Source organism: Streptomyces sp. NPDC018029 (assembly GCF_044327655.1).
GTDB lineage: Bacteria > Actinomycetota > Actinomycetes > Streptomycetales > Streptomycetaceae > Streptomyces.
Genome location: NZ_JBIRFV010000003.1, coordinates 620002 through 850687 on the forward strand (window position 1 = coordinate 620002; position 230686 = coordinate 850687).

A 230686-nucleotide genomic window follows, 5' to 3' on the forward strand; every position below is an offset into this window, starting at 1 on the left:
GGTGCCCGCCTTCTCATCGGGATGCACGCCCTGCCGCTCCGTCGTCTCTTCTTGATCTCGTATCACCAGTCACCGCCCGCACGATGGTGGCATGTCCTGCTCGTGGAGGGAGGCATCAGGGGGCAACGCGAGGCTGCGAAGTGGTCACGAAACGACACTTTGCGCCGTGCCGCGCAGGCCACGGCACGCTCTGTGCCGGGCCCGTCACCATGTCGGTGGGGTACGGCAGGATGGTCCGGATGAGCGAGTTGCCGGAGTACGCGGAACGGGTCCTCGAGGTCGCGGAACTGATCCCTCCGGGTCGGGTGATGACCTACGGAGACGTGGCCGAGTGGCTGGAGGAGGGCGGCCCGCGACAGGTCGGACGCGTGATGGCCCTCTACGGAGGAGGCGTTCCGTGGTGGCGCGTGGTGCGCTCGGACGGCGTGCTGCTGCCCGGGCACGAGCTGCGGGCCCTGGAGCGGTACCACGAGGAGGGCACACCGCTGCGCCAGGCGTCGCGCGCCGCCCAGGGGCATGTCCCGAAGCTCGACATGCGGCGGGCCCGGTGGGACGGCGGCCCGGAAGGCGCGGCTGACAGCGCTGCGGGTGGTGGGGACGCTGTGGGGCACACGGGCCCGCAAGGTCCGCCGGCTCCGGAGGCTCACACCTGACAGCTTCCGGCATCCGCCGGCACGGCGGGGGACCGGTGGCCCGTACGGGGGAAGCCACGCGTCCTCCGCGCCCACTGGCGTAGCGTCGACAGCACGCGTCCCCTTCACCCGGCGGCCACCGCGCGGCCGCCCATCGACCAGCACACCCACCAGGACCGGCGACCCACGTGAGCTCCCCCTCTTCCACTCGGCACATCCGGCACCCGTCGCACCACCAGGTACGACAGGGGACCCGGGACGTCTACCGACTGGTGCGCACACCGCCGGCCCCGTTGGATCCCCCTCGCTTGGACGCAGGTCAGCGGGGTGTGGTTGACCACAAGCATGGACCGCTGCTGGTCCTGGCGGGGCCCGGCACGGGCAAGACGACCACCCTTGTGGAGGCCGTCGCCGCGCGTGTCGCCGAGGGCGGCGACCCCGCGCGGATCCTGGTGCTCACCTTCAGCCGCAAGGCCGCGGTGGAGCTGCGCGACCGCATGGCGCTGCGCATAGGCGCGGCGAACGCCCCGCAGGCCACCACGTTCCACTCCTTCTGCTACGCCCTCGTCCGCGCCCACCAGGACGCCGAGCTGTTCCAGGAGCCGCTGCGGCTCCTGTCCGGACCCGAACAGGACGTGGCGGTCCGCGAACTGCTCGCGGGCCAGATCGACCTTGCGCAGGAGGGCCACGGCCACATCCGCTGGCCGGACGAGCTGCGCGCCTGCCTCACCACCCGCGGCTTCGCCGACGAGGTCCGCGCGGTCCTCGCCCGCAGCCGTGAGCTTGGCCTCGGCCCGGACGCCCTGGACGCCTTCGCCCGCCGCAGCGGACGGCCCGACTGGGGCGCGGCGGCGGCCTTCCTCGCCGAGTACCTGGACGTACTCGACCTGCAAGGAGTCCTCGACTACGCGGAACTGGTGCACCGCGCGGTGCTGCTCGCGCACCGTCCCGAGGTGGCGCGGGCGCTCGGCGCGCAGTACGACGCGGTCTTCGTGGACGAGTACCAGGACACCGACCCGGCCCAGGTACGGCTGCTGCACGCGCTGGCCGGCGGCGGACGCACCCTCGTCGCCTTCGGCGACCCGGACCAGTCGATCTACACCTTCCGGGGCGCCGATGTGAACGGCATCCTGGAGTTCCCGCACGACTTCCCGCGCGCGGACGGCAGCCCGGCGCCGGTCGAGGTCCTGACGACGTCCCGCAGGTCGGGCGCGCAGCTCCTCGCGGCCACCCGGCTGCTCACCCGGCGCATGCCGCTGACCCGGTTGCCCGCGGAGAAGGTGCGGGCCCACCGGGAGCTTTCGCCGGTCAGGGACGGCGGCCGCGTCGAGGTGTACACGTACCCGACGGCCGGCACGGAGCTCGACAACATCGCGGACATCCTGCGCCGCGCGCACCTGGAGGACGGGGTCCCCTGGGGAGAGATGGCGGTCCTGGTCCGTGCGGGCGCCCGCACGATCCCCGCGGTGCGTCGCAGCCTCAGTGCGGCCGGTGTCCCCCTGGAGATCGACGGCGACGACATCGCCCTGCGCCACGAGCCGGCGGTGACGCCGTTGCTGACGGCGCTGCGGGTGGTGGCCACGGCGGTCGTTTCGGAGACGGCTGATTCGGAGGTGGCTGCGGTGGCTGCTTCGGAGACGGCTGATTCGGGGGCGGTCACTCCGGAGACGGCTGATACGGCTGATGCCGATGGAGAGACGGGTGCTCGGGAGGGCGCGGAAACCACCACCCCCGCCTGGCTCGACACCGAGACCGCCCTCGCCCTTCTCACGTCCCCCCTGGCCGGGATGGACGCCGCCGACCTGCGGCGCCTGGGCCGCGCCCTGCGCGAGGAGGAGCGTGAGGCAGGCAACCACCTGCCGCCGCCCTCCGACGTACTCCTCGCCCGCGCCCTCGCCGAGCCGGAGCGGCTCGTCGCGCACGACCCGACGTACGCCCGAGGGGCCCAGCGGCTCGGCGCGCTGCTCCGCAAGGCCCGTGAGCGGCTCGCGGGCGGCGGCACCGCCGAGGAGGCGCTGTGGGAGCTGTGGGACGGCACGCCCTGGCCCACGCGCCTGGAGCGCACCGCGCGCCGCGGCGGCGCGGCCGGCCGGAACGCCGACCGCGACCTGGACGCGGTGTGCGCCCTGTTCGCCGCGGCGGCCCGCGCGGAGGAGCGCACGGGCGGACGCGGCGCCCTGAACTTCCTGGAGGAGACCGAGGCACAGGACATCGCCGCGGACACCCTCACGCGCCGGGCGGCCCGCCCCGACGCCGTACGGCTGATGACGGCGCACCGCTCCAAGGGCCTGGAGTGGCGGCTCGTCGTGGTCGCGGGTGTCCAGGAAGGCCTCTGGCCCGACCTGCGCCGCCGCGGGTCGCTCCTGGAGGCCGACCGCATCGGCCGCGACGGCCTCGCCGAACCGCTCACGCCCGGGGCGCTCCTCTCCGAAGAACGCCGCTTGTTCTACGTGGCCGCCACGCGCGCGCGTGAACGCCTCGTCGTGACCGCGGTGAAGGCGCCGGCGGACGACGGCGACCAGCCGTCCCGCTTCCTCACCGAACTCGGCGTCGAGCCGAAGGACATAACAGGCCGCCCGCGCCGCCCCCTCTCCGTCGCCGCACTCGTCGCCGAGCTGCGCGCCACCACGGTCGACCCCCGGGTCTCCGAGACCCTGCGTGAGGCGGCGGCCCAGCGCCTGGCCCGCCTCGCGGCGCTCAGCGACGCCGACGGCCGCCCGCTGGTGCCGGCCGCGCACCCCTACCGCTGGTGGGGCATGTACGAACCGACGGCGAGCGAGGTCCCCCTGAGGGACCGAGACAAGCCCGTCGTGCTCTCCGGCAGCGCGCTCGACCAGCTCGCCAACACCTGCTCCCTGCAGTGGTTCCTCGGCCGCGAGGTGAAGGCGGACGCCCCCGCGACCGCCGCCCAGGGCTTCGGCAACGTGGTGCACGTCCTGGCCGACGAGGTGGCCTCCGGGCGCACCCCCGCCGACCTCGCCGTCCTCATGGAGCGCCTCGACTCGGTGTGGGACGCGCTCGCGTTCGACGCGCCCTGGAAGTCGGCGCAGGAGAAGGAGCACGCGCGCGTGGCGCTCGAGCGCTTCCTGCAGTGGCATGTGATGGACCGTGCGAGCCGCACCCCCGTCGCCAGCGAGCACGACTTCGACGTGACCCTGGAAGCCGGTCCTTACGAAGTGCGCGTACGAGGCTCCATGGACCGCGTTGAACAGGACGCGGAAGGCCGTGCCTACGTAGTCGACTTCAAGACCGGCAAGCACTCCCCGACCGCCGCCGAGGTCGCCCGCCACCCGCAGCTCGCCGTCTACCAGCTGGCGGTCCGCGAGGGCGCCGCGGACGAGCTCTTCGAAGGAGTACGCCCCGAACCGGGCGGCGCCGAACTGGTGCAGCTGCGCCAGGCCGCCGCCAAGAAGAACGGCGGTGACGCCCTCCCCAAGGTGCAGGCCCAGGAGGCCCTCTCCGGAGAGTGGATCGGCGACCTCCTCGCGACGGCCGCGGGCAAGGTCCTCGACGAACGCTTCACGCCCACCACGGGCCAGCACTGCACGCACTGCGCCTTCCGCGCCTCGTGCAGCGCACGCCCGGAGGGCCGTCATGTGGTGGAGTGACCCGGCCGTCGCACCCGTGGTCATTGTCACGTCGCGTCACCCGAGGGCATAGCAGTCCCGGGAGCAATCTAAAGTCTCCGTAAAGACATGCTGTGCACCGGCTGAGGGTGCACCTTTTCGAGGAGATGCACGTATATGGCAGCCAACCGGAAGCTCCTGGCCGTGGCCGCGGCGTGTGCCGCCGCCGTCATCGGCGTCACCGGCTGCGGCGGCGACGGCGGCGACAAGGACCCCTTCGACGGGATGAGCGCCGACAAGATCGCCGACAAGGCCTCCAAGGCTTCCAAGGACGCCGGTTCCTTCACGATGAAGGGCCAGACGAAGAAGGACGGCGAGGTGAACAACATCGAGTTCGCCGTCGCCGAGTCCGGCGACTGCAAGGGCACGATGGGCTCGCCGAAGTCGGGCACCGCCGAGTTCCTCTCCGTCGGGACGACCTCGTACGTCAAGGCCGACGACAAGTTCTGGGAGGGCAAGGGCGGCGGCGGCACGGCCGAACTCCTCAAGGGCCGCTGGGTGAAGTCCCCCGGCAAGGAGGACAGCGTCTGCAACCCGGACGACATGTTCAAGTCCGACAAGCTCAAGAACCTGAAGCGTGAGGACGACGCCGAGGTCGACGGCAAGAAGGCCGCCGTCCTCACCCAGAAGAAGGGCAAGGAGACCACCACCTTCTACGTCGCCATGGAAGGCAAGCCCTACTTCCTGAAGGTCGAGAACAAGGGCAGCGAGGACCCGGGTTCGGTGACCTTCGGCGGCTACGGCAAGCCCGTCGACGTCAAGGCCCCGCCGGCCAAGGACGTCGTCGACCCGAAGAAGCTCTCCGCCGGTTCCTGACCCGCGCATCCCATGAGCGCGCGGTGGCCACCCGCGTCCGGGTCCGCCCCGGATGTCAGTGGCCACCGCTAGCCTCTCTGACGTGTCACCTCGCATCACCGACCCCGAGCAGCTCAAAGAGCTCCTCGGCATCCCGTTCACCCCGGAGCAGACGGCCTGCATCACCGCGCCGCCCGCCCCGCAGGTGATCGTGGCCGGAGCGGGCTCGGGGAAGACGACGGTGATGGCGGCCCGCGTCGTGTGGCTGGTCGGCACCGGCCAGGTCGCCCCCGAGCAGGTCCTCGGCCTGACGTTCACGAACAAGGCGGCGGGGGAGCTCGCCGAGCGCGTGCGCCAGGCGCTGATCAGAGCGGGCGTCACCGACCCCGACACGGTCGACCCGGACAACCCGCCGGGCGAGCCGGTCATCTCGACGTACCACGCCTTCGCGGGCCGCCTCCTGACCGACCACGGCCTGCGCATCGGCCTGGAGCCGACCTCCCGCCTCCTCGCCGACGCCACCCGCTTCCAGCTCGCCGCGCGCGTGCTGCGCGAGGCCCCCGGCCCCTATCCCGCGCTGACCCGGTCCTTCCCCGACCTCGTCAGCGACCTCCTCGCCCTCGACAGCGAGCTCGCCGAGCATCTCGTGCGGCCCGAGCGACTCCGCGCGCACGACACCGAGCTGCTGCGCGCCCTGGAAGGCGCCAAGCTCACCAACCCCGACCTGCGCAAGGTCCCCGAGGCGGCCGCGGCCCGGCTCGAACTGGCCGAGCTCGTCGGCCACTACCGCGCGGCCAAGCGCTCCCGCGACCTCCTCGACTTCGGCGACCAGATCGCCCTCTCCGCGACGCTGGCCCGCACCCGCCCGGAGGTCGGCGAGATCCTCCGGGACGAGTTCCGCGTCGTCCTCCTCGACGAGTACCAGGACACGTCGGTCGCCCAGCGCATCCTCCTGTCCGGCCTGTTCGGCGGCGGCACGGGCCACCCGGTGACCGCGGTCGGCGACCCCTGCCAGGCCATCTACGGCTGGCGCGGCGCCTCCGTGGCGAACCTCGACGACTTCCCCGAGCACTTCGCGTACGCCGACGGGCACCCCGCCACCCGCCACGCGCTCAGCGAGAACCGCCGCAGCGGCGGCCGCCTCCTCGACCTCGCCAACGGCCTCGCGGAGCCCCTGCGCGCCATGCACGCGGGCGTGGAGGCCCTCCGGCCCGCGCCGGGCGCCGAGCGCGACGGCGTGGTGCGCTGCGCCCTGCTGCGCACGCACGCCGAGGAGATCAACTGGCTCGCCGACTCGATAGGCCACCTCGTCCGCACCGGCAAGGCGCCCGGCGAGATCGCCGTCCTGTGCCGCACGGCCACGGACTTCGCCGAGATCCAGTCCGCGCTGGTCGCCCGCGACATCCCGGTGGAGGTCGTCGGCCTCTCCGGACTGCTGCACCTCCCCGAGGTCGCCGACCTCGTCGCCGTCTGCGAAGTCCTCCAGGACCCGGGGGCGAACGCCTCCCTGGTGCGGCTCCTGACCGGCCCGCGCTGGCGCATCGGCGCCCGCGACCTCGCCCTCCTCGGCCGCAGGGCCCGCCTCCTCGTCCGCCCCGGGCACACCGCTCCCGACGACCCGGACCGCCGCCTCGCCGAAGCCGTCGAGGGAGTCGACCCGGCCGAGGTGATATCGCTCGCGGACGCGCTGGACACGTTCCTGGAGTCCCCCCTCGACCCGGACGACACCTCTGGACGGGACGACGGACTGCCCTTCTCGGCGGAGGCCAGGGTGCGCTTCGCCCGCCTCGCCGCGGAACTGCGCGAGCTGCGCCGGTCACTGGCCGACCCGCTGATGGACGTGCTGCACCGCGTGCTCGCCGTGACCGGCCTGGAGGTCGAGCTCTCCGCGTCGCCCGGCGCCCTGGCGGCCCGCCGCCGCGAGACCCTGTCGAACTTCCTGGACGTCGCCGCCTCCTTCGCGGCGAACGACAGCGGTGCGTCACTCCTCGCTTTCCTCGGCTTCCTGCGCACCGCCGCGCAGTACGAGAAGGGCCTCGACAACGCCCTGCCGGGCGGCGAGAACACCGTCAAGGTGCTCACCGCCCACAAGTCCAAAGGCCTGGAGTGGGATGTCGTCGCCGTCCCCGGCCTCGTCACCGGCACCTTCCCGAGCGCCCAGGGCCGCGAGAAGTGGACCGCGCAGGCCAAGGTGGTGCCTCACGAACTGCGCGGCGACGCGGCCACGCTGCCCGACGTCGACGCGTGGGACGCCAAGGGCATGAAGGCCTTCCACGAAGCGATGAAGGACCACCAGCGCACCGAGGAGCTCCGCCTCGGCTACGTGACCTTCACCCGCCCCCGCTCCCTGCTGCTCGGCTCCGGCCACTGGTGGGGGCCCTCCCAGAAGAAGCCGCGCGGCCCCTCGGACTTCCTCCAGGCCCTGCACGACCACTGCGCGGCCGGCCATGGCGAGATCGAGGCCTGGGCGGACGCGCCGGCCGAGGACGAGGAGAACCCCGCCCTCCACGAGGCGACGGCCGACCAGGCATGGCCCCTTCCGCTGGACGACGCCTCCCTGGCCCGCCGCCGCGCCGCCGCACAGACGGTCCTCGCCCACCTGGACCGCCTGACGGGAGAGGGCGCACCGGAGCCCGCCCGCTCCCATGAACAGACCCACCCGTCGGCGCACGACGACGTGCCCCCGGCCGAAAACCCCGACTGGCCACCCCCTCCGGAGGACGACGAACCTCCCTACGAAGACCTCGGCCACCCCGACGCCGACCCGGCGGACTGGGACTCGCTGGCCACCGAGCGCCCGACGGCCCCGCACCCCGCGGACTCACCGGGCGGGGACGGCCACGCACGCGTGCCGCACCCCGCCCCCGCGCCCGACGCCCGCCCGCACCCCGCCGACCGCGTCCCGGACAGCCGCCCCGCCCCGGAGGAGCCGGGCCCCCGCCTCACCCCGGAAGAGGCACGCACTCTCGCCTCCTGGGACCGCGATCTGGACGCCCTGACCGGAGAGCTCCTGCGCGCCCGCGAAGCGGTCAGGGACATCCCCGTGCCGCCCTCGCTCACCGCGTCCGAGCTGATGCGCCTGGCCGCCGACCCCGAGGGCTTCGCGCGGGACCTCGCCCGCCCCATGCCGCGTCCGCCGCAGCCCGCCGCCCGCCGCGGCACCCGCTTCCACGCCTGGATCGAGTCCCGCTTCGAAGAGCTCACCCTGCCGATGCACTTCCCGGAGGACCTGCCGGGCGGTGGCCCGGACGAGGCCGAGATCGCCGACGAGCGGGACTTGGAAGCCCTCAAGGAGGCGTTCGAGCGCACCGAGTACGCCCACCGCGCGCCCTACCGCGTCGAGGTCCCCTTCCAGTTCGTGATCGCGGGCCGCGTCATCAGGGGCCGCATCGACGCCGTCTACAAGGAAGGTGACGGCGCGGACACGACGTACGAGATCGTCGACTGGAAGACCAGCCGCACCCGCACCGCCGACCCCCTCCAGCTCGCCGTGTACCGCCTCGCCTGGGCCGAGCAGCAGGGCGTCCCCCTGGAGTCGGTCAAGGCCGCCTTCCTCTACGTACGCAGCGGGGAGGTCGCCCGCCCGAGGGACCTCCCGGGCCGCGCCAGGCTGGAGCGCCTCCTCCTGGAGGAGCCGGCCGGCGTCCCGGGTGACGAGCCACCGGACGAGCCCGCCCCGGATGGCGGATAGGCTCGTGACCATGAGCGAGACACCGGACAGCGCCGTCCGCACGTACATCGAGAACCACCGTGCCGCCTTCCTCGACGACCTCGCCGAGTGGCTGCGCATCCCGTCCGTGTCGGCTCAGCCCGACCACGCCGGGGACGTGCGCCGCAGCGCGGACTGGCTCGTCGCGGCGCTCAAGGAGACCGGCTTCCCGACCGCGGAGGTCTGGGAGACGCCCGGGGCACCCGCCGTCTTCGCCGAGTGGCCCTCCGACGACCCGCAGGCCCCCACCGTCCTCGTCTACGGCCACCACGACGTGCAGCCCGCGGCCCGCGAGGACGGCTGGCACACCGACCCCTTCGAGCCCGTCGTCCAGGGAAAGCGCCTCTACGCGCGCGGGGCGGCCGACGACAAGGGCCAGGTCTTCTTCCACACCCTCGGCGTCCGCGCCCACCTCGCCGCCACCGGCCGCACGGCGCCCGCGGTCAACCTCAAGCTGCTCGTCGAGGGCGAGGAGGAGTCCGGCTCCCCGCACTTCCGCGCGCTCATCGAGGCCCACAAGGACCGCATCGCCGCCGACGCGGTGATCGTCTCGGACACCGGTATGTGGTCGGAGGACACCCCGACCGTCTGCACGGGCATGCGCGGCCTCGCCGAGTGCGAGATCCAGCTGCACGGACCCGACCAGGACATCCACTCCGGATCCTTCGGCGGCGCCGTGCCGAACCCCGCCACCGAGGTCGCCCGCCTCGTCGCCGCCCTCCACGACGAGCACGCGCGCGTGGCGATCCCCGGCTTCTACGAAGGCATCGTCGAGCTCACCGACCGCGAGCGGGAACTCTTCGCCGAGCTCCCCTTCGACGAGGGACGCTGGCTGAGCACGGCCAAGTCCCACGGCACCCGCGGCGAGGCCGGGCACACCACCCTGGAGCGCATCTGGGCCCGCCCCACCGCCGAGGTCAACGGCATCGGAGGCGGCTATCAGGGCGTGGGAAGCAAGACGATCATCCCGTCGTCCGCCCTGGTGAAGCTGTCCTTCCGGCTGGTCGCGGGGCAGGACCCCGAGCACGTGGAGAAGGCCGTGCGCGCCTGGGCCGCCGACCGCGTCCCGGCCGGCATCCGCCACACGGTCACCTTCAGCTCCGCCACGCGCCCGTGCCTGACCCCGCTCGACCACCCGGCCCTGCAGTCCGTCGTACGGGCGATGGGCCGTGCCTTCGAGCAGAAGATCCGCTTCACGCGCGAGGGCGGCTCGGGACCGGCCGCCGATCTCCAGGACGTCCTCGGCGCGCCCGTGCTCTTCCTGGGCATCTCCGTCCCCTCCGACGGCTGGCACGCGCCGAACGAGAAGGTCGAGATCGATCTGCTGCTCAAGGGCGTCGAAACCACCGCCTACCTGTGGGGCGACCTCGCGGAGAACTGGCGCGATGCACACTGAGAGCCGCCGGACCGCCGGACCCGTCCTGCCGAACAACCCATTCCATCGGGGGAGTTGGAAGCACCTGTGACCACCTGGACCGACCGCACCGCAGACCGGCCCATCTCGCTGACCGCGCAGAGCGGCATCGACCGCGCGGCGCACCACCGCATGGACGAGGCGTGGCTGGCTGCCGCCTGGAGCCACCCCACGACCCGGGTCTTCGTGGTCTCCGGCGGCCAGGTGCTCATCGACGAGACGCCCGAGGGCGACACCGAACTGGTGATGACGCCGTCCTTCGAAGCGCCGCTCACCGAGGAGCACCGCTACTTCCTGGGCACGGACGACGACGGCGTCAGCTACTTCGCGCTCCAGAAGGACACCCTGCCGGGCCGCATGGACCAGTCGGCGCGCCCCGCCGGGCTGCGCGAGGCGGGGCTCCTGCTCTCCCCCCGGGACGCGGGCCTGATGGTGCACGCCGTCGCCCTGGAGAACTGGCAGCGGCTGCACCGCTTCTGCTCGCGCTGCGGTGAGCGCACGATCATCGCGGCGGCGGGCCACATCCGCCGCTGCCAGGCCTGCGGCGCCGAGCACTACCCGCGCACGGACCCCGCCGTGATCATGGCGGTCAGGGACAGCGAGGACCGCATCCTCCTCGGCCGCCAGATGCACTGGCCCGAAGGACGCTTCTCCACCCTCGCGGGCTTCGTCGAGCCGGGGGAGTCCATCGAGCAGTCGGTGCGGCGCGAGGTCTTCGAAGAGGCGGGTGTCACGGTCGGCGACGTGGAGTACGTCGCGAGCCAGCCCTGGCCGTTCCCCTCCAGCCTGATGCTGGGCTTCATGGCCGACGCCACCTCATCGGAGATCAACGTCGACGGCGAGGAGATCCACGAGGCCCGCTGGTTCTCCCGGGAAGACCTGCGGGCCGCATTCGAGTCCGGAGAGGTCCTGCCTCCCTACGGGATCTCGATTGCGGCCCGGCTGATCGAGCTCTGGTACGGCGAGCCCCTGCCGAGGCCGGGGACCGTCGGCTAAGCCGCTCAGACGGCCAGCTTCTGCTTGACCTGCGCCAGCGATGGGTTGGTGAGCGTCGAGCCGTCCGGGAAGAGAACGGTGGGAACCGTCTGGTTTCCGTCGTTCGCCTTCTCGACGAAGGCCGCGGAGTCCGGGTCGTGCTCGATGTTGACCTCGGTGTACGCAATGCCCTCACGGTCCATCTGACCCTTGAGGCGGCGGCAGTAGCCGCACCACGTCGTGCTGTACATCGTCACAGTGCCCGGCATGTCTCGTGTGCTCCTTCGTTGCTCGGGGTGCGTCATCGCAATGGATCGAACGTACGCGACACGGCCACCATTCCCGCATTAGTACGACCGGTGACGCATCCCTGTGGACAACCGGCTCACCCGCCCCCTGCGACCTGGCAAGCTGGCTGGGTGACATCAGCAACGCACTCCACCCTCTTCCCGCAGGTCCCGGACTCCCCTGACGCGGTGCTCGACGGGCTCGACCCGGAGCAGCGCGAGGTCGCCACCGCCCTGCACGGGCCGGTGTGCGTCCTGGCGGGCGCGGGCACCGGCAAGACGCGGGCGATCACGCACCGGATCGCCTATGGGGTGCGCGCCGGAATGCTCCAGCCCGCCAGTGTGCTGGCCGTCACCTTCACCAACCGCGCGGCGGGCGAGATGCGCGGCCGCCTCCGCCAGCTCGGCGCCTCCGGCGTCCAGGCCAGGACGTTCCACTCCGCGGCCCTGCGCCAGCTCCAGTTCTTCTGGCCGAAAGCAGTCGGTGGCCCGCTGCCCCGGATCGTCGACCGCAAGATCAAGCTCGTCGCGGACGCGGCCGCCGCCTGCCGCATCCGCCTCGACCGCAATGAGCTGCGCGACCTCACCAGCGAGATCGAGTGGTCCAAGGTCACCCAGACCGTCCCCTCGGACTATGCGGCGGCCGCCGCCAAGTCGGGCCGCGACATCCCGCGCGACCCCGCCGAGATCGCCCAGCTCTACGCCGCGTACGAGGACCTCAAGCGCGACCGCGCCGTCATCGACTTCGAGGACGTGCTGCTGCTCGCCGTCGGCATCCTCCAGGACCGGCACGACATCGCCGAACAGGTCCGCTCCCAGTACCAGCACTTCGTGGTCGACGAGTACCAGGACGTGAGCCCGCTCCAGCAGCGCCTCCTGGAGCTGTGGCTCGGCGACCGGGACAACCTCTGCGTCGTCGGCGACGCCAGCCAGACGATCTACTCCTTCACCGGCGCGACCCCCGACCACCTGCTGAACTTCCGCGCCCGCCACCCAGGGGCGACGGTCGTCAAGCTGGTCCGTGACTACCGCTCCACCCCCCAGGTGGTCCACCTGGCGAACGGCCTGCTCTCCCAGGCCCGCGGCCGCGCCGCCGACCACCGCCTGGAGCTGATCTCCCAGCGCGACCCCGGCACCGAGCCGGTCTACACGGAGTACGCGGACGAGCCCGCCGAGGCCGAAGGCGCCGCCCGCCGCATCCGCGCCCTCCTCGCCGACGGCGTCCCCGCCAGCGAGATCGCGATCCTCTTCCGCACGAACTCCCAGTCGGAGATCTACGAACAGGCGCTCGCCGACGCGGGCGTGCCCTATCAGCTCCGCGGCGCCGAGCGGTTCTTCGAGCGCACCGAGGTGCGCGAAGCGGGCGCGGCCCTGCGCGGCGCGGCCCGCTTCGGGGGCAACGACGCGTTGCTGGACGACGTGGTCGACCTCCCCTCCCAGGTGCGTGCCGTGCTCTCCACCAAGGGCTGGACGAGCGAGCCGCCCGCGGGCTCCGGGGCAGTCCGCGACCGCTGGGAGTCCCTGGCCGCGCTGGTGCGGCTCGCCGAGGACTTCTCCCGGTCCAGACCGGAGGCGACCCTCGCCGACCTCGTGGCCGAACTCGACGAGCGGGCGAACGCCCAGCACGCGCCCACCGTCGAGGGCGTCACCCTCGCCTCGCTGCACGCGGCCAAGGGCCTGGAGTGGGACGCCGTGTTCCTGGTGGGCCTCGCCGAAGGCATGATGCCGATCACGTACGCCAAGACGGATGAGCAGATCGAGGAGGAGCGCCGCCTCCTCTATGTGGGGGTGACCCGCGCCCGCGTCCACCTCTCCCTCTCCTGGGCGCTCTCCCGCTCGCCGGGCGGCCGTCCGAACCGCCGCCCCAGCCGCTTCCTGGACGGCCTGCGCCCGGGCTCCGGAGCCGGCGCGGCGGCCCGGGCCGCGGGCGGCGGGCCCGGCGGCGTCGAGCGCGGCAGCGGCGGCGTCGAGGGGACCGGCACCGCGGTCGGGCGCCGGCAGCGGAAGAGCCGGGCTCCGGCCCGCTGCCGGGTCTGCGGCCGCACCCTGACCGACGCGGGCGAGCTGAAGCTCCTGCGGTGCGAGGACTGCCCGTCCGACATGGACGAAGGGCTCTACGAGCGGTTGCGGGAGTGGCGGTCCGGCCAGGCGAGAGACCTGGGACAGCCTGCCTACTGCGTCTTCACGGACAAAACCTTGATCGCGATCGCGGAGGCCGTGCCCGACGACGAGGGCGAGCTGGCCCGGATCCCCGGGGTCGGGGTCCGTAAGTTTCATCGCTTCGGAGCCGATGTCCTCGCCATTTGTGCAGGTCAGGAGCGTGTAAGGGGCGCCGATGACGAATGATTCAAACTCGTCGAAAAAATAGTTTGCGCATGCGCGAGGAAGACCCATAGGTTCTTAACACGGAAACGGCGGCTTCTCCGAAGCCCCGGTTTCGTGCTGTACTTGACAGTCCGCAGGATCGGTTCCGGTCGATCCCCTAGACGCCGAGAGGAGGCGAATTCCAGTGATCAGCATCAACGAGAGCTTCATCAGCACCGCGAAAATGACCGATCGCTCGGTCGTCGCTTCCTGCCTGCTCGGCTTCTCGAACCAGGGCACCGGTCTGTCCGGCGGCATCCCCGCCGTGCGTCCGCTGTCCGCCCCCATGCCTCTCGCCGGTCTTCTCGTCAGCGAGGCCAATGAGGGCAATGAGCGACCGACCGAGGCACCGGAAGCAGCAGTAGCGGAGGCGCAGGCCCAGGCCTATGCCTTTGCGGCAGCCGGTGCCGGATTCCGGAAGCAGACGACGCACCACCACACGATGTGGGCCTTCCGTGGGCTCGAACCCTGGAGTGATCCAGTCTGATCCTCGATCAGACCGGCGCCTTCAGGGCCGCGGAACCCCACCCGGGATCCGCGGCCCTTCTGTTTTCCCCAAAACAGGGAGACGGAGCGAAGGGGCCGACAGCAAGACCCGGTACCAGCCGCCAACCGGCCGACCCAGGCCGGCACGACCAGACGAGGAAAACACCACCGTGCAACTCGAAGCGCACGCCCCGTCCGTACCGCCTTCACAGACGCTCCCCCCGCCCGCACCCACGGAGGACCCGGCCTTGACTCCCCTCACCGCGCTCACCGCGCTCGACGACGCCATCGAGAACCTCGGCGTACCCGTTCCCTGCCGTGCCTACGACCCGGAGGTCTTCTTCGCGGAGTCCCCGGCCGACGTCGAGTACGCCAAGTCCCTCTGCCGCACCTGCCCGCTGATGGAGGCCTGCCTCGCCGGCGCCAAGGAGCGGCGTGAGCCGTGGGGCGTCTGGGGCGGTGAGCTGTTCGTCCAGGGCGTCGTGGTTGCCCGGAAGCGGCCCCGTGGCCGCCCGCGCAAGAACCCGGTCGTCGCATGAACACCGCCGGAACCATCGACCGCCCCCTCACGCACGACCCCAAGAAGCAGGCCCCGATGAAGGCAGCCACCCGCGAGCCCGCCGGCTCCGCGACCCCAGACTTCACCACCACCGGCGCGCACGTCTCGCGCCAGAACAGGACCCGAGAGATGCAACTCTTCCCAGAAGCCATGGCTCGTGCGCATATGCACGAACGCCTGCGTGAGGCCGAGGCTCAACGCCCGGCCTTGCGTCTGGTGGCGGCCCGCCGTATGCAGCGCCGCGCGGAGCGCGCCTCGCTGCGTGCCCGGCGCGCGCTCGCCATAGCGGTCATGCAGTAAGAGCCGCGCAGGCGCTTCGGCGCGATGACAGATACCCGCGGGGGCCGGTCCGAACGGACCGGCCCCCGCAGTGCGTTGTACTCCCCGATCGTCCGGAAGCGGCGATAGGGTCGCCCGGTGGAACAGCAGAACTCCCGGCCCGCGGAGACAGCGAACGTCGTCTGCTCCCGCTGCGGCACGGTCGCCGAAGGCACGCCACCGACCTGGACCTGCTCCGTGGAGAACGGCACCCGCCACTACTTCTGCGACGCCTGCGCGCGGGAGAACATCAGAGCCATCGAAGGACGCCTCGACTCCGACTGGTGGTGAGCCTCCCGTGGCTCAGGCCTCCACCGCCGCGCTGCCGTGCTCGGTCTCCTCGGTCGCCTCGATCTCCGCGATCTCGATCTCCTCGGGATCCTCCACGAAGCCGGGCAGCCACTCCTCCAGCTCGTCCCTCATCCGTACCGTCGCGCCCAGCTGGCACAGCACCCCGATCGTGCTCACCGTCACGCGGTGTATGAGCAGATACGCCGGGGGCAGGTTCAGATAGCGGCCCAACTGGTAGGCGGGGGAGCGGACATCGGCAAGCCGGGCCGCGTGCTTGCGCATCCAGGCACGGGTGAAGGTGTACTCGTCCACCGCCATGGGCTCAATGATCGGCAGCAGATAGTCGAGCACCGCCTGCGGTTCCAGGTCGACGGACTCCTTGACGAAGTTCTCCTCGCGCAACATGTCGTAGACGGCGTCGGCCTCGCCCTCCAGCGTCATCCGCAACGACCTGCCGATGGTCGGGGGCAGCCCGTCGGGCAGCCGGTCGACCGTGCCGAAGTCGAGGACACCGAGGCGGTAACCGTCCTTCTCGTCGGGAAGCAGGCGGAAGTTGCCGGGGTGCGGGTCGGCATGCAGCAGTCCCGTGCGCGTCGGACCGGAGAAGAGGAAGCGGGCCAGCAGCTGGCCCGCCCGGTCGCGCTGCTCCTTGGTGCCGTCGGCGATCACCTCCGAGAGAGGCGTCCCGTCCATCCACTCGGTCACCAGGACCTGCTCGCTCTGGTGCACCACCTGCGGCACCACCACGTCGGGGTCGTCCGCGAACTCGTCGGCGTGCGCCTGCTGGGCCTGCGCCTCCAAGGCGTAGTCGAGCTCCTCCGAGACGCGGTCGCGCAGCTCCGCGATGAGCGGCTTGATGTCCATCCCCGGAATCAGCGGCCCCAGGAGGCGTGCGAACCGGCTGAGTTGGTTGAGGTCGGAGAGCAGCGCCTCGCCCGCCCCCGGGTACTGGACCTTGACCGCCACCTCACGGCCGTCCGCCCACACGGCCCGGTGGACCTGCCCGATCGACGCCGCGGCCGCCGGCTTGTCCTCGAACTCCAGGAACAGATCCCGCCAGTCCTCGCCGAGCCGCTCCTCGAGCACGGAGTGCACGGTGCGGGTCGGCATCGGGGGCGCCGCCTCCTGGAGCTTCGTCAGAGCCGCTCGATACGGCCCCGCGACCTCCTCCGGCAGCGCGGACTCGAAGACGGACAGCGCCTGCCCGAACTTCATGGCGCCGCCCTTCAGCTCGCCGAGGACCTTGAAGAGCTGCTCTGCCGTGCGCTGCTGCAGCTCGCGCCCCACGATCTCCGCCGACTTGCCCCCGATCCGCTTGCCGAGCCCCCAGGTCGCCCGCCCCGCGAAGCCGAGTGGCAGCGCGGCCAGTTTGGCGGTACGGGTTACCGCCTTCCGGGGAAGATCAGACATGCGCCCCTCCAAGTCCCAGACAGCCGCGCCTTGTCAGGCGGTTACCCGGCCATTGTTGCGTGCGGCTTCGTGTCAGCGGTGGGCCGATCCCCCTTAACGGACACACCGGCCCCACAAGAGCATGATGGATGCGGCCAAATCGGGCTCGAGTGCCACTCGAATCCTGGGACGGAGGCCGTCCAGCGCACCCCTGCCCCGGCCGATGAACCGCTGTCCAGAAAGGTGAGGGCATGCCCCGCCGCCAGCCCGGCGACCGAGGTCGACAGGGCCAGGTCACACGCTGGCACCTGCCGCGCGGGCCCGGAGCGCCACTGGGCCAGCATCCGGGGCCAGGTGGGATCGCGGTCCGCGCGCTGCCGGAACAGACACTCGGCACACGCGGTCGTCCCCGGCAGGACCAGAGGGCCCACGACGCCCGTCCCCTCGATCACTCCTGCGTAGAGATGGGGAATTCCGGAGGCGAGCAGTTCCTCGGCGGCGGCGGGCGCGGGAGCATACGCGTCCAGGCCGTCCCTCGGGGCGATGATCACCAGGGACAGGCCTGCCGCCCCTTCCGGCTCGGTGGACCGCCGGGGTGGCCGGCCCGGTGCCGACTGGCGCACGATCCGGCGTGCGGTCGTGTCCCTGCGCTCCCCGACGGACTCGGCGGGCAGGCCGCCCGGCGCGACGTCCCACGGCTGCACATGCCCGCCGTCCAGCACATCGACCCGGCCGACACCCGCCCCCGCAAGCACGGAGGCCACGACGGCGCCGACCCGCCCGGCACCCCGCACCCGCACCCGCATGGCACGCCGCGCCGCGGCCTTGGCCATCGCGTCGCCCGGCTCGGGGGAGAGGAGCGACAGCGAGGCCAGATCGGCGCGCAGCCGGTCCATGACCTCGCCCCGTTCACGCAGCGCGTCCGCCGCGGGGCCGCCGCCCGTCGAGTCGTCGAGGAGGCCGGCCCGCGAGAGCTCGCCCAGGAGTCTGTCCACGTGCCCGTCCGGCAGCCCCATCCGCCGGGCCTCCTCGCGCAGGAGCGGCACCCCGCGAGTGCCGTCCAGAAGAGTCAGAAAGCTGCTCGTCGCCGTGTCCATCGGGCCGAGCACCAGGGCGTGCGCGGGCGCCACCCCGAACTGCACGGTGCTCAGGTCCCGCCAGCCGCGCCGCAGCGCGGGCTTCAGGACCGGGTGCATGGCCGTCACCGCCGTCGCTGCTGCCGCTGCCGTCGTGCTCGTCACGGTCGTCGCTGTCGTCGTGCTCGTCACGGTCGCCGTCGCCGTCATCGCTGTCGTCATGGTCGTCCCCCGTCGGCCGGTCGTCGCGGGCCCGTCCGCCGCGCCGATCGAAGGCCAGAATGCCCGCCTCACCGGACGCCCGCGTCGCGTTGTCCACAGGCGGTGGGTGTTCGTCGTACTAATCAGTCGTACTAATCAAACGCACAGGGAGCGGAACAGCGCCGAACCGTCCCGGAGGCGGGACTTCCCCCATGCCCAGCGGGTAACGTCGGGGCGTGCCCGCCGACCCGTCCCCTCGCGTCGCTGGGGAGACCTCAGCGCGTCGCGCCGGAGCTCCACAGCGCAGCACGACCAGCCCGTCGCCGTCCGGTGCGGTGGCCAGCGCGGTCGAGGTCAGGCGGAGCGCCCGCCGCCGCAGAACGGTCTCCGCGTACCGGGAGGGCGACCGCACCGTCGTCCTCATCCCGGCCCGGATGTCCGAGGCGGAAGAGCAGCGCTGGGTCAACGTGATGCTCGACAAGCTCGCGGCCCAGGAGAGCAAGCGGCTGCTCGGCGACGCGGAGCTCGCCGCGCGCGCCGGCCGGCTGTCCGAGCAGTACTTCGGCGGCCGCGCCAGGCCGGCCTCCGTTCGCTGGGTCACGAACCAGAACACGCGCTGGGGCTCCTGCACCCCGGCCGAGGGCAGCATCCGCCTTTCGCACCGGCTCCAGGGGATGCCCGAGTACGTCGTGGACTACGTGCTCGTCCACGAGCTCGCCCACCTTCTCGTCCCCGGCCACGGGCCCCGTTTCTGGCGGCTCCTGGAGGCCTATCCCCGCACCGAGCGGGCGCGGGGCTACCTCGAAGGGGTGGTCGCGGCCGGTCGGCTGCCCCACCTGCCGGCCGCCCGCGAGGAGTGAACGTCCGCCGGATCTCGCGGTTGTGTAGCGGGTCTGTACCGGCTTCGCCCGCTGTCGGACTTTGCGGTTAGCCTGACGCGACGCATTCACATTCGGGATGGGGGACGGTCGTTACGTATGGCCAGGGAATTCCAACGCGGCCACAAGGCCAAGGTCAGTGACCTCACCGCGGGAACCGATCTGTACGTCGGCGTGCAGATCTCCGCACCGGGGCTGACGTTCGACATCAGCTGCTTCGGCCTGGACGCGAGCGAGCGGCTCTCGGACGACCGTTACTTCATCTTCTTCAACCAGCCGAAGTCCCCCGAGGAGTCGATCCAGCTCCTGGGCGCCCAGGCGGGCGACACCGAGTCCTTCCGGGTCACGCTCGACCGCATTCCGCAGCAGATCCAGCGGCTGTCGTTCACGGCGACGATCGACGGCGCCGGGCAGATGTCGCAGGTGGCCTCCGGGTACATCCGCATCGTCGCGGGCGGCGAGGAAGTGGCGCGCTACGCCTTCACCGGCGCGGAGTTCTCCACGGAGCGCGCCGTCATGCTGGGCGACTTCTACATGAAGGACGTCTGGCGCTTCGCCGCGATCGGCCAGGGCTTCGACGGCGGGCTCGACGCACTCCTGAGGAACTTCGGCGGCGAGGTCGCCGAGGAGGAGCCCGCCGCCCCGCAGCCGCAGGCCGCCGCGCCCTCCTTCGCACCGCCCGCGCAGGCCGCGGCGCCGCCCGCGTTCGGCGCCCCGGCCTCGGCCGCGCCGCCCCAGGCGCCCGCGCCCGCTCCCGCTCCTGCCCCCGCTCCGGCGCCCGCCCCCGCTCCCGCGCAGAACTTCGCGCCCCCGCAGGGCGCCACCCCGCCCCCGGCTCCCGCCCCCATGAACCCCTCGGTGCACGCCGCGCAGACCGTCGTGGCCCCGATGCACCAGCCGCCGGGAGGAGCCGTGCCGCCGCCGTCGGCCCCCTCGCCGTACGGCCAGCCCGGCCAGCAGCCCCCGCAGTTCGGCCAGGCCCCGGGCCAGACCGCACCCCCGCCGCCCGGATACGGCCAGCAGCCCGCCGCCCCCATGCCCCCGCCCGGATACGGCCAGCAGCCCCCCAGCGGTCAGTTCCCCGGACAGCCCGCCGCCCCGCAGGGTGCGGCGGCGCCCCAGGGCGCCGGTGTGGCCGCGGCACTCCAGAAGTACCGCGAGGCCCCCACCGGCCAGCGCTGGACGCAGCAGAACGAGAAGCTCGTGCGCGTCGACCTGGGCGTCGCCGACCAGGCGATCCTCGCCCGTCAGGGCAGCATGGTGCTCTACCAGGGCAAGGTCGAGTTCAGCTACAAGGGCGCGGGCTTCGCCGGACGCATCGTGGGCAACTCCACCGGCCAGGAGATGCAGCTGATGCGCTGCTCGGGCCGAGGGCAGGTCTTCCTCGCCGAGGAAGGCACCCACCTGCACCCCATCGAACTCCAGGGCGACGCGATCTGCGTCTCGGCGGAGAACGTCCTCGCCTTCGACGAGACGCTCCAGCACGAAGTGCGCAGGATCGAGGGCCACGGCATCCCCGGCGGCGCTCTGTTCGTCATGCAGTTCCAGGGCACCGGCACCGTCATCGTGAAGACCCACGGCGTGCCCGTCGTCCTGCCCGTCACGCCGACGACCTTCGCCGACTGCCACGCCGTCGTCGCCTGGTCGGCCGCCGCTCAGGCGATCGTTTCCAGCCAGGTCCGGATGCGCAGCAACGCGTACGCGGGATCCACGGGGGAGAGCGTGAACCTCCAGTTCCGTGGCGCGCCCGGCAATTTCATCGTCGTCCAGCCGTACGAGGTCTGAGGGAGCCCGTCATGAATCAGCAGCTCGCGGGCTTTGCTCCCGCACCCGTCGCCGCCCGCATGGAGAACCACGGCCACCACATGGTCAAGGTCGCCATGCAGACCGGCAACGACCTCCTCGCGCGCGTGGGCTCGATGGTCGCCTACGAAGGGTTCGTGCAGTACGAGCCGAATCCGCCCGCCGTCCGTCAGGTCGCGCGCGAGTGGATGACCGGCGAGGGCGCGCCCCTGATGAAGTGCTCCGGAGACGGCCTTCTCTACCTCGCCGACTACGGAGCGGACGTCGTCGTCATCAATCTGGCGGGCGACTCCCTCTCGGTGAACGGCACCAACCTCCTCGCCTTCGACGCGTCCCTCCAGTGGGGCGTCGAGCGGGTCAAGGGCATGGCCAAGTTCGCCGGGCAGGGCCTGTGGAACATCAAGATCTCCGGCCAGGGCTGGGTCGCGCTGACGTCCCGGGGCACCCCGATCGTCGTCGACTGCGGCCGTGGCGACGACGAGACGTACGTCGACCCGGACGCCCTGATCGCCTGGTCCCCGAACCTCAAGGTGAAGGGCAAGCGCAGCTTCAAGGCCGGCTCCCTCATCGGGCGCGGCAGCGGCGAGGCCTACCAGATGGGCTTCTCCGGAGAGGGCATCGTCGTCGTACAGCCCAGCGAGGACAGCACCGACCGTCTCCGAGCACGGGGCTGAGGGGGAGCAACACACCATGCAGAGCCCACTTTTCGCGCACGCCGAACAGCAGACCCAGGAGCGCTACTCCGTCCAGAACCCGCAGCTGCTGCGGGTCGCCCTGGAAGGCCACGACGACGTCCTGGCCCGCAAGGGCGCGATGGTCGCCTACCAGGGGCTGATCGAGTTCGACGCGGAGTACCAGAGCCAGGGCAACCAGCGGGCCCGCGCGCACACCGGCGAGGGCCTGGACCTGATGCGCTGCCACGGTCAGGGCACGGTCTACTTCGCCAACCTCGCCCAGTACATCCATGTGGTGGATGTCGACCAGGACGGCCTGACCGTGGACAGCAGCTACGTCCTCGCGATGGACTCGTCGCTGACCCACCAGGTCATCGCCGTCGACAGCCAGTACGGCATCTCCGGCTCCGGCAAGTACCAGCTCAACATCAACGGGCGCGGCAAGGTCGCCCTGATGACGTCGGGCCAGCCCCTGATGTTGCAGGTCACGCCCGACCGGTACGTCAACGCGGACGCCGACGCGATCGTCGCCTGGTCCAACGGCCTGCGCGTCCAGATGCAGGCCCAGACCCATTCCTCGGGCGTCTGGCGCCGCCGCGGCAACACCGGCGAGGGCTGGGAGCTCAGCTTCATGGGCCAGGGCTACGCGCTCGTCCAGCCGAGCGAGATGCTGCCGCCCCAGAACGCGGAGATCGGGCGGGGCGCCCAAGCGCAGTTCGGGATGGGCCAGCAAGGGGCCCGGGGGCAGAACCAGGGCAACGTCTGGAGCTGAGCGCTCCGCTGCGGTGAAGCAGCGGACAGGGCGCGGGGAGCACGTGCGGGCCGAATGTGGCTGGTCGCGCAGTTCCCCGCGCCCCTCACGGGGCGCCCCGATACAGGCTGCCCTGCTAGAGGCGTGCCCTCGTCGCCTCCACCAGGCGTACGACCGACTCGTCGGCGACATCCGCCACCTCGTCGTACGCGAACCAGCGCAGGTCCAGTGACTCGTCGCTGATCGCCTCTACGGCGTCCGCAGGGGCCATAGCCGCGTACTGCACGTCGAGGTGCTGGGTGCACGGCCCGGGGATCGGGTGGCGGTCCAGGCGCACCGGGCCGCCCGCCAGCAGCGTCAGGCCCGGCACGCCGGACTCCTCCGTCGCCTCGCGCAGCGCGGCCGCGGCCAGCGTCGGGTCGCCCGGCTCGCAGTGGCCGCCCATCTGGAGCCACATCCGCAGCTTCTTGTGCAGGGTGAGCAGCACGCGCCCGCGCGAGGGGTCGACGACCAGGGCGCTGGCCGTCACGTGCCCGTCCGTGCAGGACTTCCACATGCCGTCGGCGGGGTGCGCGGCGAGGTGGTCCAGGTAGTACTGGCGCAGCTCGTCCTGGTCCTCGTAGCCCTTCAGTACGAGGACCGTGTCGTCGTGCAGGCTCACTTGCCGTCGTCGTCCTTGGAGTCGTCGCCCTCGTCCTTCGTGAGGTCGGGTTTGGCGGAGCCGCCGCCGGCCGCCTCGCCGAGCATCTTGTCCAGCTCGGAGAAGTCCATCTGCTCGCGGTGCACGAAGCCGTCCGGGTCGTCCAGGTCGGACGCCGTCGGCAGCATGTCCGGGTGCTCCCACAGGCCGTCGCGGCCGTCGACACCGCGCGCGTCCGTGAGCGAGGCCCACAGGCGCGAGGCGTCCCGCAGCCGGCGCGGGCGCAGCTCGAGGCCGATCAGCGTGGCGAACGTCTGCTCCGCGGGGCCGCCCGTCGCACGGCGGCGGCGCAGCGTCTCCCGGAGGGCGTCGGCGGACGACAGGCGGGGCTTCGCGGCGGCGTGGACCACCGCGTCCACCCAGCCCTCCACGAGCGCGAGAGCCGTCTCCAGGCGGGCCAGGGCGGCCTTCTGTGCCGGGGTGTCCTCGGGCTGGAACATGCCCTGCTGGAGGGCCTCCTGCAGCTGCTCCGGATTCTGCGGGTCGAGCTGGCCGACCACGTCCTCCAGCTTGGCCGTGTCGACCTTGATCCCGCGGGCGTAACCCTCGACGGCGCCGAAGAGGTGCGAGCGCAGCCACGGGACGTGGGCGAAGAGCCGCTGGTGGGCGGCCTCGCGCAGCGCCAGATAGAGCCGCACCTCGTTCTTGTCGATGCCCAGGTCCTTGCCGAAGGCCTCGATGTTCACCGGGAGGAGCGCGGCCTTGCCGGACGGGCCGAGGGGGAGGCCGATGTCGGTGGAGCCGACGACCTCGCCCGCGAGCACGCCCACGGCCTGGCCGATCTGCTGGCCGAACATGGCGCCGCCCATGGAGCGCATCATGCCGATCAGCGGGCCCGCCATGGCCTGCATCTCCTCGGGCAGCACGTCGCCCATGGCCAGGCCGACGCGCTCGGCGACGGGGTCGACGAGCTCCTTCCACACCGGCAGGGTCGCCTCGACCCACTCGGCGCGGCTCCACGCGACGGCCGTGCCCGACCCGGACGGCAGCGACGTCGCGTCGTCCAGCCACAGGTCGGCCAGGCGCACGGCCTCCTCGACGGCGGAGCGCTCGGCGGGGCCGACGCTGGCGTCCTTGGTGCCGTCCGCCGTGCCCTGGGACACGGTCTGGCGGGCGATGTCCTTGGCCATGTCCCAGTTCACCGGGCCGCCCTCGTACGAGAGCATCTGGCCGAGCTGCTGGAACGCGGCGCCCAGGTCGTTCGGATTCATGGAACCGAACATCGCGGCGAACGGGTTGTCACCGCCGCCGGCTCCGGGGAACCCCCCGAAACCGAACGGGTTCGCGGGGCCACCGGCGCCCTGCCCGCCCTGACCCCCGCTCTGTCCCTCTCCAGGGGATCCCTTCTTCTTGCCCTCGTCGCCGTCTTCCGGCTCCTCCGGCGGAAGGCCGAATCCGAATGGGGTGTCACTCACGGGATTCCTCGGCTCGTCAGGCCGCCGGTATCGTTCCGGCGGCGGCTGCCCTACAACACCACCCAGCGTAGACACCGTGACGGGTTCGGGCCTCGGTGCTTCGCCGACTCACGGCCTGCGGCAGGATGGATGCCACCTGGTACGTACGCGTCATACGCGTACGTACTGAAGACAACCGCTGGAGACGCCCGGTGAGTTCCCCAGATCCACAGGTTCGCGCAGCGCGAAACCCCTCAACCCCGGCGCCCGTCCGAGGGCCGGTAGTCGCCGTGACCGGCGCCGCCTCCGGAGTGGGTGCGCTCCTGACCGAGCGCCTCGCCGCATCGGAGGCGATCAAGCAGGTCATCGCCATCGACGAGCGCCGGGGCGACTGCACGCAGGCGCAGTGGCACATCCTGGACGTGCGGGATCCGGCCATCGCCGAGAAGCTGCGCGGCGCGGACGTCGTGGTGCACCTGGCGCTCGATCTCGACCTGGAGACGGACGCCGCGGCCCGCACTGCGTACAACGTGCGCGGCACCCAGACCGTGCTGACCGCGGCCGCGGCGGCCGGCGTGCACCGTGTCGTGCTCTGCACGTCGGCGATGGTCTACGGAGCGCTGCCCGACAACGAACTGCCCCTCTCCGAAGACGCCGAACTGCGCGCCACCGCGGAGGCCACCGGTGTCGGTGACCTCCTGGAGGTCGAGCGTCTCGCCCGCAGGGCGCCCCGCGCGCACCCCGGCCTCAACGTCACCGTCGTGCGGCCCGCGATCCTGGTCGGCGGCACGGACACGGCCCTCACGCGCTACTTCGAGTCGCCCCGGCTCCTGGTCGTGGCGGGCTCGCGCCCCGCCTGGCAGTTCTGCCACGTCGAGGACCTGTGCAGCGCTCTGGAGTACGCCGTCCTGGAGAAGGTCGACGGCGAGCTGGCCGTCGGCTGCGACGGCTGGCTGGAGCAGGAGGAGGTCGAGGAGCTCAGCGGGATCCGGCGCATGGAGCTGCCGTCGACGGTCGCGCTCGGCGCCGCCGCCCGGCTGCACCGCATCGGCCTGACCCCGTCCCCGGCCGGTGACCTCGCGTACACGATGTACCCGTGGGTGGTCAGCGTCAGCGGACTGCACGACGCCGGGTGGCGGCCGCAGTGGACCAACGAGGAAGTCCTCGCGGAGCTGCTCGAAGAGGTTGCGGGGCGGCGCACCGTGGCCGGTCGGCGGCTCGGGCGCAAGGACGCCACGGCCGCGGGCGCGGCGGGTGCGACGGTCGCGCTGCTGGGCGCCGCGGCGGTGGTGCGCAGGGCGCGGAAGGCGCGGCGGAGGATCTGAGACACGCCGGGCCGCCGTCCGCGGGCAGCTCCTGTGGGGAGCGCCCAGCGGGCGGCCCCTGTAGGGAACTCCAAGGCGACACGCGCGCGTGCCGGGCGAAAGGTCTATTCCGTGATGCCCGTGCCGTGCGGCACCATGGCCGCATGGCACGCACCACGATGGACCACCCCGGCGAGCAGGCCGCGCAGGACCCGATCCGCCTCCTGGCGATCCGCGACACCCCGCTCTCCCTGGACGAGGTCTTCCAGGCCGTCGGCGACGACGCGGCGGGCGGCACGGCGCTCTTCGTGGGGACCGTGCGCAACCACGACGGCGGCGCGGACGTCGACGAGCTGGGGTACTCGACCCACCCCACCGCCGAGGCCGAGATGCGCCGGGTGGCCGAGAAGGTCGTCGCCGAGTTCCCGGTGCGCGCCCTTGCCGCGGTGCACCGCGTCGGGGACCTCGCCGTCGGCGATCTCGCGGTGGTCGTGGCCGTCTCCTGCCCGCACCGCGCCGAAGCCTTCGACGCCTGCCGCAAGCTGATCGACGACCTCAAGCACGAGGTGCCGATCTGGAAGCACCAGCGTTTCTCCGACGGCAAGGAAGAGTGGGTCGGCGCGTGTTGAGCCGGCCGGCGCCGGTGGCTCCGACCGCGTGACCGGCGCTCCGGTTGCGTAACCCGACCCCTGCCGTGAGCGTTGACCATGCGGATGGTTAATCTGCTGATCAGTCAGTTGCGGTGGCTCACGGGTTCGGGAGGTCGGCATGGCATCACTTGCCTGGTTGCTCATTCCGCTCCTGGCGGCCGTCGGCGCGGGTCTGTGGGGCAGCTGGGCGACCCGCAACCGCAAGTCCGGCCGCACGGGTGACGCCAACGAGCTCAACGGCTACGCGGCCTTCCGCGAGGCGATGGAGAAGCCCCGCACCGGGAGCTGAGAGCCCCGTACGGACCGGCCCCGGGGGTGCCCTCACAGGCAGGTCCCGTACTGTCGTTCCATGCCACGCCGCACTGCGACGATGCTCGCCTCCACCTTGATGCTGATCGCGCTGCTCTGCGCCGGAGTACTCATCAAAGTGCCGTACTCGGAGATGTCCCCCGGGCCCACGGTGAACACCCTCGGCGACCACGACGGCGAACCGGTGCTGCAGATCTCCGGTCACAAGACCTATCCCACGACCGGCAACCTCAACATGACGACGGTCAGGGTCACCAGCGCCGACTACGACATGAACCTCGCGGAGGCCGTCTACGGCTGGCTGGCACACGACAACATCGTGGTGCCGCACGACACGCTCTACCCGGACGGCAAGACCGAGCAGCAGTCCTCCCAGGAGAACGCCGAGGAGTTCAGCCAGTCCCAGGAGAGCGCCAAGGTCGCGGCGCTCAGGCAGCTGAACATTCCGGTGAAGTCCCAGGTGATCGTCTCCACCGTCTTCAAGGGCGACCCGGCGGAGGGCAAGCTGCACGCGGGCGACGTCATCCGCAAGGTGGACGGCAAGCCCGTCAAGGAGATGACGGACGTCGCGAAGCTCGTCACCGATCACAAGCCCGGTGACACGGTCACCTTCACCGTCGTCCCGGTCAAGGCCGCGGCCGCCGCCGAGAAGGCGGGCAAGGCGCCGACCGAGACCGAGGAAGTCAAGATCAAAACGAAGGGCGCGGAGGACGACGCGGACCGCGCGGTCGTCGGCATCAAGGCGGGCACCGACCACACCTTCCCGTTCACGATCGACATCAAGCTGGCCGACGTGGGCGGGCCGAGCGCCGGCCTGATGTTCGCCCTCGGCATCGTCGACAAGCTGACTCCGGACGACCTCACTGGCGGCAAGTTCGTGGCCGGCACCGGCACCATCGTGGCCGACGGCAAGGTCGGCCCGATCGGCGGCATCGAGATGAAGACCGTCGGCGCCCGCGACAAGGGCGCCGAGTACTTCCTCACGCCGAAGGGCAACTGCGCGGCCGCCGCCGAGGACGTCCCCGACGGCCTCACGCTCGTCAAGGTGGACACCATCGCCGACGCCGTGAAGTCCCTGGAGAAGATCCGCAAGGGAAACACCGCCGACCTGCCGAAGTGCACCAAGGGCTGACCGGCCGGACCGGGCCCCGACACAGCTGTGCGCGGGTGGGGCACCCCACCCGCGCACAGAACGGAATCTGACGTACCGCTACGCGAACGTCGCCGCGAGCGCCTCCGCCAGGCCGGGCACCAGGTCCGAGCCGGTGAGGACCTCGGTCGGCGAGTCCTTCTCGCGCAGCCGCAGCGCGGACTCGCGCGCACCGTCACGGAGCACCGCGACCGTCATCCGGACCTCCTGGCGGTCCGGGTGCTCGGCCACCCACTTCGCGAGCTGCGCCTCACCGAGACCGTCCGGGACGGACGCCTCGGCGGACGGCGGCAGCATCAGGCGCTCCACGGTGAGGGCGCAGCCCGCCACCGCGTCCGGCCAGGCGATGGTGCCGAGGAATTCGTCCAGCGGCTTGTCCGCGGGAATCTCCTCCTGCTCGATGGGGGTCAGGCCGGCGTGCTCCACGCCGTCGTCGAGGCCGAGCTGGGAGGCGAGGCCGGGTTCTTGGGTACGCAGTCGCGCGGTGTCGACCAGCGCGAAGAGGCGTGCGGGCCGGTCCCAGCCGAGGCCGGATACGTACTCGTCGATCTCGAGTACCGCCCGGGTGAGGGGGCTCGCTGCCATGGGAGTGTTGGACATGGTCACAATCCTGCCTCGTTAGTCCCGAGAAACGGGAACCGAGTAAAGCGTAGGTAAGTTGCATAGGTGTGGCTCCACGATCTCCGGGGCCTGATGGACCAACAGCGAATCAACAGCGAACTTCGAGGTGCGCACCTTGGCTTTCCAGATGCCGGACCGCGGCGGAGGCCCGACGGGGCCACGGATCAGAGTGGGCCGACCCTCCCGGCGTGTCCGGACCCTGCTCATGACACTGGGGGTGCTGGCCGTACTGGCCATGGCCTTCGTCATGTTCTCGGGGTTCTGGACGGACTGGTTGTGGTACCGCTCGGTCAATTACTCATCGGTCTTCACGACGACCCTGTGGACCAAGATCGGCCTGTTCTTCGTCTTCGGCCTCCTCATGGCGGCCGCAGTCGGCGTGAACATCTGGCTGGCGCACCGGCTGCGCCCGCCACTGAGTGCCATGTCGATGGAGCAGCAGAGCCTCGACCGGTACCGCATGGGCATCGCCCCGTACAAGAAGTGGCTGCTCATCGGGGTCACCGCCCTGGTGGGACTGATCGCGGGCGCGTCCGCCGCGGGTCAGTGGCGCACCTGGCTCCTGTGGGTCAACGGCGTGTCCTTCGGCCAGAAGGACCCGCAGTTCCACATGGACGTGGCGTTCTTCGCCTTCGACCTGCCCTGGTACCGCTTCCTGCTGGGCTTCGGCTTCGCGGCCACGGTGCTCTCCCTGGTCGCCGCCGCCCTGACGCACTACCTGTACGGCGGGCTGCGGATCACCAGCCCCGGCGCGCGCGCCACCGCCGCGGCCACCGGTCACCTCTCGGTGCTGCTCGGCGTCTTCGTGTCGCTCAAGGCCATCGCGTACTGGCTCGACCGGTACGGCCTCGCGGTGAAGTCCAGTGACTTCAAGGCGACGGACAACTGGACCGGCCTGAAGTACGTCGACGCGAACGCGTACCTGCCGGCGAAGACGATCCTGTTCTGCATCGCCGTCATCTGCGCCATCCTCTTCTTCGCCACGCTGTGGCGGCGCACCTGGCAGCTGCCGGTCATCGGCTTCGGCCTGATGGTGCTCTCGGCGATCCTCATCGGCGGGCTCTACCCCGCGATCGTCCAGAAGTTCCAGGTCCAGCCGAACGAGCAGGCCAAGGAAGCGCCGTACATCGAGAAGAACATCGAGGCCACCCGCCACGCCTACGGCATCAGCGGGGTGAAGCCCGAGGACTACAAGGGCGCGGGCAAGGTCGACGAGGACCCCAAGAAGAAGCGCGAGGACGCGGACACGGCGGCCAACTACCGGCTGAACGACCCGAACATCGTCTCGCCGACCTTCCAGCAGCTGGAGCAGGAGCGCAGCTACTACCAGTTCCCGAAGACGCTGGACGTGGACCGCTACAACGGCCAGGACACCATCATCGGCCTGCGCGAGCTGAACGTGAACAAGCTCGACAAGCGGAACTGGATCAACGACCACTTCGCCTACACCCACGGCTACGGAGTGGTCGCCGCCAAGGGCACGGAGACCAAGCCCGGCTCCAAGGGCGCCCCGGCGTTCACCGAGGCGGGCCTGCCCACCACCGGCAACCTCGGTGAGTACGAGCAGCGGATCTACTACGGCGAGAAGACGTCCCAGTACTCGATCGTGGGCGGGCCCCAGAAGGAGCTCGACTACGAAGAGGACGGCGGCGGTCAGAAGACCTACAGCTACAAGGGCGACAGCGGGGTCAACCTCTCCAACCCGATCAACCGCGCCGCGTACGCGGTGTCCTTCGGAGAGCCGCAGATCCTGTACTCCGGAGCCATCGGCGAGGGATCGCGGATCCTCTACAACCGCACTCCGAAGGAGCGCGTGGAGGCCGTGGCCCCGTGGCTGACCATCGACGGCGACGTCTACCCGACGGTCGTGGACGGCCGCATCCAGTGGGTCGTCGACGCCTACACGACCAGCAACGGCTATCCGTACGCCTCGCGGACGACGCTCGGTGACACCACCGCCGACTCCCTGTCGCAGGCCGACAGCCAGCGCACGGTGATCGCCCAGCAGAACCAGGTCAACTACATCCGGAACTCGGTGAAGGCCACCGTCGACGCGTACACCGGCGACGTCAAGCTCTACACCTGGGACGAAGAGGACCCGGTCCTGAAGACCTGGAAGAAGGCGTTCCCGGGCACCGTCAAGGACAAGAGCGAGATCCCGCCGAAGCTGATGGACCACCTGCGCTACCCGCAGGACATGTTCAAGGTCCAGCGCGAGCTGCTCACGAAGTACCACGTCACGGACCCCGGCCAGTTCTACAACGCGAGTGACGCCTGGCAGGTCCCGAACGACCCGACGAAGAAGGACGACAGTGCGGTCCCGCCGTACTACCTGTCCCTGAAGTCGCCGGGCCAGACACAGCAGCAGTTCTCTCTGACGACGACGTTCACCCCGAGTGAGCGGCCCAACCTACGGGCCTTCATGACGGTCGACGCCGATGCCAGAAGTGCGAACTACGGCAAGATGCAGCTGCTCAGAGTCCGGGGTGACGTCGACGGCCCCGAACAGGTGCAGAACAAGCTGAACTCCATGACGGAAGTCGGCAACTTCGTCCGTGACATGAAGGGCGCCGACTCCGACGTCCTCTACGGCAATCTGCTGACCGTGCCACTGGACGACGGCTTCCTATACGTCGAGCCCGTCTACGTACAGGGACGCAAGTCGGCGTATCCCCTTCTGAAGAAGGTCGCTGTGTCGTACGGCACGGAGACCGCCTTCGCGGACACCCTCAGCGAGGGCCTCAACCAGGTCTTCAGTACGGAAGGGACCACCAAGCCGCCGGCCGACGATCCGGGCGAGGACGAGCCGACCAAGCCGCCGAAGACGAACGACCCGACGGTCCAGGACGCGCTCGACGACGCCCAGAAGGCCTTCGAGGACGGCGAGGCGGCCATGAAGGAGAACGACTGGAAGGCGTACGGCGAGGCGCAGGAGCGGCTCCAGGAGGCTCTGGAGCGGGCCGAGGAGGCGTCGGCGAAGGCCAAGGAGAAGGACGACAAGGCCGCCGACAAGAACGCCGACAAGCCGGAGCCCGACAAGACCGAGTAGTGGGTGGTCAAGCTGCCCTCTCGCGCCGTGGTACGGTTTCAACACAACGGCGCGGGGTGGAGCAGCTCGGTAGCTCGCTGGGCTCATAACCCAGAGGTCGCAGGTTCAAATCCTGTCCCCGCTACTGCAAGGTGAAGGCCCGGATCCTTACGGATCCGGGCCTTCGTCGTGTGTGCCGGGTGTCGGTGCTCGTCGTGTGCGGGTGTCCTATGCCAAGACATGCGAACGGTGCTCGGTAGGGGGAGAGTTGGGAGATCTGTGTTTGACTTATCTCTCTGTGGGCATGTCGACAAAACGCTGAAGTGACCTCACTGGCTGCGGTATACCAGGTGTACCCAGGTTGCAGGTGGTGCGACGATGGACGTTATGGGGGACAAGGCAACTCTGTTGGAGACAGGGCGGTTTGTGCAGCCGGCCGACCGGGAGGATCCCGGGGCGGCCGCGGAGGAGATGCGCCACCGGCTGGCCGCCGAGGCCGGCGACGTGGACGCGATGAGCGTTCTCGGAAGCCTTCTGCTGCGCCGCGGTGATCTCGACGGCGCCGAATCCCTGCTGCGCGCGGCGACCGCCGAGGGCGACCGCGCCGCCGCCAACAACCTCGGAGTCCTCCTCCACCAGCGCGGATACGCGGACGAGGCGGCCGGCTGGTGGCGGGTCGCAGCCGTCGCGGGATCCGCCGCGGCCGCGCACGCGCTCGGCCGCCACCACCGCGAGCGCGGCGACGAGCCCGCCGCCGAGTACTGGCTGCGCCAGTCCGCCGAGCAGGGCCACACCCTCGGGGCGTACGCGCTCGCGGACCTCCTGGAGCACCGCGGTGACGTCGGCGCCGAGCGCTGGCTGCGGGTCGCCGCCGAGCGCGGCCACCGTGAGGCCGCGTACCGCCTGGCCCGCGCGCTCGACCGCCGGGCCGGCACGGAGGGCGCCGAGCAGCCCGCCCGCGCGGGCCGCGCCGACGCCGCCGCGCGTACGCCCGCCGACGAGGCCGAGCAGTGGTACCGCCAGGCGGCCGCCCGCGGCCACCGGCGCGCCGCCCTGCACCTCGGCTCCATCCTGGAGCGGCGCGGCGAGCTGAAGGAAGCGGGCCGCTGGTACCTCAACTCCGCCAAGGACGGGGAGGCGAGAGCGGCCTGCGCGCTGGGCTTCCTGCTGCGGGACGCCGGCGACGAGGAGAGCGCCGCCGTGTGGTGGCTCAAGGCCGCCCAGGACGGCGACGGGAACGCCGCGAACGCGCTGGGCGCGCTGCACGCCGAGCGCGGCGAGACACAGACCGCCGAGCGCTGGTACCGCGCCGCCATGGACGCGGGCGATGTGAACGGCGCGTACAACCTCGGGCTGCTCTGCGCCGAGCAGGGCCGCACCGCGCACGCCGACCAGTGGTACCGCCGCGCCGCGTACGCGGGACACCGCGAGGCGGCCAACGCGCTCGCCGTGCTGCTGCTCCAGGGCGGCGACGCGGCCGGGGCCGAGCCGTGGTTCTCCAAGGCCGCGGAGGCGGGCAGCGTCGACGCCGCGTTCAACCTCGGGATCCTGTACGCGAGCCGGGACGACGAGGCCGCCGCCCTGCGGTGGTACGAGCGCGCGGCCGCCGCAGGGCACACCGACGCCGCGCTCCAGGTCGGCACCGCGCGGCTGCGCGAGGGCGACGACCAAGAGGCCGAGCGGCACCTGCGGTGTGCCGCGGGAGGCGGCAGCGCCGAGGCGGCGTACCGGCTCGGGATGCTGCTCGACGCGCGTCGCCCCCCCGCGGGGCCGCCGGCGCTCGGCGAGCCCGCCGCGGAGAAGACCGAGTGCGAGGAGTGGTACGAGAGGGCGGCCCAGCAGGGCCACCGGCGGGCCCAGGTCCGGGTGGGCATGCTCGCCTCGGGCCGTGGCGACGTCGTCGAGGCCGCCAAGTGGTACCGCAAGGCCGCCGAGGCCGGCAGCCGGAACGGCGCGTTCAACCTCGGGCTGCTGCTCGCCCGCGAGGGCAGCGAGCCGGAGGCAGCCCTGTGGTGGACGCGGGCCGCCGACGCGGGCCACGGCCGCGCGGCACTCCGCCTCGCCCTGCTCTACGCCCGGCGCGGGCAGCTGGCGCAGGGCCAGCGGTGGGCCTCGCGGGCGGTCGACCTCGGCCCCGCGGAGGTCTCCGAGCGGGCGGGCCGGCTGCGCGAGGCGCTGCGCCAGGAGCTCTCCGCGTAGGTCTCCACCCCGGGCGGGTCGGAGCGCGGCAGAACAGATTTGCGCTGGTCGTAGCGTTGACGTACTGTTGTGTTTACCGACGCGGGGTGGAGCAGCTCGGTAGCTCGCTGGGCTCATAACCCAGAGGTCGCAGGTTCAAATCCTGTCCCCGCTACTGAAACCGAAGGCCCGGAACCAGATCATGGTTCCGGGCCTTCGGCGTTGTCTGCGCCCGCGCCTCGCGCGGCGCTACTTGTGGCCCACCGCCTCCTCGTACAGCGTGCGGTCCACCACCTTCTCCTCCGGCACTTTGGCCCCCTCCGAGACGCCCGCCGCTCGGTACGCGTCTTGCAGGCGGTCCGTCGTGCCCGCGCGGATCTCCCAGTCCATGCGGAGGGACGGCGTGGCGAGCAGCACCTCCTCGTCCGTCTCCAGGAGCTGTGCGAGCTTCGCAGCGAAGGCCTTGTCGGTCTTGTAGTCACCCGCGAAGTACGTGTTCACCGTGCGGATGTACGCGCGCAGCAGGGCGACGCCCGCGTCCGGGTCCTCCCTGAGGAGGTTCGGGCCGAAGAGGAGGCCGCCCAGCGGCTCGCCCTGGGGCTGGCCGCCCAGGAACGCGTACCTCTTGTCGCCGTCGACCTTGCGCCAGACCGGGTCGAGCAGCCAGGCCGAGTCGATGCCGCCGTTCTGGAGGGCGGTGAGGACGTCGGCCGAGTCCAGCTGCTGGAACCGGATCTTGTCGAGGCCGCCGCCGTGCTTCTTCAGGGCCTTGTTCATGGGGTACGCGATGACGGACCCCTTGCCGATCATCGTGCCGAGCCTGCGGCCCGCCATGGGGACCCGGTCCGCGGTCTCGTCCTTCTTCAGCCGTACCCACAGGCCGCTCTTCGAGCGGGGGGCGGGGGAGAAGTTGCCGGCCGTCCACTTGATGTCGAACCCGCTGGAGATGCCGTTCATCACGGCGGCTTCCGGGGCCGCCCACTGGGCGTCGAGGTCGCCCTTGGCGAGGAGGGGGAGCGCGTCGGGGGTGGGCAGCACCTTCAGTTCGACGTTCAGGCCCTCCTTCTTGAACTCGCCCTTTTCCACGGCCGTTTGGAGGGGGCCGACGTATTCGGCGCTCAGGGTGCCGGTCGCGATCGTCAGGCGGCGCTCCTCGGCGAGCGGCTCGGGCGCGGGTGTGTTCGGAGCGCAGCGGGCCGGTCTGCGGTCGGGGGACAGGTCGGCGGGGTCGGTCCAGCTGCCCTTGCCGCAGCCGGCCACCGGGGTGACCGTGCGGGGCCCGGTGGGTGCGGCGGTCTCCGGGACGTCGTCGTTCTCCGCGCAGCCCGCGGCGGCGAGCAGCGAGCCCGCGACGAGCAGCGTGAACGCGGTGGTGCGGATATGTGTCATGGCGGTGGTGCGGATACGCGTCGAGGCAGTGGTGCGGATACGTGTCATGACTGGCTCCGGCCGCGGTCGCGCGGGGCCCAGGGGGTGAGCAGGCGGCCCGCGATCCGCACCAGCTCGGAGAAGACGACGCCGAGCAGGGCGACGCAGACGATGCCGACGAACATCACGTCGTTCTGGAAGAGGGCGCGCGAGTCGAAGATCAGGTGGCCGAGGCCGTCGGCCGCCGCGATCTGCTCCGATGCGACGATCACCAGGACGGCGACGCCCGCGGCGATCCGCGCGCCGACGAGGACGGCGGGCAGGGACGCGGGCAGCAGGACGTGGCGGAACATCTGCCAGGGCGAGGCGCCGAAGACCTGACCCGCGTCGCGGTGTCCCGACGGGACGGCGAGGACCGCCGCCATCGTCGAGATCCAGACGAAGAAGAAGACCGTGGCGGCGACGAGCGCGATCTGCGGGCCCTCGCCGAGCCCGAACATGTTGAGGAAGACGGGGAGGAGCGCCAGCTTCGGGACGACGTACAGCGCGTCGAGCGTGGGCTCCAGCGCGGCCCGTACTACGGAGAGCGTGCCCATCAGGAGGCCCAGTGCGTACCCGGCGGCCGTGCCGATCGCGTATCCGGCGAGCACGCGCTTCAGCGTGGCCCATACGTCCGGCCACAGCTCGCCGTCGGCGGCGCGGTGCCAGCCGTCCTCCAGGATGGTCTGCGGCGCCGGGTAGACGCGGTCGTCGATCCAGCCGCGGACGGCGGCCAGCTGCCACAGCAGGATGAGCGCAGCGGGCACGCCCACGGCGAGCGACAGCTCCAGGGCGCGGCGGCGGCGATGGGTGCGGGCGGGGTGCAGCTCCTGCGGGCCAGGCTTTCTGACCAGCAGGTCCTCTTGCGGGGCGGGACTCTTGCCGGTGGCCGGGGTGGTGCTCGTGGTCCTTGTCATGCCGCGGCCGCCGTGCCGACCTCGGCCCGCAGCAGCTCCCACAGCTCGCCCTTGAGGGCGGTGAACTCGGGTGCGGTACGGATCTCGCCGCCGCGGGGGCGCGGAAACGGCGGGCGGCGCTCGGCGATGACGCGGCCGGGTCGGGCCGACATCACGAGGACGCGGTCGCCCAGGACGATCGCCTCTTCGAGGCTGTGGGTGACGAACAGCGTCGTGGTGCGAGTGGTTTGTGTGAGGGCGAGCAGCTCATCCTGGAGGATGACGCGGAGTTGGGCGTCGAGGGCGGCGAAGGGCTCATCCATCAGGAGGATCTCGGGCTCCACTGCCAGCGCGCGGGCGATCGCGACGCGCTGACGCATGCCTCCGGAGAGGGCGGCTGGGTAGGCGTCGGTGAAGTCGGCGAGGCCCATGCGGGTCAGCCAGTCCGTGGCGCGCGCGTTCGCCTCGCGGCGGGGGACCTTCTGGATGTCCAGGCCGAAGCGGACGTTGGCCCGGACGGTCTTCCAGTCGTAGATGCCGTAGTCCTGGAAGATCATCGCGACGGGGTGGCGGGCGGCCGTGCGGATGGTCAGCTCGCCGGAGCCGGGGCGCAGGAGGCCGGCGGCGATGCGGAGGAGGGTCGACTTCCCGCAGCCCGAGGGGCCGACGAGGCAGGTGAACTCGCCGGGGGCGATCTCCAGGTCGACGGGGCCGAGTGCGTGCACCGCCCTGGCGGCTCGGCCGAAGGTTCTGGTCACTGCGTGGGCGCGGAGTTTGGGGTGCGGATCTTCCACGGCTTCTCCTCGCGGAGGGCAGGCGGATGTCGGACGCCGCAGAGAATATGACGGGGCGTCAGATTCTGGAAGGGGTCGGCCCCGGCCGGGAGGCGCACGGCGAAGGCCCCCGGCGCGGTGCCGGGGGCCTTCGAAGTCGTACGAAAAGTCGTACGGAAAAGGGCTACGCCGCCGCGCAGCTCGGGCAGACGCCGCGGTACGTGACCTCCACGTCCTCGACCGTGAAGCCGAAGCGCTCCGAGTCGGGGAGGCTCGCCAGGGGGTTGCCCGTGGGGTGGACGTCGCGGATGGCGCCGCAGCGGGCGCAGACCAGGTGCTGGTGGGGGCGGTGCGCGTTCGGGTCGTACCGCTTGGCGCGGCGGTCGGTCGAGACTTCGAGGATCTCGCCGAGGCTCACGAGCTCGCCCAGGGTGTTGTAGACGGTGGCACGGGAGATCTCGGGCAGCTTGTCCGTGGCGCGGGCGTGCACCTCGTCGGCCGTGAGGTGGACGTGGTCCCCGTCGAGGACCTCGGCGACGACGCGCCGCTGCGCCGTCATGCGCCAGCCGCGGCCACGCAGTCGTTCCAACAGGTCACTCATGGAAGCCAGCCTAACAGGCGGGGGACCTCAGTCCCGAACGGGTGTGACTTTGGATTCTCGCTTGACTTAGACAAAGTCCATCGTAGGATCGAGTACGGCAAACGCCAAGGGACAGGGCCGACGGACAGGACTGGCAGGAATGACGCAGGAGGCGCACGTGACGCAGGGACCGCTCACCACGGAGGCCGGGGCGCCGGTCGCCGACAACCAGAACAGTGAGACCGCGGGCGTCGGCGGTCCGGTTCTGGTCCAGGACCAGCTGCTTCTGGAGAAGCTCGCCCACTTCAACCGCGAGCGGATCCCGGAGCGGATCGTGCACGCCCGCGGCGCCGGTGCGTACGGCACCTTCACGCTGACCCGGGACGTCTCCCAGTGGACGCGTGCGAAGTTCCTCTCCGAGGTCGGCAAGGAGACCGAGACGTTCCTGCGGTTCTCCACCGTGGCCGGCAGCCTCGGCTCGGCCGACGCCGTGCGCGACCCGCGCGGCTGGGCGCTGAAGTTCTACACCGAAGAGGGCAACTACGACCTCGTCGGCAACAACACCCCGGTCTTCTTCATCCGGGACGCCATCAAGTTCCCCGACTTCATCCACACCCAGAAGCGGGACCCCTACACGGGCTCGCAGGAGGCGGACAACGTCTGGGACTTCTGGGGTCTCTCCCCGGAGAGCACCCACCAGGTGACCTGGCTCTTCGGCGACCGCGGCATCCCCGCTTCGTACCGCCACATGGACGGCTTCGGCTCGCACACGTTCCAGTGGAACAACGAGGCCGGTGAGGTCTTCTGGGTCAAGTACCACTTCAAGACCGAGCAGGGGATCAAGAACCTCACCGCCCAGGAGGCCGAGATCCTCGCGGGCAAGGACCCCGACTCGCACCAGCGCGACCTGCGCGAGGCCATCGAGCGCGGCGACTTCCCGTCCTGGTCCGTGCAGGTGCAGATCATGCCGGCGGCCGACGCGGCGACCTACCGCTTCAACCCGTTCGACCTCACGAAGGTGTGGCCGCACGCGGACTACCCGCCGATCGAGATCGGCAAGCTGGAGCTCAACCGCAACCCGGAGAACGTCTTCGCCGAGGTCGAGCAGGCCATCTTCAGCCCCGCGCACTTCGTGCCCGGCATCGGCCCGTCCCCCGACAAGATGCTCCAGGGCCGCCTCTTCGCGTACGGCGACGCCCACCGCTACCGCGTCGGCATCAACGCCGACCACCTGCCGGTGAACCGCCCGCACGCCACCGAGGCGCGCACCCACTCCCGCGACGGCTTCCTCTACGACGGCCGTCACAAGGGCGCGAAGAACTACGAGCCGAACAGCTTCGGCGGACCGTTCCAGACGGACCGGCCGCTGTGGCAGTCCGTCCCGGTCACGGGCGGCACCGGCAACCACGAGCCGGCCAGGCACGCCGAGGACAACGACTTCGTGCAGGCGGGCAACCTCTACCGCCTGATGTCCGAGGACGAGAAGGTCCGCCTGATCGAGAACCTGGCGGGGTTCATCTCCAAGGTCTCGCGCGACGACATCGCGGAGCGCGCGATCGACAACTTCCGTCAGGCCGACGGTGACTTCGGCAAGCGGCTGGAGGCCGCGGTCCAGGCCCTGCGCGGCTGACCAGTACCACTTGCCGTGGGCAGAGCGGCGGGCCGGTTCCCTCACGGGGCCGGCCCGCCGCCGCGTTCAGCCCGCCATCGAGGCGGTGGCCGCCGCGCGCCGGCCGGGCGCCCAGCAGCGGATGATGTCGCGGACCGAGACGATCCCGGTCGGTTCGTTCCCGTCCATGACGACCAGGTGCCGGAAGCCGCCGTGCGACATGGCGTCCGCGGCGTCCTCCAGGGTCCACGAGGGACAGGCGAAGACGATCTCGGTGGTCGTGTGGGTGCCGGCGACCTCCTGGTCGGGATCCTGGCCGAGGCCCAGGGAGATGAGGATGTCCCGCTCGGTGAGGATGCCGATGCCACAGGTGTCGGGGTCCAGGACGACGGCCGCGCCGACGCGGCGGGCCGCCATCAGGTGGGCGGCCTGGCGGAGAGTGTGGGCGGGGCCGATGGTGAGGACCATCGAGCTCATGGCGTCGCGGACGAGCATGGGCGTGAGCCACCTCCTTGGTGAAACCGTGGTCTCCCGGTGGGCGAAGGATTGCCTCCGCCACCGGCTTGGAGAACGGATTCACAAGTTCACAAGTGGGGGGACTCTCAGAGTTGCAGCGATGCCGGGCGCCAACAAGGGGGCGTGCGCCGTCAGTTCAACTCGGGCGGTTCGACTCGGTGGCGCTGGGTGAGACCTCAGTAGCGCTGGTTGAGATAGCCGAGCAGCTCGTCGTGGAGCAGGCCGTTCGACGCGGCCGCGTTGCCGCTGTGCGGGCCCGGCCTGCCGTCGAGGCCGGTGAAGCTGCCGCCCGCCTCCGTCACCACGATCGCGTTCGCCGCCATGTCCCAGAGCGAGAGCTCCGGCTCCGCGCAGAGGTCGACCGACCCCTCGGCGACCATCATGTACGGCCAGAAGTCGCCGTAGCCACGGGTGCGCCAGACCGAACGCGTCAGGTCCAGGAAGCCGTCGAGGCGGCCCTGCTCCTCCCACCCGGAGAGCGAGGAGTACGCCAGCGAGGCGTCCGAGAGCCGCGAGACCTTCGAGACGTGCAGCCGGGTCGCCGAGGTGAGGGAGCGGCCCGTGTACGCGCCGCCGCCCTTCGCCGCCCACCAGCGGCGGCCGAGCGCGGGCGCGGAGACCACGCCGACCACCGGCTGGTAGCCGCCCTCGCCCGCCTCCATCAGGGAGATCAGGGTGGCCCACACCGGGACGCCGCGCACGTAGTTCTTGGTGCCGTCGATCGGGTCGATCACCCAGCGGCGCGGGCCCGTGCCCTCGACGCCGTACTCCTCGCCGAGGATCGCGTCGCGCGGCCTGGCCCGCTGGAGGTTGCCACGGATCAGCTCCTCGGCGGCCTTGTCGGCCTCGCTCACCGGCGTCATGTCCGGCTTGGTCTCGACCTTGAGGTCGAGGGCCTTGAACCGGGCCATGGTCGCGGCGTCGGCGGTGTCCGCGAGGACGTGGGCGAGACGCAGATCATCGTGGTAGTCGGGCATGGATGAACAGTATCGATCTCGTTCGGCACGATCCACAGCGCCGGGTGCGAGGCGCTGCACGGCGCTTGCGCCGGGGCTATTGACAGTGCTGCCGAGCGCGTCAACTCTGGCACGGGAGAGCCCCTAAGGGCCTGTCCGGCCCTGGGCCCGGGGAGGCGACGATGCCCGCAGCACGGGAGTCCTTACTGGACGCGGCGTACACGGCGCTCGCACGGCGGCCGTGGCCCGGCGTCCGCATGGTCGACGTCGCGGCCACCGCCGGGGTGTCCCGGCAGACCCTCTACAACGAGTTCGGCAGCAAGGACGGCCTGGCCCGCGCCCTGCTGCGGCGCGAGACGGACGGCTATCTGCACGGCGTGGAGCGCGCCCTCGCCGAGGAGCGCGAACCCGCCGACCGGCTCGCCGCCGTGGCCGCGTGGACGGTGGGCGCCGCCCGGGGCAACGTGCTGGTGCGGGCCGCGCTCACCGGCTGCTGGAGCGAGCGGCTGCCCGCGCCGAGCCGGAACGCCGGTTCCACCTCGTCGGTGCCCGCGCAGCGCCGCGCGGACGCGGGGGTGCCCACCGCCGCGGAGCTGCTCGCGCTCGTGCGGGACCGGGCGGTGCTCGCGCTCGGCGGCCGGGCCAGAAGCCGCGACCCCGAGCTGGCCCGCGCCTGCGAGAGCGCCGTCCGCCTCGCCCTGTCGTACGTCGTCGCCCCGGCCGGGAACGACGACGACCCCGCGGAAGTGGTCCGCGGGGCCATAGGGCGCTGGGTCGGCGCCAGGTAGCGGCCGGGCTAGTGCGCGGAGCCGGACAGCTGGAGGCCGATCACACCGACGATGACGAAGGAGATCGACACGATCTTGAGCGTGGAGACCAGGTCGCCGAGGAAGACCATGCCGTAGATGGCGGTGCCCGCGGCGCCGATGCCCGTCCAGACCGCGTACGCGGGCCCCACGTCCAGCTTCTTCAGCGCCAGGGTCAGCAGACCGAAGCTGCCCAGCGCGAAGCAGGCGAACGCGATCGTGGGCCAGAGCCTGGTGAAGCCGTGCGACAGCTTGAGACAGACCGCGAAGCCGGTCTCGAGAATCCCGGCGACGATGACCAGCAGCCACGCCATGTCCTTGCCTCCCGTACTCGTCCACGATGTGCGGCCGCTTCGTCCGCCCGGAATCCGGCTCGGTGCGATTATGCATTTACCTTCGCCGACGTGGCGCAAACAACGGGGAGGTCAGTCGTCGTCCCGCCGTTCCCGTGTCGCGAGCAGCCTGCGCAGGGAGTAGAGGCGCTGCGGGTCCGCGTGCCCGGCGGCCACCCAGGCGTCCAGGGCGCAGTCCTTCTCGTCGTGGCTGCAGCCGCGCGGGCAGTCCACCGTCCCCGGCTCCAGGTCGGGGAAGGCGAGGATGACGCGGGACGGGTCGACGTGGTTGAGGCCGAACGACCGCACGCCCGGGGTGTCGATCACCCAGCCGCCCACATCGGCGAGCGGCAGCGCGAGCGCGGACGTGGTGGTGTGCCTGCCGCGGCCCGTGACCGCGTTGACGTGCCCGGTCGTGCGCCGCCGCTCCTCCGGGACGAGCGCGTTGACGAGCGTCGTCTTGCCGACCCCGGAGTGCCCGACGAAGGCGGTCACCTTGCCGTCGAGCAGTTCGTGGACCCGCGCGAGCTCCGCGCCGTCGGTGAACTCCTCGCGGCTGGTGACGACATAGGGGATGTCGAGCGTGGCGTACGTCTCCAGGAGCTTGTCGGCGGAGGCCAGGTCCGACTTGGTCAGGACGAGGATGGGCTCCAGACCGCCGTCGTACGCCGCCACGACGCACCGGTCGATCAGCCGCGGACGCGGCTCGGGGTCGGCGAGGGCCGTGACGATGGCGAGCTGGTCGGCGTTGGCGACGACCACGCGCTCGTACGGGTCGTCGTCGTCGGCGGTGCGCCGCAGGACGGAGGTGCGCTCCGCGATCCGCACGATCCGCGCGAGCGTGTCCTTCTTGCCGGACAGGTCCCCGACCACGGCGACCCTGTCACCCACCACGGCGGCCTTGCGGCCCAGCTCACGGGCCTTCATCGCCATCACGATCCGGTCGTCGACCAGGACGGTCAGCCGCCCCCGGTCGACGGTGAGGACCATGCCCTCGGCCGCGTCCTCGTGCTTGGGCCTGATGTGGGTGCGGGGGCGGTTGCCCTTGCGGTTGGGGCGGACGCGGATGTCGTCCTCGTCGGGGTTCTTGCCGTAGCGGCGCATGTTCTCGTTCCGCCCGTCAGTTCCCGAGCATCCCGGTCCAGAGGTCGGGGAAGTCCGGGAGCGTCTTCGCCGTCGTCGCGACGTTCTCGATCTGTACGCCGTCCACCGCGAGGCCGATGATCGCGCCCGCGGTCGCCATGCGGTGGTCGTCGTAGGTGTGGAAGATGCCGCCGTGCAGCCGGCGCGGCCGGATGTGCAGGCCGTCGGCCGTCTCGGTGACGTCACCGCCCAGTTCGTTGATCTCCTTGGTGAGCGCGGCAAGGCGGTCCGTCTCGTGCAGACGGAGGTGGGCGACGCCGCGCAGTGTCGAGGGCGAGTCGGCGAGGGCCGCGACCGCCGCGATGCCGGGAGTGAGCTCGCCGACCTCGCTCAGGTCCACGTCGATGCCGTGGATCGAGCCGGACCCGGTGAAGACCAGGCCCTGCTCGGTCAGCTCGCAGGAGCCGCCCATCTCCGTGAAGATCTCGCGCAGCGCGTCACCGGGCTGCGTGGTGCGGGCCGGCCAGTCCGGGACGGTGACCGTGCCGCCGGTGACCAGGGCCGCGGCGAGGAACGGCTGGGCGTTCGACAGGTCGGGCTCGATGGTCAGGTCGCGGCCGAGGAGGGCGCCGGGGGCGACCCGCCACACGTCCGGCTCGCCGCCCGCCTCGGGGGTGTCCACCTGGGCGCCGACGGCGCGGAGCATGTCCACGGTCATCCGGATGTGCGGCATCGACGGCAGGGCGCCGCCCACGTGCCGCACCTCCACGCCCTGGTTGAAGCCCGGGCCCGAGAGCAGCAGGGCGCTGACGAACTGCGAGGAGGACGAGGCGTCGATCTCGACCCGGCCGCCCTCCAGGGCACCGCCGCCGTGCACGGTCAGCGGCAGGGCGCCCGGGCTGCCGTGCGAGGCGTCGTCGATGCGGGCGCCGAGTGCGCGCAGGGCGTCGATCACGCCGTGCAGGGGCCGCTCGTACGAACGGGGGTCGCCGTCGAACCGGATCGGCCCGTCGGCGAGAGTGGCGACCGGGGGCAGGAAGCGCATGACCGTGCCGGCGTTGCCCACGTCGACCGTGGCCGGGCCGTGCAGGCCCGAGGGGATCACGCGCCACGCCTCGCCGGAACCCTCCTTGCCGCCCGCGACCGAGGAGCTCGACGACACGGTCTCCTCGATGCCGACGCCCATGGCGCGCAGCGCGCCCGCCATCAGGAGGGTGTCGCGGGAGCGCAGCGGGCGGCGCAGCCAGCCCGGCTCGGCGGCCAGCGCGGCCAGGACCAACGCGCGGTTGGTGACCGACTTCGAACCGGGGACGTGGACCGTCGCGGTGACGGCTCCGCTTGCGTGCGGGGCGGGCCAGAGGGCGGTGTTCGCCGGGGTTTCGGTCATGCCTTTACTTTAGTGGCTGTGGGTGACCCTGCTCAGACGTCGAGGAGCCAGCGCCCCCCGCCCATCAGGGCACAGAGCGAGACGGCGTGGAAGAGGAAGAGCCACAGCCCCGCCGGGACGTGCGTGAGCCGCGACAGCTGGTCCGCGTCCGAGTCGCCCGCGCCCCCGCGCCTGCGCTTGGCCTGGAGCTCGAAGGCGGGACGCACGCCTCCCAGGAGCAGGAACCACACCACCGCGTACGCGAACGCCGCCTGCACGTCGGTGTCGGCCAGCCACGACACGAGCAGGAACGTGCCGCCGGTGAGGATCACCGTCAGGGCGCCGTACGCGTTGCGGATCATCACCAGCATCACGACGAGCAGCGCGGTCGCGATCCACAGGAACGCCGTGATGCGGCCCGAGGCGAGCAGGGCCGCGCCGCCGAGGCCGAGCAGCGGCGGCGCGGTGTAGCCCGCGGCCGCGGTGAGGATCATGCCGATGCCGGTGGGCCTGCCGCGCGAGACGGTCAGGCCCGAGGTGTCGGAGTGCAGCCGGATGCCGTCGAGGCGGCGCCCGGTGAGGAGGGCGACCAGGCCGTGGCCGCCCTCGTGCGCGATGGTGATGGCGTTGCGGGCGAGGCGCCATATGGCGTGCGGCACGACGACGGCGAGGGCGACGACGCCGGTCGCGATCACCAGCCACTGCTCGGGCGCCGCCTGCGTGCCGAAGACGCGGTCCCAGAGGTCGGTCAGGCTTGCGTTGGCGGTGCTTTCCATTGCTGGGAGTGGCTCCTCTGGTCGTACGCGGTCTGGCAGTCTGGCACGTATGTGCGGACGGTATGCATCCAGTCGTGGGCCCGAGGACCTCGCGGGGATCTTCGAGATCGAGAAGTGGGAGCCGGAAGAGGCGCTGGCCCCCGATTACAACGTGGCCCCCACCAAAGAGGTCTACGCCGTCCTGGACCGTCCTCTGAAAGACGCCGACGACCCGCGTCCGGTTCGCCAGCTGCGCACCCTGAAGTGGGGGCTCGTCCCCTCCTGGTCCAAGACGCCCGAGGGCGGCGCCCGGATGATCAACGCGCGCGCGGAGACCGTCCACGAGAAGCCGTCCTACCGCCGGGCCTTCACCTCCCGCCGCTGCGTCATCCCCGCCGACGGCTATTACGAGTGGGTGACCGCGCCCGAGGAGCGGCAGCTGGAGGTCGAGGGCAAGAAGAAGCGGCCGCGCAAGCAGCCCTACTTCGTGACGCCCGCCGACGGCTCGGTCTTCGCCATGGCGGGGCTCTACGAATTCTGGCGGGACAAGACCCTGCCCGACGAGCACCCCCTGGCGTGGTGGGTGACGTGCACGGTGATCACCACGGAGGCGGAGACCGCGCCCCTCGCCGTCGCCCCCGAGGAGGGCCCGCGCTCGCTCGCGGACATCCACCCGCGCATGCCGCTGATGCTCACACCGGACCGCTGGGACGCCTGGCTCGACCCGTCCCGCACGGACGCCGAGGATCTTCGCACCCTCCTGGAGCCGCCGCCGCACGGCCTGATGCGGGCCTATCCGGTGTCCACCGCCGTCAGCAACGTACGCAACAACGGACCGGAGCTGCTGAAGGAGCTCGACGGACCCGAAGAGGGCACACTCTTCTGACACTCTTCTGACGTGACGCACATGACACGGAGTGAGACGGTCGAGACCGACACCGGCACGGCGAGGATCACCTGGTACCCCGCCACGGAGAAGCCGCGCCTCCTGCTCGCCCTCAGCCACGGCGCCGGCGGCGGCATCGAGGCCCGCGACCTTCAGGCCATCGCCGCCGAGCTGCCCGCGCACGGCGTGACCGTCGCCCTCGTCGAGCAGCCCTGGCGGGTCGCCGGCAAGAAGCTCGCGCCCGCGCCGAAGACGCTGGACGCGGGATGGCGCGGCATCTGGCCCGCGCTGGAGAAGAAGGGACTCCCGGTGATCTCGGGCGGCCGCAGCGCGGGGGCCCGCGTCGCCTGCCGCACCGCCACCGAGCTGGGCGCCGCCGCCGTGCTCGCCCTCAGCTTCCCCCTGCACCCTCCGGGCAGGCCCGAGAAGTCCCGCGCCGACGAACTCCTCGGCGCCGGCGTGCCCACCCTCGTCGTCCAGGGCGGCAACGACCCCTTCGGGAAGCCCGCCGAGTTCCCCGAAGGGGCGTACGAGCTGGTGGAAATCCCGTACGGCGACCACGGGTTCGCCGTGCCCAAGCGGGCGGACATCGGGCAGGACGAGGCGGTGAAACGCATCACGGACGGCGTCACCCGGTGGGCGGGAATGTTGGGCGGGTGACCTCTGTTGTTGCGGACAGACGGTGAACGCCGTCAGCAGCTGTTCGTACGAGAGGGAGTCCGCCGCATGGGTTCGACCATCTGCCCGAACCGCTCCAGCGCCGCTGACCTGGAGTGGACGGTGCTGAGCGCACCCAAAACCGCATCTATTCGGGCGGCGCGGGGAGCGGGTCGTCGTCTATCCTCCGATTCGAGTGGGGCTGCTTTCGGCCTCACCACGTCGTTGGAGGAGGTGGGTCCGGTCACTGGGACCGACGCAGGGACCGAGCACGGCCAGGCGGAGCAGCCCCGAGAGAGTTCGGAGAAGTCCGAGACGGCCGCGGAGCGCACGGCCCGCTTCGAGCGGGACGCGCTGACGTTCCTCGACCAGATGTACTCGGCGGCGCTGCGCATGACGCGCAACCCGGCGGACGCCGAGGACCTGGTGCAGGAGACCTACGCCAAGGCGTACGCGTCGTTCCACCAGTTCCGTGAGGGCACCAACCTCAAGGCGTGGCTGTACCGCATCCTCACCAACACGTTCATCAACTCGTACCGCAAGAAGCAGCGCGAGCCCCAGCGCAGCGCCGCCGAGGAGATCGAGGACTGGCAGCTCGCCCGCGCCGAGTCGCACATGTCCACCGGTCTGCGCTCCGCCGAGTCGCAGGCGCTGGACCACCTGCCCGACTCGGACGTGAAGCGGGCGCTGCAGGCGATCCCCGAGGAATTCCGCATCGCCGTCTATCTGGCCGACGTCGAGGGCTTTGCGTACAAGGAGATCGCGGACATTATGGGGACACCCATCGGTACGGTGATGTCCCGACTGCACCGGGGCCGCCGCCAACTGCGCGGCATGCTGGAGGACTACGCCCGCGAGCGCGGGCTCGTCCCGGCAGGTGCCGGGGAGTCGAACGGAACGAAAGGCTCGGGCTCATGAGCTGCGGAGAGCCGCACGAGACTGACTGCAGTGAAGTCCTGGACCATCTCTACGAGTTCCTCGACCACGAGATGCCGGACAGCGACTGCACCAAGTTCGAGACGCACTTCGAGGAGTGCTCTCCGTGCCTGGAGAAGTACGGCCTCGAGCAGGCGGTCAAGAAGCTGGTGAAGCGCTGCTGCGGCCAAGACGACGTACCCGTCGACCTGCGGGCCAAGGTGATGGGCCGCATCGACCTGATCCGCTCCGGGCAGGCCGTCCCCGAGCAGGACGTCACCCAGGACGCGGCCCCCTCGGAGGCCTGATCACGCGGGGTCCGCTCACGGGCCCCGCTCTCCTCTCCCGTCACTCGAACGTGCTAATTACCGGCAGCCGGGCGCTGGCCGGGAGACCGCCGTTCTAGTCTCCGGACCGGAAACGGGGAGGAGACCTCCATGCGGTCGGTGCCGGTGCGGGCCCGCGTCTACATCCTGTGCGTCGCCCTGGCCGGCGTCGCCTGCGCCGTCCCCGCGGCCGCCGAGCGCCCGTCGTGGCCGGCCGTCGCCCTCCTCTCCGTGCTCTACGCCGGATGCGAGCAGATCACCCGCTGCCGCTTCGTCGGCCGCCGGGCCCCGCGCGGACTCGGCACCTTCTTTCCCGTCCTGCTCGCCGGGGTCTTTCTGCTGCCGCCGTCGGCCGCCGCGCTCGTCGCCGTCCCCGGCGCGCTGCTCGCCCGCGTCGACCGGCATCCCCGCGGGCTGCGCCGCGTCTGGCGCGCCGCCCAACTCGCCCTGGCCGCCTGGGTGTCCGCCCGGGTCCATGCCGCCCTCGGCGGCCCCGCCGCCAGTGCCGCACCCGACTTCCCGTACGTCCTCGGGCCCGCCGGAGCCGCCGTGCTGGCCTTCTCCGCCGTGCTCACCGTGCTGGACGGCGGCGTCCTCCTGACCGCCGAGCGCGTCCCCGCGCGGACCGCCTGGCGAGGGCTCTTCCCGCGGGCGCTCGCGCCCGTCGCCGTGCACGGACTCGCCGGACTGATGATGGCGGTGCTCTGGACCAGCCCGTACGGCCCGGCCGCCGCACTGCTCGTCCTGCTCCCGATGGGCGTCTCGTGCTGGGTCTTCGCGCAGTACCACCGCGAGCGCGCCGCCCACCAGGCCACCATCCGCGCGCTCGTCCAGGCCGTCGACATCAAGGACAAGTACACCCGCGGGCACAGTGAGCGCGTCGGCCGCGCCTCCGTGATGATCGCGCGCGAGCTGGGCATGGACGACGAGCGCGTCGAGGTCCTGCGGTTCGCCGGCATCCTGCACGACGTCGGCAAACTCGGCGTGCCCACCCGGCTGTTGCGGAAGGACGGGCCGCTGACGCCCGAGGAGCGCCGCGTCATCGAACTGCACCCCGAGTACGGGCACGAGATGGTGCGCGGCATCGGCTTCCTCGGCGAGGCCAGGGCGGCGATCCTGCACCACCACGAGCGGATCGACGGCAGCGGCTACCCGTACGGGCTCACCGGGCCGCAGATCCCGGAGTCCGCGCGGGTGGTGGCGGTGGCCGACGCGTTCGACGCCATGACGTCGACCCGGTCCTACCGGCGGGCCAGGCCCGTCGAGGCGGCCGTCGCCGAGCTCACCCGGTGCGCGGGCGCGCAGTTCGACCCCGAGATGGTCGGGGCGCTCGCCCGCGCCCTGGACCGGCACGGCTGGCACCCCGAGGTCACGGCGGACGTGCCCGAGCAGGGCGGCGGCGGGCCGCAGGGCCCCGCGCCCACCGTGTCCGCCCGGCGGCCCGCCGCGTTCCGCCCGGTGGCCCGGTGAAGGCCCCCTCCCGGCTCCCTCACACGGTCACCTGCCTGGCCGGACTGCTCGCCCTCCTCTCCCTCGCCTGGACCCTCTGGCACGGCATCACCGAAGGCCGGACCGCGCTCGCCTTCGGGGTGCTCATCGCCCTCGGCGAGCTGGCCCGGTGGGGGAGCGGCGAGGACCGGGAACCCGCGCCGCTCGGCGCCGCCGGTGCGCTCGCGTACGCCCTCCTCGGTGAGAGCTCAGGGCAGGCCACGCACCACGGGGTGCCGCAGGTGATCGCCGTGGTCGTCGCGGCGGCCCTGGTCGGAGCGGTGCCGAACGTGGCGCTCGGCCGCGGGCCCTCGCTGGACCACATGGCGCGCCGGGTGCTGACCGTCGGGTTCGCGGCGGCGTGCTTCCAGCCCCTCTACAACTCGGGCAGGCTCGGGGTGGGGGAGCCCTCGATGCCGTCAGGGCTGTGGGGGAAGGTGGGGCACGGGCCGTACTTCGCGCTCGTCATCGTCGCCCTGCTCGTCCTCACCGCGCTCTGCGACGCCGTCCTCGCCGCCGTGACGGCCCACGCGCGCACCCGCTGGCCGTTCGGGCAGCTGCTGCGGGAGGAGCTGCGGGCGATGCCCGGCATCGGCTCCGCCGTGTGCGCGACGGGCGCCGTCATGGCGCTCGCGGTGGCCGTGGCCGGTCTGTGGGCGCTGCCCGTCCTCAGCCTCCCGCTGCTGCTCACCCAGCTGTCCTTCCGGCGGTACGCGGCGGTCCGTGCGACGTACCGGCAGACCATGGCCTCCCTGGCCAGGGCCACCGAGATCGCCGGCTACACCCCGCAGGGCCACGCCCACCGGGTGGCCGGTCTCAGCCGGGCCGTGGGGCGGGACCTCGGGCTCTCCGAGGCGGACCTCACCGTCCTGGAGCACGCGGCGCTGATGCACGACATCGGGCAGCTCTCCCTCGTCGACCCCGTCCCCGCGGGCGCCACCGCGACGCTCTCCCCGGCGGAACAGCGCCGAATAGCCCTGCTCGGCGGAGCGGTCGTCCGGCAGACGGGGGTGTCCGCCGCGGTCGCCGTCGTCGTGGAGCGGCAGGCCGACCCGTACCGCGAGCAGCCGCTCACCGCACGTATTGTGCGGACGGCGAACGCGTACGACGAGATGGCGCGGGGAGAAGGACCCTCAGGGGCGCTGGGCGGTCCGCTCCACGCCCTGGAGAGGCTGCGCCTGGCCACGGGCCACGACTATCAGCCGGAGGTCGTGGAGTCGCTGGCCAGGGTGCTGTCCAGGGACGGCCTTACCTCGAGCCCGGCTGGGTAACCCATGGGTAATGAGCGGCCGTCCGACCGTACGTGGTTGGATGCGAAGAAGAGGGTGCACGGGGGTACGGACCCGACGCTGCGCCCGGACGAGACAAGACCTACGCATGACGTGGCAGGCGGGAATCAGGCGGGAATCGTGAGGATCTTCGGCAAGGGACGGCACCGGCCCTCCGCCTCATGGCGGCAGGCGACCGACCGCGCGTTCACGCTGATCGGCGACGGCCGGTACGAGGACGCGGGGGCACTGCTCACGCGCGCGGCGGATCTCGAACCCTGGCTGTCCGAGTCCTGGTTCAACCTCGCGCTGCTGCACAAGTTTCGGCACGACTGGGAGCAGGCGCGGGCGGCCGGACTGCGGGCCGTCGCGCTCCTCGACCGCTCCGCGGGCGCCCCCGACTGGTGGAACGTCGGCATCGCGGCGACCGCGCTGCAGGACTGGCCGCTGGCCCGCCGCGCCTGGCAGGCGTACGGCCTGCGGGTGCCGGGCGGTGTGGCCGCCTCCGGCGAGCCCACGGGCATGGACCTCGGCAGCGCGGCCGTGCGGCTCTCCCCGGAGGGGGAGGCCGAGGTCGTGTGGGGCCGACGGCTCGACCCGGCCCGCATGGAGGTCCTGTCCATTCCGCTGCCCTCCTCCGGGCGCCGCTGGGGCGAGGTCGTGCTGCACGACGGCGTCCCGCACGGCGAGCGGACGACGGCGGCCGGGCACTCGTTCCCCGTGTTCGACGAGATCGAGCTGTGGGCGCCCTCGCCCGTGCCGACCTGGGTGGTCCTCCTGGAGGCCGCCACCGAGGACGACAGGGACGCCCTGGAGCGGCTCGCGGCCGACGCCGGCTTCGCCGCCGAGGACTGGTCGTCCTCCGTGCGGCTGCTCTGCCGGATGTGTTCCGAGTCCCGGATGCCGAGCGACGAGGGCGACGGCGAGCACCTGGACCCGCACGACCACAGCGAGCCGGGCCACCCGGGCCCGCTCGGCCACCGCAGCCCGGGCGCCCTCTGGGTGCCGGAGCGCGAGTGCGGCCTCGCGGCGCCCGCGGGCCTGGTGCGCGGGCTGCTCGACGGCTGGGTGGCGGACAGCCCGGATTCCCGAGACTGGCGGGATCTCGAAGAGGTCTGCTGACACTTCGCCGTAGGCTGTACCGGCACAAACTCTTGAGGGTTCCAAGGAAGGCGTACGGCGGACATGGCGCAGGACACTGAGCAGCAGGCTTCGGGCGGGGTGCTCCCCGTCGACGACGAGGGCTTCGTCATCGACACGGAGGACTGCGAGGAGCGGGAGACGGCCTACCGCGAGCGCGGCACGTCCCGGCCGATCACCGTCGTCGGCAATCCGGTGCTGCACAAGGAGTGCAAGGACGTCACGGCCTTCGACGACGACCTCGCGAAGCTGATCGACGACATGTTCGCCACCCAGCGCGTCGCGCAGGGCGTGGGCGTGGCCGCCAACCAGGTCGGTGTCGACCTGAAGGTCTTCGTCTACGACTGCATGGACGACGACGGCGTGCGCCACGTCGGCGTGGTCTGCAACCCGGTGCTCCAGGAGCTGCCCGCCGACCGCCGCCGCCTCGACGACTCGGGCGAGGGCTGCCTCTCCGTCCCGACGGCCTACGCCCCGCTGGCCCGCCCGGACTACGCCGAGGTGACAGGGCAGGACGAGAAGGGCAACCCGATCAAGGTGCGCGGCACGGGCTACTTCGCGCGCTGCCTCCAGCACGAGACGGACCACCTGTACGGGTACCTGTACATCGACCGCCTCTCCAAGCGGGAGCGCAAGGACGCGTTGCGCCAGATGGAAGAAGGCACCCCGCGCTACCCCGTGGTGGCGAATGGCTGACGCACGCGCCGCGTGAGCGGCGCGGGAACCGCGTGACACGAGCGGCCCCTGGTTCGGGAACTCCTCCCTGACCAGGGGCCGTTGGCATGCGCGTGGCATGAGCCGCTCGCTTGTGCGAGCAGAACAGGCTGCCAGTGATCCATATTCAGTCACGTACGGGGAGGTTCTCGGCACTGGGGGGTAGTGAATGGCGCAAATCTGTTCCCTGAACGGTCAGTTGTGGTGCTGAATGGAAAGCGCGGGGATACGCAACGGCGCGCGCCCGGCACGGCGGGAGGGGCGTGTGTCCTCAGCGCGGCTGAAAGGGGTTTGTTCGTGCCTGCATATTCCGGAAGCACTTCACAGACACAACCACACACACGGCCACGGTCATCGGCGGTAACGGTGCCGCCTGCACTGGCCCTTCCGGTGATCGAGGCGACCTTCCCTCGCCGTCTGCACCCGTATTGGCCAAAGCTTCAGGAGAAGTCCAGGACGTGGCTGCGCGAAATGCGGCTCATGCCCCCGGACAAGGTCGAGCGGTACGCGGACAGCCTCTGCTACACGGATCTGGTCGCCGGCTACTACATCGGCGCGCCGGACGAGTTGCTCACCGCGATAGCGGACCTCAGCAGCTGGTTCTTCGCCTGGGACGACCGGCACGACCGGGACTCGGTGCACGGCAGGACGGCCCAGTGGCGGCGGCTCTGCCGGGGTCTGCACGGCACCCTCGACGAACCCCGGCAGTACGTGCACCACAAGGATCCGCTGGTCGCGGGGTTCGCGGACTGCGTGCTCCGCCTGTACTCCTCCCTGAGCCCCAGCTGGAACGCCAGGTTCGCCCGGCACTTCCACCCGGTGATCGAGGCGTACGACCAGGAGTTCAGGAACCGCCGGTTCGGCACCGTGCCCACCGTCGAGGCGTACATAGAGCTGCGCCGCCTCACGTTCGCGCACTGGGCGTGGATCGACCTCCTCGAACCCACCGCACGGTACGAGCTGCCGGACGCCGTGCGCAGACACCCCGCCTATCGGCGGGCGGCACTGGCGACCCAGGACTTCTCGGCCTGGTACAACGACCTGTGCTCACTCCCGAAAGAACTCGCGGGCGACGAACTGCACAATCTCGGAATCAGCCTCATCCAGCACGAGGGAATGAGGCTGGAAGAGGCGGTGCGGGAAGTTCACAGGCGCGTCAGTCAATGCGTCACAGAATTCATCGAAGCCGAACGGGAAGTTCTTCTGTACGCCGAAGAATTGGCGGCCGGCGGCGAGAGCGGCAGGGAACTCGCGGACGCGGTGAAATCCTGCGTCTTCAACATGCGGAACTGGTTCTCTTCCGTGTACTGGTTCCATCACGAATCCGGCCGCTATCGGGTGGACAGCTGGGACGACAGGTCCATCCCCCCGTACGTGACCGAAGAAGCCCTGGCGGAAAACGAACTGGTAGGTGAGGAATGAGCGTCGAATCCGCGATACCCGCGCCCCCCGCTTCCGGCCCCGGACCACTGCGTACCCCGCCCCTCGTCCGGGGCGGGGCCCCGGTGCTCGGCCACGCCTGGAACCTCGTGCGCGACCCGCTCGGCTTCCTCTCGGCGCTGCGCGACCACGGGGATCTCGTACGGATCAGGCTGGGACCCCGGACGGCGTACGTGGTGTGCGATCCGCAACTGGTCGGGGCCCTGCTGAAGAACCCCGAGTACATCGTCGGCGGACCGCTCTGGGACACCCTGGAGGTGCTCCTCGGCAAAGGCGTGGCGACCAGCAACGGCAAGCTGCACCGCCGCCAGCGGCGCATGATGCAGCCCGCCTTCCGCCCCGAGCGGATCGCCGACTACGCCAAGGTGATGGAGGAGGAGGCGCGCGCCACGGCGGCCCGCTGGCAGCCGGGCGCCACGGTCGACGTGAGCGCGGAGATGTTCCGCACCGCCGTGCGCATCGTCTCGCGCTCCCTCCTGGAGGTCGACTCGATCAGGGAGAAGGCGGACCGCATCGCCGACTCGCTGCACACCGTCTTCGAGGGCCTCTACCGCCGGATGGTGCTCTCGGTCGGACCGCTCCACCGCGTGCCGACCCCCGCCAACCGACGGTTCGAGAGCGCGCTCGCCGACCTGCACGCGCTCGTCGACGAGGTCGTCGCGGAGCGCCGCGCGGCGGGCCCGGGCACTCCCGACGACCTGCTCGCGGAATTGCTCAGGGCCACGGACGAGGCCGGGGAGCCCATAGCCGACCAGGAGATCCACGACAACGTGGTATCGCTCGTCGTGGCGGGTGCGGAGAATGTGGCGTCGACGCTGGCGTGGACGTTCCAGCTGCTGACCGAACACCCCGAGCAGGAAAGGCGGTTGGTTGAAGAGGTAAATTCCGTGGCCCCGGATCGCGCGATCACATTCGCCGATCTCAAGGCCCTGCCGCACACCCGCAATGTCGTCACCGAGGCGATGCGTATACGACCGGCCGCCTGGATATTCACGCGCCGGTCCGTGGCCGAAACCGAGCTGGGCGGCTATTCGATTCCGGCCGACGCGGACATCGTCTACAGCGTGTACGCGATGCAGCGCGACCCGCGTTCCTTCGAGCGGCACCTCGACTTCGACCCCGACCGCTGGAATCCGGAACGCGCCGGTGACGTACCGGAGTTCGCGATGATGCCGTTCGGCGTCGGCAACCGGAAGTGCCCCGGCGACCACTTCAGCCTGGCCGAACTCGCCCTGATCCTGGGGACGGTGGCTCCCAAGTGGCGCCTGGAGCCGGTCGAGGAGACCGACGCCCGCACCAAGGTCGGCATCACCCTGCACCCGAAGCGGCTCGTCCTGCGGGCCCGGCCGCGCTGAACGCGCGCGTGCCCGCCCCACCCGGTGAACGGGCGGGGCGGGCACACCGCATAAGGACGTGATTCGTCTAGAACTCGTCGTCGAAGGAGACCGAGCCCTCGACCGCGACCTGGTACGCCGAAGGCCGCCGCTCGAAGAAGTTGGTCAGTTCCTGCACGCCCTGGAGCTCCATGAAGGAGAACGGGTTCTCGGAGCCGTAGACCGGCGCGAAGCCGAGGCGCTGGAGGCGCTGGTCGGCCACGCACTCCAGGTACTCGCGCATCGAGTCGGTGTTCATGCCCGGCAGACCGTCGCCGCACAGGTCGCGGGCGAACTGCAGCTCGGCCTCGACGGCCTCCTTCAGCATGTCCGTCACCTGCGTCTGGAGCGCGTCGTCGAACAGCTCGGGCTCCTCCTTGCGGACGGTGTCGACGACGTCGAAGGCGAAGCTCATGTGCATCGTCTCGTCACGGAACACCCAGTTGGTGCCGGTCGCCAGGCCGTGCAGCAGACCGCGGCTGCGGAACCAGTAGACGTACGCGAAGGCGCCGTAGAAGAAGAGGCCCTCGATGCACGCCGCGAAGCAGATGAGGTTGAGCAGGAAGCGGCGGCGGTCGGCCTGCGTCTCGAGGCGGTCCAGCTTCTCGACCGAGTCCATCCACTTGAAGCAGAACTGCGCCTTCTCGCGGATCGAGGGGATCTCCTCCACCGCATCGAAAGCAGCCGCCCGGTCCTCGGGGTCGGGCAGATAGGTGTCGAGCAGCGTCAGATAGAACTGGACGTGCACGGCCTCCTCGAAGAGCTGACGGCTCAGGTAGAGCCGGGCCTCGGGGGAGTTGATGTGCTTGTAGAGCGTGAGCACGAGGTTGTTGGAGACGATCGAGTCGCCGGTCGCGAAGAACGCGACGAGCCGGCCGATCAGGTGCTGCTCCTCGGGCGTCATCTTCGCCAGGTCGGCGACGTCCGAGTGGAGGTCGACCTCCTCGACGGTCCAGGTGTTCTTGATCGCGTCCCGGTAGCGCTCGTAGAAGTCCGGGTAGCGCATGGGGCGCAGGGTCAGCTCGAAGCCCGGGTCGAGGAGGTTCTTCTCGCTGTTGGTCGTCGTGCTCATTACTGGCAGGCCTCGCAGGACTCGGGGTTTTCCAGGGAGCAGGCGACGGCTTCCTCGGCCGTGGCCTGCGCGGGGACGGGGGCGGTGGCGGCGGTCTGGGAGCCGCCGGCGGCGCGGGCGATGCGGGTGGCGGGGCGCGACCGCAGGTAGTACGTGGTCTTCAGGCCCGACTGCCAGGCGTACGCGTACATCGAGGAGAGCTTGCCGATGGTCGGCGTCTCCAAGAACAGGTTGAGCGACTGCGCCTGGTCCAGGAACGGGGTGCGCGCCGCGGCCATGTCGATCAGGCCGCGCTGCGGGATCTCCCACGCCGTGCGGTACAGCGCCCGCACGTCCTCGGGGATCCAGCCGAAGCCCTGCACCGAGCCGTTGGCCTCGCGCAGCGCCTCGCGGGTCTGCGCGTCCCAGACGCCGAGCCGCTTCAGCTCCTTCACGAGATAGGCGTTGACCTGGAGGAACTCGCCGGACAGCGTCTCGCGCTTGAAGAGGTTGGAGACCTGCGGCTCGATGCACTCGTAGACGCCCGCGATGGACGCGATGGTCGCGGTCGGCGCGATGGCGAGGAGCAGCGAGTTGCGCATGCCGGTGGTGGCGATACGGTCGCGCAGCGCCGCCCACCGCTCCGGCCAGGTCAGCTCGACGTCGTAGTGGTCCGGGTGCAGCACGCCGCGCGCGGTGCGGGTCTTCTCCCAGGCGGGCAGCGGGCCGTTGCGCTCGGCGAGGTCCGCGGACGCCTCGTACGCGGCGAGCATGATCCGCTCGGCGATCCGGGTGGACAGGGCGCGCGCCTCGGGGGAGTCGAAGGGCAGCTTCAGCTGGAAGAAGACGTCCTGGAGACCCATCGCGCCGAGGCCCACCGGGCGCCACTTGGCGTTGGAGCAGCCGGCCTGCTCGGTCGGGTAGAAGTTGATGTCGACGACGCGGTCGAGGAAGGTGACGGCGGTGCGGACGGTGTCGTCAAGACGCTCCCAGTCGATGTCCTGGGCGGCCGGGTCCACGAACGCGCCGAGGTTCACCGAGCCGAGGTTGCAGACGGCCGTCTCCCCGTCGTCCGTCACCTCCAGGATCTCCGTGCAGAGGTTCGAGGAGTGCACGGTGTGGCCGGGCTCCGCCGTCTGGTTGGCGGTGCGGTTGGCGGCGTCCTTGAACGTCATCCAGCCGTTGCCGGTCTGCGCGAGGGTGCGCATCATGCGGCCGTACAGGTCCCGCGCGGGGATGGTCTTCTTCGCGAGCCCTGCGGCCTCCGCCCGCCGGTAGGCGGCGTCGAACTCCTCGCCCCACAGGTCGACGAGCTCGGGGACGTCGGACGGCGAGAACAGTGACCACGGCTGGTCGGCGGCGACCCGGCGCATGAACTCGTCGGGGATCCAGTGCGCGAGGTTGAGGTTGTGCGTGCGCCGCTGGTCCTCACCGGTGTTGTCGCGCAGCTCCAGGAACTCCTCGATGTCGGAGTGCCAGGTCTCCAGGTAGACCGCGGCCGCGCCCTTGCGCCGGCCGCCCTGGTTCACGGCGGCGACCGAGGCGTCCAGGGTCTTCAGGAACGGCACGATGCCGTTGGAGTGCCCGTTCGTCCCGCGGATCAGCGAACCCCGGGAGCGGATGCGGGAGTACGAGAGGCCGATGCCGCCCGCGTGCTTGGAGAGCCGCGCGACCTGGTGGTAGCGGTCGTAGATCGAGTCGAGCTCGTCCAGCGGGGAGTCGAGGAGGTAGCAGGACGACATCTGCGGGTGGCGGGTGCCGGAGTTGAAGAGCGTCGGCGAGGACGGCAGGTAGTCCAGGCGGCTCATCAGGCGGTACAGCGCGGCGACCTCGTCGAGCGCGCGTTCGCTGCCGTCCTCCGCGAGGCCGCTCGCCACGCGCAGCATGAAGTGCTGCGGGGTCTCGATGACCTGGCGGGTGATCGGGTGGCGCAGCAGATAGCGGCTGTGCAGGGTGCGCAGTCCGAAGTACTCGAAGCGGAAGTCGGCGCCGTCGGCGAGCGCGGCCTCCACCAGCGCGTCGAGCCGGGCCGTGTGCTCGGTGACGAAGGACGCCGTGCGGTCGGCGATCAGGCCCTCGCGGTGGCCGACCGCGACGGAGTCGGTGAAGGAGCGCACGCCCTGTGTCGCCGCCTCCTCGCGGATGCCGATCGACAGGAGCCGGGCCGCCAGCTTGGAGTAGGCAGGGTCCTCCGAGATGAGCCCCGCGGCCGCCTCGGTCGCCAGCTCGCGCAGCTCCGCCTCGTCGGCCCGGGCCGAGCGGCCGCGCAGCGCGGCGGCGGCGACCCGGCCGGGGTCGGTGTCGGGGAGGTCGGCGGTGAGGTCGGTCAGGGTCCGCAGCAGCGCGGCCCCGGGTCCGTCGGTGCCTTCGGTACCCTCGGCGGTCGACTGTGACGGCGCTGACGCAGGTTCGGCAGGCGCGATGGTCACGTGGAGCTCTCCCTCGCTCGGCTCTGGGCCTGGGGGAGAGGACGGCACACACGGGCGCACCCGGGCAGGGCGGCGTACCGCGTCCACCGGCCCATTCCACGAGGCCCGGACGGTCGGCACCCGGGCCGGACGGCACGGGTGCACTGCCGGCAGGTCTTCGGACTCCGCGTACGACAAATGCGTACACGTCTACCGTTGCGGGACAGTTCCGGACTTGCACCGGATTCCCCTGCGGCGACAGCGAGCATGAGCATACATCTTGTGCCGCGCTCTTGAAGCAGGCCCACATCTTGTGTCGGCCCGCAGAGGGGGCGGCTAGAGTTTCAGCGCGTACGTCAGCAGCGGCACCGTCTCGATCGGGTTCCAGTCGCGCTCGGGCGTCCGCACGAAGCCGAGGCGCTCGTACAGCCGGTGGGCGGCGTGCATGGACGTCTGCGTGGACAGGACGAGCGCGCTGCGGCCCGCCTCCTCGGCGCGGCGCACGCACTCCCGTACGAGCGTCTCGCCCACACCCCGGCCCCGCGCCTCGGGGGAGACGGCCAGCATGCGTATCTCGGCCTCGCCGTCCCGCGCTATGTCGGCCATCGGCCCGCCGGACGGTACGTAGGTGACGCAGCCGAGCACCTTTCCGTCCGCCGCGGCCACCAGGACCTCGGCCGCCGCCGCCCGCGACGGCACGTCGCGCAGCACCGCGAGATAGGGGTCGTCCGCTCCGAAGTCCAGATGCCCGTCGGAGAGATAGGCCTGCGCGGTGAGGTCGCCGATGGCCTCGTGATCCTCGGGTCGTGCCTCTCTGATGCTGATCGTGAAATCCATGGGCGCAGTGTGCAACACGGGTACGACAAAGGGCCGCCGGTTTTTTCCGGCGGCCCGAGTCGCGTGCGCGGTGGCAGGGATCAGTGTCCGGCGCCCGCCGTCGCCTTCGGGAGTTCCTGTATGACACCGGGGTCGCCCGCGTCCGCCGTGTAGTCCTCCGGCGACGTCTCGTCGATGCCCTCGGGCGCCTTCAGCGCCTTCAGGACGAAGGTGAGGACCACGGTCACGACCACGTTCAGGACGAACGCGGTGAGGCCGATGTAGCCGATCTCGCCGATGCCCGGGATCGTGTCGGACGAGCCGCCGAAGTGCTTCTGCGTGGGCGAGGCGACGCCGTACGCGGCGAGCGTGCCGTAGACCATGCCGACCGCCCAGCCGGCGAGCAGCGCCCAGCGGTGGAACCACCGGGTGAACAGGCCGCCGACCAGCGCGGGCATCGTCTGCAGGATCCAGATGCCGCCCAGGAGCTGGAAGTTGATCGCGACGGTCTTGTCCATGCCGAGGACGAAGACGAGGGCGCCCACCTTCACCATGAGCGAGACCAGCTTGGAGACCTTGGTCTCCTGCTCGGGCGTCGCGTCGGGCTTGATGAAGTCCTTGTAGATGTTCCGGGTGAAGAGGTTCGCGGCCGCGATGGACATGATGGCGGCCGGGACGAGCGCGCCGATGCCGATAGCGGCGAACGCGACGCCCGTGAACCAGTCCGGGAACATGTTCTCGAAGAGCTGCGGGATCGCCAGCTGGCCGTTCTCGACCTTGACCCCGGCCGCGATCGCCATGAAGCCGAGCAGCGCGAGCAGGCCCAGCATCAGGGAGTACAGGGGCAGGATCGTGGTGTTGCGGCGGATCACGTTCCGGCTCTTGGAGGAGAGCGTCGCCGTGATCGAGTGCGGGTACATGAAGAGCGCGAGGGCCGAGCCGAGCGCCAGGGTCGCGTACGTCCACTGACCGGCCTCCGGCGGCGCGAGCGCGCCCCGCGGCTTGTCGGTCGCCGGGTTGGTCTGCGAGAACGCCTCGCCCGCCTTGGCGAAGATGTCGTCGAAGCCGCCGAGCTTGATCGGGATGTAGATGATCGCGACGACGATGACGAGATAGATCAAGCCGTCCTTCACGAACGCGATCAGCGCGGGCGCGCGCAGCCCCGACGAGTACGTGTACGCGGCGAGCACCGCGAACGCGATCAGCAGCGGCAGGTCCTTGATGAACCAGTTGGTGTCGGGGCCGCCGCCGATCCCCATGACGTCCAGGACGGCCTGGATTCCGACCAGTTGGAGCGCGATGTACGGCATCGTGGCGAGGATGCCGGTGACCGCGACGGCCAGCGAGAGCCCCTTGGAGCCGAAGCGCCCGCGCACGAAGTCGGAGGTGGTCACATAGCCGTGCTTGTGCGAGACCGACCACAGGCGAGGCAGGAAGGTGAAGATCAGCGGGTAGACGAGGATCGTGTACGGCACGGCGAAGAAGCCGGCCGCGCCCGCCGCGTAGATCGCCGCGGGGACGGCCACGAAGGTGTACGCGGTGTAGAGGTCGCCGCCGAGCAGGAACCAGGTGACCCAGGTGCCGAACGACCGCCCGCCGAGGCCCCATTCGTCCAGGCTCTGGTCGTTCTCGGCCTTGCGCCAGCGGGCCGCGAGGAAGCCCATGACGGTGACCGCGAGGAAGAAGAAGATGAAGACCGCGAGGGCGACGCCGTTGACTCCGTCCTTCATGACCGCGCCCCTTCCTTGCGGGCGCGCTGGTCACGCTGCCACAGCTTGTAAGCGATCATCGTGAGCACGGTGGAGATGAGCACCCACAGCATCTGGTACCAGTAGAAGAAGGGGATGCCGATGAAGGTCGGCTCGATCTTGGCGTAGGAGCTCACCCACAGCATCGCCACGAACGGCGCGACAAGGCAGACGGCGATGACCACGCGGACCGGCGTGACGACCGGTCTGTTCACTTCAGGCGCATCTGACATATCGCGGCTCCGTTCCCTCACTTATCCCGTGCTTAACGTGCGGGAAATCTAAGCGAGAGTCTTGATCTATGGAACCCCTGTCCGGATAACGGACGAGTCAATATGCCTGCTCAGCAGCAGCGGAAGCCCTTTCGGGGGTCCGACTCCTGCTGGTCTGTCCGCATGCGCTCAAATGCGCGGCGGCTGGGGACGGTTGCGGTCGGATGGTCCCTTCGCAAATGAGCCACATAGCGGTCGTACGCCGACTCGTCCGTCAGCTCTCGCGCGTACCAGCGGATCCATCGCAGCCCTCGCAGCACCCATGTCACGGGGCGGGCTCCCGCGTCCCCGCGAGCTCCTGCTTCTCCGCGAGTTCCCGTTTCTCCTCCGCGGTCGCGAAGAGCCCGGCCGGGGCGGTCAACTCCGATTGCACATAAGGCGCTTCGCTCAGCCGTGAGGCGGCGGGGTTGCGGACGTGCCGGACGCAGACGCGAGCCGCGTCCACGATCACGATGACGATGAGCAGGGCGAGCGCCGCCGAAAGGACGCCGTCCACCGTCGAGTTGGTCACGACGGTGTGCATGTCGTCCATCGTCTTGGCGGGCGGCAGGATCTTGCCCTCGTCGATGGCGTCCTGGTAGTTGGCGCGCTGCTGGAAGAAGCCGACGCGCGGATCGCTGGAGAAGACCTTCTGCCAGCTCGCGGTGAGCGTCACCGTCGCGTCCCAGGCGAGCGGAACACCGGTGATCCAGGCCCACTTGAGGCGTCCGGACTTCACGAGCAGCGTGGTGCAGACGGCGAGGGCGACGGCCGCGAGGAGCTGGTTGGCGATGCCGAAGATCGGGAAGAGCTGGTTGATCCCGCCGAGCGGCTCGTGCACGCCCACCCACAGGAAGTAGCCCCACAGGCCGGTGACGAGCGCGCTGGTGATGATCGGGCCGGGCTTCCAGCTCACCTTCCTGAACGGCTTGTAGACGTTGCCGAGCATGTCCTGCAGCATGAAGCGGCCCACGCGGGTGCCCGCGTCGAGCGCGGTCAGGATGAACAGCGCCTCAAACATGATCGCGAAGTGGTACCAGAAGGCCCGCATGGAGCCGCCGGTGACCTTGGAGAAGATCTCCGAGACGCCGACCGCGAGCGTGGGCGCGCCGCCGGTGCGGGAGAGCAGCGAGGACTCCTCCACGTTTTTCGCGGCCTGCGCCAGATCGGCCGGCGAGATGGAGTACCCGAACCCCGCGACGGCCTTCGACGCCTCCTGGACGGTGTCGCCGACGACGCCCGCCGGCGCGTTCATCGCGAAGTAGAGACCCGGGTCGATGATCGAGGCGGCGACGAGCGCCATGACCGCGACGGACGACTCCATCAGCATGGAGCCGTACCCGATCATCCGGACCTGCGTCTCCTTCTGGATCATCTTCGGCGTCGTGCCCGAGGAGATCAGCGCGTGGAAGCCGGAGAGCGCCCCGCAGGCGATGGTGATGAAGACGAAGGGGAAGAGCGAGCCCGCGAAGACGGGCCCGTCGCCGCGCGAGGCGAAGTCGGTCACCGGGTCCATCTTCAGCGTCGGCAGGCTGATCACGACGCCCAGCGCGAGCAGGACGATGGTGCCGATCTTCATGAAGGTGGAGAGGTAGTCGCGCGGCGCGAGCAGCATCCACACCGGCAGGATCGAGGCGACGAAGCCGTACGCCACCAGCCAGATGACCAGCGTCGAGGGCGCCAGCGTGAAGGTGTCGGCGAGCGACGACTCGGCGACCCAGCGCCCGGCGACGAGCGCGAGCAGCAGCAGGGCGACGCCGATCAGTGAGACCTCGCTGACCCGGCCGGGGCGCAGGACCCGCAGATAGAAGCCCATCAGCAGGGCGATCGGGATGGTCATCGCGATGGAGAAGGTGCCCCACGGCGACTCGGCGAGCGCGTTGACGATGACGAGCGCGAGCACCCCGAGCAGGATGATCATGATGGCGAAGGTGGCGAGCAGCGCGGCGGCGCCCCCGAACGGGCCGATCTCCTCGCGCGCCATCTGCCCGAGCGACTTGCCGTCGCGCCGCGTCGAGAAGAACAGCACGACCATGTCCTGCACGGCGCCCGCGAAGATCACCCCGACGATGATCCAGATGGTGCCGGGCAGGTACCCCATCTGGGCGGCGAGGACCGGGCCGACCAGCGGTCCCGCGCCCGCGATCGCCGCGAAGTGGTGGCCGAGCAGCACGCGCCGGTCGGTCGGGTGGAAGTCGATGCCGTTGTCGAGCCGCTCGGCCGGGGTGGCGCGGGTCCTGTCGACCTTGAGGACCTTGTAGGCGATGAACTTCGCGTAGAAGCGGTACGCGATGGCGTACGTGCCGAGGGCCGCCGCCACCATCCAGGCGGCCGACACCTCCTCGTCGCGCGCGAGCGCCAGGACGGTCCAGCCCGCGGCGCCGACCAGCGCGACGAGGGACCAGATGACGATGGATCGAGGAGTCGCTCTGCGCACCGGGTCGTCCTCCCGCTCATCAGGCGATGACGGTCATCGTGCGATGACGGGAGGAACGTAGAGCAGCGGAGCCGTCCGGCGCCAGACCTCGGACGGGTGTCAGTCCGTGGGTCTCTTGAGGCGGGCGACGAACTTGTAGCGGTCGCCGCGGTAGACGGAGCGCACCCACTCCACCGGCCGGCCGTCGCCGTCCTGTGAGTGGCGGGACAGGAGCAGCATCGGCAGGCCGACGTCCGTGCCGAGCAGCCCGGCCTCGCGCGGTGTCGCGAGCGAGGTCTCGATGGTCTCCTCGGCCTCCGCGAGGTGCACGTCGTACACCTCGGCGAGCGCTGTGTAGAGCGAGGTGTACTTGACCAGGGAGCGGCGCAGGGCGGGGAAGCGCTTCGCCGACAGGTGGGTGGTCTCGATGGCCATCGCCTCGCCGTTGGCGAGCCGGAGCCGCTCGATGCGCAGGACGCGGCCGCCCGCGCTTATGTCGAGGAGCCCCGCGAGGGTGTCGTCGGCGGTGATGTAGCCGATGTCGAGGAGCTGCGAGGTGGGCTCCAGGCCCTGGGCCCGCATGTCCTCCGTGTACGAGGTGAGTTGGAGGGCCTGCGACACCTTCGGCTTGGCGACGAACGTGCCCTTGCCCTGGATCCGTTCGAGCCGGCCCTCGACGACCAGCTCCTGGAGGGCCTGGCGGACCGTCGTGCGGGAGGTGTCGAACTCGGCGGCGAGGGTGCGCTCCGGGGGGACGGGGGTGCCGGGCGGCAGCGTCTCCGTCATGTCCAGCAAGTGCCTCTTGAGGCGGTAGTACTTGGGCACGCGCGCGGTGCGGCCGACGCTCGGGCCCTCCGAAGGCGCGCTCACATCGGTCCCGGTGCTGCCGGCCTCAGTGCCCATCTGCTGCCTCTCCGGCTCCTGTGCTGCTGCCGTCACCGGCTCCTCCGTCTGTCGCGGCTCACATCGTGGCACGTACCGGGCCATCGGGGCGCCCCCTGGTCGAGCGAAGTCGAGAGCTTCGGGGAAGACTCCGCCCGCTCAGGTGTCGGTCCGATAACGGACGCGACTGCCCTTCTTATACACCCTTGACACCCCTAAAGGTCTAGGCCAAGCTCCCCGTACTGGTCTACACCATTAAAGACCAGGTTCCAGTCCCACGGGCAGATCTCGGTCCATTCGGTCGCTGCGGGTGGGGGGTTGACTGGCATCCCTTGAGGAGGGTGAACGTGAAGCGCAAGCTCATAGCGGCCATCGGTGTCGCGGGCATGTTGGTCTCGGTCGCGGCCTGCGGCAGCGACGACGACGAGAAGAAGGCCGGGGGAGCCGACAGCTTCAAGGGTGAGACCCTGACGCTCTGGGCGATGGACGGTTCGACGCCGGACCAGTGGCAGAAGGACGTCACCGCGGCCTTCGAGAAGAAGACCGGCGCGAAGCTGAAGTTCGAAGTCCAGCAGTGGAACGGCATCCAGCAGAAGCTGACCACCGCCCTCTCCGAGGAGAACCCCCCGGACGTCTTCGAGATCGGCAACACGCAGACCCCGGCATACGCCAAGACCGGCGGTCTCGCCGAGCTCGACGACCTCAAGGAGTCCATCGGCTCCGACTGGACCGACTCGATGAACAAGTCGTCGGTCGTGGACGGCAAGCAGTACGCCGCCCCCCTCTTCGTCCTCAACCGCGTCGTCATCTACAACAAGAAGGTCTGGGCCGACGCGGGCATCAAGGAGACCCCCAAGACCCGCGCCGAGTTCCTCAAGAACCTCAAGCAGATCGGCGAGAAGACCGACGCCGAGCCGATCTACCTGCCCGGCCAGAACTGGTACCACTTCGTCGGCCTGACCATCGGTGAGGGCGCCGAGCTGGTCAAGAAGGACGGCGACAAGTACGTCTCCAACCTCGGCGACCCCAAGGTCGGCAAGGCCATGAAGACGTACAAGCAGTTCGCGGACCTCTCCAAGGCCCCCAAGAACAAGGACGAGGCCACCCCGCAGCAGGCCGAGGTCTTCGCCAAGGGCAAGACCGGCGCCTTCATCGGGATGAGCTGGGAGGCCGCGACCGCGATCAAGGCCAACAAGAAGATCGAGAAGGACATCGGCTACTTCACGATCCCCGGCGCCACGGCCGACAAGCCCGAGGGCGTCTTCCTCGGCGGCTCCAACCTCGCCGTCGCCGCGACCAGCAAGAAGCAGGAGCTCGCCAAGGAGTTCCTGAAGATCGCGCTGTCCGACAAGTTCGAGGGCCAGCTCGCCAAGGAAGGCGGCGTGATCCCGAACAAGAAGGCCCTGGAGTCCAACCTCAAGGGCAACCCGGCCGCCGAGGCCGCGGCCCCCGCCACCGCCGGCGGCGGCACCACCCCGCTGATCCCGGAGTGGGGCGCGGTGGAGAACCCGCCGAACCCGATCAAGAACTACATGACCGCGGTGCTCAACGGTAAGTCGCCTGCCGACGCCGCCAAGCAGGTCGAGGGCGAGCTCAACAAGCGCCTGTCGCAGAAGCAGTAACAACCCCCCTCTTGCCGGGGGCGGCGGGTGACACGCCCTCGCCGCCCCCGGCATACCTCTGCGTACCGCTATGCCCACGAAAGAGATGGCGAGCATGACCGTGCAGAAGACCGAACGGCCGCCCTCCGGCCCGACGGAGGTGCAGACACCGGCAGGCGGGCCACGGCCTGGTGCCCCGCGCAAGGCGACCGGGCGTCTCGCCGGCCTGACGCCCTATCTGCTTCTTGCCCCCGCGATCATCGTCACCCTGCTGCTGCTCGGCTGGCCGCTGGTCAACAACGGGATCCTGTCGTTCCAGAACCTCAACATGCGGCAGTTCATTCTGCACTTGACCGAGTGGAACGGATTCGACAACTACAAGGACGTCCTCACCGGCGAGGACTTCTGGCGGGTCGCGGGACGCTCGGTCGTCTTCACCGCCGTCAACGTCGTCCTGATCATGGTGCTCGGCACGCTGGTGGGACTGCTGCTCGCGCGCCTCGGCCGGAAGATGCGCACTTTCCTCCTGCTCGGCCTCGTACTCACCTGGGCGATGCCCGTCGTCGCGGCGAGCACGGTCTACCAGTGGCTGTTCGCGCAGCGCTTCGGCGTCGTCAACTGGGTGCTCGCCGCGATCGGCTTCGAGTCGATGGCCGACCACGACTGGCTGGCCACGCAGTACTCGACCTTCTTCGTCGTCCTGCTGCTGATCGTCTGGATGTCCATCCCCTTCGTGGCGATCAACCTCTACGCCGCCACGACCACCATCCCCAAAGAGCTGTACGAGGCCGCGGCGCTGGACGGCGCGGGGGCCTGGAAGCAGTTCACCCAGGTGACGCTGCCGTATCTGCGGCCCTTCCTCTACGCCACGACGTTCCTGGAGATCATCTGGGTCTTCAAGGCGTTCGTACAGGTCTTCACGATCAACGAGGGCGGCCCCGACCGGCTCACCGAGATCCTCCCCGTCTACGCCTACATCGAGGGCATGGGCAACCAGCACTTCGGCATGGGTGCCGCGATCGCGCTGCTCACCATCGTCATCCTGCTGGCCATCACGTCGTTCTACCTGCGGATCGTGCTCAAGCAAGAGGAGGACGAGCTGTGAAGCGCTCGCTGATGGGCCGCCTGTGGCCCAACCTGACCGCTGTCGTCATCTTCATCCTCTGCGTCTTCCCCGTGTACTGGATGTTCGCGACGGCCTTCAAGCCGACCGGCGACATCATCGCCGAGGACCCGGTCTGGTTCCCGACCGACGCCACTCTCGAGCACTTCAAGACGGCGATGGACGCCGACCACTTCTGGACCATGGTCGGCAACTCCCTCATCGTGACGATCCTCGCGGTCGTCTTCTCGCTCATCATCGGCGTGACCGCGGCGTTCGCCCTCGCCCGGATGCGCTTCAAGGGGCGGCGCGGCTTCATCATCGGCTTCATGCTGGCGCAGATGGCGCCCTGGGAAGTCATGGTCATCGCGATCTACATGATCGTGCGCGACGCCGACATGCTGAACAGCCTGATCCCGCTGACCCTGTTCTACATGGTGATGATCCTGCCCTTCACCCTCCTCACGCTCCGCGGCTTCGTCGCCGCCGTGCCCAAGGAGCTGGAGGAGTCCGCCATGGTCGACGGCTGCACGCGCATGCAGGCCTTCCGCCGCGTGATCCTGCCGCTGCTGGCGCCGGGCCTGATGTCGACCTCGCTCTTCGGCTTCATCACCGCCTGGAACGAGTTCCCGCTGGTCCTCGTGCTCAACAAGGAAGCCGAGGCCAAGACCCTGCCGGTGTGGCTGTCCAGCTTCCAGACCGCCTTCGGCGACGACTGGGGCGCCACCATGGCCGCGGCCTCCCTCTTCGCCATCCCGATCCTGATCCTCTTCGTCTTCCTGCAGCGCAGGGCCGTCAGCGGCCTGACCGACGGCGCAGTGAAGGGATAACGCCTGATGACGACACTCACGACGCACGCCGGTGACACCCTCACCCGCAACGCCCTCGCCGTCCTGCAGCCCGGCTTCGACGGCACCACCACCGCACCGGACTGGCTGCGCCGCCGGATCGACGAAGGCCTCGCCTCCGTCAGCCTCTTCGGCCGCAACGTACGCACCGCCGAACAGGTGGCCGCCCTCACCGCGCAGCTGCGCGCCCAGCGTGACGACCTCCTGATCGCCATCGACGAGGAGAGCGGCGACGTCACCCGCCTCGAAGTGCGCACCGGCTCCTCCTACCCGGGCAACCACGCACTCGGCGCCGTCGACGACACGACGCTGACCCGCGAGGTCGCCGCCGACCTCGGCCGGCGCCTCGCCGCCTGCGGCATCAACCTCAACTGGGCGCCGTCGGCCGACGTCAACGCCAACCCCGACAACCCCGTCATCGGCGTACGCTCCTTCGGCTCGGACCCCGACCTCGTGGCCCGGCACACCGCCGCCTACGTCGAGGGCCTGCAGTCGGCCGGCGTCGCCACCTCCGCCAAGCACTTCCCGGGGCACGGCGACACGGCCATCGACTCGCACCACTCCGTGCCGGTCATCGACGTCGACCGGGACGTGCTGAACTCCCGCGACCTCGCACCCTTCCGCGCGGCCATCGCCGCCGGCACCCGCGCCGTGATGAGCGCCCACGTGCTGGCCCCGGCCCTGGACCCGGAGAACCCCGGCACGCTCTCGCGCCGCATCCTGACCGGCCTGCTCCGCGAGGAGCTCGGCTACGACGGCCTCATCGTCACCGACGGCATGGACATGCAGGCGATCGCAGGGACGTACGGCTTCGAGCGCGGCTGCGTCCTCGCCATCGCCGCGGGTGCCGACGCGATCTGCACGGGCGGCGGCCCCTCCGACGAGGGAACCGTGCTGCGGCTGCGGGACGCCTTCGTCGCGGCGGTGCGCTCCGGCGAACTGTCCGAGGAGCGGCTCGCCGACGCGGCCGACCGCGTGCGGGCGCTCGCGGGCTGGGCCGCGTCGACGAAGGTGCCGGGCGCGGCCGAGCGTTCGGGGGGCGCGCCCGACTCCGGCATCGGCCTGGTCGCGGCCCGCCGCGCGCTGACGGTCACCCGCGGCGAGACATACGCGGCCCCGGTCACCGAGGCCCCCTACGTCGCCACCTTCTCCCCGCTCCCCAACATCGCCGTCGGCAACGAGACCCCCTGGGGCGTCACCGCCGAACTGGAGCGCCGCTTCCCCGGCACCGAGTCCGCCACCTACTCCGGCGAAGGCTCGGGCAGCGAGGCCCTCGCGGCGGCCGGCGAGCGCCGCATCGTGGCCGTCGTCCGCGACGCACACCGCCACGCCTGGATGGCCGAGGCCCTGCGGACCCTCGTCACGGCCCGACCCGACACGGTCGTGGTCGAGATGGGCGTCCCCCAGTCCGCCCCGATCGGCGCCCTCCACATCGCGACGCGCGGCGCGGCCCGGGTGTGCGGCGAGGCAGCGGCAGAGGCCATCGCCGCAGGCTGACCGACCCGGCAGGCGGGGCCGGTGTGCCCGCCTGCGGGCTGGCCAGTCCGCAGGCGGGGCTGGTCTGTCCGCAGGTGGAGCCGGTCTGCCCGCAGGCGGGGCTGGCTTGTCCGCAGGTGGAGCCGGTCTCTCCGGCAGGCGGAGTCGGCCTGCCCGTACGCAGGGCTCGCCTGTCCGCACGCGGAGCTGGTCTACCCGCAGGCGGGGCTGGCCAGGCCGCACGCGGAGCCGGATCGCCCGCACGCGGAGCTGGTCTACCCGCAGGCGGGGCCGGCCTGTCCGCAGGCGGGGCCGGTCTCTCCGGTAGGCGGAGTCGGCCTGCCCGCACGCGGAGACGGCCTGTCCGCAGGCGGGGCTGGTCCGCTCGTACGCGGAGCTGGCCTGTCCGCACGCGGAGCCGGTCTGCCCGCACGCGGAGCCGGCCCGTACGCGGAGCCGGTCCGCCCTCTACGCGAAAGGGGCGCCCCCGACGGGGGCGCCCCTTTTCGTGCGTTGCCGCCGTCGTTTCTACAGGCCCTGCCACTCCGGCTTGTTCGCGTACGTGTGCCGGAAGTACTCCGCCAGCTTCAGCTTCGACGCGGCGGCCTCGTCCACCACGATCGTGGCGTGCGGGTGCAGCTGCAGCGCGGAGGCGGGCACGACCGAGGCGACCGGCCCCTCCACCGTCGCGGCCACCGCGTCCGCCTTGCCCTCACCCGTGGCGAGCAGCACCAGATGCCGCGCCTCCAGGATCGTCCCGATCCCCTGGGTGATGACGTGGTGCGGGACCTGGTCTATGTCCCCGTCGAAGAAGCGCGCGTTGTCCACCCGCGTCTGCTCCGTCAGCGTCTTGATGCGCGTCCGGGAGGCGAGCGACGAGCACGGTTCGTTGAACCCGATGTGCCCGTCCGTGCCGATCCCGAGCAGCTGGAGATCCACACCACCGGCCTCGGCCAGCGCCTTGTCGTACGCCACGCAGGCCGCCTGCACGTCCTCGGCGCTGCCGTCCGGCCCCATGAAGGAGGCCTCGCTCAGCCCGAGCGGCTCGACGACCTCGCGGAGCACCACGGAGCGGTACGACTCGGGGTGCCCGGGCGGCAGCCCCACGTACTCGTCGAGCTGACAGATGCGCGCCCGCGAGGCGTCCACGGAACCGGACGCGACCTTGGCGGCCAGCGCCTCGTAGATGGGCAGCGGGGTGGAGCCGGTGGCGACACCGAGCAGGGCGTCAGGCTTACGACGCACCAGGGCGGCCATGGCCTCCGCGATGAGCTCGCCGCCTGCCGTGGCGTCCGGGACGATGACAACTTCCACGCTGGGCCTGCCGATCTGGAGAGGGGCTCGAAAGTACTGGTGGTATAGACCAATCTAGCAGAGCTGCGCCGCTGGAACAGCAGTGCGGCATCGCCAGAACAGCCGATTCCGCCGCTCTTCGATCCATGCTCGACTCTCCGCCCCGCCTCCGCCCGTCGAACCGGGCGCGGAGCCGGAAATCGCCCGGTCACACGCCCAGCAGCGAACCTCCCGTCGCGTCGATGTACTGACCGGTGATCCACCGCGCGTCGTCCGAGGCCACGAAGGAGACGATGTCCGCCACGTCGGCGGGCTGGCCTATGCGGTCGAAGGCCGAGTACCCCGCCATCTCCGCCCGCTGCGCCTCGGGGATGCCGTCCATCATTTCCGTCTGGATGATGCCGGGCGCCACCGCGTTGACCGTGATCCCTCGCGGGCCGAGCTCCTGCGCCAGGGTGTGCGTCAGCACATTCACCGCGCCCTTCGTCATCGAGTAGGCCACGGTGACCGGGAAGGCGATGCGCGTGACGCCCGACGAGATGTTGATGATCCGGCCGCCGTCGCGCAGCCGGTCGAGGCCCTTCTGGACGATGAAGAACAGCGCTTTGGTGTTGACCGCGAACACGCGGTCGTAATCCGCCTCCTGGACCTCGGTCACGTGGCTGTAGAGACCGATGCCCGCGTTGTTCACCAGGATGTCCAGGCCGTCCGCGTGCCGGTCGAACTCCGTCCAGAGTGCCTCGGCGTCGCCGGGCACGCCCAGCTCCGTGCCGAACGCGAAGGCGGAGCCGCCCGCCGCCTCGATCGCGGCCACCGTCTCCTTCGCCGCCACTTCGTTGCTGCCGTAGTGCACGGCGACCCGTGCCCCGTCCCGGCCGAGGCGCTCGGCGATGCCTCGCCCGATACCCCGGCTGCCCCCGGTGACCAGAGCCGTCTTCCCCGCGAGCCTGCCCCCCTGGTTCCCCTGCTCGACCCCGTGCTCGGTCCCCTGCTCGGTCCCCTCGAACGCACCCATGTCGGGCGCCCCCTCTCTCTCCGGCGATTTCTCTAGTGGTCGCTACAGAAAGAACGCTACCCCACACCCCGCCGCTTTTTCTAGTGCCCGCTATACAATTCACCCCATGGCGACGAAACAGCGCGGACGCCCCCGCTCCTTCGACCGCGAGACGGCCCTGGAGCAGGCGGTCCGTACTTTCTGGGAGAACGGATACGAGGCGACGTCGGTCTCGGACCTCACGCGCGTCATGGGTATCGGGGCGCCCAGCCTCTATGCCGCCTTCGGCGACAAGCGGAAGCTCTTCGACGAGGTCGTCGTGCGGTACGGAGCGACGCACGGCGCCTTCGGCGGCCGGGCCTTCGACGAGGAGCCGACCGCGCGCGCCGCCGTCTCGCGGCTGCTGCACGAGGCCGCGGTTCAGTTCACCGACCCGGGCCACCCCCGCGGGTGCCTCGTCATCACCGCCGCCACCAACTGCACGACGCCGGAGGTGGAGCAGACCCTGCGCGAGCGGCGGAACGCCAACATGGCGGGCATCGAGTCCCGTATCCGCGCGGCCGTCGCGGCGGGGGAGCTGCCGGACCACACCGACCCCGCGGCTCTCGCCCGTTACACGGCGGCGGTCTTCCAGGGAATGTCGCAGCAGGCCAGGGACGGCGCCACCAGGGAGGACCTGGAGGCGGTGGCCGATCTCGCCATGCGGGCGTGGCCGGACCATCAACAAACATCCGTCGACGCATAGACATAAGAGAATGGTCTAGTCCACAATGCGTGGGTAAAGCCTCCGCTCTTCCCGCACAGGAGAGCGGATCGAGGAACCGGCGCTCTCTGCCCTGACCGCGTCGGATCCTCACGATCGGCTGTTCAGGACCGCACATTCTGGCGGCCGATGCACCTGAAGGGCTGCGGTGCCGTGGGTGGGTTGAGGGTCCCACCCTGGCGCCGCGGCTCGTCGGGTACGACCAGAGGTCGTCACGTAGGCCCCTTGTCGGACACGTCCGGAACCCGGCGGGTATGCCGGAGCCTTCGAGGCGCGGGCCCACCGGACGCGAAAGGTACGCTCGCACACGTGCCCTCCATGAACGACCTCGTACGCCAGCACACCGCCCTCGGTGACTCCGACCTCGAGTGGCTGCATCTGCTGGTCTCGGAGTGGCAGCTGCTCTCCGACCTCTCCTTCGCCGACCTGGTCCTCTGGGTTCCCACGCGCGACGGGACCCGCTATGTCTCCGTGGCGCAGATGCGGCCCAACACCGGCCCCACCTCCTACCAGGACGACATGGTCGGCCACCTCGTCCCGCGCGGCCGCCGGCCCCTCCTCGACGCCGCCCTGGACGAGGGCCGCATCGTGCGCGAGGGCGACCCGGAGTGGCGCGAAGAGGTGCCGGTGCGCGTCGAGTCCATTCCCGTACGCAGGGAAGGGCGCGTCCTCGGCGTCATCGCCCGCAACACCAACCTGCTGACCGTGCGCACCCCTTCACGGCTCGAGCTGACCTACCTCCAGTCGGCGTCCGATCTCGCGCAGATGATCGCCGCCGGGTCGTTCCCCTTCCAGGGGCAGCAGGTCGACATGGACGCCTCCCCGCGCGTGGGTGACGGTCTGCTGCGGCTCGACGCGGAGGGCGTCGTGCAGTACGCGTCGCCGAACGCGCTCTCCGCGTACCACCGCCTCGGCCTCGCGTCGGATCTCGTCGGCCACCACCTGGGCAAGGCGACGGCCGAACTCGCCCCGTCCCGCGGGCCGGTGGACGAGGCGCTTGCCAAGCTCGCGAGCGGGTGGGCGCCGCGGGAGTTCGAGATCGAGGGCGGCGACGGCGTGATCCAGCTGCGCGCGATCCCCCTCAAGCCCAAGGGCCCCCGCATCGGTTCACTCGTGCTCGTGCGGGACGTCACGGAACTACGCCGCCGCGAGCGCGAGTTGATCACCAAGGACGCGACCATCCGGGAGATCCACCACCGGGTGAAGAACAACCTCCAGACGGTCGCCGCGCTGTTGCGGCTGCAGGCCCGCCGCATCGACTCCGCCAAGGGCCGCGAGGCGCTGGAGGAGGCCGTGCGCCGGGTGGGCTCCATCGCGATCGTCCACGAGACGCTCTCCCAGAACCTCGACGAGCGCGTGGAGTTCGACGAGATCGCCGACCGGGTGCTCGCGATGGTCGCCGAGATCTCGCCCGGCAAGGTGGCGGGCCGGCGCACCGGCCGCTTCGGCATCCTGGACGCGGAGGTCGCGACACCGCTCTCGATGGTGCTTACCGAAATTTTGCAGAACGCTCTGGAGCACGGCTTCCGCGAGGGGGACACCGGCACGGTCGAGGTGTCCGCCGTGCGGGGCGGCACCAGCAAGGAAGCGCGGCTGCTGATCACCGTCCAGGACGACGGCATCGGCCTGCCCGAGGGCTTCGACCCGCACCGCTCCGGCAATCTCGGCCTGCAGATCGTCCGCACCCTGGTCGAGGGGGAACTGGGCGGCACCTTCGACATGGTCCGCGCCCCGGAGCGCGGCACGCGGGTCGTCCTGGACATTCCGGTGCGCGGCGACAAGTAACGACGCGCCCACAGAAGAAAGACGCACCCACAGAAGAAAGCAGTGAGCCCCGGACCTGTGTGGTCCGGGGCTCACTGCTCACGTTGCGATGCGCATCGGGGGTACTGCGCGGCTGCGGCTCGGGGGCGGGAGTTGCGTACTCGCTGTACGCGCCGCCAAGCTCAGGCTCGTGGGGGGCGTGGGCGTCAGGCGCTGGCCTGGCGTGCACGGTTGCGAGCGGCGCGGCGCTTCATTGCACGGCGCTCGTCCTCGCTGAGGCCACCCCAGACGCCGGAGTCCTGGCCGGACTCGAGCGCCCACTGCAGGCACTGCTCCATGACGGGGCAGCGGCGGCAGACGGCCTTGGCTTCCTCGATCTGCAGCAGCGCAGGACCGGTGTTGCCGATGGGGAAGAAGAGCTCGGGGTCTTCCTCGCGGCAAACGGCGTTGTGACGCCAGTCCATGGCTGCTACCTCTCCTTGGTATTACATGCGGGTTGCTTGTGAATGTGAACGCTTTCACGAATCCCCCCGCACGGGAAGGGCCGACGCCCAGTTACCTGGTGTGGACCTGTGGTGGAGGAGGGGTTCTGGCGATCTGTGGGGCCGATGTTGCGGGCCGTCCCGATCGCCATGTAGAGATTCGCAAACCTCGGCTGCGGATACAACCCCTTCAGGAAAGTTTTTTTTGATTCCTCAGTGTCGACTGGGTCACAGCCGTACTTCTATGGGGTGGACCCTGGTCTAAACGTTCGAGTGAAAGGACTTTAGCCCCTTCTGCTCACACAATCACACGCAGTGCACGGCGTACGCCTGTGAACGTCACGCTCGTCCGCAGCCCCAAGTGGTCACCGTCCATCTGGAGGGGCAGGGGCACCTTCGAATGCAAGGTGAAGTCGGTGAGGTCGTGGAGCGTAACCGCGTGCTTACCGTGCGGTCCGCGCTCGGGTGTCGAGGTCAGCAGCTGGGTGCCGTACCGGGCCACCGCGGCCGTCGAGAGCTTCTTCAGACCGAGCACGTCCAAGCCCGTGTCGAAGGAGGCCTGCGGGGACGCGTACAGGGGGCGATTGCCCAGGTAGGAGTACGGAGAGGTGTTGCAGACTATCGACATCACCAGGTCCGTCACCGGGTCCTCGCCGGGCCGCTCCAGGGTGATCATTCCGTGCCTGCGATGGGGTTCGTCGATGAACTGGCGGAGCACCTGGCGCACATAAAGGGCGTGCGTCGAGCGCCGCCCGAGCTCGCGCTGCTGTTCGACTCTGCCGACCACTCCACCGTCGAAGCCGAGACCCGCGCAGAACGTGAACCAGCGCGACGGCACGGCCTCGTCCTCCGTGCCCGGTGTGCCGCCCGCGATGCCGAGGCCCACCGTGCGCTCACTGCCCTCGCGCAGGGCGTCCAGCAGGGCGCCGGTGGCCTCCACGGCGTCGTTGGGCAGTCCCAGGGCGCGCGCGAAGACGTTGGTGGAGCCGCCGGGGACGACGGCCAGCCGGGGGAGGCGGTCCGGGTCGGGGCCGTGGTGCAGCAGGCCGTTCACGACTTCGTTGACGGTGCCGTCCCCGCCGAGGGCGACGACCAGCTCGACGTCCTTGCTCTCCGCGGCCTGCCGGCCGAGGTCCCTGGCGTGCCCGCGGTACTCCGTGGTGACCGCGTCGAGTTTCATCTCGCTCGCCAGTGCGTGCACCAGCACATCACGCGTACGCGCACTGGTGGTGGTAGCCGCCGGGTTGACCACGAGGAGTGCACGCATGCGAAGCAGACTACCTAGCGGTCTTGAGACGGCCTAGACCGAGGTGCCGGGGCGGAGGGGCCCGGAGCTACCCTGCTGGAGTGAGTACTGAGCGGAAATCCACCCCCGAAGCCCCGGAGTCGCCCGAGCCGGGCCAGCGGCCCGCGCGGGTGACCGCCGCCGCGGCCCTGGTCGCGCTGGAGGGCGTCGCCCTCCTCGCCGGGGGCGTGTACATGCTCGTGATGGGCCTCGCCGGATCACCCGACGATCCGCGGTCGGCCGAGACCGGCGGCATCACGCTGATCGTCCTCGCGCTGCTCCCGCTGCTCGCCGCGCGCGGGCTCCTGAAGCTGCGCCGGTGGAGCCGCGGGCCCGCGATCATCACCCAGATCATGGCGCTGCCGGTGTCGTGGCAGATGCTGCAGGCCGACAGCGTGGCGATCCCGGCCGGCATCGTCCTCGCGATCACGGCCGTCGCCTCACTCGTCTTCCTGATCAACCCGGCGGCGACCGAGGCCCTCGGCATCCAGGGCCCCGGCAACGTACAGGATCAGAAGTAAGACGCTCGGACTGACGCTCGGAATCAGGAAAAAGCGGCACTACGGAGAGTGACTACTCCTCGACGAGGAGCTTCTCCCGCAACTGCGCGAGCGTGCGCGCCAGCAGCCGGGAGACGTGCATCTGCGAGATGCCGACCTCCTGCGCGATCTGCGACTGCGTCATGTTGCCGAAGAAGCGCAGGAGCAGAATGCGCTTCTCGCGCGGGGGCAGGTCCTCCAGGAGGGGCTTGAGCGACTCGCGGTACTCGACGCCCTCCAGGGCCTCGTCCTCGGCGCCCAGGGTGTCCGCGACGGCCGGCGACTCGTCGTCCGTGTCGGGGACGTCCAGGGACAGCGTGGAGTAGGCGTTGGCCGACTCCAGGCCCTCAAGGACCTCCTCCTCGGAGATGGCCAGCTTCTCGGCCAGCTCGTGCACGGTGGGGGAGCGGCCGTGCAGCTGGGACAGCTCGGCCGTCGCCGTCGTCAGCGCGAGCCGCAGCTCCTGGAGGCGACGCGGGACGCGGACAGCCCATCCCTTGTCGCGGAAGTGCCGCTTGATCTCGCCGACGACGGTCGGTGTCGCGTACGTGGAGAACTCGACGCCGCGCTCCGGGTCGAAGCGGTCCACGGACTTGATCAGGCCGATGGTGGCGACCTGGGTGAGGTCGTCGAGGGGCTCGCCGCGGTTGCGGAAGCGGCGCGCCAGGTGCTCGACGAGCGGCAGGTGCATGCGGACCAGCTGGTTGCGCAGCTCCGCGTACTCCCGACTGCCGCCGTCCAGGGTGCGCAGCTCGATGAACATCGCGCGTGCGCCGCTGCGGTCCTGCGGATCGTGCCGGCCGTGCTGGTGCTCGCTCATGTTTCCCGCCCGTCGCCCGCCGCCCCGGCCGGAGAGCTGCTTGAGCTCGTCCTTGGCGGTCGGCTCTGCCTGCTCCGACACATCGGCCACCCTCAGCGGACCCGGCTGGTCCGGCTCCTCCGGGTGCGGTTTGGCCTGCTGCTCGGGGATTCCGGTGGTCATACGGCGCAACCCCTCCCTGCCGGCGGCGGGCAGACCCTGTGTGCCGCGCTCTTCGTCCCGCACCGGCCCGTCCCCGTCCCTCACGCCGGCCCGGGTCCCGCGCCGCGCTTCTTGTAGAGGCTGATCGAGACGGTGTTGTCCTCGGCGACCGTCGAGTCCACCTGGCCCGCGAGGGCCGACAGCACAGTCCAGGCGAAGGTGTCCCGCTCCGGGGCCCGGCCGTCGGTCGTGGGCGCCGAGACCGTCACTTCCAACGAGTCGTCGACGAGCCGGAAGACGCAGCTGAGCACCGAGCCGGGCACGGCCTGCTGGAGCAGGATCGCGCAGGCCTCGTCGACCGCGATGCGGAGGTCCTCGATCTCGTCGAGAGTGAAGTCCAAACGCGCCGCGAGGCCGGCAGTCGCCGTCCGCAGCACCGACAGGTAGGCACCCGCAGCAGGAAGGCGGACCTCCACGAAGTCCTGATTCCCGGGCTCGCCTGCGATCTGGGACACCCTCACCTCCAAGGTGGTACAAGCACTTTCGGGGTTCCGGGACCGCCGCCCAGCGGTGGTCCGGACTGCGTCACACGGGTAACGCACCACGTCGTTCTGCGGTGACGCTACCGCGCTCCCCAGCTCCGTGTCCCGGGGACCCCGCCTTGATGCTGTCACTCATAGTAAGCCTATGAGTACGGACAGTGGCTAGGGGTCGCGCAAGCCCAATTGGAAACAACGAGCGCCGGGTTGACGTACCCAGGCGTCAGACGATCGAACCGTCCACAAAGCACCAGCGCCAGCTCTCCCCCGGCTCGAAGGTCCTCATCACAGGGTGTGAGGTCTCCTTGAAGTGCGCCGTCGCGTGCTGGAAGGGCGACGAGTCGCAGCAGCCGACATGACCGCACTCCAGGCACAGGCGCAACTGGACGGGGTGGCTGCCGGCCGCCCGGCACTCGAGACACGTATCGCTCAGCGGGGACACCTCGGGGTGCGGCAGCGCTGCGACGTGCGGGCACTCGTTCATGATTGCCAGGTTACGACGGGAACACGGAGGGCGGAGGGGTCTGCCGATGGATGTATTGCCCCTGGTGGGACTGATCGCGGCGAGCGCCGTGGTGGCCGGGGCGGCGCGCAGGACCCCGGTGCCGGCACCGCTGCTCCTGGTCGGGGTGGGGCTCGTCGCCTCGTACGTGCCCGGAGTGCCCGACTACCACCTCGATCCGCACATCGTGCTGCCGCTGATCCTGCCGCCCCTGCTGCACACGGCCGCCCTGGAGAGCTCCTATCTGGACCTGCGCGCCAACATCAGGCCCGTCGCGCTGCTCTCCGTCGGGTACGTCCTGTTCGCCACGGTCACCGTCGGCTGGCTCGCCTATCTGCTCGTCCCCGACCTGCCGCTGACCGCCGCACTCGTCCTCGGCGCCGTGATCGCGCCCCCGGACGCGGTCGCCGCGACCGCCATCGCGCGGAGGGTGGGGCTGCCCTCGCGGATCACCACGATCCTGCAGGGCGAGTCCCTGGTGAACGACGCGACGGCGATCACCGCCTACAAGGTGGCCCTCGCGGCGGCGGTCGGCGAGGGCGCGAGCTGGTCGGGCGGGGTCCGGGAGTTCCTGGTGGCCGCGGTCGGCGGGGTCGGCGTCGGGCTGCTCCTCATGGTGCCGATCCACTGGCTGCGCACTCACCTGAAGGAGACGATGCTGCAGAACACGCTGTCCCTGCTCATCCCCTTCGTCGCGTACGCCGCCGCGGAGCAGGTCGGCGCCTCCGGAGTGCTCGCCGTGGTCGTCGTCGCCCTCTACCTCGGCCACCGCTCCTGGCAGGTCGACTTCGAGACGCGGCTGCAGGAGGCCGCGGTGTGGCGGGTCGTCGCGTTCATCCTGGAGTCGGCGGTCTTCGCGCTCATCGGCCTGCAGCTGCCCGTGGTGCTCAAGGGGCTCGGCGAGTACAGCGTGGCGCAGGCGGTCTGGTACGCCGTCGGGGTCTTCGTCTTCGTCGTGGTGATGCGCTTCGTGTGGTCGTATCCGGCGACGTACCTCCCGCGCGGCCTTTCGGCACGGATCAGGGAGCGCGAGGGGGACGTGGACTGGCGGCGGCCGCTGATCGTCAGCTGGGCCGGGATGCGCGGTGTGGTGTCACTCGCCATCGCCTTCTCCATCCCGCTCACCATGGAGGACGGGGAGCCCTTCCCGGCGCGCAACCTTGTCTTGTTTCTTACGTTCACCACGGTCATCGGAACGCTCGTCGTGCAGGGCCTGTCGCTGCCCTGGCTGATCCGTGTCCTGAAACTGCCCGGCCGTGACGCGCAGGCGCAGACGCTCGCCGAGGCGCAGGCGCAGAACGCCGCCTCAGAGGCCGCGGAGGCACGGCTGGAGGAACTCATGCAGGACGAGCGCAATGGCCTGCCACAGCCCCTCCAGGACCGTCTGCGCACCGTCCTGGAGCGGCGGCGCAACTCGGTGTGGGAGCGGCTGGGCCAGGCCAACCCGGTGACGGGGGAGTCCGCGGACGACACCTACCGCCGGCTGGCGCGCGAGGCGATCGCCGCGGAGCGCGAGGTCTTCGTGAAGATGCGGGACGAGCGGCGCATCGACGACGAGATGATGCGGACGCTGCTGCGCAAGCTGGACCTGGAGGAGGCGGCGGCCCACCGGGAGATCGAGGAGTGAGGCGGCCTACTCGGCGCCGGACGCGGCGGCGGGCTCCTCGCGGGTGCCGGTGATCACCGCGGTGAGGCGCGTGCCGGGCCGGAAGGCGCCCTCTTCGGAGAGGACGGTCAGGGCGTACAGGAGCTTCGCCACGTAAAGGTGTTCTACGGAGAGGCCGATTTCGCGGCCGTGCCGGCCCTCGAAGTCCTCGGCGAAGGCGATGAGCTCCGGTGGGGTGCGGGCGTAGCCGCCCCAGTGGAAGCGGTCGTCCAGGAGCCAGTTGGCGGTCGGCTCGCCGAACGTCCGCCGTTGCAGTGCCGCTATGTCGTCGCCCAGGAAGCCGCCTTTGAGCACCGGTATGCCGAGGGCCCGCCGGTTCGGGCCGAGTCCGGCGGCAAGGCCCGCGAGGGTGCCGCCGGTGCCGCACGCGACGGCCGCCACGTCGGTGTGCTCGCGCAGCTCCTCGCCGAGGGCAGTGCAGCCCCGCACGGCGAGGGTGTTGCTGCCGCCCTCGGGGATCACGTACGCGGCCGGGGCGTCGGTCGCGCGAAGGAGTGCCGCCAGGGTCTCCGGCTCGGCCTTCCGCCGGTACGTGCTCCGGTCGACGAAGTGCAGGCGCATGCCGTCGGCCGCGCAGCGCGTCAGTGACGGGTTGAGGGGGCGCCCGGCGAGTTCGTCGCCGCGGACGACGCCGATCGTGGCGAAGCCCAGGAGCCGGCCCGCCGCGGCGGTGGCGCGCAGGTGGTTGGAGTAGGCGCCGCCGAAAGTGAGGAGAGTGTCGTGGCCCGCGTCGGCGGCGGCCCGCAGGTTCAGGGCGAGCTTGCGGTACTTGTTGCCCGGCAGGTCACGGTGGATCAGGTCGTCCCGCTTGAGGAGCAGCTGGACGCCGCGACGGGCGAAGCGGTCGTCCGCTATGGGCTGCAGCGGGGACGGCAGCCGGGGGCGCAGGCCGACGGGCGGGGTGGGATGCACCCCGCCATTGTCTCCCGTGGCATGGGGACCGACAGGGGGAGCCCTTCACAGGGGGCTCCCCGGGCGTTCCTCGGCGCCGGGGCCTGCGTGGGAGCACAGGGCCTGCGGCGCCTACGGGGGGGGGAGTTACTTCAGGCGCTCCTCGATGCGGGCCCGCATCGAGTCCATCGTGAAGCCGCGCGGGTCGATCTTGCCCGGCTGCCACTCCAGGTGGCCGATCACCGAGCGCTCCGTCCAGCCGTGCACGCGGCAGACCGCCGCCGAGGCCCTCTCGATGGCATCCAGCTGGGCCTCGGGCCACGGGTCCTCGCCGTCGCCGAGGTTCTCGCACTCGAAGCCGTAGAAGTGGCGGTTGCCGTCGGTGTTCGCCTCGTTGTCCGGAGGCAGCCGCTTCTCGGCGATGACCGCGCGGAGCACGTCGTCGTCGCCGAGGCCCGCGTGGTTGGCGCGGCCGTAGCCGACGAGGTGGACACGGCCGTCCTTGGTGATGACGCCGTGGCAGAGCGGCCCGGGGAGCGAGGCGAAACCGTCGCGGCAGATCTCCACCGTACGCTCACTCCCCGAGGTCACGGTGTGGTGGATCACCACACCGTGCACGGGGCCCCAGGGGCCTTTGTGGTTGCGGTTGTGGTGCTCCCAGTCGCCGACCTCGACGACGGTCACGCCTTCGTCCCGCAGGGCCTCCAGGAACCTGCCCGCGGACATGGGTGGGGCCATGACCCCTCCTTTGCAAGGCGGGACGGCCGCCGGTCGCAGGCCGTCTCGTATGCCCTGCTTGTACCGGAACTCCGGTGCCCGGACCAGTTGTTCGGAATCGATCCGAGGGCTGTTCGGGCACCGTGCGAGCCGATCCGGTCAGTTGCCGTGCAGGAAGCCGTCCCCGTGCGTCGCGACATGGGACTCCACGGCCTGCAGCGCCTGCTGGGTTTCCTGCGAGGAGCCGGTGCCCCGGCGCTCCGCGAAGTACGCGGCGCCGAGCTTCTTCAGGAGGGCGTCGCCGGCCCGCTTCTCCTGGACCTCGTCGATCTTCTGCTTGCCCTGAGTGAGGCCCCGCTGGGCCTGCTCTTTCGCGCGATCGAGGAAGCCTGCCATTGCTGTCTCCTGCCGGTTGGTGCGGACGGGGCGAACGGGTTGAGCAGTGCCTCTTCCGCATGGGTTCAACGGTGTCGCGGATCTTGGAGTTCCCTGTGACTCCCGAGCCCATCAGGCTGCCCGGTGCGACACCTCCCGAGTTGCGCCGAACGGGTGGAAACGCGCCTCCTGCCCCGCTGGGGCGTGATCCATTCCCGCTCGTTTGTGTAATGGCGCGGCCACGTTCCGTGCTGGAAGGCTTGGGCGGGCACATCACCGCAGGCATCAGATCACCGCATCAGATCAGCGCAGGCACCAGATCACCGCAGGTATTTCGGGAGGGCAAAGCCATGTCGGTAGGCGAAGAGATCCGGACCGAGTCGGAGAAGCCGCAGCAGAGTCTCGGCACATCCGCCGCACGGAATCTGGCCACCACCACCAAATCCGCGCCGCAGATGCAGGAGATCAGCTCCCGCTGGCTGCTGCGGATGCTGCCCTGGGTCCAGGTGCAGGGCGGCACATACCGGGTGAACCGAAGGCTGAGCTACTCGGTCGGTGACGGCCGGGTGACGTTCGTGAAGACGGGCGACCAGGTGCAGGTCATCCCGGCGGAGCTCTGTGAACTGCCGGTGCTTCGGGACTTCGACGACCAGGACGTGCTGGGGGAGCTGGCACAGCGCTGCCAGCAGCGGGAGTTCGCCGCGGGCGAGGTCCTGACGTCCTTCGGCAGCCCGGCGGACGAGGTGTTCCTGCTCGCGCACGGCCGCGTCGAGAAGGTCGGCACGGGTCCCTACGGCGACGACACGGTCCTCGAGACGCTCGCCGACGGCTCCTACTTCGGCGAGCAGGCGCTCATCAACCCCGAGACCATCTGGGAGTACACCGCGCGTGCGGTGACCGCGTGCACCGTCCTCACCCTGCCCCGCCAGGACCTCGAACAGGTGGCGGAGCGCAGCGAGTCGCTCCGCGGCCACATCCAGCGGCTGCGGTCCATCCCGGCGCAGCGCACCAACAAGTTCGGTGAGGCGCCCATCGACCTGTCCGCCGGCCATGTCGGCGAGGCCGTGCTGCCGGGCACCTTCGTGGACTACGAATCGGCACCGCGTGAGTACGAGCTGAGCGTCGCCCAGACCGTGCTCCGCGTCCACACGCGCGTGGCCGACCTCTACAACCAGCCGATGAACCAGACCGAGCAGCAGTTGCGGCTGACCGTCGAGGCGCTGAAGGAGCGCCAGGAGCACGAGCTCATCAACAACCGCGAGTTCGGCCTCCTGAACAACTGCGAGTACGACCAGCGGATCCAGCCGCACCACGGCGTGCCCAGCCCCGACGACCTGGACGAACTGCTCAGCCGCAGGCGCGGGTCCAAGCTCTTCCTCGCGCACCCGCGCGCGATCGCCGCGTTCGGCCGCGAGCTCAACAAGCGCGGACTCGTCCCCGAGACCATCGACATGGCGGGCAACAGGATCCCCACCTGGCGCGGGGTGCCGATCTTCCCGTGCAACAAGATCCCGGTCACCGAGGCCCGCACCACCTCCATCATCTGCATGCGTACGGGCGAGGAGGAGCAGGGCGTCATCGGTCTGCGCCAGACCGGCATCCCGGACGAGATCGAACCGAGCCTGTCCGTACGGTTCATGGGCATCAGCGAGCAGGCGATCATCTCCTACCTGGTGTCGACCTACTACTCCGCCGCGGTGCTCGTGCCCGACGCGCTCGGCGTCCTGGAGAACGTCGAGATCGGCCGCTGGACATGACCCCGCGGCCGTGTCCCCGGGCGCGGCACGGGGTACACCCCCTCCGTACGCGCCCACAGGCCGAGGAACAGCCACCGTCCGCATCCTTCGCGGGGTGAGTCCATGACGGACACGACGACGGACCCGGCAGGCACAACGGCGGGCGCAGGTGCGGTGGCGGGGGCAGCGGCGGCGGGTGCGGCGGCAGGCGCGGTGGGTGTGCCGGGGAGCGACCCCGAGTCCGGTGACGGATGCGAGGCCGTGGAGATCCTGGCGTCGACGCGGGCGCACGTCGATCCGGAGCTGCGCAGGGCGATCGACACGCTTCCCGGGTCGTTGCGCCGGGTCGCGCTCTACCACTTCGGGTGGGAGCGCGCGGACGGCACACCGGCCGCCGGGCACGCGGGCAAGGCCATCAGGCCCGCCCTCGTGCTCACCGCGGTGCGGGCGCTCGGCGGGGAGCCCGCACTGGCCGTGCGGGCGGCGGCCGCCGTCGAGCTGGTCCACAACTTCACGCTCCTGCACGACGACGTGATGGACCGCGACACCACGCGCAGGCACCGGCCCACCGCCTGGACCGTGTTCGGCGTCGCCGACGCGATACTCGCCGGTGACGCCATGCAGGCACTGGCGCAGCGGCTGCTCGCCGACGACCCCCACCCGGGGGCCGCGGTGGCCGCCGCCCGCCTCGCCACCTGCGTCATGGAGCTCTGCGCGGGGCAGCAGGCGGACTGCGAGCTGGAGCGCCGCGACCCGGACGAGGTCACGCTGGACGAGTGCCTCGCCATGGCCGAGGCGAAGACGGGGGCGTTGCTCGGCTGTGCCTGTGCGCTGGGGGCGGTGTACGCGGGGGCGGGGCGGGAGGAGATCGACGCGCTCGACGGGTTCGGCCGGGAGGCGGGGCTCGCGTTCCAGCTCATCGACGACGTCATCGGGATCTGGGGCGATCCCGGGCACACCGGCAAACCCGCGGGCGCCGACCTCGCCGTCCACAAGAAGTCCCTGCCGGTCGTCGCGGCCCTGGCGTCGGGCACGCCGGCCGCGGCCGAACTGGCCGAGCTGTACCGGAGGCCGCCCGGTGGGACGGAGGGGGATCCACAGAGCGCGGCGTGCGCGGCCCGCGCCGTGGAGAGCGCGGGCGGCCGCGACTGGGCGCAGGTGCACGCGGCCGACCGGATGTCCCGCGCGATAGTCCTGCTCGCCAGGGCGGTTCCGGACCCGGAGTCGGCGGGGGGTCTGCTGGCACTCGCCGAGTTCGTGACGCGGCGTACGCATTGAAGGGGCGTAAGTAGGTGAAGGGGCGTACGCACTGAAGCGGCGTACGTAGTGAAGGGGTATGCGTAGTGAAGGGGTGTGCGGGGGCCTTCTGTGGGAGTGGGGGTGATCGCTTACGCTGCAACCGGCGGTCGGCGGCTCGTAGTTGAAGAGTGCGTGGACGCGCCGTCGGATGCGGGCGAGCGGTGAGGGGCGGGCTATGGGCGTGGCGATCCGGAGGGCCGGAGAAGGTGACCGGGAGGACGTGGTCCGGCTGCTCGACGCGGCGTTCATGCAGGACCCGGTGAGCAGTTGGATCTTCCCCGGCGAGGAGTACCGGCTGCGTACCCATGGTGCGTTGATGGGCGCCTTCTTCGACCTCGCGCTCAGCGAGGGGTATGTCGACATCACCGAGGACGGCGCGGCCGTGGCCTTGTGGTGGTCCGTTCCCGCGGGCGAGCACCACGAGGGCGATGACGACGGCCCGGCCCTGCTGCGCCAAGCCGTCGACGCCGACAACGAACGCGTCGAGACCGTCGGCAGGCTGACCGAAGCGATCCACCCGACCGACCGTGCGCACGAATACCTCCACCTCATAGCCGTACACCCGGACCGGCAGGGCGAAGGGCTCGGCACGGCACTCGTCACCGCCGTACTCGACCGGTGCGACCGCGAGGGCCTGCACGCCTACCTGGAGGCGAGCAACACCCGCAGCCGCGACCTGTACACGCGCCTCGGGTTCGCCTTCATGGGGACGACGCTCGATCTGCCCGACGGCCCCCGGATGTGGCCCATGTGGCGTGAGCCGCGGACGGCGGGGGAGGCGGCCGTCTAGCGGGCGGTCGAAGGGCTGCCCCGGCGGGCCGGACCGGAATACTCTGAGCGGTATGGGCAGCGAAGGGCCAGGGCCCGGCCCCGCCCCGCAGGACGAGCCGGTGTGCGCGGCCTGCGGAGGGCCGGTGGGTACGGCGATCCGGCGGCGCAAGGTGCTTGGGGTGTTCGTCCCCGTGTGGGGCCCCGGGCCGTGCCGCAACGCGCAGTGCGAGGCGTGTGTCGACGAGGTGGACGCGGAGTCGGCTCGGCCGGGAGGCAGGGGGAGCGGCCGGGCGAGTGGGCGCGCGAGTGCGAGGCGTTCCCGGTCGCGGTACGGCAGAAGGCCTGCCGGGCCCGGCGACGGCGAGAACAAGTAGCGCACCCCGAGGGCGGCCCGGCCGTGTGATCGGCAGTGGCGGTAGGGTCCCCGTTGGTTCGGTGAAGGTGCCGGTGGGGGACGGGGTGCGATGAGGGAACGGTGGGGTGTACTCGCCCTGGTGGGGGCCGTGTTGGTGGGATGCGGTTCCGGTGCGGGGACGGACGACGGATCGCTGCCCGCGTATGCGCGGGAGCCCGGAGTGCCACGCGTGGAGAGTGAGGACGATGTGCCCGCGCTCCCGCTGGAGCGTTACGAGTTCAGCAGCAAGGACGACAAGCGCATGGGGCAGGCGCGCAGTCGGCTGCAGCGGAAGTGCATGCGGACCCTCGGGTTCGACGACTTCCCGCTCGATCCCGGCTTCGGCCCTCTGGGCGGGGCCCGTATGTCGGAGTCCTTCACCTCGACGATGGTCCAGGTGTCCCCGTACGGGATGCTCGACCTCGACCAGGCCCGCCGCTGGGGCTACGGCCTCGACCCCGACCGTGCGAAGGCGCTGGAAGCGGAGCTGGAGCCGACGGGGCGAGACCTGACGTCGCGGGAGTACGAGGCGCTGTACGGACCCGACACGGGGGAGGGCGGCCGCTCGGTGAACGGCCGGAAGGTCCCGGAGGGAGGCTGCGCCGCGGAGGCGACGCGGCAGACCACGAGGGGCGTGGCCGATTCGGGGCGCCTCTGGGGTTACGTGCCCCAGCGCATCGAGAAGATCGACAAGGCCGTTGCCAAGGACGCCCGGGTACGCAAGGCCTTCCGCGACTGGTCGCGCTGCGTCGAGGACAAGGGTTTCAAGCGGTACGGGAGCCCGGCGCAGGCCTTCCGTGACAAGGCGTGGTGGAAGGGCGGCGAGGACGGCAACACCGGGCGTACGGAACGGGAGTTGGGTACGGCGGTCGCCGACGTCGAGTGCAACCGGAAGCTGAACACCGCCGGTGTGTGGTGGAGCGTGAGCAACGAGAAGCAGCGCGAGGACCTGCGCCGCAACAGGTCCCGGTACGAGGCCGTGCGCAAGGACCAGGACCGGGTACGGGCCGAGGTCCGCGCGGCGCTCGGCGAGGAGTGACGCAGGTGCTGCGGTCGAGCTGGGCGACGGCTCGGCTTGCCCGCCGGCGCGACGGCTCGTCCCGCTACCCCGTGATAGACACAGGGGATGACGATCTGCGGTCGGGTGTTCGATGCCGTGCTGTGTGACCTCGACGGTGTGATCCGGTTCTACGACATGGCGGAGCTGGAGGAGCTGGAGCGCACGGCCGGGCTGTCACCCGGCAGTACCGCCGAGATCGCCTTCCGGCCCGAGACCGACATGCCGCTGATGCGCGGCGAGATCACCAAGGAACAGTGGATCGCGGCGATCGCGGACGGCCTCGCCGACCGGGTGCCGTGGGCGCGCGGGCACGAGCTCGGGACGGCGCTCGCCGAGACCAAGTTCCGGGCCGACGACGCCGTGGTGGGGCTGCTGCGGCAGGCGCGTACGGCCGGACTGCTCGTCCTGCTCGTCACCAACGCGACGCCGTGGCTCGCCGACGACCTCGCCCTGCTCGGTCTCACCGGTCCCGGCGGCTGCCTCGACGACGTCGTCAGCAGTGCCGACCTCGGCGTCACCAAGCCGGACCGGCGCATCTACGAGACGGCCGCCGAGCGCGCCGGTGTCGCCCCGGACCGCTGCCTCTTCGTGGACGACCGGCAGGAGAACGTGGACGCCGCCGTCGCACTCGGCATGACCGGCCTGCTCTACCGCGAACCGGCCGACCTGCGCGTGGTGTTGGCCCCATCGGCCTGATCGCGGCGCCGGTAGCCAGTCGGTGATCCCCGTGAGCTCGTCCGCCGAGTACTGCGCGCAGGGCTGGGTGCGCGGCTTGGCGGTTCAGGATGCCGGTGCCGGCGCCCGTCATGACCTAGGTCCGGCCGGTCAGGTCGCCCGCGGTGACCGGCGTGTCCACCTCCAGGACGCGGACGAAGCAGAACAGGTCCTTTGAAGCTCAGGCCCAGGTTGTGGGTCAACTTCTGACGGCCAATCAGGTTCGTGGAGACGAAGCCGTCCAGCGCGCCGAAACGTCCTGACGGCGCGGAGGGTACGCCGGTGACCCCGTCCGCCTACCTCCGGCGCCCCGCGTTCATCGCCCCGCGTCCAGCGCCGGCGCGATGACGGCGAAGACCCGGTCCGTCAGTGCGGCCGAGTCCTCCACCCCTTCCCCCCCCCGTGCTCCAATTCCGCAGCACGGCCACGGCGGCGGACAGGCCGATGCGGGCCGTCAGTTGCAGAGAGAGGTAGGCGGGCGCGGTCCGGCAGCGGCAGCATTGAAAGTACGCAACGGCATTAAAGGCAGGGGGAGGCATCGAAGGCAAGGATTGACACTCAGTGTCACGTGAGGCAGCTTGTGTCGTATGAGTAATCAGCGCGGCTGGACCGCCGAGCAGATCCCCGACCAGAGCAACCGCCTCATCGTCGTCACCGGAGCCAACAGCGGCCTCGGCTTCGCGACCACCCGGGCGTTGGCGCGCAAGGGCGCGCGCGTGATCCTCGCCGTGCGCGACGAGGCCAAGGGCCAGGCCGCGGTCGAGCAGCTCACCGCCGAGATCCCGGACGCCGCCCTGGAGGTGCGGCGGGTCGACCTGGCGGACGTGGACTCCGTCCGCGCCTTCTCGGACGAGCTGCACGCGGATCACGCGCGCCTGGACGTGCTCGTCAACAACGCCGGCCTGATGGCGCCGCCGAACCGGCTGCTCAGCCCCCAGGGCCACGAGCTGCAGTTCGCCGCCAACCACCTCGGCCACTTCGCGCTCACCGGGCTGCTGCTCGACCTCCTGGAAGCCGGGGACGACCCCCGCGTCGTGACCGTGAGCTCTCCCAACCACCGTCAGGCGAAGCTCTTCTTCGACGACATCAACGGCGAGCGCAAGTATTCGTCGATGGGCTACTACAACCAGTCGAAGCTGGCGAACGCCGTCTTCGGCTGGCAGCTCCACCAGAAGCTGACCGCGGCGGGGAGCCCGGTGCGCAGCCTGCTCGCCCACCCCGGCTACACCTCGACCAACCTTCAGACGAGTTCGCCCGCGGGCATGGTGAAGTTCCTGTTCGGGCGGCTGCTGCTGCCGCTCGCCCAGACGCCCGCCCAGGGTGCACTGCCTACGCTGTTCGCGGCGACCGACCCGAGCGTGACGGGCGGCCAGTTCATCGGCCCCGACGGGATGGCCGAACTGCGCGGCGCGCCGAAGACGGTGGAGCTGGCGTCGCGGGCCGCGGACGCGGAGAGCGGGCGCAGGCTGTGGGACCTCTCGGAGGAACTCACCTCTGTGCGCTTCGCGTTCCGCGCCACCGCCTGACGCGAGGCTGCTGTGTCTGCCCCACGCCGGCGGCTCCGCCTCGGTCTACTGTTCAATTGAAGGATGACGGAGAGCGCATCGGGTCAACTCGCCCTCGCGGCACGGTTCGAGGAGCACAGGCCCCGGCTGAACGCGGTGGCGTACCGCATGCTCGGCTCGCTGAGCGAGTCCGAGGACGCGGTGCAGGAGGCCTGGTTCCGGCTGAGCCGCACCGAAGCGGGGCCGGACGCGGGGCAGGTGCGGAACCTCGGCGGCTGGCTGACCACCGTCGTCGGCCGCATCTGCCTCGACCTGCTGCGCTCCCGGCAGTCCCGGCGCGAGGACTCCCTGGACGCGTCCCTCCAGGCCTTCGGCGAGACGCACGTCCCGGACCCGGTCGTGACGCGCGTCGACGCGGCCGACCCCGAGCAGGAGGCGCTGCTCGCCGACTCGGTGGGCCTCGCGCTCCTCGTCGTACTCGACACCCTGGCGCCCGCCGAACGCCTCGCGTTCGTGCTGCACGACCTGTTCGCCGTGCCCTTCGACGAGATCGCGCCCGTCGTCGAGCGCTCGGCGGCGACGACCAGGCAGCTGGCGAGCCGGGCCCGCCGCCGGGTGCGGGACGCGACACCGGCCGCCGAGACCGACGTCGCCAAGCAGCGCGAGGTCGTCGAGGCGTGGATGGCGGCCACGCGCTCCGGCGACTTCGACGCGCTCCTCGAACTCCTCGACCCGGACGTCGTGCTGCGCGCCGACACCGGCGAACTGTCCTCCGGCCTGTCGAAGGTGGTGCGGGGCGCGGCGGCGGTGGCCGGCCAGGCCGCGCTGTTCGCGCGGGGCGCCGCGGACCAGCACATGGTGCTCGTCAACGGCCTCCCCGGCCTGGTCGGGCTCCCCGGCGGCGAGGCGGTCTCGCTCGGGTCCTTCACGGTGGTGGACGGCAGGATCGTCGAGATCGACATCATCGCGGACCGCGAGCGGCTGCGGCGCCTGACCCGGTCCCTGACGGACGCCTGAGACATCACGGGACATCACGGGGTGGCGTCGGCGGCCGTGGCGGCGCCGGTCCTGCGCACCACCCGCAGCAGGTACTCCTTGCGGTGGAGCGGATCGTGGTCCGTCCGCTCGCGCCTCGGGACCGTGGGGCCGCGCACCGGCTCGTAGTGGTCGAAGGCGGACTCCAACTCGCCCTCGCCGCGCGTGAGTCCGGGCAGCAGCTGCTCCAGCGCGTGCACCTGCTGTGCGGGGATGTCTCCTTCCAGGCGGTACGACGCTCCGTTCGCCGTCGGTGAGTGCGGGACGGCGCGCAGCCGGGCGAGTACGGGCAGGACCGCGCCGACCGTGTCGGCGGGCACGTCGAGCCGGAAGCGGTGCATCGGCTCGTGCACCACCGTGCCCGCCTCCCGCAGCGCGTCCATCAGGACCAGCGGCGTCAGGTTCCGGAAGTCCCCGGCGGTGCTGGACATGCTCTTGTCGAACGTGCCGTGGGCGTGGCTCTGGCGCGGCCAGTAGCCGGCGTGCGTCATCGTCACCGTGCAGTCGGGGACGCGCCAGCCGTGGATGCCCTGGTGCAGCGTCTCCCTGACGGTCTCCTCGACGGCCCTGAAGAACGCGTACGGCATCGACCCCAGCTCGACGCCGAGCCGGAAATCGACCCCGGCGCCGACCGGCGCGGGCGCCACCCGCAGCCCGACCGTGGCGAGGAACGGATTGGGGTCCTTGTCGATGATCTCGAACGCCGCGCCGGTGCCGACGACCCGCTCCACGCAGATCGTCGTGGTCTCCCGGAAGGAGACGTCGAGCCCGAAGTCCTCGGCGAGCGTCGCCTGGATGACCTCCTTCTGCACCTCGCCGTAGAGCGAGACCGACACCTCCTGGCGGAGGTCGTCCTGCCGCAGGTCGATCAGCGGGTCCTGCTCGGCGAGCCGGGTGAGCGCGAGGTGCAGGGCGCCGCGGTCGGCGGGGCGCAGCGGGGTGACGACCGTCTCCAGGGTCGGCGGCGCGAAGAAGCGGCCGCCGGGCTCGACGCCCTCGCGCGGTACGCCGATCACGTCTCCGATCCTGACGTCTCCCAGCCCCCACAGCTTGGCGATCTGCCCGGCGCGGACCTCCTGGCGCCGCACGTCCGAGCCCTGCTCGAAGACACTGACGGCCGTCACCTTGCCCTCGCGGGCCGCCCCGCCGTCACCACCACCGATGGCCAGGCGGTCGCGCGTGCGGACCGTGCCCGTGAACACTCGTACGTACGCGATCTTCTCCCCGGCCGCGCCCCGCTCGACCTTGAACACGTACCCGGAGACCGGGCCTTCGGCGTCCCCGGTCGAGGAAGGCAGGAACTCCCTTATGCCGTCCGTGAGTTCCCGGATGCCCATTCCCGTCACCGCCGACCCGAAGAAGACCGGGTGCACGAGCGCGTCCCGGGTCTGCCGGGCCAGTTCGGCGCGGAGACGGTCGTACGAGAGGGACGCCGCGTCGTCGACGTACGCCGAGAGGAGCGTGTCGTCGTGCTCGGCGAGCAGCTCGGTCAGTCGGGCCGTGAAGCCCCCGGCCTCGGCGCTCCCGCCGGTGTACGGGGTGAAGGCGGCCCCGCGCGTGCCGAGCCCGGAGACCGTGCCCATCGGGACGATGCCGGGGGTCAGCCGGTCGGCGATGTGCCGCAGGACGCCCGCGCAGCGGGCGCCGCGGCGGTCCGCCTTGTTCACTAAGATCAGCGTGGGGATGCGCAGCCGGCGCAGCGTCCGCAGCAGGACACGGGTCTGCGCCTGGACGCCCTCCACTGCGGACACCACGAGCACGGCGCCGTCGAGCACGCTGAGGACCCGCTCCACCTCGGCGATGAAGTCCGGGTGGCCGGGGGTGTCGATCAGATTGACGGTCGTGCCGTCGAGGGAGAAGGAGACGACGGCGGACTTGATGGTGATGCCGCGCTGTCGTTCCAGGGCGAGGGAGTCGGTCCGGGTGGTTCCGTCGTCGACGCGGCCGATCTCGTCGATGACACCGGCGGCGTGCAGGAGCCGCTCGGTCAGGCTGGTCTTACCGGCGTCGATGTGGGCCAGGATGCCCAGGTTCAGAGTGTGCGGGGCAGTTGAATGCACGGAGCGTCATGTCCTTTGGGGAAGTGTCGATTCCTTTCACGTGGGACATGCGCGAACGCCGCATTTCTTCTCCTTCGCAGACTCCGCCGGCTCTCTCCGGCTGCCGCCAGTGCAGCAGGCGGCAGCCCGGGGCGGCAACCGATTTAGGCCCCCGCCGCCTTCGGGGAGACCGTCGCGATCCGGTGCCGGCCGGCCAGCCACAGCACGGTCGCCGCGTACCCGCAGAGCATCGCCACGTCGACGGCCACCGAAAGGCCGTCCATGTCCGCGGCCGTCTCGTCGGAGGCGAGGGCACCGGCGATCGCGGCCGAGACGCCCATCGCCAGCAGGTTGTTGAGCACGTGCAGGCCGATCGCCGCCTCCAGGCCGCCTGTACGGACCGTCAGCACACCCGCGACCACACCGAACACCACGAGGTCCGCGAAGCCCCACGGCGTGCCCCAGCCGTGAGCCGCCGCGAACAGCAGGGCCTGCGGCAGCACCGCCACCCACGGCGAGCGGCACCAGGCGCCGACCGCCTGGACGAGCCAGCCCCGGAACGCGTACTCCTCGGCCGCGGCCTGGAACGGCACGAGCACGCACACCATCGCGAGGCCGAGCAGGAAGTCCGGCATACCGGCCCACTCCATGCCGTCCGAGCCGCCGCCCGACGCCTCGGGCAACAGCAGCATGACGCCCAGCGAAGCGGTCACCAGCGGAAGCCCGACGGCCATGCACCGCCCGAGCCAGCGCCACCGCAGCCGTCCGGCCACCGACGACAGGGTGCCCGCCGGGCGCCGCTGCGCCCAGCGCGCGGCGAGGAACACCACGGGCGTGACCAGAGCGAGCGACAGCAGGCCCTGCCCCGTCTCGCCGATGCCGCCCCAGACGCGGAACCCGTCCTTGCCCACGGGCCGGTCCAGGACCGCTCCCGCGATCTCACTGACCAGCAGCACCAGCAGCATGACGACGACGGTGCCGCCCAGCACCAAGCAGGTACCGGCCAGCGGGCGCCACCAGCGGTGCCGGCCGGTGGACAGGGCGAGGCGGTGATAGGGGAGCGGCGGCGCGGGGACGGGCGGCACCGGCTCGTAGGGAGGGTGGGGCCAGGGTGCGCCGTACGCGGGGTGCGGCGGGTGGTGCGGGTGGGGCGTCGTCGTCATGCCCACCAGCATTCCGTCGGTGCCGGGCCCGGACGTCGCCCGCCGGCACGATCGTGCTCTCCAACCAGAGATAGACACGTCCCCGCGGAATCCGCTCCGGGGGCGGGCGCACCCCCTCCGTATCATCGTGGCCGATATGGACCGGATACGTAACTGGCTGCTGCCCGTCCTGCTGGCGATCCAGCAGCTGGCCTACTGGCCGGGCCGCACCCTGCGCGAGGACGATCCGGTCGGGGCCGGCCAGCTCGCGGCGGCGCTCACCGCCGCGGTCGTGATCACCGCGGCGCTCGGCGTACGCCGCCACCGCCCGGTGGCCTCGGCCGTCACCGTCGAGGCCGCCCTCGTCGCCTGTCTGTTCCTGCCCGAGGACGCGACGCTCCTGCACGCGTTGAGCCTGCTGGTCGCCCTGTACTCGGTCGCGGTGCGCTGTCCGGGGCGGACGGTCGCCGTCGTCGGCTCCGCCCTCGCCGTCTGCGAGGCGGGACGCTCGGCCCTGCTGCTCGACTCGGCGGTCGAGGCCTGCGGCGAGGCCGCGGTCAACTGCGTGCTCTTCCTGACCGTCGCGGGCCTCGGCCGCAGCCGCCGCCGCTGGCTCGCCGGGCGCCGGGCCGCCGCCAGGGACCTGGCGCGGGCCGAGTCCGAACGGGCCCGCGCCGCCCTCACCGAACGCGAGCGGCTCGCCCGCGAACTGCACGACGTCAGCGCGCACCACCTCACCTCGGTCGTGGTCACCGCGGACGCCGCGCTGCGGCTCGGCGACCGCAGGCCCGAACTGACCGTGCAGGCTTTGGAGTTCGCCGCCGAGGCCGGGCGCGAGACCCTGACGGCGCTGCACCGCCTGGTGGCACTGATGCGCACCTCGGCGGCGGACGAGGAGAGCGCCCTGGCGGACCGCGTCGACGAACTCGCCGCCGGCTTCGCCCGGCTGGGCCCGCGCCCGTTCGTGGACGTGGCGCCGGACCTGGCGGCGCTGACGGGGCCGGTGGCCGACGCGGCGTTCGGCATCGTGCGCGAGGCCCTCACGAACGCCCTCCGGTACGCGCCCGGGGCGGCGGTGCGCGTCCGGATCCACGCCGCGGAGCCCGACGGCGCGGTGGTCCTCACTGTCGAGGACGACGGCGCGGCGGGCGCGGCGCCCGGTGCGGTCCCCGCGGCCGGCCGGCAGGGGCTCGGTTCCGGGCGCGGCACGGCGGGCATGCGGGAGCGGGCGGCGGCGCTCGGCGGCACGCTGGCGGCCGGGCCGCGCCCGGACGGCCCCGGCTGGTCGGTGCGCGCCCGGCTCCCGCGCACCACGGGCCCCCTGCGGCACCGGGCCGTGAGCCACCCCGCCCTGCGCGGCCTGGACCTGTCGGACGTGGCGATCGCCCTGGCCGTCGCCACGCTGCCGCTCTTCGCGGTCCTCGTCGAGGAACCCGCGGCGGCCGCGCTCGCCCTCACGCCCGCCGTCGCGCACGCGCTCCCGCTGCTGTGGCGGCGCCGGGCGCCCTGGGCGGTGCTGTGCGCGGTCCTCGCCACGGCCCTGCTCGGACCGCTCGGCCTCGCGTCCGGACTGCTGTCGCCGGCGGTGGCGCTGTGCCTGGTGATGGCGGGCGGCATCGCGGAGTGCGTGGCGGTGTACGCGGTGGGGGCGTTCGCGGGTCCGGCGCGGACCACGTGGTGCGCGCCGGGGGTGGCGGCGGCCGGTCTGGCCGTGACCTCGATCGCCCTGGCGTCGGCCGACGGCATCGCGCACCTGGAGGAGGACGGCGGCTCCGGCCTCCTCCTCTTCCTGTGCGTCCTGCTCTGGGTGGTCTTCCTGCCGCCGACGGCCGCGGTCTGGGGCCTCGGCGCGGTCGTACGGTCGCGGCGCGAACGCGTCAGGGCCTGGGAGGACCACGCCCTCACCGCGACGGTGTGGTCGGCGGTCGCCGAGGCCCACGAGGAGCGCCGCCGCATCGCCGCGGAACTCCGCGGCCAAGTTCTGCGGCACGCCGACGCCGTGGTCGCGAGGGCCGAGGCGGGCGACCTGGACGGCGTCGCCGCGGAGGCACGGGCGGGCCTGTCCGCGATGCGCGAGCTGCTGGCCGCGCTGCGGGAGGCCGCGGCCCCCGGCGACGTGACCGAGCGGCGCCCGCACCCACGACCCGTGCCGGTGTCGTCCTGATCCGCCCCTCCCACCCGCCCGTTGCCCAAGGAGGCACCCCATCACCACCGAGCACCCGACGGCCGCCACCCCCATCCGGGTGATGGTCGTCGACGACCAGGCCGTCGTCCGCGCCGGATTCGCCGCGATCGTCGACGCGGAACCGGACCTCCGGGTGGTGGCCGAGGCGGCGGACGGCGCCCACGCCGTGCAGCTCGCCTCCGAGCACGCCCCGGACGTCGTCCTCATGGACATCCGCATGCCGGGCATGGACGGCCTGACGGCGACCCGCCTGCTCACGGCTGCGCCCGGCACGTCCGCCCCGCGCGTCCTCGTCCTGACCACCTTCGACCAGGACGCCTACGTCCACGACGCCCTGCGCGCCGGTGCCTCCGGTTTCCTCCTGAAGGACGCGCAGCCCGAGGAACTCCTCGCCGGCATCCGGGTGGTGGCCTCGGGCGAGGCGATGCTCGCCCCCACCGTGACCCGCCGCCTGATCGACGCGTTCGCCGGCACGGCCCCCGCGCCGGACCCCGAACTCCTCGACGCCCTCACGCCCCGGGAGCGCGAGGTCCTGACCCTGGTGGCCGCGGGACACACGAACGCGGAGATCGCCGACGCGCTCGGCGTCACCACCGGCACGGTGAAGTCCCACGTCAACGCGGTCCTCGGCAAGTTGGGCCTGCGCGACCGCGTGCAGGCCACGATCCTCGCGTACGACCTGGGTCTGGCCAGACCACGGACGAGGTGAAACGCCGACAGCACCCGGCTCCGCGCGGATGCCGGGTGCTGTCGGACGAAGCGTGAAGGGGTCCGACGCGGTGCGTCAGGCCTTCTTCGTCTCCCAGAAGATCTTGTCGATCTGGGCGATGTAGTCCAGCGCCTTCTGGCCCGTGGCCGGGTCCGTCGAGGCCTTCGCGGCCGAGAGGGCCTTGAGGGTGTCGTTGACCAGCTGGTGCAGCTCCGGGTACTTCTCGAAGTGCGGGGGCTTGAAGTAGTCGCTCCAGAGCACCGAGACGTGGTGCTTCGCGAGCTCGGCGCGCTGCTCCTTGATGACCACGGCGCGCGCCTGGAAGTGCGCGTCGTCGTTGGCGGCCATCTTCTCCTGCACGGCCTTGACCGACTCCGCCTCGATACGGGCCTGGGCCGGGTCGTACACGCCGCAGGGCAGGTCGCAGTGGGCGCTGACCTTCACCTTGGGGGCAAACAGGCGGGAAAGCATGGTGCTGTCCTCCTCGTGATCGTCTTCTCAGGTGGGACATTACTCCGTGAGAGACGTGTTTTCGCGAGTGCCCCCTTGGGCTTAGGACAAAAGTCCAGGGTCAGACTGGGACTGGTGGAGGATAGGACCGGGGAGGTGCCGGTGATGCCGGAGCTGTCGCAGGAGGGCGAGCGCGGGAGGGCCGTCGTGCCGTGGGGCGCCGCGGAGGTGACGGGTCCTTCGATGGTGCCGACGCTGCACCACGGGGACCGGCTGCTCGTGCAGTGGGGGGCACGGGTGCGTCCGGGTGACGTGGTGATCCTGTGCCATCCGTTCCAGCAGGACCTGTTGGTGGTCAAGCGGGCCAAGGAGCGGCGCGGGGGCGGCTGGTGGGTGCTCGGCGACAACGCGTTCGCGGGCGGCGACAGCACGGACTACGGCGTCGTCCCCGAGGAGCTCGTCCTCGGCAAGGTGCGGTTCCGCTACCGGCCGCCGGCGCCCGGCCGCCGCTCGCCGTTCGCACTGGTGCGCTGGGCGCTCGGGGCCGTGCGGCCGGTGCCGGCGGACCGCTCCGTCTCCAGGCGCTTCCGGGCGCGGTAGGCGGCGACGTTGGCGCGGGTCGCGCAGCGGTCCGAGCAGTAGCGCCGGGAGCGGTTCGTGGACGTGTCGAGGTAGGCGTTGCGGCACGGTGCCGCCTCGCACAGGCCGAGGCGGTCCACGCCGTGCTCGGTGAGGTGGAAGGCGAGGCCCATCGCGGCGATCGCGGCGTACCCTGCCGTCGCGTTCGAGGGGTGGTCCGCCAGGTGCAGGTGCCACAGGGGGCGGCCGTCGTCGTCCCGGTGGTCGTGGCCCGAGATCTGCGGGCTGACGGGGAACTCCAGGAGCAGTGAGTTCAGCAGGTCGACCGCGAGCGTCTCGTCGCCGCCGTCCGCCGCCTCGAAGACCGCCCGGAGCCTGGCCCGCACGGAACGGAAGCGCGTGACGTCGGAGTCCGTCGCGCGGCGCGCCATCTGCGTGCTCGGCCCGAACAGCTCCCTGATCGCCTCGACGGACGTCAGCGTGTCCTTGTTGCGGCCCGGCTCCTCGCTGTTGACCAGGCGTACGGCGTAGTCCGAGTAATAGGCCAGTTCCACTTGTAGTCCTTACGGGGGCGGGCTATGGTCATTCCCATCGGCCGGTAATGGCCGATTGCGGTACCAGGGTATTACGTGTCTTTCGTAGTGGAGGGTTTCTGATGACGGAGACGGGGACCGGGACCGAGGCCGGCACCGACTGGCGCGCCTGGCAGGACAGCTGGGACCGGCAGCAGCAGTGGTACCTCCCGGACCGCGAGGAGCGGTTCCGCATCATGCTCGACATGGTCGAGGCCGTGGTCGGCACCGCGCCGCGCGTCCTCGATCTGGCGTGCGGTACGGGAAGTATTACGGACCGGCTGCTCAAGAGGTTCCCGGACGCGACGAGCGTCGGCGTCGACCTCGACCCCGCCCTGCTCACCATCGCCGAGGGCACCTTCGCCGGCGACGACCGGGTCACCTTCGTCACCGCCGACCTGAAGGACCCCGACTGGACCGCCGCGCTGCCCCACGACTCGTACGACGCCGTGCTCACCGCGACGGCGTTGCACTGGCTGTTCAGCGAGCCGCTCGCCGCGCTCTACGGCCAGGTCGCCGGCCTCGTCCGCGACGGCGGCGTCTTCATGAACGCCGACCACATGCCCGACCCCGCGACACCGCGTCTGAACGAGGCCGACCGCGCCCAGCGCCACGCCCGGATGGACCGCGCCAAGGCCGAGGGCGCCGTGGACTGGAAGGAATGGTGGCAGCTCGCCGCCAAGGACCCGGTGCTCGCCGAGCCCACCGCCAAGCGCTTCGAGATCTACGGCGAGCACGCGGACGGCGACACCCCGTCGCCCGAGTGGCACGCGCGGACGCTGCGCGAGGCGGGGTTCGCCGAGGCGCGGACGGTGTGGGCCTCGCCCTCCGACGCGATGGTTCTCGGCCTGAAGTAGCCGTCAAGCAGCCGTCAACGGAAGGGGCGGTACGGATCAGTGATCCGTACCGCCCCTTCCCGGCGCCCCTTACAGGGCGCGGTTACAGCACCTTCGACAGGAACGACTGCGTGCGCTCCTGCTGCGGGTTCGTCAGGACGTCCCGCGGGTTGCCCGACTCGACCACCACGCCGCCGTCCATGAAGACGAGGCTGTCGCCGACCTCGCGGGCGAAGCCCATCTCGTGGGTGACGACGACCATCGTCATGCCGCTCTCGGCGAGGTCGCGCATCACGTCGAGCACGTCACCGACCAGCTCGGGGTCGAGCGCCGACGTCGGCTCGTCGAACAGCATCAGCTTCGGGTCCATCGCCAGCGCGCGGGCGATCGCCACGCGCTGCTGCTGGCCACCGGAGAGCTGGGAGGGGTAGTTGCCCGCCTTGTCGGCGAGGCCGACGCGCTCCAGGAGCTGGCCGGCGCGTTCCCGCGCCTCGGCCTTCGCGATGCCCTTGACCTGGACCGGCGCCTCCATGACGTTCTCGAGGGCCGTCATGTGCGGGAAGAGGTTGAAGCGCTGGAAGACCATGCCGATGTCCCGGCGCTTGAGGGCGACCTCGCTGTCCTTCAGCTCGTACAGCTTGTCGCCCTTCTGGCGATAGCCGACCAGCTCCCCGTCGACGTACAGCCGACCGGCGTTGATCTTCTCCAGGTGGTTGATGCAGCGCAGGAACGTCGACTTGCCGGAGCCGGACGGGCCGATGAGGCAGAAGACCTCACCCGACTTGACCTCCAGGTCGATGCCCTTGAGGACCTCTACGTTGCCGAAGGACTTGTGGACGCCTTCGGACTTCACCATGGCGGTCATGCGGTGCCTCCCCGCGGGCTGTTGAGGGACAGCATGTTGGCCTTGATCTTCTGCCAGGGGGTGTCCGGCAGCGAGCGCGACGAACCGCGCGCGTAGTAACGCTCCAGGTAGAACTGTCCGACGCTGAGGATCGACGTCATGATCAGATACCAGCAGGCGGCGAGCAGCAGCGTCTCCACCGTCGCGCCGGACGACGTGCCGATGTCCTGGGCGTACTTGAGGAGCTCGTAGTACTGGACGGCGGCGACCAGCGACGTCGTCTTGAGCATGTTGATGAACTCGTTGCCCGTCGGCGGCACGACGACGCGCATCGCCTGCGGCAGCACGACGCGGCGCAGCGTCTTGTTGTGGCTCATGCCGAGCGCGTGCGCGGCCTCGGTCTGGCCCTCGTCGACCGAGAGCAGGCCGGCGCGGCAGATCTCCGCCATGTACGCGGCCTCGTTGAGGCCGAGGCCGAGCAGCGCCGTCAGGAACGGCGTCATGAAGTCCGACCACTCGTCCTTGTAGACCGGGCCGAGGTTGATGTAGTCGAAGACGAAGCCGAGGTTGAACCAGACGAAGAGCTGGACCAGGACCGGCGTACCGCGGAAGAACCAGATGTAGAACCAGGCGATCGACGAGGTCACCGGGTTCTTCGACAGACGCATCACCGAAAGGATCACGCCACCCACGACGCCGATGAGCATCGAGAGGAAGGTGAGGATCAGCGTCTCGCGGACACCCTTGAGGATCCGCTCGTCGAAGAAGTTGTCGGGGATCGCGCCCCAGTTGATGTCGCCCTGCGAGAAGGCGTAGACGATCGAGGCGAGCACGCCGATCGCCAGGACCGCGGCGATGTAACGGCCGAAGTGCCGGACCGGGATGGCCTTGATGGCCTCCGCCGGGCGGGCCGTGGGGACGTCGTCCGCCGGGCCCTTCTTGGAGATGTCTGGGGTCACGTGAGTGGCCTTTCAGCGACTGGGAGGGGGAGGGGCGGGGTCACTTGCCGCCGTTGATCTTGGCTTCCTTGACCGCGCCGTCCTCGACGCCCCACTTCTTGATGATCTTTTCGTAGTCGCCGTTCTTGATGATCGCGTCGAGCGCGGCCTGGATCGCGTCGCGCAGCTCGGGGTTCTTCTTGGAGACGGCGATGCCGTACGGAGCCGCCTCGACCTGCTCGCCGACCAGCTGGAAGTCCTTGCCGCCGCCCGAGGTCTTCACCGCGTACGCGGCCACCGGGAAGTCGGACGAACCCGCGTCGGCGCCGCCGGAGCGCAGCCGGGTCTGGGCCTGCTGGTCGTTGTCGAACTGCTCGATGGCGATCTTCTTGCCGCCCTTGCACTTCTTCGACTCGGCCTTGGCGAGGTCGTGCGAGACGGTGCCGCGCTGGACCACGATCTTCTTGCCGCAGAGGTCCGACCAGGTCTTGATGCCCTGGTCGTCGCCCTTCTTGGTGTAGATCGAGACGCCCGCCGTGAAGTAGTCGACGAAGTCGACGCCGTCGCCGACCTTCTTGCCGGTCTCCTCGTCGATGCCTTCCTGGCGGTTCTTGGTGTCGGTCATGGCCGACATCGCGATCTGGTAGCGCTTGGAGCGCAGACCGCCGAGGAGGGTGTCGAAGGTGCCGTTCTCGAACTCGAACTTCACCCCGAGCTGCTTGCCCAGCGCCTCGCCGAGGTCCGGGTCGATGCCGACGGTGTTGCCCGACTTGTCCTTGAACTCGACCGGCGGGTAGGCGATGTCGGACCCGACCTTGATGACGCCCTTGTCGCGGATGTCCTTGGGCAGCTTGTCGGCGAGCGGGGCGTTGCTGACCGTGTCGCTCTCCTTGTCGTTGGTCTGGTCGCCGCAGCCGGAAAGCAGCAGCGAACCGACGACCGCGATCGTGCCGACCACCGCAATCCGGGACTTCGCGGACTTCGCTGCGGTCTGACGACAAATGGAGCGTGCGGTCATGGTGGGTCCTCCGGCGGATGAGGGAGTTGCCGATGGGTCGGGCACACACCTTCGGGTGTCGCGACCTCGTGTGATGACGGCATCTTGCCATTCGGACCGTCCGATTCTGGGTGCCGGAGATGTCAAAATCGGATAACGGGAGAGCCTCGAAAGCCAACATCCCGGTACGGCAGGGGCGTATCGGGGTGGGAGCGAATCGTCGTCAACCGATGAATATCCGGTGAATCTCGCGATGTGGACCGATGTGAACTCATGAGGACTCTCCGAGCCCCCGGGGTTCCATGGCGTCCACTATTCGGAGAATTCGGACATCGGGTTGTTTATGGGTGCCGGGTGATCCCTATTTCCCAGTGCCACTCGTCCCCGCCTCGAGGGACGTCTGCGGAGCATGCTGCAACCAATGTCACTCGCCCGGGCCCGCCGCCTTCGGGTACAAAGGTTGGCTACACCCCTCATCCGGGGCTCAGGGCGCGTGTGCGGCGCGCCCGCGTGTCCGTACCTCCCTCCGCCGACAGGCGGGGAACGGACACGGTGCCCGCCCACTTCTCAACCGGGAGTGGACACCCTCAACTGATGAATAAGACTTAAGGGGTCAGACAAGTGGCAGCGGAGATCGTCAATCCTCGCAGCGACAGCAGTACGGATCATGAGGGCCCCGCGGGTGCGGCCGAGCCCTTCGATCCGGCGTTTGCGCTGCACCGCGGCGGCAAGATGGCCGTGCAGGCCACCGTGCCGGTCCGCGACAAGGACGACCTGTCCCTGGCTTACACGCCCGGCGTCGCGAAAGTGTGCAGCGCGATCGCCGAGCGGCCGGAGCTCGTCCACGACTACACGTGGAAATCGAATGTCGTCGCCGTGGTGACCGACGGGACCGCGGTGCTCGGTCTCGGCGACATCGGCGCCGAGGCCTCCCTCCCCGTGATGGAGGGCAAGGCCATTCTGTTCAAGCAGTTCGGTGGCGTGGACGCGGTGCCGATCGCGCTCGCGACGACGGACGCCGACGAGATCGTCGAGACGGTGGTGCGGCTCGCCCCCTCCTTCGGCGGCGTCAACCTTGAGGACATCTCGGCGCCGCGGTGCTTCGAGATCGAGCGCAAGCTCCAGGAGCGGCTCGACATCCCCGTCTTCCACGACGACCAGCACGGCACGGCCGTCGTGACGCTCGCCGCGCTGCGGAACGCGGCGAAGCTGACCGGGCGCACGCTCGGTGAACTGCGCGCCGTGATCTCCGGCGCCGGTGCGGCCGGTGTCGCCATCGCCAAGTTCCTCCTCGAAGCGGGGCTCGGGGACGTGGCGGTCGCGGACCGCAAGGGCATCGTGAGCCGTGACCGGGACGACCTCACCCCGGTCAAGCGGGAGCTCGCCGAGCTGACCAACAAGGCCGGGATCAGCGGTTCGCTTGAGGCCGCCCTCGACGGTGCCGACGTGTTCATCGGCGTCTCGGGCGGCACCGTCCCCGAGCCGGCCGTCGCCTCCATGGCGCCCAATTCCTTCGTGTTCGCCATGGCCAACCCGAACCCCGAGGTGCACCCGGACGTCGCGCACAAGTACGCGGCCGTGGTGGCGACCGGCCGTTCGGACTACCCGAACCAGATCAACAACGTGCTGGCCTTCCCCGGCATCTTCGCGGGCGCGCTCCAGGTGCGGGCCTCCCGCATCACCGAGGGCATGAAGATCGCCGCGGCCGACGCCCTCGCGGACGTCGTCGGTGACGAGCTCTCCGCGGACTACGTGATCCCGTCGCCGTTCGACGAGCGGGTCGCCCCGGCCGTGACGGCCGCGGTCGCCGCCGCCGCCCGGGCGGAGGGTGTGGCCCGCAGCTGACACCTGCCGCCGGCCGCCGAGCTCTTCCGCGCCCCCTGTCGTGCCTCGTCGCACGGCAGGGGGCGCGGCGCGTGTCGCAGGCGCACGGGGCGCGGCGCGTGTCACAGCCGTACGTGGTTCCGCTGGGCCGCCCGGCCTGCCTATCGTCACCTCATGTTCGCTGCCTACGCTGCTCGTATCGACCGTGACCAGCCGCTCGACGGCCTCGAGTTGGGGGAGCGGCCCGCCCCCGAGGCGCGCTCCGGCTGGTCGACCGTGAACGTCAGGGCCGCCTCCCTCAACCACCACGATCTCTGGTCCCTGCGCGGGGTCGGCCTGCCCGATGAGAAGCTGCCGATGATCCTCGGCTGTGACGCCGCCGGGATCGACGAGGACGGCAACGAGGTCGTCCTCCACTCCGTCATCGGACAGACGGGGCACGGCGTCGGGCCCCGCGAGGGCCGCTCCATCCTCACGGAGAAGTACCAGGGGACCTTCGCCGAACGTGTGGCCGTCCCCACCTGGAACGTCCTGCCCAAGCCGAAGGAACTGTCCTTCGCGGAGGCGGCCTGCCTGCCCACCGCGTGGCTGACGGCCTACCGCATGCTGTTCACCAACGCCGGTGTACGTCCCGGGGACTCGGTCCTCGTGCAGGGCGCGGGCGGCGGTGTCGCCACGGCCGCGATCGTCCTCGGCAAGGCGGCCGGCCTGCGGGTCTTCGCCACGAGCCGGGACGAGGCCAAGCGCAAGCGCGCCCTCGAGCTGGGCGCGGTGGAGGCGGTCGAGTCGGGCGCGCGGCTCCCGGAGCGGGTGGACGCCGTCATCGAGACGGTGGGCGCGGCGACCTGGTCCCACTCGGTCAAGTCGCTGAAGCCCGGCGGCACGCTGGTCATCTCGGGTGCGACGAGCGGTGACCGTCCCTCGCACGCCGAGCTCACCCGCATCTTCTTCCTGGAGCTGAAGGTCGTCGGCTCGACCATGGGCACCAAGGACGAGCTGGAGGACCTGCTGGCCTTCTGCGCGGCCACGGGCGTCCGGCCGGTGATCGACGAGGTGCTGCCCCTGGACCGGGCCCGCGAGGGCTTCGAGCGCCTGGAGTCCGGCGACCTGTTCGGAAAGATCGTGCTGGAGGTCTGAGACCGGGCGCTCGAAGATCTGTCAACTTTGGTTGACGTTTGCCTCATGTCAACGTAAGTTGACGTGCATGACCGAGGCAACGGATCTCGCCGAGCGCGCGGGCGATCACGACCCACGGGTCGGTCTGCGGGCCGTCACCGCGCTGCGCAAGCTGGTGGAGCAGCTGGAGGCCGTGCAGGTGCGCAGCGCGCGCCTGCAGGGCTGGTCGTGGCAGGAGATCGCCGCGGAGCTCGGAGTGAGCAGGCAGGCCGTGCACAAGAAGTACGGGAGGCAGTGATGTTCGAGCGGTTCACCGAGGAGTCCCGCGCCGTGGTCCTGGGCGCGATCGAACAGGCCGAGCGGGCGGGAGCCTCCGCGGTCGACGACGGGCACATGCTGCTCGCCCTGCTCGCGCAGCTCGGCCAAGGGCCCACCGGCCGCGCCTCGTTCGCCCTGACCGCCCTGGGGGCGGCGGACCGGCGCGAGTCGATCGAACGGGCCCTCGCCGAGGCGCGGCGCAGGGGCGGGCTCTCGCAGGCCGACACCGAGGCGCTCGCCGGCCTCGGCATCGACGTCGAGGAGATCGTCGCCCGCGTGGAGGAGGCGCACGGGGCAGGCGTACTGGCCGGCTCGCGCTCGGGCGGACGGGGCCAAGGCCGGAAGTCCTGGTTCGGCCGCCTCCCCTTCACCCGGGACGCCAAAGAGGTCCTCGTCAAGTCCCTCCGCATCGCGAGCGCCCGCCGCGACCGGATCATCGGGGCCCACCACATGCTCCTGGCGCTCACGGTCCGCCCCGGGGTGACGTCGGAGGTCCTGGCGGACCACGGGGTGACGTACACGGAACTGGAGCGGGTCCTCTTCGCCGAGGTCGCGTGACGCCCCGAGGGCCCGGGGGCTGAGGTCCTCCCGCGGTCGTGTCAGCGGCCGGGCGCCCGCAGGGATGCTCCGATGTGTGCCGCCGCCTGGGACAAGTGGCGGCGGGCCTCGCGGAGCTGGGCTTCCGTTACGCCGTGGTCGCGGGCCGCGTCACGGATGTCGTCGCGGAAACGGTCAAGGAGGCGGTCGAGGTCCCTGCCGGGGTCACCGGTGAGGTCCTCGCGGGCCCAGTCCGGGGCGTAGTCCACGGGGATGTCCTCGCGGGCGGCGCCGAACTGGGGTCCGGCACCGGTGCCGGTGCCGGGCTTGGCGCCGGGCTTGGCGCCGGCTTCGGCGTTGGGGTTGGTGTTGGCGTCGGCGTCCGTGGCGGTGGCGTCGGCGGTGGTGTCGGTCCTGGTGCCTGTGCCTGTGCCTGTGCCTGTGCCGGTGCCGGTGCCGGTGTCGGGCTTGGTGCCGGCCCCACCGTTGCCGGAACCAGCCCCCGTGCCCGTGCCGAAGTTCTTGGCGAAGTCCTTGCCGAAGTCCATTCCGAACCCGCCGAACTCCTTGGCCAGTTCGGCCAGGCCCTCGCGCACGCCCGTCGGCCAGTCGCCGCGCGCGAAGTGGTCCTGCACCTGCTCCTGCACGCGCCTGGCGATCCGCTGGACCTCCTCCTGGGCGTCCTTGGCCTGGCGGCGGGCCCGCTGGGCCTCCTCACGGGCCCGGCGGCTCTCGTCCTTCGCGCGCCGCGCCTGCTCCTTCCACTCCTGCCTCGCGCGCTTGAACTCCTCCTTCGCCTGGTGCCAGCTCTCCTTGTCGCCCCAGGTGCCGTCGAGGAAGTCGCCCGGGTCCGGGAAGGGCTTCCCCGTGGCCGAACCGCCCGAGGTCCGCGCCTCCTTGGCGGCGGCGCGCATCTCGCGGCGCAGCTCACCGGCGGCGCCCTGGACGCCGTCGCGGATCTCGGCGGCGAGCTCGGCGACCGACTCGCGGATCTCCAGCTCCAGATCGGCCAGCTCGCCGCTGCGGCCGGCCAGCTCGGCGCGGCCCGCGTCAGTGATGGCGTAGACCTTCCGGCCGCCCTCGGTGGTGTGGGTGACCAGGCCCTCCGCCTCCAGCTTCGCGAGGCGCGGGTAGACCGTGCCTGCCGATGGTGCGTACAACCCCTGGAAGCGCTCCTCCAGGAGGCGGATCACCTCATAGCCGTGGCGCGGGGCCTCGTCGAGCAGCTTGAGCAGGTACAGGCGCAGGCGGCCGTGGGCGAACACGGGGGGCATGTCAGAGCACCTTCTTGTCGGTCGGGCCATCGGTGGGGCCGTCGGTCGAGCCGTGGGGGTCGGACGAGGGCGTGTCCAGGGGGACCTCGTCGTGTGGATCTTCCTTCATCGGGCCTCCCGTCGGCCTTGCCGTCGGCTCTTCCTCCGCCTGTGGCTTGTGCAGCAGCGCGATGGATCCGGACACCGTCGTCGCCTTGAGCCGTCCGCGCCCGGCGCCCAGCCGCCCCGTGATCCGCTTGGCCCCCCACTGGCCGCCGACCCGCAGGTCCTCGAAGGCGTTCGACACCGCGCCGCTCGCCGTCTCCACCTCGACCTTCGCGTCCGCCGGATGCGGCAACCGGATCGCTATCTCGCCCGACACGCTCGTCAGGGCCACATCCGCCGGGGAGCCGGCCGGGACGAGGTCCAGGATCATCGAGCCGCTCACCGAGTCGGCCCGGACGGAGGGGCCCATGCCCTCGACGACGGTGAGGCTCCCGGACACGGAGTTGAAGCGGAGGGCGCCGGTGACGCCCTGTGCCTCCACGCTCCCGGAGACCGTGTCCGCGCGGACCTGGCCCGCGAGGCCGAGCAGCGTCGTGTCACCGGTGACGCCCTTCACCTCCGCGCGGCCCTCGATGCCGGAGATCACGGCACCCGCGCCGACCACTCCCACCTCGACGCCGGTGGCCGGGGGCACGGCGAGGGAGACCACCGCGCTGCGGCGCCAGCCCTTGGGGTCGAGCCACTTGAGGAAGCCCTTCCACGGCAGGTCGTCATAGGCGACGGTGAGGACGCCGTCCTCCAGGGTCACCCGCAGGGGTGGGCCCTCGATCTCGGAGACCTCCAGGCGGGCGGAACCTTCGTCCGTGCCCACCACGTTCACCGTGCCGTTGACCACGCGGACGTGGAGTGCTGTCACCGGGGCGTCGAACGTGAGCTTCCGGGGCTCGGCGACGGACCACTCGGACATGGGCTGACCTCCTTGGCGGACCGGCGGCCGCATCGTGACACGACGCGCCATATCGCGTCTCTGCCATTCACGATATATCGCGGATCCGCGAAGTCAAGACACCCGACGGGTGAACCCCGGTCCGGGCTGCCTCATGGGCGCATTTATGTGGGCTTATGTGCTGATTGAGCGCCGATTGATGCGATGTGTCCTAGCGTGGAGCCATGTCCTCCCCTGTCTCTTCGCCCGATTCCGCCGGGTTCGCCACGGCCGCCGGAGCGTTGCTGCTGTGCCGGGCCGAGCCCGACGCCGTCGAGCCCGTCGCTCAGCTGCTCCGCGAGCGGATGCTGCTCGTGGAGGCCGGTCACGGCTGGAGCGTGCTGGTGCCCGAGGGCAAGCCGTGGCTGCCGGGGGACGAAGGCGCCGAAGGCGTGGAGCCCGTCGACCGGGTGCTGACCGGGTGGGCCACCGCACTCGCCGTCGGCTCGGGCTGGCCCGTACTCGCCCTGTGGTGGGACGGCGACCGCTCCGGCTACACCCTCGCGGCGGGCTTCCGGCGGACCGTCGGATACGAGTGGCTGATGAACGGGACGCCCCTCGGGGAGGACGAGGCGATGCGTACGTTCGCCGCGCGCCTCGGCCTCGATCCCGTACTCGATGTGCAGTCCCTCGAAGCGCTCGCCCGGCCCGACACGGAGGCCGACGCGCGCGCCAGGATGCGCGGTCTCCTCGCGGTCCTCACCCGCACGGGTCTCGCCCTCCCGCCGGGCCTCGGCCCCTGCGAACCGGCCGACCGGCTGCGCGAGGTGGCACGCGTCCAGCAGGGCGTGCGGCAGGTCGAGTGGCCCGGGTGGCGGGACGCCGTGCGGGCGGAGTTCGGAGCGGTGGAGCAGGGTCCGTTCGGGCCCTGGGTGCGGGGGCCCAGGGCGCGGGCGCTGGCCGCGGCGCAGATCGCGGCCGGCCTGCCGCTGGCGGTGTGGGCGGTGCGGCGGCGCAGCGCGGGATGGACCGCGGCGGCCGCGCTGCTGCTGGTGCAGGGGGCCGCGGGCCTCGCGTACGACAGGGTGCGGGCACGGGGCTGACGTGCGTGTCCGAGAGGGGGATCGGTCAGGGGTGGCGGACCGCGTCCAGGGTCAGGGCGAGGAGGCGGGCCGGCTGCGACGGGTCCGCGGTGGCGTGTGCCGTTGACAGTGCGATGCCCACCACCAGCTGGAGCAGGTCGGCGGCCGTGAGGTCGGGGCGGGCCGTGCCGGAGTGCTGGGCGCGGGCGAGGAGCCGGTGCGCCGCGTCCTGGATCCGCTGCTGACAGTCGAAGCCCAGGGCGTCCGGCCGCTCCGCCTCCTCGATCAGCAGGGCGCTGCCCAGACCCTGGTGCACGCGCGCGTGGGCCAGGAAGGCGCGCAGCCACTCGGCCAGCGCCTCGTCGGGGGAGTCGGCCGTGAGCAGTTCCTCCGCGCGTGCGCACAGCGCGTCGATGCGGTCCTTGAGCACCGCGGTCAGGAGCGCGGGACGGGTGGGGAAGTGGCGGTAGAGCGTGCCGGGGCCGACGCCCGCGCGGCGGGCGATCTCGTTGAGGGAGGCTTCGGGGCCGGCCTCGGCGAACGCGTCGCGTGCCGCGGCGACGATCCGCTCGCGGTTGCGCCGTGCGTCCGCGCGCGGCTGCCGGTCTGCGGGGGCTTCCCGAGAGTTCGTCATCGGGTCATCCTCGCTTCCCGCGGCGCCGGGGGCTAGTCAAGCGGAGAGGTTCTCCGTATCGTGAGCCGGGTTAAGTGGAGAGGTTCTCCGTATCGTGATCCGGGTTAAGTGGGGTGGCGCATGAGTGGCAATGAGGTCCTGGCGCGGGACGGGCTCGGACGGGTGGGGGTGTGGACCTTCGCCTTCGAGGGCCACGCCGCGCCGCGGGTACGGGAGGCCGCCGCGGAGATCGAGGAGCTGGGCTACGGGGCCCTCTGGTTCGGGGAGGCCTTCGGGCGGGACACCGTGGGGCAGGCGTGGCTGCTGCTGTCCGCGACCCGGCGCATCGTCGTCGCCTCGGGCATCGCCAACATCGCCTTCCGGGACCCGCTGGCCATGGCGGCGGCGGAGCGTACGCTAGGCGAGGCCTTTCCGGGGCGCTATCTGCTCGGCCTCGGCGGTCACCGGGTGGACGACGCCGTCGTCGAGGTCGACGGCTATCGCGTTCCCGCGCGCGGAAGGGCCCTGTCGACCATGCGCGGCTACCTGGACTCCATGGACGCCGCCCCCGCCCCCGACCCCGCCCCGCGCCGCGTCCTGGCCGCGCTCGGCCCGAAGATGCTGGCGCTGGCCGCGGAGCGCACCTGGGGCGCCCACCCGTACTTCGTTCCCGTCGAGCACACCGCGCTGGCCCGCGAGACCATGGGGCAGGACGCGTTCCTCGGCGTCGAGCAGGCCGTGGTCCTCGACACCGACGTCGACCGGGCGCGCGAGGTGGCCGCGCGGCACGTGGCGGGCTACGTCATGAGCGCCCCCCACCAGGCGGCGAACGTGCGCCGCATGGGATTCGGCGACGAGGACATCGTGGGCGGACGCCCGAGCCGCCGCCTCGTCGACGCGATCGTCGCCTACGGAGACGTCGACGTGCTCCACGCGCGCGTGCGGGCCCACTTGGACGCGGGCGCCGACCACGTCTGCGTACAGGTGCTGACGGCCGATCCCGCCGCCCTGCCGCTGCCGCAGTGGCGGGAGCTGGCCCCCGCCCTGCTCGGCGGATGAACCATCGGCGGATGAACCATCGTCGGGTGACTACTCGTCTTCGTCCTCGTCGTCCAGACGTGCCAGCCACGTCGCCAGGCGCTCCACCGGGACCTCGAAGTCGGGGTTGAGGTCCACGAAGGTGCGGAGCTGTTCGGCGAGCCACTCGAAAGTGACCTCTTCCTCGCCGCGCCGCTTCTCCAGCTCCTCGATGCCACGGTCGGTGAAGTACAACTGATGCTCCTGTTGCGCACGGGCGGACGGCTGTTTCCGCTTCATGGTATTCCGTGCGCGGGCCGCTCCCACCTGGCCGGTTTCATGCGCCGTTCGAGGGGCGCCTGCAACCATGCGGGCCACTGCCCTCGTCGCAGACCGAGTAGGCGAGGGCGAAGGGTGAGCTGCGCGGAGAGCGGGGGACAGTGGCGGGACATGTCCAGCGGATCGAACTGCCCGGCGGGAAGGTCGTGCACGCGCGGATCGGCGCGTCGAGCCGGCACGGCGAGGACGACGAGGACGTCGGCGTGCTCGACACCGCCGTCGCCCGCGTCGAGGAGCTCGGCGAGCTGATCCGCGGCGTCGGCGGCTCCGTGCTCGACGCCGCGGCGGCGGCCCGGCCCGACGAGGCCAGCGTCACCTTCGGCGTCGAGCTCAGCGCCAAGCCCGGCAAGGTGATCGCCGTACTCGCCGAGGGCGAGGCCAAGGCGTCCGTGCAGGTCACGCTCACATGGCGGCTGGACAGAGGCGGAAACGCCCCACGCGACGACGCCGCCACCACCCCGCAGACACCCGCCACCCCGCAGACCCCCGCCACCCCACCAACCCCCAGCACCCCTCCGCCCCCCGCCACCCCACCAAGCCCCGCCACCCCTCATGCCTGAGCCCGCCCCCCGGCTCGACGCCCTCGCGCAGGCCGCCACCGTCCATCTCATGGCGGCGGACGACGACGGCGCGTACGGCACGGAGTCGGCCATGTGGGGGAGCGGCTTCTTCGTCGCGCCCGGATGGGTGCTGACCTGTGCGCACGTCCTGCGGCCGTATCTCGCGAGGGACCGCGGCCGGACGTTCGCCGTGCGCGGCACCGACCTCAACGACGGCATCCCCGTCACGGCCCGCCTGGCGCACTGGCTCATCGGCGACCACGAGCGGGCCGTGCTGCCGCCCGAGGAGGACCTCGCCCTGGTCCGGCTCCTCGACGACACCGTGGAGCACGAGTGCGTGTGGCTCGCCGACCGTGCCGTACGTCCCTTCGGCGACGTCGTCGCGTACGGCTACCGGCCCGACGAGAACGAGAGCAGCGCGGGCGCCAAGCCCTGGAGCGCCGACGCCGAGATCAACGTCCGCGACGACGGCGCCGGGCTGCGCTTCAAGCCCGACATCGCCTTCCCCAAAGGCGTCTCGGGCGGCCCGCTGCTCGACCCGCGCACCGGCGCCGTCGTCGGCGTCATCAAGTCGCGCCGCAGGGAGCGCGACGGCGGCATGGCCGTCGCGACGCTCGCGCTGCGCCAGTTCGGCGACGCCTACCGCGAGGTGACGGCCGCCCACGACCGCTGGCACGGCACGGTCCCGCGCGTCATCACCGGCGACAACTGGATCGACGAACAGCAGCGGCTGCCCGGGACGGAGTGGCGTCCGGGACCCGACCAGTGGACCCCCAAGGACCGTCGCACCGCGCTCGGCCTCCTCGCCCGGCTGCCCGACCCGGGGGCCGCGCCGTCCGTCGCCAAGATCGTGCGCAAGGTGCGGGGGCGCAGGCCGCCCGGCGCCGTGCCCGCGCTGCTCACCTGGCGCGACGGCCACGGACTGCTCTACGACAGCGCCCTGCCCGAGGACGCGCTGACGTTCCTGCACTATCTGCGGCTCGTCGCCGCGTACGTCCGCAGCCGCGGCGGCGACGCGGAACGCCTCGAGGAGTGGGTCGCCGAGCGACTCAGGGAGGACGACCGCGTCCATCTGCACGCCCTCGTCACCGACGCCCGGCTGCCCGACGGGCTGCTCCCCGACCCCGGCGGCCCGGACCGCGCCGCCGTGCCCTACCCGGGCCCCGGCGAGGGCCCCACGGTCACCGTCCTGCTCGACCCGGTGATCAGCGTGACGCCCGCCCGCTTCCACTGGCAGATCTGGGTCAACCACGGCGAACGGCAGGGGGAGGGGGAGTACGAAGGCGCGTACGGCGACACGGAGCTGGCCGCCGAGGACTACTCCGGCGAGGGCTTCCTGCCCGGGGAGCTCGTCCAGGCGCTGCGCGCGCCCCTCGGCAGGACCCTGCACCGCCTCGACGGCGAGGGACCGCCCGTACCGCTCGAATTCGCCCTGCCCGCCGAGCACTTCGACACGCAGGTGCACCGCTGGCAGTTCGACGACATCGCGAAGCTGTACGCCACCGAGCGGCTCGGCACCCAGCGCCGCGTCGTCCTGCGCGACCTGGCGCGCCGCGCCGATCCGGACAACCCCGACTGGCACGACCGCTGGCGGTCGGTCGCCGCCGCGCGCGAACTGACGCCCGCGCGCGTACCCGAACGGGACACCAGGCCGCAGGCCCGGCACTTCCAGAAACTGCCGCACACCGTGATCCCCGTGATGTGCCGGCCCGCCGGACGCGGCGTCGGACGCGACGCGATGAGACTGGCCCTCGGCAGCGGGCACGGCGTCGTGCTCTGGCACATCGAGGGGCACGCCACCCGCGGCTGCCAGGACGCCTGCGAGGACCTGCACGCGGGCGTGGAGCAGCTGCTCGGCCGGCTCGGCTCGGTCGCCGAGCTCCCCGACCGGATCCGGCACATCCGGCAGGACATCAGCAGCGGCAGGGACGACCGGCACTGGGCGGAACCCCTCGCCCTGCTGTACGACGACCCGCGGCGGCCGCTGCCGCCCGAGGACACGATGCCGGCGGACTCGCCGTGAAAGGGACCCGCGCGGGCACGCGCGCGGTGGCGAGGGCGCGATCGTGGGTACGTTTCCACCGACCGTCGACGAGGAGCACGCAGTGAGCGGATGGTTCATCTACGAGGGGGTCGGTGGTCCGGATCCGGACAGGATCCGACGGCTGCCGGCGCCGCCGCCCTGGCGCGCCTTCGACGCGGAACCGGTGCCGTACGACGTCCCGGACATCGACTCCGCGACGCGCCGGCGCCTCGGCGACAGCAACGTCCCCATGTCCGTGCAGGGCGCCGAGGCCCTCGAACTCATCAACGCCGCCCTCTACCTGCGGCGCCCCCTCCTCGTCACCGGCGAGCCGGGCTCCGGCAAGAGCACCCTCGCGCACTCCCTCGCGTACGAACTGGGGCTCGGCCGCGTCCTGCAGTGGGCCATCGTCAGCCGCAGCGAACTGAAGGACGGCCTCTACACCTACGACGCGATCGGCCGCCTCCAGGACAACCAGCTCGGCCGCGACCACGCCGAGGACATCGGCCGCTATCTGCGGCTCGGCCCGCTCGGCACCGCGCTCATCGCGTCCGACCGGCCGCGCGTCCTGCTCATCGACGAGCTCGACAAGAGCGACATCGACCTGCCCAACGACCTCCTGAACGTCCTGGAAGAGGGCGAGTTCGGCATCCCCGAGCTGGAGCGGATCGCCGACCGGCCCGGCCAGGAGACCGTGCAGGTCCTCACCGACGACGGGCGCCGCGTGCCCGTCACCCGCGGCCGGGTGCGCTGCCGCGCCTTCCCCGTCACCGTCCTGACCAGCAACCGCGAGCGCGAGTTCCCCGGGCCGCTGCTGCGCCGCTGCGTGCCGCTCGACCTCGAACCGCCCCGCGACCAGCGGCTCGCCGCGATGGTCCTCGCGCACTTCGGGACGGGGGCGTACGACACGAACATCGACCTCGTCGACCAGTTCACGGACGCCGAGGCCGACGGCGCGCTGCGCCCCACCGACCAGCTCCTGAACGCCATCTTCCTCGCCCAGCACGCCGCCCGGCAGCACCCGGAGCGGCGCGAGGAGATCGCCGGGCTGCTCATGCGGCCCCTGGACCGCGGGCCGCGGTGACGCCATGACCGGAGCCCCGCACCGCACCGACGCCGTGAGCGACGCGCTCACGGCGCTCGTCGCACGGCTGCGGGACGCCGAACTCGCCCCCACCGCCCGGGAACTGGCCGACTCGCTGTGGCTCGCGGCGCAGGTCGCCGCGGGCGACGACGGGGACGCGGCGGACCCGGCGCGCCGCCCCGAAGCGGACCGGGCGCGGCCCGCGCGGTCCGGCGACGCGTCCGGCGGCGCCGACCCGCACCGCACGCCCGCCCCGCCGGGCCCGCCGCCCCACACGCCGCCCCGCCCCGCGCCCCGCTCCCGCCTCGTCGTGCCCGTCGGGGACGGCGGCGGCCCCGAACGGTCCGGTGGCGTCCCCGTGCAGGTGCCCGCCGCCGCGGTGCTGCCCGACCCGCTCGCCCTGCAGCGCGCGCTGCGGCCCCTGCAGCGGTACCGGCCGCCCGCCCGGCCCGTGCCGCGCGCCCTCGACGAACAGGCCACGGCGGAGCGGGCCGCCGACACCGGGCTCGTGGTGCCCGTGCTGCGGCACGCGCGGCGGCGCGAGGCGCGGCTGCTGCTCGTGATGGACCTGTCGACCTCCACGGTCGTGTGGGAGCAGGCCCTCGGCGAGTTACGCCACGTGTGCGAGCGGTCCGGGGCCTTCCGCGAGGTGCAGGTGCAGTTCCTGCACGAGGGCGCGGACGGCCGTCCCGGGTTCGCGGCGACGGCCCGGCCCGGCGCCGCGCTCCAGGACCCCGGACGCCTCAGCGACCCCACGGGAAGCCGGCTGACCCTCGTCCTCAGCGACTGCGCGGGCCCGATGTGGCGCGGCGGGCTGATGCAGCGGCTCCTGTACCGGTGGGGCTCGCTCGCGCCGGTCGCCGTGGTGCAGCCGCTGCCGCAGCGGATGTGGCGGCGAACGCACCTGCCCGCGCGCCGTGGACACCTGCACCGCTGGGAAGGGCCCGCCGGGCACCTGGAGTTCGAGCCCGCGGGCGGCGGTGGCGCGCGGGCCCGGGCGCCGCGGGGCATCCCCGTGCCGGTGCTCGCCCTGCGCCGGTCCTCCGTGGAGGGCTGGGCCAGGCTCGTGTCGGGCGCGACCGGGCAGTCCCTGGAGGCGGCGGCGGGCCTGGCCGAGGCCGGGCACGGGCCGTCCGCCGCGCCCGTGCGGGCCCGGCAGGAGGTCGGCGGCAGGGAACGGGTGCGGGCGTTCCGGCGCACGGCATCGCCCGCGGCCTGGCAGCTCGCCGTGTATCTGTCGGCGGTGCCGACGATCCTGCCGGTGATGCAGCTCGTGCAGCGCGCGATGCTGGCGGGCAGCGGGCCCGAGGTCCTCGCCGAGGTGCTCCTCGGCGGGCTCCTGAAGCGCAGCGAGCGGGACGACGACCCCGAGGTGCTCGCCTACCAGTTCCTCGACGGCGTCGAGGAGGAGCTCATCGGGCACCTCGCGCCGGACGACGCGCGGCTGCTGCAGAAGCACTGTTCGGACTATCTGGAGCGGCGGTTCGGCCGCAGCGTCCACAACTTCCCCGCCACGGCGGTCGCGCTGCTCGGCGACGCGGGGGAGCCCGTGCAGCCGCCGGGCACCGGCGGCCAGGCGGACCACCCCGGCCTGCGGGCGTTCGCCGAGGTGTCCGGGGAAGTGCTGCGACGGTTCCTGCCGAGGACGCGGACGGAGGTCGGCCAGGACCTCGACGGGAGTGACGCGGCGGCACTGCGGGCGGCGGCCCGCGCGGCCCGCGAACGGTACGCGCAGGGGCGGCAGGCGCGTGAACTGGACCGCGCCGTCGACCTGTTGGAGGCGGCGGTCAGGGCCGCGCAGGCCGGTGCGGGGCGCGACGCCGTCCTGGCCGAGCTGGGCGAGACGCTGTTCCTGCGGTGGACGGCGCGGCGGAGCGTGGCGGACCTGCGCGAGGCGCTGCACGCCGCGGCCACGATCGCCGACCGGCCCCCGCAGACCCGGCTCCTCCTCGGCGCGGTGCTCATGGAGATCGCCGAGGAGGTGGAACGCTCGGGCACGGCCGCGGCCGCGCTGCCCGACGAGGTGCGGGGGCGGGCGGCCCGCCTCGCCGACGGCCCGCAGCGCGGCCCCCGCGGGACGCCCGGGGCGCTCTGGGCCGAGTACCTCCTCCTGAACGACGCGGCGGCCGAACTCCTCCCGATCCCCGCCCACATCGGCGACGACCCGTCCCACCCGGGCTGGCCGGCCCAACGCGCCCTGGCCGAGACACTGGGCCGCCTGGCGGTGGTGGCGGCGCGATTGGTGGAGGGCGGCGTGCGGGTCGGGGGCACGGGCCAGGAAACCGGCTCACGTTCCGGTGCCGCCCAGGACTCGGGCGCGACCTCCGGGGGCCAGGGCTCGGGGGCGAGTCCCGATGGTGCGCCGAGCTCCGGCTCGGCCTCCGGCGCCGTTTCCGATGGGCAGGGGCCCGGGGCCGGACAGGACGGTCGGGCGGGGCAGGGCCTATGGGGTGCGGCGGTGGCAGGGTCGGGACGTGGTGGGGTGTTCGGGGGGCGCGTCGTGGAGGGCGGGCCCGGACGCGGGGGGCTCGCGGACACCTTCGGGGGCGCGTCCGGCGGGGTCCCGCGCGTCGACTTCAGCGGCGGGGTCTTTCTCGGGCCGACGGCACGCGGCGCGGGTGCGGGCACGTCCGGCACCGCGCAGCGCACCGAACCCCACCCCGGCCGCCTCGACCTCGGCGACGCCGCCTTCCACGGCTCCACGCTGGGGCGGCCCCGCCACGGCGTGGAAGGCCCCCGGCCGCAGGACGTGTACGTCGACTTCATGCGCCGCGCCGTCGACACCACCGGCGTGCTGACCCTCGGCCCCGACCCGGCCGACGGGTTCCTGCTGCGGGGGCGGCTGCGCAAGCGGCTGGCGCGGCACTGCACGGGGCGGGGCGAGATCGCGCGGGAGGGCGGCGACCGGGGCGCGCCGGACGGCACCGCCATCGCCGCCGACGCCTGCGACGACCTCCAGGAGGCACTGGCGCGCGGCACGTTCGCGGCCGACGAGCGCAGCCTGGCCTGGCTGGACCTCGCGGAGGCGCTGCAGCTCGCCTGGTGCCACGACGCCGACGAGGGCGGGCAGCGGCTCATCCGCACCGCCCTGGAAGAGGCGCTCGAAGCGGCCGACGGGGACCACGGGCTGACCCTCGCCTGTCATGTGCGCGGCGCGGACGTGTACTGGGCGCGTCACCTGGCCACGGGCCTGCCCGTCCACCGCCAACTGGCCATCGAGGGCTGGACGAAGGCCCTCCCCCTGACGTCGCGGGACGACCCGAGCCGGGTCGTGCTGATGTCCCGGCTCGGCACCGCCCTCGCCCAGCGCGGCGTCGCGACGGCCTCCGTGGCGGACACCGACGACGCCGTACGCCAGCTGCGCGAGGCCGTCGACGCGACGCCGCCGCGCGACCCCGGCCGGGACGAGCGCCGGATGCAGCTGGCGAATGCGTACATCGCCCGCTTCCACGTCCAGCAGACCCTCGCCGACCTCCACGAGGCCGAATGGCTCCTGGGCGCGGTCGCCCGCAACGTCACGGACCCCGTGCTCGCCGCGTACTGCCGGCTGCGGCGCGGCGAGGTGGCCGCGCAGATCTTCGCCCGCACCGGCTTCTCGGCACAGCTCCACCGGGCGGCCGAGTACTACCGAGAGGCGGCCGGCACGGCCGTGGCCGCCGGCGAACCGTCGCTCGCCGCCGAGGCCCACCAGGCGTACGCCGAAGCCCTCGAAGAACTCGGGGAGTTCGAGCGTGCGCTCGCGGAGTACCGCAAGGCCCGGCGGCTGCTCCCCGAGTACGGGCCGCGCGCCACCTACGTCCGCGCCGACGCGATCCGCGCCGCCGTCACCCGCCTGGAGGCCCGGCTGGCCGGAGCGTGACCGTCGGCCGCGGGCGAACAGCTCACCGCCGCCGAACGCGGGCGGGCCCGGCCCCGAGTCCATGGAACTCGGGGCCGGGCCCGCCTCACGTACCGGCCGCGGGGCTTACGCCTCGAAGACCTCGGTCAGCAGCTGGTCCTGCTCGGCCTGGTGGCGCTTGGCCGAGCCGACCGCCGGGGACGAGCTGTGCGGCCGCGAGATGCGGCGCAGGCGCTCGCCGTGCGGGATGTCCGCGCCGACCGCCAGGTCCAGGTGGTCGATGAGGTTGAGGGCGATGAAGGGCCACGCGCCCTGGTTCGCCGGCTCCTCCTGCGCCCACAGGTACTTCTCGGCGTTCGGGTACTTGGCGATCTCCGCCTGGAGCTCCGCACCCGGCAGCGGGTACAGGCGCTCGATGCGGATGAGCGCCGTGTCGTCGGCGCCGCGCTTCTGGCGCTCCGCCTCCAGGTCGTAGTACAGCTTGCCGGAGCAGAAGACGACCTTGCGGACCGCCGACGCCTCGACGTGGCTGTCGCCGATGACCGGGCGGAAGCCGCCCGTCGTGAACTCCTCCGTCTTCGAGGCCGCCGCCTTGAGGCGCAGCATCGACTTCGGGGTGAAGACCACCAGCGGCTTGTGGTGCGGGTTGTGCACCTGCCACCGCAGGAGGTGGAAGTAGTTCGACGGGAGGGTCGGCATCGCGACCGTCATGTTGTTCTGCGCGCACAGCTGGAGGAAGCGCTCGATGCGGGCGGACGAGTGGTCCGGTCCCTGGCCCTCGTAACCGTGCGGCAGGAGCAGCGTGACGCCCGAGTGCTGGTTCCACTTCTGCTCGGCGGCCGAGATGTACTCGTCCACCACCGTCTGCGCGCCGTTGACGAAGTCGCCGAACTGCGCCTCCCACATGACGAGGGACTCGGGGCGGGCCAGCGAGTAGCCGTACTCGAAGCCCATCACCGCGTACTCGGAGAGGAGCGAGTCGTAGACGTTGTAGCGCGCCTGGTCCTCGGAGAGGTACATCAGCGGCGTGTAGTCCTCGCCCGTCGCGCGGTCGATGAGGACCGCGTGGCGCTGGCCGAACGTGCCGCGGCGGGAGTCCTGGCCCGACAGGCGGACCGGGGTGCCCTCGAGGAGCAGCGAGCCGATGGCGAGGGTCTCGCCCATGCCCCAGTCGATCGTGCCCTCTTCGACCATCGTCGCCCGGCGCTGCAGCTGCGGCAGCAGACGCGGGTGGACGGTGACCCGGTCGGGGATGTTGACCTGGGACTCGGCGATCCGCTTGACGACCTCCTGGGAGATCGCGGTGTCGACGTGCACCGGGAACTCGGCCTGCGGGGCCGGCACATCGGCCTGCGCGGGCTGCGAGACGGCCTCGCGGACCTCGGTGAAGACCTTCTCCAGCTGGCCCTGGAAGTCCTGCAGCGCCTGCTCGGCCTCTTCCAGGGTGATGTCGCCGCGACCGATGAGGGACTCGGTGTAGAGCTTGCGCACCGAGCGCTTCTTGTCGATCAGGTCGTACATCAGCGGCTGCGTGAACGCCGGGTTGTCCGACTCGTTGTGCCCGCGGCGGCGGTAGCAGATGAGGTCGATCACGACGTCCTTGTTGAACGCCTGACGGAACTCGAAGGCGAGGCGCGCGACGCGGACCACGGCCTCGGGGTCGTCGCCGTTCACGTGGAAGATCGGCGCCTCGATCATGCGGGCCACGTCGGTGGCGTACATGGACGAGCGCGACGACTCCGGGGCGGCGGTGAAGCCGACCTGGTTGTTGATGACGATGTGGACCGTGCCGCCCGTGCGGTAGCCGCGGAGCTGCGACATGTTGAGGGTCTCGGCGACCACACCCTGGCCCGCGAAGGCCGCGTCACCGTGCAGGGCGACGGGCAGGACCGTGAAGTCCGTGCCGCCCTTGTTGATGATGTCCTGCTTGGCGCGGACGATGCCCTCGATGACCGGGTCGACCGTCTCCAGGTGGGACGGGTTGGCGGCCAGCGAGACCTTGATCTGCTCGCCGTCGAGGCCGGTGAAGGTGCCCTCGGCGCCCAGGTGGTACTTCACGTCGCCGGAGCCGTGCATGGACTTGGGGTCCATGTTGCCCTCGAACTCGCGGAAGATCTGGGCGTACGACTTGCCGACGATGTTGGCGAGCACGTTCAGGCGGCCGCGGTGGGCCATGCCGATGACGACCTCGTCCAGGCGCGCCTCGGCTGCGCTGTCGAGCACGGCGTCGAGCAGCGGGATGACGGACTCGCCGCCCTCCAGGGAGAAGCGCTTCTGTCCGACGTACTTCGTCTGGAGGAAGGTCTCGAAGGCCTCCGCGGAGTTCAGCCGGCGCAGGATGCGCAGCTGCTCCTCGCGCTCGGGCTTGGTGGCGTGGGTCCGCTCGATGCGGTCCTGGAGCCACTTGCGCTGCTTCGGGTCCTGGATGTGCATGAACTCGACGCCGGTGGTGCGGCAGTACGAGTCGCGCAGCACGCCGAGGACGTCGCGCAGCTTCATCATCGACTTGCCGGCGAAGCCGCCGACCGCGAACTCCCGCTCCAGGTCCCACAGGGTGAGGCCGTGCTCGGTGATGTCCAGGTCGGGGTGCTTGCGCTGCTTGTACTCCAGCGGGTCCGTGTCGGCCATGACGTGGCCGCGGACGCGGTAGGAGTGGATCAGCTCGAAGACGCGGGCGGCCTTCGTGACGTCGTCGTCGTGCGAGGCGTCGATGTCCTTGAGCCAGCGGACCGGCTCGTAGGGGATCCGGAGCGCCTTGAAGATCTCGTCGTAGAAGTCCTGCTCACCGAGGAGGAGGTTCGCGACGATCCGCAGGAACTCGCCGGAGGCGGCGCCCTGGATGACCCGGTGGTCGTAGGTCGACGTGAGCGTCATGACCTTCGAGATGCCGAGCTTGTTCAGGGTGTCCTGGGAGGTGCCCTGGAACTCCGCGGGGTAGTCCATGGAGCCGACGCCCATGATGACCGACTGGCCGGGCATCAGGCGCGGGACCGAGTGGACGGTGCCGAGGCCGCCGGGGTTGGTCAGGGAGACCGTGACGCCGGTGAAGTCCTCCATCGTCAGCTTGTTGTCGCGGGCGCGACGGACGATGTCCTCGTAGGCCTGCCAGAACTCGAAGAAGTTCAGGGTCTCGGCCTTCTTGATGCCCGCGACGACGAGCTGGCGGTCGCCGTTGGGCTTCACCAGGTCGATGGCGAGGCCGAAGTTGATGTGCTCCGGCTTGACCAGGGTCGGCTTGCCGTCCTTCTCCTGGAAGGAGTAGTTCATCGACGGCATGGCCTTGATGGCCTGCACCATCGCGTACCCGATCAGGTGCGTGAAGGAGATCTTCCCGCCGCGGGCGCGCTTGAGGTGGTTGTTGATGACGATGCGGTTGTCGAAGAGCAGCTTCACCGGGACCGCGCGGACCGACGTCGCCGTCGGGACCTCGATCGAGGCGTTCATGTTCTTCGCGACCGCGGCGGCGGGGCCGCGCAGCGCCACGTACTCGGGACCGGCCGGGGCCTCGGTCGCGGGCTCCGCCTTGGCGGCGGGCTTCGCGGCGGCGGGCTTGGCGGCGGCCGCGGGCTTGGCGGCGGCCGGCTGCGCGGCGGGAGCCGGAGCGGCGGCCGCGGGCTTCGCGGGAGCGGCCGGTGCCTGCGCCTGGGGAGCGGCGGGCGCGGCCTTGGCCGGAGCGGCCTCGGCCGGCGGCGCGGCGGGAGTGGTGGCCGCGGCCCCCGCGGCCGCGTCACCCGCCGGCTTCACCGGAGCGGTGGCTACGGAAGCGCCCGCTCCTGGCTTGTAGTCGGCGAAGAAGTCCCACCAGGCTCGGTCGACCGAATTCGGGTCCTGGAGGTACTGCTGATAGATCTCGTCGACGAGCCACTCATTGGGACCGAAGGCAGCAGCAGGGTCCTTGCCCTGCCCGTCTTGGTCGGTCGAGATGCTCGAGTTACTGGGGGACTGTGGCGACACGGCGGTAACCGCCCTCTTCCGCTTCACAAGGTGATGGACAGCGGAAATAAAGGCTACGCCTCCGAAGCCGCGAGGTGCAGACCGGGCCCGGCATCCGTCGCGTAAGTCACACTGGAACAGTGGTTTCGGCGCTGTAAATGGCGGGAAACAAGCGAGGTTCCGCAACGCCAGATGGCCGCGCGGGTACGTCCGTGGGACGTCTACGCGCGGCGGCGGCCCCCGGGTGCCCAGGAACGGCACCCTTGAATCGCTTTCACTCGAACCCTACGTCAACTTCACGCCTCGGGCAGGCCCGGAAGAGTGACCTGGATGCGGCAGCCGCGAGGGGATTCGGCCACCCCGATGTGGCCGCCGTGCAGATCGACGGCCCAGCGCGCGATGGCCAGGCCGAGACCGGTCCCGCCGTCGTTCCCCGAGCCCTTCACGGGGGCGCCCGCGTGGCTGCCGCGGTTGAACCGCTCGAAGACGCGGTGCCACTCCGACTCCGGGATGCCGGGGCCCTCGTCGAGCACCTCCAGGTCCAGGGACTCGGGGTAGGGGCCGCGCCTGGCCCGCACCGTCACGCGCCCGTGCGGCGGGCTGTGCTTGACCGCGTTGTCGATGAGGTTGGCCACGACCTGGTGGAGCCGCTCCGCGTCCGCGTGGGCCGTCAGCTCCGGCGGCGACACGTCGAGGTGCAGATGGACGTCCGTACGCGTGTGACTGCCGGAGCCCGACGCGATGCCCGCGCGCGCGGAGGCCACCATGTTGGCCTCCTTCAGGACGCCCGACAGATACGGCCACACCTCGAAGCGGCGGGCCTTCAGCGGTACGACGCCGTTGTCGAGGCGGGAGAGGTCCAGCAGGGTCTCCACCAGGCGGCCGAGGCGCTCGGTCTGCTTGAGAGCCGTGCGCATCGTCTCGGGGTCGGCGGCGGAGACGCCGTCGACGACGTTCTCCAGGACGGCGCGCAGGGCCGCGATGGGGGTGCGCAGCTCGTGCGAGACGTTGGCGACGAGCTCCTTGCGCTGGGTGTCCTGCGCCTCCAGGTCGTCCGCCATCGCGTTGATCGTGGAGGCCACGTCGCCCAGCTCGTCGCGCCGGTCCGCGCCGCGCACCCGGCGCGTGTAGTCGCCGTGCGAGACGGCGCGGGCCACCGCGTTCATCTCGTCCAGCGGGGCGGTGAGGCTGTGCGCCACGAACTGCGTGATGAGGAGCGTGGCGATCACCGAGAAGACGGTGATGAAGCGCAGCTCGGTCTTGGTCTTCATGGCCACGAGGAGCAGCCCCGTGGTGATGAACACCGAGACGACCACGAGGGCGCCGAGCTTGGTCTTGATGGAGAACGGCCGCAGCTCTCCGAAGGGCCCGCTCACGGCAGGACCGGCCTCACGGCGCCGGGGTCTCGAGGGCGTAGCCCACGCCGTGCACCGTGCGGATCCGCTCGGCACCGATCTTCCGGCGCAGCGCCTTGATGTGGCTGTCGACGGTGCGGGTGCCGGACGCGTCGGCCCAGTCCCACACCTCCGCGAGCAGCTGCTCGCGGGAGAGGACGGCGCGCGGGGTGTTGGCCAGGCAGACCAGCAGGTCGAACTCCGTGGGCGTCAGGTGGACGTCCTCGCTGCGCACCCGCACACGCCGCTGGGCGTGGTCGATCTCCAGTTCGCCGAGGCGGAGGATGCCGCTGCGGGGGGTGGTCGCGGCCAGCGCGGCCCGCTCGACCCGGCGCAGCAGGACGTGCACGCGGGCCGCGAGCTCCCGCATGGAGAACGGTTTGGTCATGTAGTCGTCGGCGCCGACCCCGAGCCCGACCAGCATGTCCGTCTCGTCGTCACGCGCGGTGAGCATGAGGACGGGGACGGGGCGCTGGGCCTGCACCCGGCGGCACACCTCCAGGCCGTCGAAGCCCGGCAGCATGATGTCGAGGATCAGCAGGTCGGGCTGCCAGGCCTGGGCGGTGTCGACCGCCGAAGGGCCGTCGCCGGCCGTTTGCACAACAAAACCCTCGGCACGGAGCCGGGCGGCGATGGCGTCGACGATCGTCGGGTCGTCCTCGACCACCAGCACCCGGCGCTGGGCGCCCGGCGTCGCCGCCGTGGCGCCGTTCTGGGAGGTGTGTGTCTGCTCCATCGCCCGCCCCTGACACTGATCGCTTGTGTTCGGTCAGCAGAGTACGGGTCGCGAAGGCACCTCGGCTACGCAGCCCTGACGCCGAGGTGGACCACGTCAGGGACGCCTCGGGCAACGGGGATCTCTTCGGTTCGTACCCTCTGGAATCCGGCATTCCGTAGAGCGTCGTCGAAAGCGGACGAGGGCTGCGCGGACCACACGGCGAGCACTCCGCCCGGGTTCAGACGGGCTTTGCAGGCGGCCAGACCGGCAGGCGAGTAAAGGGAGTTGTTGCCCTCCGTCACCGTCCAGCCGGGGCCGTTGTCGATGTCGAGACAGAGCGCGTCGTACGTGTCCGTCGTGCCGAAGAGGTGCGCGACGAGGTCTGTGTGAAGAATTTGCGCACGTGGGTCGGCGAGCGCCGCTCCGGACAGTTCGGCGAGGGGTCCCTCGCGGTGCCAGCCGATGATCGCCTCCTCGCGTTCGACGACGTCGACGCGTCCCCAGCGGGGGTCCGCGACGGCGTGCGCGAGAGAGAAGCCGACGCCGAGGCCGCCGATGAGGAGGGCGGGGGAGGGGCGGTCGTCGAGGGCGTCGCGGGCCGCGTCGACGAGCAGGCGCTCGGAGCGGCCGTCGCTGGTGTCCATCAGGAAACAACCGTTGGCGATGATCTGCAGCAGCTCACCGTGGCGCCGCAGGACGACCTCGCCGTGAGGGCCCTCGCGCCGGTCGAGCACGACGGGGGCGGTGGTGTGGGTGTGCATGGCCCACAGCGTATTTTTCCGCGACGTCCGTCCGCAGGCGGTTGTCCCGCCCTCCGGGCCGGCGTGCCCGCGCGACGCAGGAGCCGTCCCGCGGGTTGCCGTGTGAGACGCACCTCACGTGGCGCCCGTCATAGACACGCTCGAAAAGAGGGCAAAGGGTGGGGTGGGACGGAAGGAGCGCCTCACCCGTGAACCAGAGCGTGCGGCCCGCCGGGGCCGCGTCCGACGCGGAGACGCCGGGCACCCTGAGCGGCATACCGCGGCAGTCGACGCGTCGGCCCCCGCCGGGGGCGGGCCACGAGCAGGCGGCGCGGGAACGTGCCCCCGGCGCGTCCACCCGGCGCCTCCGCCCCTGGCTGCTCCTGCCCACCCCCACCGGCACGCCCTTCACCTTCGGGTACGCCCTCGTGCTCGCGGCCACCTCGCTGCTCGCGCAGTACGCCGACCCGGACCTCGTGGAGAAGCTCCTCCACGGGTCGAGCACCGACGTGGCGCACCTCGCGCACAGCCCCGTCCTCGTCCTGGTCGCGAGCGCCCTGTGGATCGCGGGCGGCATCACGTCCCCGTACGCGATCGGCTTCCTGCTGGTGCTCACCGCGCTGGAGCGCCGCATCGGCGGCCTGCGCACCGCCGGTGTCTTCCTCCTCGGCCACGTCGTCGCCACGCTCGCGACGGAGGTCCCGGTCGGCTTCTCGGTCCTCGCGGGCCATCTGCCGGACAGTTCCCTGCACCGGCTCGACTACGGCATCAGCTTCGGGGTGGCCGCCAGCGTCGGCGCGCTGGCGGGGCTGCTCACACCATGGCTGCGCTGGCCCGTCCTCATCGGCTTCGGCGGGATGCTGGTCGACGACCTGATCGCGTTCGCCGACCCGATGACGAACTGGGGGCACCTGCTCGCGCTGCTGGTCGGCGTCGCCACCTGGCCGTTGCTCAGGCGTCGCCCCGGCGCGGCGCGCGACGCATCGCCCACAGGGTCGGGCCGCCGCCCGGCAGCTGCACCTCGCCGAGCACCGTGAAGCCGAAGTGCTCGTAGAAGGGGAGGTTCTCCGGCTTGGAGGACTCCAGGTACACGGGCAGGCCGGCCTCGTCGGCGCGGGCGAGACCTGAGCGCAGGAGGGCGGCTCCGTGGCCCTGGCCCTGGGCGGCGGGGTCGGCGCCGAGTACCGCCAGGTACCAGTGCGGCTCCTCGGGGCCGTGTCCGGCGGCGGCCGCGGTGGCCTCGCGGAACAGCGGGGCGCGGTCGCCCAGTATCTCCGCGAGCTGCTCGACGGTCTCCGCGTCGGGCACGGCCTTGTCCTGCGCGCCCGGCGGCACCCAGAAGGCGGCCGCCGCGGCCGTCCGCTCGCAGACGCCGTGGCGGCCGTACTGCCGGGTGAGGAGCGTGGCGAAGTAGCGGCCGAGGCCCGCCTCGCGGGTGGCGGCGTCCGGGAAGAACCAGCGCATCATCGGGTCGTCGTCGAAGGCGCGGGCCAGGGTGGGGCCGACCGTCGCGGCGTCGTCGAGGGTGGCGGGCTGCGGGGCGGGGCGGGGCGCCTCGGGGGTGTTGGTCGTCGACATGCGGTCATTCTGCACTTGTTGATCTTCGTCGCCGGAGCCAGGGGGTTGCTCGCGCGCGGGCGCCCCGGCGCCGCCCGCGCCCGGCCGGCGCCCCGCGCCCCGAATGCCCTCGGCCGCTGCCTGTGCCGCCGTCGGCTGCGGCTCGGGGGTGGCTGAGCGCGCAGTTCCCCGCGCCCCTGGGTGGGGCTTCGTGCCGTCGCCCGGTCGGCGCCCCGGGCTTCGGATGCCGTTGGCCGCTGCCTGTCTCGTCGTCGGCTGCCGCTTGGAGGTGGCTGAGCGCGCAGTTCCCCGCGCCCCTGGGTGGGACTTCGCGCCGTCGCCCGGTCGGTGCCCCGCGCCCCTGGGTGGGGCTTCGTGTCGTCGTCGTGTCAGGCGGCCGCCACCGCTTCCACGATCGACGGGAACGCGTCCGTCGGCAGAATGCGCGTCAGGCGCAGTCCCGCCCGGACGAGCAGTGCGGCGAACTCGTCCTCCGTGCGCTCCTGGCCGTCCACGATCGCTGCCATCGCCACGTCCAGGGTCTTGCCGATGTGCGGTTCGTTGCCGGACGGCAGGACGCAGTCGACGATCAGGAGGCGCGCGTCCGGTGCCATCGCCGCGCGGCAGTTGCGCAGGATCCGCTCGCAGTCCGCGTCCGGCCAGTCGTGCAGGACGTGCTTGAGGACGTAGATGTCGCCGCCCTGCGGCACCTCGGCGAAGAAGTCCCCGGACTCGGCCCGCCACCTGCCGCGCAGCTCCTCGTCGCCGCCCAGGAGGTGCGTGCTCACCGCGGGCACCTGGTCGTAGAGGACACCCGTCAGGCCGGGCCGCCCGCGCAGGACCGCGCGCAGCAGTCCGCCGCGGCCGCCGCCGACGTCCACCACGGTGCCCTTCTCCGGGAAGGGGTACGTCCCGGCGATCACCGCGTCGACCGGACCCGACAGTGACGCCATGCCGCTGTCGAAGAGCTCCCGCAGCTCGGCGTCCTCGGCCAGATACGCGAAGAACGGCTTGCCGAAGACCCGTTCGAAGGACGGGCCGGCCTGGCGGACCGTCTCCTCAAGACCCGCGGAGGTCCGCCAGAACGCCTGGTCGGTCAGCATCACGACCGCCGGGTGCAGCGAGTCGGGCACGTCGGTGCGGAGCGCGTTCGCGAGCGGGGTCAGGTGGAACGCGCCCGCCCCGTCCTCGCGGAAGACACCGCGTGTGGCGAGATAGCGAAGGACGCGGCGGAGGTGCCCGGCGTGGGTGCCGGTCGGCTCGGCCAGTTGCTCGGCGGTGCGCGGCCCCGCCGCCAGATGGTCGGCCACCCGGCAGAGCGCCGCCGTGCGCAGCGCCGCCGAGAAGAGATGCCCCAGTGCGTGGTCCGCGAGCTGCCAGGTTACGTCCCGCATGCCGCCGTCACCGTTCTCGGGTGTGTCCACCTTGGATCCCCTCCGTGGGAGTCGGAGTGTCCACGGTCCCAGGGGGACGGCCGGGAGGGAACGGTACGCGGGGGACGGGCGACCGGAAACGAGCCATGGGCGGAGCCGCGTTTTTCGTGATCGCTCAGAGCGAACACGCCCCGGGGAACAACTCGGCGCTCATAACCATTGAGTCGATACAGCTCAACTTGAATGCCGAAGGGGAGATCATGGCTACTGAGTCCACCTCGTACACACCGCTCACTCTGCCTGTGCTGCCGCTCGACGACGAGGTGGTCCTGCCCGGCATGGTGGTTCCGTTCGACCTGTCCGACGCCGATGTGCGCGCCGCGGTGGAGGCCGCCCAGGCCGCGGCCCGCTCCAGTGGCGACAGCAAGCCGAAGGTGCTGCTTGTTCCGCGCATCGACGGGACGTACGCCGCGACCGGTGTCCTCGGCACCGTCGAGCAGGTCGGGCGGCTCTCCGACGGCGACCCCGGCGCCCTCATCCGCGGCCGGAGCCGCGTCCGCATCGGCGCGGGCACGACCGGTCCCGGCGCCGCCCTCTGGGTCGAGGGAGTGCAGCTCGACGACACCGTGCCCGACCCCCTGCCGGGCGCCGTCACCGAGCTCGTCAAGGAGTACAAGGCGCTCGCCACCAGCTGGCTGAAGAAGCGCGGCGCCTGGCAGGTCGTCGACCGCGTCACCCAGATCGACGACGTCTCCGCGCTCGCCGACAACTCCGGCTACTCGCCGTTCCTGACCACCCAGCAGAAGGTCGAGCTCCTGGAGACCGAGGACGCCGTCGCGCGCCTCAGGCTCGCCACCGAGCAGCTGCGCGAGCACCTCGCCGAGCAGGACGTCGCCGAGTCCATCGCCAAGGACGTACAGGAAGGCGTGGACAAGCAGCAGCGCGAGTTCCTGCTGCGGCGCCAGCTCGACGCCGTCCGCAAGGAGCTGCGCGAGCTCAACGGCGACAGCAAGGACGCGGCCGAGGAGTCGGACGACTACCGCGCCCGCGTCGAGGCCGCCGACCTCCCCGAGAAGGTCCGCGAGGCCGCCCTCAAGGAGGTCGAGAAGCTGGAGCGCGCGAGCGACCAGTCGCCCGAGGGCTCGTGGATCCGCACCTGGCTGGACACCGTCCTCGAACTGCCGTGGAACGAACGCACCGAGGACGAGTACGACATCAAGGGCGCCCAGCGCGTCCTCGACGCCGAGCACGCGGGCCTGGAGGACGTGAAGGAGCGCATCACCGAGTACCTCGCGGTGCGCAAGCGCCGTGCCGACCGCGGCCTCGGAGTCGTCGGCGGGCGCCGCGGCGGCGCCGTCCTCGCCCTCGTCGGCCCGCCCGGCGTCGGCAAGACCTCGCTCGGCGAGTCCGTCGCGCACGCCATGGGCCGCAAGTTCGTGCGGGTCGCGCTCGGCGGCGTGCGGGACGAGGCGGAGATCCGCGGCCACCGCCGTACGTACGTGGGGGCGCTGCCCGGACGCATCGTGCGGGCCATCAAGGAGGCCGGGTCGATGAACCCGGTGGTGCTCCTCGACGAGATCGACAAGGTCGGCTCGGACTTCCGGGGCGACCCGGCCGCCGCCCTCCTCGAAGTCCTCGACCCGGCGCAGAACCACACCTTCCGCGACCACTACCTGGAGGTTGAGCTCGACCTCAGCGACGTCGTCTTCCTCGCCACGGCGAACGTCCTCGAAGCCATCCCCGAGGCGCTGCTCGACCGCATGGAGCTCGTCCGCCTCGACGGCTACACCGAGGACGAGAAGGTCGTCATCGCCCGCGACCACCTGCTGCCGCGCCAGCTGGAGCGGGCCGGCCTGGCGGAGGACGAGGTCACCCTCGACGAGAGCGCGCTGCGCAAGCTCGCCGGTGAGTACACGCGCGAGGCGGGCGTGCGCAACCTGGAGCGGTCGGTGGCGCGGCTGCTCCGCAAGGTCGCGGCCCAGCACGAACTGGGCGACAGGGAGCTGCCGTTCACCGTCACCGACGAGGACCTGCGCGGCCTGCTCGGCCGGCCGCGGCACGTGCCCGAGTCCGCCCAGGACCCGGCCGAGCGGCGCACGGCGGTGCCGGGCGTGGCGACCGGGCTCGCGGTCACCGGGGCCGGCGGCGACGTGCTGTTCGTGGAGGCGTCGCTCGCCGACCCGGAGACCGGCGCCACGGGGCTCACGCTCACCGGCCAGCTGGGCGACGTCATGAAGGAGTCGGCGCAGATCGCGCTGAGCTTCCTGCGCGCGCACGGCGCGGAACTGGAGCTGCCCGTCGGTGACCTGAAGGAACGGGGCGTGCACGTCCACTTCCCGGCCGGCGCGGTCCCCAAGGACGGGCCGAGCGCGGGCATCACGCTGACCACCGCCCTCGCCTCGCTGCTCAGCGGGCGGCTCGTCCGCACGGACGTGGCGATGACCGGTGAGGTCTCGCTGACCGGCCGGGTCCTGCCGATCGGCGGCGTCAAGCAGAAGCTGCTCGCCGCGCACCGCGCCGGGATCACCACGGTGATCATCCCGAAGCGGAACGAGGCGGACCTCGACGACGTGCCGGCCGAGGTCCTGGAGAAGCTGGACGTGCACGCGGTCACGGACGTGCGCCAGGTGCTCGAACTGGCCCTCACCGAGGCCGAGGTGAAGGTCCCGGCCGCCGCATAGGGCGCGCTGCGGGTGAACGGTGGCCGGCCCGGCATCGGGGCGGCCACCGTTCACGTGTGCTCATCCGTCCACGTGTGCTCAGCCGTTGGCGAGCGCCTGCACCCGGTCGAGGGCGCCGTTGAACTTGTTGTGGTCGCCGACCGTCGGTCCCGACGAGGTGTACTGCCACATGGTGTGGAAGCCCCAGCCGGCCGGGAGTTCACCCGGGCTGGTGTCGTAGCGGGCGATCCACAGCGGGTTGCTGGCACCGAAGCCGCTGTAGTTGCCGGTGCACTGCTTCCACCAGCTGGTGGCGGTGTAGATGACGGCGTCGCGCCCGGTGCGGGCCTTGTAGGTGTTCAGGAAGTCCCGGATCCAGCTGACCATCCCCGACTGGGTCTTGCCGAAGCAGGCCGCCCCGTACGGGTTCCACTCGATGTCCAGGGCGCCCGGCAGTGTCTTGCCGTCGCGCGACCAGCCGCCGCCGTTGTCCACGAAGTAGTTGGCCTGGGCGGCGCCGCTCGTGGTGTCGGGCGTCGCGAAGTGGTACGCGCCGCGGATCATGCCCACGTTGTACGAACCGTTGTACTGCTGGGCGAAGTAGGGGTTCTTGTAGTACGTCCCCTCGGTGGCCTTCACGTAGGCCCACTTCACGCCGCTGTTCCACAGCGTGGACCAGGCGACGTTGCCCTGGTGGCTGCTGACGTCGACGCCCTCGGTCTGCGTGGCGCCGCCGCCGCTGGGCAGGCCGCCCTGGCCATCGTGCTCGATGACGCCCTGGCCGAGGCGGGCGGAGCCGCGCGGCGGGATGTCGTCCGCCTGGGCCGCCGTGGGGAGCGTCAGGAGGAGGGCGAGGGCGGAGAGTGCTGCGAGGAGAAGCCCCGCCGGCGACAAGCGCGGGCGGTGGGCCGGTCCGGGTCTGTGCACGGGCATGGGTATGCCTCCGAAGGCCTCGGTGGTGCGCTGGGGGGACCTTGCGACATGTCGAATGGTGTGAACATGTCACTTGAAAAGCTACGCACGTAGACCGCCGCCGGGGAAGAGGGGCGAGGAGCTGCCGTTGGTCCACTCCTGTGGCGGTGCCTGCCGGGCGGGACCGTCTCCACCTTGCGAAATACTGGTCAGGCCGCTGCCGCCACGGCCGCGGGACGAGGGCCTTCCGGCGACGACTTTCAGAATCGGGAAAGCGGACATGGGTGCTGCAGAAGAGGGTGTGGGGCGCGGCGCGCGGGGTGCCGTCGAACAGGGGGCGCGCGAGGCCGAGGGCGAGGACCGGGAGTTCCTCTCCCTCGAACGGGAGTTGTCGGTCCTGCTGCGCCGCGCGCGGGCCTCGTCGGGCGAGATGGCGCGCCAGGTCCACCCCGACCTGGAACCCGCCGCGTACGGACTCCTCGTCCGCCTGGACGACTCGGGGCCGCAGCGGGCCACCGACCTCGCCGCCTTCATCGGCGTCGGCAAGGCCACGATGAGCCGCCAGCTGCGGGCACTTGAGGAGCTCGGCCTGGTCTCCCGCGAGCCGGACCCGGCCGACGGGCGCGCCTGGCTCATCCGGCTCACGCCCGACGGCCGCACCCGCTTCCGCACGGTGCGCGCCGCCCGCCGCGCCAGTTACGTGCGCAGGCTCGCGAGCTGGGACCGGGCGGAGGTCGCCGAACTCGCCCGGCTGCTGGGCCGGCTGAACGCGAGCGCGGACTCGTGAGCCGTACGCGGACGCCCGGCGCGTGACCCCGGGCCACAGCGCCGGTCGTGGCCTCGGCCCGCAGAGCCGGCTCGTGGCCTCGGCCCGCAGAGCCGGCTCGTGACCTCGGCCCGCAGAGCCGGCTCGTGACCTCGGCCCCCCAGAGCCTGCGTCACAGCTCCGCGTAGACGACCGCCGCGTCGTCGTGCCGCTTCCCGCGCGGGAAGGCGAGGCGGTCCGGGTCCGCGCGCTCCAACTCCCGCACCCGGTCGATCAGCTGCTGCGGGCCCTCCTTGCGCAGCAGCGCGAAGCACTCGGCCCAGCCGCCCTCGCGGAACGTCTCGACCCACCGCCCGGCCCCGTCGGTGAGCGCCGCCACCGCCGTGACCTCCGCCCGCGGGGTCTCGCCCGCCACGGCGCGCTGGGCGGCCGAGGGGTCGGCGGCGGCGGTGAAGAAGCCGTCCTCCGCGTTGCGCAGCGCCTCCACCGCGGCTCCGTAGGCACGGGCCGCCGCGTCCCGCTCGGCCGAACCCCGGGGCAGGGCGCGCACCTCGTCGCGCAGGGCCCGGACGGCGGGTGGCAGCTCGGCCAGGCGGCGGTCGAGCACGGCGGTCACCTCGCCGCCGGGGCCCGCCATGAGGAGCGCCGAGTCGGACAGGACCAGGTGCTCGACGCGTTCCGCGTCCCAGCGTACGAGCACGACGGTTGCCTGAGGGGTGCGTGGGTGAGAAAGGTCACAGGTTGAACCATGTGACTCGGCGGTACGCGAGATGCCGGCCGCGAGAATCTCAGAGAGCGTCATATCCGGGCGTGAAACGGACAGTTCGCCCAGTGCGCCACCGAGGCGTGAAGTGAACCAGGGGACGGAATGCGGACAGCCCACCGAGCCCTCGGGCGGCGTCACGCCGTCCAGGAGGACGAGCGATCCACCCTGTCCGGACGCGGGAAGCGCGACCGCCGCGTGGTCCTCGTTGGGGCGTGCGGGGTCGCCGGGCTCGGTGGCGAGTTCGATACGCATCCGGCCAGTCTGCACGAGCCCTTCACAAGGCCCGCCAGGAGCCGCAAAGGGGCGCCGGGCCTGCTTGTACGGGCGGGTCACGCGCCGGAATTCGACCGGAATGATCAACTCCGGCACGGGTGTGGCGGCGCATCCTGCCAAAGCCGGTGGGAGACGTCCAACCGGCACGCCGGAGGGGCCCCGCACCGGCCCCGCCGGGACTTGCCCGCCAACTCCCCGCCGATGTTCACTCCTTCGGGTGGCCGGCCAGGCGATGCGCGACCGCCACTCACCGGCACTGGAAGGGTCAGGAGCCGTACCGGGGGGAGCGCTCGTGTTGACAGGTCGTCACCCGGGCCCAAGGGCAGACGAAAACGAGAATGCGAGCACCGGTGCAGAAGATGCGGCCTCGGCGCAAAGGCAAGCAGACGGCCCCTGACGGGGCCACGCCGGGCGCGACCACTCCGACCGAGCGTGCGCCGGAGGGTACGGCCACGGACGTCTCCGCGGGCACGGCTCCACCTCCTGGAGCGGCTTCCTCCCCGGACGCGGGAGCGGGCGTGAAGACGGCTGCCACCTCGGGCGCGGCCGCAGCCTCTGGCGGTAAGGCCGCCGCACCTGCCGGTAAGGCAGCCGCCCCTGCCGGCAAGACGGCCGGTCCCGATGCCTCCGCCGCGATGCCCCCTGCCCCGGTGCCCCCGGCGGCCGGTGTCAACAAGGCGCCCACCGCCCGCGTGCGCAATCGGCTGATCGTCGCCGTCGCCGTCGTGGCCGCCGCCGTCGCGGGAGCGGGCGCGCCCGCCGTCATCGCGGCGTCCGACCGGCTGAACGACACCCAGAGCCTGGTGACGCTCGCCGAACAGACCCAGCAGGCGGTCTCCCTCGGCCACTCCCTCGCCGACGAGCGGGACGAGGTCACGTCCTTCATCGCCGCCGGGCGCCCGCAGGGCAAGGGCCTCTCCGAGAGCCGCAGCGCCCGCGTGGACCGGCAGGTCGACGAGCTCCGCGGCGCCGACGCGCCCGCCGGGCTCCGCGCCGACCTCGCCGACATCGCCGCCGTGCGCAGAGCGGCGCTCACCGGCAAGAGCACCGCTCTCGAAGCCCACGAGGCGTACACCAAGGTCATCGCCGAACTCCACGGCCTCACCCGCGACCTCGCCGAACAACTGCCCCCCGAGGCGAACAAGGGCGCCCTCGCCCTCGCCGACCTCGACCACGCCGTCGAGCAGGCCGCCGCCACCCGCGGCCTGCTGCTCGCCGCCCTTTCCCTGCCGAGCCCCACCGGCACCCCCGCCGTCGACCCGGTCACCGGCCTGCCCGCCACCGGCACCGACGAGACCCCGGCCGACGCGAAGCGCCGCGACGAGCTCAGCGGCGCCGCCCAGCAGGCCCGCGTCCGCGAGCTGGCCGCGCTCGCCGACTTCCGCGACGCGGCGGGCGACCCGGCCCGCGCCACGTACGACTCGACCGTCACCGGCGCCGAGGTCAGTGCCGCGGAGAAGTACCTCGAGCGCCTCACCGACCGGCCGACGCTCTCCGCCGACGAGCGGCGCTCCGACCGCAAGAAGGTCGACGCCGCGCTCTCCGCCCGCATCGAGACCATGCGCGGCGCCGAGTCCGCGCTCGGCGTCGAGCGCACCAAGCACCTCGCCCAGCTGCGCGACGACGACGTCACGGCCCTGGAGATCCGCATCGCGCTCGTCGGCGTCTGCCTGCTCCTCGCGGTCGGCTTCGCCATGGGCACGGCCCGCTCGCTGACCCGCCCGCTCGCCGTCCTGCGCCTCGGCTCGGCCCGCCTCGCCACCGAGCCCGCGCCGCAGGACCCGATCCGCTTCACCGGCCGCGACGACGAGTTCGCCCAGGTCGTCCGCTCCGTCAACGCGCTGCATGCCCACGCGGCCGCCCTCACCGAGCGCCTCGCCACCCTCGAATCGGACCGCAAGCACCTCATCGGGCAGCGGCAGTCCATGGCCGACGAGCGCGCGGCGCTGCGCGAGGAGCTCGCCGAGGCCTCCGCGCACCTGGAGCAGGTGCGCCAGTCCATCCACGGCACCTTCGTCAACCTGGCCCTCCGCACCCTCGGCCTGGTCGAGCGCCAGCTCGCCGTCATCGAGAACCTGGAGGACCGCGAGCAGGACCCCGACCGGCTCGCCACCCTCTTCAAGCTCGACCACCTCGCCACGGTCATGCGCAGGCACAGCGAGAACCTCCTGGTCCTCGCCGGCGCCGAGCACGGCCACCAGCACCCCGGCGCGGTCCCGCTCGTCGACGTCGTGCGCGCGGCGGTCTCCGAGATCGAGCGGTACGAACGCGTCCGCATCGCCACGCTGCCGCCGCACGCGCACGTGGCGGGGTTCGCCGCCGACGACATCAGCCACCTCACCGCCGAGCTCCTGGAGAACGCGACCTCGTTCTCGCCGCCGGACGCCTCCGTCGAGGTCTCCGGCTGGCTCCTGGAGAACGGCGAGGTCATGCTCTCCGTCCAGGACGAGGGCATCGGCGTCCCGCAGGACCGCATGCGGGAGCTCAACGCCCGCCTCGCGGACTTCGACCCCGACGCCGTGCACGACCAGGAGAGCGGGGACGGGCTCGGGCTCGGCCTCTACGTCGTCGCGCGGCTCGCCGCCCGGCACGGGGCGCGGGTGCGGCTGCGGGAGCAGAAGCAGGGCGGTGTCGCGGCGGTCGTGGTGCTGCCCGAGGGCATCCTCGCGGACGCGCCCGCGCCGGCCGCGCCCGCCGCGGTGGTCGCGCCGCCGCGCACCGGCGAGCCCCTGACGCATCTGCCCGGCTCCGAGGCCGAGGCCAACTCCAATGTCCTTCCCGGGCGTCTGACCAGCGCACCCGGCGAGGATCCGCTGATCGCGGCGGCCGAGCGGACCCTGGAGACGGCGCTCCCTTCGCCTTCGCCTTCTTCCGAGCCGGAGTCGGAGCCGGAGCCCGAGCCCGAGTCCGACTCCGAGTCCGAGTCCGACTTCGAGCCTTCGCCGTCGGCCGAGACCACGATGGAGCTCGTGCCGCCGCAGCTCCTGGAGCCGGACCCCGACTCGGAGCCCGGCCCGGCGCCGGAGCCCTCGGCGGCGCCCGCGCCCCCCAAGTGGGAGCGCGTCACCGACAAGGGACTGCCCAAGCGCACCCCGAAGATCACCGCGCCCGCGGCCACCGCGCCCAAGCCGCGCACCGGCTCCGTGGACGCCGAAGCACTCCGCCGCCGCCTCGGCGGCTTCCACCAGGGCGCGATCAGCGGCCGTCGGGACGTGGAGGCCGAGATCGCGGGCGAAGGCGCGGGGGAAGAGACGACGAAGCCGTCGGACCAGAATGAACGAGCCGCAGACGTAATGGGGGACTCAGTCGAGGAGGCAAGCAGTTGACTGCGCCCATGCGCACGCCCAGTTCGTCCGCCACATCCGCAAAACCGGCCACATCCGCCGCACCCACCGGATCCGCCACATCCGCCGGATCCGCCGCACAGACCGGCTCCGCGGGCCTGAGCAGTGAGGCCCGCAATCTGCACTGGCTCCTGACCAACCTGGTCGAGGAGGTGCCCGGGCTCCTCTCCGTCGCGGTCGTCTCCTCCGACGGGCTGCTGCTGCTCTCCTCTGACCCCGGGCGCAACGCCGAGCGTCCCGTGGCGAAGCCCTCCGGGCCCCGGGGGTCCAGCGCGGACCTCGCCACCATCGTCTCCGGGCTCGGCTCCCTCACCATCGGCGCCGCGAAGCTGATGGACGGCGGAGGGGTCAAGCAGACCGTGGTGGCGATGGAGGAGGGCAGCCTCTTCGTGATGTCGATCAGCGACGGCTCGCTGCTCGGCGTGCACGCCACACCGGACTGCGACATGAGCGTCGTCGCGTACCACATGGCGCTCTTCGTCGGCCGCGCCGGGCACGTCCTCACCCCCGAACTCCGCAGCGAGCTGCGCCAGTCGATGGAGAGCGCCCGATGAGCAGCAGGAGCAGCAGCCGCACGTCGCCGAAGCTGCCGCAGCGCGGCGGTGACCGAAAACCCGCCCGGGTGCGTCCCTACTCGCTGACCGGCGGGCGGACCAGGTTCGGCCACGTCCTGCTCGTCGAGACGTTCGTGGCCAGCAACCCCGCGCTCGAAGCGCCCGACGAGCGCCTCGAACTGCCCAAGGGCACGCTGTCGAAGGTGATGCCGGAGATGCGGGCGATCGTCGAGATCTGCCGCCGCATGCGTACGGTCGCGGAGATCGCGGCGCTCCTGAAGATGCCGCTCGGCGTGGTCCGCGTACTGCTCAGCGACCTCGCCGACCAGGGAAAGATCCGCGTGTACGGAACGGGCCACGGCCCGGGACAGCCCGACCGCGCACTGCTGGAAAGGGTGCTGAGTGGACTCCGCCGTCTCTGAACTCCTCGAGAACGAGGGTCAGTTGCAGGCCTGGCAGACGGACAGGTCACGTGCCCCGATCGCCACGAAGATAGTGGTGGCGGGCGGTTTCGGCGTCGGCAAGACGACGCTGGTGACCGCCGTCTCCGAGATCACGCCCCTCCAGACGGAGGCGCTGATGACGCAGGCGAGCGCCGACACCGACGACCTGAGCGCGACCCCGGAGAAGACGACCACCACGGTCGCCATGGACTTCGGCCGCATCACGCTCGACGACGACCTGGTGCTCTATCTCTTCGGCACGCCCGGCCAGCAGCGCTTCTGGTTCATGTGGGACGACCTGGTGCGCGGCGCGATCGGCGCCGTCGTGCTGGCCGACACCCGCCGCCTGTCCGACTGCTTCCCCGCGCTCGACTACTTCGAGAGCTGCGGACTGCCGTACATCGTGGCCGTCAACCACTTCGACGGCAGCGAGAAGTTCGAGCCCGCGGACGTGCGCGAGGCGCTGACGGTGCCGCCGCACATACCGGTGCTGATCATGGACGCACGGCAGCGCATCTCGGTCATCGAGTCGCTGCTCGCCCTGGTCGGCCACGCGCTCGACGTAACCCCTGAGTAAGAGAAGGACCCTCATGCGGAAGATACTTGTCGTCGGAGCCGGGCAGTCCGGGCTCCAGATCGCTCTCGGGCTCCAGGCGCAGGGGTACGAGGTCACCCTGATGTCCAACCGCACGGCGGACGAGATCCGGTCGGGCCGGGTCATGTCCACGCAGTGCATGTTCCACACCGCGCTCCAGCACGAGCGCGACATCCAGGCGAACTTCTGGGAGTCGCAGGCCCCGAAGATCGAGGGCGTCGGCGTCTCGGTCGCGGGCCCCGACGGCTCCCGCGCCATCGACTGGGTCGGCAAGCTCGACGGGTACGCCCAGTCCGTCGACCAGCGCGTGAAGATGGCGGGCTGGATGGAGACGTTCGCGCAGCGCGGCGGCCAGCTGGTCATCCACGGCGCCGCGGTCGGCGACCTCGACTACTTCTCGCGCACCTACGACCTGGTGCTCGTCTCCGCGGGCAAGGGCGAGCTCGTCTCGATGTTCGAGCGCGACGCGGCCCGCTCCCCGTTCACCGAGCCGCAGCGCGCTCTCTCGGTGGCGTACGTCCACGGGCTCGGCCCGCGCCCCGAGCACCCCGAGTTCGACGCGGTGCGCTGCAACCTCGTGCCCGGCGTCGGCGAGCTCTTCGTCATGCCGACGCTCACCACGTCGGGCCGCGCGGACATCCTCTTCTGGGAGGGCGTCCCCGGCGGCCCCCTCGATGTCTTCCAGGGCATCAAGGACCCGAGCGAGCACCTGGCGCTCACCCTCGAACTCCTGGAGAAGTTCCTGCCCTGGGAGTACGCGCGCGCCACGAAGGTCGAGCTGACCGACGCGGGCGGCACGCTGGCCGGGCGGTACGCCCCCACCGTGCGCAAGCCCATCGGCCGGCTCCCCAGCGGCGGCCTGGTCCTCGGCGTCGCCGACGTCGTCGTCGCCAACGACCCGATCACCGGCCAGGGTTCCAACTCGGCGTCCAAGTGCGCCGCCTCGTACATCTCCTCCATCGTCGAGCACGGCGACAAGCCGTTCGACGAGGAGTGGATGCAGTCGGCGTTCGACCGCTACTGGGAGACGGCGCAGTACGTCACCAAGTGGACCAACGCCATGCTGGGCGCCCCGCCGGAGCACGTCCTGAACATCCTCGGCGCGGCCGGTCAGCTGCAGCCGGTCGCCGACCGGTTCGCCAACGGCTTCAACGACCCGGCCGACTTCGAGAACTTCTTCTTCGACCCGGAGAAGGCGGCCGCCTACCTGGAGTCGGTGGCGCCGGGCGCCTGACCCGCGCCGTACCCGAGGTCGCTGCCGGCGGTGGCGCCCTCGGGCAGTTTCGGCGGCGTGTAGCCGTGCATGGTCCGGCCCCTGGGGTCGGGCCGCACGGCACCGAGCACGGGGTTCGCGGCGATCGGTGACACCTTCACGCGGGCGCCGGGGCGCGGCGCCTGGACGACCTTGCCGTCGCCCAGGTACATCGCCACGTGTGTGGCCTTGCGGAAGTAGACGACGAGGTCGCCGGGGCGCAGCTTCGACAAGGGGATGCGGCGCAGCTCGGTCCACTGCTCCTGGCTGGTCCGCGGGATCTTCCGGCCCGCGTGCGCCCAGGCCCGCGAGGTCAGTCCCGAGCAGTCGAACGCCTTCGGGCCCTCGGCGCCCCACTTGTAGGGCCGCCCGATCTGCCGGACCGCGTAGTCGAGCGCCTTGTCGCCCTGCCGCGAGGGGGGCCGGGTGGCGGGGCTGCCGCCGGGGGCACCGGGTGCGCCCGGCGTCCCGAGCGCGCCGGACGCCAGGAACCTCTCCTGCGCCTCGGCCGTGCCCGCCTCCTCCGCCTGCCGCAGCGCGGCCAGCTGCTCCACGCTCAGGGAGGAGAGCAGCTCCTCGACCTCCCGCAGCTGCCCGTCGACCTCGTCCCGCTGCTTCCTCTGCCGCGCGGCGAGGGCGGCCTGGACGGCCAGCGCCTTTTTCGCCGCCCTCGCCAGGTCGTCCGCCTTTTTCTCACCCGCGGCCAGCCGCTCCACCGTGGCGGCCCGGCCCGCGGCCACCCGGCCGATGACGTGCCCCTGGTCGAGGGCGCGCTGCGGGTCGCGGGCGAGCAGCAGCCGTAGATAGGGGGAGAGCTCGGTGGTGCCCTGGTACTGCTGCCGGGCGAACAGGCCGGCGTCGCCCCGGCTGTCGCGCACCGCGGCGCGCGCCTTCGCGAGCTTGTCGTCCAGGGCCTTGGCCCTGGCTCGCTGCTTCTTCAGCTTCTCCTCGGTCGCGTTGTACGTCTCCGAGGCTTCCTCGGCCGACTGGTACAGCCGATGAAGGTCCGTCAGGAGAGCGGCGACGGAACGGACTTCCGGTTCCGGGGCCGCCTGGGCCGGGGGAGCGGTCGTGCACAGGGCGCCGAGGGCGGCCCCTGTGCAGACCCACCGCAGCAGTGTGCCTGACACGTCATCACCTCCGGTGCGCGGAGGGCTCTCCTGCGCGCAGGGTGAGCATCCGGCCCGGCCGGGGGGTTCGCCTCCCGACGGGGGCGGTCGGCGCAACCTGGGTCACCCTTGCAGGGGGCGTCGGCGTGGTGGGTTGCGTCGCGTCGTGCACGTCTGCGGGTGGGTGGGGGCGGCTCGCGCAGTTCCCCGCGCCCCTGAGCCACACCTTCGCCCCGCGCCCCTGAAGCGCCCCCGCAGGGGGCATCTCAGGGGCGCGGGGAACTGCGCGACCAGCCACGACGCGCCCGCAGGGGCAAGCCGTCAGCGAGGCCCGGGTTTCGACCACGGCCACTTCAAGCCGCCCCCCTTGTCGCCGACCGCGTCGAACTCGTACTGCCACCTCGCGCCGAGCGAGATCCGGCTGCGCCCCGCCGCGGGGGTACGGCGGTACACGAGGACCGTCGGAGGACCGCCCGCGTCGTCGGGGACCGGGACGCGGTACGTCTTCGGGGGATGCCCCGTCGGCCCGACGAGGACCGGGAGCACCCGGCCGTCCAGGGGACCGCCCACGAACGGAGTGTCTTCGCTCTTCACGCCCCCAGTGTCACACCCCGCAGGTCAAGGGGGGCTCAGAGCAGGTGTGCCGCGTCGGCCACCACGGGCAGCACGCCCCGTGCGAGGGCGCCGACGGGACCCTCCGGGGTCTCCAGCGTCAGCGCCCACCGGACGACGTCCGCGGTCTGCGGGTCGCGTCCCGCCGTCGTCACGAGCACCGCCATGAACTGCTCCACGAGCATGTCCCGCAGGTCGTCGAGGGGCGGCTGCTTCTCCTCGTCCAGCCAGATCAGCGAGGCCGCCTCCACCGCCGTGATCCACATCCGTACGGTCATCCGCAGCCGTGGACCCGGCTCCGGCACGCCCAGGTGGCTGAGGATGTGCTCGGCGGCGGCCCGGCGCACGCCGTCCACGATGGCGGTCGTCCGTGAGGTCTCCACGACGCTGCCGCCCTGAAGGAGCGCGCTGAACCCCGTGTCGTGCTGGTCGACGAAGGCCAGGTACCGGTCGAGGGCCCGGGCGAGCCGCCGTGTGAGCGGTCCGTCCGGCGGCTCGGCGAAGCACTGCTCCAGGTCGTCGGCCGCGGACCGCAGCGCGGCCTCGTACAGCTGCTGCTTCCCGCCGGGGAAGTAGCGGTAGACGAGCGGGCGCGAGACCCCGGCCGCCTCCGCGACGTCGTCGAGGTTGACGTCCTCGGGCGCGCGGTGCGCGAAGAGGGTGAGCGCGGAGTCCAGAAGCTGCCGCCGCCGCGCCTCGACGCTCATGCGGCGGTACGCGGGAGTGGCGGCAGGTGAAGTCATGCCCGCAGCGTAACTCGGGGCGCGCCCCGCCAGGGCCGCGGGACTGCGACATGTGCGTCTTCCGCCGCGCGAGCGCGACCAGCCTCTGGGGCGCCCCGCATGGGACGTTTCAGGGCCGCGGGACTGCGACATATGCGTCTTCCGCCGCGCGGACGAGACCGACCCCCGGGGCGCCCCGCAGGGGCGCTTTCAGGGGCGCGGGGAACTGCGCGACCAGCCACACCCCACCCGCAGCGAAGAACCTAGGCCAGCAACCCCGAAGACCGCCAGAGCCTCCGCCCGACGCCCCGCAGAACACCGATGTCGTCCAGGAAGTCCGTCAACCGCTTCGCGCCGCTCTGCATGACCTCCCTGCGGTGGCCGCTCGCCTTCACCTGGGCCACCGCCTCGCGCCGGTCGAGGCCGACGTCCGTGTAGACCCGGGGGTTCACGAAGGCGATGGAGAAGACCCGCGCGGCCTCGCCGCAGCTGAGCCGCGTGAGCTCGCGCTCCCAGCGGGGCGCGGTCACCATCTGGCGCCGCAACTCCTCCCGGGCGTACCGGACATGGCGCGCCTCCTCGACCACGTGGATGCGGGTCACGCCGCGCACCAGCGTCTGGACGCGCTCGTCCGGGAACGTGAGGCGCTGCATCCAGTCGAGGATCTCCTCGCCGAGCAGCGTGCAGGCGAAGGACCCGGGCGTGGTGGAGACCGTCTTCAGGACGCGCGCGAGGTTGTGGTTGAGGCGCGAGACCGGGTACGTCGGTGCGCCGCCCTTCTGGATCACCCGGGCGAACATCATCGAGTGCCTGCACTCGTCGGCGATCTCGGTGAGGGCGTACCGCACATGGGCGCTGGTCACGGACTTGTCGTAGATGTGCCGGACGAGCAGCTGGATCAGGATGATCTCGAACCAGATGCCGAGCGAGGTGAGCGACGCCGCCTCGTGCCGGGCGAGGTCGAGCCGCTGCTCCTCGGACATCCGCTTCCACATCGGGGTGTCGTAGAGGGAGACGAGCTCCGGCGGCCAGAACCACTTGCCCTCCTCGAGCGGGGCGTCCCAGTCGAGGTCCTTGTCGGGGTCGAAGGAGTGCTTGGCGGACGATTCGAGGAGCCGGGCGGCCACCTGCTCCCGGTCCTTGAGCAGCCCGAGCGCGTCCCGCAGGCCGTCGAGGGAAACGTCTTCCGGCACGGTCGTCATGACTGTTCCTGCCTTGTCGCGGGGTTACCGACGGTCACTTCTTATGAGACTGCTTGTCAGCAAGGCCGTCAATCCCTTGCGCGCGACTTGTTGACCCCTTGTCCATCAGCGTGTGAGCCTGCCGTCATGGCGACGCACGAGCTTTACACCAGTCCGCCGGCTGGGCTCAACTGGCAGGTCCCGTCCGCCAGTTCGGCCCGTTTCAGCTGGGAGTACGACGAAGGCCGCGACCGCCTCCTCGCCCTGTACCAGAAGGGCAAGGACAAGCAGTGGGACGGCGCCAAGCGCATCGAATGGGACCTCGAGGTCGACCCGCTCGACCCCCTCGGCACCCCCGACGAGTCCATGTCGCTCTACGGCACGCCGCACTGGGCGAAGCTGACCGAGCGGGACAAGGGCGAGCTGCGCAAGCATTACGCCTCCTGGCAGTTCAGCCAGTTCCTCCACGGCGAGCAGGGCGCCATGGTGTGCGCGGCCCGCATCGTCGAGTCGGTCCCCGACCTGGACGCGAAGTTCTACTCCGCGACGCAGACCATGGACGAGGCGCGGCACGCGGAGATCTACGGCCGCTTCCTGCACGAGAAGATCGGCATGCTCTACCCGATCAACGACAACCTCCAGTCGCTGCTCGGCGACACCCTGCGCGACTCCCGCTGGGACATGCCCTACCTCGGCATGCAGGTGCTCATCGAGGGCCTCGCGCTCGCCGCCTTCGGCATGCTCCGCGACACCACGGACAAGCCCCTGCCCAAGCAGATCCTCGCCTACGTCATGCAGGACGAGGCCCGGCACGTGGCCTTCGGCCGCATGGCCCTGCGCGACTACTACAAGCAGCTCACCGACGCGGAACTGCGCGAGCGCGAGGAGTTCGTCATCGAGGGCTGCTATCTGATGCGCGACAGGCTGCGCGGCGTCGAGGTCCTGGAGAACTTCGGCATCCCCAAGGCCCAGGCCCAGGAGTACAGCGAGAACTCCGAATTCCTCGCGCTCTTCCGGCAGTTGCTGTTCTCCCGCATCGTGCCGTGCGTCAAGGACATCGGCCTGTGGGGCAAGCGCCTCCAGGAGGCGTACGTCGACATGGGCGTCTTCGAGATGGGCGACGCCAACCTCGACCAGCTCATGGCGCAGGACGAGGAGATCGCCGAGAAGCTGGACGCGGAGCGCTTCGCGGCCGAGGAGCGGGAGCGCGTGGCGGAGGTGCGGGACGCGATCGCGTCCGGCGAGGGATAGCCGGCCAGGGGGTGGCAGCCCGGTCAGCGGGCGCTGATCGCCGCCTCCATCACCGCCTTCGCGATCGGCGCCGCGCTGCCGCCCCCGCTGATGTCCCCGCGGTCCGCCGACGCGTCCTCGACCACCACGGCGACCGCCACCGACGGCTCCGGGTCGTCGGCCGCCTGCGCCCAGGACACGAACCACGCGTACGGCGTGCCGGAGTTGTCGATGCCGTGCTGTGCCGTGCCCGTCTTGCCGCCGACCGTCACACCGCGGATCGCCGCGTTCGTGCCGGTGCCCTCCTCGACGACCTGCGTCATCATCTCCCGCAGCTGCGCCGCGGTGCCGGGACTCATCGCCTGCCGCAGCGTTCTCGTCCCCGTGCTGCCGACCACGTCGCCGTCGTCGCTCGTCGTACGGTCCACGAGGTGGGGGGCCTTGACCGAGCCGCCGTTCGCCACGGCCGCCGACACCATCGCCATCTGCAGCGGCGTCGCCCGGGTGTCGTACTGACCGATGGCGGAGAGAGCGAGCTGCGCCTTGTCCATCGACGTGTCGAAGTGGGACGGGGAGACGGACGACGGGATCCGCAGCCCGTCGTCGTCGAACCCGAAGCCGCGTGCCGTCTCCGTCATCGGCCCGAGGCCCGTGTCGACGCCGAGCTTCGCGAACATCGTGTTGCAGGACCACCGGAAGGCGTAGCGCAGGCTCGCGTTCTCGCAGCCCTCCACCTCGTTGGTCAGCCGGGTGCTGGTGCCGGGCAGGGTGTACGGGCTCGGGGACTTGGTCGGCGCGTCCAGGTCCGTCACCGTGCCCGATTCGAGCGCGGCCGCCGCCGTCACCACCTTGAACGTCGAACCGGGCGGATAGGTCTGGCGGATCGCCCGGTTCAGCATCGGCTTGTCCGGGCTGCCGTTCAGCTCCGCCCAGCTGTCCGCGACCGAGCCGCGGGTCCCGGAGAGCCGTTCGGGGTCGTACGAAGGGGTGCTGACCAGCGCGAGGATCTTCCCGGTCGACGGCTCGACCGCGACGACCGCCCCGCGCTTGCCGCCGAGCCCCGCGTACGCGGCCTGCTGCACCGGCGCCTTGATGGTGGTCTCGACCTTGCCGCCCGGGTTCTGCGTGCGCGTGATGTCGTTCCACAGCGGGAGCGGCGCGAGCATCGGATCGGTGCCGGAGAGGATGTCGTCCTCGGTGTTCTCCAGGAAGGTCGTGCCGTACACCTGCGAGGCGAAGCCGGTCACGGGTGCGTACAACGGCCCGTTGCGGTACGTCCGTTCGTAGCGGAGCTGCTCGCCGGTGTCCCTGGAGCCGGTGACGGGCCGGCCGTCGACGAGGATGTCGCCGCGCGGCTGGCCGAAGCGGACGATGGCGTTGCGGCGGTTGGCCGGATTGGCGTCGAGCGCGTCGGATTGGACGACCTGGACGCGGGTGGCGTTGCCGAGCAGGGCGATGAGCAGCAGCGCGCAGAACGCGGCGGCATGCCGGATGTACCGTGTCACGCGGTCTCCGCGGGGACGGGCTGGCTGCGCGCCGAGTCGCTGACCCGGATCAGCAGCGCCACGATGATCCAGTTGGTGACGACCGACGAACCGCCCTGCGCGAGGAACGGCATCGCCATGCCGGTGAGCGGGATGAGCCCCATGACGCCGCCCGCGATGACGAACACCTGGAGTGCGACGATCGAGGCGAGCCCGATCGCGAGCAGCCGTCCGAACGCGTCGCGCAGCGCGAGCCCGGCCCGGAAGCCGCGCTCCACGAGCAGCGCGTAGAGCAGGAAGATCGCGCAGAGCCCCGCGAGCCCCAGCTCCTCGCCCGCCGTGGCCAGGATGAAGTCGGACTTCGCGGCGAAGCCGATGAGGATGGAGTGGCCGAGGCCGAGCCCGGTGCCGAGCATCCCTCCTGCCGCGAACGCGAAGAGCGACTGGGCGAGTTGGTTCGGCCCCTGCCCCGCGTCGATGGAGGCGAAGGGGTGCAGCCAGTCCTCCACACGGCTGTGGACGTGCGGCTCCAGCGAGCCGACCGCGAACGCGCCGAACGCGGCGAGCAGCAGGCCGACCGCGATCCAGCCGATGCGGCCCGTGGCGACGTACAGCAGGATCACGAAGAGCCCGAAGAAGAGCAGCGAGGTGCCGAGGTCCCGCTCCAGGACGAGGACGCCGACGCTGAGCAGCCAGATCGCGACGATGGGGCCGAGGACGCGTCCGGTGGGCAGCTGGAGGCGCTCGAACCGCCAGATGGTGCGGCCGGTGTAGGCGAGGGCGTTGCGGTTGGCGGCGAGATAGCTGGCGAAGAAGACGGCCAGCAGGATCTTCGCGAACTCGCCGGGCTGGATGGAGAACCCGCCGATCCGGATCCAGATCCGGGCGCCGTTCACGGCGGGGAAGAAGATCGGCACGATCATCAGGAGCAGCGCGGTGACGACGGAGAGATAGGCGTAGCGCTGGAGCACGCGGTGGTCGCGGAGGAAGAGGACGGCGACGATGAAAAGGGCCACGCCGACCGTCGACCAGATCAGCTGGGCCGGCGCGGCCTCGTCGCTCGGGGTCTCCAGGTCGAGCCGGTAGATGAGGACGAGGCCGAGGCCGTTGAGGAGCACCGCGATGGGCAGCAGCAGCGGATCCGCGTACGGGGCGCGGAAGCGGACGGCGAGGTGCGCGAGGAGGGCGAGCACGCCGAGCCCGGCGCCGTAACCGGCGGCGCCGGGCGGGACGGTGCCGTGTCGGGCGAGGCCGACGTCGCAGTAGCCGTACACGGAGAGCAGGACGGCGACCACGAGCAGGGCGAGTTCGGTGCCGCGACGCCGGGGGACGTGGACGACCCGGACAGCGGGGCCCGCTGGGGGTGCGGGGTCCGCGCTCGTTCCGGCCATGCCCGGAACGTAGCAAGCAATCGCCCCGAAGTCCGCTTATGTCGACTATGTCGGCCGGGGCGTCAGCACCAGCGGGGCACCTTCCCGATGTTGGCGATGTAGTGCGCGGACCCCCAGGCCCAGGTCCCGTCGGTGAGCAGGTACCAGACGTTGTTGTTGACGACGCGGTCGCCCTTGGTCCTGCAGAAGATGGTGACGACCTTGCCGTACGGCACGCTGCGGACCACCTTGCTGCCGCGGGTCGGGGAGGTGCGGAGCAGGAGCCCGGACCTGGCGGTGACGCGGCCCTTGTAGACGGGCGGCTTGCTCTCGGCCTTCTCGACCTTCTGGTCCTTCTCGGCCTTCTGGGTCTTCTGGGTCTGCTCGGTTTTCTCGGTCTTGTCTTCCTTTCCGGCCTGCGCTGTCTTCTCCGCCTTCTCCGTCTTCTCGGTCTTGCTGGTCTTGGTGGCGTTGTCGTGGTCGTCCAGGGCCGCGGCCGGGCCGGTGACGGCGAGCGCGGCGAGGGCGCAGCCGGCGGTGGCCGTGCCGAGCCGGATGGCGGTGGTACGCAGGGACATGAGGACTCCTCAGGTGAGGGGGCGGGGCGGCCGAGCGGTTGCGCGAAGGCCGCGATTCTCACTAGAAGCGTCACCCTGTGTGCGCACAACCTCACCTGGAACCCCAAGAAGCCCACGGGTGGCGCAACCGCCTAACGTGGCGGCTCGTCCCCGTCGCCGCCCTCCGGAGCCTCCTCGAACGGCAGCCGCAGCGTCGCCACCGCCCCGCCGTCCGCCGCGTTGGAGAACCTCAGCCGCGCACCGAGGACCGCCGCCTGCCCGAGCGCGATGGTCAGCCCGAGCCCGTGCCCCTTGCTCGTCCCCTCGGTGCGGAACCGCTGCGGCCCGTGCTCCACCAGGTAGTCCGGGTAGCCGTCGCCGTGGTCCCGCACGGAGACGACGGGGCCGTCGACCGTCACCAGGACCGGCGCCCGCCCGTGCTTGAGCGCGTTGGCGACGAGGTTGCCGAGGACCCGTTCAAGCCGCCGCCGGTCGGTCTCCACGCACACATCGCGTACGACGACGAGCTCCGTGCCCTCGCCCGAAGAGCGCACCACGCGCTCGGCCAGTGGAGCGAGCTGGTGGGCGTCCAGGTCCACCCGCTCGCTCTTCGCGTCGAGCCGGGAGATCTCCAGCAGGTCCTCGGTCAGCGTGCGCAGCGCGGCGACCCGGTCCCGCACCAGCTCGGTCGGCCGGCCCGGCGGCAGCAGTTCGGCCGCCGCGTGCAGGCCGGTCAGCGGGGTGCGCAACTCGTGCGCGACGTCCGCGGTGAACCGCTGCTCGCTCAGGAGCTTGCCCTGCAGCGTGGACGCCATCGTGTCCAACGCCCCGGCGACCGCGGCCACCTCGTCCTGGTGGCGGGGCACGCCCGTGGCGTCCGGGCCGGAGTGCGGGTCCCTGACCCGCGCGTCCAGGTCGCCCGCGCTGATCCGCCGCGCCACCTGCGCCGTCTGGTGCAGCCGCCGCGTCACCCGCGTCACGGCGAACGCGCCGACCAGCAGCGTCGCGCCGATCGCGAGCACCGAGGAGCCGAGGATCGCCCGGTCGAGTCCGTCGATGGTGCGGGCGCCCTGCGCGTAGTCGACTTGGACGGCGATGGCCCGGTGCCCGTCGGCGGGGCCCGCGGCCCACATCGTCGGCCGGGACTCGTGGGCGGCGACCATCGTGCCGCGCTCCCCGCTCAGCGCGAGGTCGCGCAGGCTGCCGGGCAGGCCCGCCGGGTCGACGCCCGCACCGGGGCCGAGCCGGTCGCCCGCCTCGTACCGCTCGGTGACCTCGGTGAGGCGGGCGAGGGCGCGCTCGCGGGCCTGGCCCACGGTCTGGTTGGTCACCGAGACGTGCACGAGCGCGCCGAGCAGCGCGGCGAGCGCGCAGCACATGACGGTGATGAAGACCGCGGCCTTCCAGGTGAGGGTCGCCGTCCAGGCGGGGAGCCGCGGCCCGCGCGGCTGCCGGTGGCTCATCGCCCGCCGCCCGCGGAGGAGGAGGCGCTCACCGAGGGTCTGTCCGAGGGCCCGTCCGACGGCTGCGCGGGGGAGGGGCGGGGCGTCTTGGGCCGCGGCGCGTTCGCGGCGCGGACGATCTCGTCGCTCGTCGGCAGCATCGCCTTCTGGTGCGAGTCCCAGGACCAGACGGTGTGGTACTCGTACCCCGCGAGGCTGGAGACGGCGCGGATGATCAGGTCGCGCCCGGCCAGCTCGACGCCGAGCACGGCGTCGCTCATCTCCATGATCTGCGTCAGCTGCCGCTCCTTCTCGGCCTCGGCGTAGACGCGGATGTCGAGGTTGTCGTCGGGCGTCGAGACGCCGACGATCAGGTCGTCCTCGCCGTCACCGGTCAGATCGCGGTAGTACGCCTTGAGGACGGGGCACCGCCCCTTCTCGCCGGAGCCGTCCTCGGCGCAGTCCTCCAGCCGCTCCAGGGTCTCCTGATACGCGGAGTCGGAACGTTCGTACGTTCCCGGGTTCTCGGCGAAGTCCGCGCGGACGACGTCGACCGGGTCCACCGTGCGCAGGCCGCCCGCCGGCACCTCGACGCCCTCGACCTTGACGCTCTCTATGGCGCCGTAGTCCTCGGCGGGCACCGAGGGGGACGGCAGGTCGGGCCAGAGGCGGGTGGGGCCCTGGGCGGTCGGCGTCGCGCCGGCGCCCTCCAGCCCGCCCGGATCGCCGCAGCCGCCCACCGCCACCACGGCGAGGACGGCGAAGGCGGCGGCCGCGAGCCGGCTGCGGTTCACTGCACTCCTGCCTGCCGCGGGGCGCGGCCTGTCGTGACGCCGGGCCCCGCGGTCACGACACCGGGACGGGTGTCAGGACACGAGGTCGGCGTAGAGAATGATGTTGTCCGAGCGGTGACCGTCCACGAGCGGCCCGCCGCAGGTCAGCAGGCGCAGCTCGGGCCGGTCGGTCGCCCCGTACACCTTATTGGTGGGGAAGTCCTTCTTGTCGACCTGCTGGATCTCCCGCACCGCGAAGACCGCCGTGCCGCCGTCCGCGCGCGGCACCTCGACAGTGTCGCCGACCCCGACCTTCGCCACGTCCTTCATCAGCGCGGGGCCGTTCGCGGTGTCGTAGTGCGCGACGATCACGGCCGGTCCCTTCTCGCCGGGCGTGACCCCACCGGTCCACCAGCCGGGCTCGTCCGCCCTGTCCACCGGCGGCACGTCGAGCTCCCGGTCGGCGCCGACGCCAAGACCCAGCATCGAGGTCGCGTCGACGCCCGCCGAGGGGATGCGCAGCCCGGTCGGCTCGGACGGCTTCAGCGGGGCGACGGCCCGCTCGCCCCGGTCGGCGACGGCGTCGTGCACCCGCACGTCGGGGGCCGGGGCGCCGTCGCCGCCCTGGGCACAGGCGATCAGGCCGATGCCGACCGCGGTGGTCAGGGCGGCGGCGGTCGCGATGCGGGTGGTGTGGCGGCGGCGGGGGACGGGGGCGGCCGGTTCGTCGGACGTGCCGGGCTCGGAATCGGTGGTGGGAGTGGTGGTGGCGGTGTGCACGGGGGTTCGGGCTCCTCCAGGGGAGTGGCCGGCGTGGGCGGGGGTCAGGAGTCCGTGCGGCCGCGGCGCAGCATCGCGAAGCCGAGCCCCGCGGCGCCGGCCGCCGCCATGCCGCCCCCGGCGACCAGGAACGCCGGATCACCGGCGTCCCGCACACCCTGGGCACCGGCCGCGACGCCACCCTCGGGCGGCGGGGTGCCCTTCTGCTCCCGCTGCTCCTTCTCGCCGCCCTTGCCGTCCTGGCCGTTCAGATACGCGATGCCGATGTGCCCGTTGCGGGGGTGCAGCTCGTACCGCACACCGTCCTGAGTGGCCGTCGGGTGCGTGGCGGAGAGGGCCGCGACCTCCTTGCCGTCGAGGGAGACCGTCGCCGCGTACGAGCCGCCGCGGTTCAGGATCCGCGCCTTCGCGCTGTTGCCGAGGGTGACCTCGAAGGACTCGCCCCTCGGCTTGGGCGCCGGTGCGTCCGCGAAGGCGCCCGCGACCGGGACGAGCAGCGCTCCGCCGACGAGGGCGGAGACGGCGGCGGTACGGAGGAGGGGACGGCGGCGTTGGGTGCTCACGGGACGTTCCTTAGGTCGCTCGACTGATCGCTGAGCCGATCGCTTGACTGATCGCTCGGCTGATCGCTCGGGTGGTCGCCCGGAGGACCGGGCGACAGTGACGACGCTAGATGTCCGCCATTGCGGCGGTTCGGCGGCTGCGTAACAGCGGGCCATAGCTGTGCGGGCGGTGCCGTTACGGGACCAGAGGGATTTCCCGCCCGGACCGGCGCACCCGGCGCAAAGACGCCCCGACTTCCGTCGCGCGCCTCCGGGTTCTTGCCGCGGGAGCGTGCGGGCTGGTCCCATGGTCCAGGGGGTGATGGCGCATGAACGGACTGCGCGTCGTACCGGCCTGGCGGCACGGGCAGGAGCGGTTGTACGTGTGTCTCGCGGACGGCAGGAACATCGCCTGGTACGACCGTGACTCGTCCCGCGTCAACCTGCTCAGCGAGGACCACGAGCGGGACGTACTCGACGTCCTCGCGCCCTTCCTGGCCGGTCAGGTCACGGTGGGCCCGCCCCCCGTACCCACCCCGGGAGAGCTGGCCCGCCTCGCCCTCCACCCGGACGACGACCTCGCCCCGAACCGGCCCGGCGAGGCCCTGCAGATCTCCCTGGACCGCGACCCGGCGCCCGCCCGCAGACTGCGCGCCGACCCCCGGCACCGCGCGCTCGCCGCCGAGCAGGCGGTCGGAGCGGCCCTGGACGGCCTGGAGGGCGCGGGCTGGCGGGTGCTGCACTCCCTGCCGCTGCCCGGCGGCGCCCGCATCCACCATCTGCTGATCGGCCCCGGTGGCCTGTTCTGCGTGGGCACCCTCGCCGTCCGCAAGCAGCGCGTCCGCATCGCCGACCCGATGGTCACGGTCGGCCGCGCCGAGCCGTTCCCCCTGCTGCGCACCATCCGCTCGGACGCGGGCCGGGCCTCCTTCGCCCTGACGGCCGAGGTCCGCCCCGTCCTGGCGCTGGTCGGGACGGGCGCCGCCGACCTGGACGTGGCGGCGCCGCCCCGCGACGTGCGGGTGCTGCGCGAGGCGGACCTGCCGGCGCTGGCCCGGCTCGGCGGGGTGCTGAAACCGGCCGATGTGGAGGCCCTGCACGCGCTGGCCAGGGACCGCCACACCTGGGAGCGGGTCTGACCTCTTCGCGGGTGTGGTGAGCGGCCCGGCTGTTACAGGTTGTCCCCCCAGCCGCCCTGGATCATGGTCTGGAAGGCCCAGGACCCGCCGCGCCTGATCAGGATGTCGGCGTAGCGCAGCTGCTGCGTCTCGCCGTTCGCCGTCATCACCGAGTCGGTGAAGACGACGGCCATGGAGGGGGAGAGGAAGACGGGCGTGCGCGTGGACTCGAAGGTGATGTCCTCGCTGCCGTCGCCCATGACGTGCGTCATGGTCCCCACGAACTGCTCCCGGTCCCACTGCGCCGCCCGGCCGTCGCCCGCGGAGTCGTCGCTGACCAGGTTGAGCGGGAAGACGGCCAGGTCGGCCATCCGCTCCACGTCGCGCTTCGCGCTGTGGGCGTCGTACTCGGCGAACCAGGCGTCCAGGCTCGCGCGGTCCTCGGCGGTCGGGACGTATCCGGTCTCGGGAAGAAGGGTCACGCGGTCTCCTCATCAACTTTGACTAGTGATGGAGAAGGTATGCCTCGAAGCGCTAGTAGTCAAACTTGATTAGGCGTGACGCCGGTCACGGGTCGGCCGTCGGCTCCTGGGTCAGGGCAGCGGGCGTGCCCGGTCCGGGTCGGCGAGGGGCTCGAACAGGTCCCCGAGCCGCCGCAGCCGGGGTCCGACGTCGTCCGCCGCGAAGGCAAGCTGCTCCGGCTCGTCGCAGTCCTCGACCTCGTCCCAGGTCACGGGGGTGGAGACGGTCGGCTCGGGGCGGGCCCGCAGGGTGTAGGGGGCGGCGGTGGTCTTGGCGGCGGCGTTCTGGCTGAAGTCGACGAAGACCTTGCCGGGGCGCAGGCTCCGCGTCATGCGGTGCACGACGAGCTCGGGCAGCTCGCGCTCCGCCTCGACGGCCAGCCCTTTGGCGTACGCGGTGACCCGTTCGGAGGGGGTCGGCTCCAGCGGTACGAGCAGGTGCAGCCCCTTGCTGCCGGACGTCTTGGCGTACACGTGGAAGCCGTCGGCGGTCAGCCGCTCCCGCAGCCAGAGCGCCGCCCGGCAGCACTCGACGACCGAGGCGGGCGGGCCGGGGTCCAGGTCGAAGACCATCCGGTCGGCCCGCGCCGGGGCGTCGGCCCGCCACTGCGGCACGTGGAACTCGGTGACCAGGTTGGCCGCCCACATCAGCGTGGCCAGATCCTGGACGAGGACCTGCCGCGCCCTCCCCTCGGAGCGGGAGCGCGGCACCTCGGCGGTCCGCACCCATTCCGGGGTGCCCGGCGGCACGTTCTTGGCGAAGAACCGCTGGCCGTCGGGCCCGTCCGGATAGCGCAGGAACGAGACGGGCCGGTCGCGGAGGTGGGGGAGGAGGGCGTCGGCGGTGCTCGCGTAGTAGTGCAGGACCTCGCCCTTGGTGAAGCCGCTCGAGGGATACAGGACCTTGTCGAGATTGCTGAGCGCGAGCCTTCGCCCCTCCACCTCTGTGATCGGCGTCATAGGATGAGAGTCCCATAAAACGGTCACAACGCCACAAAGGGCGCAGTAGCCCATAGCCCACAGCCCATAGCCCATAGCCCTTCCTTCCCCACTCCCGTGAGGTGCCGGACGTGCGATCCATATGGAACGGTGCGATCTCCTTCGGACTGGTCAGCATCCCGATCAAGCTCGTGAACGCCACCGAGAACCACTCCATCTCCTTCCGGCAGATCCACACCGAGGACGGCGGCCGCATCCGCTACCGCAAGGTCTGCGAGCTGGAGGAGCGCGAGGTGCCGACGGCGGAGATCGGCAAGGGGTACGAGGACGCGGACGGCTCGATCATCCCGATCACCGACCAGGACCTGGCCGCACTGCCCATCCCGACGGCCAGGACGATCGAGATCGTCGCCTTCGTCCCCGCGGACCGCATCGACCCGCTCCAGATGGGCGCCGCCTACTACCTGTCGGCGAACGGCGTCCCCGCCGCCAAGCCGTACACGCTGCTGCGGGAGGCGCTCAAGCGGAGTCAGCGGGTGGCCATCGCGAAGTACGCGCTCCGGGGCCGGGAGCGGCTCGGCATGCTGCGCGTCGTCGACGACGTGATCGCCATGCACGGGCTGCTGTGGCCGGACGAGATCCGCGCGCCCGAAGGGGTGGCGCCGGACGAGCACGTGACGGTCAGGGACGCCGAACTCGACCTGGCGGACGCCCTGATGGACACCCTCGGTGAGGTCGACCTCGACACCCTGCACGACGACTACCGCGAGGCGGTCGAGGAGCTCGTCGCCGCGAAGGCCGACGGGGCGGCACCCGCGAAGCGGGCCCCGGCCGGCGAGGGTGGCGGCAAGGTCATCGACCTGCTCGCCGCGCTGGAGAACAGCGTGCGCGAGGCGCGTTCGGCGCGCGGGGAGGCCGCGGGTTCGGAGGGCGGTGAGGGCGGCGGTTCGGTGGCCGAGGTGACGCGGCTGCCGCGCAAGTCGTCCCGTGCCACTCCCAAGCAGGTGGGCGGCAAGAAGAAAGCCACTACGGCCAGGAAGAGCGCGACGAAGTCGACGGCGTCCAAAACGACGGACTCCAAGGGCGCGGCGACAAAGACGACGGCGACAAAGACGACGGCTCGCAAGACCGCCGCCAAGAAGGCGACGGAGAAGAAGACCACCACAGCGAAGAAGTCGACGGCAAAGCGCAGAGCCTCGGCCTGACAAGTACAGCGCCGCGGTCCTGACAAGCGCAGAGCCGCGGCCCGGCCGGGCGCCGGTGTTGACACGGCGGGGCACATTGCAAAGCAGGGACGGCATATTGCACCCCGTCCCCTTTTGTGACCCTGTGATGAATGTCACAAATCCTTGAAGGAATTAGATCCTCCGCGCAATGATCCCTGCGGACACAATGGGATTCTTTAAGTTTTCCGGAGGGTTTAAGGTTAATGGCCAGTAATCCATTCGAAGATGAGGGTGCGGAATATCTGGTGCTCGTCAACGACGAGAACCAGCACTCCCTCTGGCCCGTCGGCCTCGACGTTCCGGACGGCTGGAGCGTCGGGCAAGGGGCGAGTTCACGGGCGGATTCCCTGGCCTATGTGGAGCGGCACTGGACGGACCTCCGTCCCGCGAGCCCGATATCCGGCTCCTGACGTGGCCGACTCCGAAAGAGAAGAAGGAAAACAGCGGAAACGGGACGCGGCGGGCACCGGCAGCAGCGTGAGTCGCCCCCCGGGACGCTTCGCCGGCGCCGGTCCCTTGATGCTCGTCTGGTCGGGACAGGCCGTCTCACTGGTCGGAAGCGCCGTTCTCAGATTCGCTTTCATAATCGAGGTGTGGTCCACCGGGGAGCAGGCGTCAGCCGTCACCGCACTGACCCTCTGTGCCGTACTTCCGCAGGCGCTGTTCAGCCCATTTGCTGGCGCGATTATCGACCGCATCCGTAAACGGTCCGCACTGCAGATCGCGGACGCGGGCGGAATTCTGGCCGTCGGGCTGCTCGCTCTCGTGCACTTCTTCGGCGGCGGCCTGGAGCCGTGGCAGGTCTACCCCGCCACCGTCGTTCTCGGCATCTCCGCCGCCTTCCAGCTGCCCGCCCTCACCGCCGCCGTGCCGCTGCTGGTGCGCAAGGACCAACTCGGCCGCGCCAACGGCCTGTTGGCGGGCGCCAGGAGCGCCGCCGGCATCTGCGGCCCCGCGCTCGGCGGCATCATGATCGCCCTGTCCGGGATCGGCGCCGTCCTCGTCATCGACCTGGTCAGCTACGCCTTCGCACTGATCGGCGTACGCATCGTCCGGATGAAGGGCGACAAGGTCCCCGAGGGCGCGGGTGCCCCGCGCACGAAGATCACCGCGGAGGCCGTCGAGGGCATCCGGTACCTCTTCCGGCACGCGAGCCTGCGCGACATGACCGTGAACTTCTGCACGGTCAACCTCGTCATGGTCTTCGGCTTCGCCGTCGTCCAGCCCATGGTGCTGCTCAAGTCGGGCAACGGCGAGCTCGCCGCCGTGAACAGCGCGATCGGTGTCGGCGGGGTCGTCGGCGGCCTGCTGATGGCCGCCTGGGGCGGACCGAAGAACCGCGGCAGCGGCATGATGCTCGGTGTCCTCGGCATGTGCCTGTCGGCGCAGATCGGCATGTCCCTGGTCGGCGGGGTCGTCGGCTGGTGCGCGGCCATGCTGGTCGGCGCGCTGCTCATGACGGTCGTCAACGCCTCGATGCAGGCCATCGTGCAGACCAAGGTGCCCCACGAGTGGCAGGGCCGGGTCTTCGGCGCGGTGATGTTCCTGTCGCAGATCTCCGGGCCGCTGGCCATGGCTTTCTCCGGGCCGCTCGCCGACGGGCTCTTCGAGCCGCAGGCCGCCGACGGTTCCGGTGTCTTCGTGGCCCTCGGCCCGCTCCTCGGCGACGAGCCGGGCAGCGGCATGGCGGGGATGCTGTTCCTCGCCGGTGTCGCGGGTGTCGTGGTCGCGCTGTGGGGCCTGGCGAGCCGCTCCATCCGGGACATCGACGTACTTCTGCCGGACATCGAGCATCCCGAGCCCGAGCCTGAGCCCGGGCGGGATTCCGAGCCCGAGCCCCGGCCCCGGCCCCGGCCGGGTCCCGCCCTCGTGGCCGAGGACGAGGGTGGTGAGAAGGGTGACGCGGTGCGTGCATGAGCTGTTCGAGGAGCAGGCCGCGCGGACACCCGGCGCGACGGCCCTCGTGTACGGGGACGAACGGCTGACCTACGCCGAACTGGACGCCCGCGCCGACCGGTTGGCCGGGCTCCTCGCGGCGCGCGGAGTGGTCCGTGGCGACACCGTCGGGGTGTACCTGGAGCGCACCACCGATCTGGCCGTCGCGGTCCTCGGCACGCTGAAGGCCGGTGCCGGGTACGTGCTGCTCGACCCCGGCTTCCCGGCCGGGCGGCTGCGCGAGATGGCGGCGGACGCGGGGATCGCCGTGCTGCTGTCGCGGGGCGACACCGTGCCGGAGGCCGCGGCGGGGGCGGCGCTTTCGACGCTGTCGGCGCTGTCGGCGGTTCCCGTGGTGCACGTCGAAGACGCCGCGCGGGCGCGGCCGTTGGGGCGAGGAGTGGTGCGGGCGGAGCCCGGCGACGTCGCGTGCGTGATGTTCACGTCCGGTTCCACGGGCCGGCCCAAGGGCATCGTCGCACCGCACCGCGCCGTCACCGCCACGCTGACCGGACAGGACTTCGCCTCCTTCGGGCCGGGCGCGGTGTGGCTGCAGTGCGCTCCCGTGTCGTGGGACGCGTTCGCGATGGAGCTGTGGGGGCCGTTGACGAACGGCGGCACCTGCGTACTCCACCCGGGTCGGCGCCCCGACCCGGTGGTGATCGCCCGGCTCGTCGCCGCGCACGGCGTCACGTCCATGTACCTGTCGGGCTCCCTCTTCAACGTGATCGTCGACGAGTACCCGCGCGCCATCGACGGGCTGCGCGAACTGATCGTCGGCGGCGAGGCGCTGTCGCCCCCACACGTGGCCCGCGCCCTGGAGCGCCGCCCGGAGCTGCGGCTGAGCAATGGTTACGGTCCCGTCGAGTGCATGGTCTTCCTCACCGTCCACCCGATCACGGCGCGGGACGTGCGGGACGGCGGGCCGGTGCCGATCGGCCGCCCGCTGCGCGGCAAGCGGCTGTACGTGCTCGACGAGCGGCTCGCGCCGGTCGCGGACGGCGCGACGGGTGAGCTGTACGCCGCGGGGGCGGGCCTGGCGCGGGGCTACTGCGCGGGGCCGCTGACGGCGGAACGGTTCGTGGCCGACCCGTTCGGCGCACCGGGCGACCGCATGTACCGCACCGGCGACCTCGCGGCGCGGCGGCCCGACGGCACCTTCGAGTACCGGGGGCGCGCCGACGGCCAGGTGAAGATCCGGGGCTTCCGGGTGGAGCCGGGCGAGGTCGAGAACGTACTGACCCGCCACCCCGGGGTCGACCGGGCCGCCGTGGTCGCCACTCCTGCGGGGCCGGACGGGGAGCGGCGGCTCGTCGCGTACGTCGTACCGAGTGCGGGCACGGGTCGGGGCGGGGGCGGTGAACAGGCGGCGTCGGAGGCGGAGTTGCGCGCCCATGCCGCGAGCCTCCTGGCCGACTTCCTTGTGCCCTCCGTCTTCGTGCGCCTGACGGAACTGCCGCTGACCGCCGGCGGAAAACTGGACCGGGCGGCGCTGCCGGCACTCGACGGGCTCTCCTCGGTGCCGGGCGCCACGGGGGCGAGCACGGGCGGGAGCGGGAGCGGGAGCGAGGACGAGAGCGAGGGCCGGACCGTGCGCGCGCTGTGCGGGCTCTTCGCCGATGTCCTCGGCGTCGGCGAGGTCGGCGCGCACGACGACTTCTTCGCGCTCGGCGGACACTCGCTGCTCGCCGCGCGCGTACTCGGCCGCGTGTACGCCACGCTGGGCGCGGCGGTCGACCTGCGGACACTCTTCGAGGCGCCCACTCCGGCCCGGCTCGCACCGTACGTCGAGGGTGCGGTGGGGGAGGCCGGCCGGGTAAGCCCCGTGCCGCGGGTACGCCCCGTGCCGGATGCCGCCTCGGCGCCCCTCCCCGTCTCGGACGCCCAGCACCGCCTGTGGTTCCTGGACCGGCTCGGCGCGGGGGTCGCGTACAACCTGCCCATGCTGGTACGGCTGCGTGGCGCGGTCGACGCGGGCGCGCTGGAGGAGGCGCTCGGGGATGTCGTGGCCCGCCACGAGGTGCTGCGCACCGTCTTCGACGAGGTGAACGGCGCACCGGTACGGCGTGTGCTGCACGGGGCCGCGGCGCGTGTGCCTTTCCGGCATGTGACGGTCGGCGAGGGCGAGTTGGAGGGGGCGATCAACGAGGCCGCCCGACACCGCTTCGACCTCCGGGCCGAACCCCCGGTGCGGGGCGCCCTGTTCAGCACGTACGAGCGGCCCGACGAGCACGCCCTGCTCGTGCTGGTCCACCACATCGCCGGCGACGGCTGGTCGCTCGCACCGCTCTTCCGCGATGTGTCGCGGGCTTACGCGGCGAGGGTGGGCGGGGCTGCTGGTGCGGGGGACGGAGCGGGCTGGACGGGTGCGGCGGGCAGGGCCGGCGAGGCAGGGGTGCCAGGCAGGGTCGGCAAGGCCGGGATGCCGGGCGTCACCGGCGAGGCCGGAGCGCCAGGTGGGGTCGGTGAAAGCGGTCGGGCAGGTGGCGGCGCAGGCGCCGCCGCGCTGCCGCCCCTCCCCGTCTCCTACGCCGAGCACGCCCGCCACCGGGCCGCCCGCCTCGGCCGCGCCGACGATCCGGACTCCCTCATGGCCCGCCAAGTCGCCTATTGGCGGCGTACGTTGGCGGGGATCGACCCCGCCGGGCCCCTGCTGCCCAGGCGCCCGGAACGGCCCGCCGTACCCGGACCGGCCGCCGCCACGGTCGTACGCCGCCTCGACGCCACCACCCACGCCCGGATCGTCGAGGCCGCCCGCGCCGAGGGCGCCACCCTCTTCATGGCCCTGCACGCCGCGCTCGCCGCGATCCTCGTGCGGGCGGGCGCGGGCGAGGACCTCGCGATCGGCGCGCCGGTCGCCGGGCGCGCGGGGGACGGCGGCGTCGAGGACGTCGTCGGGTTCTTCGTGAACATGCTCGTCCTGCGCACCGACGTCTCGGGCGACCCCGGCGCACGGGAACTTCTCGCCCGGGTCCGGGACACCGACCTCGGCGCCTTCGCCCACCAGGACGTGCCGTTCGAGCACGTGGTGGGCGAGCTCAACCCCGTACGGACGCCGGGCAGGCAGCCCTTCACCGACGTCGTCCTCGCCCTGCAGAACAACGCGCGCGCCGACGTCGGACTCCCCGGCGCCGACCAGGGCGTCGAGGTGGTCCGCACCGGCGCCGCCCGCTTCGAACTGCTCGTGGACGTCACCGACGCGACGGGCCCCGGCGGCGTACCGGAAGGACTCACCCTCACCTTCGAGTACCGCACCGACTCCCTGGAGGAGCGCTTCGTGACGTGGCTCGCGGACGCGCTGCCCCAGGCGCTGGAGGCGGCGGCCACCGCGCCGGACACCCCGCTCTCGCGGCTCGTCCCCACGGGCCCGCCGCGCCGCGCGGACGACCGGGACGTACTCGTGCCGGGGGCTGCCCCGGCCGCCGAGGGGCCCACGGACGACGCCCCGGCCGACGCGCTGGAGCGCGAGATCGCCGCGGTCTGGCGCGACGTACTCGGTCTGCAGGCCGCTGGATCCGGACCCGGTGCCGAACCCGACGCCGAACCTGACGCCGGCCCGTCCATCGGGCGGCACGACAACTTCTTCGCCCTCGGCGGCAACTCGTTGCGCGCGGTGCGGGTCGCCGCGCGGCTCACCACCGAGTCCCGCCCCGTGACGGCCGCACAGCTCTTCGCCGCGCCGACCGTCGCCGCCCTCGCCGTCGAACTGGCGCGGACACCCGCCCAGGCCGGTCCGGCCCCGGTGCCCATCCCGCGCCGCCCACGTGTACCGCGCGTGCCACGCGTCCCCCGCCAGCAGGACCGTCAGAACCGTCTGGACCAGCCCGAGCCGCCCCCGCCCCCACCCCAGCCCCACTCGCCCCGCCCCCGCTCCACCCAGGAGGAGAAGCCGTGGACCTCAGCGTGATGTTCTTCGGCGCCGACAGCGGCGTCCCCGCGCAGGGAGCCGGCTCCGGTCCTTCGGGAGCGGGCGTCCGGCACGCGGACACGTACGACGACATCCTCACCGTCGCCCGCACCGCCGACCGGCTCGGTTTCCACGCCGTGTGGACGCCCGAGCGCCACTTCCAGCAGGTCGGCCAGGTGTTCCCCAGCCCGCCCGTGCTCAGCGCGGCGCTCGCCGTCGCGACCGAGCGCATCGGGATCCGCGCGGGCAGCGTCGTCCTGCCCCTGCACCACCCGCTGAAGGTCGCCGAGGACTGGGCGGTCGTCGACAACCTCTCGCACGGCAGGGCCGGCCTCTCCGTCGCCACCGGCTGGCACTCCGCCGACTTCGCCCTCGCCCCGGACCACTACGAGGACCGCAGGGAGCGCACCCTCAGCGCCATCCCCGAGCTGCGGCGGCTGTGGGCGGGTGAGCCGGGCCAGTACCCGGACGGCACCGGGCAGCCCGTCAGCGTGGTGCCCCAACCCCGCCCGGTACAGGAGACCTTGCCCCTCTGGGTCACCACGTCCGGCAACCCCGCCACCTGGGAGGCCGCGGGACGGCTCCGCGCCGGTGTGCTGGGCGCGACCGTCGGCCAGAGCAGGGACGAGCTCGCCGAGAAGATCGCCCGCTACCGCGCGGCCTACGCCGCCGCCCCCGACCAGGCGGGCACCGACGCCCACGGGCGCGTGACACTGATGGCGCACACCTACGTCGGCGCGGACGACGCGGAGGTGCGCCGGCTGGCCGCCGCGCCCCTCAAGGCGTACCTCGCCAAGTACCTGGGCCAGACCGCCGCCAACCGCGCGGCCGAGGGCCGCGACGGCGAGCGGCTGACCGAGGAACAGACCGGCATGCTCGCCGAGTTCGCGTTCCAGCGGTACCTCAACTGGGGCAGTCTGCTCGGCTCGCCCGGCACCTGCGCCAAGATGCTCGCCGACCTGCGCGACCTGGGCTGCGACGAAGTGGCCTGCTTCATCGACTTCGGCATCGGACGGGACGAGGTCCTCACCGGACTGCACCGCCTCGCGGAACTGAGAGAGGCCGCACTGTGACCCCGAAGAACCCGGTAACCCCGGTAACCCCGGTAACCCCGGTAACCCCGGTAACCCCGGTAACCCCGGAGACCCCGGAGACCCCGAAGCCCCCGGAGAACTCGAAGAGTCCGGCCACCCCCTCCATGGCCGACCGGTTCAGCGCGCTCACCGGCGAGCAGCGGGTCCGGCTCATGCGCCGCCTCGTCGAGGCGGGCCGCGCCCGCGAGATCCCCGCGGTGGTGCCGCCCCGCGACGCCACCGCCGGGCCCGTGCGGCTCAGCTCCGCGCAGCGGGACCTGTGGGTGTACGAGTCGCTGTATCCCGGCACCCCGGCGCTCAACCTCTGCTGCGCCTACCACTTCGAGGAGCCCGACGGGCCCGTCACGCCGGCCGGCTCCGTCGACCCGGCCCACCTGGAGGCCGCGCTCACCCTCGTCCAGCGCCACCACGACATCCTGCGCAGCCGGATCACCGGCACGGCGGACGACCTGCGCGTCGACTTCCCCGACGAGGGCCCCTTCGTACTGGAGCGCGACGACCTGCGCGGCACCGGCACGACCATTGAGGAGGCCTTCCGTGCCTTCCGCCGCCGCCCGTTCGACCTCGGCGCGGAGCGGCTGATCCGCGGCCGCTTCGTGCGCGTCGACGAGCGGCGCTCGACGCTGATGCTGAGCCTGCACCACATCATCACCGACTGGTGGTCCTTCGACGTCCTGCAGACGGAGTTCGCCGAGGCGTACCGGTCCGTGCGCGACGGCGTCGAGCCGCGGCTGACCCGCCCCGCCGTGCAGTACGCCGACTTCGCCTCCTGGCAGGGCGAGCTGGAGGCCGCCGGGGTCTTCGACGCCCGTCTCGACTTCTGGCGCCGCTATCTGGCCGAGCCGCCGGGCCCGCTGACCGTGCCGGGCCACGGCAGCCACAGCGCCGGTGAGGGAGAGCAGGCCGGGGAAGGCGGCGAGGACGGCATCGTCCAGATCCGCTTCCGCGTCGACGCCCCCACCGCCCGCGCCGTCCGCGCGCTGGCCCGCGAGCGCAGCGCCTCCGTGTACGTCGTCCTGATGACCGCCTTCGCGGTCCTCGCGCACCGCGTCACCGGCGCCGACGACCTGGTGCTCGGCACCCCCGTCGCCAACCGGTCCGCCAAGGGCCTCGACCGGGTCATCGGCTACGTCATGAATGCCGTGCCGACCCGCTGGCGCATCGCCGAAGGAGACTCTTTCGCCGACGTCCTGGCCCGCTTCGGCACCGACTTCGCCGCGCTGATGGCCAACGCCGACCTGCCGGTGGGCCGCATCGTGTCGGCCGTGGCGCCCGAGCGCAGCGCGGGCCGCTCCCCGCTGTTCCAGTGGGTGTTCATGCACCTCACGGAGCAGCCGAGCGTCTCGGCCGTACGCGAGTTCGCCGAACCCGAGCGCATCCACACCGGCGGTGAGCACGACCTCGTCGGCGTCGTGCGGGACAGCGGCGACGGCATGGACGGCAGCTTCGAGATCCGCACCGACCTGTTCTCCGCCGCCGCCGTGACCCGCTGGGCCGACAGCTACCTCACACTGCTCCAGCAGGTCACCGCCGATCCGACCGCACTCGTACGGGACCTCGACGTCCTGTCCGCCGCCGAGCGCCGCCGCGTCCTCGACCTGTCGGAGGGCCCCGCCGCGCCCGCGCCCGAGACGCTGCCGGACACCGTGGCGCGGCACGCGGCCCGCACCCCGGACGCGGTCGCCCTCGAAGCCGACGGGCTGTGCCTCACGTACGCCCAACTGTCGGTCCGCGTCGACCGGCTGGCCGGTCTGCTCGCCCGCCACGGGGCGGCACCCGGGCGGACCGTCGCGCTCGCCCTCGGGCGCGGCGCGGACCTCCCGGTCGCCGCGCTCGCCGTGCAGCGCGCCGGGGCTGCCTATGTGCCGGTCGACCCCGACTATCCGGCCGAGCGCGTCCGCCGCACGCTCGACGACGCGGCCCCCGTGCTCCTCGTCACCGACGCGCGTACGGCCGAGGCCGACGTCCTGCCGCACACCGGCGTGCCCCGCATCGTCCTGGACGACGACGCGTACGCAAGCGAGCCCGCGGCCCCCGCCGCGCCCATCGACCCCGCACACGCCGCCTACGTCATCCACACCTCCGGATCCACCGGCACCCCCAAGGGAGTCGTGGTCCCCCACGCGGGAGTCGCCGCGCTCGCCCGCAGCCTCCAGGACCGCTTCGCGCTGGACGCGGACACCCGGGTGCTGCAACTCGGCTCACCCGCGTTCGACATCTCCGTGGCCGAGATGTGCATGGCCTTCGGGCCCGGCGGCACGCTGGTCGTGCCCCCGCCGGGGCCGCTCGTCGGCGACGCGCTAGGCCGGGTCCTGGCCGAGCGGCGGATCTCCTGCGCGATGGTGCCGCCGTCCGTCCTCGCGACGGTGCCCGACGGCGCGTACCCGGCGCTGCGCGCCCTCGCGGTCGGCGCGGAGGCCTGCCCGCCCGCCCTCGTGGCCCGCTGGGCCGTCGGCGGCCGCCGCTTCCACAACGCGTACGGGCCCACGGAGGCCACCGTCGCCGCCACCCTCTCGGGACCGCTGACCGGCGACGGCACGCCCCCGCCCATCGGCACCCCGGTCGCGGGCACCACCGCCCACGTCCTCGACGCGCGGCTGCGCCCGGTGCCCACCGGGGTCGCGGGCGAGCTCTACCTCTCCTCGACGGGCCTGGCCCGTGGCTACCTGAACCGCCCCGGCGCCACCGCCGAACGCTTCGTCGCCGACCCGTACGGCGCCCCCGGCTCCCGCATGTACCGCACGGGCGACCTGGTGCACCGCGCCGACGACGGCACCCTGCACTACCTCGGCCGCACCGACGAGCAGGTGAAACTGCGCGGGCTGCGCATCGAACCGGGCGAGGTCGCGGCGGTCCTCGCGGAGCATCCGACGGTGGCCGCGGCCGCCGCGGCCGTACGCGACGACGGTGACGCCAACGCCATCGGCAGACCACGGATGGGCCTGCGGTCCGGGCCGCAGCTGGTCGGGTACGCGGTGCCGGCCCCGGGGCACACCGTCGACCCGAACACGCTCCTCGCGTACGCCGCCACCCGGCTGCCCTCCCACATGGTCCCCTCCGATCTCGTGGAACTCCCCGAACTGCCCCTCACGCGGAGCGGGAAGCTCGACCGCGCGGCCCTGCCCGCACCCCGGGCCGCCACGGCGACGCGCGCGCCCGCCTCCGCGCGCGAGAAGGAGCTGTGTGCCCTCTACGCGCGGATCCTCGGCGTCGAGGAGACCGGCGCCGACGACGACTTCTTCCGGCTCGGCGGCGACAGCATCATGGCCATCCAGCTGGCGGGGCAGGCCTCGGCTGTCGGGCTCGTACTGACTCCGCGCGACGTCTTCACACTGCGTACGCCCGCCCAACTGGCGCTCCACGCAGGCTCGTCGCCCGATGCGCCGGTCGAAGGTCACACCGACACCGGTACCGGGCGCTTTCCGCTCACCCCCGTGATGCGGTGGTGGCGCGAACAGGGCGGTGACGGGGGCGCGTTCACCCAGTCGATGGCCTTCCCCGTGCCGCCCGGCACGGACCGGGGACGGATCGAGCAGGCCGTCCGAGGGCTCGCCGAGCGGCACGGGGTCCTGCGGATGCGGCTCCTGCCGGAGGACTCGGCGGCGGAGGTCACCGAGCAGGTCCCGGCCGGGGCACACCTGGTACGCGTCGGCGTCGAGGGCGAGGCGGAGGCGAGGGCCGCCGCGCGCGAACGGGCGGCGGCGACCCGGCTCGCCCCGGAGGACGGCGAGATGATGCGGGCCGTCTGGTTCGACGCGGGCCCGCAGCGGCCCGGCCTGCTGCTCCTGACCCTGCACCACCTGGCGGTCGACGGCGTCTCGTGGCGGATCATCGGCCCGGAACTGGCGGCCGCGCTGTCGGGACAGGGAGCGGCGGGGGAGGAGTACGGCACCGGGCTCTCCTTCCGGCGGTGGGCGGAACTGCTCGCCGAGGAGGCGGTACGGGAGGAGCTGGAGGCCGAACTCCCGTACTGGCGACGCCAGGTGGCCAGTCGATCTGGCTTGGGGTCGGCTTCGAGTTCGGGCGCCCGTCGCGCGACCCTCACCGTCGAGCTGCCCGCCGACCTCACCACGGCCGCGCTCACCACGCTGCCGGCCGCCTACAACTGCGGCCCCGACGCGGTGCTGCTCACGGCCCTGACCGTCGCGGCCGTACGCCACCGGGGCACGGGCACAGATACCGGCACTGGCGCCGGCACCGGGCTCCTCGTGCACTTGGAGGGCCACGGCAGGGAGGCGCTGTCCCGGCCCGCCGACGTGTCCCGGACGGTCGGCTGGTTCACGACCCAGTACCCGGTGCTGCTCGACATCGGGCAGCAGGCGCTGACCGGTGGTGCCGCGTTGGGCGAGGCGCTCAAGTCCGTCAAGGAGCAGCTGCGGGCCGTGCCGAACGGCGGCATCGGCTGGGGGTTGCTGCGTTACCTCAACCCGCGTACGTCCCCGGTCCTCGCCGAACACCCCTCCCCCGACGTGCGGTTCAACTACCTGGGCCGTCTCACCGCCGGTGACGCGGCGGGCGGCGAACTTCTCGACGGCGGCGTCGACGCGGTGCCGCTCGGCCACGCGGTCGAGGTCGACGCCCTCGCCAGGGAGGGCGCGGACGGGCTGCTGCGCCTCGAAGCCACCTTCTCGTACGCGGAAGGGGTGCTGGCGGAGGAAGAGATACGGGAACTCGTCGCGCTGTGGCGCGAGACGCTCGACGCCCTCGTGCGGGAGACGGAGCGGGGCGGCCCGGTCGGCGCGACACCCTCCGACTTCCCGCTCGTCAGCCTCTCCTCCGACCAACTCGCCATGCTCGAAGGCGACATGGACGACCTGCTCGACGGCGGGCCCGGCACGGAGGGCGCCCGATGAGCGGACGCATCGCGGACGTCCTGCCGCTCACCCCGGCCCAGGAGGGCCTGCTCTTCCACACGGTGCGGGACAGCGCGGGCCCCGACCCCTACCTGGTCCAGGCCCGTTTCCGCATCGGCCCCGAGGTCGCCCCGGACACGGTACGAGCCGCACTCGACGCCCTTATGGCGCGGCACCCCAACCTGCGCGCCTGCTTCCGGCACGAACGCCTCGAACGGCCCGTGCAGGTGATCCCGCACGCCGTCACCGTGCCGTGGACGGAAGTCGACCTGACCGGCCGCGCGCCCGGTGACGTGGAGGAGGCCGAGGCGGCCGAGGCGGCCGAGGCGGGCGTGGCAGTCGAGGCGGGCGTGGCGGAGCTGCTCGCGCAGGACCGCACGCGGCGCTTCGACCCGGCACGCCCGCCCCTGCTCCGCGCCGCGCTCGTGCGGCACGACGCGGGCCACGAACTCCTCCTGTCCTTCCACCACATCCTGCTCGACGGCTGGTCGATCCCGGTCCTGGAGCGCGACCTGGCGGCACTCGTCACCGGCGGGACACTGCCACCGGCCGTGCCCTACCGCCAGTACGCCCTGTGGCTCAGCCGCCAGGACCAGGGCCGGGCCGAGGCGGCCTGGCGCGAGGCACTCACGGGCCTGGAACGCCCACCACGGCTGGCGCCCGCGGAACCCTCCGGCGAGGAGCCCGTGACGGGGGCGGAGCCAGACACAGTCCGACTCCACCTCACCACCGGACTGACCGCCGCGTTGGTGCGCCGCGCCGCCGACGCGGGCGTCACCCTCAACACCCTGACCCAGGCCGCCTGGTCCCTGGTACTCGCCCGGATGACCGGCGCCCGGGACGTGGTCTTCGGCGGCGTCGTGTCGGGCCGCCCGCACGACCTGCCCGGAGCCGGGGAGATGGTGGGCCTGTTCATCAACACGCTGCCCGTGCGGGTCCGTCTCCGCGACGGCGAGACCGTCACCGAGCTGCTCACCCGCATCCAGGACGAGCAGTCGCGCCTCGCCACGTACCACCATGTGCGCCTCGCGGAGGTGCAGAGGGCGGCGGGGGCGGGCTCCGGGGCGGGAGCGGGCTCCGGGGCCGGAGCGGGCGAACTCTTCGACTCGGTTCTGGCGTTCGAGAACTTCCCCCGGACGACACAGAGAGCGCAAGGGGCCCAGGGCAGCCCGGACCCGGCCAACACGGTCCGGGTGATCGACGTCCGCGACGCCACGCACTACCCCGTGACGCTCGCGGTCGTGGCGGGGGAGCGCATGCTCCTCGCGGTGAGCTGCCGCCTCGGCATCTCCGCGGCAGCCGTCGCGGCCCGCATGGAGCGGGCCCTGGAACAGCTGGCCGCCCACCCCACCGCCCCGGTCGGCCGGATCGACGTACTCCCGGAGAGGGAACGCCGAGAACTGCTGGCACGGGCCGCGGGCGCGCCGAGTGACGGGGCCGCCGGACCGGCCACCATCACGGCACGGTTCGCCGCGCAGGCCGCCCGCACTCCGGACGCGCCCGCCGTCGAGGCCGACGGCGACGTCATCACGTACGCCCGACTGGACGCGGAGGCCGACCGCGTCGCCCGGCGTCTCGTGGCGGCGGGCGTCACCCCGGGCTCCACCGTGGGCCTGCTGCTCCGCCGCTCGCCGTCCCTGATCGTCGCGCAGCTCGCAGTGCTCAAGGCGGGCGCGTGCTGGCTGCCGCTCGATCCGTCCCACCCGCAGGAGCGGCTGACGCGGCTGCTCGACGCGGCGTCGGCGGAGCTGGTCGTGGTGGAAGGGGACTCGCAGGCACCGGGACTTGCGGACGCCGAACTATCGGCCCACATAGCCCACTTGCGTATCCACGGGACATCCCCAGAGGCACCGTTCCCCGCTGACGCCTCTCACCCCGAGTCCACCGCCTGCGTGATGTACACGTCCGGGTCGAGCGGCGCGCCGAAGGGCGTCGCCGTCCCGCAGCGGGCTGTCGTCGAGCTCGCCGCCGACAGCCGCTTCGCGGACCCGGCGCACCGCCGCGTGCTGCTGCACAGCCCGCACACCTTCGACGCCGCCACGTACGAGGTGTGGGTGCCGCTCCTGACCGGCGGCACGGTGGTGGTCTGCCCGGACGAGCCCGTCACACCGGGCCTGCTGGCCCGGGTGCTGCCCGAGCACGGCGTCACCGCGCTGTGGCTCACCGCCGAGCTGTTCCGCGCGGTGGCGGAGCTGTCGCCCGAGGCGTTGCGCGGGGCGCGAGAGGTGTGGACCGGCGGTGACGTCGTGGACCCGGAGGCGGTGCGCCGGGTCCGCGAGCACTGCCCCGGCACGACCGTCGTCAACGGCTACGGCCCCACGGAGACGACCGTGTTCGCCACAGCGCACCACGTCGGCGTGACGGAACCCGTGCCGCGCGGCCGGCCGGTGCCGATCGGCCTGCCGCTCGACGGCACCCGCGTCCACGTCCTCGACGCCCGGCTGCGGCCCGTGCCGGACGGCTGTGTGGGGGAGGTGTACGTCGCGGGGGCGGGCCTGGCCCACGGGTACGTCGGCCGACCGGCCGCCACGGCGGAACGCTTCGTCGCCGATCCACACGGCGCCCCGGGCACCCGCATGTACCGAACCGGCGACCTGGCCCGCAGAACCCCTTCGGGCACCCTCGTCTTCGCGGGCCGCGCCGACGACCAGCTGAAGATCCGCGGCTACCGCATCGAGCCCGCCGAGATCGAGGCGGCCCTGACCACCCGCCCCGGGGTGACCCGCGCGGTGGTCGCAGCCACACGGGCCCCGGACGGCGCCAAGCGCTTGACGGCATGGGTGGTCCTGACCGAAAACACGACACGTCCGCCCGCCCCGGCGCCGAACCCTGCCTCCGCCTCCGCCTCCGACTCCGAACTCACCCCCGATCCCAACACCCCCGACCCCCTGGACCGCGTCCGAGCAGCCGCCGCTCGTCTTCTTCCCGCCCACCTCCTGCCCACCGCCTGGGCCCGTATCGACGCCGTGCCGTTGACCCCGCACGGCAAGACCGACCGGGCCGCGCTGCCCGAGCCCGGCACCGGGACGACACCCGCGGGGGCCCCACAGGCCCCGCAGATCCCGCGTACCGCCCGCGAGAAAGAGCTGTGCGCGCTGTTCGGGGAGGTGCTCGGGATCATGGACGCCGGGCCCGGCACCGACTTCTTCGCGGCCGGCGGGCACTCGCTGAGCGCGCTGCGGCTCGTGGGCCGCATCGAGGGAGAGTGGGGCGTACGCGTCCCGGTCGCCACGCTCTTCGCCGCGCCGACGCCCGCCGCACTCATCGCCCGCATCGACGGGCCGGGGTCGGCACAGGACCCGGCGCCCGGCCAGGGACTCGAGCCGGACGTCGCCGACAGCCTGGCCCCCCTGCTCGCCCTGCGCGCGGCGGGCGACCGCACCCCGCTGTTCTGCGTGCACCCCGGGCTCGGCGTGAGCTGGGCCTACACGGCCCTGCTGCCCCACCTCCACCCCGGCCGCCCGGTGTACGCCCTCCAGACCCCCGCCCTGTCGGAGGAGGAGGGGGAGGGGGAGGGGCAGGAGGCGACAGGGATGGGGCGGCGACTCCCACGCTCCGTCGGCGAGTTGGCCGACACCTACCTGGAGCGCATACGCACCGTCCGACCGCACGGCCCGTATCTCCTGCTCGGCAGGTCCTTCGGCGGGCCCGTCGCCCACGAGATGGCGGTGCGGCTGCGGGCGGCCGGCGAGGAGGTCGCCCTGCTCGCCGTGGTGGACGCCATGCCGAAGCCGCCGGAGACCGCCCGCACACCCCTCGCCGCCGGCGTCGCGGACGACGAGGCGCGGCGCATCATCCGGGAGGAAGGGGCCGCCCTCGACGGCATCGGGGAACACCGCCTCGCCGCCCTGGCCCGCGCGATCGCCCACCACGTGACGCTCGGACGGAGCTGGACCCCGTCCCCGTACGACGGCACCGTGACCCTCTTCGCCGCCACCCGCGACCCCGAGGCCATCCCCACCGAGGTGAAGGCGGCGGGCTGGCGGCGCGCCGCCGCGGCGGTCGACGTGCACGAACTGGCGTGCGCCCACGCCGAGGTGCTCGACGCGGAACCGGCGGCCCGGATCGCCGCCGCCCTTGAACACACCCTCCAGGGAGAGTGAACCAGTGGACATCGAGGAGTACGAGTTCCCCGTCTCCGACGCCCAGAGCCGCCTCCTGGTCCTCGACCGGATGAACCCGGGCACCGCCCAGTACAACGTCCCCGCCGCCTTCGCCGTGCACGGCCCCTTCGACCTGGGCGCGTTCACGCGCGCGCTCGACGCCCTGGTCGCCCGGCACGAGTCCCTGCGTACCGTCTTCCGCACCGCGGCCGACGGCACGCAGACGCAGATCGTCGCCGCCACCGGCCGCGCGCACCTCACCGTCGAGAAGGACGTGCGGGCGCGCGAGGCCGACGCGCGGCTGCGGACCGACGCCGCCCGCCCCTTCGACCCGGCGACCGGCCCGCTGCTGCGGTGCACGGTGTACGCCGTCGACGACGGCAGCCACCGCGTCCTGCTCGTCGCCCACCACCTGATCTGCGACGGCTGGTCCCTCGGCGTCATCCTGCGCGACCTGTCCGCAGGGTATGAGGCCGAGTCGGGGTATGAGTACGAGGCCGAGTCCGGGTATGACGTGGAGTCAGGGCCCGGCGATGCAGCCCACGCCGTACCCGAACCAGAACCCCCGCTCCAATACCCCGACTTCGCCGTCTGGCAGCGCGAGCGCCAGGCCGAAGGCGCCTACGCCGAGGCCGTCGCGCACTGGGCCGGCCGGCTGCGCGGCGCACCCGAGGTCGTCTCGCCGCCCCTGGACCGGCCGCGCCCCGCCGTGCGCTCGGCGGAGGGCGGCAGCGAACACTTCCTGCTGGGCGGCGACGTCCGTGCCCGCCTCGCGGAGACCGCGAGGACCCGGGACGCCACCCCGTTCATGGCGCTGTTCGCCGCGTACGCCGCGTTCCTCGGACGGCTCAGCGGCCGAGACGACCTGGTCATCGGCTATCCGGTGTCCGGGCGCGACAGGCCCGAGCTCCAGGAAATGGTCGGCATGCTGACCAACACCCTGGCGCTCCGCGTCGACCTCACGGGCGACCCGTCGTACACCGAGCTGATCGGGCGCATCCGGTCCGAGCTGCTCGCCGGACAGCCGTACCAGGACGCCCCGTTCGAGTCCGTCGTGGACGCGCTCGCCCCGGCCCGCGAGACCAGCCACGACCCGGTGGTGCAGCTGGTCTTCGCCTACGACGACGACACCGACCTCTCCCTCAGGCTCACGGGCGCCCACGTGGAGCGCGTACAACTGGCCCTGCCGACCGCCAAGTTCGACTTTCACCTGCACGTGGAGCGGTGGAGCGGTACCCGGCGCGCGGGCGCCGACGACGGTGAGCTGGCCGCGCAGTTCATCTACCGCAGCGACCTCTTCGAGGCCGCTACCGTGCGCGGCTGGGTGCGCAGCTTCGAAACCCTCCTCGACGCGGCCCTCACCCGCCCCGACGTACCCCTCTCCACCCTCGACCCCGTCCCGGCCGACGAACGCGCCCGCCTCCTCGCCGCCGCCGACCGCACCGCCGAGGCCGCGCCCACCGACCGCCTGGTCCCGGACCTGATCGCGGACGTCGCCGCGGCCCGTCCCGACGCCACCGCCCTCGTCTGCGGTGACGTCCGGCTCAGCTACCGCGAACTCCTCGCCGCCGCCGACGAGTTGGCGGCGCGGCTGCGTGCTGCCGGGGTGCGGCCCGGCTTCCGGGTCGGCCTGCTGCTGCCCCGCTCGCCCGAGATGGGCATCGCGGCCCTCGCCGTGCTCCGGGCGGGTGGCGCGTACGTACCCCTGGACCGGGCCCATCCGCACGCGCGCCTCGCGCACATGGTCGAGGCGTCGGGCACGGGCCTGCTCGTGACGGCGGCGGAGACGGCGGCCAAGGGGGAGCAGCTGGGGGAGACCTTGGGGGTGCCGTGCCTGCGAGCGGACCAGCCCAGCGCGTCCGCCTCCCCACCGGTGAGCCCTCTTGAGCCGTTGGCCGACCGGTCGCCGTCGCCGGACGACCTCGCCTACGTCCTGTTCACATCCGGTTCCACGGGCGTACCGAAGGGCGTGGCCGTCGAGCACCGCGCGCTGCTCAACCTGACCGTGGGCGTGCGGCCCGCGTTCCCCGTCACCGCCGACGACCGCGTGCTGCAGTTCGTGTCGTTCGGCTTCGACGTGGCCGTCTCCGACCTCTTCTTCCCCTGGGTCGCCGGCGCCGAGCTCCACATCGCGCGCGACGACGAACGGCTCGGCGACGCGCTGTACGCCCGGCTGCGGGACTCCCGCATCACGTACGTGTTCCTGCCGCCGTCCGCCGCGATGCTGCTGCCCGACGTGACGGGCCGCCTGCCCCATCTGCGTACGCTCGCCGTCGGCGGTGAGGCCTGCCCCGCCGAACTCGTCGAGCGGCTCAGCGAGCCGGGCCGCCGGATCGTCAACGCCTACGGGCCGAGCGAGGCCACCGTCTACGCCACCACCGGCGACCTCGAACCCGGCGAGCCCGTGGTGATCGGCCGCCCGGTGCCCGGCTCGCGCGTGTACGTCCTCGACGCCCGGCTGCGGACCGTGCCGACCGGCGTGACCGGCGAGGTCTACATCGCGGGCGCCTCGCTCGCCCGCGGCTACATCGGCCGCCCCGACATGACCGCCGAACGCTTCGTCGCCGACCCGTACGGCCCGCCCGGCTCCCGCATGTACCGCACCGGCGACCTCGCCCGCACCGACGCCCGGGGACGCCTCCACTACCTCGGCCGCTCCGACTCCCAAGTCAAACTGCGCGGCATCCGTATCGAACTCGGCGAGATCGAGGCGCTGTTGGCGGGCTCCCCGGACGTCGCGGTCGCCGCGGCCGCCGTGCGGGGGAGCGGGGCCGAGCAGCGCCTCGTCGCGTACGTCGTCCACCGGGACGGCGCGACCCCCTCCGACGAGTCCCTCCGCGCCCACCTCGCCGCACGCCTGCCCGGCTACATGCTGCCGGAGGTCTACGTCCACCTCGACGAGCTGCCCCTCAACCGCTCCGGCAAGATCGACCGGGCGCGACTGCCCGAACCGTCCACGGAGCGGCGGGAGCCGACCCGTACGTACGCCGAGGCGCGCACCGCCACCGAGCGGCGCGTGGCGGAGGTGTGGGCCCGCGTCCTGACCCTGGACCGGGTCGGCGTCCACGACAACTTCTTCGACCTGGGCGGCAATTCCGTACGCCTGCTGGGGGTTCTCGAAGCGCTCCGGGAGACGGCGGAGGACCTGACGCTGGTCGACCTGTTCCGCCATCCCACGGTCGCGTCGGTCGCGGCATACCTGGACGGAGCCGCCGACCCGTCGCCCGAACCGAAAGGCACCCCCACCGTGTCCGCCACCCCCGCCGAGCGCCGTGGAAGCGACCGCCGCGCACGCCAGAACGCCGCCGCACAACGGCTCCGCTCCAGAAAGGGCACGTCACGATGACCGAGCCAGCACCCTGGGACCGCGACTCCGGTCCGCACCCCGGTCAGGACTCCGACCCTTCCGGCGACCTCGACTCGGCCGTCGCGATCGTCGGGATGAGCGGACGGTTCCCCGGCGCCCCCGACCTCGCCACCTACTGGGCGAACCTCCGTGACGGCGTCTGCTCCATCGTCGACTTCACCGAGGAGGAGCTGCTGGCCGACGGTGCGGACCCGGCGGAGCTGCGCGACCCGAACCACGTACCGGCCAAGGGCCACCTCGCCGGCGCCGACCGCTTCGACGCCGAACTCTTCGGCTTCAACCGCACCGAGGCCGCCGCGCTCGACCCCCAGCACCGGCTCCTCCTGGAGACCGCCTGGGCCGCCCTGGAGGACGCCGGCCACGACCCGCTCGCCACGCCGGCCCGCACCGGGGTGTACGTCGGCGGCAGCCCCACCGAGCACATGCTCGCCGCCCACACCGACCGCCGCCTGGCCGCCTCGATCGGCGCGATGCAGATCCGCATCCTCACCGACCGCGAGTTCCTCGCCCCCTGGATCTCCTACCGCCTCGGCCTCGAAGGACCGAGCCTGACCGTCCAGACGGCGTGCTCGACCTCACTGACGGCGGTGCACCTCGCCGCCCAGGCACTGCTCCTCGGCGAGTGCGACACCGCGCTCGCGGGCGGCGTGAGCGTCGACACCGTACGCAGACAGGGTTACGTCCACTACGCGGGCGGCATCTTCTCGCCCGACGGCCGCTGCCGCCCCTTCGACGAACGGGCGGGCGGCACCGTGCCGGGCAGCGGTGTGGGCGTCGTCGTGCTGCGCCGCCTCTCCGATGCCCTCGCCGACGGCGACCCGATCCGCGCGGTCGTACGCGGTACCGCGCTGACCAACGACGGCGCCACGAAGGTCGGCTTCACCGCCCCCGGAGTCGAGCAGCAGACGGCGGCGGTCGTCGAGGCCTGGTCGGCGGCGGGTCTGCGACCGTCCGCGGCCCAGTACGTGGAGACCCACGGAACGGCGACGGAACTGGGCGACCGCATCGAGCTGGCGGCGGCGACGGAGGCGTTCACGACGAAAGAACCGGAGCCGGAACCGGAACTGGAGCCGGAGCCGGAGCCGGAGACCAGGACAGGCACCGGGACCGGCATCGGCACCCGCATCGGCATCGGCTCAGTGAAGTCCAACATCGGCCACCTGGACGCGGCCGCGGGCGTGGCCTCGCTCATCAAGGTCGTCCTCATGCTGGAGCACGCCACACTGGCGCCCACCGTCAACGTCACCCGCCCCCACCCCGAACTGCGCCTGGACGCCACCCCGTTCCACGTGGTCGACCGCGCCGCCCCGTGGCCGCGCCCGGCGGAGGGCCCGCGCCGCGCGGGAGTGAGCTCGCTCGGCATCGGCGGCACGAACGTCCACGTAGTCGTGGAACAGGCCCCGGAACGCCCCACGCCCCCGGACACCACCACCCCGCCCGGCCCCCGCCCCCGCACCGAACTCCTGCCCCTCTCCGCCCGCACGGAGCCGGCCCTCACCGCACTCGCGCGCGCCCTGGCCACCGCACTCCGCGCCCCCGACGCCCCGTCCCTCGCGGACGTGGCGCACACCCTGCGGACCGGCCGCACCCCCATGGACGTACGCGCGTACGTCCTGGCCTCGGACCCGGCGGAAGCCGCCGAGCGGCTGACGGCGCTCGCGGAGGGCCGCCCCGCGGACGACACGGAGGAGGAGCCGGACACCGACGGGCTGAGGGAGCTCGGCGAAGTGTGGCTGAAGGGCGGCACGGTCCTCTGGCCGGAGGAGATAGGCGGGGGCCGCAGAGTGAGCCTGCCGACGTACCCGTTCGCGGGGGAGAGCCACGGAGCACTGACGCTGCCGCGCCCCACGGCGCACACCCCGACGGACCAGACACCGACGGAGGCGACGAAGGCGATGGAGACGAGGGAGCCACCTGAGGCCCCTGCGCCCGAGGTCCCCGCGACCGAGGTCCCCGCGACGGGGGCCATCTCCGAACTCCTCGCCGAAGCCCTCGGCCTGGAGCCCCCCGTCTCCCCGGAGATGACCTACTTCGCGGCGGGCGGCGACTCACTGACCGCCGTCCACCTGGTCGGCAGGCTGCGGGACGACTTCGGCATCGAGGTACCCATCACCCTGTTCCTGGAGGAGCTGACCCTCCAGGAACTGGCCGACCGCATCGCCGCGTCGAAGGAGCGGGACGAGGCGGAGGACTCGCTGGACGCGCTCCTCGCGGAGTTCGAGGCGGAGTAGCGGCGAGGTACCCGGGCCCGCGAGGGGGCCACGGGGACGCAGGGCGTCACCGAGTCGACGCGTTCCGCCCCACCAGCGTGGAGGCGACGACTTCGGTGACGTACGCCCGATGACGGTCGAGGAAGAAGTGGCCCCCCTCCAGCACGTGGCAGGAGAAGTCGCCGCGCGTCTCGCTCTCCCAGGCCCGCACGCTCTCGACCGTGACGCGGGGATCGGCGTCGCCGGTCAGGGCGACGACCGGGCAGTCGAGTGGGGGGCCGTCCCGGTGGACGTGGTTGTCCAGGAGGCGGTAGTCGGCGCGCACCGGCGGCAGGATGATCGGCAGCAGATCGGGGGAGGTCAGCAGCTCGCTCGCGGTGCCGGAGAGCTTCCGCATCTCCTCAACGAGCTCGCTGTCGGACATCTCGGCCACCGGCCGCACCACCGCCGCCGGCCGCCAGGGCAGCGAGGGTGCCTGCCGCCCGGAGACGAACAGGGCCGCGGGCGGATGCCCCGCCGAGGTCATGCGCCGCGCGGTCTCGAACGCGAGGACCGCGCCCATGCTGTGCCCGAACAGCGCCGTCGGCTCCCCGGCGTCCCACCCGGGGAGCGCGGCGAGCACGGCGTCCACGACGTCGTCCGCCCGCTCGGCGAACGGCTCACCGAACCGCTCCTGGCGCCCCGGGTACTGCACGACCGACGGGTCGACGACCCCGCTCACAGCGGCCGACAGCGGGTGGTAGGCGCTGGCGGAACCACCCGCGTGCGGGAAAAAGAGCAGACGGGTCCCGGCGTGGGGTGCGGGGTGGAAGCAACGTATCCAGTCGCCCACGAGCGCGCCCTCCTTTCGCGTGCCGCGTACGGCGGCGGTGTTCACGGTGATCACGACGACCACGGCGTTCTGCGTACGACGCCCGCCAGCATCGCACTGACACACGGCCGGCACCGAAGCGCCTACCCGCCGAAGCGCCTACCCGCCGAAGCCCCACTCCCCGACGGGACCTACCCGGCGGCGAGCCGAATCGCAGAGATGTCGAACTGCAGCCGCACCTTCTCGCTCACCATCGTGCCGCCGGCCGCGAGCCGCTGGTTGTAGACCAGACCCCACTCGGTGCGGTCGATGGTGGTGGTGCCGTCGAAGCCGACCCGCTCGAAGCCGAAGGGGTCGACGACCGACCCCAGGTAGTCGAGTTGCAGGTCGACGGGGCGGGTGACGTCCCGGATGGTCAGATCCCCGTACATGCGGAAGCTCTCCCCGTCCTCATGGACGGTGGAGGTGCTGCGGAACACCATCTCCGGGTAGCGCCGCGCGTCGAAGAAGTCGGTGCCGACGAGATGCGCGTCCCGCTGCTCCACACCGGTGTCGACGCTCCCGACCCGGATGACGATCTCGGCGCGCGACTCGGAGGGCCGGTCGCCGTCGAAGTACAGCGTGCTGTCGTAGTCGGCGAAGGCACCCCGCACGGTGGTGACCATCGCGTGCCGCACGGAGAACCCGACACGGCTGTGCGGCCGGTCGATGGTCCACTGCCCCGTCAGCTCCCGCAACGCGGAGTCGAGCGCGACACCGCCGGCCGGCGTCGGCTCGAGGGTGGCGGTGGTGCCGGTCTGGCGACGGCTGAAGATGCCCACGAGGTCGTCCCCTCCTTCGAAAGTGATCACCCCGTGCTATCACGGCATTCGAAGGAGCCCCGGGCAAGATGGACCGCCTGGTCCGGCTTCCATGGTGCCGACGGCAAAGATGCACAGGATCGACATGATGTGGATGCACGGACGGCCGGAGGAAGATCACGCACGGTCACAAGAACCGAAAGAAACGCACCCGCCCCCCGCACCCGCCCCCCCGTGCCCGCCCCTACGCCCTCCCCCGTTCAACGGGTTCCACCCGTTCCATGGGTTCCCCCGTTCCACGGGCGCAGTGGCGGACACCGGCGGCGCCCCCGACCTCGCCGCCGCGCAACAGTCTTCCCAGCCCCTCACCCGACGTCATTGACCATGGGCGCACACCCGTTGACCCCTGACGCACTCCCGTATCCCGCCAGCGCCCGCGCGCGTACGTCGCTGGGCGTGAGCCCGTACGCGGCACGGAAGGCGCGCGTGAAGACGGCGGGCTGCGTGAACCCCCACCGGGCCGCGATGGCGCCGACGGGCACGGCGGCGAACGCGGGATTGGCCAGCGCCCGACGGCAGCGCTCCAGACGCAGCCCCCGGATCCAGGAGGAGACCGTCAGCCCCTGCTCCTGGAAGAGGCGGTGCAGATAGCGGGTGGAGATGTGGTGCGCGGCGGCGATGCTGTCCGGGTTCAGCCCGGGATCGCGCAGATGCCGCCGCACGTGACTCTGCACTTGGAGCAACAAGGCACGCTTACGGCTCTCGACAGGCAACTCCGCCACGCGGTCGAGGTGCTGGGCGCCAAGGTGCCCGACAAGGTCGACGAGGGTATGACTGAGCCGATCGGACACGTCACACGACTCCCCGAACTGCCCCACATCCCCGGCCACTTGCTGCATGAACTGGGCGAGCAGGGCCCCGAACCCCTCCCGGCCCGAGAGCGGCCGCGACACGAGCTCGGAGAGCCGGTCGACGGGGAAGGGCAGCAGGTGCATGGGCAGCGTGGCCACGATGCTCCGCGTCGGATCACTCCCGTCACCGCTTTGCCGCATCCACCCCTCGAAGGGCGAGGAGGACTCGTACAGCAGAAAGTTCCCGGCCCCGAACTTCACGTTGCGCCCGCACTGTTCGAACCCGCTGAGCCCCGACAGGGTCAGCGAGACCTGCAGACTCCCGGGATCCCCTCGACGGATATGCCGCTCCGTACGCCGCACCTCGGCCGACGGATACGACATGGTGGTGACCGTCGCGGCCCCGAGATCGACATGATCGACCGCGACGGGAAAGTCATCGGTGTGATCACTCCGCAGAGTCGTCGCGATGGGCGAAGCGGACTTCAGCCCACCCCACCACCCGAACCGCTCCTCGGGCGGCACACCGTCACTGGTCAAGCACGACCGAATCATGCTCTCCCCTCTCCCTCCCCCACACGCCCCTCCGCGTCTCCCCTTCCCTTCCCCTACGACGCCATGCGCCGGGAAACAAGCCGGGACCGCCTTGAACTCACCCGGCGGGCACCCGCGACAGTGCTGCCCGCACGGTCTCCGCCGGGTTGTCGACGTGAACACCGAGGTCACGCAGGTGCTGAGCGGCTTCGGCCACAGGGAGGTCGGCCCGACGAGCGATGCGGACGAGCTGGGCGAGCGGCATGGGCGGGTCCTCCGGCAGCGGCAACGGGTACTCGTCGGAGGTCAGCAGCCGCAGCGTGGCGCTGTGGCCGAGGCCCGGAGGCAGGTCGTCGCGGGAGACCCGGAGGCCGTAGGAGCTCAGTCGGGCGGCAAGTTCCCTCGGGCGCCGGCCGAGTTCCCGGGCGGACAGGACCACGAGGAAGAAGGGGATCTCGTCGTCCGGTCCGAGCCGATACCACCAAGGGGCGTCCCGCTCGTCGTCGGATACACGCAGCAGGTCCTCGTAACGGAAGAGCTCGCGGTCGAGTTCGGTGGGGCGTGACGGCAGCACCATGCCGACTCTCACGTGGTACTTGGCCAGCCGGTTGATCAGAGAGCGCAGGCTGAGCCCCAGTTCCTCCGCGACCGTGATGAGCTGATGGAAGTCAGGGGCGCGATCGGTCCAGAAGGGCGACCAGTCGACTCCGTCGCTGCCACCGAGCAGCTCGAAGTCGTCGGGCAGCTCACGGCAGGTGGGTCGTGGCGGAAGCGAGAAACCGAGGCGTTCGTACTCGGCACGCACGTCGTCGGCCGACAGCCCGAGCCATCCTTGCACGGCGATCAGTTGCCAAGGGGGAAGCGGCCGGGTGGCACTCACCCACGGCCACCTGCCGTTGTGATCCTGACTCAGCCAGGCGACGTACTCCTTGTCCGGGCGTTCCGGCAGGTCGAACGGCTCCACTGGCACGCCGTAGCGTTCGATTCGGCGCTTCACCTCCGCCGGGTGCAGTCCCGTCCGCAGGGCGGCCTGGGCCACATGGCCTGGCGGCACGGGACCGTCATCCGCGATACCGCGGTACTCGGCTACCACGCCGTCCCGGTGGAGAAGCTGGAGATCCGTCTCATCGGGTCCGCCGTCCGGCAGGTCGCACGGTACGACCGGGATGCCGTAGGACCGCAGACGGGCCGCCGCCTGTGTGGCGTCCACTCCGAGCTCTTCGCCGATCCTCAGCAGATCGTCGACGGTCGCGCTTGCGTGCCGGTAGTTGTGCGGCCTGTCCAGCCAGGTCATGTCCGAGCCGTCCGAGAGATCCGGCTCGGGGGCGGTGGGCAGGGTGAGACCGTTGTCTCCGAAGCGCCGTCGCCGTTCCACGGGACCCGCGAGGCCACAGCCGAGCCGCCGGGCGACACCGAAGACGGCCGAGGGACCGGTCGCCACCTGCGTCTTACGTCTTCCGGTGAGCAGCTCCAGGTCCGACGGCCGGGCTCTCATCACCTGACGGACATCCGCCAGTTCCGGTACCAGATCCGTCAGTTGCCGGGACAGATCAGTGTTCCCATGGGCGAGCACTCGCCAGAGCAGCAGATGGTCCGGAAGAGAGAGAAACGCCGAGTCGTCGAAGTAACCACGCAGGCCGTTCGGCGCCAGCAAGTTATCGAGAAGCAGTCGGTCGAGAGGGAAGCAGCCGGATGCAGCGGGCACCGTTCGCTGACTGTGGCGAATCCCGAACCGGCTCTTTGCCTCGAACGCCGCCTCGGCCACCAGGTCCGCGGTGCGCGGGCTGCTCTCGGCCATTTCGCTGATCCAGTTCAGGGTGAGGAACTTCGCTCCGCTCGTCACCAGGGTGGGCGCCGCGGCGGCGAGCAGTTCCTCGACCCGCCCCGACACGTCGGTCAGCAGGCTCGCACGATCGGTGCTGAGATGCTGCGGTGCGTAGTCCCCGCTGAGGTTCACCACGACACCCCGGAAACCGGACAGCACGCCCACCCGCTGCTGCGGCTGGACCAGGATGCCGTCCACCAGCAGCATGCCTCCGTACTCGCACCAGATCACTTGCGCACCCGGCGGGCTGTCCTCCCAGACCACCAGGCCACCGCTGGCCTGCCCCTCCGCCGAGTATGTGTCCGACCGCCCCAGGACTCCTGCCTCCCACACCTTCCGTCGTCCGGAGTGCTCGGCGGTCGTCCGGAACTCGGCGATGTGCAGCACTTCGGCCAGCGTGTTCATCGCCGACCAGGTACGAGGCTCCTCCCGGAGGTAGAGCCGCACCCGGGTACCGGGTGTGATGCCCCGTCCTTCCTTCTCCACGATCCTGAACAACTGGTTCGGCCCGAGGATCCGGGCCTCCACCACGGGGCCGGGTGCGCCGTCCAGCCCCATCCGGCACGACACCACCCGGATCTCGTCCGCGAGCATGAAGTACGACAGGACTCCGATCCCGAACCGGCTGTTCGGGTGCAGCCGCACCGGGGGCTCCACCCGCTCCCACTCGGCCTGCTCCAGCAGGAAGTCCGGCTGCTCGGCGAAGCGGGCCCCGGCATGCGAGAACACCCCGCGCAGCTCCGCCTCGCCCATACCGATCCCGTCGTCCGAGCACTCCAGGTAGGCGCGGCCCTCGTCGTCCACTCCCTGAACGAGCTCGATGCCGCCCTCATACGGGTGGAAGGGGCGTCCGGACCGTTCCAGGAACTGTGTCCTGGCGCGCCGGTAGCGGCAGGCGTCCAGGGCGTTCTGGTACAGCTCGCGGACCGCCAGGCCACGGTCCTTGTAGAGCTGGGTGCCCGTCAGGATGTCGCGCACCCTGCGGTCGTCCAGCCGGAACCGCGCCCCGCTGATGAAGGTCCCCTCCGCGGGCACCACGCCGTCCGCCGAGATCCGCCCGGGCAACCGCGGCATCGGCTGGGCAATCCGGTCGGGGACGGTACGCCCCACCGCGAGCAGCAGTCCGTCCAGCCGCTCGGCATGCTCGCGCAGGGCCTCCACCACGGCCTCGTGCTCGCAGACCGCCTTCAGGACCGGCAGCTCCGGAGGGCCACCCCACGTGATGGAGGCGAGGGTGCGCCGCACCCCGTCCAAGTCGACGCCGTTGGGAACGCCGGTGTGCTCGACCACTGTGTCCGGCAGGACCGAGAGCTCGATCGCAGCGCCGTACGCGACGGACAGGAGCAGACTCATGCGCCGCTCCCGGATCCGCTGCCGGCCAGGCCCTGGCAGGAGCTCGTCCGCTTCCAGCTGACCCAGATGTTCCGCGTTGCAGACGTCGGATCCGAGGCGGAGGCCGGTGAGGAGCCTGGCCAGCCGACGAGGATCCAGGGCCTGGGACAAAGGACCCTTCTCCTCGCCGAGCTCAGCGTCAAGGCCGGAGAGTTGGTCCGCGGCCTCCTCCCGCTCCAGCCAGCGGTGGTACAGCCACCAGCCGATCACCGGCGCGGCTTCCGGCCGCCGCTCGGCCCGCTTCACCAGCCGGTCGTGGCCGGTGAGGAACGACTGATACTCACTGCGCCATCGGCACGCGTCCGGCCGGACGCGCAGGTCGGCCGGGCCGGCCTCCATCCGGGAGGCGACCCGCCGGAGTTGGCGGGCCTGGTACAGGTAGGGCATCAGCACGAGCACCCCGGCCTCCGACGGAGACAGGTCGAGCGTGCCGTCGGGCTCCCCGAGCAGCCACTCCACCCGGTCCGCGAAGCGCGCCGCGAAACCGGGGTCGGCCCACGCGTCGTCGGCGGCCCGCAGACCGGCGGCGTCTCTGACGGCGGCCAGGCGCGCGACCAGCCGCGCCGCGTGTCCGCGATGTGCCTCCACATCGCGCGGGGCCGCGTGTGCCCAGACGGCCGACTCCAGCACGGCCCGGACCCACGGCTCCCTCGGCGGGACCGGCTCCGGGGCTTGCACCGTCACCGAAGCAGCCTGAATCACTGGCCCCGCGTAATGCCCGCCATGAATGGAGTTCGTGGTCCTGTACTGATCCATCCGAGGCCCTTCCCGGTGACTGCGTTTACGCAGCCTAGGCGGCCGCAGGCGCGCACACCCAAGATTCCACCGGTCAACCGGCCCCTGCCTGCCGGGCAGTTGGACCGTCACGGTGCACAGAAGCCATGACGGTGAACGCCCCCGGCCGGAGCATGCACAAGGGCCGGTGATCACTGAGATCACCGGCCCTTTGCCTACTGCTGATACATCCGGCACGGACGCTGTCCGTGCCCCCGGCAGGATTCGAACCTGCGCACACGGCTCCGGAGGGCGCCTGGGTCTCACAAGAATGCGCAGGTCGCATCCTTGCTGCCGCGTTGCATGCCCTGGCCTGTCCACCAATGGTCCACGAACCGCGGGCTCCTGGGTCGGTACGCATCCGCAGTTGATCGCTCTGGACGCTGATCACAAAGCCACACTGGCCGACGAGCCGCCCTGCGATGGGGACCTCACGCCGAGTCCCAACCGGTCAATTTTGGCCACTTGCGCTGAACTTGCCTCAGGCAAGGTCGCGCACGCGGAAACTGACTGAGAGTCGGACACAGTACGGTCTGTTGCACCCAGCGGGAACAACAGGCACAGCGTCGCGCGAACGCGCGGGGATGGGGAGGGACCGCGTGACAGGGATCGCGACGAAGGTTCAGCACTCGACGCAGCTCAGGAAGCCTCTGACGGCCTTGATCAACCAAGGCTGCAAGCCAGTTGGCGGGATCTTTAGGCTCGACTACGACTCAGCCGTCGTTCTTACCGACGACTTCAAGAAGCATGAGGCTGGAGGCATCCCCCGAGGTGGCTTTCTCCTTGCAGTTGCAGGAGACAGCACAGAGTCTGGCTTCATCCTTGAAGACCAGGAGATCATCCTGCTCCGAGTCCGTGGGACCGCGCCGCTTCCTAACGAGTCCGAGCTCATACAAACTCGACTGGCCGTGGTTCGAGATGCCGGCGCCTCGGGCGTTGACTTCGATGACGTGACCGACGTGCTGACGCGGAACGAACTCCAGCAATCAGCCTTCGACTGCGAGGTGTTGGGGACCTTCTACACCGAGACGGATGCTCGAGACGCGCGAGTGGAGTACGGGGCCGACATCGACAACGTCGTCGTCTCCGCCCGGTATCAGGTCTTCCTGCCGGGCACCGACGTCTTGTCGTGGATTGCCTCCTATCCGGCGGCCGCGGACGAACGCGACTCCCTAGCAATCGGCAAGGTCCGGTTCGCCGCTACTCGGCGGAAGGCTCTGCTGGCGGGTACAGACCAGGCTGATGTCCGCATCGACGTCTCCGACTTCGTCGGGCGCAAGACCGCCGTCTTTGGTATGACCAGGACAGGAAAGTCAAATACCATCAAGACGCTCGTGACCGCGGTCCATCGATACGCATCCGAGCATCAACGCACTATCGGGCAACTTATCTTCGACCCCCAGGGCGAGTATGCGAACGTCAATCGCCAGGACGGGACCGGCCTTCGCCTGCTTGGCGATGACGATCGAACCGTGAGGATCTACAAAGTCGCCCCGGACTCACGCGACTCACGCGAGAAGACGCTTCGACTCAACTTTTATGACCGCGATGTCTTGGACGCCGCCTGGAGCCTCGTAAGCGACGCGACGGCGCAGGTCAACACTAACTACGCGAAGAGTTTCCGCTCCGCAGACCTCTCCGAACCGGACAGGCAGGATTTCAGCGCACATAATCGTTGGGGCTGGGCTCTTGTTGCATTTTATGGCCTGCTAGCCAAATGCGGGTTTACCACAACTCGCTTCCCTTCACTTAGGGTATCTCTCTCCCAAGACAACGCTGAGGCGTTCCTGGAGGAGAACCCCAATGCGATCTCGCCTGCTGGCAGGGGTAAATACTCTGTCGACTCGCCCGCAAGCGCACTCGCTCTCGCCACCTGGGCGGGCAAACGACCTGCTGAATTCCCCAAATGGCACGACGAGAACTCTCGCTTTCCCGACATCTTCGGAGTATACGACTACACAGGCGTGACTTCGGCGATTCGAACGATTCGCCCGTTCCACGGTCAAGAGTCGACTGGCGATGTAGCGGAACTTCTTTGGAACGACATGGTCGCGGGCCGCTTGTCGATCGTCGACCTCTCCAGCGGAAACGAGCTCGTCGCCAAAGTGATGTCGGAGAGAATCGTCACGCACTTGCTCAATAAGGCAGGAGAGCGCTTCCGCGAGGATGCGGAACCGCTGGAAATGCAGATTGTAGTGGAGGAAGCACACAATCTCTTCGAACGTGGCGGACGCGAAGTCGCTGATGACCCATGGGTTCGCCTCTCCAAGGAAGCCGCTAAGTACAAGATGGGCCTGATCTACGCCACCCAGGAAGTTACATCTGTCGACAAACGCATCTTGTCGAACACTTCAAATTGGCTTGTCGCCCACCTAAATTCCGATCACGAAACTCGCGAGCTCTCTCACTACTACGACTTCAGGGTATGGGCTCCAAGCATCATTCGTGCGGAAGATGTGGGTTTCGTTCGAATGAAGACGTACTCAGGAAAATACATCGTCCCTGCCCAGATAGCCAAATTTGACCACGCGATGGTTAACGACGCACGCAGGGCAGCTGGCCTCAATGCCATCCCGTCAGCTGAAGGGGCCAGGTAACATGCCATATCCTGGCGAAAAGGCCTCGCGTCTCGGCCATGTGGACACCGTCCGGAACGAAGCAGTGAAGGCTGCTTTGCAGCGGTGGGAGATAACCAATTCTCGCCCCAACAGCAAGGACGAAATCGAGGGATTGTGTCGCCCCTTGGCGGATCTTCCGCGGATAGGCGATCCCGGAGACGTCGATTTCTCTATTACAGTCGACGGATCAGACACAGAAGTCGAAGCCACACGCGATCACCCTACCGTGAAGGTCGGCTATCTCAGAGTTGCCGGTTCGATGGTTCAACTCGATGTCTTCCGAGCCCTCGCCATTGAGCGCTATATCGACCCACGTGCAGTTCGAAAGTCTCAGACGGAATATGCGTTCGATGTCGCGCTCCCTGGGTCGCAACTGGTGCGCCCTGGAATGAGTGGTGTCGATACGTGGCGAAGCGAGCTCGACGCCTTTCTCATGAGCTCACGATTTGATTCTAGTACCAGCATGACCCTGGCCGATGGTCTACTTGCCCTCCATGGCACTCGTGAAGGCCGCGCAGAAGCAATTTCCTTGAGAGTGTGCCCCAATTGCGGCCAGGGCGCTCCGAATGGAGCTCAGCTGACCGTAGCGGCCCAGGGTGGTCGTTGCCCGTCATGTAGTGGTGTGCTCTACCTGGCTGACGCACTTCGCACGCATGAGGAATATAACGTCGAAGGCTCCAATTTCACGCCGATGGGTCGCGTAATGAGCGCGGCAGAACGGCTTATGACTTTGTGTTACCTGAACTTCTTCGCAGACTCGGCTCCGGAAGTTCTTCGGCACACAATTTTCGTCACTGATGGGCCCCTTGCCTTGCACGGCCCTCTCGCGCCTCTCAAACGCCGCTTCGTGGAACATCTCGGGGATCTCGCAAATTGGTGCGAGAACCAGAAGCTAGTAGCTCCTCTGTTGGTCGGGATCGAGAAGAGTGGCGCTTTCGTGGAACATGCTGAACTAATCGCGGACCTGATCCCCATTGGTCACGTGATGCGCCTGCCGAATGCATACATCAATCGCATCTCGGGACGATCAGAGGACAACCGCTACGGCGAGGATGAGTTCTATGGCAGGAGATTCATCTATCGCACCCAGGCAGGCGATCCCCTAGTGATCACTGTCCCTGCCGCACCCGGCTACAGCCCATACGATGGCAGTGATGGCGTCGAAGGCTGGGAGGCCTACCCGACGCTTCGTCTGATCTGCGAAGTCCTTGACTCGTTGAGGACCCGTATGTACCAACATGCCGTCATTCCGGTAGCGTTGGCCCACTCTGCGGCAGCGCTACCACTTGGTGTGGGCCGTTCCGTTCTCACGATGATGGCCCAGCAGAACATCCCGGGGCTGAAGGTCGACATGCAAGCGGTGCAGCCGCCGACCTACTTCAAGAGGTAGGGCATGTGCCAAGTCGAGGCACTGTCAGGCAGAATACGAGCATGTCCACCCTCACAGAGCCGATCGTGGCCACGGCAACAGATGAGCTGGCCCGAACCGCTGAGCTCTTGGGCACAGGCGACGCGATCAAGGGTCAGGAGAGCGCGATTTCCTCGAACTTGACCTCAGTGGATCACGGTCTCGCGCGGGGGCGCTATCAATCACCGCTTCGTTATCCGGGAGCCAAGTCTGCGCTAGCGCCTGTAATCGCGCGAGTAATCACATCAGCGAAGCAGTCTCGTGAAGTCCCTGAGATCAACCTGCTTGTGGAACCGTTCGCGGGAGGAGCATCGGCTTCTTTGCGAATGATCGGTGACGGCACCGTTGACAGAATTCTTCTCGCAGACGCCGATCCGCTCGTCACGGCCTTTTGGCAGGTGGCAGCTGAGGATACTGAGCGGTTGGTAGACCGCATGCACGACGAATGGAATCGCTTCGTCCGGCACGGCGGCCCTACAGCGGTCGAACGATGGGACTATTGGAGGAATTGGACCCCCGCGGCCGGCATTGCTCCACGCGATCGTCGTCTTGAGGCAGCAATGCAGTGCCTCTTCCTTAATCGAACTACCTTCTCCGGAATTCTTCACGGAAAAGCTGGCCCAATTGGCGGCCGCACACAGGAGAGCAATTATCCCATCGGTTGCAGATGGAACCCGGAAGCTCTCGCTGAGCGTGTTCGTTACGTGGGTCATCTATATGATGTGGGGCGACTCGTCGATGTGTGGCGCAAGGATTGGAAGCGTACCCTTGAAGACGTTCCGGAGCGCTACCCGCAGCTACTCCCATCACGGGTAATCGCCTATCTGGACCCGCCGTACATTGATAAGTCGTCCCTGTTGTACCGGACCTCCTTTGACCCGCGCGGTGGTTACGGTGGGCCAGGAGTGGAGCGTCTCGAAGGAGACACAGAGCTGCTGCACCTTAGTCTCGCCCATTACCTCAGGACTAAGGCCCAGTTCAGATGGTTGCTTAGCTACGACAATCATCCAACACTTACTGAGAGTCCATGGCTGTACGGCCGCGATCGCATGAATCCATCAGATGGCGACCGAGTGGATCTTGGTGTGCGGAGTTGGCGCATTAGCAAGAGGCTCGTGAGCACGAGGTACTCGGCCGCGGGCAAGGTCGGGAAGCGTCCCGCCGACGAGTTGCTGCTCACGACGCTTCCGCCATCAACGGTACCGATCGATGATCAGCTCCGTTTGGTGCGCTAAGGCTCTCGCCGTTTCCTGAGAGGGATTTACGTCCGACGTGTCGTTCGCGGCTCGATGTGGTGACACCGCTCCTGCTGGGTGTAGCCGCCGACAACGTTCTTGCTGATGAAGGTCCAGAAGGGTTCAGCGTCTCGAAAGTGTCCCCACCCGTGTGCCACTCCAGTCCGGGGTAGCCATCGCGGAGAGCTCGCAGTGCGGCTGAGGCGAGCCCATGACGTGCGAAGCCTGGATATGCGTACGGCGACTCGACCCAGCCGAGTGCGCATAGCTGGCACACCACGTACTCGACCTCGAACGCTATTTCGGCACCGAAGTAGGCGACGCGGATTCGCCAGCCCGCTCGTTCGTAGTGGCTGGCCGGCCGGCCGGCCGGTCCACCCATGCTTCGAGCGGTGGCGCAGACCTGTCGAACTCGTAGGCTTGGGGATTCACCCACCGGTGAAGACGGTCGTGGAGCGTGGGCTTCTCGGGCCACTCCCGAACCCACTGGACGATGGTGGCGCGAGCGGCCACCCTGCGGATTGCCGTCCGCTTTTCCTGGTCGGTTAAAGGTGCTCCAGCCCCAGCTTGGCGAGACGCGAGCGTATGGCGGTGGGCTGGCGTCCGAACTCGGCGGCCAATACCTCGTAGTCGTCTCTGCCTTCGGGATGCAGGGCAAGTAGCTTCTGGCCGTCAGCCCTGCTCCACGGCTTGCCGAAGTTCGGATAGCGAGTGCGGAATTGCTCTGAATCCTCGCGGCGGCTGCTGCCAGGGAAATGAGCGACTTCCACGGAGGCGACGACGTCCAACGGGAACTTAGCGCGAGGGGTGTCGTCTATCCAGAGGATCAGTTGGTCGTCTTCGAAGGTGATGCGGTCTGGCGGGATTGCGGTTGCCCAGCGTTGGCAGTCCGCATCGTCCGGGTCCGGAATGAAGTCGGTGAAGCTGACGCGGAAGGATGCACGCACGGTAGATACCCCCATGACCTCCAGCGCGCCGCAAACACTGCGCGGGCAACAGGCTGTCATTCACCGAGCGATCGGATTGCGCCGCGACGATTCCTGATGACCAAGGTCGGTGGAACGGCTTTGGCCGGTGTCCTGCCTGGTGTGGGGTCGGGCATGATCAGGGGGCCGTACGCTGGTTGGCAACTCGGGCAGGTTTATCGACCTGCCCCTAGGTAGCACGAGTGGCCCCCTGGTCTTGCTCGACGCGGGTCCCGGACCGGGGAGGTGGGTAAAGCCGTGGAGCCGGCCGCCCCCACCGATGGGCAACGACCATGGAAGCCGGTCCGTCGACATCGCACCGCCGCCGCGATCCGGCCTTAGTCGAAGCACAACGCGTCTTTGACCTGCACGTATGGCGCCCCCTCATGCCCTGTGACCATGTGTTCTCGCCCCTTTGCGCCCGACCGGCGCCGCCGCGCTCTGCGCGGCCCTCAATCCCTGTGATTGATCCTTCTGGGCTTGGATCTACTTCGTTGTCCTGGTGGGACCTGGGGTTCCGCCTGCACTTTGCTCGGCGAGATCAACCGTCGCTCTCTTTTCCATCTCCCAGACCGGATCGCGGCGGCGGTGCGACGCCGACGCGCACACGTCGCCATGACGTGATCCTTCAGGCAGGGGCGTGTCGGCTTCCGAGGCGCGTCTACGTCCGCGGCCGGCGAGCGGAGCGAGCCTCTTGATGAAGTAGAGAAACTCTGTCCGCGTCTTGCTCCGGAGCGGCCGAGGCCGGGCTGTCCGCACATGGCCCGTGTCAGCTCCGTGCGAATCATGCCTACTGCACTGGACACGCCTCAGGGTGCGGCTGAACTGGCCGAGTCCCTGTTGCCCCCGCTCGGTAATCGTTGGTTGCACACACAGGCCGCGGCTGCTCGTGCTCGCGAGGCATCGCCGACTGTGTCCGATGCTGATCGGGATCTCCTCGTGGCCGCGGCCTGGCTTCACGACATCGGCTACGCCCCGGAGTTGAGGCAGATCGGCTTTCACCCCCTTGATGGAGCTCGCCATCTGGAGACTCTCGGTGCACCGCTTCGACTCGTCCGGCTTGTCGCGCATCACTCAGGTGCCGTGTACGAGGCTGAGCAGCGTGACCTATCGGTGGAGTTGGCAGAGTACGAGCGGGAGGACTCTGAAGTTCTGGACGCCCTGATCTACTCCGACATGACGACTGGCCCAGCAGGTCAGTCTTTCGACTTCGATCGTCGGATGGATGAGATCTTGGTGCGCTACGAGCTGGGAAGCGAAGTTCACACCGCGATCACCAAAGCACGGCCCTACCTGGCCGCGGCCGTTGAACGGACGCTCGCGCGCCTCAACGCCGCTGCGTGATCAGCCGATGTAAGGCGTCGGTCGGCTGCTCAAACCATGCTCGATCCTCATCCGTATCGACGGATGGATGTTCAGGTCCGACAGCCGCGTAGGCGAGACGAAGGCGACTTCCTTGCTCTCGTTACTCGTGCGGAGGTTTCCGCCAGTGATGCGCGCGGTGAAGCAGATCGAGAACTGTTGGCGCACTTCGCCATCGTCGTACGCCATGACGTGCCCGGGGTTCGTGTAGAGGCCGACCAAACCGGTCACCTCGATATCGACCCCGGTCTCTTCCTTGGCCTCACGTACGGCGGCATCGCCGTGGTGCGCTGGCAGAAGCCCAAGGTATCCAGTGAGGTCGATCCTCGCGTGGCGGCCAATCCGCAACAGGCGCGCGCTTTGCTCCACGCTGTGTCTTGCGTCGGCGGCTTTCGTCGTGCGCGCACGGCGCCTGGTCGGACTCTTCGCCTGTATGTACTTCGCTGGCCTCCGCCCCGCGGAAGCTGTCGGCCTCGCGGAACCCGATCTCGTCCTGCCCGGGGAAGGATGGGGCTCCGCTCTCCTGCACCGCACACGCCCGAGTGTCGGTCGGCAGTGGACCGATTCCGGCGAGACCCACGACGACCGCGGACTCAAGAACCGTGCTGCTGAGGACGTCCGCCGGGTGCCGATTCCGCCGCAACTCGTGGTGCTGCTTCGCGAACACCTTGACACCTTCGGCACTGCCGAGGACGGGCGCCTGTTCTACAGCGAGCGTGGGGGAGTGGTGGCCTCCTCGACCTACTGGCGGGCCTGGCAAGAAGCACGGCTGCTTGCCCTCCCGCCGGCCGTGGTCACCTCGCCGCTGGCTCGACGTCCGTACGACCTGCGCCACTCCGCGCTGTCGACGTGGCTCAACGCCGACGTCGATCCGACTGAGGTGGCCGAGCGCGCGGGCAACAGTGTTGAGGTCCTGCTCGGCCGCTACGCGAAGTGCCTCGACGGTCGGCAGGAGGTGGCCAACCGCCGTATCGAGGATCTGTTGAGCGAGTACGACTGACCGCGCGCGTCGCTACGCTGGGCCCCTGGACCTGTCCGGGGCTTTCGTCGTTTTGTGGGGACTGACCTGGGGAGAAGCTCCAAGATCATGTCCACGAATAGTCCACAGCGCCTGACATAGGGCCGCTCAGGGCGGCATACGGTGGCATACGCTCGTAGATACGCGAAGACCCCGGCCTCAGCGTTTCCGCTGGTGACGGGGTCTTTGGGCACCTCCTACAAGGTGCCCCCGGCAGGATTCGAACCTGCGCACACGGCTCCGGAGGCCGTTGCTCTATCCCCTGAGCTACGGGGGCGTGCGTCGCGGGTTGCGCGGCGACGGGTAGAACCCTACCAGCTCTTCGGGGCTCCCCATGAACAGGTATTTCGGGGCTCGTGCGGGGGCGGGGCGGGTGGCTCGCGTCGGTGGGGGCGGGAGGCGGCGCCGGCTTGTGTGTGGGCGGCGGAAGTAGGGAAAACCGGGACGCGGTGGTGGGCGCGGACCTACTCTCGAGTTGTGCCAGGCGTGCCCGGCCGCGTGCTTGTTGTGGACGACAACAAGGTCATCCGGCAGCTGATCAGGGTCAACCTCGAGCTGGAGGGCTTCGAGGTCGTGACCGCGGCCGATGGTGTCGAATGCCTGGACGTCGTGCAGCAGGTCCAGCCCGATGTGATCACCCTCGACGTCGTGATGCCCCGGCTCGACGGACTGCGGACCGCCGCACGGCTCCGTGCCGACGCCCGTACGCGTGATGTGCCCGTCGTCGTCATCAGCGCCTGCACGCAGTACGAGGTCGAGAGCGGCCTGGAGGTCGGCGTCGACGCCTTCCTCGCCAAGCCCTTCGAGCCGAACGAACTGGTCGGGATCGTCCGGCAGTTGATGATCGGGGGGAGGCGAGCGGGGAGCGGTGAGGGCGGGCGTGCGGGCCAGGGTGAACGGGACCGTGATCGTGAACACGACCAGGGGGCTCTGGAAGCGGCCGAGTGCCGGGTCAGTGGGTGTGGAGCCGGGGGCGGAGACGTCGTGGGCGGCGGTGTGGTGGGTGGCGGTGTCGGCGAAGCGGAGCGCGTCACACCTCCCAGAGGTTGACCTCACCTCAGCCCCAGCCCGGCCCAGGGTGGGCCCAGGCCCACCCAAGCCGCAGCCTCAGCCCCGGTCTAGCTCGGCCTAGCCCCAGCCTCGGTCCAGGGTGGGCCCAGACCCAGCCCAGTCGCAGCACCAGCCCCAGCCCCAGCCCCGATCCAGCTCCGCCCAGCCCCAGCCCCCGCCCCGGTCCAGCTCCGCCCTACCCCAGTCCAGCCCCACCCCCCCCCGACACACCCCCGTCCATATCCCGGACCATCCGCTAAACCGAGTCGCCTTCCCACCCCCCTCCTCCCATACGCTTGGTCCCGTGACCCCCGTCGAGCTTTCCCGCACCGTGCTGCGCGCCCTGCGTCAGGCCGTCGATGCCGGTGAGCTCAGCGTGGACGTGGGGCGGAGCCTGGATCGGGACCTGGATCGGGGCCTGGGCCGGGACCCGGACGCACCTGTGGAGTCAGGGCCCCTGCCCGTACGCGTGGAAAAGCCCCGCCCCGGCGGCCGCGGCGACTACGCCACCAACATCGCCCTCCAGCTCGCCCGCGCAGCCGGACGCACCCCGCGGCAAGTGGCCGAGGTGCTGTCCCCGCGGCTCGCCGCCGAGCCCGGCATCGCCGGCGTCGACATCACCGGGCCCGGGTTCCTCAACATCACCCTCGCGGGCGCGCGCGACGAAGCCCTCGTACGCGAGATCCTGGAGCGCGGCTCCTGCTACGGGCACGTGCACCCCGACACCGGCGCCCTCGCCCAGATCCACGTGCCCCGTGAGATCCGAGCCGTCGTCATCGCCGACAGCGCCCGCCGCATCCTGCGCTCCCAGGGCGTCCTCGTCCGCGTCACCTGCGACGACGCGCCCGACCCCGCCTGGGCGGATGTCCTCGGCGTGCGCGTCGACGCCCACGGACGGCCGCCCCAGCCCCTCCCCACCCTGCGCCCCGTCCCCGCCGAGGCGGACGGCGCCGAAGGTCCCCTCCGCCTCGGCCGCGACGCCGCCCGTTGGGCGCTGCTCCACCCCGCCGCCCACGACCACCCCCGCGTCACCGCCGAACAGGGCGGCGACCAGCACCTCGTGCAGCGCGAGAGCAACCCCCTCTTCCGCGTCCAGTACGCCCACGCCCGCTCCCGCGCCCTCATCCGCAACGCCGCCGACCTCGGCTTCACCGCCGCCCCCGGCGACACGGGCCTCCCCCTTGGTACTGGCACCCCCCTCCTGGACGCCCTCGCCACCCACCCCGCAGTCCTCGCCTCCGCCGCGCGCCACCGCGCCCCGGATCGCCTCGCCCGGCACCTCGTCGTCACCGCCGACGCCTTCCTCGCCTTTCAGAGCGCTCCGCACAGCGCTCCGCACAGCGCTCCGCACAGCGCTCCACACAGCGCTCCACAGAGCGCTCCATGCGGGGCTCCGCACAGCGCTCCACACCGCGCCCCACAAGGGCCCACGCGACGCGCCGACCGCGGGCAGATCCTGCCCATGGGAGACGAGAAACCCTCGGCCGCCCACCGCGCCCGGCTCGCGCTCGCCGAAGCCGCCGGGACGGTGCTCGCCGGTGGCCTCTCCCTGCTCGGCATCAGCGCACCCGACCACCTGTGACATGTGAAAGACGAGACGACACCGCCATGAGCCGTTCCGCGCACCCCGCCGGTCCCCGCCACGCCGACGTACTCCCCGAGGGCCACTACAGCGCTCCGCCCGCCGACCTGAACGCCCTCGACCCCAAGGTCTGGTCCCGCACCGTCACCCGTACGCCCGAAGGCGTCGTCAGCACGGGCGGCATCGAAGTGACGCGGCTCGCCGAGGAGTTCGGCACCCCCGCGTACTTCATCGACGAGGCCGACTTCCGCGCCCGCTGCCAGGCCTGGCGCGACGCCTTCGGCAGTGACGCCGATGTGTTCTACGCCGGCAAGGCGTTCCTGTCCCGGGCCGTCGTGCGGTGGCTGCACGAAGAAGGGCTGAACCTCGACGTGTGCAGCGGCGGCGAGCTCACCACCGCCCTCGACGCCGGCATGCCCGCCGAGCGCATCGCCTTCCACGGCAACAACAAGACCGAGAGCGAGATCCACCGGGCGATCGAGGCCGGCGTCGGACGCATCGTGCTCGACTCCTTCCAGGAGATCGTGCGCGTCTCGCACATCGCGGAGCGGCTCGGCAAGCGGCAGCGCGTGCAGATCCGCGTGACCGTGGGCGTCGAGGCGCACACCCACGAGTTCATCGCCACCGCCCACGAGGACCAGAAGTTCGGCATCGCGCTCGCGGGCGGGCAGGCCGCCGAGGCCGTGCGGCGCGCCCTCAAGCTCGACGGTCTCGAACTCATCGGGATCCACTCCCACATCGGGTCGCAGATCTTCGACATGGCTGGCTTCGAGGTGTCCGCGCGGCGCGTCGTGCAGCTGCTCGCCGAGGTGCGGGACGAGCACGGCGTGGAGCTGCCCGAGATCGACCTCGGCGGCGGCCTCGGCATCGCGTACACCTCCGACGACGACCCCCGCGAGCCGCACGAGATCGCGAAGGCGCTGCGCGAGATCGTCACGCGGGAGTGCGAGGCCGCGCAGCTCCGCACCCCCCGCATCTCCGTGGAGCCCGGGCGCGCCATCGTCGGTCCGACCGCCTTCACGCTCTACGAGGTCGGCACGATCAAGCCCCTCGAAGGACTGCGTACGTACGTGTCCGTGGACGGCGGCATGTCCGACAACATCCGTACCGCGCTGTACGACGCCGAGTACACCGTCGCCCTCGTCTCCCGCTCCTCCGACGCCGAGCCCGTGCTCGTGCGCGTCGTCGGCAAGCACTGCGAGAGTGGGGACATCGTCGTACGGGATGCTTTCCTTCCGGCGGACCTCGCGCCCGGCGACCTGATCGCCGTGCCCGCGACCGGCGCGTACTGCCGCTCGATGGCGAGCAACTACAACCACGCTCTTCGCCCGCCCGTCGTCGCCGTCAAGGACGGCGAGGCGCGGGTGATCATGCGGCGTGAGACGGAGGAAGATCTCCTGCGTCTCGACGTCGGCTGACGAAAAACATGAAATAGATGTCTCAGGATCCGGACAATGGACAGAAAGTCTGTTCCGGTGGGTGAGACTGGTTCCACCGTAGATGTATGAGAAGTGAGGTCGGATGATGCGTACGCGTCCGCTGAAGGTGGCGCTGCTGGGCTGTGGAGTGGTCGGCTCAGAGGTGGCGCGCATCATGACGACGCACGCCGACGACCTCACAGCCAGGATCGGCGCCCCGGTGGAGCTCGCCGGGGTCGCCGTCCGCCGGCCCTCCAAGGTGCGTGAGGGGATCGACCCGGACCTCATCACCACCGACGCGACCGCGCTGGTCAAGCGGGGCGACATCGACGTCATCGTCGAGGTGATCGGGGGGATCGAGCCCGCCAGGACCCTCATCACCACCGCCTTCGAGCACGGCGCCTCGGTCGTCTCCGCGAACAAGGCGCTCATCGCGCAGGACGGCGCCGCGCTGCACCAGGCCGCCGTCGAGCACGGCCGGGACCTCTACTACGAGGCCGCCGTCGCCGGTGCCATCCCGCTGCTCCGGCCGCTGCGCGAGTCCATGGCGGGAGACAAGGTCAACCGCGTCCTCGGCATCGTGAACGGCACGACGAACTTCATCCTCGATGCCATGGACACGACGGGGGCGGGCTACCAGGAGGCTCTGGACGAGGCCACCGCCCTCGGGTACGCGGAAGCCGACCCCACCGCCGACGTCGAGGGCTTCGACGCCGCCGCCAAGGCCGCGATCCTCGCCGGCATCGCCTTCCACACGCGCGTGCGTCTCGACGACGTGTACCGCGAGGGCATGACCGAGGTGACCGCCGCCGACTTCGCGTCCGCGAAGCGCATGGGCTGCACCATCAAGCTCCTCGCCATCTGCGAGCGGGCCGCCGACGGCGGGTCCGTCACCGCGCGCGTGCACCCCGCGATGATTCCGCTCAGCCACCCGCTGGCGTCGGTGCGCGGCGCGTACAACGCCGTCTTCGTCGAGGCCGAGGCCGCCGGGCAGCTCATGTTCTACGGGCCCGGCGCGGGCGGCTCGCCCACCGCGTCCGCCGTCCTCGGCGACCTCGTCGCCGTCTGCCGCAACAAGCTCGCCGAAGCCACCGGGCCCGGCGACTCCGCGTACACGCAGCTGCCCGTGAGCTCCATGGGCGAGGTCGTCACGCGCTACCACATCAGCCTCGACGTGGCCGACAAGCCGGGCGTCCTCGCCCAGGTCGCGACGGTCTTCGCCGAGCACGGCGTATCGATCGATACGGTCCGTCAGACGGGCAAGGACGGCGAGGCCTCCCTCGTCGTCGTCACCCACCGCGCGCCCGACGCCGCCCTCACCGGCACCGTCGACGCGCTGCGCAAACTCGACACCGTGCGTGGTGTCGCCAGCATCATGCGGGTTGAAGGGGAGTAAGCAGCAATGACCCACCAGTGGCGCGGAATCATCGAGGAGTACCGGGACCGTCTTCCGGTCTCCGGCACCACGCCGGTCGTGACGCTCGGCGAGGGCGGCACGCCGCTCGTGGCCGCCCAGGTGCTCTCCGAGCGCACGGGCTGCGAGGTCCACCTCAAGGTCGAGGGTGCCAACCCCACCGGGTCCTTCAAGGACCGCGGCATGACCATGGCGATCACCAAGGCCAAGGAGGAGGGCGCGAAGGCCGTCATCTGCGCCTCCACCGGCAACACGTCGGCGTCCGCCGCCGCCTATGCCGTACGCGCGGGCATGGTCTGCGCGGTCCTCGTGCCGCAGGGCAAGATCGCGCTCGGCAAGATGGGCCAGGCCCTCGTCTACGGCTCGAAGATCCTCCAGGTCGACGGCAACTTCGACGACTGCTTGAACCTCGCTCGAGGCCTGTCGGACAACTACCCGGTGGCGCTGGTCAATTCGGTGAACCCGTTCCGCATCGAGGGCCAGAAGACCGCCTCGTTCGAGATCGTCGACGCCCTCGGCGACGCCCCCGACATCCACGTCCTTCCCGTCGGCAACGCCGGCAACATCACCGCGTACTGGAAGGGCTACAAGGAGTACGCGGCCGACGCGGTGTCGACCCGTACGCCCCGGATGTGGGGCTTCCAGGCCTCCGGTTCCGCGCCCATCGTGCGCGGCGAGGTCGTCAAGGACCCGTCGACGATCGCCACCGCGATTCGCATCGGCAACCCCGCGTCGTGGCAGTACGCGCTCGACGCGCGCGACGAGTCGGACGGCTTCATCGACGAGGTGACGGACCGTGAGATCCTGCGCGCCTACAAGCTGTTGGCGTCCCAGGAGGGTGTCTTCGTGGAGCCCGCGTCGGCCGCCTCGGTCGCCGGTCTGCTGAAGGCCGCCGAGCAGGGCAAGGTCGACAAGGGACAGCGCATCGTCTGCACCGTCACCGGCAACGGCCTCAAGGACCCGGACTGGGCCGTCGCGGGCGCCCCGCAGCCGGTCACCGTCCCGGTCGACGCGGCCGCCGCGGCCGAGCGCCTCGGCCTCGCGTAACCGCAGGCAAAACCCGCGACTCCGTACAGGGGGTGGCACAGGGGGCTTACGACACGCATCGTGCGCCTCCTGTGCGCCCTATGTCGCCACAGAACCTTCCTTCGATAGGCTGTACCGAACCCGCCCCGCCGCATATGCCGCGGTGCCGCCGTTGTTCGCGGCCTTCGGGTGTTCCGTACATGTGGCACGTACCGAAAATACGCAGCCTCGAAAACACGCAGCTCAAGGAGAGTCATCGAGCGATGGCCGGTCCCGCGTTCCGCGCCGCCGCCGTCCGGGTGCGCACCCCCGCCACCAGCGCCAACCTCGGCCCGGGCTTCGACGCCCTCGGCCTGGCCCTGGGGCTGTACGACGACGTCGTCGTCCGGGTGGCCGACTCCGGCCTGAACATCGACATCGCGGGGGAGGGCAGCGAGACCCTGCCGCGCGACGAGTCGCACCTGCTCGTCCGGTCCCTGCGCACCGCCTTCGACCTGCTCGGCGGACAGCCGCGCGGTCTTGAGATCGTCTGCGCCAACCGCATCCCGCACGGCCGCGGCCTCGGCTCGTCGTCCGCCGCCATCTGCGCGGGCATCGTCGCCGCGCGCGCCGTGACGATAGGCGGCGAGGCCAGGCTCGACGACGCCGCGCTGCTCGACCTGGCCACCGAGATCGAGGGCCACCCCGACAACGTCGCCGCCTGTCTGCTCGGCGGCTTCACGCTCTCCTGGATGGACGGGGGAGCCGGGCGGGCGATCAGGATGGAACCCGCCGATTCCATCGTTCCGGTGGTTTTCGTCCCCGGCAAGCCCGTCCTCACCGAGATGGCGCGCGGACTGCTCCCGCGCACCGTCCCGCACGTCGACGCGGCCGCCAACGCGGGCCGGGCGGCCCTGCTCGTCGAGGCCCTGACCAGGCGCCCCGAGCTGCTGCTGCCCGCCACGGAGGACCGGCTGCACCAGGAGTACCGCGCCCCGGCCATGCCGGAGAGCGCCGCCCTGGTGGAGCGGCTGCGCGCCGACGGCGTGCCCGCGATGATCTCCGGCGCGGGCCCCACGGTCCTCGCGCTGGTCGAAGACAGTGCGGCCGACAAGGTCGCACGACTGGCGGGGGAGGGCTGGGCGGCCAATCGCCTGGCGCTCGACGCCACGGGTACGAGCGTGCTGCCGCTCGCGCCCTGACGCAGTGAACAAAGGGATTTCGGGGTGTCCCGATCCTGAGAGGGGGAATGTTTGTTGGATCCGGTAGTGTTAATCTCAAGTCTGCACCCGACCTCACCATGGCGAGGTGCTTTGTGTCCCCGTCCGGGACAACCATTCTTCCGGGAGCCTCCCAAACTGCTTCGTGCCTTGCACTGAGCGGTCCTGAGCACGCTCCGGAACCGGCGTGACCGAGCCGGGTGACACCGCACTTCAGTGGCACCGCACCGGGAATCGCCATCACCAATGAATTCTTCCGCCGCGTTGGCGGACCACCGCCCCGGCACGGTCCACAGAATGCAAGGACCGATCGTCGGACAGCACAACCGGTCGCCGAGCCAGACAGGCCGACGTCCGCTCCAGGGAAGGACCCTTCGTGAGCGACACCACCGATCTGATGGGCGTGACTGCCGACACGCCCGCCACGGACGCCTCCGCGGCGCCTGCCACCGGTGCTTCGGCCGGGTCCCGGCGGCGCCGCGGCACCGGCCTTGAGGGCATGGTGCTGGCGGAACTGCAGCAGGTCGCATCGGGCCTTGGAATCAAGGGCACCGGGCGCATGCGCAAGAGCCAGCTGATCGAGGTCATCAAGGAGGCGCAGGCAGGGGGCGGAGCCCCGGCGAAGAGCGCCGCGGCTTCCGGTGAGACCACCGAGACCAAGCCCAAGCGTCGGGCCACCTCGAAGGCCCGTACGGGCGAGGACGCCGCCGAGCCCGCCGCCAAGGCGGCCAAGGCCGACGACGCCAAGGGCGCCAAGGCCGAGAAGGCCGCGACCCAGCAGCAGATCGACATCCCCGGCCAGCCCGCCGGCGGCCCCGGCCGCACGAGCGAGGCCGAGCGCGGGGGAGACGACCAGCCGACCGAGCGCCGTCGGCGTCGCGCCACCGCCGAGGCGGGCAGCCCGGAGACCGTCACCGCCGAGGCGAAGACCGAGGCCAAGGGCGACGCGTCCGAGGCCAAGGGCGACAAGGGCGGCGACAACTCCGGCGAGGGCGCCGAGGGCCGCCGCGAGCGCCGTGACCGGCAGGGCCGCGGCCGCGACCGCGACCGCCGCGGGAACAAGGGCGACGACCAGCAGGGTGGCGGCCGTCCGGACCGTCAGGACCGGCAGGACCGTCAGCAGCAGGGCGGCGGCCGTCCGGACCGCCAGGACCGGCAGGACCGTCAGCGTGACAACGGTCCGCAGGACGACGACGACTTCGAGGGTGGCCGTCGTGGCCGCCGCGGCCGCTACCGCGACCGCCGTGGCCGCCGCGGCCGCGACGAGCAGGGCTTCGGCAACGAACCGCAGGTCTCCGAGGACGACGTCCTGATCCCCGTCGCGGGCATCCTGGACATCCTCGACAACTACGCGTTCATCCGTACGTCGGGCTACCTCCCCGGTCCCAACGACGTGTACGTCTCGCTGGCCCAGGTCCGCAAGAACGGCCTGCGCAAGGGCGACCACGTCACCGGCGCGGTCCGCCAGCCCAAGGACGGCGAGCGCCGCGAGAAGTTCAACGCGCTCGTGCGCCTCGACTCCGTCAACGGCATGGCGCCCGAATCCGGGCGCGGGCGACCGGAGTTCAACAAGCTGACGCCCCTTTACCCGCAGGACCGGCTCCGCCTGGAGACCGACCCGGGCGTGCTGACGACCCGCATCATCGACCTCGTCGCGCCCATCGGCAAGGGTCAGCGCGGTCTGATCGTGGCCCCGCCGAAGACCGGCAAGACCATGATCATGCAGGCCATCGCCAACGCGATCACGCACAACAACCCCGAGTGCCACCTGATGGTCGTCCTGGTCGACGAGCGTCCGGAAGAGGTCACCGACATGCAGCGGTCGGTGAAGGGCGAGGTCATCTCCTCGACCTTCGACCGTCCCGCCGAGGACCACACCACGGTCGCCGAGCTCGCCATCGAGCGCGCCAAGCGCCTGGTCGAGCTGGGCCACGACGTCGTCGTGCTGCTCGACTCGATCACCCGTCTGGGCCGTGCGTACAACCTCGCGGCGCCGGCCTCCGGCCGCATCCTGTCCGGTGGTGTCGACTCGACGGCCCTCTACCCGCCGAAGCGCTTCTTCGGTGCCGCGCGCAACATCGAGGACGGCGGCTCGCTGACCATCATGGCCACCGCGCTGGTCGACACCGGCTCGCGCATGGACGAGGTGATCTTCGAGGAGTTCAAGGGCACCGGCAACCTCGAGCTCAAGCTGGACCGCAAGCTCTCCGACAAGCGGATCTTCCCGGCGGTGGACGTGGACTCGTCCAGCACCCGTAAGGAAGAGATCCTGCTCGGCAGCGACGAGCTCGCCATCACCTGGAAGCTGCGCCGCGTGCTGCACGCGCTCGACCAGCAGCAGGCGATCGAGCTGCTTCTCGACAAGATGAAGCAGACGAAGTCGAACGCCGAGTTCCTGCTGCAGATCCAGAAGACGACGCCGACGCCGGGCAACGGCAACGACTAGTCGTCCTCAGCGGTCCCCGAGCCGCCCCGTCACTCCTGTGACGGGGCGGCTCTGCTGTTGCCCGGCGTGACCGGAGCGAGACCTTGGCCACACGTCTAAGAGATTCTCACGGTCACTGCGGGTAGCACCGAAGCGGTTGAAAGCGCAGGTGAGGGGCTGAAATGGGGGGTGCTGGGGCCACTCTCCGTAGTGGTCGGATCCCGGGGCGCACACAGGGCGTCGTGCAACCCTTCTTTCGGTTTTGCCGTCTGACAAGTGACGGAAAGCCACGCCTGGCCCTGAAAGCAGGGGGTAACCGACCGACGAGGACTGAGGAGCGCATGACCGACGAGAGCAGGGCCGCCGACGCGCCGAGGCGCGGCAAGCGCGGTCGCCGCCGCAAGCCGCGCAGCAAGCGCAAGAAGGTGCTCGTCGTCACGGCCTGGACCGCCGCGGGGGCGGCCGTCCTCGGAGGCACCGGCCTCGGCTACGTCTACTTCAAGCTCAACGGCAACATCAAGGGCGTCGACATCAACGCCGCGCTCGGCACCGACCGCCCCATGGACATCGACAACGGCTCCCAGGACATCCTCGTCCTCGGCTCCGACTCGCGCTCCGGCGACAACGCCAAGTACGGCAAGGACGAGGGCGCGGCCCGCTCGGACACCGCGATGATCGTGCACGTCTACAAGGGCCACAAGAAGGCCAGCGTCGTCTCCATACCCCGCGACACCCTCATATCCAGGCCGGACTGCAAGACCGATGACGGCAAGGACGCGCCGGGCGCCGAGCGGCAGATGTTCAACACGGCGTACGAGGTGGGCGGCCCCGCCTGCGCCGTCAAGACCGTCGAGAAAATGTCCGGCATCCGGATGGACCACTACGTAGAAGTCGATTTCACGGGCTTCAAGAAGCTCATCGACACCCTCGGCGGCGTCGACATCACCACCAAGAAGGACATCAGGGACAAGGACAGTCACCTGAACCTGGACGCCGGCACCCACACGCTCGACGGCGAGCAGGCCCTCGGCCTGGTCCGCACCCGGCACGGCGTCGGCGACGGCAGCGACCTCGGCCGCATCCAGCTCCAGCAGGCCTTCATCAAGGCCCTCCTCGACCAGGTCAAGGACGTCGGGGTCTTCAGCAACCCCAAGAAGCTGTTCGACCTGGCGAACGACGCGACCAGCGCCATCACCACCGACTCCGACCTGAACGACGTCAAGAGCCTCGCGAGCTTCGCGAACGGCCTCAAGGGCATCGGCGCGGGCGACATGAAGATGGTCACGCTGCCCATCCAGTACGACCCCGCAGACCCCAACCGCGTCCTCCCCCTGGAGGAGGCCGACCAGCAGGTCTGGGACGCCCTCAGGGCCGACAAGGCGATACCCAAGTCCGCCACCGAGAAGTCGGCCGGCGACAAGGGCGACGTGGGCGACGTGGTGGCCGGTCACTGACCCGGCCGGGAACCCGCCCGGCACCCGCCGGGAACCCGCCAGGAATAGAACGGCGCCCACCCCGGTTTTGGGAGATACGGCCGGTCCTGGCAGACTGGTACGTCGGCCCCGGTTCACGTACGAGCAATCCGCGCGTACGACCCGGCGCCCTCCCGAAACTAGGAGACACCTTGAAGCGCGACATCCACCCCGAGTACGTCGAGACCCAGGTCAGCTGCACCTGCGGTGCGTCGTTCACCACCCGCAGCACGATCTCCAGCGGCACCGTCCGCGCCGAGGTCTGCTCCGAGTGCCACCCGTTCTACACGGGCAAGCAGAAGATCCTCGACACCGGTGGCCGTGTGGCCCGCTTCGAGGCCCGCTTCGGCAAGGCTGCAGGCGCCAACAAGTAGCGAGCCACTGCGCCGGTCATCGGCCGCCCTCGGGAGGGGGTGGCCGGGACCGGCGCTTTTGCCGTCCCGCAGCCGATTCGCGTAGAACCACCGCGTAGAAAACCAGGAGCCCCCGATGTTCGAGGCGGTCGAGGAACTGATCGGCGAGCACGCCGATCTCGAGAAGAAGCTCGCCGACCCGTCGGTCCACGCCGACCAGGCCAACGCGCGCAAGCTCAACAAGCGCTACGCCGAGCTGACCCCGATCGTGGCGACGTACCGCTCCTGGAAGCAGACCGGGGACGACATCGAGACCGCGCGCGAGTACGCCGCCGCCGACCCGGACTTCGCCGCTGAGCTCAAGGACCTGGAGCGGCAGCGCGAGGCCATCACCGAGAAGCTGCGGCTGCTGCTCGTGCCCCGGGACCCGTCCGACGACAAGGACGTCATCCTGGAGATCAAGGCGGGCGCGGGCGGCGACGAGTCGGCCCTGTTCGCCGGCGACCTCCTGCGCATGTACCTGCGGTACGCCGAGCGCGTCGGCTGGAAGACCGAGATCATCGACTCCACCGAGTCCGAGCTCGGCGGCTACAAGGACGTCCAGGTCGCCGTGAAGACCAAGGGCGGCCAGGGCGCCACCGAGCCGGGCCAGGGCGTCTGGGCGCGGCTGAAGTACGAGGGCGGCGTGCACCGCGTGCAGCGCGTGCCCTCCACCGAGTCCCAGGGCCGCATCCACACCTCCGCGGCCGGCGTGCTCGTGACGCCCGAGGCCGAGGAGATCGACGTCGAGATCCACGCGAACGACCTGCGGATCGACGTCTACCGCTCCTCCGGGCCCGGCGGCCAGTCCGTCAACACCACCGACTCCGCGGTGCGCATCACGCACCTGCCCACCGGCGTCGTCGCCTCCTGCCAGAACGAGAAGAGCCAGCTGCAGAACAAGGAGCAGGCGATGCGCATTCTGCGCTCCCGGCTCCTCGCCGCGGCCCAGGAGGAGGCGGAGAGCAAGGCGGCGGACGCCCGCCGCAGCCAGGTCCGCACCGTCGACCGCTCCGAGAAGATCCGGACGTACAACTACCCGGAAAACCGGATCTCGGACCACCGCGTCGGCTTCAAGGCGTACAACTTGGACCAGGTGCTCGACGGCGACCTCGACGCGGTCATCCAGGCCTGCGTCGACGCGGACTCCGCGGCCAAGCTCGCCGCCGCTTGAGGCACCCTCGTACGACCCGTCCCGACCCGCCCCGGAGGACCAGCGTGAACCTGCTGCTCGCGGAAGTGGCCCAGGCCACCCAGCGGCTGGCCGACGCAGGCGTGCCCTCGCCGCGCAACGACGCGGAAGAGCTGGCCGCCTTCGTGCACGGCGTGAAGCGGGGCGAGCTGCACTCCGTCAAGGACGCCGACTTCGACGCCCGCTACTGGGAGACCGTCGCGCGGCGCGAGGCCCGCGAGCCGCTGCAGCACATCACGGGGCGGGCCTTCTTCCGCTACCTGGAGCTGCAGGTCGGCCCCGGCGTCTTCGTGCCGCGCCCGGAGACCGAGTCCGTCGTCGGCTGGGCCATAGACGCCGTCCGCGCGATGGACGTCGTCGAGCCGCTCATCGTCGACCTGTGCACCGGCTCCGGCGCCATCGCGCTCGCCATGGCACAGGAGGTCCCGCGCTCGCGCGTGCACGCCGTGGAGCTGTCCGAGGACGCCCTCAAATGGACGCGGAAGAACGTCGAGGGGTCCAGGGTCGAGCTGCGGCGGGGAGACGCCAGGGATGCCTTCCCGGAGCTCGACGGACAGGTCGACCTCGTGATCTCCAACCCGCCGTACATCCCGCTCACCGAATGGGAGTACGTCGCCCCGGAAGCCCGCGACTACGACCCCGAACTCGCCCTCTTCTCCGGCGAGGACGGCCTCGACCTGATCCGCGGCATCGAGCGCACCGCCCACCGGCTGCTGCGCCCCGGCGGAGTCGTCGTCATCGAACACGCGGACACCCAGGGCGGCCAGGTCCCGTGGATCTTCACCGAGGAGCGGGGCTGGGCCGACGCGGCCGACCACCCCGACCTCAACAACAGGCCGCGCTTCGCGACCGCCCGCAGGGCGATGCCGTGACGACCCAGAACATCAGTGTCAGCTTTTCAGTGAGGAGTCCGGACTAATGGCACGGCGATACGACACCAACGACGCGACCGACCGTACGACCGGTCTGCGCGAGGCCGCGTCCGCCGTCCGCCGTGGCGAGCTGGTCGTGCTGCCCACCGACACCGTCTACGGCATCGGCGCCGACGCCTTCACCCCGGAGGCGTGCTCCGACCTGCTGGACGCCAAGGGCCGCGGCCGCAACATGCCGACGCCCGTCCTGATCGGCTCGCCGAACACGCTGCACGGCCTGGTGACCGACTTCTCCGAGATGGCCTGGGAGCTCGTCGACGCCTTCTGGCCCGGCGCCCTGACCCTGGTCGCCAAGCAGCAGCCGTCGCTCCAGTGGGACCTCGGCGACACCCGCGGCACGGTCGCCATCCGCATGCCGCTGCACCCTGTCGCCATTGAACTGCTCACCGAGGTCGGCCCCATGGCCGTCTCCTCGGCGAACCTCACGGGGCACCCCGCCCCGGAGAACTGCGACGCCGCGCAGGAGATGCTCGGCGACTCCGTCTCCGTGTACCTGGACGGCGGCCCGACCCCCGGCATCGTCCCGTCGTCGATCGTCGACGTCACGGGCAAGGTGCCGGTGCTGCTGCGCGCGGGCGCGCTGACCGCGGACGAGCTGCGCAAGGTGGTACCCGACCTCGAGGTGGCGAATTGACAGCCCCTGAGACGGGGCGTGGCATAGCGGGCTTCCCGGGCTCTGCGGACGCCTTCCGCATCCTCCACGTCAGCACCGGCAACGTGTGCCGCTCACCCATCACCGAGCGGCTGACCAGGCATGCCCTGGCCGACCGCCTCGGCGACCCGCTCACCGGCGGTCTCATCGTGGAGAGCGCGGGCACCTGGGGCCACGAGGGCGCCCCCATGGAGACCAACGCCGAGACGGTCCTCGCCGACTTCGGCGCGGACGCCAGCGGCTTCATGGGGCGCGAGCTCCTCGACGACCACGTCATCCGCGCCGACCTGGTCCTGACCGCCACCCGCGACCACCGGGCGCAGGTCATCTCCATGGGCCACTCGGCGGGCCTGCGCACCTTCACGCTCAAGGAGTTCACCCGGCTCGTGCGGGCCATAGACCCGACGACCCTGCCCGAGCCCGACGGCAACGGCGTGGTCGAGCGGGCGCGTGCCCTGGTCCGGGCCGCCGCCGCGCTGCGCGGCTGGCTCCTCGCGCCGAACGTGGAGGCCGACGAGGTGTACGACCCGTACGGGGCGCCCCTGCCGTTCTTCCGTTCCGTGGGCGACGAGATCAACCAGGCACTCGACCCGGTGGTGACGGCGCTGACCGGGGTGCCCGCGCACATGTAGCGGCCTACATTGGATCTGAGGTCACCCCCCGCACGGCCCCGGAGCCCACGATGTCGCTCAGCACGGTCAGCACCGCACCCGCCGCACCCACCGCTTCCGCCGCGTACACGGATCTCGAGGGGCTGCGGAGGCAGGACCCCGAGCTGGCCGACGCCCTCATCGGCGAGGTCGCCCGGCAGTCCGACGCGCTCCAGCTGATCGCCGCCGAGAACTTCACGTCGCCCGCCGTCCTCACCGCCCTCGGCTCGCCGCTCGCCAACAAGTACGCCGAGGGCTACCCCGGCGCCCGCCACCACGGCGGCTGCGAACTGGTCGACGTCGCCGAGCGGATCGCCGTCGACCGCGCCAAGGCCCTGTTCGGCGCCGAGCACGCCAACGTACAGGCGCACTCCGGGTCCTCCGCCGTCCTCGCCGCGTACGCCGCGCTGCTGCGGCCCGGCGACACGGTCCTGGCCCTCGGGCTGCCGTACGGCGGACACCTCACGCACGGCTCGCCCACGAACTTCTCCGGCAGGTGGTTCGACTTCGTCGGCTACGGAGTGGACCCCGAGAGCGGCCTGCTCGACTACGACCAGGTGCACGCCCTCGCCCGCTCGCACCGGCCCAAGGCCATCGTGTGCGGCTCGATCTCCTACCCCCGGCACATCGACTACGCGGCCTTCCGCGAGATCGCCGACGACGTGGGCGCCTACCTCATCGCCGACGCCGCGCATCCCATGGGCCTGGTCGCCGGGGGAGCGGCGCCCAGCCCGGTGCCGTACGCGGACGTCGTCTGCGCGACCACCCACAAGGTCCTGCGCGGCCCGCGAGGCGGCCTCCTGCTGTGCGGGGCGGACCTCGCCGAACGAATCGACAGGGCCGTCTTCCCGTTCACTCAGGGCGGCGCCCAGATGCACACGATCGCCGCGAAGGCCGTCGCGTTCGGGGAGGCGGCGACGCCGGCCTTCACGGCGTACGCCCATCAGGTGGTCGAGCACGCACGGACCCTCGCGGCGGCGCTGGCCGCGGCGGGGTTCGCGATCGCCACGGGCGGCACGGACACACACCTGGTGCTCGCCGACCCTGCCCCCTTGGGCGTCGACGCACGCACCGCCCGCGCCAGGCTCGCGGCGGCCGGCATCTTCCTCGACACCTGCGCCCTGCCCCACGGCGACACCCGCGGCCTCCGACTCGGCACGGCCGCCGTCACCACCCAGGGCATGACCGCCCCGGAGATGGCCCGCATCGCGGCCCTGCTGGCCGAAGCGGTGCACGAGGAGTCGAACGTACGAGAAGAGGTACGCGAACTGGTGGGAAGATTTCCGCCCTACCCGGCCCGGTGAGGGACGGCCGCCACAGGGGGCTGACGGTGCTGGTGGGATGCTCGTGCAACCATCGTCGCTACCCGGAAGTCCCCAACCGTATGCGCGCAAAGCTAGGGTGTGGGGCTGTGACGGCCAGCGAAACCTGTGGGGAAGCCCGTGCGTGAATACCTGCTGACGCTCTGCATCACGGCTGCGGTGACCTACCTGCTGACCGGCCCGGTGCGGAAGTTCGCGATCGTGGCCGGTGCCATGCCGGAGATCCGCGCTCGTGACGTGCACCGGGAGCCGACGCCCCGGCTCGGCGGGATCGCGATGTTCTTCGGCCTGTGTGCAGGTCTTCTCGTTGCCGACCACCTGCCGAACCTGAACACGGTCTTCGAGAACTCCAACGAGCCGCGCGCGTTGCTCTCCGGGGCCGCGCTGATCTGGCTGATCGGCGTCCTGGACGACAAGTTCGAGATCGACGCGCTGATCAAGCTCGGCGGCCAGATGATCGCCGCCGGCGTCATGGTCATGCAGGGTCTGACGATCCTGTGGATCCCGGTCCCCGGCGTCGGCACGGTCTCGCTCACCTCCGGCCAGGGCACCCTCCTGACGGTCGCGCTCGTCGTCATCACGATCAACGCCGTCAACTTCGTCGACGGCCTCGACGGCCTCGCGGCGGGCATGGTGTGCATCGCCTCGGCGGCGTCCTTCATGTACGCCTACCGCATCTGGTACGGCTACGGCATCGAGGCCGCGGCCCCCGCCACGCTCTTCGCCGCCATCCTCATGGGCATGTGCCTCGGCTTCCTGCCGCACAACATGCACCCGGCCAGGATCTTCATGGGCGACTCGGGCTCGATGCTCATCGGCCTCGTCCTCGCCGCGGGCGCCATCTCCGTCACCGGGCAGGTCGACCCCGCCGCGATGAAGCTGAACTTCGGCGGCGGCCGCGACGCCACCCACGCGATGCTGCCGGTCTTCATCCCCCTCCTGATGCCGCTCACGATCATCGCGATCCCCTTCGCGGACCTGGTCCTCGCGATCGTCCGGCGCACCTGGAACGGCAAGTCGCCGTTCGCCGCGGACCGCGGCCACCTGCACCACCGGCTCCTGGAGATCGGCCACTCGCACAGCCGCGCGGTGCTGATCATGTACTTCTGGTCGGCGCTCATCGCCTTCGGCACCGTCGCGTACTCCGTGCACTCGACGAGCATGTGGATCCTGCTGATGATCGTCGCCCTCAGCGGCCTCGGTCTCGTGCTGCTCCTCCTTCCGCGCTTCACCCCGCGCACACCGCGGTGGGCGGAGGCCTTCGTGCCGCCGCGCTACCGACGCCGTGCCGCTGCCGCCGCCGAACCGGCCGCCCACGACGCGATGCCGGTGGAGGAGGAGGCTCCGGTCCCCGTAGGCGTCAACGGAGCGACCGCGATCGGCGCCCGCTCGCGCTTCGAGGAGCGACGGGAAGCCGAGACGTCCCGTTGACGCCCGATCCTAAAACGCCCCATTACCAGACAAGTTGGCCCGCTGGGTGCACATGCGCGCGGATTACTTCTCATGTGTGACAGTGGGCACACCCAGCAGGTAAAGACCTCATCAAATAGTTTGTGATACGGTTCACGAGATCCCGGGATAGAGCCGAAGGACCGTAGTGCGACGGTCCATTGGCCCGAGGGCCCCTCTCGACCCGGGTCTACGCTCGTCCATGACGACACCCTGCCCCCATCAGTAAGCGGAGCTGCCGCCATGCCGTCTCAAGACACCCGAAATCTCCTCCAGTCCGCTGTGCCCACAGCTGCCGTCGGCGCGATCGTCGCCGCGGTCAGTGCCGTGGTGGCCGGCGGAAAGGGGGCCATCGGGGCTGTCGTCGGCACCCTGGTCGTCATCGCCTTCATGGGGCTCGGTCTCTTCGTCCTGCAGCGGACGGCAAAATCGCTTCCGCAGCTGTTCCAGGCGATGGGCATGATGCTTTATGTCGCCCAACTCCTGCTGCTGCTCTTCTTCGTGGCCCTGTTCAAGGACACGACTCTGTTCAGCCCGAAGGCATTCGCCGTCGGACTTGTGGTGGCCACCGTCGCGTGGATGGCCGCACAGGCCCGCGCGCACATGAAAGCCAAGATCCTTTACGTCGATCCCGACTCCGTCAGCGACTCCGAGAAGAAGGACAAGCCGGAGAAGTCGGGGTCGTCGACGTGAAGGGTAGGGGCGGGATAAATGGCCGTTCGAGATGCTGCTATCGTCCGGTGCCAACTGCGGCACTGCTGGCGCGGGCATCTGAGCTGACGCCTGCACGATCGCGAGGCTCGATGCCTGAACGCCGCTCACACTTCCGAAACACCAGTCCGGTGCCGAACCGCGGCCGCGTGCCGCGCCGACACGACAACGAGGTTGCCGTACCTATGCGTCACGCCGAAGGAGCCCGCGGTGAGTGCTGACCAAACTGAGCTCGCCTTTGACTGGAGCTGTCGGATCATGTCCGACAACGGCTGTGGCTTCCCGGCTCCGGGTCTGCACTCGTTCCTCTTCAAGCCGATCTTCACCGTCGGCGGGTTCGAGTTCAACAAGGTCATGCTGCTCGCCCTGCTGACCACGCTCGTCGTCGTCACCTTCTTCTATGTGGCGTTCGGCAAGGCCAAGCTGGTCCCGGGCAAGCTGCAGATGATCGGTGAGGCCGGATACGACTTCGTGCGACGCGGAATCGTCTACGAGACCCTCGGCAAGAAGGAGGGCGAGAAGTACGTCCCCCTGATGGTCTCGATCTTCTTCTTCGTCTGGATCATGAACATCTGGTCGGTGATCCCGCTGGCCCAGTTCCCGGTCTCGTCGATCATTGCGTACCCGGTCGTTCTCGCGCTCCTGGTCTACGTGCTCTGGGTGTCCCTGACCTTCAAGCGCCACGGCTTCGTCGGCGGTTGGAAGAACATCACGGGCTACGACAACTCGCTCGGTCCGATCAAGTGGCTCGTGTCGTTCATCGAGTTCTTCTCGAACCTGCTCGTGCGTCCCTTCACGCACGCGGTGCGACTGTTCGCCAACATGTTCGCCGGTCACCTGATGCTGGTGATGTTCACCGTCGCCTCCTGGTACCTGCTGAACAGTTACATGATCCCGGCCGCGGGCGTCTCCTTCGTGATGACCATGGTCATGATCCTCTTCGAGCTTTTCGTGCAGGCCGTTCAGGCGTACGTCTTCGTGCTCCTTGCCTGCTCGTACATCCAGGGCGCTCTCGCCGAACACCACTGAGCACCCAGGTCTCCAAACCACCAGATCGTCCGGTGGCCAACCCCCACCGGCCCATGAAAGAGAAGGAAGAACCGGCATGTCCGCTCTCCAGACCCTTGCCGCCAGCGAAGTCACCGGCTCCCTCGGTTCGATCGGTTACGGCCTCGCCGCGATCGGCCCCGGCATCGGTGTCGGCATTGTCTTCGGTAACGGCACGCAGGCTCTCGCCCGTCAGCCCGAGGCTGCCGGCCTGATCCGCGCCAACCAGATTCTCGGCTTCGCCTTCTGTGAGGCGCTCGCCCTCATCGGCATCGTCATGCCGTTCGTGTTCGGTCGCTAGGCAACAGCTACCTGACACTTTTCGACGAAAGGCATTGATGTGATCGCCAACCTGGTTCAGCTGGCGGCCGAGGAAGAGCAGAACCCGCTCCTCCCGCCGGGTCCCGAGCTGCTCGTCGGCGCCATCGCCTTCGCCATCGTCTTCTTCTTCTTCTGGAAGAAGCTCCTCCCGAACATCAACAAGGTTCTGGAAGAGCGCCGGGAGGCGATCGAAGGCGGTATCGAGAAGGCCGAGGCCGCTCAGACCGAGGCCCAGAGCGTTCTTGAGCAGTACAAGGCTCAGCTCGCCGAGGCCCGGCACGAGGCCGCGCGTCTGCGCCAGGAGGCGCAGGAGCAGGGCGCCACGCTCATCGCCGAGATGCGGGCCGAGGGCCAGCGTCAGCGCGAGGAGATCGTCGCCGCCGGTCACGCCCAGATCGAGGCCGACCGCAAGGCCGCCGCGCAGTCGCTGCGTCAGGACGTCGGCCAGCTGGCCACCGCCCTGGCCGGCAAGCTCGTCGGCGAGTCCCTGGAGGACTCCGCCCGCCAGAGCCGCACGATCGACCGCTTCCTCGACGAGCTCGAGGAGAAGGCCGAGGCAGCTCGATGACAGCGCACGGAGCGAGCCGCGAGGCCCTGGCCGCCGCGCGCGAGCGTCTCGACGCGCTGACGGACAGCACCTCGGTCGACGCCAAGCAGCTCGCGGACGAGCTTGCCGCCGTCACGGCGCTGTTCGCCCGCGAGGTCTCGCTGCGCCGGGTCCTGACCGACCCGTCGCAGTCCGGTGAGGCCAAGGCCGAGCTTGCGGGGCGCCTGCTGTCCGGCCAGGTGGGCGGCGAGACCGCCGACCTGGTGGCCGGCATGGTCCGCTCGCGCTGGTCGCAGTCGCGAGACCTGGTGGACGCTCTCGAAGAGCTCGCCATCCTCGCCGACCTGACCGGCGCGCAGCAGGCCGGCGCCCTGGACAACGTCGAGGACGAGCTCTTCCGGTTCGGCCGGATCGTCTCTTCCAGCACCGAGCTGCGGGCCGCGCTGACCGACCGCGCCGCGACGGGCACGGCCAAGAGCGAGCTGCTGCGCAGCCTGCTCGGGGGTCGCGCCGAGGACGTCACGGAGCGTCTCGTCGAGCGCCTCGTCACCGCGCCGCGTGGACGTAGCCTGGAAGAGGGACTGGAGTCCCTCGCCAAGCTGGCCGCGGACCGCCGCAACCGCATGGTCGCCGTCGTCACTTCCGCCGTTCCGCTCTCGGACCGGCAGAAGGAGCGCCTCGGCGCCGTCCTGGCGAAGGTGTACGGACGCCAGATGCACCTCAACCTCGACGTGGACCCCACGGTCCTCGGCGGGATCAGGGTCCAGGTGGGCGACGAGGTCATCAACGGCTCCATCGCGGACCGTATCGAGGAAGCCGGCCGCCGCGTGGCCGGTAGTTAAGACAAAGAAGCACGACCTACGGCCCTAGTTGGGCCGTGCAGAGGATTCCTGGGGGCTGACCCCAGACCCCCCAAGAAAACTTCGGGCCCAACAAGGAGAGCAGGGAACCCAGATGGCGGAGCTCACGATCCGGCCGGAGGAGATCCGGGACGCGCTGGAGAACTTTGTCCAGGCGTACAAGCCGGACGCGGCCTCGCGCGAGGAGGTCGGTACGGTCACCCTTGCCGGCGACGGCATCGCGAAGGTCGAGGGCCTGCCCTCGGCCATGGCCAACGAGCTGCTGAAGTTCGAGGACGGGACCCTCGGTCTCGCGCTGAACCTTGAAGAGCGCGAGATCGGTTCGATCGTCCTCGGCGAGTTCAGCGGTATCGAAGAGGGCCAGTCGGTCAGCCGTACCGGCGAGGTGCTGTCGGTCGCCGTCGGCGAGGGCTACCTCGGCCGCGTCGTCGACCCGCTCGGCAACCCGATCGACGGCCTCGGCGAGATCGAGACCAGCGGACGTCGTGCCCTCGAGCTGCAGGCCCCCACGGTCATGCAGCGCAAGTCGGTGCACGAGCCGATGGAGACCGGCTACAAGGCCGTCGACGCGATGACCCCGATCGGCCGTGGCCAGCGTCAGCTGATCATCGGTGACCGCCAGACCGGCAAGACCGCCCTGGCCGTCGACACGATCATCAACCAGCGCGACAACTGGCGCACGGGCGACGTGAACAAGCAGGTGCGCTGCATCTACGTCGCCATCGGTCAGAAGGGCTCCACCATCGCCTCCGTGCGCGGTGCCCTCGAAGAGGCCGGCGCGCTGGAGTACACGACCATCGTCGCCGCCCCGGCGTCCGACCCGGCGGGCTTCAAGTACCTGGCGCCCTACACCGGTTCGGCCATCGGCCAGCAGTGGATGTACGAGGGCAAGCACGTCCTCATCATCTTCGACGACCTCTCGAAGCAGGCCGACGCCTACCGCGCCGTGTCCCTGCTGCTCCGCCGCCCGCCGGGGCGCGAGGCCTACCCGGGTGACGTCTTCTACCTGCACTCGCGTCTGCTCGAGCGCTGCGCGAAGCTCTCGGACGAGCTGGGCAAGGGCTCGATGACCGGTCTGCCGATCGTCGAGACCAAGGCGAACGACGTGTCGGCGTTCATCCCGACCAACGTCATCTCCATCACCGACGGCCAGTGCTTCCTGGAGTCGGACCTCTTCAACGCCGGTCAGCGCCCCGCGCTGAACGTCGGTATCTCCGTCTCCCGAGTCGGTGGTTCCGCGCAGCACAAGGCGATGAAGCAGGTCTCGGGCCGCCTCCGCGTGGACCTCGCCCAGTTCCGTGAGCTGGAGGCGTTCGCCGCCTTCGGTTCCGACCTGGACGCCGCGTCGAAGGCGCAGCTGGAGCGCGGCCAGCGCATGGTCGAGCTGCTCAAGCAGCCGCAGTACGAGCCGATGGCGACCGAGGACCAGGTCGTCTCCGTGTGGGCCGGTACCACCGGTCGCATGGACGACGTGCCGGTCAACGACATCCGTCGCTTCGAGCGTGAGCTCCTCGCCTACCTGCACCGGCAGGAGCAGGGCCTCATGACCTCCATCAAGGAGGGCGGCAAGATGTCGGACGACACGCTGCAGGCCGTCGGCGACGCGATCGCGGCGTTCAAGAAGCAGTTCGAGACCTCGGACGGGAAGCTTCTCGGCGAGGACGCTCCGGCCGCCGCCGGCAAGTGACGACGGAAGGGACCTGACTCATGGGAGCCCAGCTCCGGGTCTATAAGCGTCGCATCAAATCCGTCACCGCGACCAAGAAGATCACCAAGGCGATGGAGATGATCGCCGCCTCGCGCGTGGTCAAGGCCCAGCGCAAGGTGGCGGCGTCCACGCCGTACGCGACCGAGCTCACCCGCGCGGTCACGGCGGTCGGCACCGGCTCGAACACGAAGCACCCGCTGACGACCGAGCCGGAGACGGCGACCCGTTCCGCGGTGCTGCTCCTCACGAGCGACCGCGGACTGGCCGGCGCCTTCAACTCGAACGCCATCAAGGCCGCGGAGCAGCTGACCGCGCGCCTGGAGGCCGAGGGCAAGGAGGTCGACACGTACATCGTCGGCCGCCGCGGTCTGTCCCACTACAACTTCCGCGAGCGCAAGGTCGTGGAGTCGTGGTCGGGTTTCACCGACGAGCCCACGTACGCGGACGCCAAGAAGGTCGCGGTGCCGCTGATCGAGGCCATCGAGAAGGAGACGGCGGAGGGCGGCGTGGATGAACTCCACATCGTCTACACCGAGTTCATCTCGATGATGACGCAGACGGCCATCGACGGCCGCCTGCTGCCGCTCAGCCTCGAAGAGGTGGCGGAAGAGTCGAAGTCCACCAAGGACGAGATCCTTCCGCTGTACGACTTCGAGCCGTCGGCGGAGGACGTCCTCGACGCCCTGCTGCCGCGCTACGTCGAGAGCCGTATCTACAACGCGATGCTCCAGTCGGCTGCCTCCAAGCACGCCGCCACGCGCCGCGCGATGAAGTCGGCCACCGACAACGCCGGGGATCTGATCAACAGCCTCTCCCGGCTTGCCAACGCGGCCCGCCAGGCCGAAATCACCCAGGAAATCAGCGAGATCGTCGGCGGCACAGCAGCGCTGGCCGACGCGACCGCGGGGAGTGACAAGTAATGACGACCACTGTTGAGACGGCCGTTGCCACGGGCCGCGTCGCCCGGGTGATCGGCCCGGTCGTCGACGTGGAGTTCCCCGTCGACGCGATGCCGGAAATCTACAACGCCCTGCACGTCCAGGTCGACGACCCGTCGACCGAGGGTGCGAAGAAGACGCTGACCCTCGAGGTCGCCCAGCACCTGGGTGACGGCGTGGTCCGCGCGATCTCGATGCAGCCCACCGACGGCCTGGTCCGCCAGGCCCCGGTCACCAACACCGGCAAGGGCATCTCGGTGCCGGTCGGCGACGTGACCAAGGGCCGCGTGTTCAACACCCTCGGTGAGGTGCTGAACGACGACCCGTCCACGGTCGCCGACGCCGAGCGCTGGACGATCCACCGCAAGGCCCCGGCCTTCGACCAGCTCGAGTCCAAGACCGAGATGTTCGAGACCGGCCTGAAGGTCGTCGACCTTCTCACCCCGTACGTCAAGGGTGGAAAGATCGGTCTGTTCGGTGGTGCCGGTGTCGGCAAGACCGTGCTGATCCAGGAAATGATCGTCCGTGTGGCCAAGCTGCACGACGGTGTCTCCGTCTTCGCCGGTGTCGGCGAGCGCACCCGTGAGGGCAACGACCTCATGGTCGAGATGGAAGAGGCCGGCGTTCTGGACAAGACCGCGCTGGTCTTCGGCCAGATGGACGAGCCGCCGGGCACGCGTCTGCGCGTCGCCCTGGCCGGTCTGACCATGGCGGAGTACTTCCGCGATGTGCAGAAGCAGGACGTGCTGTTCTTCATCGACAACATCTTCCGCTTCACCCAGGCCGGTTCCGAGGTCTCGACCCTGCTCGGCCGCATGCCGTCCGCGGTGGGTTACCAGCCGAACCTGGCCGACGAGATGGGTCTCCTCCAGGAGCGCATCACGTCGACCCGTGGTCACTCGATCACCTCGATGCAGGCGATCTACGTCCCCGCGGACGACCTGACCGACCCGGCCCCGGCCACCACGTTCGCCCACCTCGACGCGACGACGGTTCTCTCCCGTCCGATCTCCGAGAAGGGCATCTACCCGGCCGTGGACCCGCTGGACTCCACGTCCCGCATCCTGGACCCGCGCTACATCGCGCAGGACCACTACGACTGCGCCATGCGCGTCAAGGGAATCCTGCAGAAGTACAAGGACCTCCAGGACATCATCGCGATCCTCGGTATCGACGAGCTCAGCGAGGAAGACAAGCTCGTCGTCGCCCGTGCCCGTCGTGTGGAGCGCTTCCTGTCGCAGAACACCCACGCTGCCAAGCAGTTCACCGGCGTGGACGGCTCGGACGTGTCCCTCGAGGAGTCGATCGCGGCGTTCAACGCGATCTGCGACGGCGAGTACGACCACTTCCCCGAGCAGGCCTTCTTCATGTGCGGTGGTCTCGAGGACCTGAAGAAGAACGCCAAGGAGCTCGGCGTCTCCTGAGCTCAGTAGCTCAAACGGAGAGGGGCGGGGGCACCCCGCGCAGGGGCAGTGTCCCGCCCCTCCCCGTACGCCCACTAGAATTTGACCCAACACCCGGCTGAACCGCCGGGTGGTGACCCGAGGAGCCACTCTTGGCTGCTGAGCTGCATGTCGAGCTGGTCGCAGCGGACCGCAGTGTCTGGTCCGGTGAGGCCACCCTGGTCGTCGCGCGCACCACGTCCGGCGACATCGGCGTCATGCCCGGTCACCAGCCGCTGCTCGGTGTGCTGGAGTCGGGCCCGGTGACCATTCGTACGAGCGACGGCGGCACGGTCGTGGCCGCCGTCCACGGAGGATTCATCTCCTTCGCGGACGACAAGCTGTCGCTGCTCGCCGAGATCGCGGAGCTTTCCGACGAGATCGACGTCAAGCGTGCGGAGCGGGCGCTGGAGCGCGCGAAGTCGGAGGCCGACGCCTCCGCCGAGCGGCGCGCCGACGTCCGACTGCGTGCGGTGGCGACGCGCTGACCCCAGCGCGCGGCGTAACGTGACTCAGCCGCGGCCAGGTCCGGGAAGGTTCCGGACCGGGTCGCGGCTGAGGCAATGCGGGTGCAATGTATTGGTCCGTTGTCGGCCCGTCGGCCGACAGTAGAGGCGAGGAGGTCGGTGCCGATGATCCTCACTCTGCTCGTGTGCGGACTTGCTTTGATCGTGCTGGTTCTGGTGGGGCTCTTCGTCTTCGGACTGCGGCGCCGGCTGATCCAGCGTTCCGGCGGCACCTTCGACTGCTCCCTGCGCTGGGACGCCCCGGAGAAGGGCGACACGTCCGGCAAGGGCTGGGGGTACGGGGTCGCCCGCTACAACGGCGACCGCGTCGAGTGGTTCCGCGTCTTCTCGTACGCTCCCCGGCCGCGCCGGGTCCTCGAGCGCTCCGCCATCGAGGTGGTGGACCGCCGCGCCCCGGACGGCGAGGAGGAGCTGGCCCTGCTCTCCGACGCGATCGTCCTGGGCTGCCTGCACCGTGGCGTCCGCCTGGAACTGGCGATGAGCGAGGACGCACTGACGGGTTTCCTGGCGTGGCTGGAGGCGGCACCTCCGGGCCAGCGCGTGAACGTGGCGTAGTACTTCCCGTACGGCATGAAGAAGCCGGGAAGACAGGGGGCGATCCTGTCTTCCCGGCTTCGTATCCGGGACGGCTACTTCAGGCCGTCATTGATGGCCGACACCAACTCTCCGTTGGCCGTATCCCCACTGAACTCCCAGAAGAAGGCCCCACCAAGCCCCTGCTCCTTGGCCCAGGCCATCTTGGAGCGAACGGTCGACGGCGTGTCGTAAGACCACCAGTTGCTGCCGCAGTGGGCATAGGCGGTACCGGCGACCGTGCCGTTAGAGGGGCAGGAGTTCTTGAGGACCTTGTAGTCCTCGATGCCCTGCTCATACGTGCCCGGCGCGGGCCCCGTAGCCGTGCCGCCCGGCTCCTTCTGGGTGACGCCGGTCCACCCGCGGCCGTAGAAGCCGATGCCGAGCAGCAGCTTGGAGGCGGGCACGCCCTTGGCCTTGAGCTTGGCGATGGCGGCCGCGGAGTTGAAGCCCTCCTGCGGGATGCCCGGGTAGGACGTGAGCGGCGAGTGCGGTGCCGTCGGCCCCTTCGCCGCCCACGCGCCGAAGAAGTCGTACGTCATCACGTTGTACCAGTCGCTGTACTGCGCGGCGCCGCCGTAGTCCGCGGAGTCGATCTTGCCGCCGCTGGAGGCGTCGGCGGTGATGGCGGCGGTGACGAGGTTCTTCGCGCCGAACTCGGTGCGGAAGGCCTGCATCATGTTCTTGAAGACGGCCGGGCCCGACGTGTCGCAGGACAGACCGCAGGCGTTCGGGTACTCCCAGTCCAGATCGATGCCGTCGAAGACGTCGGCCCAGCGCGGGTCCTCGACCAGGTCGTGGCAGGACTTGGCGAAGGCCGCCGGGTTCTTCATGGCGTCGGTGAAGCCGCCGGACCAGGTCCAGCCGCCGAAGGACCAGAGGATCTTGATGTTCGGGTACTTGGCCTTGAGCTTGCGCAGCTGGTTGAAGTTGCCGCGCAGCGGCTGGTCCCAGGTGTCGGCGACGCCGTCGACGGACTGGTCGGCGGTGTAGGCCTTGTCGATGGCGGCGTAGGAGTCGCCCATGGTGCACTTGCCGCCCTGGACGTTGCCGAAGCTGTAGTTGATGTGCGTGATCTTCTCGGCGGAGCCGGAGGTCGCGATGTTCTTCGCGTGGTAGTTGCGCTGGTAGACGCCCCACTCGGTGAAGTAGCCGAGCTTGACCTTGTCGCCGGGGCCGGGGCCCGGGTCGCCGCCGCCGGTGGTGCGGACCTTGACGGCGCCGCTGGCGGGTCCCGTCTGGCCTGCGGTGTCGCGGGCCTGGACGGTGTACGAGTAGTCGGTTCCCTTGGTCAGTCCCGTGTCGGAGTACGAGGTCTCCGTCACCGTCGCGACCTTGGCGCCGTCGCGCAGGACGTCGTAGTTCTTGACGCCCTTGTCGTCGGTGGCGGCCTTCCAGTCGAGCTTGACCGAGGTGTCGGTGATGCCGGAGGCGGTCGGGGTGCCGGGGGCGCTCGGCGGGTTGTCGCCGGGGACGCCGCCGCCGTCACAACTCGCGCCGTTCAGCTCGCAGTTGGAGGGGGCGCCGGAGCCGGTGCCGTTGAAGCCGAAGGAGACCGAGGCGCCGGGGGCGAGCGTCCCGTTCCAGCCGAGGTTCTTGGCGGTCCAGCGGTTGCCCGAGTTGGTGACGGTGGCGTCCCAGGCCGACGTCACCCTGGTGCCGGTGGGGAAGTCCCAGGCGACGTTCCAGGAGCTGATGCTCGTGGTGCCGGTGTTCTTGATCGTCCACTTGCCCTCGAAGCCGCTGCCCCAGTCCTGGGTCTTGGCATACGTGGCGGTGGCCTCGGGGGCGGCGTCGGGTGCCGCCTCGGCGGAGGAGCCGAGGGCGACCAGGGTGGCGAGCGGGAGCAGCAGCGTGGTGACGCCCGCCACGGCCTTGTGTCTGAATTTGAGTCTCGAGCGGTTGGTGCTCTTCTTGAAGCGCACGAGGTGCTCCTCGGGTGAGATCCGGGGGTCTTAGGGGTTGGGACCCTGCGCCGCCCGTGAGCACGTGGACACGTGGGGGAGTGCTCACCGCAGTGCGGTGAGAATAGAAAGGTCTGGACCAACGGTCAAGAGGTCTGAACCAATGGCCGAATCACGACGGTCCACGGCGCCGCTCCGAGCGGTTCACCGCCGGCTCAGACCCCCAACTCCTGCGCCAGGACGGCCGCCTGCACCCGGCTGCGCAGTTCCAGCTTGCCCAGCATCCGGCTGACGTGCGTCTTCACCGTCGCCTCCGCCATGGAGAGGCGGGCCGCGATCTCCGCGTTGGACAGTCCCTCACCGATGCAGGACAGGACCTCGCGCTCGCGGCGGGTGAGGCCGTCCAGGACGGCGGGGTCCGGCGCGTTCTCCCCGCGTACCGCCTTCGAGGGGGCGGCGAACTCGGCGATCAGGCGGCGCGTGACGGCCGGCGCGATCAGGCCCTCGCCGCGCGCGACCGTGCGGACCCCTTCGAGGAGGTCCTTCGCCTCCGTGTTCTTCAGCATGAACCCGGAGGCGCCCGCGCGCAGCGCCCCGAAGACGTACTCGTCGAGGTCGAAGGTGGTGAGGACCAGGACGTCCGCGAGGCCCTCGGCGACGACCTGCCGGGTCGCCGCCACCCCGTCGAGACGTGGCATCTGTATGTCCATCAGGACCAGGTCGGGACGGAGTTCGCGGGCGAGCGCGACGGCCTCCTCGCCGTCCGCCGCCTCGCCGACGACCTCGATGTCGGACGCGCTGCGCAGGATCAGGACGAGTCCCGCGCGCACGGCTGACTGGTCTTCGGCGACCAGTACCCGGATCATTCCTTGGCTCCTTCGTCGGCGGGGTCGACGGGCAGGGTCGCAAAGACGTTCCAGACCTTGCCGTCGGGGCTGCTCTCGGGGCCCGATTCAAAGGTGCCGCCGAGCAGTTCGGTGCGCTCGCGCATGCCGACGAGGCCGGCGCCCGAGCCCGGGGCGCGCGGCCCCGAGGGATCTCCGTAGGGGCTGGTCACGCGGACCGTGAGGGCGCGCGGCTCCTGGACCAGGGACACGGTGACGCGGCCGGGCGACGCGTGCTTCAGGGCGTTCGTCAGGGACTCCTGCACGATCCGGTACGCCGCGAGCTCCACCGGTGTGGGCAGCTTCGGGCCGTCCGGGGTGCGCGCGTCGTCGAGTGTGACGTCGAGGCCGTTCGTGCGGGCGGTGGCGACGAGGGCGCCGAGGCCGTCCAGGGTGGGCGCGGCCGCGGGCTCCAGGTCGCCGCTGTGATCGCGGAGGATGCCGATGAGGCGGCGCATCTCGGCCAGCCCCTCGACGCTGTTCTCCCGGATGACGGCCAGCGCGTCCTTGCTGGTCTTCGGGTCGTCCAGGGAGAGCGCGGCCGTGGAGTGGATGGCGATCGCCGAGAGGTGGTTGGCGACCATGTCGTGCAGTTCGCGGGCCATCCTGGCGCGCTCGGCGCCGACGGCCTGGGCCCGGTCCATCTCCGCCAGGAGCGCGGTCTGCTCGGCCCGCAGCTTCGCCGCCTCGGCGGCCTCGCGGTGGTTGCGCACGAGGACGCCCGTGGTGGCGGGCGCGAAGGAGACCACGCCCGTGACGAAGCCGATGAGGACGGCCTCCGCCTGCTGGAACCAGGCGAGGAAGCCGAGGGTGACCGCCACCGTCACCAGGCCCGTGGTGACGGGGATGCGCCGGGCCGCGGCCGGGGTGCCGTACACGACGGCCGCGTAGACGATGTCCGTGAACATCAGGATCGACGCGAGGTTGCCCGATGTGAACTGGTCGGCCACCAGCGCGATCGTGCCGCAGGTCAGGGCGGTCTGCGGCCTGGTGCTGCGCAGCAGTTCGAGCCCGGCGAGGACGAGGAGCGGCAGCAGCGACCAGTGGCCGCCGAACGGCCTGCCTCCCTGGGAGTGCAGCCCAAGCGCCTCCAGCATCAGCCCGCAGAACAGGCTGGCCGCGGCGATCTGCACGTCGACGCGCTGCGGGCGGGGAAGGGACAGGGCCATGGGTCCATCCAACACGGCGCGGCGGGCCCCTGCCTGATCCTGAGGGAGGAACCGTCCGCTACATCGAAGGATGCAGTCCCACATCGTCACTGACGACGACGATCAGCGGCCTCCGGAACGCGAGCCTTGAAGGGTGACCGGGGAAGCGAACACAAGGAGAGCGCCGTGATCGTCGCGCTGATCGTCATCTGCGAGGTCGGCTTCTGGGTGCTGCTCGCCGCCGGGCTCGCCCTGCGCTACTGGGCGAGGATGCCGCGTACGAGCGTCGCCGTCCTGCTGTGCGAGCCGCTGCTCGAAGTCCTGCTGTTCGTCGTCACCGCGATCGACCTGAAGAACGGCGCCGAGCCGGACTGGAAGCACGGCCTCGCCGCCGTCTACATCGGCTACTCGATCGCGCTCGGCCACTACACGATCAAGTGGGTGGACGTCCGCGTCGCCCACCGCTTCGCGGGCGGCCCTGCCCCTTCGACCCCGAAGTACGGCACCGCCCGCGCCGTCCACGAGTGGAAGCTCGCCGCCCGCTGGATCCTCGCCGCGCTGATCGCCATGGCCCTGCTGCAGGGCGCGGTCTGGTACGTCGGCGGGGACGGCGAGATCTCGTCGCTGCGGATGTGGCAGCAGAAGATGCTGTGGGTGATCGGCATCAACGTCCTCGTCGCCGGGACGTACACGCTCTTCCCGAAGAAGGGCCCGGGACCTGCCCCGCGGGAGCGGGACGAGGACCGGCCCCTGACGAAAGCCTGAGAGCGAGGGGCCTAGCGCTCGCCCCCCGGCACCCACAGCACGTCCCCTACCTCCTTGTTGGCCGTGCGGGCCAGGATGAAGAGGAGGTCGGAGAGGCGGTTCAGGTAGGTCGCGGTCAGTGGGTTCATCACCTCTCCGTGCGTCTCCAGGGCCGCCCATGTGGACCGCTCGGCCCGGCGCACCACCGTGCACGCCTGGTGCAGCAGCGCCGCGCCCGGCGTGCCGCCCGGCAGGATGAAGCTGCGGAGCTTCTCCAGGTCCTCAAGGAAGCGGTCGCAGTCCGCCTCCAGCTTGTCGATGTAGCTCTGCTCGACGCGCAGCGGCGGATACTTCGGGTCCTCGACGACCGGAGTGGAGAGGTCGGCGCCCACGTCGAAGAGGTCGTTCTGGACCCGGACGAGGACCTTCACGACCTCCTCGTCGAGGCTGCCGAGCGCGATCGCCGTGCCGATGGCCGCGTTGGCCTCGTTGGCGTCGGCGTACGCCGCGATCCGCAGATCGGTCTTGGCGGTGCGGCTCATGTCCCCGAGGGCCGTCGTCCCCTGGTCGCCGGTCCTGGTGTAGATGCGCGTCAGATTGACCATGCGGGACAGCGTAGTCAGAACGGCATGCGGCCCCGGGCACGGCGGCCGGCGGAGCCGCTGCGGCCCACCGCCTTGGAGCTGCTGCGGAAGGGCTTGCTGAAGATCCGGCCCAGGATGCCGGGGGCCTTGCCGCCGGCGCGCGAACCGGCTCCCAGGGTGCGCTGGGTGCCGCGTTCGGGGTGCCGGGAGAGGCGGGGGACGAGGAAGGCGAGGACGGCCAGGACGACGCAGACGGCGACGATACCGACAACCATCATGACGGGCTCCTTGAGGTCGGGTACGTCTGCCGTGTGCCCCCGCAGCGACGGCCCATGCGGCGCCCGCGGCCCGCCCGCGGGGCGGGGGTACAGTCGGCTCGCCGCTCAGCCCGTGCCGGACCGGGCGCCGCGGCCCGACGTTTCCTCGTCGTGTTCCGGCCAGGGAATGTCATGACCCGTACGCAGGAGTCCGCCGAGCCGGCCTCGGACGCCACCGGAGCGCCCGGCCGCCCGGCGGTACCGGATCGCGTCGCGCGGATACGGCGGCGCCTGGAGCGGCTGATCGGCATCGCGGCGACCGAGGGCAACGCGCTGACCGTCCTGCGCAACGGCGACGAGATCTTCACCGCCATGCTGGCCGCGATCCACTCCGCCGAGCACACGGTCGACATGATGACCTTCGTCTACTGGAAGGGCGACATCGCCCGCCGGTTCGCCGACGCCCTCGCGGAGCGGGCGCGCGCCGGGCTGCGGGTGCGGCTGCTGCTCGACGGCTTCGGCAGCCGGCTGATCGAGGACGAGCAGTTGCGGGTGATGGAGCGGGCCGGGGTGCAGGTGACGTGGTTCCGCAAGCCGCTGCATCTGTCGCCCCTCAAGCAGAACCACCGCTGTCACCGCAAGGTCCTCGTCGTCGACGAGGAGACCGCCTTCACCGGCGGGGTGGGCATCGCCGAGGAGTGGTGCGGCGACGCCCGTAACCCCGGCGAGTGGCGCGACACCCACGTCGAGGTGCACGGCCCCGCGGTGGACGGCATCGCCGCGGCGTTCGCGCAGAACTGGGCCGAGTGCCACGGCGAACTCTTCGACGACCGGGACCGGTTCATCAGGCACCGCCCCCAGGGCGACGCCGTCGTGCAGGTGGTGCGCGGCTCGGCCAGCTTCGGCTGGCAGGACATGCAGACCCTGATCCGCGTCATGCTCGAGTCCGCCGAGGAACGCTTCCGTCTGGCCACGGCCTACTTCTCCCCGGACGCGTACTTCGTCGAACTGCTCTGCGCCACCGCGCGGCGCGGGGTCGAGGTGGAGATCGTGCTGCCCGGGCCGCACACCGACAAGCGGGTCTGCCGGCTGGCCGGGCAGCACTACTACGAGGACCTCATCGGCTGTGGGGTGAGGATCCACGAGTACCAGCCGACGATGATGCACGCCAAGGTCATCACCGTCGACGGCGTCGCCGCGCTGATCGGCTCGACCAACTTCAACCGGCGCTCCCTCGATCACGACGAGGAGGTCATGCTCGCCGTCCTGGACCAGGAGTTCACCGCGACGCTGGACGGGCACTTCGACGACGACGTGCGGGCCAGTGAGCTGATCCGGTTGGGCGGGTGGAAGAGACGTTCCCTCCTCCAGCGGGCCCGTGAGGTGAGCGTCCGGCCCATTCGCCGGTTCCTGTGAGGCCTAGGCCCCGGTCCGCTGAAAGACGCGTGTACCCACCGTCACGGACAGCATGACGAACGCGAGGGCCATCAGGACGCCGTACAGCATCGTCGTGGTCGCGTACTCCCCGACGTATCCCGCGCGCACCGCGTCGACCAGATAGCGGAACGGCATGAAGTGGGAGACCACGTCCAGCCAGGTGGGCGCGAGGGCCATCGGCAGCATGAGCCCCGACAGCAGCATCGAGGGCATGCTCACGGCGTTCACGGCGGGCCCGAACTCGTGCGCCTTGGAGACCTTCATGGCCAGTGCGTACGAGAGGGAGGCGAGCCCCGCGGTCAGCAGCGCCACGAACGCGAAGCCGATGAGGATGCCGCCGAGCGGCGCCCTGAGCCCCATCGCCAGCGCGGCGAGCACGAGCAGCACGGCCTGGAAGACGAAGAGCGCGGCGTCGCGCAGGATCCGGCCGAGGAGCAGCGCGAGACGGCTGACGGGCGTCACCCGCATCCGCTCCACCACGCCGAACTGCTTCTCGATGATGAGCGCGAAACCGCTGAACGTGGCGCCGAAGAGGCCCAGTTGCAGCAGCAGCCCGGGCACGAGCACCTGCCAGGAGTCGCCCTGCGAGCCGAGCGGCAGATCGGTGAGGAGCGGGCCGAAGAAGAGCAGGTAGAGCAGGGGAGTGAGGACGCCGAAGAGGATCTGGAACTTGGAGCGGAGGGTCTGCCGGGCGTACCGCCCGAAGATCAGCGCGGTGTCGGAGAGCAGTGCAGGCATGGTGGGGGTCCCGGATCGGTGCGTGAAGGTCAGACGGCGACGGGGGTCGTGTCCGCGGGGGCGATGTCGCGCCCGGTGATGGCGAGAAAGGTGTCCTGGAGCGTGGCGTCGATCGAGCCGCCGTACTGGAGCTTGAGGGCGCTCGGCGTGCCGTCGGCGACGACGACGCCCCGGTCCACGACGACCAGGCGGTCGGAGAGCGCGTCGGCCTCGTCGAGGTAGTGCGTGGTGAGGAAGACCGTCGTGCCGTGCTCGTCGCGCAGCCGCCTCACCAGCTCCCACAGGTCGGCCCGGCTGCCCGGGTCCAGGCCGGTGGTCGGCTCGTCGAGGAAGAGCACCTCGGGCCGGTGGGTGAGCCCCATGGCGATGTCGAGCCGCCTGCGCTGGCCGCCGGAGAGCGCCGCGCAGGGACGTTCGAGCAGCTCGGTGAGGCCGAGGTCGTGTGCCAGCTCGTCGGCGCGGGCCTCGGCGCGGGACTTCGACAGGCGGTAGAGCCGCCCCTGGGTGACGAGCTCCTCGCGTACGGAGACGCTCAGGTCGACGCCGCCCGACTGGGCCACGTACCCGATCCTGCTCCGGACGCCGGCGGGGTCCCTGGCCAGGTCGCAGCCCGCGACGGTGGCGGCGCCGCCGGTGGGCGCGAGCAGCGTGGTGAGCATGCGCAGCGTGGTCGTCTTGCCCGCGCCGTTCGGCCCGAGGAAGCCGAGGATCTCGCCGGGCTGTACGCGCAGGTCGATGCCGCGCACGGCTTCGACGGGGCCGCCCTTGGTCTGGAAGGTCCGGGCGAGCCCGGAGGTGCTGATGATTGCCATGGCGTCCACAAAAACAGAGTCTCTGAAATTTTGCAATCGCCCCAAAATTTCAGAGACCCTAGGATGGGGCCATGAGTGAGGGACTGAGGGAGCGCAAGAAGCGGCAGACGAAGCAGCGGATCTCGGACATCGCGACCGGGCTCTTCCTGGAGCGGGGCTTCGGCGCGGTGACCATCGCGGAGATCGCGGAGGCGGCGGACGTCTCCGTCAACACCGTCTACAACTACTTCCCGGCCAAGGAGGACCTGTTCCTCGACCGGGGCGAGGCCGTCGTCGACCGCCTCTCCGGCTATGTGCGCGGCCGCCGGGCGGGGGAGTCCGCCGCGGCCGCCGTCCTGCGCGAGCTGCGCGCCGACGTGGAGGGCGTCTCGCCCGGCATCGGGCTCTTCCCCGGCTGGGCGGACTTCATGAAGGTCATCACCGAGGCGCACGCCCTGCGCTCCCGGCTCTGGGCGATCCAGCAGGAAGCGCTCACGCACCTCACGAAGACCCTCGCCGAGGAGACAGGGGCCGCCGCCGACGACCCCCTGCCCGGACTGATCGCGGGTCAGCTCTCCTGGCTCCACAGCACGCTCATGGCCTGGATCGGCGACGAGATGTCCAAGTCCCGCGAGCCCGCCGAGGTCTCCCGGGAAGCGCTCGTGCTGCTCGACGAGATGGAGGACCTGCTCGGCGAGAAGGTCCTCAACTACGCGGTGCGCGCCGCCCGGTGAGGCGTACCAGTGTGATGTCCGTCATTTGAGACGTGACGCGCATCTCTTCACCGCCACAGGCGCGCTCACGACCGCTAACGTGCGCCGGAGAGGCATACGTGAACAGCGTGTGAGCCAAGCGAGACAAGCGGTAGGGGAGTCGGAACAGTGGCACGGAAGCTCGCCGTCATCGGAGCCGGACTCATGGGGTCCGGCATCGCTCAGGTCTCCGCCCAGGCGGGCTGGGACGTCGTCCTGCGCGACGTCACCGACGAGGCACTGACCCGGGGCACCGACGGGATCAAGGCGTCCTACGACAAGTTCGTGAGCAAGGGCAAGCTCGCCGCCGACGACGCCGAGGCCGCGCTCGCGCGCATCACGACGACCACCGACATGGACGCCGTCGCCGACGCCGACATCGTCGTCGAGGCCGTCTTCGAGAAGCTGGAGGTCAAGCACGAGATCTTCCGCACGCTCGACAAGCTCGTGCGCGACGACGCCGTGCTCGCCTCCAACACCTCGGCCATCCCGATCACGAAGATCGCGGCCGTCACGGAGCGCCCGGAGCGCGTCGTCGGCGCCCACTTCTTCTCGCCCGTCCCGATGATGCAGCTCTGCGAGCTCGTGCGCGGCTACAAGACCAGCGACGAAACCCTCGCCCGCACCCGGGAGTTCGCCGAGTCGGTCGGCAAGACCTGCATCGTCGTCAACCGCGACGTCGCCGGCTTCGTGACGACCCGGCTGATCTCCGCGCTCGTCGTCGAGGCCGCCAAGCTCTACGAGTCGGGCGTCGCCACCGCCGAGGACATCGACATCGCCTGCAAGCTCGGCTTCGGCCACGCCATGGGCCCGCTCGCGACCGCCGACCTCACCGGCGTCGACATCCTGCTGCACGCCACCGGCAACATCTACACGGAGTCCCAGGACGAGAAGTTCGCGCCGCCGGAGCTGATGCGCCGGATGGTTGACGCCGGTGACATCGGGCGCAAGAGCGGGCAAGGGTTCTACAAGCACTGAACCAGCACTGACGTACGCCGTCTGACGCCCCGTCGGGTGCTTTGCCACCCGGCGGGTCACCCCTCGGAGTGAATTCGGTATCGGTTCGCTTACAGACGGCAACTTCCTCGCCCACGCGGCAGTCAGTTGCAGTGACATACGCAGACGCCCTACGTATCGGGCGTCACAGCAGACACAGCACTCTCGGGGAGCGCATATGCACATCAGGGGCGACCAGGCCCAGCTGGTCGTCGGGGGACGCCTCGACGTACGCAGCGCGGCGGACGCCCGCACGGTCCTGCACTCGGCCGTCGACGACGGCGCCGGCGACCTGGTGCTCGACCTGTCCGAACTCGACTCGTGGGACGCCACGGGACTCGGCGTCATCATGGGCGCGCACCGCCGCGCCGGGCGGTGCGGACGCAGGCTCGTCCTGCGCCACGTGCCACCGCAGATGCAGCGCCTCCTCGTGGCGACCCGGCTCCACCGGATCCTCGCCATCGAAGGCGGCATCGGTGTCGAATCGCTCCCCAGAGCCTGAACGATCCTGAACCGCACCTCACGCACAATCCTCACGAGACTGTGACGTCTCGGACGGGGCGGTACCCCGCCCACTCGTAGATACTGAGCGAAGGTCTAGGGTTCGGTCGCCCACCGACAGACGGACCCGCACGGGGGCACCGGACCAGAAGCGACAGCGCAGTGTGCACGAAGGCCGGAGGGGGCTGTGCACACGACGCATCTGGGGGGCTGAGACCATGGACCCGATGAACCGGGGACCCGAAGAGTACGGCCGCGACGGCACCGAAGACGGCATGCGCGACGGCACCGACGCAGCGGCGCGCACCGGGCGGCCGCCGCGCGACCCCCTGACCCCTGATTTCGGTCAGCCCGCGCCCGCCCTCGCCCGCACCGTCCAGCTCGTCTCGGGCGACTTCCTGCTCACCGTCAACCCCGTCGACGGCAGCGAGATAGAACCCTGCCCGCCCGGGGAGCAGCCGGAGCGGCCCGCCAAGCGCACCGCCGCCGAGCGCGCCGAACTGCGCCGCGCCTCGCTGCCGCCCGTGCCGCCGGGCCCCGCGCTGCCCAGGCTGCCGCTCCTGGAGCGCCAGGAAGAGCGTGAGCGCCTCGCACG

The 230686-nt window shown here is 71.1% G+C and carries 196 protein-coding genes, 3 tRNA genes, 1 pseudogene and 1 riboswitch (2 of these 201 running past the window's edge); of the genes and pseudogenes, 119 read left to right on the forward strand and 81 right to left on the reverse strand.

Going from position 1 to position 230686, the window contains the following annotated elements:
- On the reverse strand, positions 1–66 hold the beginning of the coding sequence (locus ACH4D5_RS11465) for a lysylphosphatidylglycerol synthase domain-containing protein (RefSeq protein ID WP_398300944.1). It extends 2730 nt beyond the left edge of the window; only the first 66 of its 2796 coding nucleotides appear in the window; it begins with the start codon at positions 64–66; its stop codon lies beyond the left edge, outside the window.
- Positions 67–230: 164 nt separating this feature from the next.
- On the opposite strand from ACH4D5_RS11465, the gene ACH4D5_RS11470 reads away from it, so the two are divergent.
- The 6 genes from ACH4D5_RS11470 to nudC all read left to right on the forward strand — a co-directional run bounded on the left by ACH4D5_RS11470 (position 231) and on the right by nudC (position 11172).
- The gene (locus ACH4D5_RS11470) at positions 231–653 is read left to right on the forward strand and encodes an MGMT family protein (RefSeq protein WP_398301436.1); all 423 of its coding nucleotides are present in this window, start codon (positions 231–233) and stop codon (positions 651–653) included.
- A gap of 167 nt (positions 654–820) precedes the next feature.
- Positions 821–4240, forward strand: a complete 3420-nt coding sequence (locus tag ACH4D5_RS11475) for an ATP-dependent helicase (protein ID WP_398300946.1) — start codon at positions 821–823, stop codon at positions 4238–4240.
- Between the two features lie 135 nt (positions 4241–4375).
- Complete coding sequence (locus tag ACH4D5_RS11480; RefSeq protein WP_398300947.1) at positions 4376–5074, forward strand: hypothetical protein; 699 nt, start codon at positions 4376–4378, stop codon at positions 5072–5074.
- An 82-nt stretch (positions 5075–5156) separates the two neighbouring features.
- Positions 5157–8744 (forward strand): UvrD-helicase domain-containing protein, encoded by a 3588-nt coding sequence (locus ACH4D5_RS11485; protein WP_398300949.1) that lies wholly within the window; start codon positions 5157–5159, stop codon positions 8742–8744.
- 10 nt (positions 8745–8754) lie between these two features.
- A complete protein-coding gene (locus ACH4D5_RS11490; RefSeq protein WP_398300951.1) occupies positions 8755–10158 on the forward strand; it encodes a dipeptidase in 1404 nt (467 codons plus the stop codon).
- A 66-nt stretch (positions 10159–10224) separates the two neighbouring features.
- Positions 10225–11172: an NAD(+) diphosphatase gene (gene nudC / locus ACH4D5_RS11495; RefSeq protein ID WP_398300953.1), complete on the forward strand. Its 948-nt coding sequence runs from the start codon at positions 10225–10227 to the stop codon at positions 11170–11172.
- A gap of 5 nt (positions 11173–11177) precedes the next feature.
- On the opposite strand, the gene ACH4D5_RS11500 is transcribed toward nudC, so the two are convergent.
- Positions 11178–11420, reverse strand: coding sequence for a mycoredoxin (locus tag ACH4D5_RS11500; RefSeq protein WP_398300955.1), 243 nt, complete (start codon positions 11418–11420; stop codon positions 11178–11180).
- A gap of 69 nt (positions 11421–11489) precedes the next feature.
- Between ACH4D5_RS11500 and ACH4D5_RS11505 the strand changes: the two genes are divergently transcribed.
- The 5 genes from ACH4D5_RS11505 to ACH4D5_RS11525 all read left to right on the forward strand — a co-directional run bounded on the left by ACH4D5_RS11505 (position 11490) and on the right by ACH4D5_RS11525 (position 15456).
- Positions 11490–13784 carry an ATP-dependent DNA helicase UvrD2 gene (locus ACH4D5_RS11505; protein ID WP_398301438.1) on the forward strand — a complete coding sequence of 765 codons (2295 nt, stop codon included), beginning with the start codon at positions 11490–11492 and terminating at the stop codon, positions 13782–13784.
- A 163-nt stretch (positions 13785–13947) separates the two neighbouring features.
- On the forward strand, positions 13948–14289 hold the full coding sequence (locus ACH4D5_RS11510) for a hypothetical protein (RefSeq protein ID WP_398300957.1): 342 nt from the start codon (positions 13948–13950) through the stop codon (positions 14287–14289).
- Between the two features lie 169 nt (positions 14290–14458).
- Positions 14459–14827 (forward strand): WhiB family transcriptional regulator, encoded by a 369-nt coding sequence (locus ACH4D5_RS11515; protein ID WP_362996395.1) that lies wholly within the window; start codon positions 14459–14461, stop codon positions 14825–14827.
- Complete coding sequence (locus ACH4D5_RS11520; RefSeq protein ID WP_398300959.1) at positions 14824–15147, forward strand: hypothetical protein; 324 nt, start codon at positions 14824–14826, stop codon at positions 15145–15147. Before ACH4D5_RS11515 ends, ACH4D5_RS11520 begins: the two co-directional genes overlap by 4 nt.
- A 117-nt stretch (positions 15148–15264) precedes the next feature.
- Positions 15265–15456 carry a hypothetical protein gene (locus ACH4D5_RS11525; RefSeq protein WP_398300961.1) on the forward strand — a complete coding sequence of 64 codons (192 nt, stop codon included), beginning with the start codon at positions 15265–15267 and terminating at the stop codon, positions 15454–15456.
- Positions 15457–15468: 12 nt separating this feature from the next.
- Here the strand turns inward: ACH4D5_RS11525 and ACH4D5_RS11530 are convergent, their stop codons facing one another.
- Together ACH4D5_RS11530 and ACH4D5_RS11535 are read right to left on the reverse strand one after the other, a co-directional pair.
- Positions 15469–16866: an ABC1 kinase family protein gene (locus tag ACH4D5_RS11530; protein WP_398300963.1), complete on the reverse strand. Its 1398-nt coding sequence runs from the start codon at positions 16864–16866 to the stop codon at positions 15469–15471.
- Between the two features lie 41 nt (positions 16867–16907).
- The gene (locus ACH4D5_RS11535) at positions 16908–18041 is read right to left on the reverse strand and encodes a TOMM precursor leader peptide-binding protein (protein ID WP_398301440.1); all 1134 of its coding nucleotides are present in this window, start codon (positions 18039–18041) and stop codon (positions 16908–16910) included.
- Positions 18042–18358: 317 nt separating this feature from the next.
- Here ACH4D5_RS11535 and ACH4D5_RS11540 point away from each other — a divergent pair, with 317 nt between their 5' ends.
- The 4 genes from ACH4D5_RS11540 (at position 18359) to ACH4D5_RS11555 (ending at position 22249) form a co-directional block, all read left to right on the forward strand.
- Positions 18359–18982 (forward strand): M48 family metallopeptidase, encoded by a 624-nt coding sequence (locus ACH4D5_RS11540; RefSeq protein WP_398300964.1) that lies wholly within the window; start codon positions 18359–18361, stop codon positions 18980–18982.
- 117 nt (positions 18983–19099) lie between these two features.
- Entirely contained in the window at positions 19100–20785 is a 1686-nt protein-coding gene (locus ACH4D5_RS11545; protein ID WP_398300965.1) for a TerD family protein, read from the forward strand.
- 11 nt (positions 20786–20796) lie between these two features.
- A complete protein-coding gene (locus ACH4D5_RS11550) occupies positions 20797–21477 on the forward strand; it encodes an AIM24 family protein (protein ID WP_362328532.1) in 681 nt (226 codons plus the stop codon).
- Positions 21478–21493: 16 nt separating this feature from the next.
- Entirely contained in the window at positions 21494–22249 is a 756-nt protein-coding gene (locus tag ACH4D5_RS11555; protein ID WP_398300966.1) for an AIM24 family protein, read from the forward strand.
- A gap of 115 nt (positions 22250–22364) precedes the next feature.
- Here ACH4D5_RS11555 and ACH4D5_RS11560 read toward each other — a convergent pair whose 3' ends face one another.
- Complete coding sequence (locus ACH4D5_RS11560) at positions 22365–22889, reverse strand: NUDIX hydrolase (protein WP_398300967.1); 525 nt, start codon at positions 22887–22889, stop codon at positions 22365–22367.
- Positions 22886–24343 carry a zinc-dependent metalloprotease gene (locus tag ACH4D5_RS11565; protein ID WP_398300968.1) on the reverse strand — a complete coding sequence of 486 codons (1458 nt, stop codon included), beginning with the start codon at positions 24341–24343 and terminating at the stop codon, positions 22886–22888. The genes ACH4D5_RS11560 and ACH4D5_RS11565 overlap by 4 nt, the downstream gene beginning before the upstream one ends.
- A 191-nt stretch (positions 24344–24534) precedes the next feature.
- Between ACH4D5_RS11565 and ACH4D5_RS11570 the strand changes: the two genes are divergently transcribed.
- The 4 genes from ACH4D5_RS11570 (at position 24535) to ACH4D5_RS11585 (ending at position 27717) form a co-directional block, all read left to right on the forward strand.
- Positions 24535–25647 (forward strand): SDR family oxidoreductase, encoded by a 1113-nt coding sequence (locus ACH4D5_RS11570; RefSeq protein ID WP_398300969.1) that lies wholly within the window; start codon positions 24535–24537, stop codon positions 25645–25647.
- A 143-nt stretch (positions 25648–25790) separates the two neighbouring features.
- Complete coding sequence (locus ACH4D5_RS11575; RefSeq protein WP_398300970.1) at positions 25791–26255, forward strand: molybdenum cofactor biosynthesis protein MoaE; 465 nt, start codon at positions 25791–25793, stop codon at positions 26253–26255.
- Between the two features lie 139 nt (positions 26256–26394).
- The gene (locus tag ACH4D5_RS11580; protein WP_398300971.1) at positions 26395–26565 is read left to right on the forward strand and encodes a hypothetical protein; all 171 of its coding nucleotides are present in this window, start codon (positions 26395–26397) and stop codon (positions 26563–26565) included.
- A gap of 60 nt (positions 26566–26625) precedes the next feature.
- On the forward strand, positions 26626–27717 hold the full coding sequence (locus ACH4D5_RS11585) for a PDZ domain-containing protein (RefSeq protein WP_398300973.1): 1092 nt from the start codon (positions 26626–26628) through the stop codon (positions 27715–27717).
- Between the two features lie 78 nt (positions 27718–27795).
- Here the strand turns inward: ACH4D5_RS11585 and ACH4D5_RS11590 are convergent, their stop codons facing one another.
- Complete coding sequence (locus ACH4D5_RS11590; protein WP_362996365.1) at positions 27796–28335, reverse strand: PPA1309 family protein; 540 nt, start codon at positions 28333–28335, stop codon at positions 27796–27798.
- 148 nt (positions 28336–28483) lie between these two features.
- Between ACH4D5_RS11590 and ACH4D5_RS11595 the strand changes: the two genes are divergently transcribed.
- The 4 genes from ACH4D5_RS11595 (at position 28484) to ACH4D5_RS11610 (ending at position 33737) form a co-directional block, all read left to right on the forward strand.
- The gene (locus ACH4D5_RS11595; protein ID WP_398301442.1) at positions 28484–31405 is read left to right on the forward strand and encodes a UPF0182 family protein; all 2922 of its coding nucleotides are present in this window, start codon (positions 28484–28486) and stop codon (positions 31403–31405) included.
- A 50-nt stretch (positions 31406–31455) separates the two neighbouring features.
- Positions 31456–31529, forward strand: a tRNA-Met gene (locus ACH4D5_RS11600).
- A gap of 233 nt (positions 31530–31762) precedes the next feature.
- Positions 31763–33583 (forward strand): tetratricopeptide repeat protein, encoded by a 1821-nt coding sequence (locus tag ACH4D5_RS11605; protein WP_398300975.1) that lies wholly within the window; start codon positions 31763–31765, stop codon positions 33581–33583.
- A gap of 80 nt (positions 33584–33663) precedes the next feature.
- A tRNA-Met gene (locus ACH4D5_RS11610) sits at positions 33664–33737 on the forward strand.
- Between the two features lie 74 nt (positions 33738–33811).
- On the opposite strand, the gene ACH4D5_RS11615 is transcribed toward ACH4D5_RS11610, so the two are convergent.
- From ACH4D5_RS11615 to ACH4D5_RS11630, 4 genes are all read right to left on the reverse strand, one after another.
- Entirely contained in the window at positions 33812–34951 is a 1140-nt protein-coding gene (locus ACH4D5_RS11615) for an ABC transporter substrate-binding protein (RefSeq protein ID WP_398301444.1), read from the reverse strand.
- Positions 34952–34995: 44 nt separating this feature from the next.
- A complete protein-coding gene (locus ACH4D5_RS11620; RefSeq protein WP_398300977.1) occupies positions 34996–35886 on the reverse strand; it encodes an ABC transporter permease in 891 nt (296 codons plus the stop codon).
- The gene (locus ACH4D5_RS11625) at positions 35883–36659 is read right to left on the reverse strand and encodes an ABC transporter ATP-binding protein (protein ID WP_398300979.1); all 777 of its coding nucleotides are present in this window, start codon (positions 36657–36659) and stop codon (positions 35883–35885) included. The genes ACH4D5_RS11620 and ACH4D5_RS11625 overlap by 4 nt, the downstream gene beginning before the upstream one ends.
- 163 nt (positions 36660–36822) lie before the next feature.
- On the reverse strand, positions 36823–37239 hold the full coding sequence (locus ACH4D5_RS11630; RefSeq protein WP_362996355.1) for a Fur family transcriptional regulator: 417 nt from the start codon (positions 37237–37239) through the stop codon (positions 36823–36825).
- 139 nt (positions 37240–37378) lie between these two features.
- On the opposite strand from ACH4D5_RS11630, the gene ACH4D5_RS11635 reads away from it, so the two are divergent.
- Positions 37379–38848 (forward strand): catalase, encoded by a 1470-nt coding sequence (locus ACH4D5_RS11635; protein ID WP_398300981.1) that lies wholly within the window; start codon positions 37379–37381, stop codon positions 38846–38848.
- A gap of 66 nt (positions 38849–38914) precedes the next feature.
- Here the strand turns inward: ACH4D5_RS11635 and ACH4D5_RS11640 are convergent, their stop codons facing one another.
- Entirely contained in the window at positions 38915–39322 is a 408-nt protein-coding gene (locus ACH4D5_RS11640) for a cyclic nucleotide-binding/CBS domain-containing protein (RefSeq protein WP_398300983.1), read from the reverse strand.
- Positions 39323–39519: 197 nt separating this feature from the next.
- Positions 39520–40320 (reverse strand): histidinol-phosphatase, encoded by an 801-nt coding sequence (hisN, locus tag ACH4D5_RS11645; RefSeq protein WP_398300985.1) that lies wholly within the window; start codon positions 40318–40320, stop codon positions 39520–39522.
- 161 nt (positions 40321–40481) lie between these two features.
- On the opposite strand from hisN, the gene ACH4D5_RS11650 reads away from it, so the two are divergent.
- The gene (locus ACH4D5_RS11650; protein WP_398300987.1) at positions 40482–41087 is read left to right on the forward strand and encodes a TetR/AcrR family transcriptional regulator; all 606 of its coding nucleotides are present in this window, start codon (positions 40482–40484) and stop codon (positions 41085–41087) included.
- 8 nt (positions 41088–41095) lie between these two features.
- Here the strand turns inward: ACH4D5_RS11650 and ACH4D5_RS11655 are convergent, their stop codons facing one another.
- From ACH4D5_RS11655 to ACH4D5_RS11670, 4 genes are all read right to left on the reverse strand, one after another.
- Positions 41096–41419 carry a DMT family transporter gene (locus ACH4D5_RS11655; RefSeq protein WP_398300989.1) on the reverse strand — a complete coding sequence of 108 codons (324 nt, stop codon included), beginning with the start codon at positions 41417–41419 and terminating at the stop codon, positions 41096–41098.
- A gap of 111 nt (positions 41420–41530) precedes the next feature.
- Positions 41531–42541, reverse strand: coding sequence for a ribosome small subunit-dependent GTPase A (gene rsgA / locus ACH4D5_RS11660; protein WP_398300991.1), 1011 nt, complete (start codon positions 42539–42541; stop codon positions 41531–41533).
- Between the two features lie 16 nt (positions 42542–42557).
- Positions 42558–43907 carry a 3-phosphoshikimate 1-carboxyvinyltransferase gene (gene aroA / locus ACH4D5_RS11665; RefSeq protein ID WP_398300993.1) on the reverse strand — a complete coding sequence of 450 codons (1350 nt, stop codon included), beginning with the start codon at positions 43905–43907 and terminating at the stop codon, positions 42558–42560.
- A gap of 32 nt (positions 43908–43939) precedes the next feature.
- Positions 43940–44662: a M50 family metallopeptidase gene (locus ACH4D5_RS11670; RefSeq protein ID WP_398300995.1), complete on the reverse strand. Its 723-nt coding sequence runs from the start codon at positions 44660–44662 to the stop codon at positions 43940–43942.
- A 49-nt stretch (positions 44663–44711) separates the two neighbouring features.
- Here ACH4D5_RS11670 and ACH4D5_RS11675 point away from each other — a divergent pair, with 49 nt between their 5' ends.
- From ACH4D5_RS11675 to ACH4D5_RS11720, 10 genes are all read left to right on the forward strand, one after another.
- The gene (locus tag ACH4D5_RS11675) at positions 44712–45527 is read left to right on the forward strand and encodes an SOS response-associated peptidase (RefSeq protein ID WP_398300997.1); all 816 of its coding nucleotides are present in this window, start codon (positions 44712–44714) and stop codon (positions 45525–45527) included.
- Positions 45528–45548: 21 nt separating this feature from the next.
- Positions 45549–46187, forward strand: coding sequence for an alpha/beta family hydrolase (locus ACH4D5_RS11680; RefSeq protein WP_398301446.1), 639 nt, complete (start codon positions 45549–45551; stop codon positions 46185–46187).
- Positions 46188–46418: 231 nt separating this feature from the next.
- The gene (locus ACH4D5_RS11685; RefSeq protein WP_398300999.1) at positions 46419–47102 is read left to right on the forward strand and encodes a sigma-70 family RNA polymerase sigma factor; all 684 of its coding nucleotides are present in this window, start codon (positions 46419–46421) and stop codon (positions 47100–47102) included.
- Entirely contained in the window at positions 47099–47407 is a 309-nt protein-coding gene (rsrA, locus tag ACH4D5_RS11690) for a mycothiol system anti-sigma-R factor (RefSeq protein ID WP_362996335.1), read from the forward strand. Before ACH4D5_RS11685 ends, rsrA begins: the two co-directional genes overlap by 4 nt.
- A gap of 129 nt (positions 47408–47536) precedes the next feature.
- Entirely contained in the window at positions 47537–48895 is a 1359-nt protein-coding gene (locus ACH4D5_RS11695) for an HD-GYP domain-containing protein (RefSeq protein ID WP_398301001.1), read from the forward strand.
- Positions 48892–50184, forward strand: coding sequence for an HD-GYP domain-containing protein (locus ACH4D5_RS11700; protein ID WP_398301003.1), 1293 nt, complete (start codon positions 48892–48894; stop codon positions 50182–50184). Before ACH4D5_RS11695 ends, ACH4D5_RS11700 begins: the two co-directional genes overlap by 4 nt.
- A gap of 138 nt (positions 50185–50322) precedes the next feature.
- The gene (locus ACH4D5_RS11705) at positions 50323–51303 is read left to right on the forward strand and encodes a hypothetical protein (RefSeq protein ID WP_362996329.1); all 981 of its coding nucleotides are present in this window, start codon (positions 50323–50325) and stop codon (positions 51301–51303) included.
- A 63-nt stretch (positions 51304–51366) separates the two neighbouring features.
- The gene (gene def / locus ACH4D5_RS11710; RefSeq protein WP_398301005.1) at positions 51367–52017 is read left to right on the forward strand and encodes a peptide deformylase; all 651 of its coding nucleotides are present in this window, start codon (positions 51367–51369) and stop codon (positions 52015–52017) included.
- A gap of 315 nt (positions 52018–52332) precedes the next feature.
- The gene (gene cyc1 / locus ACH4D5_RS11715; RefSeq protein ID WP_398301007.1) at positions 52333–53457 is read left to right on the forward strand and encodes an epi-isozizaene synthase; all 1125 of its coding nucleotides are present in this window, start codon (positions 52333–52335) and stop codon (positions 53455–53457) included.
- Positions 53454–54830: a cytochrome P450 gene (locus tag ACH4D5_RS11720; protein WP_398301009.1), complete on the forward strand. Its 1377-nt coding sequence runs from the start codon at positions 53454–53456 to the stop codon at positions 54828–54830. Before cyc1 ends, ACH4D5_RS11720 begins: the two co-directional genes overlap by 4 nt.
- Before the next feature lie 67 nt (positions 54831–54897).
- Here ACH4D5_RS11720 and ACH4D5_RS11725 read toward each other — a convergent pair whose 3' ends face one another.
- From ACH4D5_RS11725 to ACH4D5_RS11760, 8 genes are all read right to left on the reverse strand, one after another.
- Positions 54898–55920 carry a ribonucleotide-diphosphate reductase subunit beta gene (locus ACH4D5_RS11725; protein WP_398301011.1) on the reverse strand — a complete coding sequence of 341 codons (1023 nt, stop codon included), beginning with the start codon at positions 55918–55920 and terminating at the stop codon, positions 54898–54900.
- Positions 55920–58328 carry a ribonucleoside-diphosphate reductase subunit alpha gene (locus tag ACH4D5_RS11730; protein WP_398301013.1) on the reverse strand — a complete coding sequence of 803 codons (2409 nt, stop codon included), beginning with the start codon at positions 58326–58328 and terminating at the stop codon, positions 55920–55922. The genes ACH4D5_RS11725 and ACH4D5_RS11730 overlap by 1 nt, the downstream gene beginning before the upstream one ends.
- Before the next feature lie 130 nt (positions 58329–58458).
- Positions 58459–58589: riboswitch (cobalamin riboswitch) on the reverse strand.
- Between the two features lie 54 nt (positions 58590–58643).
- Positions 58644–59144: a GNAT family N-acetyltransferase gene (locus ACH4D5_RS11735; protein WP_398301015.1), complete on the reverse strand. Its 501-nt coding sequence runs from the start codon at positions 59142–59144 to the stop codon at positions 58644–58646.
- A gap of 80 nt (positions 59145–59224) precedes the next feature.
- On the reverse strand, positions 59225–60853 hold the full coding sequence (gene mctP, locus ACH4D5_RS11740) for a monocarboxylate uptake permease MctP (protein WP_398301017.1): 1629 nt from the start codon (positions 60851–60853) through the stop codon (positions 59225–59227).
- Positions 60850–61104: a DUF3311 domain-containing protein gene (locus ACH4D5_RS11745; protein WP_398301018.1), complete on the reverse strand. Its 255-nt coding sequence runs from the start codon at positions 61102–61104 to the stop codon at positions 60850–60852. The genes mctP and ACH4D5_RS11745 overlap by 4 nt, the downstream gene beginning before the upstream one ends.
- Positions 61105–61214: 110 nt before the next feature.
- Entirely contained in the window at positions 61215–61412 is a 198-nt protein-coding gene (locus ACH4D5_RS11750; protein ID WP_398301020.1) for a CstA-like transporter-associated (seleno)protein, read from the reverse strand.
- Positions 61409–63559, reverse strand: coding sequence for a carbon starvation CstA family protein (locus ACH4D5_RS11755; RefSeq protein ID WP_398301022.1), 2151 nt, complete (start codon positions 63557–63559; stop codon positions 61409–61411). The genes ACH4D5_RS11750 and ACH4D5_RS11755 overlap by 4 nt, the downstream gene beginning before the upstream one ends.
- A 99-nt stretch (positions 63560–63658) precedes the next feature.
- The gene (locus ACH4D5_RS11760) at positions 63659–64441 is read right to left on the reverse strand and encodes a GntR family transcriptional regulator (RefSeq protein ID WP_398301448.1); all 783 of its coding nucleotides are present in this window, start codon (positions 64439–64441) and stop codon (positions 63659–63661) included.
- 326 nt (positions 64442–64767) lie between these two features.
- Between ACH4D5_RS11760 and ACH4D5_RS11765 the strand changes: the two genes are divergently transcribed.
- From ACH4D5_RS11765 to ACH4D5_RS11780, 4 genes are all read left to right on the forward strand, one after another.
- Entirely contained in the window at positions 64768–66042 is a 1275-nt protein-coding gene (locus ACH4D5_RS11765; protein WP_398301024.1) for an extracellular solute-binding protein, read from the forward strand.
- A gap of 94 nt (positions 66043–66136) precedes the next feature.
- Entirely contained in the window at positions 66137–67126 is a 990-nt protein-coding gene (locus ACH4D5_RS11770; protein WP_398301026.1) for a carbohydrate ABC transporter permease, read from the forward strand.
- Positions 67123–67953, forward strand: a complete 831-nt coding sequence (locus tag ACH4D5_RS11775; RefSeq protein WP_398301028.1) for a carbohydrate ABC transporter permease — start codon at positions 67123–67125, stop codon at positions 67951–67953. The genes ACH4D5_RS11770 and ACH4D5_RS11775 overlap by 4 nt, the downstream gene beginning before the upstream one ends.
- A 6-nt stretch (positions 67954–67959) precedes the next feature.
- Entirely contained in the window at positions 67960–69468 is a 1509-nt protein-coding gene (locus ACH4D5_RS11780; RefSeq protein ID WP_398301030.1) for a glycoside hydrolase family 3 protein, read from the forward strand.
- A gap of 507 nt (positions 69469–69975) precedes the next feature.
- Here the strand turns inward: ACH4D5_RS11780 and nagB are convergent.
- Both nagB and ACH4D5_RS11790 read right to left on the reverse strand, forming a co-directional pair.
- Positions 69976–70761, reverse strand: a complete 786-nt coding sequence (nagB, locus tag ACH4D5_RS11785; protein WP_398301032.1) for a glucosamine-6-phosphate deaminase — start codon at positions 70759–70761, stop codon at positions 69976–69978.
- 187 nt (positions 70762–70948) lie between these two features.
- The gene (locus ACH4D5_RS11790) at positions 70949–71755 is read right to left on the reverse strand and encodes an SDR family oxidoreductase (RefSeq protein WP_398301034.1); all 807 of its coding nucleotides are present in this window, start codon (positions 71753–71755) and stop codon (positions 70949–70951) included.
- A 106-nt stretch (positions 71756–71861) separates the two neighbouring features.
- Between ACH4D5_RS11790 and ACH4D5_RS11795 the strand changes: the two genes are divergently transcribed.
- The gene (locus ACH4D5_RS11795) at positions 71862–72479 is read left to right on the forward strand and encodes a TetR/AcrR family transcriptional regulator (RefSeq protein WP_398301036.1); all 618 of its coding nucleotides are present in this window, start codon (positions 71862–71864) and stop codon (positions 72477–72479) included.
- A gap of 336 nt (positions 72480–72815) precedes the next feature.
- Positions 72816–74282, forward strand: coding sequence for a sensor histidine kinase (locus tag ACH4D5_RS11800; protein ID WP_398301450.1), 1467 nt, complete (start codon positions 72816–72818; stop codon positions 74280–74282).
- A gap of 185 nt (positions 74283–74467) precedes the next feature.
- On the opposite strand, the gene ACH4D5_RS11805 is transcribed toward ACH4D5_RS11800, so the two are convergent.
- Both ACH4D5_RS11805 and ACH4D5_RS11810 read right to left on the reverse strand, forming a co-directional pair.
- A complete protein-coding gene (locus tag ACH4D5_RS11805) occupies positions 74468–74725 on the reverse strand; it encodes a WhiB family transcriptional regulator (RefSeq protein ID WP_016639615.1) in 258 nt (85 codons plus the stop codon).
- Between the two features lie 316 nt (positions 74726–75041).
- On the reverse strand, positions 75042–76010 hold the full coding sequence (locus ACH4D5_RS11810; protein ID WP_398301038.1) for a diacylglycerol/lipid kinase family protein: 969 nt from the start codon (positions 76008–76010) through the stop codon (positions 75042–75044).
- Between the two features lie 80 nt (positions 76011–76090).
- On the opposite strand from ACH4D5_RS11810, the gene ACH4D5_RS11815 reads away from it, so the two are divergent.
- Positions 76091–76549: a hypothetical protein gene (locus ACH4D5_RS11815; RefSeq protein ID WP_398301040.1), complete on the forward strand. Its 459-nt coding sequence runs from the start codon at positions 76091–76093 to the stop codon at positions 76547–76549.
- 52 nt (positions 76550–76601) lie between these two features.
- On the opposite strand, the gene ACH4D5_RS11820 is transcribed toward ACH4D5_RS11815, so the two are convergent.
- The 3 genes from ACH4D5_RS11820 to ACH4D5_RS11830 form a co-directional block, all read right to left on the reverse strand.
- Positions 76602–77612 (reverse strand): RNA polymerase sigma factor SigF, encoded by a 1011-nt coding sequence (locus ACH4D5_RS11820; RefSeq protein WP_398301042.1) that lies wholly within the window; start codon positions 77610–77612, stop codon positions 76602–76604.
- Positions 77613–77629: 17 nt separating this feature from the next.
- On the reverse strand, positions 77630–78043 hold the full coding sequence (locus tag ACH4D5_RS11825) for an anti-sigma regulatory factor (RefSeq protein WP_030780840.1): 414 nt from the start codon (positions 78041–78043) through the stop codon (positions 77630–77632).
- 247 nt (positions 78044–78290) lie between these two features.
- Positions 78291–78551 (reverse strand): UBP-type zinc finger domain-containing protein, encoded by a 261-nt coding sequence (locus ACH4D5_RS11830; RefSeq protein WP_365358711.1) that lies wholly within the window; start codon positions 78549–78551, stop codon positions 78291–78293.
- A 46-nt stretch (positions 78552–78597) separates the two neighbouring features.
- Between ACH4D5_RS11830 and ACH4D5_RS11835 the strand changes: the two genes are divergently transcribed.
- Positions 78598–80196: a Na+/H+ antiporter gene (locus tag ACH4D5_RS11835; protein WP_398301044.1), complete on the forward strand. Its 1599-nt coding sequence runs from the start codon at positions 78598–78600 to the stop codon at positions 80194–80196.
- Positions 80197–80202: 6 nt separating this feature from the next.
- Here ACH4D5_RS11835 and ACH4D5_RS11840 read toward each other — a convergent pair whose 3' ends face one another.
- The 3 genes from ACH4D5_RS11840 to ACH4D5_RS11850 form a co-directional block, all read right to left on the reverse strand.
- Positions 80203–81147 (reverse strand): 1-aminocyclopropane-1-carboxylate deaminase/D-cysteine desulfhydrase, encoded by a 945-nt coding sequence (locus tag ACH4D5_RS11840; RefSeq protein ID WP_398301046.1) that lies wholly within the window; start codon positions 81145–81147, stop codon positions 80203–80205.
- A 126-nt stretch (positions 81148–81273) separates the two neighbouring features.
- Positions 81274–81864 carry an N-acetylmuramoyl-L-alanine amidase gene (locus ACH4D5_RS11845; RefSeq protein WP_398301048.1) on the reverse strand — a complete coding sequence of 197 codons (591 nt, stop codon included), beginning with the start codon at positions 81862–81864 and terminating at the stop codon, positions 81274–81276.
- Between the two features lie 138 nt (positions 81865–82002).
- The gene (locus ACH4D5_RS11850; RefSeq protein ID WP_398301050.1) at positions 82003–82239 is read right to left on the reverse strand and encodes a hypothetical protein; all 237 of its coding nucleotides are present in this window, start codon (positions 82237–82239) and stop codon (positions 82003–82005) included.
- A gap of 329 nt (positions 82240–82568) precedes the next feature.
- Between ACH4D5_RS11850 and ACH4D5_RS11855 the strand changes: the two genes are divergently transcribed.
- The 7 genes from ACH4D5_RS11855 (at position 82569) to ACH4D5_RS11885 (ending at position 90714) form a co-directional block, all read left to right on the forward strand.
- On the forward strand, positions 82569–83975 hold the full coding sequence (locus tag ACH4D5_RS11855; RefSeq protein WP_398301052.1) for a family 2B encapsulin nanocompartment shell protein: 1407 nt from the start codon (positions 82569–82571) through the stop codon (positions 83973–83975).
- A 102-nt stretch (positions 83976–84077) separates the two neighbouring features.
- Entirely contained in the window at positions 84078–85232 is a 1155-nt protein-coding gene (locus ACH4D5_RS11860) for a family 2 encapsulin nanocompartment cargo protein polyprenyl transferase (protein ID WP_398301053.1), read from the forward strand.
- Between the two features lie 196 nt (positions 85233–85428).
- Positions 85429–86043 (forward strand): GNAT family N-acetyltransferase, encoded by a 615-nt coding sequence (locus ACH4D5_RS11865; protein WP_398301055.1) that lies wholly within the window; start codon positions 85429–85431, stop codon positions 86041–86043.
- A gap of 565 nt (positions 86044–86608) precedes the next feature.
- Entirely contained in the window at positions 86609–87457 is an 849-nt protein-coding gene (locus ACH4D5_RS11870; RefSeq protein WP_398301057.1) for a hypothetical protein, read from the forward strand.
- Between the two features lie 87 nt (positions 87458–87544).
- Positions 87545–88174 carry an HAD-IA family hydrolase gene (locus tag ACH4D5_RS11875; protein ID WP_398301059.1) on the forward strand — a complete coding sequence of 210 codons (630 nt, stop codon included), beginning with the start codon at positions 87545–87547 and terminating at the stop codon, positions 88172–88174.
- Between the two features lie 605 nt (positions 88175–88779).
- Positions 88780–89718, forward strand: coding sequence for an oxidoreductase (locus ACH4D5_RS11880; RefSeq protein ID WP_398301061.1), 939 nt, complete (start codon positions 88780–88782; stop codon positions 89716–89718).
- Between the two features lie 63 nt (positions 89719–89781).
- A complete protein-coding gene (locus ACH4D5_RS11885) occupies positions 89782–90714 on the forward strand; it encodes a sigma-70 family RNA polymerase sigma factor (RefSeq protein WP_398301063.1) in 933 nt (310 codons plus the stop codon).
- Between the two features lie 14 nt (positions 90715–90728).
- Here the strand turns inward: ACH4D5_RS11885 and ACH4D5_RS11890 are convergent, their stop codons facing one another.
- A complete protein-coding gene (locus tag ACH4D5_RS11890) occupies positions 90729–92792 on the reverse strand; it encodes a GTP-binding protein (RefSeq protein WP_398301065.1) in 2064 nt (687 codons plus the stop codon).
- A gap of 143 nt (positions 92793–92935) precedes the next feature.
- Positions 92936–93934, reverse strand: a complete 999-nt coding sequence (locus tag ACH4D5_RS11895; protein ID WP_398301067.1) for a lysostaphin resistance A-like protein — start codon at positions 93932–93934, stop codon at positions 92936–92938.
- A 136-nt stretch (positions 93935–94070) separates the two neighbouring features.
- Between ACH4D5_RS11895 and ACH4D5_RS11900 the strand changes: the two genes are divergently transcribed.
- Together ACH4D5_RS11900 and ACH4D5_RS11905 are read left to right on the forward strand one after the other, a co-directional pair.
- Positions 94071–96077 carry a sensor histidine kinase gene (locus tag ACH4D5_RS11900; protein WP_398301069.1) on the forward strand — a complete coding sequence of 669 codons (2007 nt, stop codon included), beginning with the start codon at positions 94071–94073 and terminating at the stop codon, positions 96075–96077.
- An 82-nt stretch (positions 96078–96159) separates the two neighbouring features.
- The gene (locus ACH4D5_RS11905) at positions 96160–96807 is read left to right on the forward strand and encodes a response regulator (RefSeq protein WP_398301071.1); all 648 of its coding nucleotides are present in this window, start codon (positions 96160–96162) and stop codon (positions 96805–96807) included.
- A 75-nt stretch (positions 96808–96882) separates the two neighbouring features.
- Here ACH4D5_RS11905 and sodN read toward each other — a convergent pair whose 3' ends face one another.
- The gene (gene sodN / locus ACH4D5_RS11910) at positions 96883–97278 is read right to left on the reverse strand and encodes a superoxide dismutase, Ni (RefSeq protein ID WP_187811750.1); all 396 of its coding nucleotides are present in this window, start codon (positions 97276–97278) and stop codon (positions 96883–96885) included.
- Between the two features lie 144 nt (positions 97279–97422).
- On the opposite strand from sodN, the gene sodX reads away from it, so the two are divergent.
- Positions 97423–97857 (forward strand): nickel-type superoxide dismutase maturation protease, encoded by a 435-nt coding sequence (sodX, locus tag ACH4D5_RS11915; RefSeq protein ID WP_398301451.1) that lies wholly within the window; start codon positions 97423–97425, stop codon positions 97855–97857.
- Here the strand turns inward: sodX and ACH4D5_RS11920 are convergent.
- Positions 97740–98390 (reverse strand): CGNR zinc finger domain-containing protein, encoded by a 651-nt coding sequence (locus ACH4D5_RS11920; RefSeq protein WP_398301073.1) that lies wholly within the window; start codon positions 98388–98390, stop codon positions 97740–97742. The genes sodX and ACH4D5_RS11920 overlap by 118 nt on opposite strands.
- Before the next feature lie 101 nt (positions 98391–98491).
- On the opposite strand from ACH4D5_RS11920, the gene ACH4D5_RS11925 reads away from it, so the two are divergent.
- The gene (locus ACH4D5_RS11925) at positions 98492–99265 is read left to right on the forward strand and encodes a class I SAM-dependent methyltransferase (protein ID WP_398301075.1); all 774 of its coding nucleotides are present in this window, start codon (positions 98492–98494) and stop codon (positions 99263–99265) included.
- A gap of 82 nt (positions 99266–99347) precedes the next feature.
- On the opposite strand, the gene ACH4D5_RS11930 is transcribed toward ACH4D5_RS11925, so the two are convergent.
- From ACH4D5_RS11930 to ACH4D5_RS11940, 3 genes are read right to left on the reverse strand one after another with little or no spacing between them, the layout of a single operon-like run.
- Entirely contained in the window at positions 99348–100109 is a 762-nt protein-coding gene (locus ACH4D5_RS11930) for an amino acid ABC transporter ATP-binding protein (protein ID WP_398301077.1), read from the reverse strand.
- Positions 100106–101047, reverse strand: coding sequence for an amino acid ABC transporter permease (locus ACH4D5_RS11935; protein WP_398301079.1), 942 nt, complete (start codon positions 101045–101047; stop codon positions 100106–100108). Before ACH4D5_RS11935 ends, ACH4D5_RS11930 begins: the two co-directional genes overlap by 4 nt.
- Positions 101048–101087: 40 nt before the next feature.
- On the reverse strand, positions 101088–102044 hold the full coding sequence (locus tag ACH4D5_RS11940) for an ABC transporter substrate-binding protein (RefSeq protein WP_398301081.1): 957 nt from the start codon (positions 102042–102044) through the stop codon (positions 101088–101090).
- A 600-nt stretch (positions 102045–102644) separates the two neighbouring features.
- On the opposite strand from ACH4D5_RS11940, the gene ACH4D5_RS11945 reads away from it, so the two are divergent.
- The 4 genes from ACH4D5_RS11945 (at position 102645) to ACH4D5_RS11960 (ending at position 105839) form a co-directional block, all read left to right on the forward strand.
- Positions 102645–103868, forward strand: coding sequence for an NADP-dependent malic enzyme (locus tag ACH4D5_RS11945; RefSeq protein WP_398301083.1), 1224 nt, complete (start codon positions 102645–102647; stop codon positions 103866–103868).
- Between the two features lie 153 nt (positions 103869–104021).
- Positions 104022–104984 (forward strand): zinc-binding dehydrogenase, encoded by a 963-nt coding sequence (locus tag ACH4D5_RS11950; RefSeq protein WP_398301085.1) that lies wholly within the window; start codon positions 104022–104024, stop codon positions 104982–104984.
- Between the two features lie 67 nt (positions 104985–105051).
- Entirely contained in the window at positions 105052–105261 is a 210-nt protein-coding gene (locus ACH4D5_RS11955; RefSeq protein ID WP_362990112.1) for a sigma factor-like helix-turn-helix DNA-binding protein, read from the forward strand.
- Positions 105261–105839 carry a Clp protease N-terminal domain-containing protein gene (locus ACH4D5_RS11960; protein ID WP_398301087.1) on the forward strand — a complete coding sequence of 193 codons (579 nt, stop codon included), beginning with the start codon at positions 105261–105263 and terminating at the stop codon, positions 105837–105839. Before ACH4D5_RS11955 ends, ACH4D5_RS11960 begins: the two co-directional genes overlap by 1 nt.
- 41 nt (positions 105840–105880) lie before the next feature.
- Here ACH4D5_RS11960 and ACH4D5_RS11965 read toward each other — a convergent pair whose 3' ends face one another.
- Together ACH4D5_RS11965 and ACH4D5_RS11970 are read right to left on the reverse strand one after the other, a co-directional pair.
- On the reverse strand, positions 105881–107092 hold the full coding sequence (locus tag ACH4D5_RS11965; RefSeq protein WP_398301089.1) for a helix-turn-helix transcriptional regulator: 1212 nt from the start codon (positions 107090–107092) through the stop codon (positions 105881–105883).
- A 1-nt stretch (position 107093) separates the two neighbouring features.
- Positions 107094–108044, reverse strand: a complete 951-nt coding sequence (locus tag ACH4D5_RS11970; protein ID WP_398301091.1) for a DUF4097 family beta strand repeat-containing protein — start codon at positions 108042–108044, stop codon at positions 107094–107096.
- 203 nt (positions 108045–108247) lie between these two features.
- Between ACH4D5_RS11970 and ACH4D5_RS11975 the strand changes: the two genes are divergently transcribed.
- Positions 108248–109105: a hypothetical protein gene (locus tag ACH4D5_RS11975; protein ID WP_398301093.1), complete on the forward strand. Its 858-nt coding sequence runs from the start codon at positions 108248–108250 to the stop codon at positions 109103–109105.
- A 25-nt stretch (positions 109106–109130) separates the two neighbouring features.
- Here the strand turns inward: ACH4D5_RS11975 and ACH4D5_RS11980 are convergent, their stop codons facing one another.
- Complete coding sequence (locus tag ACH4D5_RS11980) at positions 109131–109718, reverse strand: TetR/AcrR family transcriptional regulator (protein ID WP_398301095.1); 588 nt, start codon at positions 109716–109718, stop codon at positions 109131–109133.
- Between the two features lie 120 nt (positions 109719–109838).
- On the opposite strand from ACH4D5_RS11980, the gene ACH4D5_RS11985 reads away from it, so the two are divergent.
- On the forward strand, positions 109839–110756 hold the full coding sequence (locus ACH4D5_RS11985; protein WP_398301096.1) for a TIGR03620 family F420-dependent LLM class oxidoreductase: 918 nt from the start codon (positions 109839–109841) through the stop codon (positions 110754–110756).
- Between the two features lie 30 nt (positions 110757–110786).
- On the opposite strand, the gene ACH4D5_RS11990 is transcribed toward ACH4D5_RS11985, so the two are convergent.
- Positions 110787–110969, reverse strand: a complete 183-nt coding sequence (locus tag ACH4D5_RS11990) for a DUF6104 family protein (RefSeq protein WP_003961784.1) — start codon at positions 110967–110969, stop codon at positions 110787–110789.
- A 185-nt stretch (positions 110970–111154) separates the two neighbouring features.
- On the opposite strand from ACH4D5_RS11990, the gene ACH4D5_RS11995 reads away from it, so the two are divergent.
- From ACH4D5_RS11995 to ACH4D5_RS12010, 4 genes are all read left to right on the forward strand, one after another.
- Positions 111155–111613: a CU044_2847 family protein gene (locus ACH4D5_RS11995; protein ID WP_398301098.1), complete on the forward strand. Its 459-nt coding sequence runs from the start codon at positions 111155–111157 to the stop codon at positions 111611–111613.
- On the forward strand, positions 111606–113636 hold the full coding sequence (locus ACH4D5_RS12000; RefSeq protein WP_398301100.1) for a trypsin-like peptidase domain-containing protein: 2031 nt from the start codon (positions 111606–111608) through the stop codon (positions 113634–113636). The genes ACH4D5_RS11995 and ACH4D5_RS12000 overlap by 8 nt, the downstream gene beginning before the upstream one ends.
- An 82-nt stretch (positions 113637–113718) precedes the next feature.
- Positions 113719–114720 (forward strand): AAA family ATPase, encoded by a 1002-nt coding sequence (locus tag ACH4D5_RS12005; protein WP_398301102.1) that lies wholly within the window; start codon positions 113719–113721, stop codon positions 114718–114720.
- A gap of 4 nt (positions 114721–114724) precedes the next feature.
- On the forward strand, positions 114725–118579 hold the full coding sequence (locus ACH4D5_RS12010) for an SAV_2336 N-terminal domain-related protein (RefSeq protein ID WP_398301104.1): 3855 nt from the start codon (positions 114725–114727) through the stop codon (positions 118577–118579).
- A 105-nt stretch (positions 118580–118684) separates the two neighbouring features.
- Here ACH4D5_RS12010 and ACH4D5_RS12015 read toward each other — a convergent pair whose 3' ends face one another.
- The 4 genes from ACH4D5_RS12015 to ACH4D5_RS12030 form a co-directional block, all read right to left on the reverse strand.
- Entirely contained in the window at positions 118685–122512 is a 3828-nt protein-coding gene (locus tag ACH4D5_RS12015; RefSeq protein WP_398301106.1) for a multifunctional oxoglutarate decarboxylase/oxoglutarate dehydrogenase thiamine pyrophosphate-binding subunit/dihydrolipoyllysine-residue succinyltransferase subunit, read from the reverse strand.
- Between the two features lie 275 nt (positions 122513–122787).
- The gene (locus ACH4D5_RS12020; protein ID WP_398301108.1) at positions 122788–123867 is read right to left on the reverse strand and encodes an ATP-binding protein; all 1080 of its coding nucleotides are present in this window, start codon (positions 123865–123867) and stop codon (positions 122788–122790) included.
- Positions 123868–123880: 13 nt separating this feature from the next.
- On the reverse strand, positions 123881–124621 hold the full coding sequence (locus ACH4D5_RS12025) for a response regulator transcription factor (RefSeq protein ID WP_398301110.1): 741 nt from the start codon (positions 124619–124621) through the stop codon (positions 123881–123883).
- Positions 124622–124686: 65 nt separating this feature from the next.
- Positions 124687–125364, reverse strand: a complete 678-nt coding sequence (locus ACH4D5_RS12030) for a spermidine synthase (RefSeq protein ID WP_398301112.1) — start codon at positions 125362–125364, stop codon at positions 124687–124689.
- Between the two features lie 188 nt (positions 125365–125552).
- Here ACH4D5_RS12030 and ACH4D5_RS12035 point away from each other — a divergent pair, with 188 nt between their 5' ends.
- Complete coding sequence (locus ACH4D5_RS12035; RefSeq protein WP_398301113.1) at positions 125553–126380, forward strand: rhomboid-like protein; 828 nt, start codon at positions 125553–125555, stop codon at positions 126378–126380.
- Here the strand turns inward: ACH4D5_RS12035 and ACH4D5_RS12040 are convergent.
- Complete coding sequence (locus tag ACH4D5_RS12040) at positions 126295–126921, reverse strand: GNAT family N-acetyltransferase (RefSeq protein WP_398301115.1); 627 nt, start codon at positions 126919–126921, stop codon at positions 126295–126297. The genes ACH4D5_RS12035 and ACH4D5_RS12040 overlap by 86 nt on opposite strands.
- A gap of 368 nt (positions 126922–127289) precedes the next feature.
- Entirely contained in the window at positions 127290–128294 is a 1005-nt protein-coding gene (locus ACH4D5_RS12045; protein WP_398301454.1) for a methyltransferase, read from the reverse strand.
- A gap of 239 nt (positions 128295–128533) precedes the next feature.
- Between ACH4D5_RS12045 and lon the strand changes: the two genes are divergently transcribed.
- Positions 128534–130954 carry an endopeptidase La gene (gene lon, locus ACH4D5_RS12050; protein ID WP_398301117.1) on the forward strand — a complete coding sequence of 807 codons (2421 nt, stop codon included), beginning with the start codon at positions 128534–128536 and terminating at the stop codon, positions 130952–130954.
- A gap of 78 nt (positions 130955–131032) precedes the next feature.
- On the opposite strand, the gene ACH4D5_RS12055 is transcribed toward lon, so the two are convergent.
- On the reverse strand, positions 131033–131866 hold the full coding sequence (locus tag ACH4D5_RS12055; RefSeq protein WP_398301119.1) for a lysozyme: 834 nt from the start codon (positions 131864–131866) through the stop codon (positions 131033–131035).
- A gap of 259 nt (positions 131867–132125) precedes the next feature.
- Between ACH4D5_RS12055 and ACH4D5_RS12060 the strand changes: the two genes are divergently transcribed.
- Positions 132126–132632, forward strand: a complete 507-nt coding sequence (locus ACH4D5_RS12060; RefSeq protein WP_398301121.1) for a MarR family winged helix-turn-helix transcriptional regulator — start codon at positions 132126–132128, stop codon at positions 132630–132632.
- 151 nt (positions 132633–132783) lie between these two features.
- On the opposite strand, the gene ACH4D5_RS12065 is transcribed toward ACH4D5_RS12060, so the two are convergent.
- Positions 132784–133629, reverse strand: coding sequence for a hypothetical protein (locus tag ACH4D5_RS12065; protein WP_398301123.1), 846 nt, complete (start codon positions 133627–133629; stop codon positions 132784–132786).
- A gap of 539 nt (positions 133630–134168) precedes the next feature.
- Between ACH4D5_RS12065 and ACH4D5_RS12070 the strand changes: the two genes are divergently transcribed.
- Genes ACH4D5_RS12070 through ACH4D5_RS12090 form a run of 5 tightly spaced genes read left to right on the forward strand, consistent with a single transcriptional unit; the run spans position 134169 to position 139820 of the window.
- A complete protein-coding gene (locus ACH4D5_RS12070) occupies positions 134169–136976 on the forward strand; it encodes a nitrate- and nitrite sensing domain-containing protein (protein WP_398301125.1) in 2808 nt (935 codons plus the stop codon).
- An 8-nt stretch (positions 136977–136984) separates the two neighbouring features.
- The gene (locus ACH4D5_RS12075; RefSeq protein ID WP_398301127.1) at positions 136985–137548 is read left to right on the forward strand and encodes a roadblock/LC7 domain-containing protein; all 564 of its coding nucleotides are present in this window, start codon (positions 136985–136987) and stop codon (positions 137546–137548) included.
- Positions 137545–137970, forward strand: a complete 426-nt coding sequence (locus tag ACH4D5_RS12080; RefSeq protein ID WP_362990159.1) for a DUF742 domain-containing protein — start codon at positions 137545–137547, stop codon at positions 137968–137970. The genes ACH4D5_RS12075 and ACH4D5_RS12080 overlap by 4 nt, the downstream gene beginning before the upstream one ends.
- Complete coding sequence (locus ACH4D5_RS12085; RefSeq protein WP_398301129.1) at positions 137951–138568, forward strand: GTP-binding protein; 618 nt, start codon at positions 137951–137953, stop codon at positions 138566–138568. Before ACH4D5_RS12080 ends, ACH4D5_RS12085 begins: the two co-directional genes overlap by 20 nt.
- 13 nt (positions 138569–138581) lie before the next feature.
- Positions 138582–139820: a styrene monooxygenase/indole monooxygenase family protein gene (locus ACH4D5_RS12090; RefSeq protein WP_398301131.1), complete on the forward strand. Its 1239-nt coding sequence runs from the start codon at positions 138582–138584 to the stop codon at positions 139818–139820.
- Here ACH4D5_RS12090 and ACH4D5_RS12095 read toward each other — a convergent pair.
- The 4 genes from ACH4D5_RS12095 to ACH4D5_RS12110 form a co-directional block, all read right to left on the reverse strand.
- On the reverse strand, positions 139790–140968 hold the full coding sequence (locus tag ACH4D5_RS12095; RefSeq protein ID WP_398301133.1) for a C40 family peptidase: 1179 nt from the start codon (positions 140966–140968) through the stop codon (positions 139790–139792). The two genes, ACH4D5_RS12090 and ACH4D5_RS12095, sit on opposite strands and share 31 nt — an antisense overlap.
- A gap of 300 nt (positions 140969–141268) precedes the next feature.
- Positions 141269–141541 (reverse strand): hypothetical protein, encoded by a 273-nt coding sequence (locus tag ACH4D5_RS12100; protein ID WP_398301135.1) that lies wholly within the window; start codon positions 141539–141541, stop codon positions 141269–141271.
- A gap of 35 nt (positions 141542–141576) precedes the next feature.
- Positions 141577–142302, reverse strand: a complete 726-nt coding sequence (locus ACH4D5_RS12105; RefSeq protein WP_398301137.1) for a TetR/AcrR family transcriptional regulator — start codon at positions 142300–142302, stop codon at positions 141577–141579.
- A 242-nt stretch (positions 142303–142544) separates the two neighbouring features.
- Positions 142545–143483 (reverse strand): diiron oxygenase, encoded by a 939-nt coding sequence (locus ACH4D5_RS12110; RefSeq protein WP_398301139.1) that lies wholly within the window; start codon positions 143481–143483, stop codon positions 142545–142547.
- 126 nt (positions 143484–143609) lie between these two features.
- Between ACH4D5_RS12110 and ACH4D5_RS12115 the strand changes: the two genes are divergently transcribed.
- The gene (locus ACH4D5_RS12115; RefSeq protein WP_398301141.1) at positions 143610–144713 is read left to right on the forward strand and encodes a ferritin-like domain-containing protein; all 1104 of its coding nucleotides are present in this window, start codon (positions 143610–143612) and stop codon (positions 144711–144713) included.
- Positions 144714–144736: 23 nt separating this feature from the next.
- On the opposite strand, the gene ACH4D5_RS12120 is transcribed toward ACH4D5_RS12115, so the two are convergent.
- From ACH4D5_RS12120 to ACH4D5_RS12150, 7 genes are all read right to left on the reverse strand, one after another.
- The gene (locus ACH4D5_RS12120; RefSeq protein ID WP_398301143.1) at positions 144737–146197 is read right to left on the reverse strand and encodes a peptidoglycan D,D-transpeptidase FtsI family protein; all 1461 of its coding nucleotides are present in this window, start codon (positions 146195–146197) and stop codon (positions 144737–144739) included.
- Positions 146194–147567, reverse strand: a complete 1374-nt coding sequence (locus ACH4D5_RS12125; protein WP_398301145.1) for an FtsW/RodA/SpoVE family cell cycle protein — start codon at positions 147565–147567, stop codon at positions 146194–146196. The genes ACH4D5_RS12120 and ACH4D5_RS12125 overlap by 4 nt, the downstream gene beginning before the upstream one ends.
- A gap of 62 nt (positions 147568–147629) precedes the next feature.
- A complete protein-coding gene (locus tag ACH4D5_RS12130) occupies positions 147630–148124 on the reverse strand; it encodes an SH3 domain-containing protein (RefSeq protein WP_398301147.1) in 495 nt (164 codons plus the stop codon).
- A gap of 131 nt (positions 148125–148255) precedes the next feature.
- On the reverse strand, positions 148256–149566 hold the full coding sequence (locus ACH4D5_RS12135) for an ATP-binding protein (RefSeq protein WP_398301149.1): 1311 nt from the start codon (positions 149564–149566) through the stop codon (positions 148256–148258).
- Positions 149563–150339 (reverse strand): hypothetical protein, encoded by a 777-nt coding sequence (locus ACH4D5_RS12140; protein WP_398301151.1) that lies wholly within the window; start codon positions 150337–150339, stop codon positions 149563–149565. Before ACH4D5_RS12140 ends, ACH4D5_RS12135 begins: the two co-directional genes overlap by 4 nt.
- 72 nt (positions 150340–150411) lie before the next feature.
- Positions 150412–151098 (reverse strand): class F sortase, encoded by a 687-nt coding sequence (locus tag ACH4D5_RS12145; protein WP_398301153.1) that lies wholly within the window; start codon positions 151096–151098, stop codon positions 150412–150414.
- A gap of 44 nt (positions 151099–151142) precedes the next feature.
- A complete protein-coding gene (locus ACH4D5_RS12150) occupies positions 151143–151661 on the reverse strand; it encodes a hypothetical protein (RefSeq protein WP_398301155.1) in 519 nt (172 codons plus the stop codon).
- Positions 151662–151969: 308 nt separating this feature from the next.
- On the opposite strand from ACH4D5_RS12150, the gene ACH4D5_RS12155 reads away from it, so the two are divergent.
- Positions 151970–152779 (forward strand): nuclease-related domain-containing protein, encoded by an 810-nt coding sequence (locus ACH4D5_RS12155; protein WP_398301157.1) that lies wholly within the window; start codon positions 151970–151972, stop codon positions 152777–152779.
- 32 nt (positions 152780–152811) lie between these two features.
- Here ACH4D5_RS12155 and ACH4D5_RS12160 read toward each other — a convergent pair whose 3' ends face one another.
- Both ACH4D5_RS12160 and ligD read right to left on the reverse strand, forming a co-directional pair.
- Entirely contained in the window at positions 152812–153240 is a 429-nt protein-coding gene (locus tag ACH4D5_RS12160) for a nuclear transport factor 2 family protein (RefSeq protein WP_398301158.1), read from the reverse strand.
- Positions 153241–153351: 111 nt separating this feature from the next.
- Positions 153352–154239: a non-homologous end-joining DNA ligase gene (gene ligD / locus ACH4D5_RS12165; RefSeq protein ID WP_398301160.1), complete on the reverse strand. Its 888-nt coding sequence runs from the start codon at positions 154237–154239 to the stop codon at positions 153352–153354.
- 110 nt (positions 154240–154349) lie between these two features.
- Between ligD and ACH4D5_RS12170 the strand changes: the two genes are divergently transcribed.
- The 9 genes from ACH4D5_RS12170 (at position 154350) to ACH4D5_RS12210 (ending at position 176934) form a co-directional block, all read left to right on the forward strand.
- Positions 154350–155423: a Ku protein gene (locus ACH4D5_RS12170; RefSeq protein ID WP_398301162.1), complete on the forward strand. Its 1074-nt coding sequence runs from the start codon at positions 154350–154352 to the stop codon at positions 155421–155423.
- A 224-nt stretch (positions 155424–155647) separates the two neighbouring features.
- On the forward strand, positions 155648–155854 hold the full coding sequence (locus tag ACH4D5_RS12175) for an MbtH family protein (protein WP_398301164.1): 207 nt from the start codon (positions 155648–155650) through the stop codon (positions 155852–155854).
- Positions 155855–155963: 109 nt separating this feature from the next.
- Complete coding sequence (locus ACH4D5_RS12180; protein ID WP_398301456.1) at positions 155964–157361, forward strand: MFS transporter; 1398 nt, start codon at positions 155964–155966, stop codon at positions 157359–157361.
- Complete coding sequence (locus ACH4D5_RS12185; RefSeq protein WP_398301166.1) at positions 157354–161286, forward strand: amino acid adenylation domain-containing protein; 3933 nt, start codon at positions 157354–157356, stop codon at positions 161284–161286. Before ACH4D5_RS12180 ends, ACH4D5_RS12185 begins: the two co-directional genes overlap by 8 nt.
- Positions 161271–162359 carry a MupA/Atu3671 family FMN-dependent luciferase-like monooxygenase gene (locus ACH4D5_RS12190; RefSeq protein ID WP_398301168.1) on the forward strand — a complete coding sequence of 363 codons (1089 nt, stop codon included), beginning with the start codon at positions 161271–161273 and terminating at the stop codon, positions 162357–162359. The genes ACH4D5_RS12185 and ACH4D5_RS12190 overlap by 16 nt, the downstream gene beginning before the upstream one ends.
- A 125-nt stretch (positions 162360–162484) precedes the next feature.
- Entirely contained in the window at positions 162485–167233 is a 4749-nt protein-coding gene (locus ACH4D5_RS12195) for an amino acid adenylation domain-containing protein (protein ID WP_398301170.1), read from the forward strand.
- Positions 167230–171336, forward strand: coding sequence for an amino acid adenylation domain-containing protein (locus tag ACH4D5_RS12200; RefSeq protein WP_398301172.1), 4107 nt, complete (start codon positions 167230–167232; stop codon positions 171334–171336). Before ACH4D5_RS12195 ends, ACH4D5_RS12200 begins: the two co-directional genes overlap by 4 nt.
- A gap of 4 nt (positions 171337–171340) precedes the next feature.
- Positions 171341–174682 (forward strand): amino acid adenylation domain-containing protein, encoded by a 3342-nt coding sequence (locus ACH4D5_RS12205; RefSeq protein WP_398301174.1) that lies wholly within the window; start codon positions 171341–171343, stop codon positions 174680–174682.
- Complete coding sequence (locus tag ACH4D5_RS12210) at positions 174679–176934, forward strand: beta-ketoacyl synthase N-terminal-like domain-containing protein (RefSeq protein WP_398301176.1); 2256 nt, start codon at positions 174679–174681, stop codon at positions 176932–176934. The genes ACH4D5_RS12205 and ACH4D5_RS12210 overlap by 4 nt, the downstream gene beginning before the upstream one ends.
- A 46-nt stretch (positions 176935–176980) precedes the next feature.
- Here ACH4D5_RS12210 and ACH4D5_RS12215 read toward each other — a convergent pair whose 3' ends face one another.
- The 4 genes from ACH4D5_RS12215 to ACH4D5_RS12230 all read right to left on the reverse strand — a co-directional run bounded on the left by ACH4D5_RS12215 (position 176981) and on the right by ACH4D5_RS12230 (position 183810).
- A complete protein-coding gene (locus tag ACH4D5_RS12215; protein ID WP_398301178.1) occupies positions 176981–177808 on the reverse strand; it encodes a thioesterase II family protein in 828 nt (275 codons plus the stop codon).
- A gap of 107 nt (positions 177809–177915) precedes the next feature.
- Positions 177916–178545: a YceI family protein gene (locus ACH4D5_RS12220; protein WP_398301179.1), complete on the reverse strand. Its 630-nt coding sequence runs from the start codon at positions 178543–178545 to the stop codon at positions 177916–177918.
- Between the two features lie 344 nt (positions 178546–178889).
- Positions 178890–179915, reverse strand: a complete 1026-nt coding sequence (locus ACH4D5_RS12225) for a helix-turn-helix domain-containing protein (protein WP_398301181.1) — start codon at positions 179913–179915, stop codon at positions 178890–178892.
- Positions 179916–180027: 112 nt separating this feature from the next.
- The gene (locus ACH4D5_RS12230) at positions 180028–183810 is read right to left on the reverse strand and encodes an ATP-binding protein (RefSeq protein ID WP_398301183.1); all 3783 of its coding nucleotides are present in this window, start codon (positions 183808–183810) and stop codon (positions 180028–180030) included.
- Positions 183811–184499: 689 nt separating this feature from the next.
- Between ACH4D5_RS12230 and ACH4D5_RS12235 the strand changes: the two genes are divergently transcribed.
- The 3 genes from ACH4D5_RS12235 to ACH4D5_RS12245 are packed head-to-tail and all read left to right on the forward strand — an operon-like array spanning position 184500 to position 189161.
- Positions 184500–186497 carry an ATP-binding protein gene (locus ACH4D5_RS12235; RefSeq protein ID WP_398301185.1) on the forward strand — a complete coding sequence of 666 codons (1998 nt, stop codon included), beginning with the start codon at positions 184500–184502 and terminating at the stop codon, positions 186495–186497.
- 1 nt (position 186498) lies between these two features.
- Positions 186499–187908 (forward strand): hypothetical protein, encoded by a 1410-nt coding sequence (locus tag ACH4D5_RS12240; protein ID WP_398301188.1) that lies wholly within the window; start codon positions 186499–186501, stop codon positions 187906–187908.
- A gap of 41 nt (positions 187909–187949) precedes the next feature.
- On the forward strand, positions 187950–189161 hold the full coding sequence (locus ACH4D5_RS12245) for a DNA adenine methylase (protein ID WP_398301191.1): 1212 nt from the start codon (positions 187950–187952) through the stop codon (positions 189159–189161).
- A gap of 545 nt (positions 189162–189706) precedes the next feature.
- Here the strand turns inward: ACH4D5_RS12245 and ACH4D5_RS12250 are convergent.
- A complete protein-coding gene (locus ACH4D5_RS12250) occupies positions 189707–190108 on the reverse strand; it encodes a hypothetical protein (protein WP_398301194.1) in 402 nt (133 codons plus the stop codon).
- Positions 190109–190912: 804 nt separating this feature from the next.
- Here ACH4D5_RS12250 and ACH4D5_RS12255 point away from each other — a divergent pair.
- Positions 190913–191470, forward strand: coding sequence for an HD domain-containing protein (locus ACH4D5_RS12255; protein WP_398301196.1), 558 nt, complete (start codon positions 190913–190915; stop codon positions 191468–191470).
- Here ACH4D5_RS12255 and ACH4D5_RS12260 read toward each other — a convergent pair whose 3' ends face one another.
- Positions 191471–191812: an NUDIX hydrolase gene (locus ACH4D5_RS12260; RefSeq protein ID WP_398301458.1), complete on the reverse strand. Its 342-nt coding sequence runs from the start codon at positions 191810–191812 to the stop codon at positions 191471–191473. It lies immediately after the preceding gene.
- Here ACH4D5_RS12260 and ACH4D5_RS12265 point away from each other — a divergent pair.
- Positions 191768–192488, forward strand: a pseudogene (locus ACH4D5_RS12265) (site-specific integrase); the annotation flags it as partial. The gene ACH4D5_RS12260 and the pseudogene ACH4D5_RS12265 sit on opposite strands and share 45 nt — an antisense overlap.
- A 223-nt stretch (positions 192489–192711) precedes the next feature.
- Here ACH4D5_RS12265 and ACH4D5_RS12270 read toward each other — a convergent pair.
- Positions 192712–192783, reverse strand: a tRNA-Arg gene (locus ACH4D5_RS12270).
- A gap of 200 nt (positions 192784–192983) precedes the next feature.
- On the opposite strand from ACH4D5_RS12270, the gene ACH4D5_RS12275 reads away from it, so the two are divergent.
- The 25 genes from ACH4D5_RS12275 to ACH4D5_RS12395 all read left to right on the forward strand — a co-directional run bounded on the left by ACH4D5_RS12275 (position 192984) and on the right by ACH4D5_RS12395 (position 219337).
- Positions 192984–193556 carry a response regulator gene (locus tag ACH4D5_RS12275; protein ID WP_398301199.1) on the forward strand — a complete coding sequence of 191 codons (573 nt, stop codon included), beginning with the start codon at positions 192984–192986 and terminating at the stop codon, positions 193554–193556.
- Positions 193557–193860: 304 nt separating this feature from the next.
- Positions 193861–195138 carry an ArgS-related anticodon-binding protein NrtL gene (gene nrtL / locus ACH4D5_RS12280; RefSeq protein ID WP_398301201.1) on the forward strand — a complete coding sequence of 426 codons (1278 nt, stop codon included), beginning with the start codon at positions 193861–193863 and terminating at the stop codon, positions 195136–195138.
- A 26-nt stretch (positions 195139–195164) separates the two neighbouring features.
- Complete coding sequence (gene lysA, locus ACH4D5_RS12285) at positions 195165–196556, forward strand: diaminopimelate decarboxylase (RefSeq protein WP_398301203.1); 1392 nt, start codon at positions 195165–195167, stop codon at positions 196554–196556.
- Between the two features lie 103 nt (positions 196557–196659).
- Positions 196660–197952 carry a homoserine dehydrogenase gene (locus tag ACH4D5_RS12290; RefSeq protein ID WP_398301206.1) on the forward strand — a complete coding sequence of 431 codons (1293 nt, stop codon included), beginning with the start codon at positions 196660–196662 and terminating at the stop codon, positions 197950–197952.
- Positions 197953–197958: 6 nt separating this feature from the next.
- Positions 197959–199017 (forward strand): threonine synthase, encoded by a 1059-nt coding sequence (gene thrC / locus ACH4D5_RS12295; RefSeq protein WP_398301208.1) that lies wholly within the window; start codon positions 197959–197961, stop codon positions 199015–199017.
- Between the two features lie 242 nt (positions 199018–199259).
- Positions 199260–200177, forward strand: coding sequence for a homoserine kinase (gene thrB / locus ACH4D5_RS12300; protein ID WP_398301210.1), 918 nt, complete (start codon positions 199260–199262; stop codon positions 200175–200177).
- A gap of 394 nt (positions 200178–200571) precedes the next feature.
- Positions 200572–202641: a transcription termination factor Rho gene (rho, locus tag ACH4D5_RS12305; protein WP_398301213.1), complete on the forward strand. Its 2070-nt coding sequence runs from the start codon at positions 200572–200574 to the stop codon at positions 202639–202641.
- A gap of 320 nt (positions 202642–202961) precedes the next feature.
- The gene (locus ACH4D5_RS12310) at positions 202962–204074 is read left to right on the forward strand and encodes an LCP family protein (protein WP_398301215.1); all 1113 of its coding nucleotides are present in this window, start codon (positions 202962–202964) and stop codon (positions 204072–204074) included.
- Positions 204075–204244: 170 nt separating this feature from the next.
- Entirely contained in the window at positions 204245–204466 is a 222-nt protein-coding gene (gene rpmE / locus ACH4D5_RS12315; RefSeq protein WP_098244794.1) for a 50S ribosomal protein L31, read from the forward strand.
- Between the two features lie 115 nt (positions 204467–204581).
- Entirely contained in the window at positions 204582–205658 is a 1077-nt protein-coding gene (gene prfA / locus ACH4D5_RS12320; protein WP_398301218.1) for a peptide chain release factor 1, read from the forward strand.
- Positions 205659–205702: 44 nt separating this feature from the next.
- On the forward strand, positions 205703–206548 hold the full coding sequence (gene prmC, locus ACH4D5_RS12325) for a peptide chain release factor N(5)-glutamine methyltransferase (protein ID WP_398301220.1): 846 nt from the start codon (positions 205703–205705) through the stop codon (positions 206546–206548).
- Between the two features lie 46 nt (positions 206549–206594).
- Positions 206595–207242, forward strand: a complete 648-nt coding sequence (locus ACH4D5_RS12330) for an L-threonylcarbamoyladenylate synthase (RefSeq protein ID WP_362990246.1) — start codon at positions 206595–206597, stop codon at positions 207240–207242.
- Positions 207239–207892, forward strand: a complete 654-nt coding sequence (locus tag ACH4D5_RS12335; protein ID WP_362990248.1) for a protein-tyrosine-phosphatase — start codon at positions 207239–207241, stop codon at positions 207890–207892. The genes ACH4D5_RS12330 and ACH4D5_RS12335 overlap by 4 nt, the downstream gene beginning before the upstream one ends.
- Positions 207893–207942: 50 nt before the next feature.
- A complete protein-coding gene (glyA, locus tag ACH4D5_RS12340; RefSeq protein ID WP_398301223.1) occupies positions 207943–209214 on the forward strand; it encodes a serine hydroxymethyltransferase in 1272 nt (423 codons plus the stop codon).
- A 138-nt stretch (positions 209215–209352) separates the two neighbouring features.
- Complete coding sequence (locus ACH4D5_RS12345) at positions 209353–210663, forward strand: MraY family glycosyltransferase (RefSeq protein ID WP_398301225.1); 1311 nt, start codon at positions 209353–209355, stop codon at positions 210661–210663.
- Positions 210664–210924: 261 nt separating this feature from the next.
- The gene (locus tag ACH4D5_RS12350) at positions 210925–211374 is read left to right on the forward strand and encodes a hypothetical protein (RefSeq protein WP_398301226.1); all 450 of its coding nucleotides are present in this window, start codon (positions 210925–210927) and stop codon (positions 211372–211374) included.
- Between the two features lie 276 nt (positions 211375–211650).
- Complete coding sequence (atpB, locus tag ACH4D5_RS12355; protein WP_398301460.1) at positions 211651–212421, forward strand: F0F1 ATP synthase subunit A; 771 nt, start codon at positions 211651–211653, stop codon at positions 212419–212421.
- Positions 212422–212497: 76 nt separating this feature from the next.
- A complete protein-coding gene (atpE, locus tag ACH4D5_RS12360) occupies positions 212498–212740 on the forward strand; it encodes an ATP synthase F0 subunit C (protein WP_398301228.1) in 243 nt (80 codons plus the stop codon).
- A gap of 39 nt (positions 212741–212779) precedes the next feature.
- Positions 212780–213328 carry a F0F1 ATP synthase subunit B gene (locus tag ACH4D5_RS12365; protein WP_398301230.1) on the forward strand — a complete coding sequence of 183 codons (549 nt, stop codon included), beginning with the start codon at positions 212780–212782 and terminating at the stop codon, positions 213326–213328.
- Positions 213325–214149, forward strand: coding sequence for a F0F1 ATP synthase subunit delta (locus ACH4D5_RS12370; RefSeq protein WP_398301232.1), 825 nt, complete (start codon positions 213325–213327; stop codon positions 214147–214149). Before ACH4D5_RS12365 ends, ACH4D5_RS12370 begins: the two co-directional genes overlap by 4 nt.
- Before the next feature lie 112 nt (positions 214150–214261).
- Positions 214262–215854, forward strand: coding sequence for a F0F1 ATP synthase subunit alpha (atpA, locus tag ACH4D5_RS12375; RefSeq protein WP_398301234.1), 1593 nt, complete (start codon positions 214262–214264; stop codon positions 215852–215854).
- Between the two features lie 20 nt (positions 215855–215874).
- Positions 215875–216795 carry a F0F1 ATP synthase subunit gamma gene (locus ACH4D5_RS12380; RefSeq protein WP_398301236.1) on the forward strand — a complete coding sequence of 307 codons (921 nt, stop codon included), beginning with the start codon at positions 215875–215877 and terminating at the stop codon, positions 216793–216795.
- Positions 216795–218237 (forward strand): F0F1 ATP synthase subunit beta, encoded by a 1443-nt coding sequence (gene atpD, locus ACH4D5_RS12385; protein WP_362990266.1) that lies wholly within the window; start codon positions 216795–216797, stop codon positions 218235–218237. Before ACH4D5_RS12380 ends, atpD begins: the two co-directional genes overlap by 1 nt.
- 131 nt (positions 218238–218368) lie before the next feature.
- Positions 218369–218743, forward strand: a complete 375-nt coding sequence (locus ACH4D5_RS12390) for a F0F1 ATP synthase subunit epsilon (protein ID WP_150172272.1) — start codon at positions 218369–218371, stop codon at positions 218741–218743.
- Between the two features lie 144 nt (positions 218744–218887).
- The gene (locus ACH4D5_RS12395; RefSeq protein WP_398301239.1) at positions 218888–219337 is read left to right on the forward strand and encodes a DUF2550 domain-containing protein; all 450 of its coding nucleotides are present in this window, start codon (positions 218888–218890) and stop codon (positions 219335–219337) included.
- A 74-nt stretch (positions 219338–219411) separates the two neighbouring features.
- Here the strand turns inward: ACH4D5_RS12395 and ACH4D5_RS12400 are convergent, their stop codons facing one another.
- The 3 genes from ACH4D5_RS12400 to ACH4D5_RS12410 form a co-directional block, all read right to left on the reverse strand.
- Positions 219412–221280: a glycosyl hydrolase family 18 protein gene (locus ACH4D5_RS12400; protein ID WP_398301241.1), complete on the reverse strand. Its 1869-nt coding sequence runs from the start codon at positions 221278–221280 to the stop codon at positions 219412–219414.
- 194 nt (positions 221281–221474) lie between these two features.
- On the reverse strand, positions 221475–222125 hold the full coding sequence (locus tag ACH4D5_RS12405; protein WP_398301243.1) for a response regulator: 651 nt from the start codon (positions 222123–222125) through the stop codon (positions 221475–221477).
- Positions 222122–223312: a sensor histidine kinase gene (locus ACH4D5_RS12410; protein WP_398301245.1), complete on the reverse strand. Its 1191-nt coding sequence runs from the start codon at positions 223310–223312 to the stop codon at positions 222122–222124. The genes ACH4D5_RS12405 and ACH4D5_RS12410 overlap by 4 nt, the downstream gene beginning before the upstream one ends.
- 165 nt (positions 223313–223477) lie before the next feature.
- Here ACH4D5_RS12410 and ACH4D5_RS12415 point away from each other — a divergent pair, with 165 nt between their 5' ends.
- Positions 223478–224056: a hypothetical protein gene (locus ACH4D5_RS12415; protein ID WP_398301247.1), complete on the forward strand. Its 579-nt coding sequence runs from the start codon at positions 223478–223480 to the stop codon at positions 224054–224056.
- 11 nt (positions 224057–224067) lie between these two features.
- On the opposite strand, the gene ACH4D5_RS12420 is transcribed toward ACH4D5_RS12415, so the two are convergent.
- Together ACH4D5_RS12420 and ACH4D5_RS12425 are read right to left on the reverse strand one after the other, a co-directional pair.
- Complete coding sequence (locus ACH4D5_RS12420) at positions 224068–224640, reverse strand: cob(I)yrinic acid a,c-diamide adenosyltransferase (RefSeq protein ID WP_398301250.1); 573 nt, start codon at positions 224638–224640, stop codon at positions 224068–224070.
- Between the two features lie 14 nt (positions 224641–224654).
- Positions 224655–224897, reverse strand: a complete 243-nt coding sequence (locus ACH4D5_RS12425) for a DUF6411 family protein (protein ID WP_398301252.1) — start codon at positions 224895–224897, stop codon at positions 224655–224657.
- Between the two features lie 171 nt (positions 224898–225068).
- On the opposite strand from ACH4D5_RS12425, the gene ACH4D5_RS12430 reads away from it, so the two are divergent.
- Positions 225069–226292, forward strand: a complete 1224-nt coding sequence (locus ACH4D5_RS12430) for a phosphatidylserine/phosphatidylglycerophosphate/cardiolipin synthase family protein (protein ID WP_398301254.1) — start codon at positions 225069–225071, stop codon at positions 226290–226292.
- Positions 226293–226295: 3 nt separating this feature from the next.
- On the opposite strand, the gene ACH4D5_RS12435 is transcribed toward ACH4D5_RS12430, so the two are convergent.
- Together ACH4D5_RS12435 and ACH4D5_RS12440 are read right to left on the reverse strand one after the other, a co-directional pair.
- A complete protein-coding gene (locus tag ACH4D5_RS12435; protein ID WP_398301256.1) occupies positions 226296–227051 on the reverse strand; it encodes an ABC transporter permease in 756 nt (251 codons plus the stop codon).
- A 29-nt stretch (positions 227052–227080) separates the two neighbouring features.
- Positions 227081–227863, reverse strand: a complete 783-nt coding sequence (locus tag ACH4D5_RS12440; protein ID WP_398301258.1) for an ABC transporter ATP-binding protein — start codon at positions 227861–227863, stop codon at positions 227081–227083.
- A gap of 71 nt (positions 227864–227934) precedes the next feature.
- Between ACH4D5_RS12440 and ACH4D5_RS12445 the strand changes: the two genes are divergently transcribed.
- From ACH4D5_RS12445 to ACH4D5_RS12460, 4 genes are all read left to right on the forward strand, one after another.
- Positions 227935–228576: a TetR/AcrR family transcriptional regulator gene (locus ACH4D5_RS12445; protein WP_398301260.1), complete on the forward strand. Its 642-nt coding sequence runs from the start codon at positions 227935–227937 to the stop codon at positions 228574–228576.
- Between the two features lie 147 nt (positions 228577–228723).
- Positions 228724–229572 (forward strand): 3-hydroxyacyl-CoA dehydrogenase family protein, encoded by an 849-nt coding sequence (locus tag ACH4D5_RS12450; protein ID WP_398301262.1) that lies wholly within the window; start codon positions 228724–228726, stop codon positions 229570–229572.
- A 196-nt stretch (positions 229573–229768) separates the two neighbouring features.
- Positions 229769–230092, forward strand: coding sequence for an STAS domain-containing protein (locus ACH4D5_RS12455; RefSeq protein ID WP_030792181.1), 324 nt, complete (start codon positions 229769–229771; stop codon positions 230090–230092).
- Between the two features lie 217 nt (positions 230093–230309).
- Positions 230310–230686: the 5' end (the start) of an ATP-binding protein gene (locus ACH4D5_RS12460; protein ID WP_398301264.1), read on the forward strand. 2074 nt of this gene lie beyond the right edge of the window; the window shows 377 of its 2451 coding nt (coding positions 1–377); its start codon is at positions 230310–230312; its stop codon lies off the right edge, out of view.

Excerpts from the sequence above, each read along its gene's own strand:
- ACH4D5_RS12380 (WP_398301236.1), top strand. The coding sequence starts at position 215,875 with ATGGGAGCCCAGCTCCGGGTCTATAAGCGTCGCATCAAATCCGTCACC.
- ACH4D5_RS11520 (WP_398300959.1), top strand. The coding sequence starts at position 14,824 with ATGAACACCGCCGGAACCATCGACCGCCCCCTCACGCACGACCCCAAG.
- ACH4D5_RS12075 (WP_398301127.1), top strand. The coding sequence starts at position 136,985 with ATGCGCACGCCCAGTTCGTCCGCCACATCCGCAAAACCGGCCACATCC.
- ACH4D5_RS12115 (WP_398301141.1), top strand. The coding sequence starts at position 143,610 with ATGGCGACGCACGAGCTTTACACCAGTCCGCCGGCTGGGCTCAACTGG.
- ACH4D5_RS11675 (WP_398300997.1), top strand. The coding sequence starts at position 44,712 with ATGTGCGGACGGTATGCATCCAGTCGTGGGCCCGAGGACCTCGCGGGG.
- ACH4D5_RS11630 (WP_362996355.1), bottom strand. The coding sequence starts at position 37,239 with ATGAGTGACCTGTTGGAACGACTGCGTGGCCGCGGCTGGCGCATGACG.
- thrB (WP_398301210.1), top strand. The coding sequence starts at position 199,260 with ATGGCCGGTCCCGCGTTCCGCGCCGCCGCCGTCCGGGTGCGCACCCCC.
- atpD (WP_362990266.1), top strand. The coding sequence starts at position 216,795 with ATGACGACCACTGTTGAGACGGCCGTTGCCACGGGCCGCGTCGCCCGG.
- sodN (WP_187811750.1), bottom strand. The coding sequence starts at position 97,278 with ATGCTTTCCCGCCTGTTTGCCCCCAAGGTGAAGGTCAGCGCCCACTGC.
- ACH4D5_RS12420 (WP_398301250.1), bottom strand. The coding sequence starts at position 224,640 with ATGGTCAATCTGACGCGCATCTACACCAGGACCGGCGACCAGGGGACG.
- ACH4D5_RS12055 (WP_398301119.1), bottom strand. The coding sequence starts at position 131,866 with ATGCCCGTGCACAGACCCGGACCGGCCCACCGCCCGCGCTTGTCGCCG.
- ACH4D5_RS12065 (WP_398301123.1), bottom strand. The coding sequence starts at position 133,629 with ATGCGTATCGAACTCGCCACCGAGCCCGGCGACCCCGCACGCCCCAAC.
- ACH4D5_RS11790 (WP_398301034.1), bottom strand. The coding sequence starts at position 71,755 with ATGGGTGCGTTCGAGGGGACCGAGCAGGGGACCGAGCACGGGGTCGAG.
- ACH4D5_RS12155 (WP_398301157.1), top strand. The coding sequence starts at position 151,970 with ATGAACGGACTGCGCGTCGTACCGGCCTGGCGGCACGGGCAGGAGCGG.
- ACH4D5_RS12210 (WP_398301176.1), top strand. The coding sequence starts at position 174,679 with ATGACCGAGCCAGCACCCTGGGACCGCGACTCCGGTCCGCACCCCGGT.
- ACH4D5_RS12290 (WP_398301206.1), top strand. The coding sequence starts at position 196,660 with ATGATGCGTACGCGTCCGCTGAAGGTGGCGCTGCTGGGCTGTGGAGTG.
- rsgA (WP_398300991.1), bottom strand. The coding sequence starts at position 42,541 with ATGCGCCGCTACGGCAAGAACCCCGACGAGGACGACATCCGCGTCCGC.
- ligD (WP_398301160.1), bottom strand. The coding sequence starts at position 154,239 with ATGACGCCGATCACAGAGGTGGAGGGGCGAAGGCTCGCGCTCAGCAAT.
- ACH4D5_RS11810 (WP_398301038.1), bottom strand. The coding sequence starts at position 76,010 with ATGCGTGCACTCCTCGTGGTCAACCCGGCGGCTACCACCACCAGTGCG.
- ACH4D5_RS11670 (WP_398300995.1), bottom strand. The coding sequence starts at position 44,662 with ATGGAAAGCACCGCCAACGCAAGCCTGACCGACCTCTGGGACCGCGTC.
- ACH4D5_RS11930 (WP_398301077.1), bottom strand. The coding sequence starts at position 100,109 with ATGACCGCCATGGTGAAGTCCGAAGGCGTCCACAAGTCCTTCGGCAAC.
- ACH4D5_RS12435 (WP_398301256.1), bottom strand. The coding sequence starts at position 227,051 with ATGCCTGCACTGCTCTCCGACACCGCGCTGATCTTCGGGCGGTACGCC.
- ACH4D5_RS12240 (WP_398301188.1), top strand. The coding sequence starts at position 186,499 with ATGCCATATCCTGGCGAAAAGGCCTCGCGTCTCGGCCATGTGGACACC.
- ACH4D5_RS12455 (WP_030792181.1), top strand. The coding sequence starts at position 229,769 with ATGCACATCAGGGGCGACCAGGCCCAGCTGGTCGTCGGGGGACGCCTC.
- ACH4D5_RS12430 (WP_398301254.1), top strand. The coding sequence starts at position 225,069 with ATGACCCGTACGCAGGAGTCCGCCGAGCCGGCCTCGGACGCCACCGGA.
- ACH4D5_RS11955 (WP_362990112.1), top strand. The coding sequence starts at position 105,052 with ATGACCGAGGCAACGGATCTCGCCGAGCGCGCGGGCGATCACGACCCA.
- ACH4D5_RS12010 (WP_398301104.1), top strand. The coding sequence starts at position 114,725 with ATGACCGGAGCCCCGCACCGCACCGACGCCGTGAGCGACGCGCTCACG.
- ACH4D5_RS12025 (WP_398301110.1), bottom strand. The coding sequence starts at position 124,621 with ATGGAGCAGACACACACCTCCCAGAACGGCGCCACGGCGGCGACGCCG.
- ACH4D5_RS12310 (WP_398301215.1), top strand. The coding sequence starts at position 202,962 with ATGACCGACGAGAGCAGGGCCGCCGACGCGCCGAGGCGCGGCAAGCGC.
- ACH4D5_RS11530 (WP_398300963.1), bottom strand. The coding sequence starts at position 16,866 with ATGTCTGATCTTCCCCGGAAGGCGGTAACCCGTACCGCCAAACTGGCC.
- ACH4D5_RS11800 (WP_398301450.1), top strand. The coding sequence starts at position 72,816 with ATGAACGACCTCGTACGCCAGCACACCGCCCTCGGTGACTCCGACCTC.
- ACH4D5_RS11845 (WP_398301048.1), bottom strand. The coding sequence starts at position 81,864 with ATGGCCCCACCCATGTCCGCGGGCAGGTTCCTGGAGGCCCTGCGGGAC.
- ACH4D5_RS11865 (WP_398301055.1), top strand. The coding sequence starts at position 85,429 with ATGGGCGTGGCGATCCGGAGGGCCGGAGAAGGTGACCGGGAGGACGTG.
- ACH4D5_RS11760 (WP_398301448.1), bottom strand. The coding sequence starts at position 64,441 with ATGGGCACTGAGGCCGGCAGCACCGGGACCGATGTGAGCGCGCCTTCG.
- ACH4D5_RS12090 (WP_398301131.1), top strand. The coding sequence starts at position 138,582 with ATGCGGAAGATACTTGTCGTCGGAGCCGGGCAGTCCGGGCTCCAGATC.
- ACH4D5_RS11635 (WP_398300981.1), top strand. The coding sequence starts at position 37,379 with ATGACGCAGGAGGCGCACGTGACGCAGGGACCGCTCACCACGGAGGCC.
- ACH4D5_RS12110 (WP_398301139.1), bottom strand. The coding sequence starts at position 143,483 with ATGACGACCGTGCCGGAAGACGTTTCCCTCGACGGCCTGCGGGACGCG.
- ACH4D5_RS11985 (WP_398301096.1), top strand. The coding sequence starts at position 109,839 with ATGAGTGGCAATGAGGTCCTGGCGCGGGACGGGCTCGGACGGGTGGGG.
- ACH4D5_RS11545 (WP_398300965.1), top strand. The coding sequence starts at position 19,100 with ATGGCCAGGGAATTCCAACGCGGCCACAAGGCCAAGGTCAGTGACCTC.
- ACH4D5_RS11550 (WP_362328532.1), top strand. The coding sequence starts at position 20,797 with ATGAATCAGCAGCTCGCGGGCTTTGCTCCCGCACCCGTCGCCGCCCGC.
- ACH4D5_RS11835 (WP_398301044.1), top strand. The coding sequence starts at position 78,598 with ATGGATGTATTGCCCCTGGTGGGACTGATCGCGGCGAGCGCCGTGGTG.
- ACH4D5_RS11555 (WP_398300966.1), top strand. The coding sequence starts at position 21,494 with ATGCAGAGCCCACTTTTCGCGCACGCCGAACAGCAGACCCAGGAGCGC.
- ACH4D5_RS12395 (WP_398301239.1), top strand. The coding sequence starts at position 218,888 with ATGATCCTCACTCTGCTCGTGTGCGGACTTGCTTTGATCGTGCTGGTT.
- ACH4D5_RS11595 (WP_398301442.1), top strand. The coding sequence starts at position 28,484 with ATGCCGGACCGCGGCGGAGGCCCGACGGGGCCACGGATCAGAGTGGGC.
- ACH4D5_RS11580 (WP_398300971.1), top strand. The coding sequence starts at position 26,395 with ATGGCATCACTTGCCTGGTTGCTCATTCCGCTCCTGGCGGCCGTCGGC.
- ACH4D5_RS12135 (WP_398301149.1), bottom strand. The coding sequence starts at position 149,566 with ATGAGCCACCGGCAGCCGCGCGGGCCGCGGCTCCCCGCCTGGACGGCG.
- ACH4D5_RS12130 (WP_398301147.1), bottom strand. The coding sequence starts at position 148,124 with ATGTCCCTGCGTACCACCGCCATCCGGCTCGGCACGGCCACCGCCGGC.
- hisN (WP_398300985.1), bottom strand. The coding sequence starts at position 40,320 with ATGCCCGACTACCACGATGATCTGCGTCTCGCCCACGTCCTCGCGGAC.
- ACH4D5_RS11860 (WP_398301053.1), top strand. The coding sequence starts at position 84,078 with ATGACGGACACGACGACGGACCCGGCAGGCACAACGGCGGGCGCAGGT.
- ACH4D5_RS12350 (WP_398301226.1), top strand. The coding sequence starts at position 210,925 with ATGCCGTCTCAAGACACCCGAAATCTCCTCCAGTCCGCTGTGCCCACA.
- rsrA (WP_362996335.1), top strand. The coding sequence starts at position 47,099 with ATGAGCTGCGGAGAGCCGCACGAGACTGACTGCAGTGAAGTCCTGGAC.
- ACH4D5_RS12445 (WP_398301260.1), top strand. The coding sequence starts at position 227,935 with ATGAGTGAGGGACTGAGGGAGCGCAAGAAGCGGCAGACGAAGCAGCGG.
- ACH4D5_RS11680 (WP_398301446.1), top strand. The coding sequence starts at position 45,549 with ATGACACGGAGTGAGACGGTCGAGACCGACACCGGCACGGCGAGGATC.
- ACH4D5_RS11655 (WP_398300989.1), bottom strand. The coding sequence starts at position 41,419 with ATGGCGTGGCTGCTGGTCATCGTCGCCGGGATTCTCGAGACCGGCTTC.
- def (WP_398301005.1), top strand. The coding sequence starts at position 51,367 with ATGGCGCAGGACACTGAGCAGCAGGCTTCGGGCGGGGTGCTCCCCGTC.
- atpB (WP_398301460.1), top strand. The coding sequence starts at position 211,651 with ATGTCCGACAACGGCTGTGGCTTCCCGGCTCCGGGTCTGCACTCGTTC.
- ACH4D5_RS12330 (WP_362990246.1), top strand. The coding sequence starts at position 206,595 with ATGGCACGGCGATACGACACCAACGACGCGACCGACCGTACGACCGGT.
- ACH4D5_RS11470 (WP_398301436.1), top strand. The coding sequence starts at position 231 with ATGGTCCGGATGAGCGAGTTGCCGGAGTACGCGGAACGGGTCCTCGAG.
- ACH4D5_RS11905 (WP_398301071.1), top strand. The coding sequence starts at position 96,160 with ATGGTCGTCGACGACCAGGCCGTCGTCCGCGCCGGATTCGCCGCGATC.
- ACH4D5_RS11640 (WP_398300983.1), bottom strand. The coding sequence starts at position 39,322 with ATGCTCGTCCGCGACGCCATGAGCTCGATGGTCCTCACCATCGGCCCC.
- ACH4D5_RS12195 (WP_398301170.1), top strand. The coding sequence starts at position 162,485 with ATGGCCGACCGGTTCAGCGCGCTCACCGGCGAGCAGCGGGTCCGGCTC.
- ACH4D5_RS11940 (WP_398301081.1), bottom strand. The coding sequence starts at position 102,044 with ATGACCGCACGCTCCATTTGTCGTCAGACCGCAGCGAAGTCCGCGAAG.
- ACH4D5_RS11795 (WP_398301036.1), top strand. The coding sequence starts at position 71,862 with ATGGCGACGAAACAGCGCGGACGCCCCCGCTCCTTCGACCGCGAGACG.
- ACH4D5_RS12440 (WP_398301258.1), bottom strand. The coding sequence starts at position 227,863 with ATGGCAATCATCAGCACCTCCGGGCTCGCCCGGACCTTCCAGACCAAG.
- ACH4D5_RS12000 (WP_398301100.1), top strand. The coding sequence starts at position 111,606 with ATGCCTGAGCCCGCCCCCCGGCTCGACGCCCTCGCGCAGGCCGCCACC.
- lon (WP_398301117.1), top strand. The coding sequence starts at position 128,534 with ATGGCTACTGAGTCCACCTCGTACACACCGCTCACTCTGCCTGTGCTG.
- ACH4D5_RS11970 (WP_398301091.1), bottom strand. The coding sequence starts at position 108,044 with ATGTCCGAGTGGTCCGTCGCCGAGCCCCGGAAGCTCACGTTCGACGCC.
- ACH4D5_RS12125 (WP_398301145.1), bottom strand. The coding sequence starts at position 147,567 with ATGGCCGGAACGAGCGCGGACCCCGCACCCCCAGCGGGCCCCGCTGTC.
- ACH4D5_RS11880 (WP_398301061.1), top strand. The coding sequence starts at position 88,780 with ATGAGTAATCAGCGCGGCTGGACCGCCGAGCAGATCCCCGACCAGAGC.
- glyA (WP_398301223.1), top strand. The coding sequence starts at position 207,943 with ATGTCGCTCAGCACGGTCAGCACCGCACCCGCCGCACCCACCGCTTCC.
- ACH4D5_RS12405 (WP_398301243.1), bottom strand. The coding sequence starts at position 222,125 with ATGATCCGGGTACTGGTCGCCGAAGACCAGTCAGCCGTGCGCGCGGGA.
- ACH4D5_RS11605 (WP_398300975.1), top strand. The coding sequence starts at position 31,763 with ATGGACGTTATGGGGGACAAGGCAACTCTGTTGGAGACAGGGCGGTTT.
- ACH4D5_RS11620 (WP_398300977.1), bottom strand. The coding sequence starts at position 35,886 with ATGACAAGGACCACGAGCACCACCCCGGCCACCGGCAAGAGTCCCGCC.
- ACH4D5_RS11925 (WP_398301075.1), top strand. The coding sequence starts at position 98,492 with ATGACGGAGACGGGGACCGGGACCGAGGCCGGCACCGACTGGCGCGCC.
- ACH4D5_RS11650 (WP_398300987.1), top strand. The coding sequence starts at position 40,482 with ATGCCCGCAGCACGGGAGTCCTTACTGGACGCGGCGTACACGGCGCTC.
- ACH4D5_RS12180 (WP_398301456.1), top strand. The coding sequence starts at position 155,964 with ATGCTCGTCTGGTCGGGACAGGCCGTCTCACTGGTCGGAAGCGCCGTT.
- thrC (WP_398301208.1), top strand. The coding sequence starts at position 197,959 with ATGACCCACCAGTGGCGCGGAATCATCGAGGAGTACCGGGACCGTCTT.
- ACH4D5_RS11885 (WP_398301063.1), top strand. The coding sequence starts at position 89,782 with ATGACGGAGAGCGCATCGGGTCAACTCGCCCTCGCGGCACGGTTCGAG.
- atpE (WP_398301228.1), top strand. The coding sequence starts at position 212,498 with ATGTCCGCTCTCCAGACCCTTGCCGCCAGCGAAGTCACCGGCTCCCTC.
- ACH4D5_RS12080 (WP_362990159.1), top strand. The coding sequence starts at position 137,545 with ATGAGCAGCAGGAGCAGCAGCCGCACGTCGCCGAAGCTGCCGCAGCGC.
- ACH4D5_RS11500 (WP_398300955.1), bottom strand. The coding sequence starts at position 11,420 with ATGCCGGGCACTGTGACGATGTACAGCACGACGTGGTGCGGCTACTGC.
- ACH4D5_RS11735 (WP_398301015.1), bottom strand. The coding sequence starts at position 59,144 with ATGGATTTCACGATCAGCATCAGAGAGGCACGACCCGAGGATCACGAG.
- atpA (WP_398301234.1), top strand. The coding sequence starts at position 214,262 with ATGGCGGAGCTCACGATCCGGCCGGAGGAGATCCGGGACGCGCTGGAG.
- sodX (WP_398301451.1), top strand. The coding sequence starts at position 97,423 with ATGCCGGAGCTGTCGCAGGAGGGCGAGCGCGGGAGGGCCGTCGTGCCG.
- ACH4D5_RS12255 (WP_398301196.1), top strand. The coding sequence starts at position 190,913 with ATGCCTACTGCACTGGACACGCCTCAGGGTGCGGCTGAACTGGCCGAG.
- ACH4D5_RS11960 (WP_398301087.1), top strand. The coding sequence starts at position 105,261 with ATGTTCGAGCGGTTCACCGAGGAGTCCCGCGCCGTGGTCCTGGGCGCG.
- ACH4D5_RS11770 (WP_398301026.1), top strand. The coding sequence starts at position 66,137 with ATGACCGTGCAGAAGACCGAACGGCCGCCCTCCGGCCCGACGGAGGTG.
- mctP (WP_398301017.1), bottom strand. The coding sequence starts at position 60,853 with ATGAAGGACGGAGTCAACGGCGTCGCCCTCGCGGTCTTCATCTTCTTC.
- ACH4D5_RS11725 (WP_398301011.1), bottom strand. The coding sequence starts at position 55,920 with ATGAGCACGACGACCAACAGCGAGAAGAACCTCCTCGACCCGGGCTTC.
- ACH4D5_RS11575 (WP_398300970.1), top strand. The coding sequence starts at position 25,791 with ATGGCACGCACCACGATGGACCACCCCGGCGAGCAGGCCGCGCAGGAC.
- ACH4D5_RS11745 (WP_398301018.1), bottom strand. The coding sequence starts at position 61,104 with ATGTCAGATGCGCCTGAAGTGAACAGACCGGTCGTCACGCCGGTCCGC.
- ACH4D5_RS12030 (WP_398301112.1), bottom strand. The coding sequence starts at position 125,364 with ATGCACACCCACACCACCGCCCCCGTCGTGCTCGACCGGCGCGAGGGC.
- ACH4D5_RS12370 (WP_398301232.1), top strand. The coding sequence starts at position 213,325 with ATGACAGCGCACGGAGCGAGCCGCGAGGCCCTGGCCGCCGCGCGCGAG.
- ACH4D5_RS11855 (WP_398301052.1), top strand. The coding sequence starts at position 82,569 with ATGTCGGTAGGCGAAGAGATCCGGACCGAGTCGGAGAAGCCGCAGCAG.
- ACH4D5_RS11590 (WP_362996365.1), bottom strand. The coding sequence starts at position 28,335 with ATGTCCAACACTCCCATGGCAGCGAGCCCCCTCACCCGGGCGGTACTC.
- ACH4D5_RS12105 (WP_398301137.1), bottom strand. The coding sequence starts at position 142,302 with ATGACTTCACCTGCCGCCACTCCCGCGTACCGCCGCATGAGCGTCGAG.
- ACH4D5_RS12245 (WP_398301191.1), top strand. The coding sequence starts at position 187,950 with ATGTCCACCCTCACAGAGCCGATCGTGGCCACGGCAACAGATGAGCTG.
- ACH4D5_RS11780 (WP_398301030.1), top strand. The coding sequence starts at position 67,960 with ATGACGACACTCACGACGCACGCCGGTGACACCCTCACCCGCAACGCC.
- ACH4D5_RS11965 (WP_398301089.1), bottom strand. The coding sequence starts at position 107,092 with ATGCCCCCCGTGTTCGCCCACGGCCGCCTGCGCCTGTACCTGCTCAAG.
- ACH4D5_RS11950 (WP_398301085.1), top strand. The coding sequence starts at position 104,022 with ATGTTCGCTGCCTACGCTGCTCGTATCGACCGTGACCAGCCGCTCGAC.
- aroA (WP_398300993.1), bottom strand. The coding sequence starts at position 43,907 with ATGACCGAAACCCCGGCGAACACCGCCCTCTGGCCCGCCCCGCACGCA.
- ACH4D5_RS11490 (WP_398300951.1), top strand. The coding sequence starts at position 8,755 with ATGAGCGAGACACCGGACAGCGCCGTCCGCACGTACATCGAGAACCAC.
- ACH4D5_RS12175 (WP_398301164.1), top strand. The coding sequence starts at position 155,648 with ATGGCCAGTAATCCATTCGAAGATGAGGGTGCGGAATATCTGGTGCTC.
- ACH4D5_RS11980 (WP_398301095.1), bottom strand. The coding sequence starts at position 109,718 with ATGACGAACTCTCGGGAAGCCCCCGCAGACCGGCAGCCGCGCGCGGAC.
- ACH4D5_RS11720 (WP_398301009.1), top strand. The coding sequence starts at position 53,454 with ATGAGCGTCGAATCCGCGATACCCGCGCCCCCCGCTTCCGGCCCCGGA.
- ACH4D5_RS12200 (WP_398301172.1), top strand. The coding sequence starts at position 167,230 with ATGAGCGGACGCATCGCGGACGTCCTGCCGCTCACCCCGGCCCAGGAG.
- ACH4D5_RS11480 (WP_398300947.1), top strand. The coding sequence starts at position 4,376 with ATGGCAGCCAACCGGAAGCTCCTGGCCGTGGCCGCGGCGTGTGCCGCC.
- ACH4D5_RS11535 (WP_398301440.1), bottom strand. The coding sequence starts at position 18,041 with ATGCACCCGGTCCTGAAGCCCGCGCTGCGGCGCGGCTGGCGGGACCTG.
- ACH4D5_RS12060 (WP_398301121.1), top strand. The coding sequence starts at position 132,126 with ATGGGTGCTGCAGAAGAGGGTGTGGGGCGCGGCGCGCGGGGTGCCGTC.
- ACH4D5_RS11585 (WP_398300973.1), top strand. The coding sequence starts at position 26,626 with ATGCCACGCCGCACTGCGACGATGCTCGCCTCCACCTTGATGCTGATC.
- ACH4D5_RS12425 (WP_398301252.1), bottom strand. The coding sequence starts at position 224,897 with ATGATGGTTGTCGGTATCGTCGCCGTCTGCGTCGTCCTGGCCGTCCTC.
- ACH4D5_RS12410 (WP_398301245.1), bottom strand. The coding sequence starts at position 223,312 with ATGGCCCTGTCCCTTCCCCGCCCGCAGCGCGTCGACGTGCAGATCGCC.
- ACH4D5_RS11900 (WP_398301069.1), top strand. The coding sequence starts at position 94,071 with ATGGACCGGATACGTAACTGGCTGCTGCCCGTCCTGCTGGCGATCCAG.
- ACH4D5_RS12040 (WP_398301115.1), bottom strand. The coding sequence starts at position 126,921 with ATGTCGACGACCAACACCCCCGAGGCGCCCCGCCCCGCCCCGCAGCCC.
- ACH4D5_RS11805 (WP_016639615.1), bottom strand. The coding sequence starts at position 74,725 with ATGGACTGGCGTCACAACGCCGTTTGCCGCGAGGAAGACCCCGAGCTC.
- lysA (WP_398301203.1), top strand. The coding sequence starts at position 195,165 with ATGAGCCGTTCCGCGCACCCCGCCGGTCCCCGCCACGCCGACGTACTC.
- ACH4D5_RS11895 (WP_398301067.1), bottom strand. The coding sequence starts at position 93,934 with ATGACGACGACGCCCCACCCGCACCACCCGCCGCACCCCGCGTACGGC.
- ACH4D5_RS11615 (WP_398301444.1), bottom strand. The coding sequence starts at position 34,951 with ATGACACATATCCGCACCACCGCGTTCACGCTGCTCGTCGCGGGCTCG.
- ACH4D5_RS11875 (WP_398301059.1), top strand. The coding sequence starts at position 87,545 with ATGACGATCTGCGGTCGGGTGTTCGATGCCGTGCTGTGTGACCTCGAC.
- ACH4D5_RS11850 (WP_398301050.1), bottom strand. The coding sequence starts at position 82,239 with ATGGCAGGCTTCCTCGATCGCGCGAAAGAGCAGGCCCAGCGGGGCCTC.
- ACH4D5_RS11830 (WP_365358711.1), bottom strand. The coding sequence starts at position 78,551 with ATGAACGAGTGCCCGCACGTCGCAGCGCTGCCGCACCCCGAGGTGTCC.
- ACH4D5_RS11975 (WP_398301093.1), top strand. The coding sequence starts at position 108,248 with ATGTCCTCCCCTGTCTCTTCGCCCGATTCCGCCGGGTTCGCCACGGCC.
- prfA (WP_398301218.1), top strand. The coding sequence starts at position 204,582 with ATGTTCGAGGCGGTCGAGGAACTGATCGGCGAGCACGCCGATCTCGAG.
- ACH4D5_RS11695 (WP_398301001.1), top strand. The coding sequence starts at position 47,537 with ATGCGGTCGGTGCCGGTGCGGGCCCGCGTCTACATCCTGTGCGTCGCC.
- ACH4D5_RS12045 (WP_398301454.1), bottom strand. The coding sequence starts at position 128,294 with ATGCGGGACGTAACCTGGCAGCTCGCGGACCACGCACTGGGGCATCTC.